This window comes from Rhizobium acidisoli, assembly GCF_002531755.2.
Lineage (GTDB): Bacteria > Pseudomonadota > Alphaproteobacteria > Rhizobiales > Rhizobiaceae > Rhizobium > Rhizobium acidisoli.
This window is the reverse complement of the sequence record NZ_CP035002.1, coordinates 512894-740573: the sequence shown is the minus strand read 5'-3', so window position 1 is coordinate 740573 and position 227680 is coordinate 512894. Positions and strand designations below refer to the sequence as shown.

Here is a 227680-nt window from a genome sequence, read left to right as displayed (position 1 = left end):
ACGCCTGGCCGATAAAGGTCGAGCGACGCTGGAAAGTCAGGCCGGTCATGACGTTTTCAAGAACCGTCAGCCCCTTGAACAGGGCAAGGTTCTGGAAGGTGCGGGCGATACCAAGCCGTGCGGCCTTCTGCGCCGGCACCTGCGCATAGGTCTTGCCATTGAGGCTGACATGGCCGGCATCCGGCCGGTATTGCCCTGAAATCACGTTGATCAGCGAGCTTTTGCCGGCGCCGTTCGGGCCGATGATCGCGCGGATCTCGCCCGGCTGGATCGCAAGATCGACATTTGAGATCGCAGTGACGCCGCCGAAGGAGAGCGTGATGCCCGCAAGCGCCAATATCGGCGGGTGGCTCAGCGCATTGCTATCGGCATTCGTCACGCGACGGTTCGATGAACCGGAAACCGGCAGCGGGGAATATTCCCTCACCGCAGAAGTCTCATCGAGTGCCGTGTAATGCGCATTCACCATCGTCTGCTCCGTTGTGCGCGGAAATCCGCAGGCCCTGCCTGAAGACGCGCGCCACCATCCGGCTCCCCTGGAATGGGGAGCCGTTCGCTTTTTCAATTTGGGAAGGAAGCCGTTACTCGGCTGCTTCCAGCCGCTGGTCTTCGATCGCTTCCAGTTCGCGGACGATCGGCAGGACGTGCTTGCCGAAATAATCCACCTCTTCCTGGAAATGCAGGAAGCCGAGCAGAATGAGGTCCGCGCCGGCCCGCTTGTGACCGATGATGCGTTCGGCCACCTGTTCCGGCGTGCCGATCAGGTTCGAACGGAAACCGTCATTGTATTGCACCAGATCCTGGAAGGTGGACTTCGCCCAGTTGCCTTCCCGCTCCGGCGAGGAATTCCCGGCATTCTGGACTTCGTGGTGGAAACCCTTGACCGCCTCGGGAATGGCCTTGTCGAGGATTTCCTGGAGGACCTCCTGCGCTTCCTTCTCAGAGGAGCGGACGATGCCGAAGGCATTCATGCCAATCTTCGTGCGCCAGGTCTTGCCAAAAGCCTTTTCCTTGGTGCGGATGTCATCGACCTGGGCCTTCAGGCCTTCCGGCGTGTTGCCGTTGGTGAAGTACCAGTCGGACACGCGGGCCGCCATGTCGCGAGCCGCACGCGAGGAGCCGCCCTGGAATACTTGCGGAACACCGCCGATCGGCTTCGGCTTCATCGAATAATCCGTGAAGCGGTAGAAATCGCCGCGCAGGTTATAGACGTCTTCCGTCCAGATGCCACGGATCGCACGGATGAACTCTTCAGAGCGGCGATAGCGCTCATCATGGTCCAACCAGGGTTCGCCGATGGCGGCGAACTCGCCGCGGAACCAGCCGGAAACGATATTGACGTCGACGCGGCCGTTGGTGAGGTGGCTGATGGTGGCAATCTGCTTGGCGAGCAGCGCCGGGTTCCACGGTCCGGGCAGAACGGCGGCAATCACGCGGAGCTTTTCGGTGGCCGCAAGAAGTGCGTGGGAAAAGGAGACTGACTCGTGCTGGTTGTCGGCGCCATATCCGGCCGTGAAGCGGATCTGGCTCAAGGCAAACTCGAATCCCGACTGTTCGGCGATCTGGGCGAGCTTGCGATTGTAGTCGATGCCCCAATCGGTTCGTTGCTCGACCGAGCTGATGACCAGGCCGCCCGATACGTTCGGTACCCAGTAGGCAAACTTCAAGGGTTCTTTCTTCGATTGTGACATCGGTCTCTCCATGCTTATTCGTGATTATCAGGCGGTTAGGCGCGATTGTTCTTCGGCTCGAGCGAAAGCAAGCGTCCTGGCGTGCGGAACGATCAGTTCCAGCTCGCGCACAACAGCTCTGATCCGCTGCTGGATGTCTGAACTTGCAACGGCGTATGAGTCGAACTCGCTTTCGAGCGCATAGACCGACGTTGGTAGCGGCAGCGCCTTGAAGAAGCTGAACAACGGCCGAAGCTGATGATCGATCATCAGACCATGCAATGGCGTTCCGCCCGTTGCAGCGAGGATCACGGGCTTGCCGATCAGTGACTCATAGTGAACCAGATCAAACAGATGCTTGAGCGCTCCGCTATACGAAGCCCGATAAACCGGGGAGCCGACGACCAGAACATCCGCCCTTTCAACCGCGCGCACGATCTCGGCGCCTTCCTCATCCAACTGGTCCGCCCGCAAGGCTCGAAAGAGCGCCGGTGCAGACACAGCCAAATCGATGTGCCGCGCGGGCGAACCAAGCTCGGACTCGATACGCCAAAGGATGGACGCGACCAGCGCCGATGTTCGGGATGGCGCCTTCACGTTTCCTGATATTCCAACGATGCGCAGTTCCGGCATGGGATCCTCCATTATATAAACCCTATAAATTAAGTGGATTACCTGCAATGGCGACAGCGTCCGATTTAATCCCCCAATGGAACATCAAATTCTACAGAAAAGCCGTTTTAGGGATTTTTATCTCTGCGACGTGGGTTTCGTCGCTTCCTTCGATGATTGTCAGCGTCAACCGTACATCATCGTCGTGGCCAGTATCGAACGGGAGAGCTTTTCGTCGAACCGGCGATGGGTGAGCAAAATGATTTATGGAACCTTGGCGGGACAACAGGGCGACAATTGCGAGGCGCTTTCCGCCGGTCGTATCCGCCAAAGAAAAAGATAGTTCAGAGGCGTCCTCCGAGACACTCCAGATGTAGAGCGCAATGACGTTCGCCACATTGCATATACTTTGCCACGTCTTCCGAATGGCAGGCGTGCGCAGGATCGCCATGCATCAAACACCTGGCTCTCCCGAACAAGGCGCTCTATCTCACTCATGAGAGCAAATCATATCGCTGCCTTGTCCACGAATTAGCTTTTAACCGCGCCGCCAGCGGCCAATAGATCGTCCGGTGTATCGACGTCGAGATGGGCTGCATCGCCGATATCGACATCGAGCACGGGCAGGTCGCACGCCGCAATGATCCCCCGCGCGCCGACATCGCCTTCAAGTCGCCGGACCGAGTCGTGGAGAGAGCGTGGCAGAATAACCGGATTGCCGGGCTTGGCGCGCGAGACGGCTCGCACGACGGCCTTGCCACCCGCGTGGCCAAAGGCGGAAATCAAGCGGTCGAGGTGCGCGGTGGAGATGCCGGGCATATCGGCCAGCATGACGAGAATGCCGTCGGCCCCGTCGGCGTGCTTTGATGACAGTCCTGCTGCGAGCGAGCTTGCCATGCCGTCCGCGTAATCGGGATTGTCGACAAGGGTCAGCGCAAGCCCACCGAGCGCGGTCTCGATATCGCGCCGGCGATGGCCCGTGACGACAACAACGGAGGCTGCGTCCGACCCGAGCGCGGTCAATGCTGACCGTCGCACGAGCGGCAGGCCGTCGAACTCAGCCAGCAACTTGTGCTTCCCGCCCCCGCCCATCCGGCTTGCCTTGCCGGCAGCGAGAATGACGATCGCGACCGACGCCCCCGTGTTCGGTAATTTTGTCGGGGCGCGGTGGTGCGGATCACCCTCGGTCTGCATTAAAGTCTCCGTTGCGACGTCTTAAGCATAGGCCACCAGTCTTGCTGCAGCGACATCTGCCAGAACCGACAAAGCGAGCGAGGTTGCATCCCGCGTCGGTCCGAACATCCCGATGGGCGCCTTGATCCGATCGATCTCATCTCGCCCGAAAGCGAGCGCCGTCAACCGCTCGACACGTCGGCGATGGGTCCGGGTGCTTCCGAGCGCGCCGATGTAGAAAGCGGGCGATTGAAGCGAGGTCTTAAGAATGGCGGCTTCGGCATCGAGGTCATGATGCAGGAGCACGACGGCAGTGAAGGGATCGATCCTGCCGGCCGCCGCCCTGCCCTCCTCGCCCTGTCTGCTGATGACCACGTCGTAGCCGGCAACCGCCGCCAGTCCTGCGACGGCCTGCGCTTCGATCGCCTGTCCGGCGAGTACGAGGCGCGTGCGTGGACGGTAGACGCTCACGAAATCTCGCTCGATCCAGCACGCCCGGTGCGGCGGGTCTGCCGGTTCGAGCGTCTGCCGCTCCTGCGAATATGAAAGAGCGGCAGCCTGCCTGCGTTCAAGACGATCCAGAACATGCCGCAAGGCTCCTGCATTTTTCAGAACATGGATTGCGACCGAGATTCCTCCGCCGCAGGGAAGGACGATATCAAAGAATGGCGAGCCGTCGCCGAACGTCACCGTGCGGTCGCGTCCTGCTGCCATTGCCAGCAGCGCTTCGGACGCGACTGCAGCTTCGACACATCCGCCGGAGACATAGCCGCAGAAACGGCCATTGGCGGCGACGACCATGTGGGAGCCGAGCGTGCGGGCCGCCCCGCCGCGTATCTCGACTAGGGTGGCGAGCGCCGCCCCTCCGCTAGCATTGGCGTCGATCGCGAAGCGAAGCAGTTCGGCAGGATCGTCGCTGAACAAAGCCCTGACGGGAATTGGCACAGCGCGGGGCGCAAGTGTCTGATTCATAGGCAATCCTACAGGAATTCGGCAGTTCGGTTTCGAAATCTCAGCGAAAGCACAGCGGCCCATCCACTTACCGTCTTTGTTGAGGAATAAACCCACATGACTGCAACGGCGTGTTAGCCATACCATAGACTCACTGCTTCTAAACGCCAGCGCAAGTCGTCGACGCGCCGCGCAGCGATCGGCTCATCGTAGCGGCCGGATATCCCTATGTCGGTCAAGCCGCGATCGTAGTGAAATCGGGTGCAAGCCGTCAATGGCGCAGCTGGCCTGCCTTAGCCGCCTTGAACGCGGTGTGAACTGCGGTGCCGGTTATAAGTCGCGGATGGAATCACCCATGATCGGAGAGAGAAATCAACCAACGCTCTATATCGTCAGCATCCGTGACGTCGGCGTACTTCTGATGCATGTCATAAAGATTGGCCTCATGCGGCCGTTGGGCTCGGTCGGCGCAGCAGTCGCCTGGCACCAGAACGTTGAAGCCCGACTGGACCGCATCGACGACGGTTGCTCGCACGCAGCCAGAGGTCGTCGCGCCGGCGACCACCAGCGTATCAACGCCGACACCGGTGAGAAGCGCGGCCAAAGCCGTCCCATGGAATGCGGAAGCGCCTTTCTTGGTGATTATCGGGTCGCCCGGCTGGATGCCTGTGGCCGCGTCGATCTCCACCAGCCGGCTGCCTTCAACCAGGGCGGCCATACCCGTCGCCTTGCGAAGCCAAGGCAGCATGGTTAACTCACCTTGGTGATAGGCTATGGTGGTGTATATCACCGGGATGCCCCTTGCCCTGGCAAGATCGGTCAGTCGCCGCGTTGCCGCGATTTCCGGACTCATATCCGCGGCTGTGGGGTAGATCGTGTCGGTGAACCCGTAGGTGAAGTCGACGACGACGATTCCCGGGCGCATACCCCGGGGGACGGGCTGCCCGAACCCCGCGGTCTTGTAGGTTTCCTGCTGCGACATATGCCGTCCCTCACGTTGAAAGTGCGCCCGTCAGGTACGCTCCATCTGGATTTCCTTTACTACAATGTCGCCGTCGATGACGACCGGTTCGTCATCGAGGAACAGCGAGCATCCCCGCATGGGAATATCAAGGTGGCAGGCCGTGTCGTTGGGCCCGCCCAACTCGTTGTTGGGGCCAGTGGAGAACATGACGTTGCCATAGAAGCTGCGCGGTTCCATGCCCATGCCGCCGGGGAAAGCGCCGGGGACGAGATTATGCCATTTCGCGTGCGGGTTCATGCCCCAGCCGACGTGGCTCATGCCCATGCCACGCGGATCGTTGAAATCTTCCATGTAGGATTTGACCAATTGCGCGTCGAGCCCGCCGCGGATGTCGGTGACCCAGCCCTTCTCGATCGTGTAGAAGATCGGATCGCGGACGTAGATGTTCTGCGGCAGGAGAATGTCGCCGGGTGCCACCACGATCTGACCGTCCACACCGTCGTCGTCACCACCGGTGAAGACGAAGCCTGACGGCCAGTGGTCCCAACGGCCGGGCTCGTCGGTACAAGCATATTCGGTGATCGTCGGATAGGTATTGAGTTTGTAGCTAATGTCGGTTCCATGTGGCGAGGTGATCCGCATGACCTTGGCCTTGGCCAACATGACACCGGCGATTTCGACCTTGTCGCGGATCTCCTTCGTCGGCAACATGCGAGCCAGCAGTTCCGGTGGCTCCACGGCGGTCAGGATGCGCGTTCCGGCCGCCTGGATTGCCATCTGCTCCGGCGAAAACAACAGGAAGATGCAGTCGATCAGCATATCGCAGGCCTTCAGCGCCTCGACCGCATCGGGCATGGCGGCAAGGCCAGTGACGCCGACATTCCAGCCGCCGACCGGCAGGGGTGCGGGCAGGCGCATGTGATACATGCTTGCGCCGAGGCGCTGGCCCGCCGCCATGAAGGCGTCCGCATAGTCCAGGCGATCACTACCCTGCGTGAGCACGATCAGTTTTTCGCCTTCGCGAACACCAGACATCTTCAACTGATGCAGGCAGATTTCGGTGAAACTCGCATGGTCCATGGCTGGGTCCTTTTCAATTCGTCGCGCGGATGGGCTGGAAGTCGAGGGTGGCGGAGAGGAACCCCTCGAGGTCGTCCCAGGGGATCATGTGGCCGGCCTTTTCGACGATGCGCACGTCGATGCCGGGCTTCAGTTGCCGGATTTCGTCGATGTCGGCCGCGCCGATCACGGTCGCGCCACCGGCAACGATCAGCCGGGCCGGCGCGGTGATCTCGGGAAGGTCGGCATGTATGTCATCGATATGGAAACCGTCATAGGCGGTGCGGATCGCATCGAGCTGGCAAGTGTGCAGCCACTCTGCACGCAGCGCATTCTGCCCATCTGTCCAACTTGGACAAAAACTGCGCATGTCTTGTCCTGAACAGCCCTTCTGCGCCATCCGGATGGAGTCCTCGTACCAGTTCCAGGCGGACGGATAGGCACGCCGTCCCGGGCCTGAAACCGGAGGATCGACGAGTATCAAGCCCGAAAATGCGTCGGGAGCCTGGCGGGCCGCACGAATAGCCGTGCGCGCACCCATTGAGTGGCCAAGCACGATCGGACGGCTGACCCTTGCCGTCGTCGTCAATGCCACGACGTCCGCTGCCATCGCATCCAGCGAATAATCAAGGTTACCCGCCTCACTCAGTCCGCGACCGCGCACGTCGAGTACATGCACATCGAAGGCCGCGGCCAATCTCTCGGCTACAAAACCCCAGGTAATAGCGGGCGAAGTAATGCCGGGAACCAGCAACATTGTCGGTCCCTGCCCCGGGAAATGCAGGAGATGCTGTCGGATTCCATTTGCATGGACATGATATCCCTTTGCCATCTGCCCGCCCTCCTCAATAGGCGCCGGACAGCAGCGTGCCGCCGCCCGGTACCCGCCTATTGAGATCAAGGGCCTGCAGCATCTGCCAGGTGGTGGCAATGGCGGCCGTCAGAACCGGCTTGCCCGTCATCGCCTCGACCATGGAAACGGCCGGCAACGACGGCATCTGGACGCAAGCCGAAACCACCACGACATCCACGTCGTCGGTTTTCATGCCTTTGACGATTTCCGGCAGGTTCATCGGGTCATGCGCGGCCACGGCCAAGTTGTCCGGGATTTCCAGGGCGCGCCAGTCCGAGACTTCGATCCCTTCGTTACGAATGTAGGAAACGACCAACTCTGTGAGCGGCTTCATGTAGGGCGCCACCAGTGCGATGCGCTTGGCGCCGATAGCCTTTAGGCCGTCTACGAGCGCTCCGGCAGACGTCACCACGGGTGCCGGATTGCCGTTCGCGACCGTGATGCCATGCAGGCGCGCCTGACTTTGGCGATGATATCCGAGCCCCATCGCCATGATTGCCACCAGACAGGCGTAACCCATCACATCGACCCGGGCATCGGAAAGTTCTAGCGCGCAGCGGTCGCTGTCTGCGTCCATGGCCGCCAGTTCCTCCTTCGTCACGTGCTTCATCCGCATGCGCGAGGAATGAAAGGTGAAGCGTTCGGGCGCGATCATCTCGCGTGCACGCAGCAGCGCCGGGATTTCCGTCTCCATCGTAACGTTCGAGCTCGGGACGATCTGGCCGATCCGATAGGTTCTCATTGCATGGCTCCATCGATCTGATGGAGAGACATTAATTATTCATTTGAATAATAACAAGCACAAATTTTCGGCTGGCCTGCGAATTGGGCGGGCGGCCAGTTTTTGTCTTATCTAGACGGGTGCGCGCAGTCCCGCTGCAAGGAAACGGACGAGCTGGTCGAGCATTTCGTCCTTGCCGAAGGATGTCAGATGACCTTCGGTGAGATCGCTGATGCGCCCCAAGTCGTTGAGCATGAAAAGATATGCGCCGACAAGAAAGGCCATACGCACGCTGATGATGTCCTTGGGAACCTGAGGCAGCGCCTGTGAAAGCGCCGATATATAGCGCTTGACCGAAGCGTCGTAGACTTCCCTTCGAAGACGTAGAGCATGCTCCTCAGGCTCAGCATGCAGCCGCGCCTGCATCGCGACGAAGGCTGCGCCATTGGGGCTCGAATACTTCATGTCCCACTGTGGTTTGAGGTAGGCAAAAACAAGATCCTCGACCGATGGGTTTTCGCTGATCTCTAAAAGCCGATCCAGGTTGACGTGTCTATGTCCCGCCAAAACTCCGCCGCGCCGCCTGAAGCATTCATCGAAGAGGTCGGCCTTCGAGCCGAAATAATACCGGATCAGCGCCTGATTGACCCCCGCAAGAGAGGCGATTTCCCGCAGATTGGCACCTTCGAAGCCCGCTTCCGCGAACGCCAATTCGGCATGATCCAAAATACTGTCGCGCAAATCGGAGGCCTTCCCAAAGCTATCGGTTCTCGGAGGTCGCCCCGGACTGCGGTTTTTTGTTTGGAGCTTTTGGTCGGCCACGCGATCGTCCTCGTCAGGCGCTTACGCGCTTTTTCACTGGCAGTGTTTAGGCCATTATTATCTTAATGTATAATTTTATATCAGGCGTTTCAGCAACTGCAGAAGTTGCTCCCTTTCCGAAGGCGCTAAAGGGGCAAGCGTAGTCTCGCTGCTGCCTTTCACGTCCGGCAGCACTGCATCGAGCAGCCGGCGACCGGTGTCGGTGATGAAAAGCGTATAGCGTCTTCGATCTTCGCCGTCCTTCTCCACATGGATCAGATCTCTCGCCAGCAGGCGCGACACGACGCCCTTCGTGGTGGCGCCATCCATCCCGACAAGACGGCCCAGAGCGTTTTGGGAAAGCGGCCCCGACGCCTCACGCAGCCGGTAGAGTGTGGAGAATTGCGTCGGGGTCAATCCGCCCGTCATGCGCTCCATGAAGAGGGCCATATGCCTCTGATAGGCGAGACGGAGCAAGAAGCCGACTTGCTCGTCAAGGACGTAATTTTCGTTCGGGTCGACCATCGGCGATTTCCAGCTTCTGAAGAAACAAGGTCGAACTGCAACATCCCAATGCCTGACGTCAAGCCGGAATCCCGCATATGCGCTCTCGATGAAGCGGCGCCTGGCGTAGCCAAGGCACGCGCGCTCAGAGACTGCTTAAAAATCTTACAAACCCGCTTACTGCCTGCCGATTATGCAAAAAATCCGCACATGCTGTGCAAATTCATTTGCATACAAACGAATTTTCTGCTGAATTCCCGACAAGGGGCAAAAAGAGAGCCCGAGGGAACCAATGACGAATACGCTCGAACTGACGGTCAATGGGACAGCGCGCCTCCTTCAGCATCCCGGGGAACGAACACTTCTCGACGTCTTGAGAGATGAGCTCGGTCTCAAGGGGGCAAAGTATGGCTGCGGAAAGGCGCAATGCGGCGCCTGCACCGTGCTCATCGACGGTTCGCCGGCACGGGCCTGTGTGCTGCGTGCAAAACGTGCCGTTGGACATGACGTTACCACGCTCGAAGGCCTATCCGATTCTGTGACCGGAGCTCTTTCTTTGGTCCAGAAGGCCTTTCTCGAGTGCGAAGGCGCGCAATGTGGATACTGCCTAAACGGGATGGTTATGACCGCCGCCGCTCTCCTGCAAAATAACCCGTCACCGACGCGAGAAGACATTCGCGCGGCTCTGCGCCACAATCTTTGTCGTTGCGGAACGCATCTGGAGATCATCGCTTCGGTCGAACGCGCGGCCGAGCTGATGCGTGGAGCCCAGCATGGCTGAAAGTCTTCCCCCCGGCAGCCTCTCGATCTATGACGAATTCTCTGCCGGCCCGGCCGTCTTCCTGAGAATGGACGAGCGTGGTGTTGCCATTGGTTACAACGGCCACGTGGATCTTGGCACCGGCATCGACACGGCGCTCTCCCAGATCGTCGCGGAGGAACTGGACCTGCCGTTGAGTGCGGTGCATATGGTGCTTGGCGATACGGCTTCGACCCCGGACCAAGGGCCGACCATCGCGTCCGAAACGATCCAGGTCGCCGCCATTCCGCTGCGCCTGGCAGCCGCGCAGGCCCGCGTCTTCCTGGCGGCGGAGGCTGCCCGTCGCTTCAACGCCCCAATAGATGGCATCGCGATCGAGGCAGGCTGCGTCGGCTGGCAAGACAAATCCTGTAGTTATGGTGACCTGATTGCCGGACAGGATGTTGCGCTCAAGCTCGACCGGACAACTCCGGTCAAGCCTCCGGCGAACTATCGCATCGTCGGCCACAGGACGGGACGCCGTGACCTTTCGGACAAGCTGCACGGGACACATCCCTACATTCATGATGTAGACATTGCGGGTATGGTGCACGGCCATGTCATCCGGCCGCCTTATGCCGGACGCGACAGCGGAGCCTTCGTCGGACACAGCCTCATCCGTTACGACGAAGCCGCCGTGCGAAACCTTCCCGGTTTCATCGCGGTCGTCCGCCACGGCGATTTCCTTGGTGTGGTGGCAGAGCGGGCCGACCAGGCCCAACTCATCGCGGAGGCCTTGCCGGCGCATTGGCACCTGCCGCCTGACATCCCTGACATGGCCGATCTGCGCCAGACGCTGAAGGATCATCCCTCCACGCCGCGCAGTCTTGATCGTGCCGGCGACTTTGGCCGGGCTATTGCCGAATGCGACGTGGCCCGGCAACGCACCTATGTCTGGCCTTATCACGAACACGGTTCCATCGGCCCGTCCTGCGCCATTGCCGACTGGAACGGCGGCACGCCGCTCGTCTGGTCCGGCACGCAGAACCCGCACATGCTGCGCGATGATCTGGCCGTCCTTGTCGGAGTGCCGACTGAGCGGATCGAAATCCGCCGCTATCAGGCTGCCGGCTGCTACGGGCGCAATTGCGCCGACGATGTTTGCGGCGACGCGTTGCTTCTGTCGCGCGCCACCAGCCGGCCAGTCAGGGTCCAGCTCACCCGCGCGCAGGAGCATCTTTGGGAGCCCAAAGGCGCCGCGCAACTCATGGAGGTGAACGGCGGGCTAAAGGCCGGCGCGCTGCATGCCTATGCCATCGACACCTGGTATCCATCCAACCGGGGGCCGAACCTGTCGCTGCTGCTGACAGGCCGCACCAGCTCGGAGGCGCGACCTTCCGACATGGGCGACCGCACCATTATCCCGCCTTATCGGATCCCTCACAGGCGCATCACGGTGCATGACATGGCGCCGATCGTGCGGGCTGCATGGATGCGCGGTGTTTCCGCCCTGCCCAACACCTTTGCCCATGAGAGTTTCGTGGATGAAATGGCTTACGAGGCGGGCGAGGATCCGGTTGCCTTCCGGCTGCGTCATCTCGACGATCCGCGGGAGGCCGATCTTGTCCGCCGCACGGCCGAACAGGCAGGATGGGCGGAGCGCGTCGGTCCGCGCCTGCGTCGCGAAGGTCGTATGGCCTTCGGTCAGGGTTTTGCCTTCGCCACCTATGTGCATGGCACCTTCCCCGGCACGGCGGCGGCTTCCGCCGCCTGGGTGGTGGATGTCGCTGTGGACACGGAAACCGGCGAGGTCGCGCTCACCCGCATCTTCATCGGCCAGGATCAGGGACTCGTCATCAATCCGGATGGCGTGCGCCAGCAGATCCATGGCAATGCCATTCAGACGGCAAGCCGGGTGCTGCTCGAGGAAGTCACCTTCAACGAAATTTCTCCCACACCGCGAAGCTGGGCGGCTTATCCGATCCAGACTTTTCCTGCCGTGCCCGAAATCGAGACCATGCTGATCGCGCGGCCGGACGATCCTCCGCTCGGCGTTGGCGAAAGCGTGGCGGTGCCGAGTGCGGCGGCCATCGCCAATGCTATTTTCGACGCCACGGGCGTGCGCATGCGCGAAGTGCCGTTTACACCGGAGAAAATGCGCGCAGCGCTCGCAGCTTTGGGGAACATGCCCGCCCTCGCCGCCGCGGAGGCTCGCCCGCTCCGGAACCGAAGCCCGCTGCGCAAGAAACTGCTCGGGCTTAGCGCCGTCATCGGCGGCATGCTTGCGATGGGTACCATCGCCCTGCCGCTCAATCGGTCCATTGCTCCTTCCGCTGCGCCTGCGTCCGGCATTTTCTCCAAGGAGGCACTCGAACGTGGCCGGCAGGTGTTTGCCCTTGGTAACTGCGCCACATGTCACACCGCCGAGGGTGGGTTGCCCAATGCGGGTGGACGCCCAATGGTCACCCCCTTCGGCACGGTCTATTCCACCAATATTACCCCCGAGCCGGAAACAGGTCTTGGCCGGTGGAGTTTCGAGGCGTTCGAGCGTGCGATGCGTCATGGTATCAGCCGCGACGGCCATAACCTCTACCCGGCCTTCCCCTACACGTCCTTTGCCAGGATCAACAGCGAGGACATGCTCTCGCTTTACGCCTACATCCAGACGCTGACGCCCGTGCGCCAGGAAACGCTAACGTCACGGATGATCGCTCCGACCAACCTGCGCCCGGCCCTCGCCGCCTGGAACTGGCTCTATCATGACGCCGCGCCCTTCACGCCCGATCCGGTCCGTAGCGAGACATGGAACCGCGGCAAATATCTGGTCGAGGCGGCGGGCCACTGTTCTGCCTGCCACGCTCCGCGCAATATCGCCGGCGCAGAACTGCCCGAGCTGACCGGAGCCATGATCAAGGGCTGGTATGCCCCGGCCCTTGCCGGGCCGCCGGCCGCCGCCCGCGGCTGGAACGAGGACACGCTGTTTTCCTATCTGCGCCGCGGGCATTCCGAAGCAGCAACGGCATCCGGCCCGATGGCGGAAGTCGCCGCCAGCCTTACCGCCCTGCCCGATGGTGATATCCGCGCTATGGCCACGTATCTGGCCTCATTGAGCGGAATTGATGCCGCACCCGCCGCGTCCGTGCCTGAGGCCAGACTTGCACCCTCGCGGGCCAGCCGGATTTACGAAAGCGCCTGCGCCGTCTGCCATGAGCCCGCGCTTGCCGGGACAGTCACGGCGGCTCTTGCGCCGATCAGCCGGTCGGCGGCACTGCGCGCGCCCGTGCCCGATGCCCTCTTCTCCGTTCTGGACGAGGGTCTGAAGGCGCCGGACGGGCTGGATCTGCGCGACATGCCGTCCTTTAACGGCGAATTCACAGACACGGAACGGGAGGCCCTCGCTAGCTATCTGCGGCAGCGCTTCGCCCCCGATTTGCCACCCTGGTAGCGCCGGAGGACCGCGATCGTGCCGGGTCCCCGGCTGATCAGGGTCCACTTCCGACGACGACAACGGCCGGTTCGCATTCGCATTGTTTGTTAGCCAACAATATGCCTGACAGAAGAAGGACAAACCCATGAGCATGAACATTGAGAAGGTCGAGATCGCGGTCATCGGAGCGGGCCTTGGCGGCGCTGCGGCAGCAGCCCTGCTGGCCGGCGCCGGGTTCTCCGTGCATAGCTTCGAACAGGCCCCCGCCTTTACGCGTCTGGGCGCCGGCATTCACATTGGCCCGAACGTGATGAAAATCTTCCGCCGCATCGGCATTGAGAAGAAGCTGGAGCAGATCGGCTCCCATCCGGATTTCTGGTTCTCCCGTGATGGCATGACTGGCGACTATCTCTCGCGCATTCCTCTCGGCGATTATGGCCGCAAGGAATACGGCGCCTCCTACATCACCATCCACCGCGGCGACATGCATGCCGTCCAGATAGATGCGCTGCCGCAGGACAAGGTCCATTTCGGCCACCGCCTGACCGGCATCGAGGAGCGCGAGACCGACGTGCTGCTCACATTCGAGAACGGACGGCGCGTTGCTGCCGGTCTTGTCGTCGGCGCCGACGGCATCAATTCCATGATCCGCGACATGCTGCTCGGGCCTGAAAAACCCCGCTTCTCCGGCTGGGTCGGACATCGCGCCCTCGTCAACATGGACAAGCTGCGTAATTCCGGCCTGGAGTTCGAAGCCTGCGTCAAGTGGTGGTGGGAGGCCTCTCGCCACATCATGGCCTATGCCACCAAGGGCGACGGCAGCGAATACTATTATGTCACCGGCGTGCCGGTAGACGGTTGGGAGCATGAAACCAGCTTCGTCGACAGTTCCCGAGAGGAGATGGAAGCGATATTCGGAGGATCCCATCCGATGGTGCAGGCCCTGGTGGATGCGACCGAAACCGTCACGAAATGGCCATTCTGGAACCGCGATCCCTTAAACATCTGGAGTCGCGGCCGTCTCGTCATGTTGGGTGACGCATGCCACCCCATGCGTCCGCATATGGCGCAGGGCGCTTGTATGGCCATTGAGGACGCAGCGATCCTCACGCGATGCCTCGAAGAAAGCGGCATGGCAGGGTATAAAGACGCCTTCTCGCTCTATGAAGCCACACGACGTGAACGGGCCACCAAGGTGCAGACAATATCGAACGCCAACACTTGGCTGAAGCAGCCGGAAGATCCTGCTTGGGTCTATGCCTACGACCCGCTAACCGCCGCCCTCGGCTGAACCACCGACCGTACGCACGTCTGAAAAATACGCCGCTGAGTGGGCTTGCCGGAAATAGTCCGGCCGGCCGAAGGCGTGGGTGTCAGGCGTTTGAGATGAGTTCGACTTTCCCGTGCACGACCAATTGCAAGTGAGGAGAGCCCGGCCGTTCGATCTGACGCACCAGCCCCTCGACCAGGCTGCGCCCGACGGCAACCATATCAACGGTATGGGCGATGAGAGGGGTAGACAGGTAGCGACACATATGTGTGTTGTCACGAACGACGATATGAAAATCGCGGCCAACCGTCAGGCCTTTTCGGCGCGCCGCACTCAGCGCTCCGAGAAGCCCGAGTTCGTTGGCGCAGATCAGGCCGGCCGGCGGTTCCGGGAGGTCCAGCAGGCGCGTCACCCAGCGTTCACTTGCTTCCATGGTGAAATCCTCGTGCCCGATCAGCTGCGGATCGACCGAAAGCCCTGCTCCAGTCATGGCCTTTGCATAGCCGGCCAAACGCAGCGTGCTGTACTGGTCTTCGCGGGTCAGCAGTTGAAGCGCGATACGCCGGCACCCTCGATCGAACAGCATTGTCGCGGCCTGGAAGGCTATTCCTTCGTTGTCGACATCGACGAAAGCGTAGTCGAGATCACTGCCGCTGCGGCCGAAGGCGATAAACGGAATGCTACGGTCCAGGAGAAACGGTATACGCGGGTCTTCCGAGACCATTCGGGTAATTACGATTCCGTCAACGCCGCCGGCATGAATGAGCCGAGTGAGATTCTCCTGCGGATCCTCCTCAGGCGTCGTGGAGTATATCGAGAGGCTATATCCCTGTTCTCGTGCGGCAAGCGTGAGCCCTTCGATCAGGGGCAGTTTCGCAATGTCCGACAGGTAGTCGCGCGTCTCCATCGGCAGTATGGCTGTCAACGCGTGTGTGAGGCCTGTGCGCAACGCCCTGCCATGGAAGTTAGGGACATAGCCCGCAGCGTTTGCAACCGCCTTTACGCGCTTGATGGTGTCAGGATGAACCTCCGGGCCATCCTTCAATGCCCTGGAAACGGTCGTCACCGAAAGACCAAGCTCTGTCGCGATCTGCCTCAGATTGGGTCTCGAATTTGCTGCCATCGCGCCTGTCAATCTTCCGTGGTTCGGTTTGGTCGATACAGTGCCCTTTCCGCCGCATAATTGAAAGTAGGGGGAGGGTAGGAACAAGATTCCGCTTGACGGGGCGACCGTTATCCATCAATCGTAACGTTACGATTTCCAAAAATCGGGCGTTAGACCCAAAAATCGTCATTCAGAGGTGAACAAAGGAGATAAACCAATGCTTCGTATGCTGCGCCTATCCGTGGCTGCTATTGCCATGACTGCCGCCGGCCCGCTGGCAGCGCAAACACTGACCATCACAACTGCCGGAGGCGACTACGGCACCGCTATCAAGAAGGCCATGTGGGAGCCCGCCGCCCACGAGCTTGGCCTCGATGTGCGTGAAGAAACCCAGAGCGACGGCTTTGCAGCACTCAAGATGCAAGTCACATCTGGTGCAGTTACAACCGACATTATTCATCTCGGCTCGCCCGAAGGTGCGCAGGCAGCCGCTCAAGGCCTGCTCGAGCCGCTGGATTATTCCGTCATCGACGGCAAATCGCTGCCGGCAGGAGCGCAATCGGAGTACTGCTATCCCTTCAGTTCCTACGGCACTGTGATGGCGTGGAACACAAAGACTATCGGCAACAATCCGCCGAAGAACTGGGCGGAGTTCTGGAACGTCAAAGCATTTCCCGGAACTCGCGCGCTACGCGCCAATGCGCAGGATCTCATAGAGATCGCGCTTCTCTCCGAGGGGGTGGAACCAAATCAAGTCTACGACGTCCTGAGTGCGCCAGGAGGGCTGGAGCGTGCGATCGGCCGTCTCGAAGAGTTAAAGCCAAATGTAGCGATCTGGTGGACCTCGGGTGCGCAATCAGCCCAAATTTTGAAGGACGGCGAAGCCGATCTGGTCGTGACCTGGAACGGTCGCGCCCAAAGCGTCAAGGCAGACGGCGGTGCCGCTGACTACAGTTTCAAGGGCTCCGTCATCGGCACGGACTGTCTAGCCGTTCCAAAAGGTGCAGCAAACAAGGATGCCGCCATGAAGCTCATTGCGGCGATGACGACGCCGGAAAGAGGCGCGAAGCTTACGGATTTTATCGCCTATGGGCCGCTCAACCCGAAAGCCTATGAGGGTGGATTGATTCCGGCGGAACGGATGCAACTTCTCGCCACCGCTCCTGGAAATGTCGAGACCTCCGTGTTTTCGAAGGCTGAGTGGTGGCTGAAAAATGGTGAGGCTGCCCAGGTCGCCTTCGACGAAATGATGAACCGTTGAAAGACAGGGAGCAGGCATCAAGATGGCCATAACCTCGCTTCCCATAACCATCGACAGCGTAAGGAAAGTATTCGGTTGTTACGTGGCGCTGAACGATGTTTCGCTGGAGGTTGCTGCTGGCGAATTCCTCACCCTGCTCGGTCCTTCAGGATCGGGCAAGACAACACTGTTGATGGCGCTTGCGGGGTTTGTCCGTCCGGATAGCGGCTCTCTAACCATCGGCGGCCGGGATGTCACCCGGCTGTCTCCGGAAAAAAGAGAAATCGGAATCGTCTTCCAAAATTACGCGCTCTTCCCACACATGAGCGTGCTTGCCAACGTGGCCTATCCACTGATGCTGCGTCATGTGTCCAAGGTCGAGGCTCGCGAGCGGGCAATGGGCGCTTTGGCAAGGGTCGAGCTATCAGGTTACGGCGACCGCAACATCGCCGCGCTGTCGGGCGGCCAGCGGCAGCGCGTTGCACTGGCGCGTGCCATTGTATTCGAGCCGCGTGTCATGCTGATGGACGAGCCCCTCTCCGCGCTGGACAAGAACCTGCGTGAACACATGCAGTTCGAAATCCGACGCCTGCACGACGATCTCGGTATCACGACGATCTATGTGACGCATGATCAAAGGGAGGCGCTGACGATGTCCGACCGAATTGCAGTCATGGACGCCGGCGAGATCCAGCAGATCGGCGCACCATCCGAGATCTATCATCATCCGACCAACCGCTTCGTCGCAGAATTCATGGGTGAAGCCAACATTCTTCCCACAGCAAGCCTGACGCGGATGAACGGATCGACGCAAGCCCCTCAGGGATTTGCAATGATCCGGGCAGAAAGTTTCCATTTTGACGCCGCCGATGCGGAACCTGACGCGGTCGCGATCACAGGCAGCCTTTCCGCCAAGGCTTTCCGCGGCGAGAATTGGCTTCTCAATGTGACAACCGAGGCCGGCGCTTTAGTCATGTTGAGCGTGCCCGCAACCCGCGCTGCTGGCTGCGCTGAGCTGAAAACCGGTCAGGTGGTAACCGCCTATGCGGCCGCCGCGAGCGTGCATAGCTTGCCAGAGGGGCCCGGGAAATGAACACCGCAGCTCTTTTGCAGGACGTCCGGCGCGAACGCCGCTTCTTTCTGTCACTTGCCGTGCCGGCCTTGGTGCTTGTCGGTCTGGCGGCTATCCTGCCGGTCATATGGATCCTGCGTCAGTCGTTCCTGACCATGGCAGGTGACTTGTCGACCGCCAACTACGAAAAGATCCTCTCGAGCGGCCTCACCTGGTCCGCGGTCGGCACCACCCTCGCCTTGTCTGGCGCGACATTGTTCATCTGCATGGTCCTTGGCATTCCTTTGGCATTGACCTTGGCCAGCACCAAAACGCGCATCGCAAACCGGGTCCTGATCCTGATCATGCTGCCGCTTTGGACGTCCATCCTGGTTCGCACCTACGGCTGGCTGGTACTCCTGCGGCGTGAAGGTCTCGTCAACTCCGCCTTGCAGAGCCTCGGCCTGACGGACACCCCTTTGCCGCTGGCCTACAATTTTACTGGCACGCTGATCGGCATGGTTCACTACATGCTGCCACTCTTCGTTCTGCCGATCTATGCCGCGATGCGCGATATCGACAACAATGTGATCCGCGCTTCCGCCAGTATGGGTGCGAGCCTCTGGCACTGCGTGCGAACCATCATCCTTCCGCTTTCGGCGGGCGGGATCCTGTCAGGCTCAACCATCGTATTCATATACACGCTTGGTTTCTTCATCACGCCTGCCATTCTTGGGGCGGCAAGGTCAACCCGATCTCGGTCCGCATCGATCGCACCCTCTCGACATTTCAGGACTGGGGTTCGGCCAGCGCGCTTGGCGTTCTGCTCCTTGTTCTGGTTCTGGTAACCGGTGGCATGCTGTTCGGCCTCCGCTCACTTCTGACGAAGGGTGCACGCCATGCTTGACGCCTATTACGGCAGCCGACTGACCAAGGCGGCCCTTTGGATCTTCTCAGCGCTCGTTCTCGTCTTTCTCATGCTGCCCACTTTGATCGTGGTGCCACTGTCCTTTTCGGCCTCGGATCTCCTCGAGTTTCCGCCGAGGGCCTGGTCGCTTCGCTGGTACGAGGCTTTCTTCTCGTCGGCCGTGTGGATGGCTGCGTTGAGAGTCAGCCTGCTTCTCGGTGTACTCACGGCCGCGATTGCGGTGCCGATCAGCTTTCTGGCATGTTTCGCTATCAACCGGTTCGGCGGGCGTAGCGCGCGAGTGATCTACGGATTTCTCCTGTCTCCATCGGTAACGCCCGGCATCCTTCTGGCGATCGGGCTCTTCTTTATTCTCGCAAAGCTTGGACTCGTGGGCACCCTTACCGGCGTCCTTGTTGGGCATGTGGTCCTTGCAATTCCGGTGGCCGTGATCGTGCTCTACCCCGCCATCAATCGGTTCGACTGGGCTCAGGCCCAAGCGGCCCGCAGCCTTGGTGCGGGCTGGTTCCGCACCATGGGGGGATCATACTGCCACAGCTGGGCCTCAGCTTAACGACCGCCGCATTGATGGCGTTCCTGACGTCTCTTGATGAGGCGGTCATCTCGATCTTCGTGGCCAACGGCCCAAGCAGCACCTTGCCGAAGCTCATGTTTATGTCCCTGCGGGACCAGATCGACCCTACCATTGCCGCTATCTCCACCTTTTGGACTCTCCTGATCTCCGTCGTGCTTCTGTTTTTCAACCTGCGCGAACGCGGACCTTTGAAAGATAATTCATGACTGATCCTGTAATCATTCCCGTGATTCCAAAGACCGAGCTGGCGATCATTACCGGTTCAGCCAATTGGGGACTTGCTTTTCCAGAGGATATTGCGATGCCGGGGGTTCGCGTACTCGCTCGCGACCTGTCTTTCGATACCCCCTATGGTGTGTCCGATAACTGGAAACTCCTGGAATTCGACGCAAGCATCACGCAGGATCGACAAAGCAAGCGAGCGCTTTGCATGTATTCCCATGGCAATCCACGGGATCGTATAGACCATTCCTGCCATCAACGCGCTTTCTGGGTCCTCATGGAATCTGGCGTTCGTCATGTGCTTTCCTGCTCGACGCTTGGTGCGGTCAACAAGGCCATTCAACCAGGTGATATGGTGATCAATGCCGACATCATCGAGTTGACCCAGACCCCGTACTCACTTCTTCCTGGCCGGCAACGTTTCGATTGTTCCGGCAAACAGATCGTCTGCCCGAATTGCGCCGCCGTTTTGGCAGACACGGCCCGCAGCCTCTGGCCTTCATCCTGCCGGGTCCATGGGATCGAGCAAGGGTTAGTTGCGGCACACGCCTACGGCCCACGCCTGACGAGTCCTGCGGAGGCGCTGGCCTTTCGCTCGATGGGCGCAGATGTGATCAACCATTCGATAGCGCCTGAAGCGACGCTATCGCGCGAGATCGGCGCGTGCTTCGTGCCGTGCGCATTCGTCACAGCCGGATTTAATGACTATATGGATCGGAGCCGCGGCACCTTGCTCCAGGATGGTGTGCTGCCCAGCTTGTCCATGCTAGCCTCGCGCATCGCCCTGGAGACAGCGATACGCCTGCCGTCAGACTCGTCCTGCGGCTGCCAAGAGCTGAAATCGCCCCAGCCTGAAGAACGTTACATTCGCTTCTGATCGGTGCCTAGAGGTGATAAGGCTCGTCAAGGTGAGCTCTCCGGATAATGCAGACGTGACATGTCAGGTACAGGCAACCGCAAGTCGGGACCGACTGCGCCGGCCCTGTGTTCCGTTTTCTCGACTGAGGAAAAAATCATCTCGTGAACGGCCGGATGAGGAAAGTCGACGCCTTGGGGGATATGAACCCGCGACCCGGTTATTCATTATTCTCGGTCACAGTTTATCTCAGCAATGCGCGAACTTGGATCGACTGGCATGACTGATTTGGGGCCCTGAAGAGACCAGCAGGTTTTGGAAAGGTCAAAAAAGGAGCCTGCCCTTCCTGCAGGCGGGCGGGCCATGGCCGTTCCCTACCCGGAGCCGACATAAAGTCACGGCATCGATGAACGGTGCTTTCTGGGCTAGGTATTCCTCGATGCCGCTCTCGTTTGTCGACTCCAACTCTAGCTTCAGGTTGGGTATCCGCGCCGCAATTCGTCATCCTTCCCGGCCATCAGGCCGGCTTTTTTCCGAGTGCCTCGGCTATTCCCCCGTTGGCCTTCCCGACGGCGATCAGGCTCGGAATATCGGCTCGCGCGGCGTCAGGGATCCAATGTCACGATTGCCCCGCAGCTTCCAGAATGAGCTTGGTGATCTCATCCGGATGTGAAATGAGCGACAGATGGCTGGAATTGAGTTCGATGGCTTTAGCGCCCATGCGTCTGGCCATGAAACGCTGCAGGTCTGGATTTATCGTCCCATCTTGCGTCGAAACGGCGTAGTAGCTTGGCTTGGAGCGCCAAGCAGCGTTTGAGGTTTTGCCGGTGAGCAACGCCTTTTGGAATGGTTGTTGAACGGCATAGAGAACCCTCGCCCTGGCCTCGGGAAGGTCGCCCCCGAAATCGCGCAGAAACGCTTCTTCCGTCAGCCGTCCTTCGTCGCCGTCGAAGACAATGCCCGCCGTTGCGGGTGGTGTCGGGTAGGTTTTTGCCAAAGCTGCATAGTCCTCTCCTGCATCCGGTGCTCGGGCAGCGACATAAACCAGTGAAGAGACGTTCGGATGCACACCTGCTTCGGTGAGGATCATCCCCGAAAAGGAGTGGCCGACAAAGACGGTCGGACCGTCCTGCCGGTCGAGGATGCGCCGGGCGGCCGCCACGGCATCGGGCAGCGTGGTGAGCGGGTTCTGGACCGCCGTGCAGTTTAGGCCCTTCGCTTGCAGCCGGGCGATAACCTCGGCCCAGCATGATCCGTCGGCGAAAAGTCCATGCACGAGAACGACATTGCGCGCCTTTGGAGGCGTGGGTGCGGCGGCCAAGCCGGCATGTGTCGCAACAAATGACGTGGCAGCACCGACGAGCAAAGTTTTCGAAAACGCGCGTCTGTTCATCATCATGATCGAATCTCCATCGTTTGCGAAGCGGTAGGATTATTTGAACTCGGTCCGAAGCGGCATCTCAGATTGACATGCCACCAGAGACCTCGATGCGTTGGGCATTGACCCAGCGGTTGTCCTCAGAGAGCAGCGAGGCAATCATCGGACCAATATCGTCGGGCAGGCCGGCGCGGCCCAGCGCCGTCATTTCGGCGACACGCTGGTTCAGATCCGGATTGTCGCGCACCATACCGCCGCTAAAGTCGGTCTGGATGGCGCCGGGCGCGACGACATTGACGGCGATGCGACGCGGTCCCAGCTCCTTTGCCATATACCGCGTCAGCACCTCGACGGCTCCCTTCATCGCACCATAAGCAGCGCTGCCGGGAACGATGATGCGAGTCAGGCCGCTCGACAGGTTGACGATCCGGCCGCCGTCATTGATCAGCGGCAAGAGCTTCTGTGTCAGGAAGAAGACCCCCTTGAAGTGCACATTGTAAAGCATGTCCAGTTCATCTTCGGTCGTCGCCTCGATGCTGTTGTGGTGCGAGGTTCCGGCATTGTTAACGAGGTATTCGAAACGCTCGGCGCCCAGATCGGCAAGCGCCTGCTTTACGGCGTCGACGAAAGGGTCGAAACCGTGGACATCACCCGTGTCGAGCTTGAGGGCAATGGCTTTGGCGCCAGCTTCAGCAACCAGGGCCACGACCTTTTCGGCTTCCGCACTGCTGGTATTGTAGGTGAGGATCGAGTCGACACCACGTCTGGCGAGGTTGAGCACGGTGTTGCGGCCCAGCCCGCGGCTGCCGCCGGTGACGATCGCGATTTTGCGTTCGGAATTCTGTGTCATCGCCGTTCTCCTTTGTTGATGACGGTGAACATAAGAGGGCGAAGCACGGGCGAACATGCCGGAACCGGCTTCTTTCTTGCCTGATCCTGCCTCCGGCGTTAATTACCGCCTGCTGGCCGGGCCACATGGTGCTGTCTTTGCCCGCATGGTCGTCGGCGCGGAGCGAAACCGGCGTCTGGTCAAAGCGATCCACGCATTGCGGGGTAATTTCGACAAGCAGGTGCGCGTCGATGATCTTGCCGCGCTCGCCGGCCTGAGCCCGACAGCCTTCCATCGTCAGTTCAAGGCAATGACCGCGATGACACCGGTGCAGTTTCAAAAGCAGATCCGCCTGATGGAGGCGCGCCGGCTGATGCTGTCGCGCGAAATGTCGACGGAAACGGTTGCCTTTGAGGTAGGCTATGCCAGCCCCTCACAGTTCAGCCGGGAATATTCCCGGCTGTTTGGGTGTCCGCCACGCCGAGACATCGGGAAGCTTCTGTCGGCCTGACTATTTCAGCGCGCACGTTGAAACTGCGCATGACCGCTCTCAGGCGGGAAGCCGCCGTTGAATGCTTCAATCGCGGTCCGCATTCAAGCAGCGATGGAGCTTTTCGCCTTGATAGGAAGAACCTTCGGCCCGCGGTCATTTTTCGCTAAGCTGTTGGTTTCCACGCGGAACTGAGCCGGTTAGACGCATAATTTCCATTGAGAATTGAGCCATGTGAACCTTCCCCCAACGCGGAGAGCGACGGGGGCAACGGAGTGATCCACATGGGACTTTTAAACATCATCCGTCGGATGGCGCTGCGCGAGAAGCAGTCGATCCGCGAGATCAGCCGGCGCACTGGACTGTCACGCAACACGATCGCGAAGTATTTGAGTGCCGGTACGATCGAGCCGACGTTCACGGTACCGGAACGACCGAGCAAGCTTGATCCTTTTGCCGACAAACTTGCTGGCTGGCTGAAGACCGAGGCCGGAAGGTCGCGCAAGCAGCGCCGAACGCTGAAGCAGCTTCATGCCGATCTGGTGGTTTTCGGCTTTACCGGCTCCTATGGACGGGTCGCCGCGTTCGCCCGTGAGTGGCGGGTTGAGCAGCAGACGGCGGGCCGCGGCATATTCGTTCCGCTGTCTTTCCGCCCAGGCGAAGCATTCCAATTCGATTGGAGTGAGGACTATGCCGTAATCGGCGGCGAGCGCACGAAGCTTCAGGTCGCCCATATCAAGCTATCACACAGTCGCGCCTTTCTGGTCAGAGCTTACCTGCTGCAGACGCACGAGATGCTCTTCGACGCTCACTGGCACGGGTTCCGCGTGTTCGGCGGCGTACCTGGCCGCGGCATCTATGATAACATGAAGACCGCGGTCGATCGTGTTGGCCGCGGCAAGGAACGGCAGGTCAACGTCCGCTTCCAGGCGATGACGAACCACTACGTCTTTGCGCCCGAGTTCTGCAATCCCGCCGCAGGCTGGGAGAAAGGCCAGGTCGAGAAGAACGTCCAGGATGCCCGACCACGGCTGTGGCAACAGATGCCGGACTTTCCAGATTTAGCGGCGTTGAACGCATGGCTGGAACAGCATTGCCAGGACCTGTGGCGCGAGACACCGCATGGCACCTTGTCCGGTTCGATCGCAGATGTTTGGGGTGATGAGCAGCCTGCCTTAATGGCATTGCCCGCCATGTTTGACGGCTTCGTCGAGCAGAGCAAGCGCGTCTCACCGACATGCTTGATCACCTTCGAGCGTAATCGTTACAGTGTGCCTGCATCATTTGCGAACCGGCCCGTCAGCCTGCGGATTTATCCCGAGCGGCTGGTCGTTGCAGCCGAGGGCAATATCCTCTGCGAACATCCGCGGATCATAGAACGCAGCCACGACAAACCACCACGGACGATTTATGACTGGCGGCATTACCTTGCCGTCATCCAGCGCAAGCCCGGTGCTTTGCGCAATGGCGCACCCTTCCTGGAACTGCCGCCTGCTCTACGCAAATTGCAGGATCAGATGCTTCGCCGCCCCGGTGGTGATCGGGAGATGGCCGACATCCTCGCTCTGGTTCTTCATCACGACGAACAGGTTGTCGTCAGGGCTGTGGAACTGGCTCTGGATCAAGGCGTCGCGACCAAGACGCATGTGCTGAACCTGCTGCATCGTCTGATCGATGGGAAGACGACTGATGGTCCTGACATCGACACGCCACAGGCGCTGACCTTGCTGCTTGAACCCAAGGCCAATGTAGAACGCTATGACGGTCTGCGGGTCCGGATCGTAGGAGGTCGTCATGCGTCATGATCCTGCCAGCGCCGCCGTCGTCATCATGCTGCGTAGCCTGAAGATGTATGGCATGTCTCAAGCCGTCACGGACCTGATCGAGCAAGGGGCTCCAGCGTTTGATGCGGCCGTGCCGATCCTGTCCCAGTTGCTAAAAGCCGAGATGGCCGAGCGCGAGGTCCGTTCGATTGCGTATCATATGAAGGCGGCTCGCTTCCCGGCCTACAAGGACATCTCCGGATACGACTTCGCCGCCAGCGAAATCAACGAGGCGACGGTGCGCCAACTGCATCGATGCGAGTTCATGGACGATGCGCATAACATTGTCCTCGTCGGCGGGCCGGGCACAGGAAAGACCCATATCGCGACTGCCCTCGGTGTTCAGGCTATCGAGCATCATCGCCGAAAGGTCCGCTTCTTCTCGACTATAGAATTGGTCAATGCGCTCGAGCAGGAGAAGACAAAGGGCAAGGCAGGCCAGATTGCCGAGACGCTGGTCCGTCTCGATCTGCTGATCCTCGATGAGCTTGGATACCTTCCGTTCAGCGCCTCAGGCGGAGCGCTGCTCTTCCACCTGCTGAGCAAGCTTTACGAGCGCACCAGCGTCATCATCACTACCAACCTCAGCTTTAGCGAATGGGCCACGGTCTTCGGAGACGCCAAAATGACGACAGCTCTCCTCGACCGACTGACCCACCGTTGCCATATCCTCGAAACTGGAAATGACAGCTTTCGCTTCAAAGCCAGCTCGGCGGCCGCCGCACAGAAGAGAGGAGAAAAGGCCAACCCATTGACCAAAGCATGATCAGAAAACCATACTTAGAGGTGGCTCACTTCTCGGTGGAAAAACCGGCTCAGTTCCGCGTGGAAACCAACAAGGAGGCTCTTGGCTGGCTCGCAGAGCAAACCGCCTTGTTGCTTGAGCTGGTTAACACGGTGTGCTCAGAGCATCTGGCGATGCTTGAGCGAAATGGCAGGTAGCGGCGTTGCGCGATGGGCAGTCCATGAGCTCGTTTGATCTGTCTATCCAGTCACCGATCGAGTGATGCTTTTTTCTGACCCGTTTCAGGCCATTCCATGTTGCGTCGACCAGGGCTGAAGGCGACTATGCCACATCCGTCATCGGGCCGTAGAACCGGCAGAAGGAACCTCGATCTCGATAAGCAACCCATCATCCGACCAAGTTTTCTCAACACGCCCCTTCAGCTGTTTTTCGACCATCGCGCCGACGATCACCGTGCCAAAACCTCGTTTGGTTGACCGCGGCGCCGGGCCAGCGCCCGCCTCCTGCCACCGAAGCCTGAAGCCGGCGTCCGAGGGTCCCGGCATCCAGCTGATGGAAAGCCTACCTTGCGGGACGGCAAGCGCACCATGACGGGCTGCATTGACGGCGAGCTCATGAAGAACGAGCGCAACCGGCTGGACAACCGTCGCCGGCAGTCTGATATCCGGTCCGCTTAAGGCGGCACGGGTCGCTGCAAACGGCGTCACCTGTAGCTGAACGAGCTCCTCGACGGAAATGTTCGCCCAACCTCGTTCAGCTAGCAGATTATGTGCACGCGCAAGCGCCTGCACGCGATGCTGGATGGCGGCGGCATAAAGGGCCGGGTCGTCGGAGTTGCTGAGGCGAACGATGCTGTCAACGATGGCAAGGACATTTTTCGACCGGTGGTCGACCTCCATGAGCAGGCGATGCTCGGAAGCCTCCAGCGCCTCGACGCGCCGATACTCCGTCATGTCAATTTGCGATCCAAAAAAATACAAGATCCTTCCATCATCCCCGTGGACGGGACTTAGGTGCAGGCGGTTCCAAAACGGCTCTCCGTTTTTCTTATAATTCAAGATCTCGACACCGACCTCGCGCTCCTCTGCGATGGCGGCACGAATTTCAGCGACGGCAATCGGTGACGTCGCGGGTCCTTGAAGGAAGCGACAATTGCGGCCCAGCACCTCTTCGGCGGCATAACCCGTCAGCTCAAGGAAAGATTTGTTTGCCAGCACAATCGGCAGATCGGGTTTGCGTGCGTCGGTGACGACCATAGGCATCCTCGTGCGTTCGAAGGCGACCGCCGCTAATTCCTTCCGATCGGCCAAGGCTGCTTTTGTCGACGCCGAAGGCAAGTCTCCGTGCAGTTTTTTTGTCGAGTTACTCGTCATGCGTCCACGCTTCTTCAGTCATCGGCTGATAACGTTGCATGGGTTCCTTTGTTTCCCTGACAATCACCAATTTGGCTTAGATCAGAAGCTTTCCGGAACCGGCCAGCGTACCAATCATGGCTGCGATGGCAATGCGGCAGCGTCCGGTATAGGATTAAGGTGAGGTCATTCGCTTGTGACCTGAACCATCAGGCGCGAAACAAGATCATGAACCGCTTTTCCCAATCCAGTCGCGCTCGCGAGCGCTTTCTCGAAGCGATCCTCCAGAGTGCTATCGAGTATGCGATCATCGCTGTGGACCTCGATGGTCTCGTGACCACATGGAACGAGGGCGCGCGCCGGATCCTCGGATGGGATGAGACGGAAATTATCGGCCAGCCCGTGTCGGTAATTTTCACGGAGGAAGACCGCGAGGTCGGGGTTCCTCAACGGGAAATGACCGCCGCTCTGACCGAGGGCCACGGAGATGATGAGCGATGGCACGTGCGAAAGGACGGCTCGTTATTCTGGGCGTCGGGCCAGATGATGGCATTGAGGTCGGATGACGGCGAACTCGAAGGCTTCCTGAAGATCCTCAGGGACCGCACAGAGCAGCGAGAAAACGAGGAGCGCCAGCGCGTCCTGATGCACGAACTCTCTCATCGCATCAAAAATACTTTGGCCGTCGTCCAGGCGATCACCAACCAATCCTTCCGAAGCGCGAGCAGTATGGAGGAGGCAGAAAAGTCGATCTCGGCCCGCATTAATGCCTATGCCAACGCGCATGATATTTTGCTGCAGAGGAACTGGCTGTCGGCGACCATGGATGCGGTCGTCGGGGCAACCTCGATCAATCTCGGAGTTGAGCCAAGCCGCGTCAAAGCAAACGGTCCTGCGGTGGATCTGGCCCCCCAGGCGGCCCTTGCCTTCTCCCTCGTGCTGCACGAGCTTGTTACGAACGCGACGAAATACGGCGCTCTTTCAGTCGATACCGGATCTGTCGAAATCGAGTGGTCGGTGCGCCGAAACGCTGGCGACGATCGCTTTGGCCTGCTTTGGCAAGAGCGCGGCGGGCCGGCCGTGGAACCACCAAGGAAGAAGGGCTTTGGGTCCCGGCTCGTTTATTCGAGCCTCTCCGCTTTCGGAGATGTCTCTCTCGATTATGCTGCAACAGGGCTCACCATCAGGCTCGACGCGTCGCTTGAGAAGCTGCAGGCCCAAAAGTATCCGGGCTCTCCCAAATAATTATCGAAGCACGCGGGTGATTGCAATCGAAGCGATAGCGCGACCGCCGCCTGTGTACGCCTTGGCTTGTGGCAGGAGTGGCGTCGGGGCTTCGTCTGACCAAGGCCAGATCGGAAGATATCAAACGCTCGGATGTTTCGTCGAATCCGTCCCAAGGGTCATCTGGTATCCGCTTTGACCCGACGGTGCCGGAATCTAGAAAGTCTCCTGTCGCTGTGGATCGTGTCCATGGGAGTGGTGTAGCTGACGGCTGATTGCCGTGCTTTCCGACGTTGGGTCGGAGGGGATTTCAGCGTGCCACAGCGGGCAGACTGATTTGGGGATCATCGCTCATTTGTGCCATGGTCTCAAGCGTCATGTACCTGGCGCGCTGGACGGCCCATTCATCATTCTGTTCGAGCAGCAGTGCACCGACGAGACGGACGATGGCTTCGTCGTTGGGAAAGATGCCGACGACCTCCGTTCGTCGCTTGATTTCGCCGTTGAGACGTTCGATTGGATTCGTTGAGTGAAGCTTCGCCCGGTGCTCTTTCGGGAAGGTCATGTAGGCGAGCACGTCCTCTTCAGCGTCGTCCAGGATGGTGGCGAGCTTCGGCACTTTCGGTCTGATCTGATCAGCGACGCTGCGCCATTGAGCGCTGGCGGCCTCCGGCGTCTCCTGGGCAAAGGCGGTGGCGATGAAGGCCGAGACGACCCGCCTGCCACTCTTTCCAGCATGCGCCAGTACGTTCCTCATGAAGTGAACCCGGCACCGTTGCCAGGTGGCGTTGAGAACCTTGGTGACGGCGGCCTTGAGCCCTTCATGCGCATCGGAGACAACAAGCTTCACACCACGTAATCCTCGACGTGTCAGCCTGCGCAGGAATTCCGTCCAGATCGGCTCGGCTTCCGACGTGCCGACTTCCATTCCCAGGACCTCGCGTCGACCATCGCTGTTGACGCCGACGGCGATGATAACAGCAACGGAAACGATGCGGCCGCCGCGCCGGACTTTGAGGTAGGTCGCATCCACCCATACATACGGCCACTCGCCTTCAATTGGCCTGTCGAGGAACGCTTTGACCTTGACGTCGATCTCTTCGCATAGACGGCTCACCTGGCTTTTGGAGATGCCAGACATGCCCATGGCCTTGACCAAGTCGTCGACAGAGCGTGTTGATATCCCTTGAATATACGCTTCCTGGATAACCGCCGTCAGGGCCTTTTCCGCCATCCGACGCGGTTCGAGAAAGCTCGGGAAGTAGCTGCCCTTGCGCAGCTTCGGAATGCGAAGCTCGACGGTTCCGGCGCGCGTCTCCCAATCGCGGTCACGGTAGCCATTGCGTTGAGCGAGCCGCATCGGGTTCTTCTCACCGAAGTCAGCACCCGTGGCCGAGCCGACTTCCAACTCCATCAGCCGCTCGGCGGCAAAGCCAATCATCTCACGCAATAAATCTGCATCCGCGCTCTTCTCAACGAGGGAGCGCACGTTCATCATGTCATTGGTCATCGGTGGTCTTTCCGTCAGGTTGGTCTTGAACAACCCGACCCTAGCGGAAAACACTGATGGCCGCCCGCAAAGCCGATCACCCGCTACAGCGCAGCGAGAAGCGCGCGGGCACTCGGCTTTGCTACCTCCCGTCAGCTACACCACTTGCCGGGACACGATCTCGCTGTGACCCCCTTCCTCAGCTGCAGCAATCTGCGCTTATGTCTGAAGCATACCCGTCTCCCTCCGGGTCGCGGCGCAACGTATTTTTGTGGACTCTGGAAGTCCGTCACCGGGAACAAAGCTAGAAGGTCGAGGTTGGGCGCCCACAAGGATCAAACGCCATGGAGCCCCCGATGACAGACGATTTTTCCGTTCCGGCAGGTGATCGCAGTCCGTCTGCGAACGCCTCACCAGTCACTGACCTGAAAAACAAACTCAACGAGGATGTCAACTCGACGACGGATATGATCAAGGAGGGCTCCGGCGCCGTCATCGAGAAGGTCGACGAGGTGGTTTCCGAGCAGACCCACTATGCCGCCCATCAGGTGAGCGGCATAGCAACAGCTCTCGAGAGGGTCGGGGCAGAACTGGAGGGGGCTGATCAGCGACACATCGGCCGCTACGCCCGCGAAATCGGTCGCAGCCTTGCCGATGTTGCCAAAAGGATCGAGGGCAAGGACCTCGGCGAGATGGCTACCCTGGCCGAAAATTTCGGGCGCAAGCAGCCAATGGCTTTTCTCGGGATCGCAGCGCTTGCGGGGTTAACCGCAAGCCGGTTTTTGATCGCGTCTGCGAAACGAAGCAATCAAGCTCGACCGACCGGACCCTCGGAAACAGTAAGATCGGTTTCTACAAGCGAGGGCACTCCAAATGGCTAAAACCCCTGAAAACACGCCGCTGTCCGAATTGGTCAGCGGACTTCTTCGCGATGTTACTGGTCTGCTGCGCAAGGAGATCGACCTGGCCAAGACTGAAGCGACCGAGAAACTATCGGATGCTTTGAACGGCGTCGAAATCCTCCTCATTGGCTTAGTTCTGGCAATTGGGGCCGTCGGCGTCCTGCTAAGCGCGATCGTTGGCGGTGTCGCGGCATTCCTTGTGGCTCAAGGGTTTGCCGAGCCGACTGCCAATGCACTGGCGTCCGCAGCCGTCGGCGTCGTGATCGGGCTTATTGCATGGATCATGATCGCACGCGGTCTCGCTGTCTTCCGACGCAACAACCTGACGCTCGAACGAACCACCACTTCGCTTGGCCGCGACGTGCAAACCGTGAAGGATAAACTATGATGGAAACCTCTCCAGACAAAACATCCGCTGAGCTCCAGCGAGAAATTGAGCGAGATCGGCAGCGGCTTGGAGATCGCATAGACGCTATCCAGGAACGAATGTCGCCCGGGCAACTGGTAGATGAGGTTCTGGCTTACGCGAGGAATAGCGGAGGCAGCGAGTTCGTCGGAAACCTTGGGCGGACCTTTAAAGAAAATCCCCTGCCTGTGGCGCTGATGGGCGTCAGTCTAGCCTGGCTGATGGCCAAAGGGGCCCCGTCGACGGCCGCACCTGCTTCTTCACAGGAACCGGAATATGAACTCTATCCTGTTCAAGGTCCGGTCCGTCGCCTCGGTCCGCCCACATCGATCGGGGGCGTGCGATACAGTCATTTCAGCGACGGCTCTGGACGGCAATTGAAAGCGCTCACCGACGAAACGGGACGCCGCGCCGGCCATTTCATGGACGAGACAGGCAAAACCTATCGCGGTTTTGTCGATGCGAGCGGAAAACAAGTCGATCAAATAGTCGACGAGACAGGAGCGATGTTCGACGCGGCATCCGGCTGGGCTGCGGAAAAGTTGGAGCAGGTTAAGACGACGGCCCAAGACCTTGCAGGAAGGGCGGCAGGGACGGCCAGCTCAATGACCAGCCGAACCACTTCCGCTGCGACAAATCTACAGGAACAGGCCACCGACCTCAACAAATTGATCCTCACCCAGTTTCGAGATCAACCTCTGGTTGGAGGAGCGCTGGCCTTTGCTGTCGGAGCTGCTATTGGCGCTGCACTCCCAAGCACCGAGACGGAAGATAGGTTCGCGGGAGAAGCCGCAGATGCTGCCAAGCAAACGATCGGCGCTCAGGCCTCCGAGCTTGTCGATCGAGGAGCAGCCGCTGCATCGGACCTCTTCGAACGCGCAGCCAGTGTGGCATCGGACGCTCACGACGAGATCAAGGATCGGCTTTCGGAGGAGGTTGATGCGTTGAAAAGCGGAGCAGCAACCAGTCGAGATACTCCGACCCCAAGCTGATGATGCCTTTGGCGCTAAGTCGTCAACCGAAGCGAATACCAACGTTCTAGCGGTGGCGGTCGGGTTTCTCACTTGATCCAGACGGGCGATGATCGCTGCTGTGGCCTCGGCCACGGACGTGGTCGTCCACCTTCGCTTTTCGCTAGAGGGGTAGTGCCGGCGAATTTAAGAGGATGTGACCGATACGAAGCCCAGCATAGCGGGGGCAGGCGTTCAGCAAGTAGTGCCAAAGGATCGATCGCTCTTCGGGGTTCAGACGACCGAGCGCGCCCGTCACGTCGGATCGACCAGGTTTCTCTCGAACTTAAAGCAGCGACTTCTTGAGGAAAGATAACGCCTTCTGCGCGCCGGCGGTGGAAATCGTGTGACCTGTTCCCCGCTCGACGTGCAGCTCGACCTTGAAGCCGGCCGTTCCGAGCTGGGCGGCGGCGAGCCTGGAAGCGAGCGGCGGGATTGTCCTATCATCCTCGCCGTGCACGAGAAGAACGGGCACGTGCCTGCTTGCTGGCGAAACCGGCTGTGGCGGAAGAAGGCCGGAAAATCCGACGAGAGCTCCGATCTGCCAGCGACCTGAGGCAACCGCGTCGAGGGCAACGATGGCTCCCTGGGAGAGACCGACGAAGGCGGTCCGGTCATGGGCGTTTCCGAAGCCTTCCCGCCGGGCGACGTCGGTGATTACGCTATCGAATGCCTCTCTGACCGCGACAATGCGGTCTTGGGCAAGCGGATTGCCCCTCGACGCTGAACCACTGATGTCCGTAGCGATGATGATGGAAGGGAGCGTCCGGTGCCGCGAAGCGGGCGTTGGGGAGGCCGGTGATCCAGGAAGAGGCCAGCGGCATAAGCTGTGCCCCAGACGCGCCTATGCCATGGAGTAAGATGATCAACGAGTGTTCAGTCAATTGCCCTCGCTCAAGATTGCCGGACAAGCCGAGGGCGCTCGACCCGATATCGGGAGCGCCCTCGCGCGATTGGACGGCCGCAGGCTCGTTGGTTCGGGCCATTGTCAAAATCAGAGCATCTTGGCTGTCGTCTCCATCCAGGACCTGTGTTTCTCCTCGTCCTGATGAGCCTTCATGAAGAACGCCTTCGAGGCGGGGATCGCATCCTCATGGCGGATCGCCCGCTCGTAGGCAGTCACCGTGTCGTCTTCGTTCGTCTTCATCGCTTTCAAGACCGCGGCGTCGCCCATGAGGTCGGCTAGCGCGATCTTGCCCGTCGTCAGCATCTGCTTCATGTCCCCTTCTGTCGGAGCTTCGATACCGAGTTCCCGTGCCATTGCTGTGAGGACCTGAACGTGCTGCAGGTGGTCTTCCTTGAAAACGGAGATCTGGCTGGCGAATTGCCGGCTGTCGAGGCGCTCAATGCAGGAGTCATACGCGGCGATCGCGTCGTGCTCGAGGTACAGCAGGTTCTTCACGAGATCCTTGATGTCCGCCTCGTTACCTACCATCGTGACCATGTCGTTCTCCTTTTGTTAGGGAGATCAGGGAACGGGGTTCGGGACGTCTTGTTCCAGCGCCAGGCGGAGCGTCCTGTATCGTACATTCTTTCGGGTCATGGCGTGGCCCCAGCGCTGAAACTTCAGCCGTTCGGTTGGTTTCGGCATCGACGTTGCCGTCGCTGCTTCGATGCAAGGCGGAGAAACCATACCCCTCGAAGGCGAGCGCTGCGGGTATAGTATGGCTATGACCAATGCCCATCCCGCTTCTTGAAAGACTGGGATCTGCGGCTCTTTTGACGAGGCGACGCTCTGGCTGGGGGACGAAAAAGTCGCCGCTGTCGACGAACTCAGAAGGCTGCGTGTCAGGAACGCGAACCCTCCGTCAAGCTCGACGAGGTGGCTCCGCCAATCGCTGATGCAGTTCGGGCGCGGATTAATCCGCGCCCTTCGAGGACATTCGCATGAAGGATTGAAATTACTTCGAGTTCTTGTGGCTCTGCTCGCCGGCTTTGACGTGCTGCTCGTGGGAACCGCCCTGCTTGCCTGACGAGGCGCCTGTCTTTGCCGACGAAGCGCTCTTGGCTGCGCCCGACTTAGAGCCGCCTTTGGAGTGCGATGTGTCTGTGGATGCCATGATGTATTCCTCCTTGAGACCTTGATGACCTCGGGGAGTGAACTTTGATGAGAAGATCATGTTCCCAATAAATTTTGATTGTACGCGAAGGGCACACTGAATCCGCAATGAGTGGTGGTCCCGACGTCTTTCAGTCCGAGCAGCCGCCGAGGGTGGAAGGTCGTCTGCCACCTTCTTGTGTCTGCCGTCGTTGAATTCGCCGGAGTCATGATGTTTTTCGCATCGGTTACGTCTGCGCCCTGCCGCTCTGTGGCCTCGCGCTGCTCCTCGGTTGGGTGCCAGTGATCTTTAATCTGGCCCTCCGGGCGCCTTGGTCCTCACAGATCTTGTGCGTTAGCGGCGGTCCTGCTCGGTCCATTTGCAATGACGCACGCTGCGGGGTTCCGGGTTTGATCGAACCGACCGCAACCGACGTTGGCTACCGGGTCTTTTCCGTCCCCGCGGGCGTCGTAACCTGCGTCGGGCCACCGCCATTACCGCTCGGGCTCGGAGACCGGTCCGTGGCCTCGGGCGGCCGGCTGCTGCCGGCGGCGGCGTTGTTGTCAAAGGTACCCGCGCCGGAAGGCTGCGCGTTGATCGGATCGGGCGTCGTCGATGCGGTCGGCTTCGCATCTCGATCGATGCTCTCGCCCCATATTTCAACGGCGCCCCATGCCAGCAATGCGAGTAGAATGCCGAAGACAAGAACGGCGAACACGGGCTTTCCGTAGCTCCCTTGCCTGGCTTCGGTAGCGGTTTCCGTGACCCTCGGCGCTTCGGGATCGTTGCGGTTGGTGACCATATTAAATCTCCTCAAGATGTACCCGTAGACTTGTCGATCTCCTCGAGAACAAGCCTGATTTCACGGATGGGGTTGCGTTGTGCGTCGAAGACTTCGATGGACAGCATCTTGCAGTCGCTGGCCGGCAGACCCTCCGCCGCCATTTCGGACAGGGCCCTTCGCGCCTCTTTGATCGCCGCTTCGGTCGAATCGAACTCGTACGCCATTTCCATTGGGCGAACGCCTTCATGATCGAGCAGTTGGAAATAGAACATCGCCATCGCCGGCCTCAATATCCGCCGACGATCGGCAAAATCTCGCCGGTGATGTAGCTCGACATCTGCGGGGAGGCGAGGAAGACGTAGGCGGGCGCGATCTCCTCGGGTTGCGCCGCACGCTTCATTGGCGTCTGACTGCCGAATTTCACAACGTCATCGGCCTGCTTGTCCGAAGGATTCAAAGGTGTCCAGACAGGCCCCGGCGCGACAGCGTTGACGCGGATGCCCTTTGGAACGAGTTGGCTTGAAAGAGCCTTGGTGAAAGCGTGGATACCACCCTTCGTCATCGAGTAGTCCAGCAGTTCCGTAGAGCCTTCCAGTCCGGTGACCGATCCAGTGTTAATAATCGCTGACCCGTTCTTAAGGTAAGGTATTGCCGCCTTCGCCATGTAAAAGTAGCCGTAAAGGTTGGTCTTCAGCGTCTCATCAAAGTGCTCGTCGGTCAGGTCCTCGATGTCAGCCGTATGGACCTGGAACGCGGCATTGTTTACGAGTATATCGAGGCGTGAGAAGTGCTTGGCAGTCCTTTCGACAGCATCGCGGCAGGACTTCGGATCCTTCACGTCGCCCTTGATGACCAGGCATTGGCGGCCCTCCTTTTCGATAGCCGCTTTCGTGTCCGCGGCATCCTGATCCTCGTCGAGGTGAACGATGGCGATGTCGGCGCCCTCCCTTGCAAACAGGATCGCAACGGAACGGCCGATGCCGGAATCGCCACCTGTTATGAGGGCGACCTTGTCTTTGAGCTTTCCCGAGCCTTCGTAGAACGGCGCGTCGTACATCGGGGCGAGCGGAAGATCGGCCTCCGAGCCGGGCTTTTCCTGATGTACTTTTGGAAATGGTGGTTCGGGATAGGGCCGAGCGCCGGCCTGCATCGCGCCGGTCGCCTTCGATTTCGCTTTCGCGTCGGCCCTTTCGACCTCAGTCTGGATATCGCGCTGCTTGGCGGTGGTGGCTTTTGATGACATCTCGTTCTCCTCTTCTCCCTGGAAGGCAACGTTGGCGGCGCAAAAAGGTCCCGATGGCGTGCAGCAAAAAGACCTGCAGCGGTTTTCTGGTGACACGAACTGCGGACCGTCAGCCCGGCTGCATCGGTGCAATCTTCTCACTCGCTAGAGGCAATCATTTTCCTCCTGCGATGAAGTCGACCCGCCTCGAGGGCACCTTCCCGAAATCCGACGGCCGTTAAAGCGCCACCTCATGGGCTCGATCATTCGGTGCGGTAGCTTTAAGAGAAGTAACGCACGGAAAGGCGCCCTTCCGGGCCCCCGTGATGCTAGGCTTGGGTGATCCGTTTTCGAGGATCCATCCGCATCGTTTTCAAGGCTCGGTTTTTTTTAGCAATAGACCCACGACCTCCTGCTCTATTTCCCGGCAAATCTGTTCGTATTCGTTGATCAATGTCTGTTGCCCTGGATGTTGCTTTTGGAAGCGTTCGAGAGCATTGGTAGCGAGATCATAAGCCTCAAAAATCTCGCCCAACGCCTCACTATATTGATCGGCCAATGCACCACGGAGCTCGGGGAGCCTCAACATCAGCTTCCTCCGCCCAGCCTCTTTTCCCATCGATTAGCTCCGCGCTCACGCCTGCGAGGCACCCGAACTATGTGAGCGGCAAATCGTTCCCTCATTGATCCATAACCTCAACATGGACGGTTCAGCTGGCCGTTTTGGCATCGGGCGTGGACCACGAAGGAAGTGCGTTGAGCGCCGCAAAGACCAAGTAGTCTCAGCGTTTCGCCAAGCTCGTCATTGCCGCCGCATCGAAGCAGAGGCTTCGTCGATCCTTCAATGCTTCGATGCGCCATATTGCCAGCCGGGGATAACCATGACCGACACGATGCTCGACAGGACCGGCCAGAGGATACGAAGCTACTGCGCGACGTCATGTTCTGACTGTTGACGTAGAACAGGATTCGACTTTTGGCCACGCGTCCCAAATATCCTGTCCGGGAGGATGCTCTTGCGCCTGAAGATACGCGGTATCGTCGATTTTCGCGGACCTATTGCGCCGCGTCTGGTCCGCGCGACGGATCCCAACCGCAAAGACGGTTGCGCCTATACCCAAGTGGAGGCGATCGTTGAGACTCCGGCTGGACGGTCGCGTCCAAGGATGGCGCATCGGAGGGAACGAAAGCCAGGCGGCCTGGTTAGGTTTTTGCAGGGCAGCGTCTACCGGTGCCGCACCATTGACATCTAGCGGAGGAGCATGTCTTGAACGTCCTGATTTTCAGCAGAGTAAGAAATAATCGAGACGCTCCCGATGCCGCCTTCGTGACCACGGATGGCGATAATCGAAAGCTCTACAGGTTTGCTCTGCAATACGATATGGGCGGAAAGAGCTGGGCGAGCGAAATATGGGCCTATTCGGCTGAAGATGCCGAACAGCGCGTGGCAGCGATGCGACGTTCGCTGACAATGTGCGGCCAGCTTTACGGCGAGGTGGAAGCGTAAAGCCACTGAGCCAGCGAAGCGGTACTCCTGAAATAGTTCAGCCACTGCTTCCGCTTGACGGCGACGTAAGAGCTGATCTGCCTTGCTTCTGCCCCCTCTGCTTTTCCAGCGGTGCGTCTGCTGGGCCCACACAGCCACCTTCATCCATCGCACGACAGCGCACACCTCATTTTGGCATCCGGCCCCAACGGCCCTGTCGTATAGCTAAGCCGTTGTGGCTGGCCGACCACGCTGCATCGCCATGGCAACGATGTGGCGCTTCTGCAGTTATTCGTGCTGCGGCCGCCGATCTCCCTTGAATGCCGACATCGGTCCGGACTTTGGTCCGTTATCGTACAGCAACGAAGAGCTTCAGCCGAGCTTTCCTTCTCATCATAGGAGGGAAAAATGAAGACCTCATTCCCAATAAACTCAGCGTCAAATTGTAAAGCCAAGCCCGCCCTCGAAGCGGAGATCGTACAGTTGACGACGGCGTTGCGCGCCTTTGCCCGAAGGTTCCTGCGCAGCGAAGACGATATCGATGATCTTGTGCAGGAAACGCTGGTAAAGGCATTGAACTCGCTCCACCTCTACCGACCAGGCACCTCTCTCAAATCCTGGCTGTTCACCATCATGCGAAATACGTTTTGCACCAACTACCGCCGACAGAAACGCGAGCCGACCGCAATGGAAGCGGCAATGGAACAGGTGTCGATTGCGCCGAGCCAAGAGTGGGCACTGCGCGAGCGCGAGCTTGAACAAGCGCTGACGCAACTTCCAGACGACAGGCGCCGCGCGCTGATACTGGTGGCGACCGGAACGAGCTACGAGGACGCTGCGCGGATGTGCGGGTGCCGGATCGGGACTTTGAAAAGCCGCGTCAACCGCGCCCGCGGGTCTTTGCTGTCTATGCTCGGAGATAACTACGACTGAACGTCCTGCCGGCCAGTCGATAGGCCCCAGACCTGCACGCAAGGCTTTCCGACATCTTGAATGCCGTGAAGCAGTCCAAGGCCGGGTTTTCCGCTCGCCTCAACTGATCGCTCCCCGCCGAGCATGTCGACGACGCATTAAGCGATCCGATGCCTCCGGATGGAACAGTTTGGTCTCTGTTGGAGTTCGACGTGACGGAATGTCGGTCGGGAATTCCTGCGCAGAAATTGTCGAGAGGCGAAAATGTCAGCGAGATCAAAAAATCGTCCTAAAATCGGTAAAGGCAGCCATGCAGCAGGCGGTTGGGGAGCCGCCCGATCGACCGGAGAGATCCTTCTGCGCGAGCACGTGCCGCGATCCGGACCGTCGCTGCTTGCCCATCAAAACAAAGCCGACGGCTATATGTGCGTCAGCTGCGCCTGGGCCAAGCCTGCCAAGCCTCATCCGATGGAATTTTGCGAAAACGGTGCAAAGGCCACAGCCTGGGAGATCACCAGCCGGCGTGCCGACCGCGCTTTTTTCGCAGCCCATACCTTGCAGGAGCTCGAAGGGTGGAGCGATCACGATCTTGAGGAGCAAGGCCGCCTCACCCACCCGATGCGGTGGAACAACGAAACCGACAAATACGAGCCGGTGAGCTGGGCCGAAGCCTTCGAAGAAATCGGCAGCGAGCTTCGGTCGCTTGCTCCGCAGCAGGTGGATTTTTACACGTCTGGACGGGCATCCCTGGAAACGGCCTACATGTACCAGCTGTTTGCCCGCATCTTCGGCAGCAACAACCTGCCCGACTCCTCAAACATGTGTCACGAAAGCTCCTCGGTCGCGCTGCCGGAGAGTATCGGATCCGCCGTCGGGACGGCGATCCTTTCCGATTTCGAAAACTGCGACTGCATTTTTTATATGGCCCAGAACGTCAACACCTCCTCGCCGAGGATGCTTCACGACCTGCAGGATGCAGTCGACAGAGGCGTAAAGATCGTCACCTTCAACCCGTTGCGTGAACCAGGCCTCGAACATTTCATCAACCCGCAAATGCCGAGCCAGATGCTGACTGGCCGCTCGACGCCGATCTCCTCGGAATATTACCAGGTGCGGAACGGTGGCGACATTGCAGCACTCTTCGGCGTCTGCAAGGCGCTGATCGAAGCTGACGATGCCCTGAAGGCATCTGGCATGAGTAAGGTCGCTGGCACCGATGCCGTGCCAAAAGATCCGTCAAATGCCGCAACGGTCGCCTTTGCCGCCTCGATGGCGGCAGCTGACAAGAGGCATGTGCTGGATCATGATTTCATCCAGACACACACTGCGGGTTTCGAAGAATTCGCCGCTGCTGCGCGCGGACACGACTGGGCGGAGTTGGAGCGCGTGTCTGGTCTGACCCGCGCGCAGATGACCCAGGCAGCACACACCTATGCCAAGGCCGAAGCCGTGCTGATGATTTACGGCATGGGGCTGACCCAGCATGTGATGGGCGTCCAGAATGTTCATATGGTTGCCAATCTCGCTCTTTTACGCGGAAATATCGGCAAACCCGGCGCCAATATCTGTGCTGTGCGAGGTCACTCGAACGTTCAGGGTCAGCGCACGGTGGGGATAACGGAAAAGCCGGGTCTTGCGCCTCTCGACAAGCTCTCGGAACTCTACCAGTTCGAGCCGCCGACCTGGGAGGGTCGCTCGACCGTCGACACCTGCAAGGCAATCATGCAAGGCGAAGCCAAGGCCTTTGTCAGCCTTGGCGGTAATTTCCTGCGCGCCGTCCCGGAAACGGACGCGATGGAAGAAGGATGGCGAAAGCTGCGACTGAGCGTTCAGATCGCCACCAAGCTTAACCGCAGCCATGTCATCCATGGCGAGATCGCCTATCTCTTGCCCTGTCTCGGCCGGCTTGAGATCGACGAACAGGCAAGCGGCCCGCAGGCCGTCTCCATCGAAAGCTCGGTGGCGCATTTCCACGGATCGCGAGGAAGGGCAAAGCCCGCAAGCAAGGAGCTGCTTTCGGAGCCTGCGATCATCGCCGGCATTGCAAAAGCAACGCTGACAAAGGGCCAGGTCCCCTGGGACGAATGGGTCGGCGATTATTCGAAAATTCGCGATGCGATCGAAGTTACCTATCCTGAAACCTTCAGAGACTTCAACAAACGCATGTTCCAGCCGGGCGGCTTTCCGCGGCCGGTGCCGGCCCGGCAGCGCAAATTCGCCACATCCAACAAGAAAGCCAATTTCATAACGCCGCCGCAGCTCTTTCCGGCGTTCGACATCAACCCGGCCGCCGGCGAGGTTCTCAATCTCGCTACGTTGCGCTCGAACGACCAGTTCAACACGACGATCTACGGTTACGGCGACCGCTACCGCGGCGTGGATGGCACCAGAAAGGTCATTTTCATGAACGAAGAAGACATCGAGCGGCTGGGTTTTAAGGACGGCGACTTGGTGGACCTGACCACCGCTATCGACTACGCCACGGCGCGCCGTGTCACCGGCTTCAGGATCGCCCGGCACGACATGCCGAAGGGATGCTGCGCGGCCTATTACCCGGAAGCCAACCCGCTTTTTCCGCTGGCCCATCATGACGCCAAGGCAAAGACGCCATCCTATAAGCTGTTGCCGATAAGCCTCTGCCTCTCCGACACCCCTTCGCCATCCTGATCCACGAGCTACGGCGATGAGCGAGACCAGACGTTTCCATTGGCTTGCGGCAGGGACGCTTCTCTGCATGCTGCTGATCGGCGCGACAATCGGCTGGGCACGACACCCCCGCCAATACCGGGCCGATCCGCCGGTCACCTCAGCACTCGATCAGTTCAAGCTGATGCCCGACCGCATCGGCGGCACGCCGCCGGATGTCTATTTCGCGCTTAAAAAACCCTATGAGGGGACCGCCTATGATCTGAGCCAGGGTAAGCGTCTTTATTCCTGGTTCGGCTGCTCTAGTTGCCATGGAGATGGACGCGGTGGAACCGGTCCCTCCTTTCTCGACGGGTGGTGGTTCTACGGTTCTGAAATGGTGTCGGTCGTGGCATCCGTTCGCGACGGCCGGCCCCACGGCATGCCACCCTTCGGGAACAAGATGACGAGCGACCAGATCTGGCAGCTCGCCGGCTATGTCAGGACGATCGGTGCCTATTCCGCTCCTTACACTGCGCCCAGCCGGAATGACGACAAGCATACCAGACCGTCCGAGAACCGCGCACCGGCCGCGGGACTTTTTGAGGAAGGACCGGCCGGCCTCCGCTCGGATCGAGGTGTCCAGCCTTGAAAATCGCCCCGGCATGCGTGCTGTTACTCTCTGGTTGTGCCGGCGCGCAATCGGCGCTCGATGCGGACGGACCGTCCGCCTTGGCTATCGAAAACCTTATATTTCTGTTCCTCGCAGTCTGCGGCGTCGCCTTCGTGCTGGTGATGGGCGTCATGACCTGGGCTCTCGTTCGTGGAAGAAACGAGCCCGCTGGCAGACCACAGACCGAGCGTTCCATGGGCAGGGTCGTCGCCGGCGCAGTCGTTGCAACGTTCCTCGTCATTACCTTCCTGACAGCCGCCAGCTTCTACGCAACGCCGAGCCTCGATCGCGGGAAGGCTGATCCGCCGACGATCCTCGTGCGCGGCCAGCAATGGTGGTGGCAGTTCTCCTATCTCGACGCCGATCCTGCAAAGACCTTCCAGACCGCCAACGAGCTCCATATCCCGGTTGGGACAGACGTTCGCCTGCGCCTGGAGGCAAGCGATGTCATCCATTCCTTCTGGGTGCCGAACCTCACCGGTAAGCAGGACCTGGTCCCCGGACGTGAAAATGTGCTGACGCTGAATGCCGCCAAACCGGGCGTCTACCGCGGCCAATGCGCCGAATTCTGCGGCCTGCAGCATAGCCATATGGCATTGCTGGTTATCGCCGAGGAGCCGGCAGACTATGCTCGATGGCTCGACGTGCAAAGGGGGCTAGCCACCGCGCCGACTGATGGAGAAGCGGCGGCGGGAAAGCTCGTGTTCATGAGCAAGCCCTGCGCCGCCTGCCATACGATCCGCGGCACGGAGGCAGTCGGCACCACAGGCCCCGACCTTACCCATATCGGCAGCCGGAGCACGATCGGCGCGGGATTGCTGGACAATACGCGGGGATCGATTTCAGCATGGATTGCCGATCCGCAAACCCTGAAGCCGGGAAACAACATGCCGCTGGTCCCCGTCACAAGCGAAGAGCTGCGCCAGCTGAGCGCCTATATGAAGGGGCTCCAATGACATGGTTTGGTAAAACGCCCTCACCTGCCGATCTGGCTGCCGGCGACGAAAAGGCCGAAGCCTTGCTCCGGCGCACCTGGTCGACGCCGGCAGGCGTGCTCGCGGCGCTCTCAACCGTTGACCACAAGATCATCGGCCGGCGTTATATTGCCACAGCCTTCGTGTTTCTGATGCTCGGCGGCGTCCTGGCGTTGGCCATGCGCCTCCAGCTCGCCTTCCCCGAGGCCCGCTTCATCAGCGCAGACCGTTACAACCAGATCTTCACCGTACACGGGAGCAACATGATGTTCCTGTTTGCCGTGCCGGTGATGGAGGCGATGGCGGTCTATCTGGTTCCCCTGATGGTTGGCACCCGCAACATCGCCTTTCCCAGGTTGAATGCCTTCTCCTACTGGATCTTTCTCGCCGGCGGGTTGCTTTTGTGGACTTCGCTGGCACTCGACACTGCCCCCGATGTTGGATGGTTTGCTTACGTGCCACTAGCGGGCCCCCAATATGGTCCGGGCAAGCGGGCAGACATCTGGGCCCAGATGATCACCTTCACGGAGGTCTCAGCCCTTGCCGTTGCCGTCGAGATCGTCGTGACGGTCTTCAAATTGCGGGCGCCCGGCATGTCGCTCGACCGGATCCCGATCTTCGTCTGGTCGATGCTTGTCACCGCCTTTCTGGTCATCATGGCAATGCCGGCGATCATGCTCGCCAGCTCGTCGCTCATTCTCGACCGGCTGGTCGGCACGCAGTTCTTCAATCCGTCAGAAGGCGGCGACGCCCTTCTCTGGCAGCATCTGTTCTGGTTCTTCGGGCATCCGGAGGTCTATATCATCTTCCTGCCTGCCGTCGGCATGGTCTCGGCGATGATCTCGACCTTCACGCAACGCCCGACCTTCGGCTATTTGCCGCTGGTGCTGGCGATGATTGCAACCGGTGTCCTCGCCTTCGGTCTATGGGTGCACCACATGTTCGTGGCCGGGCTGCCGCGCGTCGGCAGCAGTTTCTTCACTGCATCGAGCATGGCAATCGCCATTCCTGCAGGCACCCAGATCTTCTGCTGGCTGGCTACGCTTTGGGATGGCCGCCCCATCTTCAAGACACCGATGCTGTTCATCATCGGCTTCCTCATTACCTTCGTCATCGGCGGGTTGACCGGCGTCATGGTGGCATCGGTGCCCTTCGATACGCAGGTCCATGACACCTATTTTGTCGTGGCCCATTTTCATTATGTGCTGATCGGAGGTTCGGTCTTCCCGCTCATTGGAGCGATCTATTATTGGTTCCCGAAGATGACCGGCCGGATGATGAGCGAGAGGCTTGGCCGCTGGGCCTTCGGGCTGATCTTCACAGGCTTCCACCTCACCTTCTTCCCGATGCATATGCTGGGCCTGCAAGGCATGCCGCGGCGCGTCTACACCTATCCGCCAGAGCTGCCCTGGGCGGGTCTCAACCTCTTCGTCAGCCTCAGTGCCGTCATCCTGGCGGCTGGCTTTCTCGTCTTCTTCATCGACGTCCTGCGTAGTGTCCGACATGGGCCTCCGGCCGGCCCCAATCCATGGAACGCCTCGACATTGGAATGGGCAATGCCCTCGCCCCCGCCGCCTTATAACTTCCGGCACATTCCTGTAGTCGAATCCCTCGAGCCGCTCTGGACGTCGGGTGAGGCGCTACCGGTGGCAACGGGATTGCGGCTCGACCGGCGTGAACTGGTCGTCAGCAGCGTCACAGCAGGCGAACCGGAAGCCCGGGAATCCTCGCCGGCCGATTCCATCTGGCCATTTCTGGCAGCCATCGCCACGAGCATCATGCTGATTGCCTCGATCTTCAGCCCCTGGGCGGTCGTCTGGGGAGCCATCCCCGTGGCGATCACGCTGACCGGGTGGTTCTGGCCGAAGCAAACGCCGGAGGACGAGTCGTGAAGGAACGTATAGCGCTCGATCTGTCAAAACTTCCCCCGCATGGCATGGGCAGCGCGAGCCTGACCTTCTGGGGCACCAGCGCCTTCATGCTGATCGAAGGCACGGGCTTTGCCCTGGCAATCGCGGTCTATTTCTACCTGATGAGCCTGGCGCCACAGTGGCCGATCAAAGCCCCGCCTCCGGACCTTCTTGCCGGCACGATCCTGACCTTGCTGCTTCTTTTAAGCGTGGTGCCGAACATGCTCGTATCGCGATGGGCAAAGCAGAGGGACCTCCGCAAGGTACGGGCGGGACTGGTGGTCATGGCCATTCTCGGCCTTCTAGCCCTCATACCCCGCGCCTTCGAATTTCCTGCGCTTCATATCAGCTGGGACGACAACGCCTATGGATCGATCGTCTGGACCCTGCTCGGCCTGCATACGACCCACATCGTCACCGACATCGTCGACACGGTCGTTCTTGCCTGTTTGATGTTTTCAAAGCACGGAGACAATGCCCGGCGCTACGGCGACGTCGAGGACAACGCGCTCTACTGGAACTTCGTCGTCCTGACCTGGCTTCCCCTTTACGGATGCATCTATTGGGTGCCCCGGCTATGAGAACAGGAAGCGCGATCGTATTTTTTCTGACCTTGGCAGCAAGCCAGCCGGCGGTTGCGCATGAGGGCCATGCGCATTCGACCTCGCTTGCATGGACGGCCGATCCCTGGATAATTGGGCCACTTGGGCTCAGCGCAATCCTCTATGCCAGCGGCAGCCTTCGCTTCCGGACGCGGTCTCCTGCTGGCCGCCGTGACTTCGCGCGTCGGAGTTTGGCCTTCTGGCTTGGCTGGCTCGTTCTTGCCGGTGCGCTTGTCTCGCCGCTGCATTGGCTGGGAGAGCAGCTGTTTACCGTCCATATGGTCGAGCACGAACTGGTCATGGCGGTTTCAGCGCCGCTCATCGTCTTGGCGCGCCCGGCAGCGATGCTGCTTTGGGGGCTTCCAAAGACGATCAGTCGCGAGGCCGGACGGGCAATTGCCACAAAGACGGTGCGCAGGACCTGGAATTTCCTCAGCCGCGGCACGGCTGCAACGTTGGTCCATGGCATTGCGATCTGGGCATGGCACGCGCCGGTTCTCTTCGACGCAGCGATCGAAAGCGTTTCCCTCCACCGCCTGCAGCATCTTTGTTTTTTCGCAACCGCCATCCTGTTCTGGTGGTCTGTCATCTGGAAGACCAATAGAGGTCTTGCCGCATGGCACCTCTTTTTGACCATGCTGCATATGAGCGTTCTCGGCGCCCTCATCGCGCTTTCGCCAAACGTGCTCTATGGCCTGCAGACGCGAGGCTCAGCGAACTGGGGCCTCTCGCCGCTCGAAGACCAGCAGATTGCGGGCCTGGTAATGTGGGTGCCCGCAGGGATCATCTACGCGGCTGTGGCGCTGGCGTTGGCGGCCCTTTGGATCAGGGATTCTGGAAAGGGAGGCGCAGGTGGAACAGACATCGTCGCTCAGTAGGTCTCTTCGTCCGGTCATCCTCATTGGCGCATGTGCGCTTAGCCTGGCCGCGGCATTGGCGATGACCGACTTCTTTCGGGGACGATCCGAAAGGCAAGCCGCAGCCATCGCCTTGACAAAAGGCGACCCGGCCCGAGCGCCGGTGATCTTTCGCCGATACGGATGCAGCGGATGTCATACCATCCCCGGGATCGAAGGTGCCGACGGCAAGGTCGGCGGCGATCTTTCCGGCCTGCGAGAGCGGGTTTATATCGCCGGTGTCCTCAACAATTCGGCCGACAATCTCGTCGACTGGATCGTCGCGCCTCAGACCTATTCTCCAAAGACGGCAATGCCGGCCACCGGCATATCCGAAAAGGAAGCGCGCGACCTGGCTGCCTATCTCTACGCTCGCTGAGAACACCTCCATCGTCCGCGATCTCGCATGCCGCAGCTTGTAATCGTCAGCGGCCCGACCTTGATTGTGCGGTCAGCGATTAGCGTATCGGAAGGGTGATAATAGGCGCATAATCTACCGGAGAGGAGATCTCACATGGAAAGAGGAATGGTGGAGAGACATCTGCAGCAGGCGCGAGAGCATGTCGCCTTGGGCGGACAGCATATCGCGAGGCAGCGAGAGATCGTGGCTGAACTGACCGACCGCGGTGTGGATGCGACTGAGGCGATGAGGCTCCTGGTCAATTTCGAAGAATCGCAGGTCATGCATGTCGCTCACCTCGACAGGCTGAACGCTGAACTGCTTGCGTTGCGATCAGATGCGGGAGCCGACCATCAGGCCAGCCGGCTTGCGACATTCATCGAATGATAAACAGGCTGCCGGTGATTGAAGGAGGCTCGGGTCAGACTGCTCGAGCGGTGGCGATGGCGGTTTGGAGGCACTCCATGAGCCGCCTCATGTCGATGGGTTTGGAGCAGCACCCCATTGACTGGAACCGCGCCGGCAAGACGGAGGCATCATAGCCTGTGGTGAAGATAAACGGAACGTGGCGCGCCAGAAGGGCGTCCGCAACCGGGTAAACCGGGACTCCCTGCAGGTTGACGTCCAGAACCGCTGCATCAAGAATGTCAGGCGTTGCCAGCAACGCAATCGCACGCTCCAGCGATTGGGCCGGGCCGATCACCACGGCTCCCGCCTCGGCAAGCTCCTGGGACAAGTCTTCCGCCAGCATGAACTCGTCCTCGACCACCAGCACATGGCGACCGCTCAGAATCCCCCCTTCAGTCATGGGCGTCATCCTCGATCAGATTGCTAAGAGAAACCGGGATTGAGATCATACAATGGATGCCGTCACCGCCGACAATATAGGACGTCTTCGCATCCAGCTGGTAGGGGAGCGCCCGTTCGATAAGTTCGCGGCCCTGGCCACCCCCTTGCGGCCCGGAACCGGCGGGCGGCATCTTAACCCGGCTCTCCCGCCAGTCGACATGCAGCCATGGCTTGCCATCTCCATCCGGCAGTTCGACCCGCCAATTGACGGCGAGATGGGCCTGGGGCTGGCTCAGCGCTCCATACTTGGCGGCATTGGTGCCAAGCTCGTGCATCGCCAACGCCATTGTCTGCACTGTCGTCGATCGAAGGCGGACACCTTCGGGACCATCCAAGGTGATCCGGCTCATCTCGCCGTCCGGCACGCCGTGGGCCGCCAGTTCGGAGCGGATTAGCTGATCGAAGGTGATGCGCTCGCCCTCCTGCAGCCGCGATAAGAACCCCTGCACCCGCGCCAGCACGTCCAGCCGGTCGCGGAATCTCTCGTGGAAATCCGCCAGATCGGTGCTCGACCGCATGGTCTTGTCGGCCATCGAACGGACGACGGCCATAAGGTTGCGGGTTCGGTGCTGAAGCTCGCCGACGAGGACTTTCGTGCGGTCGGCAGAGGCTTTCTCATCCGTGATATCGCGGCCGATGCCCCCGATCTGTCTGACATTGCCGTCTTCTCCGAAAATCGGAAAGTCGGCACTTCGCAACCAGCGAATTTCGTGGTCCGAGGCGCGCCTAATGCGATATTCGAACTCCACGCGTTCGCCATTTCGCACCCTGCCGATTTCTAAAAGCGCTTGTTCCCGGTCTTCGGGAATGATGAGTTCAGACCAGCTTCGGAAATTATTGCCCGTCATGGCCTGCTCGCGGTCGACACCGTAGATGGTCTCGAAAGCCGGCGTCAGGTAGACCCATTGCAGCGTCTCAGCGTCACGGATCCACAAGACGTCGGAAGAGGCTTCGCCAAACAGACGGAACTGCTCCTCGCCCTGCCGCAAAGCTGCCTGGGCCTGTTTTCGCGCCGATATGTCGATGCAGAACTCGGCGATCGTGCCGTCGCCAAGGTCGCGTCCGGCAAACAGCATCCAGCGTCGCGTTCCGTCAGCCAGAAAGAATTCCTTCTCATACGGCCCAATCTTGCCGGTCTCTTTGACGGCTTCCATCTGGGCTTCCGTCTCGGCGAGGTGCTCATCCGGGGTCAGCCGGCGCCAGTGCAACTCGGCGCGCTCCATTTGTGAGCGGCTGTACCCGGACATCTTCAGGAAAACCTCGTTGGCGTCGAAGATGACGCCCTCCGAATTCAGGAATATCACGCCGACGGCATCCGTCTCCAAGACGCGCTGCAAGCGCTCCTCGCTGCGTCGAAGCGCCACTTCCGCCTCATAGGTAGCGGTCAGATCGGTGAAGGTGACGACGGCACCGCTGATATAATTGTCGACGCTGCGATAAGGCAGCGCGCGGGCAGCATAGTGCCGATCATTGGCGGGATCGCTGACTTTTCGGTCGACGGGCACCAGTGTCCTGAGGACAAGGCGAACGTCGTCCATTAGCTCGGGATACGCGACGCGAGATACGACATGGTCGAGCGGCCGCCCGACGTCAGTATCGAGCAGATGGAAAATTTCGGTTGCCGCCGGCGTGAAGCTTCTGACACGCAGGTCGTTGTCGAGGAAAACCGTGGCGATCTGCGTCGCCTCGAGAAGGTTCTTCAGGTCCGAATTCGTCCGGTCAAGTTCGGTAACCCGATGGGCAAGCTCGCCGTTGACGGTCTGCAATTCCTCGTTGACCGATTGCAATTCTTCCTTCGAGGTTTCCATTTCCTCGTTGGCCGACTGCAGCTCTTCGTTGATCGACTGATATTCCTCGTTGGAGGATTTCAGCTCCTCGTTGGTCGATTCAAGTTCCTCGATTGTCGCCTGAAGCCGGTCGCGCGTGACGCGCAGATCGGTCTCCAGCCGCTTCACATGCTCTTCACTTGTCAGTCTGCCGCCATCAGGCGCCGTCCCTTCGGCCACCTGTCCGGCGTCCTGAAACAAAACGATCAGCGAGGTGACGTCGCCACTGCCAAGCGGTTCGACAATGACATTGACGGCGTAGGTGCGATCGTCCTGGCGCAGCAGCACCCTTGGAACTTCCACCTTGACGGCCTCGGTGGTGGCACGCTGCAAGGCAGAGCGCATATCGAGCCTAAGATCGCGGTGAGCAAGGCTCAGGAGATTGAGCGTCGCCGTTCCCGATGCCGGCTCGAGATAGCGGCCCGTGCGGCCTGAAAAATGCAGCACGTCGTAATGTGAGTCGACGACCACATAGGCTGGCGCAAAGCGCTCTGCAACGACCTCAGCCTGCCTGCTGATCGTTGCCGACAGCCGACCGGTCTGGAGTATCGGAGGCGGTACCATCAGCGCATGGTCGGGGCTGCGTGGGCGTGGGCTGAGCGGAAAATCCGGAATAATGCGCGTTGCCGTTTCCAGCCTTCGAAACAGGCGATTTTTGCGGTCGATGGGCGCAAAAAGCTTGGCGTGGCGGGTAACGTTTTCAGAAGAACCCAAAAACAGAATGCCGCTCGGCCGGAGGGCGAAGTGGAAGATCGGGATAACCCGGTTTTGCAGCTCGCCGTCCAGATAGATCAACAGATTTCTGCATGACAGAATGTCGATGCGGGAAAACGGCGCGTCTTTGACGATGTTGTGCGGCGAGAAGATGCACATCTCCCGCAGCTCCTTGACGACGCAATAGGTGTCGCCTTCGCGCACGAACCAGCGAGCAAGGCGCTCGGGCGGGACCTGGGAGGTTATCGCAGCGGAATAGCGTCCGGCGCGCGCAATTCCGAGCGCGCGAGCGTCAAGATCGGTCGCAAATATCTGCACATCAGGCGGGTAGTCCATCGTCGCCATATGCTCGCGCAGCAGCATTGCGATCGAGTAGGCCTCCTCGCCGGTGGCGCAACCCAGTACCCAGACGCGCAACTGATCGGTCGGCTCCTTGCCCTCGAACAGTCTTGGAATCTCACGCTCAAGGGCGTCGAACTCGGCTGGATCCCTAAAGAACTGGGTGACGCCGATCAGCAGGTCCTGAAAGAGGTTTTGCACTTCGTCGCGGCTCGCACGCAATCGCTCGATGTAGGCGTCGATGCTGCCAATCTGCAACACCTGCATGCGTCGCTGGACGCGCCGGGTGAACGTACCCCGTTTATAGCCGTGGAAGTCATGGCTGGTGACATTGCGAAGGACCGTGGCAATTTGCGTAATTTGCGCCTCGATCGCGCTCGGCTGCTCGTCGTCCAGTCCAGCCTCTTCCTCCTCGGTAACATTGCTTGCATAAAGCGCGATCTGGGCAGCGATGCTTTGCGCCGGCAGACGCAGGTCTGCAATCGCGATTGCTCCTCTTCCTTCCTCGGAAGACCCTTCTTCGCCTTCGCTTAACTCGACGATTGAGAGGCCGCCAAATTTCTTGGTTGCCGCAACCCCGGCAGTACCGTCATGATCCAGCCCTGAAAGCACCACGGCGACGGCGCGCTCGTGCGCGTGTTCTGCAAGCGAAATCAGCATCGTATCGATCGTGCCGCGATGTCCGACGGGTTCGGAGGCCGGCCGGACGCGGATATGACCGTCTTCAAGGGTCATCATATCGTCCGAGCCGCCGATATAGATATGGTTTGGAAGGATCCGCTCGCCATCGACTGCGACCGTCACGGCCAGTCGCTGCTGCCGACCGACCATCTCAAGCACGGTCGCCGCACTGAGCCCATCCTGCTGGTACACTGCCACAAGGTAGGATGCGCTGAGGCCAACGCCGATGTCGGAGAAGATCTTTTCGAGCGAATGAAGCGACTGAGCAGAAACCGCAATGCCGACGACGACAAGCGGCTGTTCGTGCTGATCCCGTTCAGCCGCGTTTACCTGTTGCTCCATACTGTCCTGTTCGTCGTACGCCATCATCGATCCATGCCTCTGTTGCACCGACCTTAAACGTTCGGGACGGCACAAAGATACACCTTTATCAGACCTCTTGGAAACGCGACGCGCGACCGTGTCGAAGAGACGTCAACGCAGCATCCCGCAGCGTCGCGGAATAGCGCTTGTATTCGACTGCTCGCGCCTCATAGAGCTCGGCTACGGCTGTACGGCCGGTGTCACGGGCGTCCCTGGCCATGCGCTCCACCAGTGTCACCCGCTCCTCCATCACCCGCATGGCAATCCTGATTGCCTCGTCGAGTTCATCGATATGTGCAGCAAGCGCGTCAGCGGTATAAGCGTGGCCGATTTGACAGCGAAATCGCAACGGTCGGGACCCCCGAACCTCTGAAAGCACACCGTGACAATCCGGGCAGGTTATGGCTGTCGGCGAGGCGATCTTGCGCAGTTCAGCGCTGCCAGTTCGGCCGCCAGCTGCGATTTCGACCTCGAGCCGCAGATCGTCGGAGGGCTCGCCGATCGCCGGCCCCGCCTTGCTTCCGGCGATGCCGGTCAAAAGCCTCCCGAGTTCAGCGGCCGGGGCCACATGATCGATTTCAACCGCCTCAAGCGCTGCCAGCGGCATCTGATCCGCCTCCGCATCGAGCGGGTGCTGGACCAGCGCAGTGCCGCCATTGGACTTGATCGCATGCAGTCCAGCCGCTCCGTCGTTGAGCATTCCCGTCAGGACGAGCCCGACCACCCGCGGACCGAACGACAAGGCAGCAGAACGAAACATCGGATCAATCGAGGGCCGGACCATATTTTCCCGAGGGCCGGCACCAAACTTGATTGTTTCGCCCATAAGCAGCAAATGCCGATCAGGGGCAGCGAGATAGATATGCCCGCGCTCAATCGGCTGACCGTCCACCGCCTGCGTTACGGGAAGCTTTGATCTTGCCGATAGTATCTCCGGCAAAAACCCGGGAGAGTTTGCAGGTATATGAGTGCTGACGAAGATGCTTGCCGGAAGGTCGGCAGGCAAGTCGGCAACGAGTGTTCGAAGGACGGCTCCACTTCCGGCCGACCCGCCGATAGCGATGATATCCCTGGTCGCGCTTGATGACATGACCTTTGACCTTTCGTGATCATGCTCAACAGTCGGCGAGCCCACATAGTTCCGCGTCGACCACAGGCTGCCTCGTTTCTTCGGTATCAACGCTCGCAGGGCCAGACTTCCCAGCGACTTAATCGTCGACCGCGCTTAGTTGCATGACAAGTCGAGGGCAGGACGATCAGTTCAGTCGGTCGGGACCGTCCGGACCGAAAAGTGCAACGGCGATCTGCTCGAGCTCGGCTGGTTTCTCGCAAAGCGCAAACCCCTTGTATTTGACCGGGATGTGAGAGGGGTCGTAGCCGGTGGCAAAAACGAAATTTATGTCTCGCGCCTCCAGTTCATCGGCGACGGCAAATACCAGCTCGTCACCAAGAAAAACGTCGAGGATCGCCGCGTCGATTTGTTCCTTTTTGATAAGATCGAGGGCCCGGCTAACGTTTGACGTCGGTCCCACGACAACCGCTCCAAGGTCTTCCAGCCTCCGGCGCGTCTCGTCGGCAAGGAAATATTCGTCTTCGACGATCAGGATGCGTTTTCCCGAAAACAATTTCGATTGATTGCTTTTTTCCACGGGGCACCTTTCCAACGGGGCGAGAGGCATCTGCATCAATTAGCCGGATGCATTCCAGACCGCATCTGCCGCCTTGGCAAGCCGGCAAGCACCTCCAGTAGTTCTTGCTCATCGCATGGCTTGTTGAGGCACGGCGCTGCGCGGAAAGGCTCTGGCAAGGAGTCACATTCGTAGCCGGTAACAAAAACGAAGGGAATCTTATATTCGGATAGCTTCTCGGCCACCGGGTAAACACTCGCTCCGCGTAGATTGATATCAAGGATCGCCCCGTCGAGTTCAAATGCGCGCTTGCGGACAAGCGCCAATGCGGCCGCAACATTCGATACGGGTCCGGCGATCTTTGCACCTTCGTCCTCCAAGGCCGTCATCAGGCTGGACGCTGCCAGATACTCGTCTTCGACGACCAGATAGAGGCACCCTGCGAGCGCCGGCGATTCCTGCATGATCTGGCCTCCTTTGCCTGTCGAACTATCGTTGAAGGCAAAAGTTGCGCCGTCCCAGGATTAAACACGGCGGACGAGATGCATATACGACGGAGGCTATGACTTCACTTGACCCTAAAATCTTGGGGCGGCAAACGCGGAGGCACGATTGGCCGTGGTCATCACGTTTTTCTCCGCGCCTCTCAATGAAAAGCCCATCAGGCGCTCGTATTCCGCCTCCGGTATGCCGTAGGACCCATGAGCCTTGAGGATGAGGCCCTCCCGATCGACGATGATGACCTTTCCTCGTACGGATCTGATGAGCTTCTCGCCTTCCAGAATATGGAGCGCGCCCGTCACGCCGGAACGCCGGACGCCCAGCATGAAGGACATATACTGATGGGTAAGATTGAGTACTTGGCTGTCCACACGGTCATTGAGCATGAGCAGCCAGCGCGCCAGTCTCTGCTCTATTGAATATCGGCCATTGGCTAAGGCCGTATAGCCGACCTGAATCCCAAGCGATCTTGCAAAGGACGAGGAAAGAGAGCGCAATCGCGGCGCTTTATGTGTGAGACGAAGGAAGCTGTCGACGTCGATGCGCTGAGCGGTTCCTTCGATCTGCACCATCAGATTATAAGGCGTCCGCCAATCCCCTTCGAGCAAGCCCGTGCCGGTCACGCCTTCACGCCCAATAAGGCCCGCCTCCACCTGAGAGCCATCGAGGGACAATGCAATGAGCGAAACAATTCCGCTTTCGATGAAGGAGACAGCTGCGATCTCTCCAAATTGCTGCTCGAGGATTTCGCCCTGGACCAGGCGAACCGGTTTCAGATGCGGCTGAATGACATCAAATTCGCGACTGGAAAGGGCCGAAAGAATTCGGTTTTCCTGGTTGCGCGACGGCCTCTCCGCGGGCTCATGGCAATCCGAAATGGCATGCAGAATTGCACTTTTGTCCAGCGGTTTTTCGACGAATATGCGGTCGGCAAATCGCGGCGGAACGACATCTCGGCTGTAGCCGGTCGCAAAGAAGAAGGGGATCCTGCGCTTCGATAGCTCGTCGGCCACAGGAAACACCATCGTTCCGCGGATATTGATGTCCAAGATGGCAACGTCGATTTGAGAGAAATCCTCGATGTATTTAAGGGCTTGCTCTATGCTGGGTGCCGGCCCGATCACCTTCATTCCGGCTTCCGACAGTTTCAACGCAAGCTCGCTCGCCAGGACGTAATCGTCCTCGACGACCAGTGCTATTCGCGAGGGCTTGGTAAAAGCCGTGTTCATGCCGTTTGCCTCTTAACGTCATGTCCGTTTGCAGATGGAAACGTTTAGGCTATCAACCCGGTTCCAAGTCGAGCCACCAAAAGCGTCATTCTCAAAATCTATTCGGTGGTCATGCCGTGAGGTCGCCAAAGAGCCGTTTGGCGAGCCGGCCCGGCACCCCTTTCGCTAGGGTTGAGCCGTCGGGCGTGGCGGTAGCGACTTCAGGTATCGAGCCATGGCAACCCGATCGGCATCAGGGAGTTCCGAGGTATTTTTAACGACATCTGCCATCGACCAACCCACGTAGCCGTGGTCTGGCGTCTTGCCGCTTTTGAGCATCTCTACGAGATCGTTCTCCGACCATGAACCGATGCCCTCCGGCGTGATATTCGGGTTGAAGCCGACGCCCTCAGAGCTGACGCCCCCGGCAAAGCGAGTTTTCGGCTCTATCGCGCCGAAGATGTTGCGCGTCGAGTGGCATTCGGCACAATGGCCGATCACCTCGACAAGATAGGCGCCGCGATCATGCAAGGGATCCCCGTTCAGTATTCCTTCGGATCGGCCCTCGTTAAAGAATAAAAACTTCCAGAAGCCGACAAACCGCCGGATGCGAAACAGCAGAGCGAGGTCATGCGGTTGCGGCCGATCGGCAACAGGCTCAAGTGTCCGTAGGAAGGCGTAGAGATCCCTGACATCGTCAAGTTTCATCCCAGTATAGCTGGCATAGGGAAAGACAGGATAATAATGCTGCTTGGCTGGCGACACGCCGGCAATCAGGGCATTGGCCAAATCGGCCACCGACCACGATCCTATGCCGGCCTCGCGGTCTGGGGAGATATTGGGGGTTCTGAAGGTTCCGAAGGGCGAGGCGAGCGCAAGATCCCCTCCAAGTTTCAGGCGATCTGGCTGGCCAGGAGACGCATGGCAGGAGGCGCAATCGCCCGCGGCAAATACCAACCGCCCGCGCTCAGCATCTCCTGGTGTCAGCCTCGGATCGTCGGCAGAAAAAGGCGCGTGCGGCCTGGTCAGCAACCAGGTCGTGGAGGAGGCAATGACGATTGCAGCAACCGCAATCGATAGTAATCGGGCACCTTTCAGCATTTTGAACCCGCCAATAGACTGACCGTCTCAAATTGGCGGCGGCTCGACCATGTATGGCCGGCGGCCGCGCCGACAAAGATAGACTTCTCGCTCGGGATTGGCTTCCACCAAAAAACCGGAACTGCGCAACATCGCCTCGACCGCCGCCTTGTTCGGGATGAACCAATTCGTGGGATCGTCGGCGTAACGCTCCTCGACGAAGAACAATCTTGGAAAATCCGGTTGGTCGAACACGGCCCATTCCGAGAAATCATAGTTCTCCTCCGGCAAAGCGGTTCGCTCGTCGCCGCGCTGCAGGCATTGGAATAGCATCAAATCCGCAACCACATGTTCGTAGAGCAGATCGAGCGCCAGCAACGGGTGACGTAGATGGTAAAGCACGCCCATGAAGAGTACCAGATCAAAGGCTTCCCCGAGGGCCGGCACCTGGTAAACCGACATCTGCTTGAATTCGACGTCGAGGCCGAAATGAGCGGCGGCGAAACGAGCTTGCTCAAGATAACGGGCATCGGAATCGATGCCGAGCACACGCCCGGCATTGCGCCGTTTCATCTCAAGTGCGTAAAAGCCGGCATTACAGCCGATATCGAGCACGCTGCGCCCGCCCAGATCTTCGGGCACGACATGTTTGAAGCGCTCCCATTTGAAAGCGGGATAATCGCCGAGAAAATGATCCGGAGCGGTTTCAATCTCTCCGAGCCGCATGTTCTGGAACCAGGGGCCGAGTTCACTCACGCGGCGTTTCAGGGCGAGGTTCATCATGGCTTGCCTCCGTTTTTCGATCAGCCTTGCGCGGGAGCCATCAGCGAGGCTGTCGGGTTCAGGTGGCTGCGAGACGCCGTTGCCTGCCGCCGCGGGCGGCGGGCGAGGCTGTTGGCAAACCATTCCACCGTAGAGACGAGGCCTTCTGAAAGCTGCACCGTCGGTTGCCAATCGAGAAGTTCCCGCGCTCGCGAGATATCCGGACGGCGGCGCTGTGGATCGTCCTTCGGCAGCGGCTTGTAGACAATCCCCGTCCGGCCAGGCACCATCGAGCGGATCATCTGGGCGAGCTCGTTGATCGTGAACTCACCGGGATTGCCGAGATTGACCGGTACGCCGGGGTTGGGCCTGAGGTCCATCAGCGCAATCAGGCCGCTGACCAGATCGCTGACATAGCAGAACGACCGCGTCTGCGTGCCGCTTCCATAGATGGTCAGGGGTTTTCCAGACAGGGCCGGCACGATCAGGTTTGAAACAATGCGGCCGTCATTTGCCTGCATGCGCGGGCCATAGGTGTTGAAAATGCGGGGAACGCGGGCATCGACGCGGCCGGCACGCAACATGTCGAAGCAGAGGGCTTCGGCGGCGCGCTTTCCTTCATCATAGCAGGCCCGCGGCCCCGTGCAGTTGACATTGCCGCGATAGTCTTCCCGCTGGGGATGTTCGGCCGGATCGCCATAGACCTCGCTCGTCGAAGCCTGGAGGAACGAAGCGCCGTGTCGTTCGGCAAGCGCAAGCAGGTTTCCCGTGCCGGCAACGCAGGTCATCATCGTATGGACAGGATCCGCCTGATATTGCGGCGGCGATGCTGCGCAGGCGAGGTTATAGATCTGGTCCAGCGGCTCCTCGATTTCCAGGAACTGGCAAACATCCTTTTCGATAAGCCGGAAGCGCGGGTGATTGGTCAACGGACGCACGTTATCCAGCGAGCCGGTAATATAACTGTCAACGCAGATGACGGAATCACCACGACCGAGGAGGGCATCGCAGAGATGAGACCCGACAAAGCCGGCTCCCCCTGCCACCAGAACAGTCTTGGCTTTTCCGCGACGATTGACTTGCAGCATCGATACTCTCCTTCACGCTGAAATACGCTCATAAGCTCGGTTTGCCGGCAGTTTCGAAAGGGTCTGGGCGAGTTCGGCGGCACGGGCAGCTCCGGTATGGCCGCTCAAGACGCGCCTTCTGGCGGCAGCGGCAATCGCGATGCGGTCGGCATCGGCGAGTTCGGTCAACACCGCCACGACATCGGCTGGACCTTGCGCAACAAGCAAAGCCTCCCCAGCTGGCAGGAGTTCATCGAGCCCGCGCCAGAAGTCGCTGACAACAGCTGTTCCGCAGGCTGCGGCTTCGAAGAGCCGCACGCTAGGCGACCATCCGGCGGCGATCATGTCGCTGCGGGTCACATTCAGGGTAAACCGTTGCCTGGTGTAGAAGCTTGCATGATCAGCCGGCGCCAAATGCTCGATGCGCTCCACGTTCGCCGGCCAGTCGATCTCGGCGGGATATTGCGGCCCGGCGACGACGAAGCGCATGGATGGCAGGCGACGTGCCGGCTCCAGAAGCAGGCGGTCCAATGTCGGCTGGCGATCCGGGCTGTATGTTCCAAGGTAGCCAAGATCCCAGCAAGCTGGCTCACCTGTGTTGGCATATCGGGTTTCATCGACCGAGCAGTAGAGCGCGACAGCTTTCCTCGCCCCATATCTCTTCTCCAGCCGGGTCAGTACCTCTCCTCCGGAAAAGGAGAAGTAGGCGTCAAAGATTGGGATCTGCCGCAGCGCCAGATATTCCTCCTCGCCGCGATCAAGCTTTGCGAGGGTTACAGGCGTGTCGATGTCGTAGAAGCAGAGCCCTTTTGGCTCAAGCTTGTCGAGTTTGTCGATGAGCGCCACACCCTCGGGCACGTAGGATCCGACGATGACGGCATCGGCTCGTCTCAGCCGATCTCGATGAAGGTCGATCATCGGGTCGATGTCGCCGTAATAGGCGAGGTCGCAGAAATCCGGTGAAGCAAGATCGCGTTGACTGGCGTACCAGGGGACGTCCCGCTCCAGGAACAGAACCCGGTGACCGTCCTGGCGAAGCCCTTTGATGAGAGCGCGGTAAGTCGTGGCATGGCCGTTTCCCCAGGACGAGGAAAGTGAAAGCCCGATAAAGACGATGTCGAGCGACCGGGTCATTCGGCTGCCTCCATCCGCGCGCCGAGACGAGCGCGGAAAATCTTGTCTACGGCTTCGGCTCGATTGGTGTAGGTGTGCTCTGTCAGCACGCGCTGACGCGCGCTCTCGCCAATTTTCCGAGCCGACTGGCGCGACAAGCCGGCAACCAGCGCCGCCACGTCCTGTCCGTCGCGCGCGACCAGGATTTCCTCATCGGGCTTCAGGAAGAACTCGATGCCTTCCCAGTCGTCGGTAATAAGGCAGGCGCCGGCGCCGGCGGCTTCGAAGACGCGTGTCGCCGGCGAGAAACCGTTTTCCGCCATGCTGGCGCGCGATACATTGAGAACCGCCGTCGGGGTCACGTTGAAGGCATTGTGATCCCGCGTCGGCACGTGGCCGATATAGCGGATATTGGACGCGACCGGCTTGTCCTGCCAGCCGGAACCGCCAAGCAGGAATGTCCGGTCCGGCAAACGTGACGCGGGCTCCAGAAAGAAATGCTCGACCCGCGCCTCGCGATCCGGCAGACGGTTGCCGAGGAAGGCGAGATCGGCGGAGAAGCGTATGTCCTCGGGCACCGGGTGGTGCGTTTGCGGATCGAGCGCATTGTAGATCGGCACGCAGTCGGCCGCGCCGACGGCGCGGTATGCGTTGACGACCGGATCGCCGCCGCCATAAGTGAGGACAAGATCGATCCCGCAAAGCGCCCGGCGCAGCCGATGATCGGGATTTGCCTTGAGTTCGGCAAGCGTTGCCGGCGCATCGACATCCCAGAAGATTTTCAGGGCCTGCGGCCGCGCATGGCCAAGCACCTCTTCCAGAAGCAGATCGTCTTCGAAACCGACGCCGCTTGCCTTGACGACGATATCGGCCTCAGCCGCAGAGCCGCTGACGGCCTTCAAGGCGTCGATCGTGCCTTCGTAGACGACGACCTTGCACCAGCCCGGCGGATCCATGTCGCGGTTCTTTTGCCGATCATAGACATCGGGTTCATAGAAAGTGATGTCATATCCTTTCGCCGCCAGCGCCCGCAGCAGGCCGCGATAATAGGTGGCAGCGCCATTCCAATAGGCGGAGACGAGGCTTGAACCGAAAAATGCGATCTTCATTCGGCTGCCTCGCGGGATTGGAAATTGGCGGTGACGCGGTTCGTACCGCAGCGCGTCAGGACTGCGAAAAGCTCGTCGACGCGATGCCGGCAGGTGTGGCGCGCCTTGATCGTCGTCAGACCCGCCGCGGCGAGGCTTACGGCGTAATCGGGATCCGAAAGAACGTCACGCAGATTCCTCTTCATTTCCTCGCCGTCGCGAACGAGAAGAAAATCCGTGCCCGGCGAGAAGAGGTGTTCGGCATCGTCCCATGGTGCCGAGATCAATGGTATCCCGCAGGCAAGGGCTTCGAAGACGCGGATGGTTGGAATACCCGGCAGATGCTGGACATAGGGACGTCGTGGAATGTGCACTGTCACCTTGTGGCTGGCGAAGGCGGCAGGAACATCCGCATTGGCGATCCATCCGCCGTAAGCGATACCGGCTTCGCGAAGAGCCTCGAGCGCCTGATCGGGATACCGGACGCCGCGAACGGTCGTCTTCAGGCCAAGCGATTGGGCGGGACCGACCAGGAATTCGGCGATCTCGGCCGACCGTTCATCATCACCCCAGTTGCCAATCCAGATGAGGTCTCCGGTTCTGTCGATTTCCGGCATTGGCCGAAACAGAGTGTCGTCGGCTGCTTCGTGCCAGGTGAACACGGACTTTCCCCAGCCTGCTTTGAGATAGCGTTCCCGCAACGTCTCGCCGAAAGCCAGCACACCGTCATAGTCGCTAAGGGTCAACCCGGCGATATCGCCTTCGGCCGAGACTGCCCGATGATGTGTGTCGTGAAAGAGCAGCGTGAAGTCGGCGCCATTGCTCCGGATGCGGCCGAGCCGCGCAACCAGTTCAGGCTCCGTCCATTCGTGGACGATGACGACATCAGCATCCCCAAGCGCGGCTTCATGATCGAAGCTCTTTTCGTAGATCTGCGAGCGGTGCTGCGGAAAGGTCTGGTAAAACCTCGCGATTGCCGAGGCGCCCTGATCGCCGACAAGGTTGGCACGGCTCCAGGCATCTTCCGGTTCCAATGCCAGGGTGTCATGGCCGCGCCGCTGGAGGTCGCGCATCACACCGCGAAGAAAATGCGCGTTGCCGTGGTTCCAGTCGGAGATGAGCGAATGGGTATAGAATACGAACTTCATGATCACTCCGCGGCTGTCGATAGGGTGTGGCCAAGCCTGCCGGAATAGATCCCGGACATGGCTTCGCCCTGCGCTTCCAGGCTGAAGCGAGCCGATCGCTCCTGCGCCTTCCGGCCGAGGGCTGCGCGCTGCTGCGGATCATCCGCGAGGCGGTTGAAGGCATCTGCGAAAGCTTCTGGATGATGCGGATTAGCAAACAGCGCGGCATCGCCCCAAATCTCCCGATAGGTTGGAATATCGGAAAGCACCAAGGCTGCGCCGGCCCTCGCCGCTTCGAGCGCCGCCAGGCCGAATGGTTCGAAAAGGGATGGAGAGGCGACGATTGCCGCCTGCCGCGCCAGGACCGCCATCCGCTGACGCGAGATCTCGCCCAGATGGTCGGCATGGTGAAACCGCAGATATTGACCATTAGGACCGCGGTCGGCACCGGCCAACATCACTGGCCAGCGCGAAAGAGCTGCCGCTGCATCCAGAACGGCGCCGTTTTTCCCCTCGTCCCACCAGCGGCCGGCCGCCAGGACGAAATCCTGTTTGGGTTCGCTGGAACGTTCGAGAGCGCTCGCATTGTAAACCACGCGAAGGTTCTGGATCGCTCCATAGGCCGCCTCCATCGCCGCAGAATGGCTGCGGCTCGGGGCGATCACCGTGTCCGCACGGATAAAACCTGCCTCATTCAGCCGATATTGCCATTGCCAGTCACGTGGCACCGCGGTGCCGCGCACGGCGGCAAACCAGGTCACCACACAGGAATGACAGACCACGATGACCGGCAGGTCCGTCTGCATGCCGGCTGCTTGCGACGGCATATTAAGATGCAGAAGATCGACCTCCTCGCGGCGGGCGAGATCGGCAATCAAACGCGGCACTTCTGCAACTTCCTTTTCATGCCCCGCCATCCAGTCGAGCGGCGCCTCCAGCCAGTTAAGCGTGCCGAGCCCGTTTGCTTCGGCAATCTTTTCCGCCGTTGGCACCGGCCCCAGGCCTGCGAAGACAACCTCGACATGGTTTGGCTTCAAGGCGGCAGCCAAATCCATGGCGTAAGCCCAGACCCCGCCAACGGCGTCGACCGTCATCAGCACGCGGCGGTGCCGGGTATCTCGCGCGTTTGCGGTCATGCCACTACCTTCCGCTTTTCCCTGCGGATCTGCTGGCCGCCGAAACGATTGGCGATCAGCCATTCGGCAAGATGCCGGAGCCCATCGCGCCATCCGACGCGGGCGGCCCAGTCAGTTTCCCTTTCAAGTTTCCCGGTATCCGCGACGAAGTAGGACTGGTCGCCGGCCCGCCACGGGCCGAAACTTGTGTCGACCGGACGACCGGTAATCTCCTCGATCTCACGCAGCACCGAAAGAACGCTGACGGCATTGCGCGGTCCCCCGCCAAGATTGAAGGCTTTGCCGGAGACACGGTCGACATTGGCAAGTAGCGAGCGGTAGGCAGCGACGGCATCGTCGACGTGAAGGACGTCGCGAACCTGTTTGCCGCTGCCGTAAACTGAAATGGCTTCATCCCCGAGCGCCCGGATCAGAAAATGCGCGACCCAGCCCTGGTCCTCGGTGCCGAATTGGCGCGGACCATAAATGCAGCTCATCCGTAAAACGGCGGCCGGTATTCCAAAGGATTTGGCGTAGTCGAGGACATACTGGTCGGCGACACCTTTGGAACAGCCGTAGGGCGTGCAGAAGTCGAGCGGCCGATCCTCGGCGATCCCCTTCGTCCGTACGGTGTCGTTTTCGGGGACATATCGGTCGTCGAGCTCGACCATGCCGAGATCGTCGAGGGCGCCATAGACCTTGTTGGTGCTGGCGAAGATGACTGGCGCCTGTCTGCCTGCCTTGCGTACCGCTTCCAGCACGTTGAGTGTGCCTCGAGCATTTGTCTCGAAATCGGCGAGCGGATCTACAATGCTCGTGGTCACGGCAGTCTGGGCGGCATAATGGAAGACAGCCTTGGCATCCTTGAAGGCGGCCTCGATGCCCATCAGGTCGCGAACATCGGCAAGGACCGGATGAACCCTCCCTCCATGCCGCTCGATCAGCCATGAGAGGTTCTGATCGACCCCCGAGCGACCCAGATTGTCCAGAATGATGACGTCCTCACCGTCGCTGAGCAGGCTGTCGGCGAGATTGGATCCGACGAACCCACTGCCGCCGGTGACGACAACAGGTGTGGCGTCAGAGGCAATGTGCGGGGCAGCGAGGGCAGCAACCTCCTCCAGTCTGGTGACGCCACCTTCCATCAGAAGACGGGCCAAGAGCTTCGGCTTGTTGTCGTGCGTAACGGCTCCGAGGTGATAGTGTCGCGGATCGAACCACAGACCTTCTTGGACCGGCACGTCCGGCGGCACATCGCACCAGGAGTACCAAAACATCCTGTCGGCCGGCACGTTAAGCGCCTTGATGAAGCGTCGCGCCTGTTCGATCTCGTCATTGCGCCAGGTGGAATAGCCCGCTTCGGTAATCCATATCTCCGCCTTGGCATTGTAGCGGTCGATAATTCCCCGCATCTCGCCCAGATGCATATCCCAGCCGCCCCAGGTGGCTTCCTCACTATCCCAGGTTCCGGGAAAGCCATGGAAGCCCACAGCATCAACGACGCCGAGCACACCGCGCACGCCCATCAGATTGAGCCAATAGGGATCAAAGGGGCACGGGCCGCCGAGCACCGGCTTAAAGCCTCTCTGCTTGGCCCAGTAAGCGGCGCCTCCGACCATCTCGCAAAAAAGCAGGAAATCGCTGTCGTGGCGCCAATCCCAATCAAGCAGGTTGTTGGGTTCGTTCCAGAGCTCGATATGGCGGAAATATCGGCCGTAGCGCGTCAGGATATGATCGACGAAATCGGCATAGGATTTAAGGTCGACCGGGGCGCCTGACGCCTTTCCCGTCCGCGAGAGCGAAGGTGGGGTGTAATGGAGGCAGGGCAGAAGGTCGATCTTGCTTCCGACGCGGGGGATCAGCCAATCGAACCATTGCTGGCCGCCGGGCGCCAAATATTCGGCCCAGGAGAGATGCGTGCGGAGATAACTGGCGCCGCTAGCCAGAATATCAGGAAGCACGGCCTCCGTCCGCTCATGCTCTCCCGGTCGAAACCACTCGACGAAGCCGAACTGCCTTGTCTCCTGCTGGCTGGGTGTTGGAGAGCTGATCTTCTTCATGAAACCAGCCCCCGCTCTTCCAGTTGACGCTTCATCTCGGCGCCGCGGTCGACCGCTCCGGACTCGCGAACCCATTCAGCGAAAGGACCAAGCGAATTTTCAAGCCGATATCTCGGCTCGTATCCAAGCAGTTCGCGGGCCTTGGAGATATCGGCAAAACAATTGCGGATGTCGCCCGAGCGAGCCTTGTTCATGATGTCGGGACTGATCTGCGGCACGCCCATGGCGTCGGCGAGCAGCGTCGCAACATCGGCGATCGAATAAGCCTGGCCGCTGCCGATATTGATCACGTGGCCGGCTGCCGCCGGTTTTTCCAAAGCCAGGCGAAACGCCGTTGCCACATCCCGCACATGGACGAAATCACGCCGTTGCCTGCCATCCTCAAAGATCATCGGCGGCTGACCGTTGGCAAGTCGCGAGGCGAAATTTGCGAGCACGCCGGTATAAGGATTGGAGAGCGCCTGCCCGGCGCCGAAGACATTGAAGAGGCGCAGGGCGACGGCGTCAACGCCGTAGGCTTCGCCGAAGATCAGGACCTGCTTTTCCTGAGCGAATTTCGTTAGAGCGTAGATGGAGGCAAGATCGACGGGCTTCTCCTCGTCGGTCGCGACCGGCGTCAGCAGCCCGTCGTCCGGGCCGAGCGGATCCCACTGGCCCTGCCTCACATGATTGGTGCGCCGCCTGACATAGCCGAGCCGCCGACCATCGGCCGTGGAATATAGCCCTTCGCCGTAGACGCTCATCGAGGAGGCAACGACGATTTTCCTGACAGGCAAGCCGATCATCGCTTCCAGAAGCACCGCTGTTCCGAGATCGTTGCTGCCGACATAGCGGGCAATCTCGTACATCGACTGTCCAACACCCACCTCGGCGGCAAGATGGATGACACCATCGACGTCGGCGAGCGCCGCGCCCACGGCGTCCTTGTCCATGACATTGCCTCGGACGACCTCCGCTCCTTCCGGCACGCTCACTTCCGCATCGGCATGGACCTGATCGATGAGTGCATCGAAAATGCGCACGTCATAGCCGGATTTCAGAAGTTCTTCAGCGACATGGCGACCGATAAAGCCGCACCCGCCTGTTATCAATATCATCATTATTGGATCCGTCCGGTTGAAGAAATCGCTCCAGAGATAGCGGTCGAACCGGACTTGGATGGAAAAGTTCCTTCATCAATGACATCTTTATTGACTTCATCATCTATGACTTCTTTGACTTCCCCCGGAACTCTTCAGCGGCACTGCAGTTCGAGGCGTGCCATACTGGAGGACATCTGATGGATATTACGGCAAGACCCGCGGCAGAGCTCATGCGGGCTGCAATCGTCACCGGCCCCGGCAGTCTTTCGGTCGAGACCCGCGCCTTACCGGAACCTGGTCCCGGCCAGGTCAGGATCAAACTGGAAGGCTGCGGCGTCTGCGCGTCGAATCTAACGCCCTGGGCAGGACCCGATTGGATGACATTTCCGACGGAGGCCGGCGGCCTGGGCCACGAGGGCTGGGGGACAATCGACGCCATGGGCGCCGACGTCGCGGGCCTTCAACTGGGAGACCGCGTTGCCGCTCTTTCCTACCATGCCTATGCCACGCACGATATCGCCGACGCTTCGATGGTTGCAAGACTGCCTGGCGAATTGGACGGGAAGCCATTTCCAGGCGAACCGCTCGGATGTGCCATGAACATCTTCAGCCGCAGCAATATCGAACGCGGCCAGACTGTCGCCATCATCGGAATAGGCTTTCTCGGCGCCCTGCTCACCCGGCTTGCCGCAGCCGCCGGAGCAAGGGTAATTGCCATTTCGCGCCGGCCCTATTCGCTTGCGGTGGCGAGAGAGATGGGAGCGGCCGAAACCATTTCCATGGACGACCATTGGCGCATTATCGAGTGCGTCAAAACGCTGACGGATGGTAATTTCTGCGACTGCGTCATCGAAGCGGTCGGCAAACAATGGCCACTCGATCTGGCTGGCGAGCTTACCAGGGAACGGGGCCGGCTGATCATTGCCGGCTACCATCAGGACGGGCCTCGCCAGGTCAATATGCAGCTTTGGAACTGGCGCGGCCTCGATGTCATCAATGCCCATGAGCGCGATCCCGCGATTTACATAAAGGGTATTCGCGACGCCATAGAAGCCGTGCGCCAGGGGCGGATCAATCCCCAACCGCTCTACACGCATGTCTATCCACTGGAGAGGCTCGACGAAGCGCTGAACACGACTCGCGACCGCCCGGATGGTTTCCTCAAGGCCCTGGTGCAATATTCATGAATGAGTTGATGTCCGCAAAGAAGGCGGCGTCCGCCGTCAGACCATTGAAGCTCGGCTTTCTCGGGGTGGGTTGGATCGGCCGGCATCGAATGAAAGCGATCCTCGACAGCGGGATGGCCGAGGCCGTCGCCATCGCCGATCCCTCTGCCGAGATGGCCCGGGAGGCCCGTATGCTGGCGCCCGATGCCCGGATTGCTGCCGGTCTCGACGAGTTGCTTGACCAAAGGCTCGACGGCATCGTGATTGCGACGCCGAGTGCGGCACATGCCAGACAATCGATCCGCGCCCTTGAGGCGGGCGTCGCCGTCTTCTGTCAAAAACCTCTGGGGCGGACGGCATCCGAGGTGAAGGCTGTCGTCGATGCCTCCAGGACGGCCGACAGGCTGCTGGGCGTCGATCTGTCCTATCGACACACCCAAGGTCTGCAGCAGATCCGTGACATCATCCGCGCAACCGGTCTCGGGAAGGTCTTTGCCGCCGACCTGACCTTTCACAATGCCTATGGTCCAGACAAAACCTGGTTCTACGACAAGACCCTTTCCGGCGGTGGCTGCGTCATCGATCTCGGGGTTCATCTTGTCGATCTGGCGTTGTGGTGTCTCGATTTTCCGTCCGTCGTTACGGTCACCAGCGAGCTCAGATCGGGCGGAGAAAGGCTTGAAGACAGCAGTGGGGTGGAGGACTTCGCGTCTGCGACGCTGACGCTCGCCGGCGGCGAAATCATCCGCCTGACATGTTCGTGGCGGCTTCAGGCCGGCTGCGACGCGGTCATCGGTGCGGAATTCTTTGGAACAAAAGGCGGCGCCTCGTTTCGGAACGTCGACGGATCGTTTTATGATTTTACCGCCGAGAGGCTGTCTGGCACATCCCGGGAGACACTAACCCTGCCGCCGGAAGATTGGGGCGGACGGGCAGCCGTCGACTGGGCAAGACAGCTGGCTCACGGTCAGCGTCACGATGTTGCCTGTGAAGAGTTCATCGCGGTTGCGGAGGTAGTCGACCGGATCTATCGCGCAAGCAGCGACCGACCTTAGGTGCCCTTGGCGAGGCCGTAGAGGACGATCGTCGCGTAGAGGATGAATGCGACCACGCCGACCGTTGCGATCAGGATGAGCGCGACCCTGCCTGCATTGAGCCTGGTGCGTTTCCCGGCGGGGGACGTTGCGGACCGCTGGATAGGATCTTTGTCCGAACCCGCGCTCATTGCACGTGCTCCGTCGCCGGCGTCGGTGATTTCTCATCCGGTTCGCCGGGATGGGTGATCAATGTGAAGGCAAGCGCGGCCAGGCAAGCAAGAAGGAAAATTACGACGACGAAGAGCATCATCCGCCGTGGCGCGTTTGCATTTTGGGGCTTCGTTGCCACAGCCGAATTCCAGTCTTTCCTGCCCTTGCTCACGGCGATCCTCTCTGGGGAAGTTCGATCTGTTCATCGAGCTCGTCCTTCGGCTCGTCGCGACGTCCGAGCAGCAGCGAGGCTTCGACGCGTTTTATTTCCGCATCCGTCAGTTCCACCAAGCGACCGCTGTCATCTGGAATGCCTGGACCGCTTTCAGCAATGGTCTCGTCTCTCGGCCTAGCATTCGTCCCGGTGGATATTTTTGCGCGTCTGTTCATGACATTCTCCAATAAAGGGCCAGGAAGGTTTTGCTTCGAACGCAAAACCCAGGGGAAACTCAAACAACAGACGATGGTGAAGGTTCCGGCGGCGCGACAGTTCTAGCAGGTTGCCTGGGCGGCGATCGCAACAGGTATGGTCGCAACACCGCCTCTTCGGCGATCTCGGCTGGTGTTCCACCTGATTTTCTCGCTTCGATCATGCGGATCAATGCGCCGGCATCCTCCGCATCTCCGGGAACTTTTGCGGAAAGTTGGGGTTGGAGCGCCGTCGAGGATTGCCAAAGGAGAACCATTGTGAGAGCCCTGACCTGGCATGGCAAGCATGATATTCGCTGCGACAGCGTTCCCGATCCGAAGGTTGAGGACGGGCGCGATGCCATCATAAAGGTGACCGCCTGTGCCATCTGCGGATCGGACCTGCATCTTTACGACGGTGTCATGCCGGAGATGCATAGCGGCGACATCATGGGGCACGAGACCATGGGCGAGGTGGTCGAGGTCGGCAAGGACAATACCAAGCTCAAGGTCGGCGACCGCGTCGTCGTGCCCTTCACCATTTCCTGCGGCGAATGTTTCTTCTGCAAGCGCGGCTTCTATTCCGGCTGCGAGCGCTCAAACCCCGATCGCGCCAAAGTCACCAAACTCTGGGGCAATTCGCCCGCCGGGCTTTTCGGCTATTCGCATCTGCTCGGCGGCTATGCCGGCGGACAGGCAGAATATCTGCGTGTGCCTTTTGCCGATGTCGGGCCGATCAAGGTGCCGGACGGGCTTACCGACGAGCAGGTGCTTTTTCTTTCCGATATTTTCCCGACCGGCTACATGGCAGCCGAATTTTGTAATATCCAACCCGGCGATACGATTGCGATCTGGGGCTGCGGACCGGTCGGCCAAATGGCGATTCGCTCGGCTTTCCTGCTCGGCGCCGCGCGGGTCATTGCCATCGACGCCGTGCCTGAGCGCATGGCGCTGGCGAAAGCGGCCGGAGCCATCCCAATCGACTTCATGGATAAGGACATCTACGATCAAATCATGGAATTAACCGATGGTCGTGGCGCCGACGCCTGCATCGACGCCGTTGGAACAGAAGCCGAAGCCGCCGCCAGCTGGGACTCCCGCCTCGACCGCATCAAGGTCGCAATGTTCATGGGAACCGACCGTCCGCACGTGCTGCGCCAGGCCATCCACTGCTGCCGCAACTTCGGCACGGTCTCGATCGTCGGCGTCTATGGCGGTTTACTCGACAAAATCCCGATGGGTTCAGCGATCAATCGCGGCCTGACATTCAAGATGGCTCAGACGCCGGTTCAGCATTATCTGCCGATCTTGATGAAGCGTATCCAAGAAGGGGAAATCGATCCCTCCTTCGTCATTACCCACCGCGGCACGCTGGAAGATGGTCCGGCTCTCTACAAGACATTCCGCGACAAGCAGGACGGATGCATCAAGGTCGTTCTGAAACCTTAGAGGAGACGCATCATGGCTCAAAGTCAATCAGGCAAAGGCCTCGCCGTCGTCACCGGCGCATCCACCGGCATTGGCTACGAACTGGCGAAATGCGCGGCGCAGGACGGCTATGATCTCATCATTGCCGCCGATGAGGAGCGCATCAACTTGGCGGCAGCAAATCTCAAGGATTTCGGCACGACCGTCGATGCCGTCGAAGCCGACCTTTCGACGCTCGAAGGCGTGGATCGGCTCGTCGAGCGCATCACCGCCAGCGGCCGGTCCGTCGATCTGCTGATGGCCAATGCCGGCTGCGGCCTCGGCAAGGGCTTCCTCGACCAGAACTTCGGCGAGGCGCGCAAGGTCGTCGATACCAACATCACCGGCACGATCTATCTGATCCATGCGATCGGCAACCAGATGCGCAGCCGCGGCCAAGGCCGCATCCTGCTGACGGGCTCGATCGCCGGGTTCATGCCTGGTTCCTATCAGGCGGTCTATAACGCTACCAAAGCCTTCATTAACAGCTTCTCCTTTGCCTTGCGGGAGGAATTGAAGGAATCGGGTGTGACCGTCAGCTGCCTCATGCCGGGGGCAACGGAAACCGAATTTTTCAAGCGGGCCGGGCTGATGGACACGGCGATCGGCCAAGCGAAAAAGGACGATGCCGGCGAGGTCGCACGGATCGGCTATGATGCGTTGATAGACGGCGAAGGCGATGTCGTCAGCGGCTGGAAGAACAAATTGCAGGCAGCCGTTGCCAATGTCACGCCGGCAAGCATTCTGGCCCACCAGCATTCGAAGATGGCAGAGCCGGATTCGGGCACAAAATAGACCGCACCGTGGCGGCGACGCGGCGATCAAATCTCCGCATCGCCATTCAGCTTGCTAACTGCGCTCGACGAATTTGTTGAATCGACTGGTCTTCCCGTCCTTAGTCTTGTCCTGGTAGAGAAACGCCAGCTTGTTCTCATCGAAGATCTTGAAGAATTCGTCCCAGCCGATCTCGTCGAATTCCTCTTCCTTTTCCCCAAAATCGATGCGCAGTACACCGCCCTTGCCGCCGCTGCGGATAACTGCCGGCTTACCGTCTCTTTTCTCCGCCCATGTCTGGATCTTCTTGTGGTCCGTCGTGGTCTCGGAACTGCTCATCGGTACCTCCGTCTGTTGATAGTTTTCGTAACCCGCCCATGACCGAAACGGTCACAACAACGGTTGTCTTTGCTTCCAATTGCGATAAGGGGCGAGCAGTTCGCCGGGATAGCGACGCTCGATCTCAGTTTCGCTCAAAGCAATCCGGGCAAGGGTCTCTTCTGCATCCTCGGCCGCTTCGCTTGCTTCTTCGAGGCTGTTCATGGTTGTGAACAACTCCTCGTCCGTCATTGCCTCCAGCCGAACGGCAAAATCCTCGACAGGCTCGCTTAAGAGTGGATTGACAGACATTCGGCGCCTCTTTGCTATTGCCTCTCCAACTTCACTCCTCGCACGAAGTTCCCTCGACGGAAGGGGCAACACCGCTCATGTCGCCACCCGCTCTTCCCGATATCGCCGCCAAGGATCTGTCGCAACCGTCAGCGGGGACCACTGAGCTTGACCAGTTTTGCCCGCCCCGAGTATTTAGGACCTCTGGAACCTGCGCAAGTTTGCGCGCAATATTTGACCTAGCACCAGCCAGGTCGACTTTTGACAGTGCCAGCGCTCGGCTGGCGCATTTTCGGATCCCGCCACTCGACAGGACCTTTCGGCGCGACCAGGCCATTTGTTCGGGGACTGGAGATTGACGAGGAGCAGAAAGCCGAGATGACGCAGCCCGTCAGAGCGTTACGTTGCGTCGCGACCTTTTGGCGACTGGGCAGGAAATTCCGCAAATTTGCGACCGATGACGGTGGAGTTGATCGATGGATATGAGCCGCATCCGAGATCACATGGTCGACCAGCAACTAACGCGGCGTGGTATACACGATCGACAGGTCATCAGCGCCATGCGCACAGTGCCGCGCGAAAAATTCGTTGATCCATGCTTTGCGGAATCTGCCTACGAGGATGCACCGCTTTCGATCGGCGAGGGCCAGACCATTTCGCAGCCGTTTATCGTCGGTTTGATGGTCGAAAAGGCCGGGTTGGATTGCGACGACAAAGTGCTCGAGGTTGGGACGGGCTCCGGCTATGCTTCGGCCGTCATCAGCTTGATAGCAAAGCGTGTCTATTCCATCGAGCGCCATGAGCAGCTGGCGCTTCGGGCCCGGGACAGGTTCCGGACGCTCGGATATCACAACATCGCCGTCCGTATCGGCGACGGCAGCATGGGATGGGCAGAGGCCGCTCCGTTCAATGCAATTATCGTTTCTGCGAGCCCACCCGAGGTGCCATCGGCCTTGAAGGAGCAGTTGGAGCTCGGAGGGCGGCTTATTATCCCGGTCGGCCGCGGCGATAGCCAGCGCCTGAAACGTTTCACGCGCACCGGGGTCGACACGTTCGAGGAGGAGGATCTCGGCGGGGTGCGCTTCGTTCCTTTGATTGGCGAAGACGCCTGGACTGCTACACATCCGATGTACACTGCGGCCGTCCCGTTGCGGGGAACTAATGCACCGGAGCAAAGTTCTCCGCTAAACCAGCAGAGAGAGCGCATGGGAGAAAGACAAAGGTCGCCTGAGTTGCCCGAAGGTGTGCTCGATCATGGCAAATTCCAGCGACGGTTCTGGGCAGTTCAACGCATCTCGTGGATCGTCTTTGTTCTTCTTCTGCTGGCCTGCCTGCTGGGTTTGCTCGGGAGAGGCGGCCTGTTCTCGCGTCAAATGCTGTTTTTTGCCGATGGCTCCATCGACTTTCCCGTTATCTCTCGATGGAACGCTCCAGATGATATGGTGGTCAACTTCCAGCCGTCATCTGAAGACAGGATCTTCACGATTGATGCCGATTTTCTTCAAACCTTTTCAGTCGAGGGCGTCGACCCGCCGCAAAGAGCAACCTTCGCGCGCGACGGTAGGATAGGCTATTTGTTCCCCGGCGATCCGGCAAGACCGACGCAGGTCGTGTTCCGTCTGCAGACACATCTCCTCGGCTCCCGCCGCGCCACCCTCGGCATCGGCGAAGAGACCCGGACGCAATCGACTTTCATCTTTCCGTGAGGGCGACAACGTGGATGCGGTATTACGCGGATTGGCAATCTATTTCACACTGCTGGTGATCATTCGCCTGTCGGGAAGGCGGACTTTGGCGCAAATGACGCCGTTCGATCTGGTGATCGTGCTGGTAATCTCCGAAACCACACAGCAGGCGATGTTGGGGGACGATTTCTCCATCACCAACGCCGTCATCTTGATCCTTACACTATTCACCACAGATATCGGCCTTTCTTATGTCAAGAGATGGTGGCCGCCAGCAGCGCATATCGTCGATGGCGTGCCGACCGTCCTCGTGGCGGACGGTGTTTACGACGAACGCGCCCTCAAAGGCTCCCGCCTCCAGAAAGAAGACGTCATGGAAGCGGCACGAAGCCAGGAAGGCATCGAAAGCGTAACGGAGATCAAGTTTGCGATCCTCGAGGTGAGCGGCAACATCAGCATCATCAAGAAGCAAAAGCCTGCTGACAGATGAGCCTTCTTCCGCCTTTGATAAAGCTTTCCGGAACGACGGGAACTCTCGGCTTGTCCAATAGTTTAGCGGTGATCAACCCAGGAGATCCCGATGAACCGCTTTATCATTGCCTCACTTGCCCTCTCGCTCGCCGTTCCCGCCTTCGCGCAATCGGCCGCCGAAAAGACTGGCGTCAATTCCTTGATGGGCGTTCCGCCGAAAACCGAGGATTTCGTGAAGGAAGCAGCCGCAAGCGACATGTTCGAAGTTGCTTCTAGCAAACTGGCTGCCGAACGGGGCGACGATGCGACAAAAGCGTTTGCGCAGCAGATGGTCGCCGACCATCAGAAGACCAGCGGCGAGCTGAAAGCACTGGTCTCCGGCGGCAAGGTCAAGGCCACCCTTCCCAGCGCTATGACGTCAGCTCAGCAAAGCATGCTGGACAAGCTGAACGGCCTGAAGGGAGAAGATTTCAACAAGCAGTATCATTCGGATCAGGAAGCTGCTCATGAAGATGCGGTCGACCTCTTCAAGCGCTATGGCGATGAAGGTGACAACCCGGAGCTAAAGGCCTGGGCGGCAAAGACGCGCCCTGCTCTCGAACATCATCTGCAGATGGCCAAGGAACTAAACAAATAGTCAGCAATAAAGCCTCGGTGTCTTGAGATGCCGAGGTTCGCCCAAGAGGATCCAGGGCCCCTGTCGGAGGTCGATGATGAACGACGAAGAGAGAAGAACCCGCGCCTACCGGATTTGGGAAAGCGAAGGTCGTCCGGCCGGCCAAGATCGTGCTCATTGGAATAGAGCCGGTGACGTCACCGTCGATCCCGCAGCGGCGACGTCGGAATATGTGCGCTATTACTCAGGTGTCGCCCCGGCAGGCTCGTTGATCGTTAAATTCTACCACTCGGGCAACGAGATCCGAGGCTATGTTCGCAAGGTGGCGGACGAGGACCAAGACGACACGATATTTCCCGGCGAGGAGATGGAACCCGAGGCGGCGTTTAAGCTGGCAGAGTCCCACAATGGCAACAGCAACCACCCCGTCTTCATCGAACTCGTGGAAGGGGTGGAATGGGATCCGACGTGGGGACGCCTGGCATATTAACCAGGTTTAGGCGGCTATGGCTGAGCACTTATGTCGTGAATCTGGCCTTCAGAACCGATCCAACCTGCGTGTGGTTTCATCGCTGATGACTAAATATCTGATTGAGATCCTCCTCCCGGCACCGGACAGCGATGCTCATAGCCGGTTTGACGCCGTGCGCAGCGAGCTGACCGACAAGTTCGGCGGCGCAACGCTTTACGTCAACGCTCCGGCGGAGGGCTTATGGAGTGAGGGTGGTGCCATCGAGAAAGATCGTATCATCGTCGTCGAAGTCATGGCGGACGCTCTCGACCGGGAATGGTGGACATCCTACCGTAAGGCATTGGAGATCCGCTTCGAGCAAAACGAGATCGTCGTCAGGTCGACGGCGATTGATCGGCTTTGACCTTCTGCGGCCCTTGCGCATTCTTAGCCTTCCGCCCCTCAGTGCAGGTTTGGCCCGATGGGATAGTGCGGATACTTGACATGAAACGTGGCGATCAAACTGACAGCCCGAGCAGCTACATCCTCAACCAGGAAGATGTCGGCTGCGGCCAAATCGTGTGCCACTGACAGGATGCCCGATCCGACCACGCGCATTAGCGCCTCCAACTCGTCGTCGCCCTCGGTCGCTGCCCAATCTGCATTCCGCTCAAGCGTGAGGGCCAGTTTCTCTAGCAGCGCTTCGCATTCGGGCGCCGCGAGGTCTCTTAACGATATTGTTGACACGCCTGGGCCGCCGAAGGTCAATGCTTTTTGGAGCGATGATCGCCGCGATCGCCCTCTCCCGGCTTCGCATCGCCCTTGGCCTTGTGGCGTTTGTCAGCGGAAAGGGATCGTCCGACATCGACGGACGTACTGAAGCGGCCCTTCGGATCGCGGCGCACGTACCGCTTGTCAGAGCCGGTATCGACCATTTCGCGTTTGGACATTGCCGTCTCCTCCATTTGAAGACGATGAAACGCGCAAGATTCAAAAAAGATGCGTCGATGACGCACCTTCTGCAACTGCACCTAGGCTGCCAGCCTTATCAAGTGTCCATAACGCACCAAATCATATGGTAAAACAAAACGCCGCGTCCCGGCAGAGCGGCGACAGCTGTCGTGGCCTTGTCGGAAACGACGACGATTTCGATGGGCGGCCAACGCTCGCGGACTGCAATCGCCAAGGCAAACGCCATCCATCTGCGGCATCTCATATCGCTCAAAATCGGATGTCAGAAACGGCTTCGAGGAGAGCGAGCGGCTCTTCGCCGTCACCGGCTTCCAGCGCTTCGAAACCAGCGTCTTCGACGAGATTTACCGCCGCCATTTGAAGGAGCGGCTCATCCTTCACCACGAGTATCTTGATCGTCATTCCGATCTCGCTCGATCTGTCCCCGTTGCCCAAAACAATACAATGTTCAGGGGTTCCGCGGCTGAAACATAACTGCCAGATTCGATCCTTTCTGGCTGACGTCGGTGAAGCCACGCCGAAAAAGTCATGCAAGTTCAAATGCGATTGCAGTCAACCTGTGCGGCGTTTTATCAAGCTATCTTTTTGTGACCGTTGGCTTATGTTGTCCTGATGGATGTCATCGGCAGAAATAATGTAGTCGTGCGCGGCGCGGGCGACGAAGCAATGGTTTTCGCCCACGGGTTTGGCTGCGACAGCAACATGTGGCGGTTCGTGGCTCCGACCTTTGAGGGCAAATACCCGTCGTTTTGTTCGACAATGTCGGTGCCGGCAAGTCGGACCTGAAGGCCTACTCCTTCGAAAAGTATGCCACCCTCGATGGCTATGCGGACGACGTCGTGGAGATTATCGATGCCCTATCGCTGAAGAAGGTCGTCTTCGTCGGCCATTCGGTCAGCGCCATGGTCGGACTGATCGCGGCTAAGAAGCGTCCTGATCTCTTCAAGTCGCTTGTCATGGTCGGCCCCTCCCCCTGTTATATCGACAGCGACGGCTATGTCGGCGGCTTCTCGCAGGGTCAGATAGAGGAGCTGATGGACTTTCTGGATTCCAATCACCTAGGATGGTCCGGTGCGATGGCGCCCGTCATCATGGGCAATCCGGACAGACCCGGGCTCGCCGAGGAGTTGACGGAGAGCTTCTGCAGGACGGATCCAGAGATCGCGCGGCATTTCGCCCGCACGACCTTTCTGTCAGACTGCAGGAAACTCCTACAGGGCTTCGACACCCCGACACTGATCCTTCAATGTTCAAGCGACGTGATTGCCCCGATTGAGGTCGGCGAGTACCTGCACAGGCAGCTTCTGAAGAGCAGCTTGGTGGTGATGAAGGCGACCGGCCACTGCCCCAATCTGAGTGCACCCAAGGAGACGATTGCCGCTATCGAAAACTTCCTTGCAGAGGCCGCTTGAGATGGATCACGCGGCGCCGAAGAGCCTTCAGGACGACTTCGAGAACCTCTTCGAAAATACGATGGCGGGCAATCTCGTCGTGTCGCCCGGGGGTATCGTCCTTCGAGCGAATGGTCGGCTTGCCAGGTGGCTTGGCCACACGGTGCAGGAACTGGTGGGCAAACGCCTCTCCGAGCTGCTGACCGTCGGGGGCAGTATCTATCTCGAGACCCACCTCGCCCCCATGCTTAGGATGCAGGGTGAGTTCGAAGAAATCATGCTGGAGATGCGAAGCTCCAGCGGAGGCAAGATCCCAGTTCTGATCAACGGCTTTGAGCAGCGCGATGCCGCGGGGCAACCGCTCTTTCTCCGGCTCACCGTGATCCGAGCAACGCACCGGATGGCATACGAGCAAAACCTGCGGCAGGCCGGCAAGCAGGCGCGCGACGCCCTTGCGACGGTGGAGGGCACGCTCCTGGACGAACGGGAGACGGCAGCGCTTCGCGAGCAGTTCATCGCTGTTCTTGGTCACGATCTCAGAAATCCGCTCGCCGCGATCGATGGCGGCATGCGCGCGATCGCCAGATCCCCCCTCAACGAGCAGCAGGAAACGATTGTGTCGCTTGTGGAGGCGACGGTTAAGAGAATGAGCGGGCTCATCGACGACATCATGGATTTTGCTCGCGGGCGGCTTGGCGGCGGGATCCCTGTGAGGCTGTGCGAGACGGATTTGGCCACGGTCCTGCTTCAGGTTGTCAACGAGATTTCCCGAGCCCGTCCCGGCAGAACGATCGACGCGGATGTCGAACTCCCACTGCCGATCATGTGCGACGGTCCGAAGCTCGCCCAGCTCACGTCAAACCTTCTTGCCAACGCTGTCGCACACGGCGCCCCGGACGGCCCGATAACAATCACTGCCCGATCGAAGGGGGCGGGGTTCGAACTCTCGGTGGCAAACGCCGGTGAACCGATACCGGCCGACGCCGTCGAACGGTTATTTCTGCCCTTCACCAGGGTCGCAGATGGCGGCAAGCAGGGGCTCGGACTTGGCCTTTATATCGCCAGTGAAATTGCAAAGGCCCATGGCGGCCGGTTGAAAGTAGTGTCCGATGAGTCGCGGACGGTGTTCACGCTTGAAGTTCCAACCTGATCTTCAAACGCAGGTCACCGCTGCAATCGACGCTCCTGCACAAGGACCCTCACTTGTCCTTGCCTTTACCGTGTCCGCCGGAATTGTCGTTGCCACTGGAATTTCCGTTGCCCCCGCCGCTTCCATTCCTACCGTTACCGCTACCACTCGAATTGCCGTTTCCATTCCCACCAGATTTGCCGTTGCCGTTGCTGCCGGAGTTGCCGCTGCTGCCTGAACTGCTGTTACCCTTGCTATCCGCGTTATTGCCAGCGTTGCTTGCGCTGGAACTGCTGCCTTTGCCCGCAGCCGAAGACGTGCTCTTGGCGCCGGATGCTTTTGTTTCGCCCGCGAGTTTCGTGGTACCGAGCGCTGGAACCTTAGCCACCGTGGGTTCGACCGACGTGATTTGGGGTCTGGATCGCTGGCCGCCGACCGTCATACCGGTCTTATTGTCGACGGTCACGCTCTGACGCGGCCCGACATTCGACTGCTGTCCTCGGTCGAATGAGGTGACCTGGACCAAGCCGCGATCCACCGAAACGGATGCCTTCGTCTTGCCGACGGTCACGTGGAAGATCGTTCCTTTGACGACGGCCGCAAGGTAGGGTGTTTGTACAGTCGTATGGGGTTGGCTTCGTTTCTCGATTTCAAGGTCTAGCGCGCCGATTTGCTGGAGGACCTCGGTCTTCCTGGACAGAACACCGGTGGTCGTGATGGAGGCACGGGTGTTGGGATGAAAGGTAATGTTCTCGACACCTCTGGAAAGTTGAACTCGCCCATGCGGGCCGGTCGAAACGGAGGCTCGGTTCGGAACCACGTCGCCAGCGCGTAAACTCATCCAGTGTGTTTCGTCGATTGAATACGTCACCTGGTCGGTCGCCTTGACGACCCGCCAGTCGTCAGCAGCCGCGAGTGCGGCCGCTGGCATCAATATCCAAGCTACGACGATAATTCGAAAGACCGCCAGCATAAAAGCCACTCCTGAAATTTCCTGGAGTGAACCATCTTCCCATTAAGAATAATTATAAAAATGGATGCGGGTTCTAGAGGTCACTTAATTAGAAGGTCGGGATGGACCGACCGTCATTGAACGGCGCCCGACGGAACTCATGCCGCAAAGGGCGTAATCGTTTTCCGTTATTGATTTAAGGTATCCGAGGGCGCCCGAGCAACCGCCCGGCAATTCTCCGTGGTGGACTCAAAACGACAAATCGAGCGCCCTACCCTCGAACAGACGGTCGCGGGAGCCTTCGAGATGCGCCTTCATCAGCCTTTGCGCGTCGTCGGCCCGGCCATCGGCGATCGCCCTGTAGATTGCGTTATGCTCTTCATAGACCTGTTCCAGCCCCTGGCGGGGGCCGAGCAGGGAAAGGCCGTGGAGATGCATGCCGACGGCGATATGCGCCTTCAGCGCATCGATGGAAGCCGTGTAATAGTGATTGTTGGCTGCCTCCGTCACAGTGCGGTGGAAGATGAAATCGGCATCGGTGCGGTGAAGCTGGTGGCTGGTCGCCTCGCGCAGATCGGCAAGGGCGCTGGCGATTTTCTGAATCGCCTGCTCATTGCGGCGCTTGGCAGCGAAATAGGCCGCGGCCGGTTCGATGGTCAGGCGGAATTCGTAGCAGCGCTGAATGTCGGCGATGGTCTTGACCGGCGAATAGGCGAGCTGCGTCGTCGGCGAGCCATGGGCGCTGACGAAGGTGCCGGCGCCCTGCCTTGCATAGACCATGCCCTGATCGCGCAGGCGGGCCAGCGCATCGCGCACGATCGGACGGGAAACACCGAGCATTGAGGCAAGTTCATGTTCGCCCGGCAGGCGTGAATCCGGTGGATAGTTCCCGCCGCGAATACGCTCGAGCAGTTGATCGAAGACGCGATCGACCAGCTTGACGGCCTTGCCGCGTTCGGGCTTGCCCGGCGGGCCGGCTTCCGCGTTCAACGATTCGCTATTCACTTCAACCACGTCATTCTCCCCGGCGGTCTCTTATGCCGCCTGATTCCGAAGAACCAGTTTTAACAAACTATCCGGCTTACCGAAGCCCCCCGACTTGACGGCGCACCGAAAAGACCGCCCGTCGGCGGCCGTGACATCGAACCAGGGAATGCCGGCTTCGATTTCGCCCTTCGGCATGAGCACCCTCACCCCCAATGAACGGAAAACCGCCAGCGCGGTATCGCCGCCGCCGACCATCAGCATATCGGGCCTAGTATCGTCGATCACCCTTTTGACGCCTGCGGCAAAGTCACCGGCGACGAGCGCCGCATCGGCGGCCATGTCGCCGCTGCAGCGCAGCAGCGCCGGCAGCGCCAGGCCCTCCCCGCATTCGATCTGCCCCATCGGCGCATCCACCACCATGCGCAAGGCGCCCGAGGCTTCGAGCCGGTTCATCTGGGCTGAGGTGATCGGATCGCGTGAGCCGAAGGCAAACAGCGTGCGCGGGCTTGCCGTAAATTCCGTCATCGGCCGCCGCCCCGTTTCACCAAGCCGGCGGGCGAATGCCGCGCCGAGGCCGCGCGCGCCGACGGCAAGCGTCGTCAGCCAGACATGACCCTCGACGATCTGGTCGAGATCGGTATCGTCTTCGGCATCGGCAACCAAAACATTGTCAGCACCCGCGAACAGATCGGCAATCGGCAGCGGTCTGTCGACACCGCGACCGACGACGCAGCCGCGGTAGGTCAGGCGCTCCTGATCGGGAATGGCAGGCGCCACGAGAATGTTCTTCAGACCGAGCGCAGCTGCCAGCGCCAGGCTTTCCGCTGCGACATTGCCCTTCAGCCGGGAGTCGATCTTCTTCATGACGATGCGCGGCTTCACGCCGCCAAGCATCTCCACAGCCAGCCGGATCCTTTCGGGGGCCCGGCGCTCGTCAAGCGCGCGCGAAGCGGTGTTGATGACCACGACGTCGCAGCCAGTGGCGATCGCATCCCGGGCCGCCCCGACATCGACGGCGACTGCGACCGAAAGGCCGGCGGCGACAAAGGGCGTGCCGGTATCGAGCGCGCCCGTCAGATCGTCGGCGATGACTGCGGCCTTCAGCGTCATGCAATCTGCTCCGTATTGACGGCGTGACAAGCGACGAGATGGCCGGGCTTTGCCTCTTTCCAGACAGGGATGACCTTGCTGCAGACATCCATGGCGATCGGGCAACGGGTGTGAAAACGGCAGCCGGACGGCGGGTTCAGCGGGCTCGGCACGTCGCCCTGCAGGATCTGGCGCTGGCGGGTGCGTTCATGCTCCGGATCGGTCTCCGGCACGGCCGATAGCAGCGCCCTGGTATAGGGGTGCAGCGGATTGTCGAAGAGCTCCTCGCGGGTGGCAAGCTCGGCAAGCCGCCCGAGATACATCACGCCGACGCGGGTGCTGATATGGCGCACCACCGCAAGGTCATGGGCGATGAACAGATAGGTCAGTCCGTATTTTTCCTGCAGATCGAGCAGCAGGTTGATGATCTGCGCCTGGATCGACACATCCAGCGCCGAGATCGCCTCGTCGCAGACGATGAATTTCGGCTGGCAGGCGAGCGCCCGAGCAATGACGACGCGCTGGCGCTGGCCGCCGGAGAGCTCATGCGGGTAACGCTGGGCAAAGCGTGTGGGCAGGCCGACATCGGTCAGCAGCGTCGCCACCCTTTGCTTGAGTTCGGCCTTGGTGCAGAGCTTGTGGAAGAGGTTCGGCTCGCCGATCGCCTCGCCCACCGTCATGCGCGGATTGAGCGTCGAATAGGGATCCTGGAAGACGATTTGCAGGTCACGGCGGAACGGCCGCATCTGCCTTTCGTCCAGCGTCGCGAGATCCTGGCCCTTGTAGACCACCTTGCCGCTGGTCGCCTTGTAGAGATTGAGGATGGTGAAGCCGGTCGTCGATTTGCCGCAACCGGATTCGCCGACGAGGCTCAGCGTCTCGCCTTCCATGATATCGAGATTGACGTTGTCGAGCGCATAGACCGTCGCCGAGCGTTCGCCGAAGGCGCCGAGCTTGACGTGGAAATGCTTGACCAGGTTTTCGACCTTGAGCAGCGGTTGCGCAGCCATCACGCGGCCTCCTGCATTCTCTGGACGACGAAACAGGCGGCGCGGTGATTGTTGCTGCCGCTTAAGGGTTCGAGCCGCGGTACCTTCTCGTGACAGATCGCCTCCACAAGCGGGCAGCGCGGCGCAAACGGGCAGCCCTTCGGCCGGCGGCCGGGCTCCGGCGGCGTGCCACCGATCGAGCTCAACCGGCTTGCCGGCGGATCTGATAGCTTCGGGATCGAGGAGAGCAGGCCGCGCGTGTAGGGATGGCTGGGACGGGCATAGAGCTCGTCGACCGATGCATCCTCGACGACCGTGCCGGCATAGAGCACGGCGACGCGATCGACGAGACCGGCGATCAGCGCCAGATCATGGGTGATCCAGACGACCGACATGCCAAGCTTAGCGCGCAGATCCTTCACCAGGTCGACGATCTGGGCCTGGATGGTGACGTCCAGCGCCGTCGTCGGCTCATCGGCGATCAACAGTTTGGGATTGCAGGCAAGGCCGATGGCGATCATCACGCGCTGGCGCATGCCGCCGGAGAGTTCGTGTGGAAAGGCCTGCAGCCGTTCTTCCGGGCCGGGAATACCGACGAGGCGCAGAAGCTCGACGGCTCGGGCGCGGGCCGCAGCCTTTTTCATTTTGCGGTGATAGATCAACGGCTCGCAGATCTGGTCGCCGACGCGCATGACGGGATTGAGCGAGGTCATCGGATCCTGGAAGACGAAGCCGATATCGCCGCCGCGCACCTTGCGCAGCTCGCCATTCGACATCGTCTGCAGATCGCGACCGTCGAAGGTCGCGGTGCCCTTGGCGACCTTGATCTTGTTCGGCAGGAGGCGCATCAGGCTAAGCATGGTGAGGCTCTTGCCGCAGCCGGATTCGCCGACGACACCCAGCGTCTCGCCCTTGTCGACATGGAGATCGATGCCGTCGACAACGACGGCCGGGCCATTGCGGCCGTCGATCTCGACGGTGAGGTTCCTGACATCGAGCAGGCGTTCTCTGTTTTGCGTGTCCATCATTTGCTGCCCCGCGGATTGAGCGCGTCGTTGAGGCCGTCGCCGAGGAAGCTGAAGGCAACCGAGGCAAGGCCGAGCACGGCCGCCGGAGCGGCGAGAAGATGCGGATAATGCTGCCAGACGCGAAGGCCGTCCGAGATCATGTTGCCCCAGCTTGGTGTCGGCGGGTTGACGCCGACGCCGAGGAAGCTGAAGGCGCTTTCCAGAACCATCGCCGTGCCGAGACCGGCGCTGACCGAGACGATCAGCGGACCAAGCGCATTCGGCACGACATAACGCTTGATGATGACCCAGTTCGACAGGCCGAGCGCCTGGGCCGCGGTGATATACGGCCGGCTGCGGATCGACAGCACCTGGGCGCGCACAAGACGGGCATAGGGCGGCCAGGAAATCAGCGCCATCGACCCGAAGACCAGGATGAAATCCACCCATATCGTCTGGCGGTAGAAGGGATTGAGGGTCTCGAGGTAACGCGCCTCCATCCAGCGGGTGATCGGCGATTTCAGCGAAGCGTTGATGACGACGACGAGCAGCAGGTTGGGAACCGACATGGTCACGTCGGTCAGCCACATGATGACACGATCGAAGGGATTGCCGAAGAACCCGGCCACGGCACCCAGAGTGAGACCGATCAGCACCGCGAAGAAGGTGACGATAACGGCGACGAGGAAAGCGGTCCGCGTGCCGAAGACCACGCGGCTGAAGACGTCGCGGCCGAGATCGTCGGTTCCGAAGAGATGGCTCATCGATGGCAGGGCGTTGCGGGCGTTGAGGTCCTGGCCGAGATAGTCATAGGGCGTCAGGTAAGGCCCGAAGATCGCCGTGAAAGCGAGGATCAGCACGATGACGAGACCGAAGACGGCGAGCTTGTTGCGCTTCAGCCGATACCAGGCGTCGCGCCACAGGCTGACCGGTTGTTCCTCGACGGTTTCAGGGGTGGAAAGAGGGATTGCGGACATGGTCAGCGGCTCCTTCTTGCATCATTGGCGCGGGGATCGAGCAGCGGATAGAGCACGTCGACCAAAAGGTTCGACACCATCACCAGGAACGACCCGATCAGCGTGATCGCCAGAATGACGGGATAATCGGAATTGATCAGCGCCTGCACCGTCAAGCGCCCGAGACCCGGCAGGCCGAAGACCAGTTCGACGAAGATTGCGCCGTTGACGATGGTGATCATGATCAGGCCGAGCTGCGTCACGACGGGCGTCAGCACCGGCCGCAGGATGTGGCGGAGCGCCACGACGATCTCGGGCACGCCCTTGGCGCGGGCGGTGCGGACGAAATCCTCCGACAGCACCTCGATGACGGCGGCGCGCGTCTGGCGCACGATCAGCGCGATCGGCTGGAAGGAAAGCACCAGCAGCGGCAGCAGGATGCGCACATCGAAGATGCCGCCCCAGCCATAGGGCACGCTGGCACCCGGTAGCAGCACGATGAGGCCGACCATAAGCAAGGGACCTGCGACATAGGCCGGGATCGCCCAGAGGAAAAGTGCCGAGCCCAGAATGGCGTAATCGAGGCGCGAATTCTGGTTCAGCGCCGCGATCATGCCGAGCGGGATTGCGACCACGGTCGTCAGGATGACGCAACAGAGGGCAAGCTGGAAGGAGACGGGTGCCGCGGCCGAGACCATTGCCCAGACGGCGCGGCCCGAGGTCAGCGAATTGCCGAACTGGCCGTGCAGCAGGTTCCAGATGTAAAGGCCGAACTGCTCGATGAAGGGCCGGTTGAGACCGGCGCTTTCGCGGATGGCCTCGATGCGCTGCGGATTATAGGCGACGTCGCCGGGCGCGCGCAGGAAGATCAGCTTGATCGGATCGCCGGCGCCATAAAAGGCCAGCGCGTAGACCGCCAGCATCACCACCAGAACGGATGGAATCCAGATGGCAAAACGGGTTAGCACGTAGCGCAGCAAGGCCACCTCCCACCTATTGTCGACGCGGCCCGGCTTTGGCAAAGCGCAGCCGATCGCATCTCTTCTTGAAATTTGCGCGAAGACCTTGCGGCCTTCGCGCTTTTATCGCCAGAACGATTGTTCCGGATCAACCGATCGAAATATTCCAGGGTTCGGCTATCTGCCAGTCGAGGTTTTTCTCCATGCCCTTGACCTCCTTGGTGGCCCAGCGCGACATCGCCTGAGAATACCACGGGATGAAGGCCCAATCCTCGCGGAACGCCTTCTGGGCCTCCTGGGCGAGGGAGATGCGCTGCGGATCGTCCGCAGCCTTGGTCGCCGCTTCGGCAAGGGCGCTGTCGACCTTGTCGTTCTTGTATCCGCCGAGCTTGTTCTGCGCGTTCGACGAGGTCGAGGCGATGCTGCCCGCCAGATACGAAACGGCGTCGGGGACACGGGTGCCGACGTCGTCGCGGAAGATTTGGACCGAATTCTGGTCCGGGCCGGCATAGGCGTCCTGCTGAGGTTTCATGTCGACGGCCGTGATGCCGAGATTCTGGCGCCACTGCTCGGCGATGAACTGGGCGGCGGCCTGAATGGCCGGCGCCGAAATGCCGACGAACAGGATCTTCGGCAGGCGCTCGGGCCCGCCATAGCTCGATTCGGCAAGCAGCTTCTTGGCGGCTGCCGGATCATAGGGAAAGGGCTCGAAGCCGGAATTGTCGGCGCCGGGAACCGAATTGAGGATCTGATCGGCCTTCTTGTGCGGCCCATCGGGATAGGACGCCTTGAACAGGCCGTCGCGATCGACCGCCATGATCAGCGCCTGGCGGACCTTCGGATCGTCCATCGGCGCCCGGGAGATGTTGAACCAGAAGTGCTGGCTGGTCGGGATCAGCGGGCCGGCCGAGAATTCCGGGCCGAGATCCTGGATGATCGTCGAGGTGACGAGTTCGGTATGGGCGTTGAACTCGCCGGACTTGATCAGCGAGGTCGCCGTCACATTGTCCTCGATCGAGGTGATGTCGATGCGGGCAAGCTTCGGCTTCGACCCAAAGAAGTTTTCATTCGGCTCGAATGTGATCTTGCCGGCATCGATATCGATGCTCGTAAGCTTGAAGGGGCCGGAGAAGACCGGCTTGTTTTCGGGCTTATACCAGTCGATGATTTCCTCGCCGTCGCTGCCGCGCGATTGCGACGCTTTGGTGATCGGCGCGATGTGGTTTGCGAGACGCATGAAGAAGATCGGATCGGCAGCGGCGAGCGTCACCACGACTGTTCCCTCATCAGGAGTCGCCACACCGGTCAGCTCCTTGCCGGAGCCGGCGGCGATTTCGGCGTAACCCTTGACCTTGCTCAGCACCTGGTCGGCGCGCTGGCTCTTGGTGTTCGGCATCGAGGCGACTTCCCACGATCCCTTGACGTCGGCCGAGGTGATCTTGCTGCCGTCGGAGAAGACAGCCTTCGGGTCGATCTTGAAGGTCCACACCGTGTTGTCGGCCGATTCCCAGCTGGCGAAGACGTAAGGCTTGATATTGCCCTGGCTGTCGAAATACATCGGCGAAGCCCACCAGATCGAATTCCAGCGGAACGTCCTGCCGCCGCCGCGCAGCGGCGACCAGTCCTGGTCGAAGGCCGGATGTGCGACCTTCAGGACCTGGCCTTCATCGGCCATCACGATGCGGGCATTCATCCCGAACACGGTGAGGCCGACGCCGGCCGCCAGACCGAGCTTCAGCGCGTTGCGGCGCGATAGATTGGTTTTATCAGATGGATCAAAAGACATGGCATTCCCTCCCAGGTGAATTCGGCAGCGCTCTCCCTGCACCTGCCAGGCGCAGCACAATCCGTCTTCTATCGTTCTCTCGTTATTGTAAATATGTCAACAAAAAAACGCGATTTTCATCCAACCAAAATTTCCTGAGAAAAATAAGTGCCTAATAACAAATAGATACGTTTTCGCTTTTGTTCCGAACCCTTTTGTCTTCTTGACAAAAGCGCTGCAATGGAAAAGTTCTTCGCAATCCATCGCAACAGACGAATGACAATTGCCCGTGCAGCCGAGTGGTCGAACAGGCTTCGACCAGACAGGACGCGCCGAAGGAGGGAAAATGAGCCATCACAGGATCACAGGCGTCTACAGCGCGGCCGCAACGCCGCTGACGGCTGACAATACGCCGGATCTCGCACTTTTCACCGACCATTGCCGGCAGCTGCTGGCCGAGGGATGTCACGGCGTGGCCCTGCTCGGCACGACGGGCGAGGCCAACTCCTTCTCCGGAGCCGAGCGCCGCACCATTCTGGAAGCGGCTGTGAAGGCCGGCATTCCGGCCGACAGGCTTTTGCCGGGCACCGGCGTCGTCGCCATTCCGGAAACCGTTGAACTGACGCGGCACGCCCTATCGCTCGGCGTCACCAAGGTCGTGATGCTGCCGCCCTTCTATTACAAAGGCGTCTCCGACGACGGCCTCTTCGCGGCCTATTCGCAGGTTCTGGAAAAGGTCGCCGACACGCGTCTGCAGGTGATCCTCTATCATATCCCGCAGGTCTCGGGCATTCCGCTCTCCGTTCCGCTGATCGGCAGGCTGATTGCGGCTTTCCCGGAAACCGTCGTCGGCATCAAGGAATCTGCTGGCGATTTCAATAACATGCAGGCCATCATCGCCGCCCATCCTGGCTTCTCGGTGCTGGCGGGCGCCGATCCACTGCTACTGCCGCTGATGAAGGCCGGCGGCGCCGGCTGCATCACCGCCACCTCCAATCTGGTGGCGGATTCGCTGCGCACCATCTACGACCATGTTCATGACGAGGCGCGCGCCGCCGATGTCGAGGCGGCGCAGGCGCGCATCAATGCCTATCGCACCCTTTCCAACTCCTACGTCCAGATCCCGACCATCAAGGCGATGGTGGGGCTGAAGACCGGCAATTCCGCCTGGAAGCGCACCCGCGCGCCGCTGATGCCGCTGAACGGGGCGGATTACGCCGCACTCGCCGAAAGCTATGCCAAGCTGTCTTGAGGAGATCCGCGATGAATTTTACCGGCCTGCCTTCGGAAGCCGTTCCCGCTTTGATGACCGGGGGCATCACCCCTCACCCCTCTGTCGCGGGTCGCGCCGATGCCTATCTGCCTTCGCCCTGCATCCAGAACCACGCGGCAAATCTCGCCTTTCTGCCCGACGGTACGCTGAGCTGCGTCTGGTTCGGCGGCACGATGGAGGGCATGGGCGATATTTCGATTTACATGTCGCGGCTGATCCCGGGCTCCGAGCGCTGGTCCGCGCCGGAGAAGATGAGCGACGATCCGGAGAAATCCGAGCAGAATCCATTGATTTTCAATGCTCCGGACGGAAAGACATGGCTGCTCTATACCTCGCAAACCTCAGGCAACCAGGATGGCTCGATTGTCAAATGCCGTATATCGGATGACGGCGGCAAAAGCTTCGGCCCGGTCAGGGTCCTCTGCGACAGCCCCGGCACATTCGTTCGCCAGCAGATCGTCGTCAACGGCAGGGGCGACTGGCTGCTTCCAGTCTTTCGCTGCGTCGGCCTTAACGGCCAGCGCTGGAGCGGCGACGCCGACACGGCAGCGGTGCTGATTTCGCGCGACGGCGGTGCAAGCTGGCAGATGCGCGATATTCCAGACAGCATCGGCGCCGTGCACATGAACATCCTGCCGCTCGGCGGCGATAACATGATCGCCTTCTACCGCAATCGTTTCGCCGAGAGCATTCTTTCCAGCCGATCGTTTGATGGCGGCGAGAGCTGGAGCGCGCCCGAACCGACCGAACTGCCGAACAACAACTCCTCGATTCAGGCCAGGGTTCTGAAAGATGGAGCGATTGCAATGGTTTATAACCATTCGAATGCAAGCACATCGGATGCCCGGCGCCAGTCCCTCTATGACGAAATCGAGAGCGGTGATGCGGGAGAGGCCCCTGTTGTCGCCGATATCGGCCGCAAGGCGGTCTGGGGCGTTCCGCGGGCGCCGCTCAGCCTTGCGATCTCGAAGGATGGCGCCAAGAGTTTTCCGTATCGCATCGATCTCGATACCGGCGACGGCTTCTGCCTCAGCAACAATTCCAAGGATTCGCTGAACCGCGAATTCTCCTATCCCTCGATCATTGAGGGCAGCGACGGCACGCTCCATATCGCCTACACCTACTACCGGCGCGCCATCAAATATGTGCGCCTAGCCCCGCAATCGCTGCCCTGAACCACGTGGCAGCCGGAAGATTGTAAACCTGCATCCGATCGCGCGCGAAAGGATGCAGGGCCGCCGGCGTTGAACCGACCAGGCGACAAGAAATTGACAAGAGGTGTGCGCCGGCGAATGGCGGCAAGACCCTTCGCGCCCGAAAAAGCATCCCCATCGATAATTTTCTCTAAAACGCTGATATTATTGTACATAATAATATACTACGGCCGGATCAAGGACATAAGCGACCACATATCAGACGATAAAAATTTCCGCGTCTTGGAATGTCGGCTTGACATTGATCTTACAACTTTACAATAAAGAGGGCGAAATTGTTGCCGCAAGATCTTGCAGGGAGGACTGGTTATGGCCAGCTTGGATTCGCCGATCACGATCGTTCGGCCGCATCTGATCGAATTCGGCATCGGCACCGCGGGCAAGCTCGGCAAATGGGCTGCCGAAAAAGGCTATAGGCGGACGCTTGTCATCTCCGATGCTTTCAACGCCTCGCGCATCGACGTGCTGGATCTGAAAGGCGAAGTCACCGTCTTCTCCGAGGTGACGCCCGAACCGGATACGGCCAACCTCGAAAAAGTGCTCGCGGCCGCCAACGGCGCCGACGCCGAGCTGATCGTCGGCTTCGGCGGCGGCAGCGCCATGGACCTGGCAAAACTTGCCGCCGTTCTTGCCGGCTCCGCGCAGACGCTGCATGACGTCGTCGGCCCGAACAAGGTGCATGGGCCGCGCAAGGCGGCACTCGCCCAGGTGCCGACGACTTCGGGCACCGGCAGCGAGGCCGGTATTCGCGCGCTGGTCACCGATCCCAGGACGATGGCGAAGCTTGCCGTCGAAAGCCTGCATATGCTGGCCGACATCGCCGTCATCGATCCGGCCCTGACCTTCACCGTGCCGGCGCACACCACGGCCGCCACCGGCGTCGATGCCATGGCCCATTGCGTCGAGGCCTTCACCAACCGCAAGGCCCACCCGATGGTCGATATCTATGCGATCGAGGGAACGCGGCTGGTCGGCAAATATCTCGCCCGCGCCGTCAAGGACGGCAACGACGCCGAAGCGCGCGCCGGCCTGTCGCTCGCCTCGCTTTACGGCGGCTTCTGCCTCGGCCCGGTCAACACCGCCGGCGGCCATGCGCTCGCCTATCCCCTCGGCACGCGTTGGCATGTGGCGCATGGCGCTGCGAATGCGCTGATCTTCCCGCATGTGCTCGCCTTCAACACGCCGTCGGCTCAAGAGAAGACGAAAGCGGTGATGGAAGCACTCGGGCGCCGGACCTCTGACAACATCGCATCCGTCTTCGATGCGGCCTACGCTTTCTGCGCCGAGCTCGGCATCGAGATGAAACTCTCCGCCCTCGGTGTGCCGGAAAGCGACCTCGACGCCATGGCCGACGATGCCTTTGCCATCCGCCGCCTGCTCGACAACAATCCGCGCGATCTCACGCGTGCCGACATTCGCTCGATCTACACAGCCGCGTTCTAGAAGGGATTTTGACGATGGACAGGAATGCGAAAGTCGCGGTGACGCTCGGCGATCCCGCCGGCGTCGGCCCCGAGGTGATCGTCAAGGCCCTGGCGGCTCTTCCGAGCGAAGAGCGCTGCGATTTCGTCATCGTCGGCAATGTCGAAGCGCTGGAGCGCGCCGATCGCGTCTGCGGCACCGGCCTGACATTCGCGCCGGCCGATGCCGCTAGCCACGACAGGATTGCCGTCGATGAAGTTGCGCTCGGCGCGGCTCTGCCGGAGATCGGCAAGGTCAGCCCCGTCGCCGGCGACGCCTCGGTGCGCTATATCACCCGCGCCGTCGATCTTGCCCTATCTGGGGAAGCCGATGTCATCGTCACCGCGCCGATCAACAAGGAGGCAATGAACCTTGCCGGGCATCACCATGACGGCCACACCGGGCTTCTCGCCCATCTGACCGGCTCGAAGAGTTCCTTCATGCTGCTTGCCTCCGAGCGGCTGAACACCATCCACGTCTCCACCCACATCTCGCTGAAGGGCGCGATCGAACGCGCCAAGACCGAACGGGTTCTCGCCACCATCGAAGCCGGCCACCGCCACTTTCTGCGTCTTGGCAAGAAGGCGCGCATCGCCGTTGCCGGCCTCAATCCGCATTGCGGCGAAAACGGCCTGTTCGGCACCGAGGATACTGAATTCCTGGCACCCGCCGTCGAGCAGGCGCAGGCGAAAGGCATCGACGTCGTCGGCCCGATCTCCGCCGACACGGTGTTTGCCCGCGCCTATAACGGCGCCTTCGACCTCGTCATTGCCCAATATCACGACCAGGGCCACATCCCGATCAAGCTCGTCGCCTTCGAGACGGCGGTCAACGTCTCGCTCGGCCTGCCAATCGACCGCGTCTCGGTCGACCACGGCACCGCCTTCGACATTGCCGGCACGGGAAAGGCCAACCACGTCAACATGCTCTCGGCCATCGCCTATGCCCGGCTGATGGCGCGTTCACCGCGGCGGGATGTTATTGAGCTCGGCGGGTCCGCATAGCCATCGTTTTGTCTACGAGACGAGCCGTTACATAGGCGAAACAGACGACTGCGCTGAGAAGCGCGAAGAAGGCGAGAGGGCCATTCAACCCGAGCGACCCGGCAATTGGCTTGAAAACACCGATCACACCTCGGTGTAAGATGTAGACAGGGTAGGATATATACCCGATCCACGTCGCCAACGCCTCTGCTTTCGCTGGCATCTCCAAAAAGAGGCCAAGCATCACGATGAAAGGCGCCAGGGCCATCGCGAACGTCAAATCGTAATAAGGCCGCAGCATCAAGGGAACCGGCGCTGCGATGCAGATCATCAGAAGAAGGCACGGCACGATGGCGACCCAACCCTTCCTCCAGGCGGGCATGCCGCCGAATAGACGGCTGATCACCACCCCCGCAGTAAATGAAAACATCACCCTTGGGAGCCCACCTACCGCGGAAGGCCACTCCCAGCCGATATTCAACAGGCCGTACTTAAAACCGACACAAACCAATACTGCAGCGGACACGAAGGCAACGAGGCAAAGGGCGCGGGTCGGGAGCCGGAAAAGCCATAATGCGAAGACTATGTTCACCAACAGTTCCCAGAACATCGACCATGCTGGGCCATTGATTGGAAACATCCCCTGCATCGGGCTCGTTTGAAGGAAATACATCGGGCTGGGCAGGAAAGCCCCGTTGGCAACTGTCGAAACCAGCAGGTCAACGACACTTTGACCTCTCAGCCCCCAGCTTGTCAGCAGAATGATTTGTACGAGACCGACCAAAATTCCGATCAGATAAAGCGGATAAAGACGCTTGATTCGCGCCATCATGAACGACTGGAACGGCAGGCCGCGCGAAAGCCGTTTTCCATAAATGTCCGCGATAATAAACCCGCTGAGAACGAAGAAAAAATCGACTGCCAGATAAGCAGACGGGGCATATCTCTCCTGGAAATGTGTAGCCACAACGCAGATGGCGGCAAACCCGCGCATTGCGTCGAGAGAATAATAACGGCTGCGGCCGGTAATCGGGACCCTTGGGTTGTCAATCGCCGGTGGCGCATAACCGCGGTCGAGACTGGTCATCTTATCGATTATCCTATGACACTTTATTCTGGAGAGCCTGAACAGCATTGGGCTCCAACCGCATAGGTGGGAGCCCAATGCGGATTGACGGGCTATAGAGTCGACATCGCGTCCTTATTGGTTTTGCGCTGTCGTACCTGCTTTATGCTGCCGATCAAGACATTCAAGCGAGCCCTGCACAGAACAAATATCAGGCAGCAATACGCAGTCCCGCCTGCAACGATTTCCACTGCCAAACGCGGATAAGGCGACCAATGAATGAGCGATACATGCAGGAGCAAAACGACGGCAACCATTCCCGCACAAGCCAGGCTTGGCCGCAGGAATTGCATCAGATAGGCCCCGACACTCAGCTCTATATGCCGCGAAATCTTCCAGCTGGTGATCGGCCAAAACAACAGCACTTCGATCATAATGGCGAAAACAATCGTTGTGACGCCATAAGGATAAAGAACTGCGATCGTCGCGAGCGTGAGGAGATTTCGGGCCAGTTGGTAGTAGAACCACCAATCCATCTCCCCCTGGCTCTTTATCAAGGATGCCTGGACGTAGCCGATCCCAGCCATCAACCCGATGACGCAGTAGAATCGGACTGGCCAAACGGCTTCGATCCAATGCGCGCCGAAAATTGTGGTGATCGCATCATCGGCAACTGCGGCAAGGCCGATGAATACGGGGTAAGAAACCAGAGCGCAACCAAACGTTGCCATGAGAAATGCTTCTCGAACTTTCTTCGGATCGGCCCGCAATGAAGAAAGCAAGACGTGCGTGACAGATGTTAGGCCCCCGGCGATGACGTTATTGATCATATCGAACAGGCGCTTGGAAAAATTATAGATACCGAGCGCTGACGGACTCAGAAGCACGCCTATCAGCAAGTTGTCCAAGCTCATCGTCTGTAAAAAGCGAGTGCCGGATGCAAAAAAGCCGTAGTGAAGGAGATCGTTCAAGCTTTCTCTCTTCACGTGAAGCCCAGGCGACCACCCCGCACCCCAGAAAGCAGCGCCGCACGATGCCGCCGTGGCCGCGATCTGAGCAATCGCAAGCGCCCACAAACCGAAGCCCGCGAGAACCAAGACAAGGCAAATGCAAGCGGAAGTGATCGTGGCGATGACAGTCCGGACCGCCACCAGATGGAATGACATCTTTCTATTGACAATCGCATTCGGAACGATGGCGGTGAAGTCGAAGAAGACCTTCAGCCCTATGATGTAGATAAGGGGTGTGATCTCCTTATGCCCCACATATGCCGCGATCGGCGAGGCGGCTATGCACAAAACTCCGTAGATCAAAAATGAAAAGACAAGGGAAAGCAGGAATATGGTATCGAGATGGCTACGCCTTATTTCGGCTCTCTGTATGATTGCTTCGCCAAACGCCGTCGGCCCAAAACTGCCTGCAAACGACACGATGCTGAATGCCAGGGCGACAAGTCCGAAATCCTGGGGTTGGAGAACGCGAGACGTCACCACGAAAACTGCAAAGGTGAGGACCGTCGGAATAAGCGTACTCATCGCCGACCAGAAGGCACCCGTTACGGCTGCGGCGGATCGGTTCTTACTGACATGGCTGAATAGAATATCGTCGTCTCGTGCAACCGACAAAACTGAGCTCCTACGGGCAATCAAACTATAGAGGGATGAGGGACGAGATCTGGGGCGGGAAGACCGGGACGCAGATCGATCGGTCTGCTCGACTTATACCAAGCGCCGTTCATCTCATACGGAAGGCGGGACATTGCCGCCAAAAGCTCACTGGCGTTTGTCGCTTTCTCCACCAGGAGACTGTCGCCAGTCCAGCTACTGATGAAGTCGTGGAGCTTGCTGCCGTTTCTCGCAACCGCGACATGCGGCTTATTGAGCAAAAGACAAAGAATATGACCGTGCAAACGGTTGGTGATGATCCGTTGCGCGCCGGACAGCATCTTCGCGCCATAATCGACATACCGAGCAGCGACATCCTCGTGATGTTGGGCCACCATCTGGGAGCGGCTAAAGCCACGGCGCATTACGGCCTTGAGGACACTCGACTTGTGCAGGCGCGACAAATTATCCGGACCGTTGATCCAATTGGTGAGGGGTCCGTCGACAATCGCCCGGGCGTCAGCTATATCGACGTCGTCCTCTCCAAACGGCTGCATGACGTATAATGCCCTAAGAGGATCGGCTTCGAACGGTTTAAGCAGGTCGATACCGAATGCCGTGTCCGGGCCAGCCTCGACATCGCAATCGAAGTTGGCTTTTGCCAGCTCGAAACTCTGCTGGTCGCGCGTCATAAAGAAAAATTTGCGATGCCTCCCAATGGTACGTTTCGCGTATTCCATAAGGGCCTCGTTGGGGAAATCGATTGTTTGAGGCATCTGAATGATGGTTCGATCCGGATATTTGCACGCCAAACGATAGCGAATATCATCTCTTCCGGTCCCTGCATCTCCGAAGTCGGCCCAGCCGCAGATGAATATTGGAGCATCGCCAGGCGTGTATTTTATTGCGTTAATACTTTGAAGAGAGCCGCCAGTAAGTGCCGGCAGGCGCCCTGTCACTTCCTGCAATACCTTTGCCAATCCTAACCAACTGGCGTGGTGGCCGGGATCGTAAGTGGAGGGGAAATCCATTATAATGTAAGGCTGCCCTTTACTAACAAATTTCCTCACCGAATTAACCAACTTTGGCTGCAGCCGCCTTATTACAACTTCGCCGAGATGATACATGTATTCTACTTATATTTCCAGAATTGGATCAGTAACTATACATGCGCAAGTCTAGGCAGTCAATTGGACTGCCGTGCGTCATAGCCACGCACCAAACTTGCATTACCTTTTAAGTAGATAGAACGAGCGGACCTTGCGCGCTCCGGGCGATCGCAACGGTCGAAAGGGGTGCGGAAGCATGACCAGGCGGCGGTGGTGGAAGCCAAGGCAGCAGCTCGCCGCATTTATGTTGGAAGAGAGATGCGCGAAAAATCGAGCGTATCAGAAGACCGGTTGGTGGAGGCTGACCCTAATCGACGGGAATTCCGGGTGGGCCGGATTGATCAGCACGTTGCGGTCGACGCGGGCAACGACGCTTGGCACCAGCAGGATGGCGCTGCGCTTCTCCTGACACCACTTTTCGCCGAAGGTCTTGCTGACAGCAGCCGGCATACTGTCCCAGCCAGGCAGCGCCGGCTCTGACAAGACCTCGTAGCTGAGCCCGCGCGGCATTGATATCGTAACGTAATGCTGGTTGGGCGGCAGCCTGCCGCTGCCATGGACGAGCTTTTCGAGCAGCGCCGTCGAATAGTGTTCGCTCGTATAGATGATCGGGCTGCCCAAGGTGTTCCACCGCCCCGGCGCGATGGTCGAGCCGGTGGCATCGAAGATCGGGTAGGTTCCGTTTGGGTCGCCGATGCGGACGGATGTCAGCGTGCGGTCAAGAAGCTGTGCGCTCACGCAGCGCTGCCGTATTTCAGGCTTCCAAGGATATCAAGCACGAGCTCGCCGCCGAGCTCGCTCTGGATGACGACATCGATCGGCCGCCTGTCCTCCAGCATCGCATGCGGGCGAAACAGGAAATCCCGCGCCTCCGCCTCGGTCTGCCAGACATCGAGCGCCAGCCCCCAGACCCGCGCCAGACGGGCGAGCCTTATGCCCTCGTCGGAGGAGAGCCGATGCTTGGACTTGCGCCGCTCATAAGTGGCCTTGGGAACGAGCCGGTATTTGAACTGGGTGTCATCAGGGGCCAGAAGCAGCGCCATGCGGTCAAGCGCCTTGACCGGCAACCCCGCCTCGATGCTGGAGAGCAGGCCGAAGGCAGAGCGCGACGCCGGCTCCCTGGCAGGCAATCCGAGAACGTCGGCAACGGCAGCAAATCCCATCATGACAATGGCTCCTTTTTCACTTGAGGTTATATTTAGTCTCAACTGGGCCGATGATCAAGAGCGTCATTACCGAGCTGCCGATCGATCGTTGCGGCAAACCCGGCCAGGAAAGAGCTTGCGATCTGCTCACTCTTTTTCTCAGAAAGGGTCTTTTTGGAAATTCCTTTCTCCTCATTCTTATTAGTCTACTTAATTTATAGACATACATAATTGGAGAGAGTGGTCATGAGCATTGAAAAGTCCGGAACCCGCTTCGGAAGACGAGACCTGTTGAAACTGTCCGCGGCGGCAGGGGTCGCCGTCGCCGGCGCTTCGCTGGTCGGGCAGAAGGCGGTTTTGGCAGCCGACGAAGAACTGTCGCTAAAAGGCAAGCGCATCGCCATCAGCGCGACCGGCACCGATCATTTCTTCGACCTGCGGGCCTATAATGCCCAGATCGAAGAGGTAAAACGCCTCGGCGGCGAGCCGATCGCCGTCGATGCCGGGCGCAATGACGGCAAGCTGGTGTCGCAGCTGCAGACGCTGATCGCCCAGAAGCCGGATGCGATCGTTCAAATCCTCGGCACGCTCAGCGTTATCGACCCCTGGCTGAAGAAGGCGCGTGACGCCGGCATTCCGGTTCTGACCGTCGACGTTGGCTCGACCAATTCGATCAACAACACCACCTCCGACAACTGGGGCATCGGCAAGGACCTGGCGCTGCAGCTCGTCTCCGATATCGGCGGTGAAGGCAATATCGTCGTCTTTAACGGCTTCTATGGCGTGACCCCCTGCGCGATCCGCTATGACCAACTGGTCAATGTCGTCAAATATTTCCCGAAGGTGAAAATCCTCCAGCCGGAACTGCGCGACGTCATCCCGAACACCGTGCAGGATGCCTTCACGCAGATCACCACAATCCTCAACAAATATCCCGAAAAAGGTTCGATCAAGGCGATTTGGTCGGCCTGGGATATTCCGCAGCTTGGCGCCACCCAGGCTTTGGCGGCGGCCGGGCGGACCGAAATTCGCACCTACGGCGTCGATGGCAGCCCTGAAGTGCTGCAGCTTGTCGCCGATCCAAAGTCGCCGGCGGGTGCTGACGTCGCGCAGCAGCCGGCGGAAATCGGCCTCACCGCCATCCGCAACGTCGCCAGGCTGCTCGCCGGCCAGCCCCTGCCGCGCGAGACATATGTTCCCGCCCTTCTCGCCAACAAGGCCAATGTCGGCGAAGTCACCAAGAAGCTCGGCATCGGCTGAGCTTGTCTGATTGGCGATCCGGCCTCGCTGGATCGCCCCGACAAGATGACCGGAGAAATCCTATGACGGCCATTTCCTTGAAGCAGCCGGTGACGGCGCGCGACGACATCATCCGCTTCGAAGGCATCGTCAAGCGCTTCGGCGGCGCGCAGGCGCTGGCCGGTGCGTCGCTGATCGTCAAACGCGGCACCATTCACGGTCTCGTCGGCCAAAATGGCGCCGGCAAATCGACGCTTATCAAGCTGCTGGCCGGCCTTCACCAGCCGGATGATGGCCGGATCGAAATCGAAGGGCAGATATTTGACAGGCTGACGCCGCATCTTGCCGAAGAGCTCGGCATCCACTTCATTCACCAGGACCGGCTGCTGGTGTCGACTTTCACCGTCGGCGAAGCTCTCTTCCTCGGCCGGGAACCGCGGATATCAGGCACACCGTTCCTCGACCGGCGGCAGATGCAGCGCCGCGCATCCGATATTCTCAACGATTATTTCGGTCTTCGTCTGCCGAACACCGCCCTGATCGGCGAATTGTCGACTGCCGAAAAGCAGATCGTGCAAATCACCCGCGCTCTCCTCAACCAGCCGAAGGTGCTGGTCTTCGACGAACCGACGGCCGCCCTGGTGGCCCGCGAGGCCGAGATCCTCTTCCGGCTGATCCGCCGCCTGCGCGACGAAGGCGTCACCATCATCTATATCTCGCACTATCTGAATGAAATCGAGGAACGCTGCGACCAGGTCACCGTGCTGCGCAACGGGCTTGATGTCGCCTCCTTGCCGATCCGAGAGACGTCGGCCGCAGCGATCGCCCGGCTGATGGTCGAGCGCGATATCAAGGAAATGTTTCCGAAGCCTGAGGTGACGCCCGGTGAGGAGATCCTCAAGGTCGAGCAGCTGTCGGCGCCGGGAAAATACAGCGACATCAGCTTCACGCTTCGCCGCGGCGAGGTGCTCGGCCTCACCGGGCTGCTCGGCTCCGGCGCAAAGGAGCTGGTTCGCACTCTCTTCGGGCTGGAGACACCGGCTTCCGGCCGCATCGAAATCAACGGCAAGCCTGCCCGTTTCACCAATCCGACGCAGGCAGCCGGCCGCGAAATCGCGCTGGTGCCGGAAGATCGCCGCCGCCACGGGGTGGCGGTCGACCTCAGCGTCGCGGAAAATATCAGCCTTTCGAGCCTTGGCCGCTTCACACGTTTCGGCTTTCTCGATCGCAGACGCGAGCAAAGCGAGGTCGAAGCGCTGATTGCGCGGCTCCAGGTGAAAACCAATGGCCGCGATGCTTTGCTGCGCACGCTTTCGGGCGGCAACCAGCAGAAGATCGCCATCGCCAAATGGCTGAGCCGTCGCTCCGAGGTCTATCTCCTCGACGAGCCGACGGTCGGCGTCGACATCGGCTCCAAGGTCGAGATCTACAGGCTGATCGGCGAACTTGCCGCGCGCGGCGCCGGCGTGATCGTCTTGTCTTCGGATCTGCCCGAACTCGTCGGCATCACCGATCGCATCCTCGTGCTTTTCCGCGGCCGCGTGGTGCGCGAATTCATCTCCTCGGAAACCAGCGCGGATGCCGTGCTGGCGCAATCGACCGGATCATCCAAGGGACAGCGCCATGTCGGCTGAAGTGGAATTCACGCCTTCCGGCTTTGCCGCTGGGGAATCGCCTGCCCGGCCGGACGGCAATATTGCGGCTGCGGCTTTGCGCTTCGGTTCGCTCATCGCTTTTGCCGCCATCCTGCTGATCTTCTCGCTGACCGCGCCCTATTTCCTCAGCATCGGCAATATCGGCAACGTGCTTGGCCAATCGGCCATCTCGGGCGTTCTTGCCATCGGACTGACGGTCGTGCTGATTGCCGGCGGCTCCAATGTCGTCACCGGCGGCATCGACCTGTCGCTGGCGGCCAATATGGGCCTCAGCGCCGCCGTTTATGCCAGCCTGACGCAACTCGGCTATGGCGATGCGACAGCGATCGCGGCATCGATCCTCACCGGCGCGCTGATCGGCTCGGTCAATGCCATTGCCGTCGTCTATGCCGGCATCGTGCCGCTGCTCGCAACGCTTGCCGTCATGAATATCGTCGCCGGCCTGGAACTGGTGCTGACGAGCAATACCGTCCTGCCGGCCTCGACGCCTTTCCTATCGGCGCTTTCGGCTTCGGATCCTTTCGGCATACCGGTTCTTGCCTATGTGCTCCTCGGCTTCACGGCCATTGCGACGGCGATCGTGCAATATACGCCGCTCGGGCTGCGTCTCTATGCCGTCGGTGAGTTTCCAGATGCGGCGCGTGCCGCCGGCTTGCCGCTTCGCCGCCTGCTCGCCGGCGCCTTCGTCACCAGCGGCCTTTGCGGCGGCATCGCCGGCATCCTGTCCGTTTCCTATCTCAGCGGCAGCACGACCGGTGCCGGCGAGATGCTGCTGCCTGTTGTCGTGACGGCCCTCCTCGGCGCGGTGTTTTCGCGCCGGCTGGTTCCGACCGTCACAGGGACGCTGCTTTCCGCGCTGCTGGTCGGCTTCCTCACCAATGGCTTTCAGCTGCTGAACATATCGAGCACGCTCGTCAGCGGCGTCCAGGGCGTACTCATTCTCATCGTCGTTTCCGCGACCACGCTGCTGCGCCGGCAGGAGGCCTGACCATGTCGCTCCAGACCACTACCCCCGCCAAGACGACAGGCCTGCCGCGCCTTATCACAGGCGGCCTGCTGCGCTATGGGCTGATCCTCGCGCTGATTGCGGTCTTTGCCGCCTTTTCCGTGGCAACGCCGACATTCCTGACGCCTGTGAACCTACAAAGCATCCTGGTCAACAATTTTACGCTGCTTGTCATCGTCTCGATTGCCATGACCTTCGCGGTCGCGTCGGGCGGCATCGATCTGTCGGTGGGCACGGCGATGGATTTTGCGAGCTTCGCCTTCGTCTCACTCGTGCTTGCCGGACAGCCGGTGGCGATCGCCGCGCTCGCGGGGCTGGCCGCCGGAGCGTTCGTCGGCGCCTTCAACGCATTTCTGATCTCCGGGATCGGCGTGTCGCCGTTCCTGGCAACGCTCGGCACATTGTTCATCGGCCGCAGCGTCCAGCAATTGCTGACCAATGGCGGCAATCCGGTCTATCTGCCGCCGAACCGCGTGCCGGAAGCCTTCCGCTTCCTCGGCCACGGTGCGATCGGCGGCTTTCCCATGCCACTTGCCATTGCCATCGTCATCATCGCGGCCGCCGCGGTCGTTTTTGCCCGCACACGGTTCGGCCGCGTCATTCTGTCGATCGGCATCCAGCCGGGCGTCGTGCGCTATTCCGGCATCGCAGCACCGGCCCATGTCGCGGTGACCTTTATCCTGGTCGGGCTGATCGCGGCAATCGCCGGTCTGATCCTGACCGCGACCGTCACCACCTACATCCCCTCCTCGGGCAATGCCTTCCTGCTGAACGCCATCGGCGCAACCTTCATCGGCACGACGCTCAGCCCGCTCGGGCGGCCGAATGTCGGCGGCACCGTTCTCGGCGCACTGCTGCTCGGGATCGTCGCCAACGGGCTGCTGTTGACCGATCTGAATTTTTACTGGCAGCAGGTCGGCACGGGAACGCTGATCTTCGCCGTGCTGGCTCTCAGCTTCATCAACAGGAAAGCCGCCGGCAGCGTATAAGAGACAGCCGCATCCAGGACAGGTGTCAGCCCGCCGAGGCGTCCGAAATCATCCGCGAGACGGCATTCTTCCAGCCGATGATCTTGGCCTGCCGTTCACCCTCCTCCATCGAGGGGTTGAAGCGGCGGTCGCAGGCCCAGGCCTGCGCAAAATCCCGCCTGCCGGGCCAGATGCCGGCTTTCGAGCCGGCAAGCCAGGCGGCACCCAGCGCCGTCGTCTCGCGGATCGCCGACCGGTCGACGGGATTTCCGGTCATGTCGGCCAGGCACTGCATCGTCCAATCCGAAGCCGCCATGCCGCCATCGACGCGCAGCACGGTTTCAAGCTGGTTGACGCCCCAGTCCTTCTTCATCGCCACCAGCAGATCGAGTGTCTGGTAGGCGACGGATTCGAGCACGGCGCGGGCAAATTCCGCCGGTCCGCTGTTTCGCGTCAGGCCGAAGATCGCACCGCGTGCGGCCGGATCCCAGTAGGGTGCGCCGAGGCCGGTGAAGGCCGGGACGATATAGACCTGCTGCCCCGGATCGGCTTTGGCTGCGAGCACGCCCGCCTCCGACGCCTGGCCGATGATGCCGAGCCCGTCGCGCAGCCATTGCACGGCGGCACCGGCGATGAAGATCGAACCTTCGAGCGCATAGGTCGTCTCTCCATCGAGCCTGTATGCGATCGTCGTCAGCATCCGGTTGGAGGAGGAAACACGATCCCTGCCGGTGTTCAGCAGGGCAAAGCAGCCGGTGCCATAGGTGGATTTCATCATGCCGGGCTCGAAGCAGGCATTGCCCACGGCCGCCGCCTGCTGGTCGCCGGCGACGCCGAGGATCGGAAGCTCCGCACCGAACAGGGTCTTATCGACACGGCCGAAATCATCGGCGCATTCCCGGACTTCGGGAAGCATCACGGCCGGGATGCCGAGAATGCCGAGCAGCTCCTCGTCCCAAACGCCGTCGTCGATATTATAAAGCAGCGTTCGCGACGCGTTGGTCGCATCGGTGGCGTGCACACGACCATCAGTCAGATTGTAGATCAGCCAGCTGTCGATCGTGCCGAAGCAGACGTTGCCCGCCTCCGCCTTCTCCCGCAGGCCGTCGACATTGTCGAGCAGCCAGCGCAGCTTGGTTCCGGAGAAATAGGGGTCGAGCAGCAGGCCGGTCTTGGCGGAAAACAGCTTCTCGTATCCGTCGGCCTTCAGGCTCTCGCACATTTCGGCCGTGCGCCTGTCCTGCCAGACGATCGCCCGGTGAAGCGGCGCGCCCGACCGTCGGTCCCAGACGACCGCCGTCTCGCGCTGATTGGTGATGCCGATCGCGGCAATGGCGGCGGCTTCAAGACCGGCATCGGCAATCGCCTTGCGCACGGTATCGATGACGGACTGCCAGATCTCAGTGGCGTCATGCTCCACCCAACCGGGCTGCGGGTAATATTGGGCGATCTCCGCTTGGGCCGAGCCGGCCATTTTCATGCGACCATCGAAGATGATCGCACGCGACGACGTCGTGCCCTGGTCGATTGAAAGAATATAGCCGCTCATATCCGTCTCCGGCTCGCACGAAACCGCGCCGCCCGGCAAAGAGGGCGGATGCGGAGATTTCATGAGAGAAGATTGTGGTTGCCACCGGCCGTGGCCGGTGGCGGGGAGTGACGGCCGGAAGCCTCGTCGCTTCCGGCCGGGAGGTCCGCCTTACTTCGACTGCCAGCTCTTGACGAGTTCGTCGTAGTTGACGGTGACCGGCTTTTCCTTCTCGTTCTCAATCTTCAGCTGCGGCGCAAGGTTGCCCTTCTTCACCGCATCCGCGTTCCAATAAGCGAGATCATGCTCTTCGGCGAGTTTCGGGCCGATGTCGCCCTGGACGCCGGATTTCTCGATACGGCCCATGACCTTCTCCTGCTCGCCGCAAAGAGAATCCATGGCTTCTTGCGGTGTCTTCGCACCGGAAGACGCATCGCCGATTGCCTGCCACCAAAGCTGAGCCAGCTTCGGATAGTCGGGAACGTTGGTGCCGGTTGGCGACCACTGAACACGCGCAGGCGAACGATAGAACTCGATCAGACCGCCAAGCTTCGGAGCACGCTCCGTAAAGCTCTTATCGCGAATGGTGGATTCGCGAATGAAGGTGAGACCGAGCTGGCTCTTCTTCACGTCAATCGTCTTCGAGGTCACGAACTGTGCATAGAGCCAGGCGGCCTTCGCACGGTCCGTCGGGGTCGATTTCATCAGCGTCCAGGAGCCGACGTCCTGATAGCCGAGCTTCATGCCGTCTTTCCAGTAAACGCCATGCGGGCTCGGTGCCATGCGCCATTTCGGCGTACCGTCTTCGTTCATGACAGGCAGGCCAGGCTTGACCATGTCTGCGGTAAAGGCCGTGTACCAGAAGATCTGCTGCGCGACGTTACCCTGTGCCGGAACCGGACCGGATTCCGAGAAGGTCATGCCCTGAGCTTCCGGCGGTGCGTAGGCCTTCAACCAATCGAGATACTTCTGGATCGAGTAGACGGAAGCCGGGCCGTTGGTGTCACCGCCGCGCGCGACGCATGAGCCGACGGGACGCGACTTTTCGTCGACCTTGATACCCCATTCGTCGACCGGAAGACCGTTCGGAAGACCCTTGTCACCGTTGCCTGCCATGGAAAGCCAGGCGTCGGTGAAGCGCCAGCCGAGCGACGGGTCCTTCTTGCCGTAGTCCATGTGGCCGAAGACCTTCTTGCCGTTCTCGTCACGGCCGGTAAAGAATTCGGCGATGTCCTCATAGGCCGACCAGTTGACCGGAACGCCGAGGTCGTAGCCGTACTTCGCCTTGAAGTCGGCCTTGTTCTTCTCGTCGTTGAACCAGTCGTAGCGGAACCAATAGAGGTTGGCGAACTGCTGGTCGGGAAGCTGGTAGAGCTTCTTGTCAGGCGCGGTCGTGAACTTGGTGCCGATGAAGTCGTCGATATCGAGGCCGGGGTTGGTAACGTCCTTGCCTTCGCCGGCCATCCAGTCGGTCAGGTTGCGCACCTGCTGATAGCGCCAATGCGTACCGATCAAGTCGGAGTCGTTGACCCAGCCGTCATAAAGGTTCTGACCGGTCTGCATCTGAGTCTGGATCTTCTCGACAACGTCACCCTCTTGAATGACGTCGTGAGTGACCTTGATGCCGGTGATCGCAGTAAAGGCCGGAGCCAGAACCTGGGACTCATACTGGTGAGTGGTCAAGGTTTCCGAAACGACCTTGATCTCCATGCCGGCGAAGGGCTTCGCAGCATCGACGAACCACTGCATTTCCTTTTCCTGGTCGGCGCGAGAGAGCGTCGACATGTCGCCGACCTCTTTATCCAGGAAAGTCTTTGCCTCGTCCATGCCGGCATAGGCCGACCCGGTCATGGCCAGCAGTACCGCTGCTGTCGTCGTCAATAAATGCCTTCGCATAATATCCTCCCAGGGTTTGCGATTGCAGTCTTCACGTCTCAGGCGGCCAGAAAAATCCCCGGCCGTCTGCATCAGTTTGCCTCACACGTAACGGAATACGCCGATGGCGTAGACGACGGAGAGAGCGAGAGCCCACCAGAGGCTTGATCCCGCGAGACCAAGCCAGGCAAGATGGATAAAGGCGCTGCCGAGCAGCGAAAGGAAAAGCCGGTCACCGCGCGTCGTCTCGAAGCGCAGGATTCCGATCCGGGGGTTGCCGCCCGGGACCGCATATTCCCAGACACCCATGCCGATCAGCAGCAATACGATGACGATGAAGAAAGCGGCCGTCGGCCAGGTCCATGCCATCCATGAAAAATCGGGAAGCGAAAAGCTCATCAAACCCTCCCCAGGGCAAAGCCCTTGGCGATGTAATTGCGCACAAACCAGATCACCAGCGCCCCCGGGATCAAGGTCAGAACACCCGCGGCGGCGAGCAGGCCCCAATCCATGCCTGAGGCAGAGACGGTGCGGGTCATGGTGGCGGCGATCGGCTTCGCGTCGGTCGTCGTCAGCGTTCGTGCGATCAGCAACTCGACCCAAGAGAACATGAAGCAGAAGAAACAGGCGACACCGATGCCGCTCGCAATCAGCGGCGTGAAGATCTTCAGGAAGAACCGTGGGAAGGAGTAGCCATCGATATAGGCCGTCTCGTCGATTTCCTTCGGCACGCCGGACATGAAGCCTTCAAGGATCCAGACCGCCAGCGGGACGTTGAAGAGGCAATGCGCCAATGCCACGGCGATATGCGTATCGATCAGTCCAAAGGCCGAGTAGAGCTGGAAGAATGGCAGGGCAAAGACTGCCGGCGGCGCCATCCGGTTGGTCAGCAACCAGAAGAACAGATGCTTGTCGCCGAGGAACCGATATCGGGAGAAGGCATAGGCTGCCGGCAGCGCGGCTGCCACCGAGATCACCATGTTCATGACGACATAGCTGATCGAATTGATATAGCCGGAATACCACGCCTTCTCGGTGAAGATCGTCACGTAATTGGCGATCGTCGGGTTATGAGGATAAAGCGTCAGAGAATTGACGATTTCCGCATTGGTCTTGAAGCTCATGTTGACGAGCCAATAGATCGGCAGCAGCAGCACGATGATATAGATGGTCGGAACCAGCCACCACCAGCGCGATTCCTCGCCGCGCCGGCGCATCAGACGGCTGACCTCATCGGCGGAGAGCCCGCTTGCGACACTGGTAACGCCTGGGACGTTTCGGCTGGCTGTCGTTTCGTTGGAGGCGCTCATATCAATTCTCCGCGTCGTGGCTGGTCATGACGGTGTAGAACACCCACGAAAGCAACAGGATGATCAGGAAATAGATCAGCGACATGGCAGCTGCCGGACCGAGGTCAAACTGCCCCAGGGCGGTCTTGACCAGATCGATCGACAGGAAAGTGGTCGAGTTGCCTGGACCGCCGCCGGTGACGACAAAAGGCTCGGTGTAGATCATGAAACTATCCATGAAACGCAGCAGCACGGCGATCAGCAGAACGCGCTTCATCTTCGGCAGCTGGATATAGCGGAACACCGCCCAACGGGACGCACCGTCGATCTTGGCTGCCTGATAGAAAGCATCCGGAATGGAAACGAGGCCGGCATAGCAGAGCAAGACGACCAGGCTCGTCCAGTGCCAGACATCCATGATGATGATCGTCACCCAGGCGTCGAGCGGATCCTGCACATAGTTGTAATCGATGCCGAGGGCGTTGACGTAATAGCCGAACAAACCGATGTCGTTGCGGCCGAACACCTGCCAGATCGTGCCGACCACGTTCCACGGGATCAACAGCGGCAGTGCCATCAGAACCAGGCAAACCGGCACGCCGATGCCTGATTTCGGCATGTTGAGCGCAATGAAGATACCGAGCGGGATCTCCAGCGCGAGGATGATCAGCGAAAAAATCAGGTTTCGCTGCAGGGCGGCCCAGAAACGGTCGGAATGCAGGATTTCGATAAACCAGTCGGTTCCGTTCCAGAAGAACTGGTTGTTTCCGAAAGTGTCCTGAACGGAATAGTTCACAACCGTCATCAAGGGAATGACAGCCGAGAAAGCCACCAGCACGAGGACCGGCAGAACCAGAAACCAGGCTTTGTTGTTCCAGGTTTTTTCCATGATCAAGCCTCCCGTCCGGCGCGCCAAGAGTCGGCATAGATACTGATGCCCGATGGCTCGAAGGTCACTCGGGGATCAGCCGGAATTTCCTCGTCCTCAGGAACGACGATTGCGATCGGCTGGCCGGCAAACTGTGCGCGGACGATCTTCTGCCGGCCGATATCTTCCACCTTGCTGACCGTCACAGGCATGCCCTCGCGGCCGATCCGGATAAATTCGGGCCGGATTCCAAGCTCTACCTTGGCCGCTGACGAAGTCTTTGGCGCATAGTCGAGCGTCAGCGCGTGCTCGCCGACGCGAACCGTATTGCCCTCCACCTTGGCCGGCATGAAGTTCATGCCCGGCGAACCGATGAAGTAGCCGACGAAGGTATGGCTCGGACGCTCGAAGAGTTCGGCCGGCGTGCCGATCTGCACGATCTCGCCGTCATACATCACCACGACTTTGTCGGCGAAGGTCAGCGCCTCCGTCTGGTCATGCGTGACATAGACCATGGTAAAACCGAACTGCTTATGCAGCCGCTTCAACTGCGATCGCAGCACCCATTTCATATGCGGATCGATAACAGTGAGCGGCTCGTCAAAGAGAATGGCGTTCACATCCGAGCGAACGAGGCCGCGGCCGAGTGAAATCTTCTGCTTTTGGTCCGCCGTCAAGCCGCGCGCGCGCCGCTTTGCCCAGCCGGAAAGGTCGATCATTTCGAGGATTTCGCGGACACGCCGGTCGACATCCGCCTCGGCCACGCCGCGGTTGCGCAGGGGAAAGGCGAGGTTATCGTAGACCGTCATCGTGTCGTAGATGACCGGAAACTGGAAGACCTGCGCGATATTTCGCTGCTGCGTCGGCAGGTTCGTGACGTCCTGTCCGTCGAAGAGAATTCGCCCTTCTGACGGCTGAATGAGGCCGGAAATGATATTGAGCAGCGAGGTCTTTCCGCAGCCCGAAGGTCCGAGGAGCGCATAGGCGCCGCCGTCGTTCCACTCGTGATGCACTTCCTTGAGAGCGTAGTCCTTCTCGCTCTTCGGGTTCGGCCCATAGGCATGGCGAATATGATCGAGGGTGACACGTGCCATGATTTTCTCCTAGCCCCCTTGCCTGGCGGTGGTGATTGCCCGGCCGTCCGCGCCGAATGCCATCAGGTGGCGCGTATCGATGAAAACGGAGATGTCCGTGTCCGGCTCGATATTGTGGATGCCGTGCGCAAGCATCACCCAGCGGGTGTCGGCAAATTGCAGGTGGACAAAACTTTCCGACCCGGTGATCTCCGAAACCTGTGTTCGCGCCGTCATCCGCGCCGAACCAGCCGTCTGGGCGGTCGGTGCAAGATGATGCGGGTGAAACGCTACGGTTGCCGGCCCGTCCGGCACATTCTGAAGATGCGGCGGCACGGCAAAAATCAGAGCGCCGTCGCGCAGGAAATTGCCTTCCGCTTTGACCAGATCAATAAAATTCAGCGGCGGATCGGCAAAGGTTTTCGCCGTCGTCAGATCGAACGGATGGCGATAGACCTCGACCGTCGGGCCGAACTGGGTGATCCGGCCCTCGCTGAGCGTTGCCGTATTGCCACCCAGCAACAAGGCTTCGGAGGGTTCCGTCGTGGCATAGACGAAGATCGCGCCGGACAGCGCGAAGATCCGCGGCAATTCCTGCCGCAGTTCCTCACGCAGCTTGTAGTCGAGGTTGGCAAGCGGCTCGTCCATCAAGACAAGGCTCGCATTCTTCACCAGTGCACGGGCAAGCGCCGTGCGTTGCTGCTGGCCGCCCGAGAGGTTGAGCGGCGTGCGATCGAGATAGGGACCGAGTTTCAGAAGTTCTGCAGCCTTGCGCACCTCCAGATCGATGACCTTGGCATCCTTGCCGGCAATCCGCAGCGGCGAGGCAATATTCTCGTAGACCGTCAATGCCGGATAATTGATGAACTGCTGGTAGACCATGGCGATGTTGCGCTTCTGGACAGGCATACCTGTCACGTCAGCACCATCAAAATGGATCGTACCGGTTGTCGGCCGATCAAGGCCGGCCATCAGACGCATCAACGAAGTCTTGCCCGACAAGGTCGGCCCAAGCAGAACGTTCAGCGTTCCTCTTTCAAAAACAAGATCGGTCGGGTGGATATGATAGTCTCCTCCCACCATCTTTGCGGCCTTCCGCAGTTCCAGCATTCCTGTTCCCGTGCCTCCACGCAGCGGGGACCACACGCCGCCTAACCGACCATCGCCGGTATGGCAGCCATGTACTCCTCCAGTGACTGAGCCTGCTCCTTCGAAAGGCGCAGACCATCCTTTGTCCTTCTCCACAACACGTCTTCGGCGTGCCGGGCCCATTCATGTTCAACGAGATAGGTGACCTCGGCCTCGTAGAGATCACCGCCGAACAGCCGTCCGAGATCGTCGAGGCCGCGGGCTTCGCCGAGCAGTGCCCTTGTCCTCGTGCCGTAGCGGCGGACCAGCCGGCGGGCATGCCGATCGGCGAGGAACGGATAACGCCGTTTCAGATCGGCGACCTCGGCATCGTATCCCCGGACCGGGAAGTCACCGCCGGGCAGATGGCTTTTGGCCGTCCACGGGGCGCCCTTGACGCCGATCGCAGCGCCGATCTTCTCCAGCGCGTGTTCGGAAAGCCGGCGATAGGTGGTGAGCTTGCCGCCGAAGACGTTGAGCAGCGGCGCCGCATTTCCTTCGCCCTCCAGCTTCAGCACGTAGTCGCGCGTCGCCTCCTGCGCCTTCGAGGCGCCGTCGTCATAAAGCGGCCGGACCGCCGAATAAGTCCAGACGATATCCTCCGGCCTGACCGGCTCCTTGAAATATTCCGAGGCGGCATTGCAGAGATAGACGGTCTCCTCCTCGGAGATCCGGACATCCCTGGGATCAGCGGTGTAATCGCGATCGGTGGTGCCGATCAGGGTGAAGTCGCCCTCATAGGGAATGGCGAAGATGATGCGGTTATCGGGATTCTGAAAGAAATAGGCGCGAGGGTCGTCGAACTTCTTCTTCACCACGATATGGCTGCCTTGGACGAGACGAACGTGGTGAGCCTCGTTCTGGCCAAAGGCGGAGCGGATGACATGGTCGACCCAGGGGCCGGCGGCATTGACCAGCATGCGGGCCTGGTGGCTGTCATTGCGGCCGGTGACTGTATCGGTGGTCTCGATGTGCCAGAGGCCGTTTTCGCGTCTTGCCGACACCACCTTGGTGCGCGGCATGATGGTCGCCCCCTTGTCGGCGGCATCGCGGGCATTCAGCACCACCATGCGGGCGTCATCGACCCAGCCGTCGGAATATTCGAAGGCCTTGGTAAACAGCGCCTTCAGCGGCTTGCCAGCCGGGTCGCGACGCATGTCGAGCACCGCGGTCGCCGGGAGCAGCTTGCGGCCGCCGAGATGGTCGTAAAGGAAGAGGCCGAGCCGGATCAGCCAGGCCGGCCGGATGCCGCCCTTGTGGTAGGGCAGCACGAAGCGCAGCGGCCAGATGATATGCGGCGCCATCGCCCAGAGGATTTCGCGCTCCATCAGCGATTCACGCACCAGGCGAAATTCATAATGCTCGAGATACCGCAACCCGCCATGGATCAGCTTGGTGGCGCCCGACGAGGTGCCGGAGGCGAAATCGTTCATCTCCGCCAGCGCGACGGCATAGCCGCGCCCGACAGCATCGCGCGCAATGCCGCAGCCGTTAATGCCGCCACCGATGACGAATATGTCGTAGATCTCCCGGCCCAATTGCCCCTCCGAGCCTGCGCGTGATTTCGCATCGCACAAATTTGCGCGATTGCGAAAGTGAAGGCAGTTAAAACGAAAGGAATACGAATGTCAAACGAATGTTTCGCGGATTATCATTTCGGAGCGGCTTCCTGCCTCGCCCTCAGCGAAACCTGCCGTTCGTTTCGATAAGCTTCACATTGTTTTCGAGGCAGAGATTGCGGATCGACGGCACCGGACAGTGGTCGGTTATGAAGGTGTGAACCTGGGAAAGCTGGCCGATCCTGACCGGCGCGGTGCGTTCGAACTTGGTGGAATCGGCAACGAGAATGACATGCCGGGCATTGGCGATGATCGCCTGGGCGACCTTGACCTCGCGAAAATCATAGTCGAGAAGCGCGCCGTCCACGTCGATCGCCGACGCGCCGATGACGGCGTAATCGACCTTGAACTGGCGGATGAAATCGACAGCCGCTTCGCCGACAATCCCGCCGTCCGAACCGCGCACGACACCGCCGGCGATTACCACCTCGATTGCCGGTAACAAGCGTAACCTGTTGGCAACATTGATGTTATTGGTGATGACCATCAGCTCGTGATGGTTGGCGAGTGCTTCGCCTACCGCCTCGGTCGTCGTCCCGATATTGATGAAAAGCGATGCCCCGCTCGGAATCAGCTCGACCGCAGCCGTGCCGATCGCCTGTTTCTCGGACGCGGCGATCTGCCGGCGCGCCTCGTATTTGACGTTCTCGGTTCCGCTCGGGAATGTGGCGCCGCCATGGATGCGCGTCAGCACTTGGGCATCGCAAAGATCGTTCAGGTCCTTGCGGATCGTCTGCGGTGTCACCGAAAAGCGCGAAGCGAGTTCTTCGACCAGAACCCTGCCGCTCGATCTCGCAATCGCCACGATTTCAGTTTGTCGGTCGGTCAAGAACATAGGCGCGCCTTTCGATCTGCTTTCGTTTTAAAGAAAGCGAACGCCTGCGCAATGCCTATCTATCACTAGGCACTCAGTCCAAGAGCAAAGACCACCATTTTTGGCGGTGGGGAACTCTTGGCGGGTGGATACCGTCACCAACCGAAATCTGCACCTGAAACTTTGCATCTCGGACCCGCGATAGGGCAGCCAAGCCGCCATCCACGATTTTGAGATTGACGGATGGATCAACCCGCCGGGCGCGTATCCGCTCATGCAGAGCCAATTCGCCTCACGACAATAGTGCGAAGGCTTGAGCCGCGACCTCAAGACGGGGACTCAAATCACACAGCGATACGAAGGACGCCGCTGTCGTGCGGCGTCCCAGCTTTCACGCAGCATTTGCAATATTAATCCCGCGGGCGGACTCGACCAAAACCCGCAGCCGGTCTGGCTTTTTCACTCCTTGGCGATAGAGCTGCACGACGATGGCGGCGATGCGCTCGCCCTCCTCAGATGTCGGCTCCACTCCCGCTTTCGAAGCGACGATATCGAAGACGCTCTGGCAGATGCGCAGATCGGCAGCGCCGAAGTAGTCTGGCTTATCGAAACCGAGTGTTTTCATTATTTTCCGCAGGCGACGCCAGGCGTCGCCTGCGCCTCCGTTGATCAACGCTTACGCGACCTGCTTTTCACCTTCGATCTGCAGCGGCACCTGTATCTGGGCGCCATCACCAATCGCGATCTTGCGTGGCTTCATCGCCCCCGGAATCTCGCGTTTCAGATCGATGTGCAGCAGACCGTTTTTCAGCGAAGCGTTTTCCACGCTCACATGGTCGGCAAGCTCGAAGCGTCGCTCGAAGCCGCGCGTGGCGATACCACGGTGCAGATATTCAGCTTTGGCGTCATCGGCCTTCCCGCCCTTGACGAGAAGCAAGTTGCGCTCCTGCGTGATGTCGAGATCGCCATCCTCGAAGCCTGCGACTGCCATGACAATTCGGTACTCATTGTCACCGACCTTAAGGATGTCGTAGGGCGGCCAGGAGTCGACGGCCTGCAGGCGCTGCGGATTGTTCAGCAGCGAAAAAACCCGGTCGAAGCCGATGCTGGAGCGGTAGAGCGGTGCGAAGTCAAACTCAGTTCTCATGACCAAAACCTCCTAGAAGCGAGATGGAAAGGAACGAGGCGGAAACCTGCGTCCCCGGCTGTCGACCCCCTTCTGGGCTGCCGACGGTATCGATTTGGTTTTCGGTATTTTCGGTTTCAAGATGCCCTTGTGAAAAAATTTGGACCCGCATATTGGACCACAGGACAGCTCGTGAAGACTGAAAATGGAATAATCTGACGGACATTGCCTCGAAGGTTTTGTGATGCCAGGAAGCTCGGGTCGTCGTCGCAGCCCCGGGCAGGATTTGAGCATGTGCATGCTAAGGAGATCTGGGGGCATTCACAGGATCCTAGATCCTGCGGTCGCAGTAACCCCGGCCGGCCGAGCGGCCCTCACGCTCTGGTGAATTTCAAACTCTAACGCGAAGCGTGGCAATGCCTTGCGCCGGGCATGGCCGAGGAGCGCTACGCAAACATATTGGGACCGATCTCCTCGCTGACTTCGATGATCACATCCGCAGGGACATTGTTCCTCCGGGCCGCGGCGAGAATGGCTTCCGTACTAGGCGCCTCGTAAAGACAGTAGGTCTTTTTTCTGTCGGCGCTGAGAAAGGAAAAAATCCACTTCACTCCTTCCTGGTCATTGATCAGGTTGATTTGCTCGACCCCCTCTTTCGACAGATCGAGTTGTTCCGCGAAGTTTCTTTCAATGATGTAGCGTGGCATGACGAGACCTTCTTCCCACCAAAAGCAACGAACTGTTGGTTCTAATGAATCGTTGGCTTCAGTCGCTTTTGCAGCCGGACCATTCCCAGTTCGGCCGCGGTTGAACGGGCATTCTCGGATAGCAACATTGCTCTCTTTATCGCGGCCCGGCTACCCCTTTTCATTAGCAAGTCCGCATAATCTGCCTGCGTGTGTGCGAGCCACGGCCGCGAGCCGATCGCCGCGTTCATCTCGAGTGCGTGCTCAAAGTGCTCCGACGCTCTGTCGAATTCACCCAGCGCCGCTGCCAGCACGCCCAGATAGCGGCTTGCCGCGCCGAAGCAAACGGTCGCCATACCGATCGTTACGGTCATCTCCTTGTAGTCGAGCATAAGCTTATAGAGGGTCTGGGCAGCATCCGCGTCGCCGAGACCGGCGGCGACTTCCGTCAGGAACGAGAGGGACGCACTTCGCTTTCCGTCAAGCGGAAGGGCAAAGCGGGTGCGGGCAAGCTCGCTCAACCTCCGTTGAGCCGCATCGCGATAGCCGAGGTCAAAGGCAACCAACGCAAAACCCGGCAACCAGGTGGTTTCCTCTGGGCTTTCCTCAATCAGCAGTTTGATCACCGGTGCGACCTCCGAGAGGCGGCTTTGCTCCCGTCGAATCGCGAACATCTGCATTCCGTAAACGCCCTCCGGCGCAGCGCCAAGGATCCGCATGCCCAGCTTTAGCGCTTCTTCTGCAAATTCCTCCGCGGCGGTGAACCTTCCATCGAGGATGGCCATCATCGCTTTTGCGGTGCGAGCGTAGAACTGGACGTTCAGATGCTGCCGCTCGGTACCAAGTTGGTCCAGCGCGTCAACTGCCCGATCGGCTCGTGCGCGATCGCCGAGTTCCGTGGAGACATAGGCGTCAACGGAAAGCGCTCGGCTTTGCACATCGTCGTCATCGATCTCATCCGCGAGGCGCCTTATTTCATCGATGCGAGCGATTCGGTCGTTTCTTTCCGTGACGGACTTGACGGGTGCCGGCGTCAGAAATGGCAGAGCGGAGAGTTCCACAAGCGCGGTCTTGTCGCCAACCCGTAGGGCCAGTTCTATTCCTTCATCATGGCATTTTGCAGCCTTCTTGCTATCGCTCAGGTAGGTGTATGCCCGCGCAAGGCGGCTGAGAATTTGGCACCGTGAACTCATATCCGCTGGTTGAACCATCTCGAGGGCTTCCTCGAGAAGCGGCACCGTTTCGGCAAGCGAATTCGAAGAGAGGAATTTGGTACCGTCTAAGCCAATCACTGCGCGTATAAAGGCTTGCGTGTCGGCCGCCTTGCGGGCCAATGGCGCGGCCAGCCTGTATTTCGCCAGCGAATCCGTCATGCGACCCGCAGCGAACAGCGCGTCGCCGAGTTTGAGGATCGCGGTGAGCAGGTCTCTTTGCCGCTCAGGCCCTTCAGGCAGCTGCTCTGCAATTGCCAAGGCGTTCTGGAAATTGTCAACCGCCTCGTAGTTGGCTGATCGTGCGAGGGCGCGTTCTCCAGCCTTCATCCAGTATGGAAGCGCGAGCTCAATCCGTTGGGCTTTCTCGTAGTGCTGGGCGATGAGTTCGGGCTGCGTGGCAGCGACATCGTCATAATGTTCGACGAGAACCCTCGCGATCCTCTCGTGGAAATGCCGCCGGCGCCGGTTGAGGAGCGATTGGTAGGCCGCATCCTGAATGAGCGCATGTCGAAAAACCAGCGCATCATGCAAGACGCCGCCTTCGACGACGATCTGGCTGGTTTCGAGCTGGTTCAGTGCTGTCTCGAGCGCGCGGTCGTCGACACCTGCGATCTTCGAAAGAAGGCCGCGATCGAATTCCCTGCCTATTACGGCGGCGATCTGCGCGATCTCCTTGGCCGTCGTCGCTAAACGATCGAGACGTGTCATCAGGGAACCCTGCAGACTGTCCGGGATTTCTGCGTTGAGCGACGACGGCTTCCCGCTCTCCACGACCGAGCGGGCCAACTCCTCGACGAACAGCGGCACCCCGTCCGTTCGCTCCGCAATCCTTTCGGCGAGCTGTTCGGGAATGTCGGACACCATGGATTCGATCAGTTCACGCATCTGCTGCCTGGTAAGGCGCCCAACGGAGAGCGTCGTGGCCTGCGCCAGTCCGCCTGCCCAGTTCGCGCTCCATTCCGGTCGGTGGGTCACAACGACAAGGGCGGCGGCGCCGTGCAGCCGGCTGACGAGTTCTCTCAGCACTTCGCTGGTGGATGGATCCATCCAGTGCGCGTCTTCGAAAACCATGAGCACCGGTGCGATCCTGGCGGCAAGCAGCAAGCGGTTCACCAATGTGCGAACGAGAAGCTCCTTGCGCTGGTGGGCGGAGAGATCCGGCGGCCTGAACTCGTCGCCGACGTCGAGCGAAAGCAGCTCGGCATAGATGGCGCCAACGTCGGCAGGATTTTCGCCGTAGCGGCGCACAAGCGTGCGAAACTTTTCGATGCGCGTGTTGCGGTCATCTGCCGGCGTAAACGACGCAACCCGGCTCAGTCGCTCGACGATCGGGTAAAAGGCCGAGGTAGCGTGATAGGGTGAACACTGCAATCGGATGAGTTCATGCTGAGTCTCTTGCAGGCGTTCTTCGAAAGCCTCGACAAGCCGGGATTTCCCGATGCCGGCCTCCCCCGACAGGAAGACCGCCTGGCCTTGCCCCGCCTTCGCCAACTCCCACCGTTCGAGCAGCAGGCCGATCTCACTAACGCGCCCGACAAATTTCGAAAGCCCGCTGGCATGCGCGGCTTCGAAACGGCTATCCACCTCTCGCTGACCGCGGACTTCGAACAGCGCAATTGGCGAGGTGAAGCCTTTGAGATCCTGCGCGCCGAGGCTCTCGATTTCGAACGACTGCCCCGCGAGGCGACGGGTGCTGTCGGAGATCACGATCTGGCCCGGGACGGCCGCGGCCTGCAGGCGTGCTGCCAGGTTGGGAGTGTCTCCTGCGATCGATGCCCGCTCCTTCGCGCTGCCGTCAGTGTTGCCAACGACCACGCGCCCGGATGCGATGCCGATGCGGGCCTTCAATCGCTCTGCGTTGGGCGGCTGCAGGGCGTCGACGGCGGCCATCGCCGCGAGGCCGGCCCGGATTGAACGCTCGGCATGGTCCTCGTAAGCCATTGGCCACCCGAAATAGGCTAGCACCCCATCGCCGAGATATTTGGCGACGTAGCCTCCGAAGCGCGTGACGGCGCCGGCGACGCTATCCTGATAATGGCGGGTCAACTCGTGCATGTCTTCCGGGTCGAGCTCTGCTGACAGCGCTGTCGACCCGACCAGGTCGCAGAAGAGCACGCTGAGCAGTCGCCGGTCGGCCGCAGCTTCGGATACTGCCTCGGTAGCGGCCGAAGCAGGAGGCTGTTCGTCCGGGCGTTGGTGCGCAAGGTCGTTTATGGCAGCTAGAATAATCTTCCGATGCCCCAGCGAGACACCGAGCTCCTGGAGATCGGATTCGGCAAGATGAGGAAGCGCTCGCAGATCGACATCATTCTCGACAAAGGTGTCGGCGTACTTGCCGAGACCGAGTTGACCTAGCCAATCCTCAATCGTCTGCATCGACGTTGATCCTGCTCCAGTGTTCTTAAAAATACCACGAACGCCGGTGTCGTGCCACGCTGTGGCGCAAGAGCTGTTCGTCTTGGCGGGAAGCGAGGACTCACTGTATCTATTGTGGTAATCGTTGACGGGGCCGCGCCTTGATCCCATCTGTGTGCGCATGGCGAGAAACAAGAGGAATGACACCCCGGCACTGCTCGAAACGTGGACGCTGCCGCCCGCGGCCACTCTAGGGTCTTCCGTGCGCGCCAAGGGAATCCTCTTGGAAATCCGTGCGCGCCTCCCATCGTCTGTGCGAAAATCGCTGGATATCAGCGGGAGGGCTTTGACGCTGGCAATGCCTGAAAGCGCAAGGAGCGAGTTTCGGCACGCCTCGGCGATCATTGCGAAGTCGCTCGAAGGCGTCGAAAGCCTGCCGGTCATCCCGCGCGAAATCGAGGACATCCTTACAATATCAACGACCGAGAGACGTCGCTGGCTGGAGGACGGCCGCCTGCCCAGCGCGGGAACGCGAACCGTGAAGCTTAGAGGCCGAGCCAGGCAGATCACCTTCCACGTCTTCGAACCACGGATGGTGGAGGATCTGCTCGATCGGGGCGCTGTCGAAGAGTGGCGTGAAGAGGACGCCGCGGCTGCCATGGAGAACAGGCGGAAAGCTGCCTACAAGGCGAAGCTGACGCGTTCACTGAAGAAGGACAGTAAGGCGACTGCGGCATCGCAGGACGTCATCGAAGAAGCCTCCGCAAAGCTGCGGGGCTGGGAAGAGTTTGGGCGCGACGGGCTGCTCCGCTAGTCTGGACCAGACCCCGATCACCTTCCAGGGCAAATTGCGCCTATCGCTTCCGCATCACATTGACGACCAGCACACCGAGGATCGCCATTACGCCACCGGCTGCACCGAGCGCCGTCGGCGTCTCGCCCAGCCAGACGAAGCCGATCAGCGTTGCAACGGGCGGGACGCCATAGAGGAAATTCGAAGCGCGGGCGGCCGTCAGCCGCTTCAGCGCGATCGCCCAGGTGAGGTAGCCGATCGCCGTCGGGAAGATGACGAGATAGGCAACGCCCCAATTGACCTCTGCCGGGGCGGCGGCCAACGCCTGGACCGTTGCCGGAACAGCCGGAAGCAGCGGCACGGAACCGATCAGCAGGATCCAGGCGGTGACGGCAAGCGCCGGCAGCCGACCGAGCAGCGGCTTCTGCAATACGCTGGCGATCGCCGAGCAGAGCGCTGCGCCAAGGATGAGAACGGCATTCGGATCGAGCTTGAAGCCGCCGTCGGAGGCGACCGCAATCAGCGCCACGCCGCCGAAGGAAATGGCGGTGCCCGCCCAGCCCCAGCGGCCGAAGCGCTCGCCGAGCGCGAATGTGGCGATGAGGGCGGTGAAGACCGGCATGGTGTTGATGATGAAGCTCGCCGGTCCTGCCGCAACCGTCTGCTCGCCGGTGTTCAACAGAACCGCATAAGCGGCGATGAAAAGCACGGCGGCAACGGAAAGACGGACGGAATCGCGTTTTTCCGGCATCGGCCGGTAGATGGCGAGATAGACCAGCGCGATGACGCCGGCGGCGACGTAACGCGCCGTAGCAAGCTCGATCGGCGTCAACGGCCCGAGGCAGATGCGGATCACCACGAAGGAAGACGCCCAGAAGAGGATGGTGACGACGATCGCAGCAAAGGCCACCAGATCGAACCCGCCTTGCTCTTTCGTCGAAATTGGTGTGCTTGCCGCCATGCTCATTTTCGCCTCCATATATTCCTGAAACAGTGAGTAGCCCTTCGATGCGTGCTTGAAAAGCATCGCAATCGATGATCAAATGTGTCCATGGTTCACAGCTCACCGGTTCTTCCGCCGCTCGATACGCTCGAAACCTTTGCCCGCGCTGCCCGGCTCGGATCATTTTCCGCCGCGGCCGAGGAGAGCGGTATCACTCATGGCGCGGTGTCGCGGCAGGTCTCGCGCCTCGAGCGCTGGATGGGGGTGCGCCTGTTTGCCCGCGAAGCCAGAGGTGTGCGCCTGACGCCGGAGGGCATGCGTTTTTTCGCGCGGGCAGAAGAAGCGCTTGCGCTGCTCGGCAACAGTGGCGAGCGCTGGCTGCCTCGCCGCAACAAGGCGGTGGTGCGTCTTTCGGTGACGCCCTCCGTCGCCTCGTTGTGGCTGTTTCAGCGCCTGGCGAAGCTTGAAGGAAACGAGCTGCATGTCGAACTGACGCTCGAACACCGGCTGGCGGATTTCGGCGAAGGTACGGACCTTGCCATCCGCTGCGGCAAAGGCCCATGGGCCGGCGTGCGCGCCCTGCCGCTGTGGCAGGAGAAGTCGTTTCCGATCGCCGCCCCGGCGCTGGCAGACCGGCTCGGTAAGCGATCCGACGCTCTTTCGCTGCTCGACCTGCCGATCCTGCACGATTCGAATATCGAAGGCTGGCGCCGCTGGCTCGCTCGCGAGGCAGTCGACTATACGCCGCGCGGCCACGATCGCCGCTTTGAGGATTACAATCTGGTGATCGATGCCTGTGCGCAAGGGCTCGGCATCGCGCTCGCCCGGCCGCCGCTATCGGATGCCGCGCTGGCATCCGGGCGCGTCGTCGCCGTGTCGGCGCGCACGCTCGATTATCACGTGGCCTTTCATCTGATCCGACCGGACGATGCGCTCAGAAGCCCGGCCATCGAATTTGCCAGCCGCTTCCTGCGCGAGGCCGGCCATGATGAGGCGACGATCGCCGCTTTTGTCGCACCCGGCCGGGCGAAAACGTAAGCGGGAGATCCTTACTCCGCCGGAAACTGCAGGCGCATTTCCTTGGCCAGTTCGAAACCGGCGGCCCGATAGACCGGCTCGCCGGCATCCGAGGCATGGATGACGGCTGTGGTGCAGCCGATCGATTTCAGATAGTCGGCGGCCTTGTTGGTCAGCGCCGATGCGATGCCGCGCCGGCGGAAGTCGTCGGCGACATAGACGGACCAGATGTAACCGTGCAGCCGCTGTGCTTCCCGGACCACCTCCGGAAATGGCGATTGATGCAGCTGGCAGGATGCGGAACCGGCGATTTCACCGTCGACAATGGCAAGGAACGATGTCAGACGCCGCTCCTCGCGGCCGCTTCTGATGAAAGATAAGATCCGCGCCGCCGCATCGGGCCTGTAATGTTCCGGTGGCGTGCCGTAGCTGTCCCAGATCTTCAGATAGTGCCCCACAAGGACCTCATCCTCATCGGGCGTTGCCATTCGAATATCGATCATGTCGTGATCCGGCTGGGCTGCGTGGCGCGAAATCGGCCTCAATGACGTGACGCTCCCTGCCGTATCGCGGCAGGGAGCGTCAAAAAAGGCATATCAATTGTCGGCCGTCAACGTCATCGAGGCGCTGCCGGCGGCAACATTGAGGCCGAGCTGGCCGGTCAGGCTGACCGTCTGCAGATGGATCGAGCCGGAAGTGCCACCGACCAGCAGATTGGCGCCGACACCGGCACCGAGCGTCGCCTCGGCGGTGGCGCCGACATAGAGGCCGGCAAGCGATCCGCGGTGATAACCGGCGGTCGGCGCGAACACCGCCCAGATCAGGCGGCTGCGCGTGGTGAAGCCAAGGTCAATGCCAAGCTTTCTCACTTCGCCGGTATAACGATCCGAAAGCTCATTGCCGACGGTCGACTGGAAGATGCAATCGGCCTCCTTGGAGGAACCGAGCACATAACCCGTACCGCCGCCGATATCGCAGGTGAGGTAACCGATCTTGACGCCATTGCGCAGGTCCGGCTCTTCATATGTCCTGGTGGCGAGGTCGGCGGCATTGACCGCCCCTGCGCCGACAACCGTCAACGATACCGCGGCAAACGCCGTCGCAAGAATTTTATTCATAAGTCTCTCCTTCTCAAATCGTGACGGGAGCATACCCGGCTACTCGCCACCAGATTCGGCAACAGATAACGGACGGGACCGCAAAACGATCCGATCCCGCACCATTTTCGCATCGCAAGTCAAAGCGCCTGGGAGGCGCAAGCGACAAACAGGTTTACGGTTCAGCCCCCAATGGGACATTTCGAAGGCACTAATTCACGCCATCCGGTTATTTCATGATGTTGTCAGGAATGGTTGCCGGAAAGGCACGGTCCTGTTTGCCGTCGACTTTCCGTGGGCGGCATTCATGCAGCGGCTCATGCGGATTTTGCAGGGGCCGACCGCAACCGGACGGAAACCGTCAGTGGTGGAGACGCCAAAGGTGGCAATAAAGAAAAACCCGGCGATGTGTTCGCCGGGTTTTTATACTTGCTCGATCCGCTTTTATACTCTTCGCATAAAGCGCATGACGAGAGATACGACGAACAGCACCAGGAAAATAAAGAACAGAACCTGGGCAATAGAAGCTGAAGCCCCTGCTATACCGCCAAATCCGAGGACGCCGGCAATCAAGGCCACAACGAGAAACACCAGAGCGTAATAAAGCATCGCAATCTCCTTTTACGTTGCTGCTCACATAACGGAGGCCGACCCCATTTGGTTCCCTGTCCCTCTCACGGCCGGCGGATGCAACCGCATCGGCCTGGTTCAGCCGAAATGGAAGGCGCCGCTGAACATCCTGTCGCCTTCATTCGGCTCGGGGGCTCGGCCGCATCTAGATAGGCCTTGAGCGGCCCGGTCAGGACGAACCAGATGCTCGCCCCCAGCATGAAACAGGCTCCCGCCGGGTCATCGATGCGGGCGATGAAGGGAAGGCAGGCGGAGGAAAACAGGACGATGATCCGCACCGACCACTCCGCCTCGCGTTTGGCGATGGCGCGTGCTCTCAGCGACTTGTACTCCCGGGCGCCGTAGCCGCCTCCCCTTGCCTTCACGGCCGAAAGCAGTTTTCGTGCTGACGGCAGCGCCAGCATGATCAGCGCGGCAACACCGAGCGCGAACGGTTTGCCGGCCAGGACCTGCCCGCTGGCGATCAGCAGAAAGGCGAGCACGACGAGATTCCATGTCGGCTCCAGCAGCTCCGGCGGTTGCCGCGTGCGAAGATGCCAGCTCCGCAGCAAGCCCGCCGCGCCGTGCAGTAGCGGCTGATCGATATAGCGATTGATCCAGTCCATGCCGATGCGCCCGGTCCCGATTGCATGAAGAGGGCTCCGAACACCACGGAATTTGGTCATCATCGTGGCAATAAGCACCGAATCCGTCCTTCGCGAGAAGGAAGCGGCCTGCCGAGGCCTTGGATGCAACGTTTAGCGCAGTTCCTGCGCAACCTCCCAGACATGACCGGACGGATCCGCAAAAGCGGCCGTACGGCGGCCCCATGGACGATCGATCGGACCGTTGAGCAGCGTCACGCCAAGCCTTCGCAGCTCCGTGCAGACCGCATCGACATCATCGACCTTGATCGTCAGCAGAACGCGACTGCCCGAGCCGGATGCCGCCACCGTCGAGGGCTCGACCAGCTGAGGCGCTTCGCTTACCTGCAGCAGATTGACCATCGTTTCCGAAAATTTCAGCACCGAGCAGACGTCGTCCTGGTAGACGAGATCGGCGGCAAAGACCTTTTGATAAAATGCCCTCGCCGCGTCGATCTCGTCGACGAACAGGGTGATGACCTCGATCCTGTCCAGCAGCATGGGCGGTTCTCCTCCGTTGCTCCGACCGTCCGGCCGATATCGCCGGCCGGCTCGTTGCTGGTCGCTTCGACGCCGACGGTTTCGACATGTCGCACAAAATAATCGTCAGTTCCTGAGACCCGGCGCCTCGTGACCGGTGCGCGCAACATATTCGGTGTAGCCGCCGCCATATTGATGGATGCCCTCGGGCGTCAGCTCCAGCACCCGGTTGGAGAGTGCGGCGAGGAAATGCCGGTCATGCGAGACGAACAGCATGGTGCCCTCATATTGCGACAACGCCTTGATCAGCATCTCCTTGGTGTCGAGGTCGAGATGGTTCGTCGGCTCGTCGAGCACCAGCAGGTTCGGCGGGTCGAACAGCATTATCGCCATGACCAGCCGCGCCTTCTCGCCGCCCGACAGCACGCGGCACCGCTTCTCGACATCGTCGCCGGAAAAGCCGAAACATCCGGCGAGCGCCCGCAACGGCCCCTGCCCCGCTTGCGGAAACCGGTCTTCCAGCGCTTGGAAAACGGTGTGCTCGCCGTCGAGAATATCCATGGCGTGCTGGGCGAAATAGCCCATCTTGACGCTGGCGCCGAGAGCGACGCTGCCTTCATCAGGCTCGGCGGTACCCGTCACCAGCTTCAGCAGTGTCGACTTGCCGGCGCCGTTGATGCCCATGATGCACCAGCGCTCCCGCCGCCGCACCATGAAATCCAGCCCTTCATAGATGCTTCGGCTGCCGTACTTCTTGTGGACGTTCTTGAGGCTGACCACGTCCTCGCCGGATCGCGGCGCCGGCTGGAATTCGAAGGAAACGACCTGACGGCGCTTGGGCGGCTCCACCCGGTCGATCTTCTCCAGCTTCTTGACGCGGCTCTGCACCTGCGAGGCATGCGAAGCCCGCGCCTTGAACCGCTCGATGAACTTGATTTCCTTGGCCAGCATCGCCTGCTGGCGCTCGAACTGGGCCAGTTGCTGCTTCTCGTTCTGTGCCCGCTGCTGCTCGTAGAATTCGTAATCGCCCGAATAGGTCGTCAATGCGCCGCCCTCGATCTCGATGATCTTGGTGATGATGCGGTTCATGAACTCGCGGTCGTGCGAGGTCATCAGCAGCGCACCTTCGTAGCCTTTCAGGAACTCCTCCAGCCAGATCAGGCTTTCGAGATCCAGATGGTTGCTCGGCTCATCGAGCAGCATGACATCGGGACGCATGAGCAGGATGCGGGCGAGCGCCACGCGCATCTTCCAGCCGCCCGACAACGCCCCGACATCGCCGTCCATCATCTCCTGGCTGAAGCTCAGGCCGGCGAGCACTTCGCGGGCGCGCCCTTCGAGCGCATAACCGTCCAGTTCCTCGTAACGCGCCTGCACCTCGCCATAACGCTCGATGATCTTGTCCATGTCGTCGGCCTGCTCGTGATCGGCCATGGCCGCCTCGAGCTCACGCAATTGCCCGGCAACGAGGCTGACCGGGCCGGCGCCGTTCATCACCTCGGCGACGGCACTGTGACCCGCCATCTCACCGACGTCCTGGTTGAAGTAGCCGATGGTGACGCCCTTTTCGCAGGAGACCTGCCCTTCGTCGGGCTGCTCCTCGCCGTTGATCATCCGGAAGATCGTCGTCTTGCCGGCACCGTTCGGGCCGACGAGGCCGATCTTCTCGCCTCTGTTGAGCGCTGCAGACGCCTCGATGAAGAGGATCCGATGACTGAGTTGTTTGCTGATATTCTCGATACGAATCATGATGTGCGCGGGACCCGGGGAAAGATTTAGGCGCCCTTATGCCACGCATGGAAATGGCAGGATAGGCCCCGTTTCCGCCCCTTTCGAAGTGCGGGCGGTTTCGCCGACATCATGCTTGCTTCTTTAATTTGGGACAGGATTGGATAGTATCGTGGCTCGCGCCAAGGAGAAGCTGTGCCAATGAGCGTCCGTCCGCCGCAATCCTTCCGACAGTCGCAGCAGAATGCAAACGGCTTCAACGTCCTCGAATACGAGCTGATGTCGGAACGCGCCGATGCGCTCGGGCGTCACGGGCTGAAGGTGGAGTCAGCACTTGCCGCGCTGAAGGCCTGGGCCGCCGACCGCCAGAGTGCCGAAGAACGCGAGACACTTCTCAATGCAGCGTCCGACGCCGTTTGGGCCTTCTTCATCCAGCGTGAGATCTGCGGGCTCAGAAACAACCGCGACGCCGTTCAGCGCTACGGCATCCCGAACGAGGTAATCGCGCGATTGGGCGCGGTGCGGAAATAACGCTGTGTGACGGCGGAGGCCGCTCCCTTCCCTATTGAGTGGAAATCAACGGCGCAGAAAGATATGGCTTGGTGCCGAACCAGCGAAAGGGAATTGCGATGCCAAGCTCGATGCGGATTGGAAACCAGCATCTCACTGTCGACATCTCCTCCCTCGGGGCCGAGATGCAGGCGCTCTCCACCAGCGACGGGCGCTCATGGCTGTGGACGGGCGACGCAGCCTTCTGGAGCGGACGGTCGCCGATCCTTTTCCCGATCGTCGGCAAGGCGCCGGATGACAAGATAGCCATTGACGGCACGATCTATCCGATGGCTCAGCATGGTTTTGCGCGCCGCAGCGAATTTGCGCTTGCGGAATCCACCGCGACGATGTGCCGATACGAACTGGTCGCCTCGGCGGCCACCCAGGCGGTCTATCCATTCGATTTTCAGCTGGCTGTGACCCATGCGATCGAGGGACGCGCCCTGACGGTGACGGCAGACGTTGCCAACCGCGACCAAAAGCCGATGCCGTTTGGCCTCGGGTTCCATTCGGCCTTTGTCTGGCCGCTGCCGGGTGCTGCCGGGCACGCCCATCTCGTTACGCTCGACAATAAGGGTGAGCCGCCGCTTGTGCGGCTGCAGGGTGGCCTCGTCAACCCTACGCCGCTGCCCTCGCCGTTCAAGGACGGCCGGCTGGTGCTCGATCACGCAATGTTCGATGAGGATGCGATGATCTTTCCGCAAGGAGCGGGCGAAGGCTTGAGTTATGGCGGCGAAGACGGGCCGACCATGCGGTTCCGGTTCGAAAACCTGCCCAATCTCGCCCTGTGGACCAAACCGGGCGCGCCCTTCCTCTGCATCGAGCCTTGGCATGGAACGGCGGCGGAAGCTGGAAGCTCTGGCGAGCTTTCGAAGCGGCCATCGACGACGATCCTGGCGCCGGGCGCGATCGCTCGCTTCGCCTTTACCGTCGAGATTTCATAGTAGAAGGCCCCGCGCCCGACAGAGCGCGCGACGCAGGCTTTTCTCCGGCGCAGCTTTTGCAGCTGTCGCCGGAGGCCGTTGTCAGTGCGCGCCGGCGCCAGCGCCAGCCCGCGGCTTCTGGGTGAGCAGCAGGGCGATGGCGGCAATGGCAAGAACCACGCCGATCACGGCGAAGGTATCGGCAAAGCCCAGGATCAGGGCCTGGCGCCTGACGATCTGACCGAGAGCGACAACGGCCTTCTGCCCGGCGAGAGCGGGGTCGGAAATGCCGTGCTGCATGAAATAGGCGGTCGTTTGCGCAAGCCGGTCGCGGACCTCATCGCGGCTAAGCGTTACCGACTGGCCGATGATGTTGGAGTGAAACTGCTCGCGCTTGGTCAGTACCGTGCCGAGCGTTGCCGTGCCGACGGCGCCGCCGAGATTGCGCAGCATATTGGTCAGGCCCGAGGCGGCGGCGGCATCAGTGGCTGCGATACCGGCGGTGGTGATGGCGGTGATCGGCGTCAGCACCAGCGCCTGGCCGATGGCGCGAACGATGTTCGGGATCCAGAACTGGTCGCCCGCGATATCGGCCGAAAGCGTGACGTTCATGAAGCAGCTGATCGCGAAGATCGAGATGCCCAGAAAGCCGATGTAACGCGCATCGAAGCGCTTCATCATCATCGGAACCAGCGGGATCAGCAGCAGCTGCGGCAGACCAGTCCAGGCCAGCACCATGCCGATCTGCTCGGCATTATAGCGCTGCACCTGGCCGAGATATTGCGGCAGGATATAGACGGTGCCGAAGAGGGCGACGCCGACCAGCACGTTGACGGCAACGCCGATGCCGAAATTGCGCTGCGTCAGCAGGCTGAGTTTGACCAGCGGCTTCTTGACGGTCAGCTCGATCCAGATGAAGGCGGCAAGGAAGACGAAGGCGAGGATGCTGAGCTTGACGATGAAGGGCGAGGAGAACCAGTCCTCCTTATTGCCTTCTTCGAGAACTGTCTGCAGCGCCGAGAGACCAATCGCCATGGTGAAAATTCCCGCCCAGTCGCCTTGCCTCAGCAGGTGGAGCTGCATCGGCTGCTTGTCGAGCGTCAGCGCAAGAGCCACCGCCATGACGGCACTCGGGATGGCGTTGATGAAGAAGATCGTCTGCCAGCCGTAGTTTTCGGTGAGATAGCCGCCGATGGTCGGGCCGATTGCCGGCGCGAAGGTGACCGAGAGCGCAAAGATCGCCAGGCCGAGCGGCTGCTGCGGTTTCGGCAGCTTGGTCAGCACCATGGTGAAGGCCATCGGGATCAGCACGCCGCCGGCAAAACCCTGCAGGCCGCGCAGCACGATCATCGTGCCGAGATCATGGGCGAAGGCGCAGGCGATCGAAAACAGTGGAAACAGGATGGAGTTGACCAGGATATAGCGGCGGAACGAAAACACGCTGCTGAAATAGGCCGTCAGCGGAATGACGACGATCTCGCCGATCAGGTAGGAGGTGGAGATCCACGCGCCGTTGTCGACGCCTGTTCCGATGCCGCCCTCGATATCGAGGAGGGAGGCATTGGTGATCTGGATGTTGAGGATCGCCATGAAAGCGCCGATCATGCCGGCGAGGACGGCGATCCATTCTCTGGTGCTGGCGCGCGGTTGCGAAATGGCCCCAGCGGTGGCTGCAATGCTGGACATGACACGATCTCCTGGTCCCTGCGCCTAGTTGCGGCTAGCATCGGCCTTGGTGTCGATGCTCGGTTGGACGGACATGCCGGGACGCAGGTCGGCGTTGGCAGCTTGCCCATCCAGGACGATCTTGACGGGGATGCGCTGCACGACCTTGGTGAAGTTGCCGGTCGCATTGTCGGGAGGCAGCAGGGCGAATTCCTGGCCGCTTGCCGGAGCAAGACTGTCGACATGGCCGCGATAGATGCGGCCCGGGAAGGTATCGACCTCGATATCGACCGGCTGGCCGGACCGAACATCGGTGAGCTGCGTCTCCTTGTAGTTGGCGATCACATAGACCGCGCTCGTCGGCACGACCGACATCAGCTGGGTGCCGGCCTGGACATACTGGCCGACACGCAGTGTCCGGTTGCCGACACTGCCGTCGACAGGCGCGGCAATGGTTGCATAGGAGAGGTTCAGCTCAGCCTGATGCTGGACGGCCCGGCTGCGCGCAAGGGTCGCCTTTGCCTGGGCGAGTTCGGCGTTCAGAAGATCGACCTGCTTGACGGCGGCATCCAGAGCGGCGCTGTCGCGAATAATGGTCGCCTGGGCCGCGGCGATAGCGGAAGCCGCCTGTTGCGCCGTCTGTACCGGCGCGTAGCCGCTGGTCGCGAGATTGGCATAACGCTTGTTGTTTTGTTCAGCAAAGGTCTCATTGGCCTTGTCGACGTCTACCGTGGCGCGGGCAGCGGCAATGGTCGACTGCTGTATATCGAGCGAAGCCTGCTTGGCTTTGACGGTCGCTTCGGCCGCAGCGACATCGGCCTTGGCCTGGTCGAGGGCAGCGCGAAAGTCGCGATCGTCGATGCGGGCAAGCGGCTGGCCGGCCTTGACCACCTGGTTATCGCTGACCAGCACATCGGCGATATAGCCCGATACCTTCGGTGCGACGGTGCTATTGTCAGCCTTTACATAGGCATCGTCGGTCGCGATCTCGAAGCGGCCGACAGTCCAGTAGGTATGGCCGTAATAAGCTGCGGCGGCGGTCAGGACGATGGCGGTTGCGCCGACCAGCAATCCGCGGCCGGCGCGCCTGCGGGCGGGAGGCTCTGACACGACGGCAGGTTCGACGATGCGCGGTGTGCCGCCGGCATCAAGGGTTGCGGGGGCGGCTTCCGCCGTGGTCTCCGCGACAGGTGCGTTGTTGTTCAAGGCCTGCAGCGTTTTGATGGACATTGTCTCTCTCTCCTTAGAGTGGTCGCTGTCGCTATCGGCCGCGGCCTTTGAATTCAGGTGGAATGTACTTTTGGAAACTTGCTGTTTTCCAAAATATGTATTAGAAAATGGATGTCAACGAGAATTTGGAAAATTATCATGGTCCAAAATCACGAAATCGAGAAGAGACCGCGAGGCCGACCGCAAGTCCGTTGCGACGACGATACGAGAAGCGTGATCATCGAAGCGGCCAACCGGCAGTTCCATGAGAGTGGCTATGCCGCCGCAAGCATCGCTGCAATCGCACAGGAAGCCGGGGTTTCGACCAAGACGCTCTACCGCCTGTTCCCGACCAAGGCGGATCTCTTTTCCGACATGATCACGGAGCGCACGGGACGCTTCGTTACGGCGCTCGACCCCGGCACACTCGCCGTGGCGGATCTGAGGCAGGGATTGGAGCGCATGCTGACGGCCTATGGCATGCTGACGCTCTCGCTGGATACGATCACCGTGACCCGGCTCGTCATCAGCGAGTCGGACCGTTTTCCCGAAATCGCCACCAGCTTCTATGAGAAAGCCATCGTCAGAACCAACACGCTGATGGAGGCCTGGCTTCGCAAGCAGATCGACCGCGGGCTGATAACCCTCGAGGATCCGCATGCCGCCTGTGGCATGCTGCGCGGCATGATGATTTTGGAGCCGCAGCGCGCCGCGATGCTCCGCCAGCAACAGCCGCCCGGGATTGAAGAGATCGCCGCAAGGGCGAGGATGTGCACGGATCTGTTCTTGAAGGGCTGCGCGCTCTGAAGCATTACTTGGGCTTCAGAGCGCGACGATTTCCGCTAAAGGCGCGACGCGGCGATCCGGGCCGCCTCAGTTCGGGGGAGCGCCCAGCGCATGCAGGATGCCGCGCAGCTCGGCGAGACCGCGCATGCGGCCGATCGCCGGGTAACCGGGGGTGACGGTCTTGTCGAGATCGTCGAGCATGCGGTGGCCATGGTCCGACCGGAAGACAATGGTGTCCTCGGCACTGCGGCGCTTATCTTCTGCGACCAGTTCCCTGAGCACCGCCACCATGTCGACATCGCCTTCGAGATGCGCGCTTTCATGAAAGGTCCGGCCATCGCCTTCGCGGGTCGTGGCACGCAGATGGGCGAAGTGAATGCGCGAGGCGAAGCGCCGGGCGATCGCCGGCAGGTCGTTTTCGGCGCGCACGCCGAGACTGCCGGTGCAGTAACACATGCCGTTTGCCGGCGATGGCACGGCATCGAACAGAGCGGCATAATCGTCTCCCGTCGAGGCGATGCGTGGAAGGCCGAACAGCGAACGCGGCGGATCATCGGGATGCAGCGTCAGCTTGACGCCACGCGCCTCGGCAGCCGGTGTAACCGCCTCCAGGAATTCAATCAGATGCCGGCGCAGCCGTGCGGCGTCGATGCCGCTATAGGCGACCAATTTTTCCCGGAAGGCTGGAATGGTCAAAGGCTCGGTAGTCGAACCAGGCAAAGCCGAGGTGATGATACGGGTGATCTCAGCAACCTCTTCTTCCGACATCGCCTCGAAGACGACACGGGCCCGTTCGCGGTCTTCCGCGGAATATTGCTTTTCCGCTTCCGGCCGTTCCAGAACGAAGAGGTCGAAGGCCGCGAAGCGCTCATGATCGAAGCGCATGGCGGTGGCGCCCGTCAGCGTCACGAAGTCGAGATCGGTGCGGGTCCAGTCGACCACCGGCATGAAATTATAGCAGACGATCGGAATGCCGCAGGCAGCGACCGCTTCGAGGCTGGCGATCCACGCCTCGATTTCAGCCTTCGCCTCCCCGCCCTTGCGCTTGACGGCATCGGGGATCGGAATGCTTTCGACCACTGACCAGACCAGCGGCGAACGGTCGCCGGGCGTCGTCTCGATCAGAGACTGGCGCTCGCGCACCTCGTTTTCCGTCCAGGCCTTGCCGATCGGCACCTGGTGCAGCGAAGAGACGATATTGGTCGCGCCCGTCTGGCGGACATCATCGAGCGTCACCGGCGCTTCCGGCCCAAACCATCTCCAACCTTGCCGCATCCTTCTTCCTTCCTTGCTTTTCGTTTCGTGTCTCAATCTGCCGTCAGCAGAAATAATCGGGGTAACGCGAGCGCAGCTCGTCGACATCGGGAATGACGGCGCTCAGGTGATGGATCATCGCATCACGTGCGGCCGCAGCGTCATGGGCGGCGAGCGCATCGCGGATGATGATATGTTCGTGCACCACATTGTCCATTCGCCCGAGCACCGGCAGCGTCAGCCGCCGCGCCCGGTCGATCTGCACCTTGACCGTCTTCAGGATCACCCAGATGCCGGGATAACCTGATATCTGTGCGATCGCTTCGTGAAACGCCTCGTCCTCTTCATGGAAGCCCGAGGCATTGCCGGTCGCCGCATGCGAGCGCTGCCGGGCTATGATGGCATCGAGACGGGCAATATCGGCAGCGGTGGCGGTCAGCGCAGCAGTCTCAACGGTCGTGCCTTCGAGCGCCTTGCGCACGACGACCGCTTCAGGGATCGCCGAGACCGGCACCCGCGACACGACAGTACCCGACTGCGGATAGATATCGACCAGCCCGCTTTCGGAAAGCCTCAGAAGAGCCTCGCGGACCGGTGTGCGGCTGACACCGAAATCCTTGGCGATGCGCTTTTCCTGCAGCGACATACCAGGTGGCATCCGCAGGGAGAGGATATTGGCATGCAGGCGCTCATATATGGCGCCGGCGGTGGTGACCCGGCGCAGCCTGCCGCCGATCTCTTGCAACGGGCCGACCAAAACTTCGGTTTCTGACAGCTGCGGCATAACAATACCCGGACTGTGAAGCAGTTTGGCATACTAATATACCAGTTATCCTGCCCTGCCAATTTATTCCCGAGAGGATGAGGACCACGCGTCAACACACTCTTTTTGGAACTTAGATCGACCGAGTTGGTTGAAATCCGCAAGGAGACGTTCATGAAAAACCCAGCACGACGCAAGACAAGCGAAACCAAGGCAGACGGCGCCCAGCCGGAATTGCCATCTGCCGCGGACGCACGCGGACGGAAGAAGGTTCGGCAAGCCGCAAACGAAATCGACAGGCAGAGCGGGGGATCGCCGTCAGGGATCCGCGAGGAGGAAATCCGGAAAAGGGCATATTCCCTCTGGGAGAAAGAAGGCAGGCCGGAAGGCCAGCACCGGCATCATTGGACCCTGGCCGAGCATGAACTCGATGCACGGGGCGAAATCGGCAATCCTCCCGACCTCGCGGCGCTGCGAGAGGCCGCGCGCGAACATACCGATGCGTTCCTCGTCAAAACGGATCTCGAAGATGCCGATCAACGCGAAGCTTCCCCCGGCACACGCGAGCAGAGTTGAACGTCTCCCTCCAGCTCATTTCAGGAAAGGTCCCGACATGGCCGACAGACAAAACTTGAACGCCGGATTCACCGGAACACCCGCCGACCAGCCGGAGGGGTTGACCAAAGCCGCGATATCGGCCGCCGATGGGGTGAAGCGGGAGGCCTACGCCGTCGTCTCCTGCGCAAGGGCTCACCCGCAAACCGCAAGCGCCTTGGTGCTTGGCGCCGGCATTCTGGCATTCGGCCTCGGCTATCTCCTCGGTCGATCATCAACCGATAATATGACACGCCGCTATTGGCGATAGCCGTGACACTTTAACGGCCGCGAGGTCCAAGCTGGGCGTACGACCGCGTACCATAGCATCATCTCCGTCGATGCAACGCGCCTGCCCAATCCCCAGGCGTGACATGCGCTCAGTGATCTTGTGCGAAAATATATGCCGACCAAACCTCGACCAACCTGCACCTCAAACGTGTTTCCTGCTGAAGCTGGCGATGTGTCGGATTCCGACATTTAATACAACCACCTTCGCCCATCGATCCTGTTGCCGGAATACAACGAGACTTAAAGCCATAGATTGCACGCAATCCCCCGCTTGACAGGCGTGATCACGATCCTTAGCGAAACGGCATCAGCGTGGTCAGGATCGGCAAGTGAAATACCTCAGACAACTGAAGATAGCAGTGCTCTATCCCGAAAATGGGGCGGGAAGCGCACTCGATCGGAACAACCGCATCGCGGTGTTTCTGTTTGCAATCCTTCCCGGACTTTCGCCGAACTTTAACTCGTTCATTCTTCTCGGATCGATGGTGTGGGGCCTCTACTGTCTAGCGACGGGCAGCCTGGCCTTGAACCTGTCGAAATCCGACCGGCTGGTTGCCATTGGCATGTCCATCTATCCACTGGTGATGATCGCGAGCATATTCGTCAATCCACCCTACTCCGAAGAACTGGACTGGATATTCCGGCTGCTGCCTTTCTTTTCGGTCTGGCTGTTGTTGCCGCGAATGCGCCAGTCCCCCGATGGCCGCCTTGTGCCGCTGTTTATTCTCGGCGCAGGTATCGGCATGATCATTACCTTTCTTTTCAGTCTGCTGCAGATCATGTTCCTGATGGAAAGGGCGGAGGCCGGGACATCGAACGCTGCACTGCTGGGCGTCATAGGCATTCTTTTCGGTGGCATCGCGCTTCTCAACGTTCAATCACCCAAGAGTGTCGAGCAACGAATTGCCATACTGGGATATGCCGCCGGTCTGGGCTGCGTCCTGCTTTCGGGAACGCGCTCGGCCTGGCTGGTCATTCCCGTTCATATCGTCATCTTTCTCTGGTATTTTAGCAAACACAGCTTCCATCTGAGCTTACGCAGCCTTGCCATCACAGGCTCTTTGCTGTTTGCGGGCATTATCGCCCTGGGCAGCGGCCAAATCCTTCACCGCATCGAGGCGCTGCAGGAAAATATGGCATCGCTCGAACGCAGCGACGGCGAAGTCACGTCGCTGAGTGCACGGTTTGCGCTTTACAAAGGCGCAATATCGGCAATCAGCAAGGACCCGTTGACGGGGTATGGCCCACAAAATCGGATGGCCTCGGTGTTGGCAGAGCTGCCCGACAGCCTAAGGCCGCAACTGACCTATTCCCATGTTCACAACGGTTTTCTGACCGCGGGGATCGACGCCGGTATTTTCGGCATTGCAGCGCTTTCGCTGATGCTCGCGACGCCGCTGATCGGCGCTTGGAGAAAGGAAGCCGGGCCGGGCCGGGATCTGGCCATTGCGCTGGCTCTGCTGCTCGTCAGCAGCTACGTTATAACCGGCAGCTTCGGCATCATGTTCAATCAGAAGGCCCTGGATCCGATCTTCGCCTATCTCGTCGCGCTTATTTGCGTCGATCGCGGCAGCACGGGCTTTGCGCCCGTCGTTCGAAACTGATGCCTGTCGCCCGCGGAAGTGGGCTGCGGTGCGTTGCATAAATCAAGTTTGACGCAGACGTGCTTCGACGCCCGTGATGGCTCAGGCGGCCGTATTGGTTTCGGCGCCGGTGAATGCCAGATCCGAGACCTCACCCGTCGACGAATAGCCCGAAACAAGCTCGGCCAATATCGCACGTGCAGCGGCCATATCGTTCCGATCCAATGCCGCGTTGAGCGAGTTGAGCCTCTTCAAAAGCTCCGGCCACAACAGGAAATCCTCACGCGCCTTCATGATCCGGGGATGTTCGGTTGTTTCCGGATTATCCCCGATCAGCAGTTCTTCATAGAGCTTCTCGCCCGGCCTGAGGCCGGTCACGGAAAGCTCGATATCGCCTTCGGGGGTGTTGTTGTCGCGGACGCTCAGACCGGACAGCTCCACCATCTTGCGGGCAAGATCGGCGATGCGAACGGGCTCTCCCATATCGAGCAGGAAAACATCGCCGCCCTCGCCCATCGCGCCGGCCTGGATGACGAGCTGCGAGGCTTCCGAAATGGTCATGAAATAGCGGGTTATTTCACGGTGCGTCAGGGTAACGGGGCCGCCTTCCTTGATCTGCTGCCTGAAAAGCGGCACGACGGATCCGGAGGAGCCGAGGACGTTTCCGAAGCGGACCATGGAAAAATTCGTCCGCAGTCTGTCGGTTGCCGATTCTGCGGCGAGCGCCTGCAGAACCATCTCCGCCAGCCTCTTGCTGGCGCCCATCACATTTGTCGGACGCACGGCCTTATCCGTACTGATCAGCACGAAATTCGAGACGCCGTATTTACGCGCCGCGCGCGCCGCAACAAGCGTGCCCATGACGTTGTTCTTGATGCCTTCAACGGCATTATGTTCGACAAGCGGCACATGCTTGTAGGCGGCGGCATGATAGAGCGTCTGCGGCCGCCAGCTCTGGATGATATGCTCCATGCGGTCCTGATCGCGGACGGAACAGAGGATCGGAACGATCTGCAGATTTTCATGCTCGTAGAGTTCGGCCAGCTTCCGCAATTCGGCATCGATATTGTAAAGCGCAAACTCGTTCTGATCGAGGAGGATCAGGCTGGAAGGCGCATTGCGCAGAATCTGGCGGCACAACTCGCCGCCGATCGAGCCGCCGGCGCCCGTCACCATCACCACCTTGTTGCGCATCGCCTTGTCGAGCAATTCCTGCCGCGGCGCGACCGCTTCTCTCCCCAGCAGATCTTCGATCTCCAGCTCACGAATATCGGAGACGGCGACACGTCCCTGAGCGAGTGCCGTGAGATCCGGCAATGTACGAACATTCACCCTGGCTTTGCGGATATGCTCCAGGATTTCGTTGCGCCGCTGGCGGGAGGCAGATGGCAAAGCAAGAAGCACATTGTGCACGCCAAGGGTTTCGGCAAGCACCGGAAGATCCGAGGGGTCATAGATCGGCAAGCCGCCCATGACGCCGCCCTTGAGGCGCGGATCATCATCCAGATAGCCGACGACGTTGAGTTCGGCGCTGTTCGTCAGGGCAGCCGCAAGTTGCCGCCCGGCCTTGCCCGCCCCATAGATGAGGACCTTCGCGAGCATATTCTTGTGAAGGATACGCTGGTAGGCATCGCCCAGCCAATAACGGATACCCAGCCGCGACAGCCCGATCCCGATCAGCAGCAGGAAAGGCTGAAGAATGCCGACGGTTCTCGGAACACCCGGCACGCTGAGAGCCGTAAATATCGTCATGAAGGCGAAGCCGTAGATCGCAATCGCCTTTAAAACGGTGATGAACGCGGCCAGATTGGCATAACGGAAGATCGCCCGATACATACCCATGACGATGAAGATGGGAAGCGCCATGCACAGCGAAACGAAAACCGGCAACCACTGCACGCCGGTCAGCACCGTCCATTCATTCAGCCGGAAGCAATAGGCCAGCCAGATCGTCAGAACACAAAAGCTGGAATCCACCAGCAATGCCAGAGCGCGTTTGGCAACCCGCGGCATCGCCAGCAAAGGGGCGACGAGCGCTTGCATCGGCACCAACAACCATCGTGAGCGCGATGTCTCAGAGGGAGAATTTTCAGGCATCGCTCACCAGCGTCTCGCAGATCAACAGACAACCACCTTCTTGTCGCTTTCTGCAACGAGCGCAACTGAAATAATCGGAGACCAAGGTCTTCCGCACCGCTTATCTATCAGAAGTAGGTAGCCTAGTGCCGTATTCCCTTGCGGCGGATTACCTTGCCTGCGGTCAGAAACAGGATGCGCATGTCGAAGCCAAATGAACGCCGCCTCAGATATTCGACGTCGAATTTCACCTTCTCCGGAACAGGCAACTCGTCGCGGCCGTTGATCTGCGCCCACCCGGTCAATCCGGGCAGAAGCTGGTCGACACCCTGGGCCGTCCGCAGCTCGATCAGATCATCCTGATTATAAAGCGCCGGCCGTGGGCCGACGAAACTCATCCTGCCCCTCAGAATGCACCAGAGTTGCGGCAGTTCGTCGAGGCTCGATTTGCGCAGAAACGAGCCGATGGGTGTCAAAAACCGATCCGGATTATCGAGCAGATGCGTGGCGACCGTTGGCGTGTCGACGCGCATGCTGCGGAATTTCGGCATCAGGAAGATCCGATTGAAACGGCCGACACGTTTTGACCAATAGAGGATGGGTCCGGGCGAGGTAAAGCGAACACAAACAGCGACGATAAGGATCGGAACGAACAGGACCATCGAAACAATCAAAGCCAGGAAAAAATCCACCGCCCGTTTCAAGTCCATGTTCCGCAGCTCTTCCTTGCTTACCGTCTGTAGCCGCCCTTTGCGCTATCGCTTTGCCGTACCGTCAATATGTGTTTCGCGTCAACTGCGCTAGATTGTATTCCCCGTTAGCCGCCTCCTCAAATGCACAATCACCAAATCCGGCGCCACTTGGTAGCTACTGCGCTGACTCCTTCATCCGCCCGGCCACACAGTCGTCCTCACCCGGGCCAAGACGGCCGCCGTTTGGACGACCCGCGTCATTCGAACGATCCGGCGCATGCGCGCGCCCGCGAATCCTTAACGTTCTCCCTAAGGCGACCACCGTAAGTCGGGTAGCACGGTAGCACGTAACTGGAGCAGATCTGGTGGCAGAAGGGATTCCTGTTTTTTGTGAATCATGATTCACTTCCTTTATGACGAAGCGCCGCCTCCCCATGGTCGAGCATGCCGACACGCTGTCGCTGAAGGCGCTGCGGGAGTTGGTGACTGGTCTGGTGGAGCGGGCTGATCGGGCAGAAATCCGGATCGAGAAGCTTGAGGCTGACAACCGAAAGCTTCGTGAAGAAAACGACCTGCTCAGGGTAGAGAACACGCGGCTGAAGGTCGACAACCAGCTTCTGCGCGACGAGATTGCGCGGCTCAAAAACCTGCCGCCGCGCCCACCCTTCAGGCCATCGGGCATGGAACAGGCAACGAGTGACAAAACGGTTGCCGGCAGCCGAAAGCCTGCGCGGCGTCGCGGGCCGAAAGGCGACAAGGGCAGCGTCACGCGCGAAGAGGTGCTGCCTGCCAACGCACCACCCGGATCGCGCTTCAAGGGCTACAAGGATTGCGTGGTGCGGGATCTGGTCGTGCGGGCCGAAGTGGTGCGCTATCGCCGCGAATGCTGGGTGACTCCGGATGGACGCACGATCGTCGCGCCGCTGCCTGCGGGGATAAAGGGCGGCTACGGCGCCAGGCTGCGTCGCTTCTGCCTGATGCTTCATAGCCATGGGCAGGTGACGACGCAGCGATTGACGACCTTGCTGAACGATGTCGGCGTCGAGATTTCCAAACGCCAGGTCATCCGGTTTTTGACAGAGCGGCTGGATGGCTTTCATGCCGAGGATGCTGCCGTGCTGCATGCGGGCCTGGTCTCGGCTCCCTTTGTCACAGTTGACGACACTGGCGCCCGTCATGCCAACCGCAATTTCCATACGACACAGATCGGAGGCGAGTATTTCACCGCCTTCCGCACGGCGCCGTCGAAGTCGCGGCTGAACTTTCTGGCCCTGCTGCGCGGCAACTATCAGGACTATGTTCTCAACGATGCCGCCTTCACCTTTCTGGAAGATCGTCAGGTCGACCCCGCCCTTCTGGCGCATTTGAATACATGTGAACCGCGGCGGTTTGCCAATCAGGTTCCGTTTCTCGCGTACCTGGCCGAACATGGCGTCGATATCTTTGACAGTGACGCTCTTCGCCCGTTTGCCGAGGCCGGCATCTGGGGCTCCATCCGCCATCATGGCCTGGTCGGCAATGCGGTGATTGTCTCCGACGATGCCGGACAATTCCGTGTCGGCACCCATGCGCTGTGTTGGGTTCACGCCGAACGTTTGCTGCACAAGCTGATGCCGGCAACACCCGGCCAAGTGAAGCATGTCGAGACGCTGCGCGAGCTGATCTGGCTTTTTTACAAACTTCTGAAAGACTACCAGCGAAGACCTAGTAGGCGAGCGGCCCAAGGCCTTCAGGTCCGGTTCGATCGGATATTCTCCATCCGCACCGGCTATGGCGACCTCGACAAACTCTTGTCTCGGTTGAAGCGCCGCAAGGCCGAGCTGCTGCGGGTTCTGGAGCGGCCTGAGACGCCGCTGCATACGAACGCCTCGGAAAGAGATCTGCGCGGCTTTGTCATCAAGCGAAAGATTTCCGGCGGCACGGTCAGTCGCAACGGCCGGCAGGCGCGTGACAGCATGCTCGGTCTGATGAAGACCTGCCAGAAGCTTGGCCTGTCGTTCTGGCACTACCTTGGCGACCGGTTGGGCATCGGCGACGACGATCATCGTGTTCCGCCACTCCCTTCCATGGTTGCGGCACGCGCCTGAAGGCTTGTCCCTGCTCATTGTGCTGGCATTGCCACCGGATTTGCCCCGCTTACCGGTAGCACGGCCTCAAAGATACGGGCTCGACAACCATAACTCGTTGAAGACATGCAAAGCAGAGCCCTAATCAGAAGCAAAAGCCAGTTTCGCTTCCGCTACCGACGATGGCGCGACGGGCGGGCGTTGGCGACGATCTTATATGGAATTCAGGACCTGCACTTGGCTAACCATCAACCCGCTGCTTTCCCGAAACTTGCTTTTTGGCTCTCGACTTCACGCGGTCGCTTTGTTTGAGCTGCGGCCAGATGGGCATTTCGAGCAATTATTTCTCGCTTTGACACCTAATTACCGTTACGGCGTCGATAGGCCTTATACAAATCGGTCAGGCTTTCGGACAGGAAGTCTCCAAACGCGATAGCATCCTTGGCCTTCAGGGCAAGCGTGTAATTCCGCCCGTCGCTCTTCACATCGGCAGTAACAGACTTGTCCTCGGAAACCCATTTGGACGTACTCACCGATTTTGATGGAACCGGCCGACCCGCGGCTTTGATGTGGATGAGCAAGGCATTGAAGCGATCATCGCCACTTTTCGCGCCAAACTCATCGGACTTGACGAAGGCAAGCGCCTTCTCCAAATTTGAGGGCCGCTCCAATAGTGTCTTCAGCTCGTACCAGCGATCCCGGCCGATGCCCTTCGCCGCGCCAAGGGAATCAAGCACCTCGCCGGGCATGCTCGCCACTGCCAACATCTTCGACAGAGTGGCCCGGTCCACGGAGAGCGCCGAGAGAATGATCGCGTTGTCCCCATCCAATTGGAGCCGCGCAATCTCACTTGCAAACATCGCCTTCTCGAAAAACGACAGGTTGGCGCGGGCCGAATTCTCCTGCCCCTGCGCAACGAGATGGTCGCTATCCTTCAATTCTTTGACAACGGCACGAACTCTTCGTCCCAATACCCTCGCCGCGCGTAGACGCCGATGGCCAAACACGACCATATAGCGCCCCGTCAGCATCGGGTGTGGCCGGACTAAAATGGGGCTATCCTGGCCCCGCTCGCGAATGGCCAGAAGCAGCTGCCCGAATTCTTGCTCGTCATCCTCGATGCGATCGCGCACGAACGACGCGTCGATCAGGTCAGGATCAAGTTCAACGACTGTCTCACCCTCAAGCAATCGGTCTGCACGTGCCGCAAGCTCGTCGATCGAACTCAGGATCGATTTGGACGCACCTTTGATCGCGTAGTTCAGAACATCGCGGTTCTCGTCTGCCGGCGTTTCATTCATGACGTTCAAAAATGGGTTCTTTCGAGCCATCTCGCTATCCTCACGTCCGCACTATCCGCTTGATTTCAATTGGAGAAATTAACGTTTTGACGGCAGTCAACATCATCAAAGTCTCCCCCATGCCTTATGAATTAGGCCTTGGATTTCGAAATTAACTGCATCCATACATTCCATCGCGCGATCGTAGGTCTCGCGGGTGAAATTTGAGCGATCTAACTCATAAAGGGTTCTCTTGGTCAGGCCGGCATCCGAAATCGCCGTCGTTTTCACCATCGGGCTCCTTAGGATCTCCTGAGCCAGCATTGATTGCATGAAACCAAGCATCTGGACCTGAGGAATGTCGGTAGGCTCAAAGCGAGTGATCAGGTAGCGCAGCCAATCCATTCGCACATTGGCGCCCGCCTTCTTGATTGTTTTCGTAATGTTGCCGAGCATGAGGAGGAACTGCGACATCGACATCAAATCCAGCATCTGTGGATGGACGGTAATTAAAACAGATGTGGCAGCAGTGAGTGCGGTTAAGGTGAGATACCCCAGTTGCGGCGGGCAATCCACCACGACGACATCATAACGGCTATCCACGTCTTCGAGCACTTTTCCAAAACGGGTGAAAAACCGCTTGCCTTCGGTCCCGGACTGCATGGCCAGCGGCGTGTCGTACTCGTATTCCTGCAGTTCCAGATTGGCGGGAATAATATCAAGACCGGGAAAATTGGTGGGCATTATGATGTCGGAGATAAGTTTGCGTTCGTCATCATAGCGGATAGAATCGTAGAGCGAGGGGTTTTTATCCAATTCCGGCTGGAACCCGTGCAAAGCGGAAAGAGACGCTTGAGGATCGAGATCGACAGCCAGAACGCGATGCCCAGTCAGCGCAAGGTGCTGGGCAAGATGAGCGGCCGTCGTCGTCTTGCCAGACCCCCCCTTGAAATTGACAACCGCAATGACTTGAAGCTTATCGGTTTGCTTGCGATGCGGAACATACCGCTTAGCTTCGGTTTTCCCGGTCCTGTCGAGAAAGTAGCGGAGCTCCAGCATCTGGTGCGCAGTATAGTACCTACGATTTCCAGACATTGCGATCGGAGTTGGGCCCTTGCCGTCGAGGTACAGACGCTTCAAATTGCTTGGCGTGACGCCCAGATAGTGCGCAACTTCAGCCACCGAAAACTTTCGAAGGGTCTTTCTGGCATCGGGCGGAAAATTCTCCAGACGCAATTGATCAAGCTTGCGCGATATCTCCGCTCCTTGCATCAGGATTTTGTCGTCAAATTCGAATGACGGTAACGAACTGACCGCGCTCATCGGACCTCTTTGCCATTATGTCGATAGAATCGCCGGAATCGACGAAATTGCGTCATTATCCCCGATTCTCTATGGCAGACCAAGGAAAATTAATGATATTAAATGCAAAAGTGTGATTGCGAGAAGGGCAAGGTTCCCAGGTCAAAAAAATAGGCAGCGAGCGTGAAGTCATAGGGATATTGACGGCCGTCAAAACAAAGAATTTACGCGGACCAGACAACGACTTAGCTAATTCCCGCGCCAGGACATTCCGAGTTCGCTACGCTAGAGCGGGATGATTTTACGTCCGTTCATATCCGGCTTCCTTGAAGTAGTTTAGGCACTCTTTTGGCGAGACGGTTTGGAGGATGGCTGCCAGTGCGTCGTCGATGGCGTTGCGGGTTCTGGCCTGTGCCTGTCGCAGCCCGTGTTTGATCTTGGCGAAGAGCTTCTCGATCGGATTGAGATCTGGGGAGTATTGCGGCAGAAAGAATAGTCGGGCGCCGGCCCTACGGATGGCGACCCGGATCGCCTTGGCTTTATGCGAGCCGAGATTGTCCATCACGACGATGTCGCCAGGTTTGAGCTCTGGCACCAGCACCTTTTCGACATAGATGAGGAAGCGCTCGGCGTTGATGGGGCCATCGATGATCCATGGTGCGCTGACGCGGTCGGTTCGAAGCGCGGCGATGAACGTCATCGTATTCCAATGGCCGAAAGGAGCTTTGCCCAAGAGCCGTTCGCCACGCGGCGCCCAGCCTCTGAGCGGCGCCATGTTCGTCTTCGTCCAGGGGTGAGTACACCGGAGGGATTTCACCTGCCGGCCTCTCGCAGAACGGTGCGTGAACCTCTCGATTCACACCGCTCCCATCAGGTAAACGTGTTCGTTCCGAACGCCTTCCAATGTACGAACAGCCCCGGATTTTCCCGTGCCAGCTTTCGCAAGAAGAGACTGGCACGCGTCTTATGGGACTGAAAGCGCTTGAACTTCCGCCTGATCCAAGCCCTGAGTTTCTGATTGACGTAATCAGCCAGAGTAGACAGGGCCGAGCGACTGTACCGTCCATAATAGGCAATCCATCCCCGGAGGAGCGGATTGAGCTGTTTGGCAATTTCGGCCAGCGTCCCCGGCGTCTGCCGCGGGATGTTCAAGCTTTTGATCGTCGCCCGCATTGACTTGAGCGCCGTCGGACTGACCGCAGGCGTGTAGCCACAGAAGAACTCGTCCCGCTGTGTGTTCGCCACCCGTCGCGGCCTGAACTGATACCCGAGAAAATCGAATGCGACATTCGGATACGCCTCTCTGCGCCGTTGATCCTTGCAGTAAACGATCTTGGTCTTTGTCGGATGCATCTGCAGTCCGCATGCTGAGAGGCGAGCACTCAGCTCCAGCTTGAGGGCTTCGGCTTGTTGTTCGCTCTGGCAGTGAACAAGACCATCGTCGGCATATCGACACCATGGTAGGTCGGGATGCATCCGCGTCACCCACAAATCAAACGCATAGTGCATGAAGAGATTGGCGAGGCAGGGACTGACAACACCGCCTTGCGGGGTGCCGCACGTTCGCGCAACAATCTCACCATTCTTCTCCATCGGCGCTGCCAGCCATCTTCCGATGTAGAGCAGAGCCCACTTGCATGTAACGTGCTTCCTGACCGCCTTCAGCAAGAGATCGTGTGGAAGATTGTCGAACAGTCCTTTGATGTCGAATTCCAAAACCCAATCATACTTCCAACACCGCTGGCGCGTCACGCCGACGGCATCCAAGGCCGACTTCCCCGGCCTGTACCCATATGAGTCTGGAAGAAAGAGGGAGTCTAAATCCGGCTCAATCATCTGCTTTGACTACCATCTGCGCGATCCGATCGCTGACAGTCGGCACACCTAAAACCCTTTCGCCTCCAGTCTTCTTTGGAATGGAGACAGCGCGCACCGGCGGTGGAAAGTAAGCCCCAGAAGACATCCGATTCCAGATCTTGTAGAGATTTCTCGCAAGATCTTTCTCAAACATCTCCAACGTCTCACCGTCCACCCCGGCTGCGCCATGGTTGGCTTTGACCGCTTTATAAGCTTCGTACACTTGCCGCTTCTCAATCCGAAACGGTTTGCCTGTCGTACCTATCGAAGTCATCCTGTTTCCAGTTGTTCCAAACAATACGACCACCTGATCCGATCCCTTTGCTCTGGCCCCATTACAGGGCCTTCAACGCTCATACGGATCGGTCCGCCCCAGTCTCCTGCATCGGTACTCTCGCCTTACGGTTTCTCCGCTTGGGTTTCTCCCTTGGCATCAGGAGCCTGGTTCCTGCAGTTCCGCGTGAAAGCCTATGTCCAACTCACGCCCCCTCTACGCCGGTCGCCGCCCGCCCAATCATCAGGCACCCGGCGGACTTGTCCCAGGATGACGAAACAGTCCTGGTTTCGACGACGCTTATATTCATAACGGCGCGTCTTCGGAGGGTTCACTTTCGTTCGTCTTTCGGACACGCACCTGCTCGGATCTCGTCCGAACTTTTTCATCCGACGCTCACCACCACGGCTCTTTACCGCAGCAGCTCGGACTGGTTTGAGACCCGCTCCTGAAAGCCGATCCCGGAGGGCCATCCTCCATCATTCACGCAGCTTTACGCTACGGTCTTAGTTCATGTCGAACTCCTTCCGCTGCTCTGCAGCACACTTTCGTCGATGAAGAGAAGACGGGCCGGATCGATGCGATGGCGATGCTTCAGCCAGCGCGCCCGCCTGGCGGCGACGTCGGGTCGCTCCCGTTCGCTGGCGACCAGCGTCTTTTTTTATAACTCAGCCCTTCATCCCGGACGAAGGCCCAGACGGACCGGTAATCCACATCCAGACCCCGCTCCGCCAATTCCGCGACCAGCCCACGCAGCGTGAACGCACTCGCGCGGCAGCGTTCGACAAGCCATTCCCGGTGGCCACCGCAGATCGCCCGCGGCTTGTGGCCGCCCATCTGGCCGGGTGCTGCGCTGCCCGTTGCGTGGAACCGCCGTATCCAATCGATCGCGGTGCTGATGCCAATACCGAAGCGTTTGGCCGCAGCCCGGCACGACAGCCCCTCCTGCGTCACCGCCCCGACAACACGCTCTCGCAGATCATTCGAAAAAGGTCTCGCCATCCAGACCGGCCTCCTTACCGGCCTGAAGGATGAATCTGATTTGCGTCCAAAAGGGAATCCCAATTGCGATTCCACCTAAAATCATCCCGCTCTAGAGCGGCGCACCTAGCCTATCGGCTGCGGAGTGCGGACCTTCGGCACTCCCAGCCGCTTTAAAACTGATCTAACCATTTAGCGTGATATTGATGTGCGTCTTGCTGAGACGAGTAAAAGCTCTCGAAGCAGGATAAGGGCGCCCGATGCTGCATGCTCTGATCGTCGCGGCGTATGTTGTGACAATCTAACCATTCTCTCATCCGAAGGCGGTGAGGCGGCCGCGAAGTGGGGCCGAGAGGCGGCGCTTCCACGTTCTTTCACCAACGGACAGGGAAACTTCTTCTCGGACTAAAATCCCGGGATGTTGAAGCTTTTTTCTGTCTTGGTGCTTGGTGCATTTGCCGTGAAGTCTCGGCGGCAGTTTGAGGAGGAAAGTTCATGTTTGGACCTGCCGCCTTGCACTTTGGGGGGCGCGAGAGGGATGTCGGCCGGCGGATCACATCACGCTGATTTGATTCTGGAGGGACGAGCGATGTTGAAAGTAGCTCCCTCTCGCCTGGACCGGATTATGGTTTAGCAAGCCTAATCTCCTTGCTATCGAGGCACGCGGGGACCACCATTGTCAGGAATAGCGGGATAGCCTCGATCGGAAATAGAGACCGCGCTCCAAAGCTGACAAGGAGGCGCAGCCTAAGAAGAAGGCCCTCCCGTGCTTCTCGATCACCTCCTCCTTGCCAGTTCCTACTGGACCATCTGTACGGTCACCGTGATCGGTATGCAGCGAAGGGAGAACATTGCTGGTACGCGGATCGGCCGCAGACCTGTAGTCGAGACTGTCGAGAACCGTCCAAACGGCCGCCGAAGCCTCTACCAAGGCCATCTAATCGCCGTCTTGTCGCGGCGGGCATCGCAGACTGCATCGACCAAGGACAGCGGTTTTGAGGAAGCTCTCCACATAGTGCCTAAGCAAGACGTTCCCGAGCTTCGATTCCTAGCCTAGGCACTGCAGCGAAGATCCGTCGGAGGAAGACCTAACATGCTTTGGCAGTCAACGTTTCACAGGACGATGCTGATGGGATTTTCGGGGCCGTAGTTTTCCCTGATCATGGGAGACGGAAGTGATGCTCAGGTTACGTTCAAAATAGGCAAGAATACTTGCAATTTCAGTGTGTTAACCAGACCAGGAATTTGCGCGAATGGTCTTCAGTAAAAGGAACCGTCGCCGGCATCGAGCCTTCAAGAAATAGCATCGCCGCGCCGCGCACGCCCGATGCGATATTGCAAAGATGTCTGCAACATTCATATGGCGGGTCGTACGCGCTTTGGCAACAGACTTGCTCTTAATCTTGGCACCATAGCGTCCCATCCCTCTAGAGGATTAATTTTCAAGGCCATGGACTGCCGCAGCCAAAACCAATTTGTGATCGCCGTCTCGTGGCATCCGTCGGCTTAGGGGTCGGGATCACTTGGCGCGCGCACTGGTCCGAAAGCGGAACGGAAACGGGACAGCGTTGATGGTTGCTACTCCACGCGGCTGATCATGGCTACGCGAGCCAAAGAGGCAGTCGCATCAGGTCCCTATCTTACAGCACCCAGCGCCCCCTGATTTACCGGTCGCCAGGATGCAGCATCACGTGATGGAAAACATTTTAGATCGCGATACGCTTCAATCGCTATGCCAGTCTGCAAGAGACGGAAAACACTGCGCATGAGTTTGTTGAACGTTCACGCGTCGACGCAGCTAGAAACTTCCTTGAAGGCAGCGCCACCAGCTGAAGGTCGTCGCCCTCATTGCGCCGAGAGCGTTCGACCTCTACCCAAAAGGTTTCGCCGGATGCTGCCACCCGCGGTCTTTGCCAGCTAAATATGCAGAGCACTCCCCAGGGCTTTCAGCGCCGCCTCCATCACCGCTTCGCTGCGGGTCGGATGTGCGTGGATCGTGCCGGCGATATCTTCCAGGCGCGCGCCCATCTCGATCGCCAGCGCAAAAGCCGCCGAGAGTTCGGAGACGCCTGCCCCCACCGCCTGCAGGCCGAGAACGAGGTTGGTATCGGCGCGGGCAACGACCCGCACGAAGCCTTCCTCCGACAGCATCGTCATTGCTCGTCCATTGGCGCTGAACGGAAACTGGCCGGTGCGGACTTCATAGCCTTGCGCCCGCGCTTCCGCCGGCGAAAGGCCGGCGCTGACGATCTCCGGATCGGTGAAACAGATGGCCGGAATGCAGCGCTTGTCCCAGGCGCGCTTCTTGCCCGCGATGATCTCGGCCACCATCTCCCCTTGCGCCATGGCTCGATGGGCCAGCATCGGCTCGCCGGTCACGTCGCCGATCGCATAGATCCCGCGCATGGAGGTGCGGCAGCGGTCGTCGATCCTCAGATAAGGGCCGGCGCGATCGAGATCGAGCTCTTCGAGACCGGAGCCTGCGGTTCTCGGGCGGCGGCCGACGGTGACGAGAATGCGGTCCGCCGGCAGGGTCTCTCGCCGACCATCGGAGGTTTCGGCGATCAATGCCTCGCCGTTGTCGGTAAGACCGATTGCCTTCGCGCCGGTCAAAACGTGGATACTCATATCGGTCAGCCTGCGCAGGACGGGCCGCACCAGCTCGGCATCATAGAGCGGCAGCACCTGCGGCGTTGCCTCGACGACCGTCACTTCCGAGCCCATCTTGGCAAAAGCGGTGCCGAGTTCGAGCCCGATATAACCGCCGCCGACCACGACGAGCTTCTTCGGCAGCTCCGTCAGCGACAGCGCCTCCGTCGAGGAAATGACCCGGCCGCCGAACGGCAGGTTGGAAAGCTCCACCGGATCGGAGCCGGTGGCGATCACCACGGTCTCGGCGCGGATGATCTGCTGGCCGGTCTCCGTTTCCACCTCCACCGTCTTGCCGTCGCGGAAGTGAGCCCGGCCGTGGACGATCTTGACCCGGGACTTCTGCAGCAGTCCGGAGACGCCGCCTGTGAGCCGGCCGACAATGCCGTCCTTCCAGGCAATCGTCCTGCCAAGATCGATCGAGGCGCCTTCGACACGGATGCCCATCGGGTTCTTACCGGCGAGCATCTTTTGCGTGGCGTCGAATTCCTCGGCCGCATGGATCAACGCCTTGGAGGGTATGCAGCCGACCGTCAGGCAGGTGCCGCCCGGCTTGCCGGCCTCGACGATGACGGTATCGATGCCGAGCTGGCCGGCGCGGATGGCGCAGACATAACCGCCCGGACCGGCGCCGATGACAAGGAGCTTGCAGACAATTTCTTTCATGGCTCAGCCTTCGATGAAAATGAGCGCCGGGGTTTCGAGCAGCGTGCGGACGCGCTGCACGAAGGTCGCCGCATCCCAGCCGTCGATGATGCGATGATCGAAGCTGGAGGAGAGGTTCATCATCTTGCGCGGCACGAATTGCGCGCCGTCCCATACGGGGCGCGTCGCAATCTTGTTGACGCCGATGATCGCCACTTCAGGATGATTGATGACCGGCGTCGAGACGATGCCGCCGAGCGCGCCGAGCGAGCTGATGGTGATCGTCGAGCCCAAAAGCTCGTCGCGTGTCGCCGTGCCCGAGCGCGCCGCTTCCGCCAGCCGGTTCATCTCGGCGGCACAATCCCAGATGCCGCAGGCTTCCGCATGCCGCACCACCGGCACGGTCAGCCCGGCCGGCGTCTGCGTGGCGATGCCGATATGCACGGCGCTGTAACGCGTGATGAGGCCGGCATCGTCGTCGAAGGTGGCGTTGACCTCGGGCTGCTCGGAAATCGCCTTGACCAGCGCCCGCATCAGGAAGGGCAGAACCGTCAGCTTCGGATGACCTTCCCTGCGGTCGCCGTTCATGGTGGCGCGCAATTCCTCCAGCGCAGTCATATCGACTTCCTCCACATAGGTGATGTGGGGGATGCGCGAGGTGGAGAGCACCATTTTCTCGGCGATGCGGCGGCGCAGGCCGGTCAGCTTGATCTCCTCGGTCGCCGTCTTCCTGGCAAAACCGTTCTTGGCCGTCACAGGCGCGGTTCCCTGAGCCAGGAACTGCTCAATATCCTCGCGCAGGATACGCCCGGCCGGTCCCGTCCCCTGCACTTGCCTGAGATCGACGCCGTTTTCCCTGGCGAAGAGCCGCACGGAAGGCGCGGCGAGCGGCTTTTCAGCCGGTGCAGCCGCAGGAGCCGGCGCTGCCGGAGCAGGCTTCGCAGCCTCGATTTTCGTTGTCTCGGCAACCGGCGCCTGCGAGATCTGCACGGGCTGGGCCTCGCCGGCATCGCCCGCCGTCTCGATCCGCACCAGCGGCGCCTTGACCGCAATACGGTCTCCGACCTCGCCGGCAAGCCAGATGACGGTGCCATTGACGGGAGAGGGAATTTCCACCGTCGCCTTGTCGGTCATGACGGCGGCGATCACCATGTCCTCGCGGACCGGATCTCCCGCCTTCACATGCCATTCGACAAGCTCGGCCTCGGCGACGCCTTCCCCGACATCGGGCATCTTGATGATGAATTCGCCCATGGCTCAGGCCTCCATGACTTCGGCAAGCGCCCGCCCGACACGGCCGGGACCAGGGAAATAATCCCACTCCTGCGCATGCGGATAGGGCGTATCCCAGCCGGCGACGCGCACAACCGGGGCTTCGAGCTGATAGAAGCAATGTTCCTGCACCAGGGCTGCCACCTCCGCACCGAAGCCCGACGTCAGCGTTGCCTCATGCACGACGACGCAGCGCCCGGTCTTCGAAACCGATTTGACGATCGTATCGAGGTCGAGCGGCAGCAGGCTTCTCAAATCGATCACTTCGGCGTCGATGCCGGCATCTTCGGCGGCGGCAAGCGCCACATGCACCATCGTGCCGTAGGCAACCACTGTTACCGCCGATCCCTCACGCCGTACTTCCGCCTTGCCGATCGGGATCGTGTAATGACCGTCGGGCACCTCGCCGAGATCATGTTTCGACCAGGGTGTGACCGGCCGCTCGTGATGGCCGTCGAAGGGGCCGTTATAGAGCCGCTTCGGCTCCAGGAACATCACGGGATCCGGATCCTCGATCGCCGCGATCAGCAGGCCTTTGGCGTCATAAGGGTTGGACGGCACGATCACCTTCAGCCCGCAGACATGGGTGAAGAGCGCCTCCGGGCTCTGGCTATGCGTCTGGCCGCCGAAGATGCCGCCGCCAGTCGGCATACGCACAACGATCGGGCAGGTGAAATCGCCGTTGGAACGGTAGCGGATGCGCGCCGCCTCCTGCGTCAGCTGGTCATAGGCCGGATACATATAATCGGCGAATTGGATTTCGACGCAGGGCTTCAACCCATAGGCCGCCATGCCGATCGCCGTGCCGACGATGCCGGATTCGCTGATCGGCGTGTCGAAGCAGCGGGTTCTGCCGTATTTTGCCTGCAGCCCTTGCGTGCTGCGGAAGACACCGCCGAAATAGCCGACATCCTCGCCGAAAACCACGACATTGTCGTCCTTCGCCATCGAGACGTCCATGGCGCTGCGCACCGCCTCGATCATCGTCATCCTGGTCATGTCAGTACCCCGCCTTCTGCCGCTGACGGCGGATATGCGGCGGCATCTCGGCATAGACGCCCTCGAAAATATCGCGCACCGACGGCCTGCCGCCGGCATGCAACGTGCCATGCGCTTCCGCCTGGCGCTGCGCCTCGATCACTTCGTCCATGATTTCGGCTTCCGCCTGCACATGCCGCTCCTCCGACCATGCGCCCTTGACGATCAGGTGTTTCTTCAGCCGCAGCACGGGATCGCCGAGAGGCCAGGCCTCCGATTCCGTCTTCGGCCGATAGGCGCTCGGATCGTCGGAGGTCGAATGCGCGCCGACGCGATAGGTGACATACTCGATCAGCGTCGGGCCGAGATTGCGCCGTGCCCGCTCGGCCGCCCAGCGGGCGACGGCATGGACGGCGAGATAGTCGTTTCCGTCGACCCGCAGCGCCGGAATGCCGAAGCCGAGGCCGCGGGCGGCAAAGGTGCCGGAACCGCCGCGGGCGATGCCCTGGAAGGTGGAGATCGCCCACTGATTGTTGACGATGTTGAGAATGACAGGCGCCTTGTAAGTCGAGGCGAAAACGAGCGCCGAGTGGAAATCCGATTCCGCCGTCGACCCGTCGCCGATCCAGGCGGCAGCGATGCGGCTGTCGTTCTTGATCGCCGAGGCCATCGCCCAGCCGACGGCCTGCACATATTGGGTGGCGAGATTGCCGGAGATGGTGAAGAAGCCATGCTCCTTGGAGGAATACATGATCGGCAGCTGCCGTCCGCGTAAGGGATCGCTCTCGTTCGAGTAGATCTGGTTCATCATCTCGACCATGGGATAGTCGTCGGCAATCAACAGGCCGGCCTGGCGATAGGTCGGGAAATTCATGTCTCCCTTGATGAGCGCCTTGCGGAAGGCGCAGCTGACGGCTTCTTCGCCGAGATGCTGCATGTAAAAGGAGGTCTTGCCCTGGCGCTGCGCCATCAGCATGCGGGCATCGAAGGCGCGCAGCTTCATCATATTGCGAAGCCCGGTCAGCAGCTCCTCGTCGGAGAGCGATCCTGCCCAGGGGCCGACCGCCTCGCCGTCGCGGTTCAAGACGCGGATGATCGAATAGGCGAGATCGCGGATATCTTCCGAGGCGACATCCACCTCTGGCCGCGGCACGGAACCGGCCTTGGCGATCTTGACGTTGGAAAAATCGGGCTGGCCGCCCGGGCGAACGGCGGGTTCGGGGACGTGCAGGCTCAAACGAGCGGAATCCACCATGTCTTTTCTTTCCTCCCTTTGCCGGCCGTGCCTCCCTCCCCGGAAGCAGGGCCGGTGATGGTTCTTATAGATTGCGGGCGATCACCATGCGCTGCACGTCGCTCGTTCCCTCATAGATCTGGCAGATGCGCACATCACGATAGATGCGCTCGACCGGATAATCGGCCATGTAACCGTAACCTCCATGGATCTGGATGGCGTCGGAGCAAACACGCTCGGCCATCTCCGAGGCAAGGAGCTTCGCCATCGAGGCTTCCGACAGACAGGGCAGCTCGGCCTCCCTCAAGGCAGCGGCATGAAAGACCAGCTGGCGCGCCGCCTCGATCCGCACCGCCATATCGGCAAGGCGGAAGGCGACAGCCTGATGCTCGAAAATCGGCTTGCCGAAGGCCATGCGCTCCTTAGCGTAATCGCGTGCTGCCTCGAAGGCCGCCCGCGCCATGCCGACCGCCTGCGCGGCAATGCCGATCCGCCCGCCCTCGAGATTGGCGAGCGCGATGCGGTAACCTTCACCTTCCGCCCCGAGCCTTAGCTCGATGGGGATACGCATAGCGTTGAAAGCGATCTGGCAGGTGTCGGTGGAGTGCAGGCCGAGCTTTTCCTCGACGCGGATCACCTCGTATCCCGGCGTGTCCGTCGGCACGATGAAGGCGGTGATGCCCTTCTTGCCGGCATCAGGATCGGTGACGGCAAAGACAATGATGACATTGCCGTTTTTTCCCGAGGTGATGAACTGCTTGGCGCCATCGATGACGTAATGATCGCCGTCTCGCCGCGCCCGGGTTTTCAGGTTCGAGGCGTCGGAACCGGCCTGCGGCTCGGTCAGCGCAAAACCGCCGATCCACTCGCCGCTTGCCAGTTTCGGCAGGAAGCGCTGCCGCTGCTCTTCGGTGCCGAATTTCAGGATCGGCACGCAGCCGACGGAACTATGCACGCTCATGATCGTCGAGCACGGCCCGTCGCCGGCAGCAATCTCCTCGAGGGCTGCGGCGTAGGCGATAACGCCGGTATCCGAACCGCCATAGGCCTCCGGCACCAGCATGCCGAGCAGCCCGAGTTCGCCCATCTCCTTCAGTTCCTCGCGCGGGAAGAGATGCTCCCGGTCGCGTTTGGCCGCTCCCGGCGCCAGCCGTTCACGGGCAAAGTCGCGGGCGAGATCTGTGATCTGCTGCTGAAGTTCGGACAGGATCATCTCACCTTCCTCCCCTAGTGCCGCTCGATGGCGACAGCCGTCGCCTCGCCGCCGCCGATGCAGAGCGCGGCCATGCCGCGCTTCAGTCCGTATCGCTGCAGCGCCGAGAGCAGCGTCACCAAAATCCGGCCCCCCGATGCGCCGATCGGATGGCCGAGCGCGCAGGCGCCGCCATGCACGTTGACCTTTTCATGCGGCAGGTCGAGATCGCGCATCGCCGCCATGGCGACGACGGCGAAAGCCTCGTTAATTTCGAAGAGATCGACGTCGAAAAGCGCCAGGCCGGTCCGGGCGGAGAGCTTCTGCATCGCGCCGATCGGCGCGGTGGCGAAAAGGTTGGGTGCCTGCGAATGCGTGGCGTGGCCGAGGATCGTGGCGAGCGGCGTCAGGCCGCGACGCTCCGCCTCGGAGCGGCGCATCAGCACCAGGGCTGCCGCGCCATCGGAGATCGAGCTGGAATTGGCCGCAGTCACCGTGCCGCCGTCGCGAAAAGCCGGTTTCAGCGTCGGGATCTTGTCGAGCCTGGCCTTCCCCGGCTGTTCGTCGCGGTTCGCCACCTGTGCGGCTCTGCCCACCGTAACCGGCACGATCTCGCTTTCGAAACAGCCGTCGGCGATCGCCTTCTGCGCCCGCGTCAGAGAGGCGATGGCGTAGTTGTCCTGCGCCTCGCGCGTGAACTGATAGGCCTCGGCGCAATCCTCCGCGAAGCTGCCCATCAAGCGCCCCTTGTCATAAGCATCCTCCAGCCCGTCGAGGAACATGTGATCCACGACACGCCCATGGCCGAGCCTGTAGCCGGCGCGGGCTCGATCAAGGAGATAGGGCGCATTCGTCATGCTTTCCATGCCGCCGGCGACGGCCAGCGAAGCGCTGCCGGCGGCGATCAGGTCATGCGCCATCATGACAGCCTTCATGCCGGAACCGCACATCTTGTTGACGGTGCTCGCCGCGGTCGCAAAGGGCAGACCGGCATGGATGGCCGCCTGACGCGCCGGCGCCTGCCCCTGCCCCGCCGGCAGTACGCAACCGAAGACGACCTCCTCGATCGCCTCGGCTTCGACCCGGCTGCGCTCGAGCGCTGCGCGGATCGCCGCGGCTCCGAGCTCCGGCGCTGTCGCCTCCTTCAGCTCTCCCTGAAAGCTGCCGATCGGGGTGCGCGCCGCCCCGACGATGACGATGGGGTCCTGCAATGCCATATTTCCTCCTCGGGCGACGCTCACCGCGCACCCATCCGCAATGCGCCGTCGAGGCGGATGACCTCGCCGTTCAGCATGTTGTTTTCAAAGATATGGCGCACCAGCCCGGCAAATTCCGCCGGCCGGCCGAGCCGCGGCGGAAACGGCACGCTCTTGCCGAGTGCGACTTGTACCTCGTCCGGCATGCCGGCCATCATCGGCGTCTCGAAAATGCCGGGGGCGATCGAGACGACGCGAATGCCGTAACGGGCAAGCTCGCGGGCAATAGGCAAGGTCATCGCCGCCACCCCGCCCTTGGAGGCAGCATAGGCCGCCTGGCCGATCTGCCCCTCGAAGGCGGCGACCGAGGCCGTATTGACGATGACGCCGCGTTCGCCTTCGCCATCCGGCTCCGCATTCTGGATCGCGGCGGCGGCAAGCCTGATCATGTTGAACGTGCCGATGAGATTGATGCCGATGGTGCGCGCAAAACTCTCCAGCCGGTGCGGCCCGTCGCGGCCGATCACCTTTTCGGCCGGCGCGACACCGGCGCAGTTCACCAATCCGCGCAAGCCGCCGAAAGCTTCGACCGCAGCCGCAACCACTGCCGCTGCCGCCTCGCCATCGGTCACATCCGCCTTAACGAAGCGCGCGTCGCTGCCGAATTGTCGGGCGACCTCTTCGCCCGCTTCGGTATTGAGATCGACAATCGTCACGCGCCCGCCGGCCTCGACGAGCGCACGCACCGTCGCCGCACCCAGTCCTGAGCCGCCGCCGGTGACGATGAAACTTGCTCCACGGATCAGCATCGATCTGTTCCTCCCCGGCCGGCCATGCCCTCTTCGAAGCGCAACCGGCAGGGATGATTTTATTCGCTCCACCTATTGCAAGCGATGACAGAACTGCTTCATTGTTTCGGCCAGTTTTGCTATAGAACGAGGATTGATATGGCCGAGATCGAGCGACGCATGATCGCGCCGGGTTTCGTCGAGGAAGCGCTCGACAGCCTGCGGCGGCTCGGCAAGCCGACGGAACCGATCCTTGCCCGCCTCGGCCTGCCGCCGGTCATCGACCAGCCGGTCTCAGCCGAGACCTATGGCGGGCTCTGGCTGGCGATCGCCGCCGAACTCGACGACGAATTCTTCGGCATGGGCGCGCGGCCGATGCGCAGCGGCAGCTTCACGCTGCTCTGTCATTGCGTGCTGCACGCGCCGACGCTCGGTCATGCGCTGCGCCGGGCGCTGCGCTTCCTCGATATCGTGCTCGACGATCCCTGCGGGCGGCTCGTCGTCCGCGACGGTCTTGCCGAGGTCGAACTCAGGGATGCCGGCGGCCCGCGTTCGCCTTTCGCCTACCGCACCTACTGGATCATCCTGAACGGCATCACCTGCTGGCTGGTCGGCCGGCGCATCCCGATCCGCCTCGTCGATTTCCGCTGCGCCGAGCCCGCGCAAGGCGCCGACTACCGGCTCTTCTTCGGTGCACCGGTGCGCTTTTCGCAAGCCATCAGCCGGTTCGGCTTCGACAGCGCCTTGCTCGCCCTGCCGGTGGCGCGCAGCGAACAGGCGCTTAAACAATTCCTGCGCGGCGCGCCCGCCAATATTCTGGTGCGTTACCGTTACGATGCCGGCATCGCCGCCGCCGTCCGCCGGCGCTTGAGCCAGGCCACACCCAATGCCTGGACGAGCTTCGCCGCCCTTGCCGCCGATATGCGCATGCCACCTTCGACGCTCCGCCACCGGCTGCATGACGAGGGGCAAAGCTATGCCGCCATCAAGGACGATATCCGCCGGGATCTCGCCGTCGACCTGCTGCTGAACACGCCAAAGACCATTGGTGAGATCGCCGTGCAGCTCGGTTATTCCGAACCCAGCGCCTTCTTCCGGGCCTTCCGGAAATGGATGGGCAAGAGTCCGGAGGCTTTCCGGCGGGAGGGGTCTGGGGAACAGGGCCGCGAGCGGTAAGATGAGATTCACGTCGGCACAGTCATAGAACGGCGCGACTGTTTGGCACTGGTCGTCCAACATACTCCCCTCATGCCTGTGCTTGTCACAGGCATCCAGCGCGCCCAAGTCCTTGGGCGCAAGAGACTCGCCTACGAAGAGCAATGAGTCATTCACCGCGCCGACGCGCGGCGGCTGGATGCCTGTGACAAGCACAGGCATGAGGGTGGCACGGTTAGGCGCCTCACACTTCCCCCGGGCGAAACTCATGGCTCATCGTCGTAGCCTTCACCCTTCGCCAGCCGCTCGATCGCTTCGCCGAACAAGTCGGCATGTTCGTCCGGCATCTCCGAGAGGTGATGGGCGCCACGCGGGTCCATGCCACTGCGCATCCGCTCGTAATGTTCATAGCTCATCAGCACGAAACGTGGCTTGTTGTGCCGGGTAAGAACGATCGGCTCCCGACTCGCAGCATCGGTGACATCGCCGACCTGCTTGTTGAGATCCCCTGTCGTGAATTGTCGCATGATAAACCTCCGGCTTTAATTCCATATATTCCATATTTTCAAGAAAACAGCACAGCGTCGATGGGATGGCTCTCAGCCGCATCCAAATCAGAGACACTTTGAACCTTCCGCAACCCGCGCTACATATTCCAACGGGAGGAGTGCCATGTTTGATTTTTCGCTCGGCGACACCGCGGACGCGATCCGTGAAACGACGGCGCGGTTTGCGGCCGATCATATTGCTCCGCTGGCCGCGGAGATCGACGAAAGCAATATGTTTCCGCGCCAGCTCTGGCCCCGGATGGGAGCGCTCGGGCTGCATGGGATCACCGTCGAGGAAGAATTCGGCGGCGCCGGTCTCGGCTACCTCGAACATGTCGTCGCCATGGAGGAAGTCTCCCGCGCCTCGGCCTCGGTGGGCTTGAGCTACGGCGCCCATTCCAATCTCTGCGTCAACCAGATCCGCCGCTGGGCTTCGCCGGAACAGAAGCACCGCCATCTGCCGAAGCTGATCTCAGGCGAACATGTCGGCTCGCTCGCGATGTCGGAGGCTGGCGCGGGTTCCGATGTCGTCTCGATGCGCCTGCGGGCCGAGAAAAAGGGCGACCGCTATATCCTGAACGGCACCAAATTCTGGATCACCAATGCGCCGCATGCCGACGTGCTCGTCGTCTACGCCAAGACCGATCCCGCCGCCGGCCCCAAGGGCATTTCCGCCCTCATCATCGAAAAAGGTCTGCTCGGCTTCAGCGTCTCGAAGAAGCTCTCTAAGCTTGGGATGCGCGGCAGCGACACGGCCGAACTGGTGTTTGAGGATTGCGAGGTGCCGGCCGAGGCGCTGATGGGCCGGGAGGGGGAAGGCGTGAAGATCCTGATGTCCGGCCTCGATTACGAGCGCGCCGTGCTTGCCGGCGGTCCGCTCGGCATCATGCAGGCCTGCCTCGATGTCGTGCTGCCCTATGTGCGCGATCGCAAGCAGTTCGGCAAACCGATCGGCGATTTCCAGCTGATGCAGGCCAAGATCGCCGACATGTATGTCGCGCTGAATTCGGCGCGCGCTTATGTCTATTCCGTCGCCCGCGCTTGCGACGCCGGCCGGGGGACACGCACGGATGCGGCCGCCGCGATCCTCTTTGCCAGCGAGAATGCCGTGAAGGTTTCGCTGGAGGCGATCCAGGCGCTCGGCGGCGCTGGTTATACCAAGGAATGGCCGCTCGAGCGCTTCCTGCGCGATGCCAAGCTCTACGATATCGGCGCCGGCACCAACGAGATCCGCCGCTACCTGATCGGCCGGGAGCTCATTGCGTCATGACGGTGATTTCGACCGCGATCAACCGCGACAGCGACAGCTTCAAGGCCAATGCCGTCAAGAGCAGAACCCTGATCGACGAGCTCCACGCCCGTTCGGCGAAAGCGCGCGAGGGCGGATCGCAATCGGCACGCGAGCGCCACACAAGCAAGGGTAAACTCCTGCCGCGCGACCGCATCCAGTTGCTCCTCGATGCCGGCAGCCCCTTCCTGGAGATCGGCACGCTGGCCGCCAACGGCATGTATGGCGACGAGGCGCCGGGCGCCGGCATCATCGCTGGCATCGGCCGCGTTTCCGGCCGCGAGGTCATGATCGTCGCCAATGACGCGACGGTGAAGGGCGGCGCCTATTACCCGCTAACGGTGAAGAAACATCTGCGGGCGCAGGAGATCGCCCTGCAGAACCGGCTGCCCTGTCTCTATCTGGTCGATAGCGGCGGCGCCAATCTTCCGCATCAGGCCGAGGTCTTTCCCGACCGCGACCATTTCGGTGCAATCTTTTACCACCAGGCGCAAATGTCGGCCGAGGGAATCCCACAGATCGCCTGCGTGATGGGCAGTTGCACCGCCGGCGGCGCCTACGTGCCCGCCATGTCCGACGAGACGGTCATCGTGCGCAACCAGGGCACGATCTTCCTCGCCGGCCCACCGCTGGTGAAGGCCGCCACCGGCGAGATCATTTCGGCCGAAGAACTCGGCGGCGCCGAGACCCATGGCCGCCGCTCCGGTGTCGTCGATCATGTCGCCGAAAACGACGAACATGCGCTGTTGCTCATCCGCGATATCGCAGCCACCCTCAACAGCGTCAAATCCGTCGATATCGACCTCAAGCGACCGCAGCCGCCGAAACTCGATCCCGAAGATCTCTGCGGCCTCATCCCGGATGATGTGCGCTCGCCCTATGACGTGCGCGAAGTGATCGGCCGGATCGTCGACGGCTCGGAACTGCATGAGTTCAAGCCGCTCTACGGCACGACACTCGTCTGCGGCTTCGCCCGCATCTGGGGCATGCCGGTCGCCGTCATCGCCAATAACGGCGTGCTGTTTTCCGAAAGTGCGCTGAAAGGCGCGCATTTCATCGAGCTTGCCTGCCAGCGCCGGGTTCCCCTGCTCTTTCTGCAGAACATCTCCGGTTTCATGGTCGGCGGCCGCTATGAGGCCGGCGGCATCGCCAAGGATGGCGCGAAACTGGTCACCGCGGTTGCGACCGCGACCGTGCCGAAGGTCACCGTCATCATCGGCGGCAGCTTCGGCGCCGGCAATTACGGCATGTGCGGCCGCGCCTATCGCCCGCGCTTCCTCTTCACCTGGCCGAACAGCCGCATCAGCGTGATGGGCGGCGAGCAGGCGGCCTCGGTGCTTGCCACCATCCGCCGTGATGCGATGGAGGCGCGGGGAGAAGACTGGGCGGCCGATAAGGAAGAAGCCTTCAAGGCGCCGATCCGCGCCGGCTACGAGGCCGAGGGCAATCCCTATTATGCCACCGCCCGCCTCTGGGACGACGGCATCATCGACCCGCGCCAGACACGCGATGTGCTGGGCCTTGCCTTTTCCGCCTGCCTGAATGCGCCGATCCCGAAAGGGCCGCGATTCGGCCTGTTCAGGATGTGAGGCGGTGATGATGGAAAGCCTTCTCATCGCCAACAGGGGCGAAATCGCCCGCCGCATCATCCGCACCGCCAAGATGCTCGGCATTCGCACGATCGCCGTCTATTCCGAGGCCGATGCCGGCCTGCCCTTCGTGAGAGAGGCGGACGAGGCGATCGCCATCGGCCCATCGCCGGCGCGCGAAAGCTATCTCTCTGAGGCAAGAATCCTGGAGGCCGCCCGAAAAACCGGCGCTGCCGCGATCCATCCCGGTTACGGTTTCCTGTCGGAAAATGCCGAATTCGCCGAAGCGGTGGAAAAAGCCGGCATCATCTGGGTCGGGGCGCCTCCGGCAGCCATCCGGGCGATGGGGCTGAAGGACGCCGCCAAGGAATTGATGCAGGCAGCCGGCGTGCCCGTGACCCCCGGTTATCTCGGCCCGGACCAGAGCGAAGCAAGGCTTGCGGCCGAAGCCGATGCCATCGGTTATCCCGTACTCATCAAGGCGGTCGCCGGCGGCGGCGGCAAGGGCATGCGCCGCGTCGACCGCGCGCAGGATTTCGCCGACCATCTTGCCTCCTGCCGCCGCGAGGCCGCGGCCGCGTTCGGCGATGACCGCGTGCTGATCGAGCGCTATATCGCCAATCCGCGTCATATCGAGGTGCAGGTATTCGCCGACAAAGCAGGCAATTGCGTACATCTCTTCGAACGCGATTGTTCGCTGCAGCGCCGGCATCAAAAGGTGATCGAGGAGGCCCCTGCCCCCGGCCTCGATGCCGCCACTCGGGCAGCGATCTGCGATGCGGCGGTCAAAGCTGCAAGAGCGGTGAATTACGTCGGCGCCGGCACCATCGAATTCATCGCCGACGCCTCCCACAGCCTGCATCCCGACCGTATCTGGTTCATGGAAATGAACACGCGGCTGCAGGTGGAACATCCCGTTACCGAGGCGATAACAGGCGAGGATCTGGTCCTCTGGCAGTTGAAGGTCGCCAGCGGCGAGCCCCTGCCGAAAAGCCAGGACGAGATCGCCGTCAGCGGCTGGGCCTTCGAAGCCCGGCTCTATGCCGAAAATCCCGCCGCCGGCTACCTGCCCTCGACCGGCCGGCTCGACCATCTCAAACTCCCGACGTCCGTCCGCGTCGATAGCGGCATCGATGAGGGCGATGAGATCACCGCCTTTTACGATCCGATGATTGCCAAGATCATTGCACACGGGCCGAACCGCGAGGCAGCGCTGTCGAAGCTCGCAGCCGCCTGCGCCGGCATCGAGGTCTGGCCGGTCAGATCGAATGCCGGCCTTCTCGCCCGCATCGCCACTGATCTGGATTTTCGCGCTGCAAGGATCGATACCGGCTTCCTCGACCGCCACGGCGAAAGCCTTGTGGCGAGCGAGCCGGATGAAACTGTCGTCGACAGGGCAGCCGCGGCACTTTCGAAGGCTACGGATGGCGATCCCTGGTCCGCACTTTCCGGCTTCCGCATCGCTGCGACGCGCGACAGCCGCGTGCGCGTGCGCATCGACGGTCATCTCCATTGGGGGCGTGCGCGCGCCGGCCTCAAAGCAAAGACGATCGAGATCGACGACACGATGGTGCTCTTCGATGCCGGCAATGCCTGGTCGATCGGCCTGCCGAAGGCGAGCGAAATCGAGGCAAATCACGGCGTGGGCGATGGCGCCATCCTGTCACCCATGCCCGGCCTCGTCATCTCGGTGGATGTCGCCGAAGGCGACCCTGTCGCCAAGGGGGACCGCCTGCTGGCGGTCGAAGCCATGAAGATGGAACATTCGCTGCGGGCGCCCTTCGACGGCATCGTCGGCAAATTGCAGGTTTCCCCGGGTGTCCGCGTCTCGGAAAATCAGCTGGTCGCCAGCGTCATGAAGGGAGAGGAGTGATGGCCGGCCGCTATTTCGACGAATGGACGGTCGGCGACCGCATCGCCCACGAAATCCGCCGGACGGTCACCGAGACCGACAATCTGCTGTTTTCGACGCTCTCCCACAATCCGCAGCCGCTGCATCTCGATGCCGAATATGCAGCCGGCACCGAATTCGGCCGGATCGTCGTCAACGGCACCTTCACCTTTGCGCTCACCGTCGGCCTTTCGGTCGGCGACACCACGCTCGGCACGCTCGTCGCCAATCTCGGCTACGACAAGGTGACGATGCCGAAGCCGGTTTTTATCGGCGATACGCTCAGGGTAGAAACCGAGGTGACGGAGCTGCGCCGCTCGAACTCCCGCCCCAACGCCGGCATCGTCACCTTCCGGCACATCACCCTCAACCAGCGCGATGAGATCGTCTGTCAGTGCCTGCGCACGGCGATGCTGAAGGTGAAGCTGTCATGAGGCTGCGCTCGCTGCTCTTTGCGCCCGGCGACCGGCCGGACCGTTTCGAAAAGGCGCTCGCCTCGGGCGCCGATGCCGTCATTCTCGATCTGGAAGATTCGGTTTCGCCTGCGAATAAACCGAGGGCACGAGAAAACGTGCACGAGTTCGCTCTGCGCCATTCCGGCGAGACCGCTCTCCTGATCCGCATCAATCCCCTCGCCTCGCCTGAATTCGAAGACGACCTTGCCGCCCTGACCGGCCTTCATCCCTTCGCCCTCATGCTGCCGAAGGCCGAGGGCGCCGCTTCCGTGCTGAAGCTCGCAAACTCCCTCGCATCGGCTATTCCCATCCTGCCGATCGCAACGGAAACGCCGTCCGCTATCTTCGAGATCGGCAGCTACCGGGAGGTTTCGGCCAGTCTCTGCGGCCTGACCTGGGGGGCCGAGGATCTGCCGGCCGCGATGGGGGCGACAACCGCGCGGAGAACCGATGGCCGGTATACGCCGCCTTACGAGCTTGCCCGTTCGCTCACGCTGTTCGCAGCACATGCAGCCGTCGTTCCGGCGATCGAAACCGTCTATCCCGAATTCCGCGATCTCAACGGTTTGAGGGCCTATGCCGGCCGCGGCCGGCGCGACGGTTTTTCCGGCATGATGGCCATCCATCCGAGCCAGATCGAGACGATCAACCACGCCTTCACACCGGATGCGTCCGAAATCGCCTGGGCCGAGAAAGTCGCCGCCGCCTTTGCCGCCAGCCCCGACGCCGGCGTCATCCAGCTTGACGGGCGCATGCTTGACCTACCGCACCTCAAGCTCGCGCTCCGCCTTCTGAAGAGCGCCGGACAATAGCCTCCGCCGATCAGCCCGACTTTTCGGTCGGCTTGGAGGCGACCTGCTGCGGCTCGAGGTAACCGGCGCCGATGGCGACGTAGAGGTCGACATAGTCCTTGGCGACCTGCTGCACCGTGGCGGCAAGGCTTGCCTCGGCATCGGAGACCGAACGCTGCGCCTCCAGGACATCGAGCAGCGACGAAGCGCCGTCCTTGTAGCTCGCGGTCGAAAGCGCCAGCGATTCCTGCGACGTCTGCACCTGCCGGCGCAGCGGCTCCAGCGTCTGCGTGTCGCGGCGCACCGCCGTCAGCGCATTTTCGACCTCTTCGACGCCGTTCAGCACCGCCGCCTTCCAGGCGAGATACTGGGTTTTCGCGTCGGATTTCTCGATATCGACATTGGCGCGCAATGTGCCGCCGTCGAACATCGGCAGGTTGAGCGAGGGCCCGAAGGACCAGCTGGTCAGACTTGCGCCTTTGGCGCCCGATGATTTGACCCAGCTCGGCGAGATCGAGCCGGAGAGCGTGATCGACGGGTAGAGCTGGGCTTCGGCTGCGCCGATATCGGCAACGGCGGCCGCCAGGTCGCGTTCGGCCTTGCGAATATCCGGACGATTGCGGATCAGATCGGCCGGAATGCCGGCGCGAATGTCGCCGCGGAAGACCGGTTGACCGGCACTATTCTGAAGCTCCCCCATCAGCGAAGATGCCGGCATTCCGAGCAGCGTGGCAATGTGATGGGCCGATTCCGTGAAGCTCTTTTCCAGCCCGGGAATATCCGCCTTCGTCGACTGCACCAGGCCTTCGGCCTGAACGACATCGAGGCGGGAGGCCGCGCCGGCTTTCAATTGCAGCTGCGTCAATTCGTAAGTCTGCTGGCGGGATTTCACACTCGCCTGCGAAAGGGCGATGCGCTCCTGGTAATAGCGGGCGTCGATATAGCTCTCGACGAGATCTTTCAGAAAAGTGAGCTTGGCATTGTCGGCCGTCGCATAGGCGGCCCCCAACGAGGCAATTGCGCTCTCCCTGGAGCGACGATACTGGCCGAAGAAATCGAGCAGCCAGGAGAGGCTGGCCTCCCCGCCCGTCGTGTTCGTGGTGCCGACCGTCGTGCGCAGCCGGCCCTTCTCGGCGGATAATGTGTGCGATGCATCGACAGTCAGGCTCGGCAAGCCGCCGGCGCCGGCAACCGTGACATTGGCTGAAGCCGCGTTGATGCTTTCGAGCGCCTGCAGCACGTCGAGGTGCTCGCTGAGGCCATGCGCCACCAGGCCGTCGAGCCGCTTGTCGCGATAGGCCGTCCACCACTCGGCCGTCACGACATTGCCGTTGCTCTTATTGCCCCCTTCTTCGAATTTGGCCGGAAGCGGCATTTGCGGGGGTACATGATCCGGGCCGCTGACGCAGCCTGTCAGCAGAAGCGTCAGTGCGGATGCGGCGTAGCGGAGGGATGATGGTCTTGTGCGAAGCGACGTACTCACGGGCGAGCCTTCTGAACCGGGATCGTGGGTTCAGGCTTAGCGAGACCAGCGTTAATGGCGGTTAAGAAACTGTAAAGTTAGGTAAAATCCGGCACCTCCCGTCGAGCGGTCCAAATCAGGCTTCATCGCCGGCCGAACCGTAGGGCATCGGCCGCCTCGGAAGCTCCAGCGTGATCGCCAGGCCGCCGGCCTCCGGCAGCGAGGCATGCACGCGCCCGCCATGACGCTCGATCGCCTGCCGGGTGATGGCAAGACCCAGGCCGTATCCGCCTCTCGGCACGGCGTCTTTGCCGCGGGAAAACGGCTGGAAGATACGTTCGAGTTCGTCACGGCCGACGCCCGGCCCCTGATCCCCAACGCGGATCGTAAGGCGGTCGGACCCTACGTCGCAGGATACTGATATGCGCGAATGTTCGGCCGTATATTTGACGGCGTTGCGGACGACGTTTTCGAGCGCCCTGTAGATCAGTTCGCCTTCGACCTCGGCCCGGAAGATACCGTCGACACTCGTCGTGATCGCAACCTCGCGGGCCTGGGCTTCGAATGCCGCATCGCCGAGGATTTCATTCAGCAGCTCGATGACGTCGAGGGTCTGCGTCTTCAGCGGCCGGCCGGATCCTGCCGTCAGCCTGGCGAGGGTGAGAACCTCGCCCACCAGCGTATCGAGCCGTTCGACCTCCCGGTCCATACGGTCGAGCATGGCGCCGAGTTTGGCCGGGCTTTGCCTGAGAACGCCGACAGCAGCCTGCAGGCGTGACAAAGGCGAACGCAGTTCATGGGAGACGTCGTGGAACAGCCTCTGCTGCGCATCCTGGAGTTCCTGAAGTCGGGCGGCGCTCGCATCGAAATCATAAGCAAGCGCCGTCACCTCATCCTTTCGGCCAGCCATTTTGTCGCCAATGCGAAAATCGAAGCGGCCATGAGCAAGCGCGCTCAGGCCGTCGCGCAGATGCACGACGGGGCGAATGAGGTATCGCGCCAATGCGCCGGCTGCGATCGTGCTGGCGATCAGGATGGTGATCCAAGGCATGAACGGACCAAGATTGTCGAAGATGGAACTGGCCGGGGCCGACACGGAAAGCCGGTAGCAGACGCCATCCTTCAGCACGGATCGGGTGGTCACCGTGTTCTTCGCAGCGCAGGCTTCGGCTTCCGCAGGCTTCGAAAGGCTGAGGCCGAGCGGCTGCGTCTTCTCGCTTGTGCTGACGAAACGGGCAGCGGCGTCTTCGCCCTCCTGAACCAGAATATTTGCGGTCAGGTTCAGCACCAGCACCCGCCGCTCCTGTTCGAGCTCGCCTGCGAAGGGAACCGCCTGAAGCAGTTTGACGATCAGGATGATGACAGCGAGGCTTGCCGCCAGCGTCAGCCAGATGATCCTGAAGAATTTCCAGAAAAGCCGGGGCATGGTCAGTCCACGAGAAGTTGATAGCCCTGACCGCGGACTGACTGGATCCAGGATTGTCCGTCCTCCCGCAGTCCGAGCTTCTGGCGAACGCTGCTGATATGAACGTCGATACGCCGGTCGAACGGCGTGAGCGGCTTGCCGAAGGCCCGCTTTGAAATATCCTGCTTCGACACCAGTTGGCCGGCGCTGCGGGCGAGAACCTCGAGCAGGCTGAATTCGGTGCCGGTCAGTTCCAAGGTCTCGCCGCGCCATTCGGCATTTCTGCTACCGGAGTGGATCACCAGCTGCCCTGCCCTGATCGTGTCGGTCGATGCGCCGGCTGCCGGTTGCCCCGCGCGACGCAGGATGGCGCGTAGCCTCGCCGCCAATTCACCCGGCGAACATGGCTTCGGCACATAATCGTCGGCACCGAGATTGAGACCCGATATCCTGTCCACGTCATCGCCTCTTGCGGTCAGCATCAGAACGGGGACTTGGCTCAGTTTCCGGATCCTCTGCAAAACTTCGATCCCGTTCATCCGGGGCATCATGATGTCGAGCACGATGATATCGACCGTATTGCCGGCGGCAGCGGCAATGGCAGCGCGACCGTCGGTATCGGTTACGACGTCATACCCTTCTTCGATCAGATATTCCTGCAGAAGCGTCGTCAGCTCGGCATCGTCGTCGATGAGGAGAACCTTGTTCATTCACTTCGCCCGTCATTAGAACAGGATGATTTTAGGTCGGGTTGGCGGCCTCAAATCTGAATCCTGTTCTACATAAGAGTTAGAGCATGATGTCTTGAGAAACCCGCCCATACTTTTCGGCATCATGCTCGAATCCCGGCAGCCATACAGCACATGCACGCTCGCGCGGCCAAGTTTTACCCAACTTAACACTAACTTGACCGCACTTAACGTTCGCCCCGTTACTTATCCTGCCATGACATCGACGCGAGCCGGGATCGGATTGCCGTGCATGAGCCGCAATCCGTCATCGAGTTGATCGCGGATCGGGAAAAGGCAGCGATGCCTTTGACCACAAGGAGTGATCGTTGAGAAAACCATTCAGGCTAGGCGCCGCCGCTCTCGTTGCGGCCGCGCTTTTCTTCCCCCTGCGCAATGCCGCGGCCGAACAGGCGGCAGCACCCGCTCTTACCGTCTCCCTGACAACACCGGCGCAGCGGGACTGGCCGGAGACCGTTCCGGCAAGCGGCTGGCTGAAGCCTTGGCAGGAAGCCATCATCGCCTCCGAAACCGGCGGCCTGCGCATAACCGATGTCCTGGTCGACGTCGGCTCCGTGGTCACGAAGGGACAGACGCTCGTCCAGCTTTCGAAGGAGAGCGTGCTCGCCGATCTTCGCAAGCAGGAGGCCGCCGTCGAGAACGCCAAGGCAAGTCTGTCGAAGGCCAAGGCCAATGCCGACCGGGCGCGGCAGCTGCAACCTTCCGGCGCGCTTTCCGACGAGAAGATCGTCGAATATCTGGCCGATGAGCAGACGGCAACGGCAAGTCTTGCATCCGAAGAAGCCGCGCTCGACAGCGAAAAGATCAAGCTTGCGCAGACGACGATCACGGCCGTCGACGACGGCGTGATCACGTCGCGTTCAGCCAATCTCGGCGCCGTCGTCTCCGCCGGCACCGAGCTGTTTCGCATGGTTCGCCAGCAGCGTGTCGAATGGCAGGCCGAAGTGTCGGCACGTTACCTCCCGCGCATTTCCGAAGGCTTGAGCGTCAGGATCAACGGACCGGACGGCCAGGTCATCGACGGCAAGGTGAGACTTGTCGGGCCTTCGGTCAGCACCGATACCAGCCGGGCAATCGTCTATGTGGCGCTTCCCACCGGCGTCCGGCCGCGCACCGGTCTCTATGTCACCGGCAATATCGAATTGCAGACGTCGCCGGCGCTGACCGTTCCCGAGACCGCGATCGTGTTCCGGGACGGCATCAGTTACCTCTTCACTTCAGGTGAGGATCAGCGGGTCAAAAAGGTCAGGGTGGAAACCGGTCGCCGCAACAATGGCGAGGTTGAAATCGTCTCGGGGATCGATCGATCGGCGAAAGTGGTGAACTCGGGTGGCGCGTTCCTGTCCGACAACGACCTCGTGAAGATTGCGGAGACGAACTGATGAACTTCTCAGCCTGGTCGATCCGCAACCCCGTACCGGCGATATTGCTGTTTGTGATGCTGACAGCCGGCGGGCTCTTGGCCTTCAAGCAGCTGCCGATCCAGAATTTCCCCGACATGGATCTTCCCACGATCAACGTCACCGCGACGCTCGACGGCGCGGCGCCGACGCAGCTCGAAACCGAGGTTGCCCGCACCATCGAGGACAGTCTTGCCGCGCTCAGCTATCTCGATCACATCACCACGACGATCACGGACGGCACCGTTTCGGTCAAGGTCTCCTTCAAGCTGGAAAAAGACAGCGAAACGGCCCTGAACGAAGTCCGCAATGCCGTCGACAGTGTCAAGGGCGACCTGCCGGCGCAGATGGAATCACCAAGCGTCACCAAGGTCACCGTACAGAGCTCCGCGCTGGTCACCTATGCCGTCGGCTCGACCGCTCTCAATGAGACCGAGCTTTCCTGGTTCGTCGACAATGATCTGACCAAGGCGCTGCTTTCGGTGCCCGGTGTCGGGCAAGTCAACCGCATCGGCGGCATCGACCGCGAGGTGCACGTGGATCTCGATCCCGCGACGATGGCCTCGCTCGGCGTCACCGCCGCCACCGTATCGTCGCAGCTAAAGGCCGTGCAAACGGATACGTCGGGCGGCCTCGGCGAAATCGGCGGCACCCGCCAGACCTTGCGCACGCTCGGCGCGCTGCCATCGGTCGAGGCGCTGAAGGGGCTGAAAATCCCACTCGCCAACGGCCAGCAGGTTCGCCTCGACGACGTCGCATCCATCAGCGACAGCTTCGCCGAGCGCTCCTCGATGGCCTATCTCGACGGCAAGCCGGTGATCGCGGTCGAGATCAAGCGCTCGAACGGATTTTCCGACAGCGGTGTTGCCGCCGATGTGGACAAGGCGATCAGGGAGTTCGCCGGCAAGCATTCCAACGTTGAGATCGACGAGGCTTACAGCACGATCGGCCCGATCATCGGCAACTATGATGGTTCGATGCACATGCTCTACGAAGGCGCGATCCTGGCGATCATCGTCGTCTGGCTTTTCCTCCGGGACTGGCGGGCAACGATCCTCTCGGCCGTGGCGCTGCCCTTGTCCGTCATACCGACCTTCCTAGTCATGTATCTCGCCGACTTCAGCCTGAATATCGTCACGCTGCTTGCGCTGTCGCTCGTGGTCGGCATTCTCGTCGACGATGCCATCGTCGAGATCGAGAACATCGCCCGGCACCTGCAGATGGGCAAGGGGCCGATCGATGCCGCCCTCGAAGCGGCCAACGAGATCGGACTTGCCGTCATCGCAACAACCTTCACGCTGGTCTCGGTCTTCCTGCCGACGGCGTTCATGAGCGGCATACCGGGCCTTATTTTCCGCCAGTTCGGCATCACCGCTGCCGTCGCCGTGCTTGCCTCGCTCGTGGTCGCGCGCCTGCTGACGCCGATGATGGCCGCCTATTTCATGAAGGCCCATCCGACCGAGGAAAAGGACGGCCGGATCATGCGTGCCTATATATCAATCGTGAAGGCCGCCATGCACCGCAGGAAGACGACCGTGGCCGTCACCGCCGTCGTCGTCGCGCTCTCGCTTTCGACTATTCCCCTGTTGAAATCGGGCTTCCTGCCCGCGTCCGACGACGCGCGGACCCAGATCACGCTGACCATGCAGCCGGGCGCCACCATCGAGCAGACCGACGCCACCAGCAGGAAGGCCGCAGATATCATCGGCAAGCTTCCCGACGTGACCCATGTCTTTTCCGCCGTCGGTTCGGTGTCCTCGGGCGGCGGTCCCGACGCCGGCACCACGAGCGATGTCGGATCGGCGACGATCGTCGCCGTGCTGCCGCCCATCGACGAGCGCAATCGCAAGCAGTCGGAAATCGAAAACGACATCCGGCAGGCGCTTTCCGTCCTCCCCGGCGTGCGTGTAGAGGTCGGCGGCGGCGGCAATGGCACGAAGCTCGAGATCACGCTGGCTGGCGACGATGCAAATGTCCTCGACAGCGCCAGTACGGCGCTCGAGGAGCAGCTCCGCTCACTGCAGGGCATCGGAGCGGTGACATCGACTGCAGCGAGGCAAGCGCCCGAGATCCAGATCACGCCCGACTTTGCGCGCAGCGCCGCACTCGGGGTCACGTCGAGCGCCATCGCCGAGGCCGTGCGCGTGGCGACCAACGGCGAATATTCCGCCGACCTCCCGAAGCTCAACCTGCCTCAGCGGCAGATTCCGATCGTCGTCCGCTTCTCGCCCGAGGCGCGCACCAATCTGGACGACATCAAGAACATGCGGGTGGCGGGAACCAACGGCAACGTCGATCTCGGATCGATCGCCGATGTGAGGATCGGGGGCAGCCCGTCGGAGATCGACCGGATCGACCGGATGCGCAATGTCACCCTTTCCGTCGAGCTCAACGGCCGCATCCTCGGCGACGTCAACCGCGAAGCGCAGGCGCTGCCGGCACTTCGTCATCTGCCCTCGGGCGTCACCCTGGTCAACCAGGGCGAACTTCAGCGCAGTTCGGAGCTGTTCCAGAGTTTCGGGCTGGCGATGGCGATCGGCGTGTTCTGCATCTATGCGGTCATGGTGCTGCTCTTCCACGATTTCCTCCAGCCGCTGACGCTTCTGATGGCGCTGCCGCTCTCGCTCGGCGGCGCGTTGGTGCCGCTGGTGGTGACCGGAACGAGCTTCTCCATGCCTGTTGTCATCGGCCTGCTCATGCTGATGGGCGTGGTGACGAAGAACTCCATCCTGCTCATCGAATATGCGATCATGTCGCGTCAGCGTGGCATGTCGAGATTCGACGCCTTGGTGGATGCCTGCCACAAGCGCGCACGGCCGATCGTCATGACCACGATCGCCATGGCCTCGGGCATGCTGCCGGCGGCACTCAGCCTGATGGGCGGCGATTCCAGCTTCCGCCAGCCGATGGCGATCGTGGTGATCGGCGGCGTGGTGATGTCGACGCTACTCAGCCTCATCGTCATCCCCGTCATCTTCACTTTCGTCGACGATCTCGAACAGATCCTCAAACGCGCCCTGCGTCGGATCGGACTGGCCGAGGACATCGCCGGGGATAAACCGCATGCGTCCAACGATCACGCCGCGGTCGCCTTCCAGCCTGAGATTTCGAAACGGGGACAAGCTCAGAGATGATGCCCCACAGGTGATGGGGCAGACGCTGCCCCACCGCGCAAGGCCGGCGACGGCACCCTCTTCGGTCTCGTTCCCCTCCCCCGGGAACAAGACCGCGGGACGTGTTCCCCCGCAGGCGGCCACAAGCCGCCTGCGCGTCCTGCTATCCGCGGTTAAGGTGCAGCTACCTGAGCGGGCGTCTCTCATCCCGTCCGCTCAGGAGAATGGCTCGGTCGGCCCGGCCGCCGGCCTGGTGAACCAGCGCGGTCCTTCGGCGGTCATATAGATATGGTCTTCCAGGCGGATCCCGAATTTTTCGGGAAAGACGATCATCGGCTCGTTGGAAAAACACATGCCGGCGGCAAGCGGCGTGTGATTGCCGCGAACGACGTACGGCTCCTCGTGGATCTCGAGCCCGAGGCCGTGACCGGCGCGATGCGGCAATCCCGGCAGTCGGTAGTCGGGGCCAAGAGAATGTTTGGCAAGCACCTTGCGGGCGGCATCGTCGAGGCTGGAGCAGGCGGCGCCGATGCGGGCGGCATCAAAGACAGCCTGTTGCGCCTCGCGTTCGATCCACCAGGCGCGCTCGAAGGCGCTGTTGCCACCGTTCAGCATATAGGTTCTGGTGATATCGGAATGATAACCGTCGATCCGGCAACCGGTATCGACGAGAATGACGTCGTCGTCGCCAAGGATTTGATCGCCGTCGGCGCCGTGCGGAAGCGAGGTCGCCGCGCCGAAGGAGACGATGCAGAAAGTCGAGCCGGCATCGGCGTCGGCCTGGCGATGCCGGCGATCGATGAAATCGACCACCTCGGATGAGCTGATGCCCGGCTTCAGCAGCGCATGCACCTGCCGGTGGACCTCGAGCGTCAGGTTCATCGCATATTGAATGAGCGCGATCTCCACGGGTGATTTGATGCGGCGCAGGCCGCGGATCACCCGGCCGCCATCGGCAAGCCTGTCGGCGCCCATCGCCGCTGCCAACGCATGATAGAAGAACAACGGCAGGCCATCGTCGAGGGCGAGCCTACCGCCCTGCACGATAAGACGGGAGATGAGCGCGGCGCTGCTTTCCTCCTCTTCCCAGACCAGGATTTCTCCCGGCAGATGCGGCAGCGTTTCGACACGGCTGCGCTCGAAACCGGGAACGATGTAGAAAACGGCCGTCGGCGTGACCAGTGCGCCGAGGAACCTTTCGCTCGGATGCCAGACGAGGCCGGTGAAATAGCGCAGGCTTTCGGTCGGGCCGAGAAGCACGCCGGCCAGCCCTTCGGCGTCGATCGCTTCCCGAAGACCGGCGAGGCGGATCTGCCGTTCGTCCTCGGTGATGCGGGGTACGGGGTGCTGCCACGACATGTTCGTTTTCCTGTTTTAAATTAAAAAGTTAGACATGATGTCGTCCGAAAACCGGTCACACTTTTCGGCATCATATTTTTAGCGGACCGACGGAGCCGGTCTTAACGTCAGCCCTGTTTTGTGCCTTCGGAGCGCTCAAGGCTGCCGCGGCTGACCAGAGACGGTATCTGGAGAATATGCTCGGGGGCGGTGCGGCCTTCTATTCTGGAAATGAGGGTCCGGGTTGCGACCTGACCGAGTTCCCTGCCCGACTGATCGATGCTTGCGAGATTGACGAGTCCGAGGGCTGCGGTCGACGAATTGTCATATCCGATGACCGCGAGGTCCTCGGGCACGCGCACGCCCGTCTCCATTGCCAGGCTCAGCAGCGTGATCGCGTCGAGATCGCTCCAGCAGAACACGGCACGCGGCCTGTCCTTCCGCGACAGGAACTTTCGCATCGCGGCCTCCCGCTTCGGCGAGGCGATCGGAATTTTGCCGATCGGTGCGGAGGCGCCGAGCCCGCCGCGCTGCATCGCCCGGCGGTAGCCGATCTCACGCTGGCGGACGACCGACACCGCATGCCCCTCGCGCTCGCCGAGACTGAGCATTTCGATGTCGCGATAGCCGCAGGCGAGCAGCGCTTCCACCGCGATCTCCGCTCCGCGCTGATCGTCGGCATTGACGGTGTCGAAGGCCGTGGCGCCGGCATCGTGATAACCGACCGCGACGATCGGGATCTCCACCGCGAACCTTGCGATGATCTCCGAGGGCAAGCGCGGGGCAACGAGGATCAGGCCGTCCATCTTGTAGTCGATCATCGATTCGATCAGCGACGTCTCCAGTTGCACGCGCGCATCGCTGACGCCGATCATCGCCTGATAATGCGAAGGCGCCAGCACCGCGTTGACGCCGGCGATCACCTCCGGGAGGAAAGGATTGCGGATGTCGATCAGCAGCACGCCGATGGTGAAACTGCGGCCGCGCAGGCCCCGCGCTGCCCGCGAGGGCCTATAGCCGAGGGCCTCGATGGCGTCGGTCACCCTGGCGCGCAGCGCTTCGCTGACGCCGTAGGCGTTTCGCATCACCTTGGAAACCGCTGCGACCGAGACGCCTGCATGGGTTGCCACTGTCCGGATCGTCACGCGATCGTTTCGTTGCGGCTTTTGTTTGTCTTCGACTGACATGGACTCTCTGGCTTGCGGCCGCGAGCCGTCAACAATCGCCCGCGGAACCACCATGGCAGACTGGCGATGAAATTTCTATTGCGCTTCCGAAGAAAATGTAGAACGTTATATGGAGAACGTTCTACATTTCATCGGGAGGATTTGATGAACTTTCAGCCGGCAGCCATCAGCGGCAATCTCGTTTCGCGCGCCTGGTCGGGAGTGATGATCGCTCCCCTGTCGGACGGCGGCCAGGGAACCGCCGCAAGCTTCGTCTCCAAAAGCTTCGAACATGATGGCGCCGGGCTTCCGGTCGAACTGTTCATCTCCGCCCTCGGCCTTTACCGCTGCTTCATCAATGGCGCGCGCGTCGGCGACGACCTGTTGACGCCGGGCTGGACGAATTACGACGATCGCATCGCCTATCAGCGCTACGATGTTTCCAGCGTCATCAAGCCGGGCCTCAATCGCATCGAGATCTGGCTTGCCGACGGATGGTACCGCTCGCCCCTGATGTGGGGCGCCAAGCCGATCCCGAACTGCTGGGGCGACAGGATCGGCGCCATTGCGGATCTGGTGGGCCCGGGCGGCGTGCTTCTTTCCACCGACACGAGCTGGCGGAGCGGCAGGCTGCCGATCCTGAAATCGGGGATCTATTTCGGTGAGATCTATGACGCGCTGCTGGAAAACCCTACGGAAACCCACGACACCGAGAGATTGCCGTTCGACACGGCGCTGCTCGTCGCACATGAGACGGCAGCGGTGCGGGAATTACAGCCGCTCGCCGCCGTCGAAAGCTGGACCGACGACAACGGCAGAACGATCTATGACTTCGGCCAGAACGTCGGCGGTTACGTCAGATATACAGTCCGCGGCGTCGGCGGCACCGAAGTGCGGGTGGAGCATTCGGAAGTGCTCGGCCCCGACCGGCATTTCGACAATCGCAACTATCGCACAGCCGCGGCGCACACGCTCTACACGTTGCGCGGCGACGGCGACGACGAGACCTATGCGCCGCATTTCACCTTCCATGGCTTCCGTTATGCCAGGGTGACGATCACGGGAAATGCCAAGATTGTTGAAATCGCATCGATCCCGATCTCGTCGGTGCCCGAGCCTGCCGGCGGCTTCACTTGCCGCAATCCGCTCGTCAATCGCCTCGTCCAGAATACCATCTGGTCGCAGCGCGCCAATTTCGTCGAAGTGCCGACAGATTGCCCGCAGCGCGATGAACGCCTGGGCTGGACTGGCGACGCACAGGTGTTTGCCGCAACCGCCTGCTGGCTGAGCGACAGCCAGTCGTTCCTCAGGAAATATCTGCGCGATGTGATGGCCGACCAGCGCGAAGACGGCGCCGTCTCGCATTTTTCACCGGATCCGACACGCCTGCATCCGGCCGACTTCCCGGGTTATGCCGGCTCGACCGGCTGGGGCGATGCGATCGTCGTTATCCCCTGGGTGCTCTACACTCACTACGGCGATCGGGCTGTGTTGGCGGAATGCCTGGATTCCATGGTGCGCTGGGTGGATTTCGTCTGGTCCATTTCGGACGGTCCGATCGTGCATCCGCCGTCGCATTGGGGCGCCCGCGGCTTCACCTTCGGCGACTGGCTGCAGCCTGTCGGCGACAACAGAAAGCCGCGCCCGACGATTGCCGACGACTGCGCGGCCACGCTTTATCACTTCATCTCAACAGACCTTCTGGCAAAGATCGCCGCCGTTCTCGGCGAGCATGCGCTTGAAGAACAGATGAAGCAGCGCGCCGACGAAATCCGGCGGACATTTACCAACGAGTTCATCACGCCGGCCGGACGGCTCGCGCATAACGACCAGACGTCCTATGCGCTGGCCTTCTGCAGAGAAAGCCGAAAGCGCTCTCCGGCGGCCAAAGGCAGCGCGTCGCCATCGGCCGCGCGATCGTGCGCGATCCCAAAGTCTTCCTGTTCGACGAGCCGCTCTCCAATCTCGACGCTTCGCTCAGAGCCCAGATGCGCCTTGAGATCGCCGATCTCCACGCCCGGCTGAAATCGACGATGATCTATGTCACCCATGACCAGGTCGAAGCCATGACGATGGCCGACAAGATCGTCGTTCTGAACGGCGGGGCAGTCGAGCAGATCGGCAGCCCGATGGAACTCTACCGCAATCCCGCCACACCCTTCGTCGCCGGCTTCATCGGCAGCCCGAAGATGAACCTCTATGGCGGCGAGACGGCACGGCGATTCAACTGCACGAGCTACGGGGTGCGGCCGGAACATATCAAACTCTCGGAAGACGCCGGACAATGGCAGGGCAAGATCCGCCACGTGGAACGGCTCGGCGCCGACGCGATCCTCTACCTCGACGTTGCCGATTTAGGAGAAATGGTCGTGCGTGCCGAAGGCGAGACGCCGTTTGCACCTGGCATGACGGTCTGGGCAAATCCGGTCGAGGGAGCGGAGCATCGGTTTTGAAAGTTTGTCGGAACCCGTCGCCGCAACCTCGGAAAGGTCCGGGGGCGTCCGGATTTCGTTGCGTCATCGTTTCGATACGAATGTCATCTCCGAACTCCTGAGGCCGAATGCCGCCTCACGGTTGTTTGAGCGAGAGTGTCGCCGAGTTCGCTTTCGGCCGAACCGGCATGCCAGCGCCGGCGCTGAAAGGGCTTGTGGTCGCAAAGTCGGCAACACTCGGCCGCAACCCCGAAAAGAGGGGCGGCAACTTGCCTTTGTCCCATTTAGTCTTTAAGGACGCCCCAATTTCCAAGGCGCAGGAACTGAACAAGCATGTCACATCACGAGAACAGGTCTTCGGGGCTCGGTGTCACAGCCGGCGATCTCGATCGCTACTTCACTTTTCTCCGCCATGCTCTGGTGAACACGACCGCCACGCGGCCAGCCGGAAAGCCGTTAGATTATGCGGCAGCGGTGACGGAATCCATGCAATTGGCCCGTGCCACGCACGATGCCGGCCGAAAGATCATGTTCATCGGCAACGGCGGCAGCGCGGCAATTGCCAGCCACATGGCGACGGACTACTCGAAAAACGGCGGGCTGCGCGCGATGGCGATGAATGACGGCGCGACGCTGACCTGTCTGTCGAACGACCTCGGCTATGAGAACGTCTTCGCCAAGCAGATCGATATGCATGCCAATGAAGGTGATCTACTGGTGGCAATCAGCAGCTCCGGGAGATCGGAAAGCATTACCAAGGCCGTCCGGACCGCGCGTGACAAGGGCTGCGCCGTGATGACCTTGAGCGGCTTCGCGCCGGGCAATCCGCTGCGCGATCTGGGTGACCTGAACTTTTACGTGGCTTCCGATCAATATGGTTATGTGGAGATCGCCCATCTGGCGATATGCCATGCCGTATTGGATTTTTCCTGCGGACTCGTTCCGCCTACCCTTTCCTGAAGAGCCGTTTCACGCGCATGAATTTTCCCCGCATCCACGATCCGGAATTGACGCTTCTGACGCCCGACGATGACGTCGCCAACCCTGAAGTGACGATCCTCGTTCCCTCTCTCAACGAGGAACTGACGATCGGAACCTTCGTCGACTGGTGCCGCGAGGGTATTGCGGCGAGCGGTGCGGCTGTGGAGATCCTCATCGTCGACAGCTCGACCGATCGAACCCCGGAAATCGCCCGCGACAGAGGAGCCCGCGTGTTGCGGACACCGAAGCGCGGTTTGGGCAGAGCTTACATCGATGCCATTCCATACGTGCGCGGCAAGTTCATCATCATGGGTGATGCGGATTGCACCTATGACTTTCGCCAGATTGCACCGTTCATCGAGGCGTTTCGGAAGGGTGCCGACTTCGTGATGGGCTCACGGTTCAAGGGCTCGATCGAAGACAAAGCGATGCCGCCGCTGCATCGCTATTTCGGAACGCCGCTGACCACGTGGATCCTCAATCGGATGTTCAGCAGCCGCTTTTCCGACATCCATTGCGGCATGCGGGGTATCAGCGTCGATGCCCTGCTTCGCATGGATCTTCGGTCGCAAGGTTGGGAATATGCGTCGGAAATGGTGCTGAAATCAGTGCATATGGAGCTTCCCACAACGGAAGTGCCGATCCACTTCCTGAAGGATCCGGAAGGCCGGCTTAGCCACATGAAACGTCGGGGCTGGATGGAGCCGTGGCGCGCAGGCTGGCGCAATCTTCAGGCAATGTTCGTCTACGGGTTTGATTTCTTTCTGATCTGGCCGGGATTCCTGCTTCTGGCCCTCGGCCTGATAATCATGCTGCCGCTGCTAGCCGGACCGATGTCTATTGGCGGTGTGCGGTTTTCGTCCAATGCCATGCTGTTTGCCATGGCCCTGGCCGTCCTTGGTCAATCAATGTTGGTTTCGGCGGCAATCGGTCGGGTGATTTTCGACTATTCAGGACATGTGCAGACCCGATTCGAGCGACTCCTGCCTTACAATACAACGATCTGGGGATCGGTTGTCGCCGTTCTGGCAGGCGTGTTTCTGGCGGTTCCGCTCTTCGATTCCTATGTCGGGAACGGATACCTGCTGCCTGAGATCGGCATCGAGACCAACTGGGCCGTCTTCGGGCTCTGGCTCATCATCTCGGCGTTTCAGATCTTTATATCAGGTCTGATGATACGAGCCCTTGGGGTTATGCTGCCCGTCAAAAAGCCTGCGCCTCCTCTCGCGGGATAGGAGCCACGAAAGGGCGATCATGATCGTAGGCTGGTGCACGGTTCTCGCCATAATAATATGGGGCCTCGTGATCGACAGAGGCATCGTTGCCTGGCTCAACCGACGTTGCGATCAACCCTTTCGAGACGGAACCGACTTTCTGCTCAGCGGTATTCTGCCGGCTCTGGCGATCGCGGGGGGCGCGGCCACCGTCCTTGGGGCATTTCATGGGCTGCGATGGGAGATCGTTCTCCCGATCGTCGCTGTCTCGATGATTTGGCGGTGGCGAGATCTCGTCGCCGTACTCCACGACCTCGGACCGCTGTTTCGTAAAATTGGCGCTGAAACGAAATCCGGAAACCCAGTTCCGGTGCTTGCGGCACTCACATGCACTGTACTTTGCTATGTGTGGAGTGTTGTGGCCCTGTTTCCATCGGGCGTTGCCGACGTCTGGGTTTTTCACATCCCGCTCGCAAACAGTATCATCGAGCACGCCGGCTTTGTGTCACCGCAGATCGACCATCCCTTCTACGGCAATATTCCGCTCTTCTTCAATCTGCTATTTGCGCTCGTCATGATGGTCAGTGGTCACTGGACCGGCGCGGCGATCATGAATATCGCAATTTTCTTCGGATTTCTCTTCCTGCTCTCAAGCTGCGCCAGTCGTTGGCGGGCATGCGGCTTTTTCCTGGTGGCCGCTCTGATCCTCAGCACCCCCTTCTTCAGGGGGAGTGTCGGCGAACCGATGACGGATCTGGCACGGTCGTGTTTCTCCATCGCCGCCGTGCTTTTCCTGTGGCGTTATCTGGACACCCGGCGTCCGGCAGAGCTTTTTCATTGTGCGCTCGTGCTGGGGGAGCGGTCGGAGGAAAATACACGGAACTGCAGATGGTTGGCCTGATAGGGCTGGCATTGATGCCGACTCTTCTCAAGAGAGGGGTATCGCTGCCGCTCTTTTTGTCATGTCTTTGCGCATTCCTTGCAGTCGCGGGCTACTGGTATGCAAAAAACCTGATCGTTCTCGGCAATCCGATCTATCCTTTCATGTTCGGTCATCCGGGCCTCACCGACGCCTGGATGGCGGACTACATGCTCGAATTGGGCCGGGCCTTCGATCCCGCCAACCGACATTTCGTGACCAACCTCGCAACTCTGCAAGGTTGGCGCGACTTCCTCCATATCCTTTACAACTGGTTCCTGGCCGGCAAGCCGAATGCTTTCGTCGCTCTCGCCTTGATCCTGGCGGGTCTTGCCGTGGCCTTTCGGCGCATCGCATTTCTCGCAGCGATTACCGCTGCCATGTTTGTGATATGGTACACCGTTATGTTCAATCACATCCGGTGGGCGACGCCAGCCTATCTGCTGTTCTTTTCGACCGGGTTTATCGGCGCCTCCCTGGTTCGGGAACGACTGGATCAATGGCTCGACCGGCAAGTCCTGCCGCGGATGGCCCCACTGACGAAAATCGCCTCTTCGCCGGCATGCATGATCGCTAGCCCGGTAATAATCGGCGTGCTGGCCGGGGGACTCTGGCTCTCGCAGTGGTACCGCGTGGGCGGCAGCGACATGGATCCCGGCAAGGCGAAAGACTTCGACGTCGTGCTCGGGATGATCAGTGTCGACAAATATATGGAGAGCCACCGCGAAGCCTATTTCATGTACCGCTATATCGCGGAGCATGATCTGCGGACCGTTTTTCAGCCTTTCGACACCGCCAACACATTATTGTCGACGGCTTATAACGACGGCCGCGATGGCGGTTGGCAATTGCCACGCTATGTGCTGCCCGCACCGGGGGCGGATATCGATGCTTTCATCCGGGATAATCAAATAGGTTACTTCATCCTTCCCCCCGATGCCGGCAGCGCCTTTCTCGCCGAACGCATTGGAGAAGACAAAATAGTGATAGCCAACAGCGTCATAGCCCACATGATGCCCCGCTCCTCACTGATCTTGACGGATCGGTTCGGCTGGAAGCTCTACCGTTTTGACGCGGATCGGGCATCGTGACGACTTCATCCTCCCGAGCATTGCTTCGCATCGGCATACCGGTCCTGAAAGTGGCCGTGGCGCTGGGCCTCGTCATATGGATCGCGCGTCGGGTCGATTTCGCAGAAGGATGGGCTGCGGTGCGGACCCTGTCGGCGACGACAATCTGGGTCAGCGTCCTCCTTCTTCTCTTTCAGGCCCTGCTTTCGGCGTGGCGGTGGTGCCTTCTGTCGGAAATGATCGGGCAAAGGCTGAAGATGACGGGCGCCATGAAACTCTTCATGCAAAGTCTGTTTTACAATCAAGCTCTTCCAAGCCCCATACCGGGCGACGCCGCTCGCATATTTGGCGCGGTGAAATACGGCCTGACGGTCGGCGAAGCCACGCTCGGCGTGATCATGGACCGTATCCTCACGCTTTTCGGACTGGCGGTCGTTGCGCTGATCGGCCTGATCATCATGCGAGCCTTTTACGGGCACGACTTCCCAATTCCCTATCTGGCCGAACTCACCGCCCTTGGTGTCGTGGGAACAATCGCGTCGGCGCTGGTCTTCATCTGGCGTCGGCACTTCTTTATCCGGTTTCTGCCGGCAAAGCTGCACGCGTTGAGCGCCGCGTTGCAGGCTTTTATCACCCACCGGAGAATGGTCGGCATATTTCTGTTGACCCTTGTCATTCACGGCTTGAGCGTCGTCTCGCTTGAGATCCTCGTTCTCGGCCTCGGCCTGCCGCTCGACTGGGGCCAGGCGGCGGCCGCTTTCCCGCCAGTACTCCTGATCGCTATGGTTCCGATCTCCGTTGGAGGATGGGGCCTGCGGGAAGGCGGAATGATCATTTCGCTTGCCGTGTTCGGCATAGGCATGACGGATGCCGCAACGCTGTCGGTGGTTTTCGGCCTGTTGCAGCTTGTGGTCGGGTTGGCCGGTGGTGTATTCGTCCTTTCGCGTCCCCATTCGGGAAAGATCAAAGCGCTCTGATGAGCCTTAACAGATCATATGGAGCTGCCGACATGCATGCCTTGGTAACGGGAGGGGCCGGATTTATCGGCAGCCATCTCTGCGATCGTCTTTTGGCCTTGGGCTATCGGGTAACCGCGATCGACAATCTTCACCTCGGCCGGATGCGGAACATAGACCATCTGATGGCTCGACCGGATTTTCGCTTCCAGCAACTGGATATGCTTGATCGGGAGGGCATGGACCAGCTCGTTGCGACGGATCGTCCCGACGCTGTTTTCCATCTCGCCGCCAATTCTGATATTGCCGCCGGCAATGCCAATGCGGAACTCGACCTGCAGCTGAACCAGCTGACGACGACGACGCTGCTTGCCATCATGCGCAAGTATGAGATCGGCAGGCTCTTTTTCGCCAGCACCTCCGCCGTCTTCGGTGAAGCCGAAGGAAATATTCACGAGAACCACGGCCCCCTGCGGCCGATCTCGCTCTATGGCGCCAGCAAGCTTGCCGCTGAAGCCTATTTATCGGTCTACGCGCTGTCATTCGGCATCAAGACGCTCGTGCTGCGCTTTCCCAACGTCGTTGGGGAACGGTCAACGCACGGCGCGATCTACGACTTCATCAACAGGCTGAAGGCCGATCCGACGAGGCTTCAGGTGCTCGGCAACGGACGGCAGACCAAGCCCTATCTCTATGTCGGCGACCTCGTAGACGCCATTCTTCTGGCATGGGACAAGGCGCCCGGCGCCTATGAGGTGTTTCACGCCAGCGGCATCGGCGAAACATCCGTCCGGGATATCGCCGAAATCGTGGTTTCCAAGGTCGCGGCCGGAGCTGCCATCGAATATGGCAGCGAGGACCGCGGCTGGCTGGGCGACGTGCCACGCTTCAGCTACGACATAAGCCGGCTCGTAACCTTGGGCTGGTCTCCGAAGCGGAAATCGACAGAAGCCGTTGAACTTGCGGTCGAACGGATCCTGGCGAATGGGTTCTGAGGACGCGATCCGCCAGGCGATCATTATTGCGGGTGGCCTTGGAACACGCGCGCGCAGCATGACGGGCGATGTTATCCCGAAGGCCCTTTTGCCGCTCGCCGGCGTGCCGATCATTCTGCGGCAGATCCGCACCTTGGCTCGCGAAGGTATCCGGCATGTGCGCGTGCTCGGCGGTCACCTCGGCAGCCAGCTCGAGCCTGCCCTCGGCCCGGAAGCCGAAAAACTCGGTATCAAGATCGAGGTCTTCGTCGAGAAATCTCCGCTCGGCACGGCAGGCTGCCTGACAACTTTGGACGTGACGGCCGGCGATGTCCTGATCGTCTATGGCGACATGCTTTTCGATATCGATCTGTCGGCGCTGACGCGTCATCGCCAGCAATTTCCCGCCGCCCTGACCATCATCGCTCACCCCAACGACCATCCCCGCACATCCGATCTCGTCGTCCAGAAGAGCGGTTATCTCCAGCGTCTTTTGCCCCGCAAAACGCCGCGCGATTCGGATTGGCGGAATTTGGTGCCGGCCGGTTTGTATGTGGCCTCCGAGCAATTTTTCCAGGCGCTCGTGCCGGGTCAAACGGCTGATATGATCCACGACGTCATTCCCCGCCTCCTCGAACGGTCCGTTCCGATCGCGATTTATGACACGCCGGAATATATGAAGGATACCGGGTCGCCGAACCGGCATGCTGCCGCGGAGGAGGACCTCCGGCAGGAACGGCTTCATGCGGCGCATCTGTCGGTGCGAAGGGCCGCGGTTTTCTTCGATTGCGACGGCGTGCTCAACGAAGATGTCGGCGGCCATGGCGTCATACATCCCGACCAGGTGAAGCTGATCGACCGGGCAGGCGAAGCCGTGCGGCTCGCCCGTGAGGCAGGCTTCCTGACGATTGCGGTCACGAACAGACCGCAGGTCGCCAAAGGCTTTGTGGATGAAGCCGGGCTGGATCATGCTCTCGGTCGCCTCGAGGCCATGCTTGCCGAAGATGGCGGCGTCCTGGATCGCATTTATTTTTGTCCGCATCATCCGGACAAAGGATTTCCCAACGAAGTCGCCGCGCTCAAGATCGATTGTGCCTGCCGGAAACCGGGCGATCTGATGATCCGCCAGGCCATGTCGGAACTGCCTGTCGAAAAATCGAAATCCATCATCATCGGCGACAGCCTGCGCGACATCGGTGCTGGCCGCAAGGCGGGCATCTGGGCCTATGGCGTCCGGACCGGTTATGGCCTGCGGGACGAAAAGAGCTATCCCACCGTCGAAACAGAGATTCCGCATGCCGATCTCGTCTTCGACACGGTCTATGACGCCGTCCGCTTTCAATGCGGTTACCAAGATATCGGGAAGGCTCTGTCCGGCGCGATTGATGAGCGGCTTTCAGATACGGCCGGTCCGCTGCTCGTCAGCATATGCGGCCGTTCCCGCTCCGGGAAAAGTACGTTTGCACATGCCGTTCAACGCGTTCTCTCCGAAACAGGGCGCAGGGTGCTGAGGCTGGAACTCGACCGCTGGATACTGCCGCTCGAACATCGCCGCCCCGACATGAACGCGGAAGAGCGCAGCATGGTAGAGCTCTACCCCGAGATCGTCAGCATGCTGCGCCGTTCCGGACAGGTCGAAGCGCCCGGCTATGACGCGGCAAGCCGCGGCCGGCTTAGGGGTACCACCGCCTATGACGCTCGAGATGCCGAGATCATCCTCCTGGACGGCATCTTTGCCGGGCATGCGTCGGTCCGAGAACAGGTCGATATGTCCGTCTTCGTCGAAGCATCTCAGCAGAGCCTGCTGAACCGCTTTCACACGTTCTACGCCTGGAAAGGCCTCACGCCAGTTGCCGTCGAAGAGCTCTGGCAGTCGCGAATTCAGGAAGAGTGGCCGAGGATCGATCTGCAGCGCACATCGGCCGATATCGTTATCAATCTCGAGGAGGCAATCCTTTGATCGTTTCATCCGCACCTTTTCGGGTCAGCTTCGCCGGCGGCGGCTCGGACATAGCGTCCTATTACCGCCGTCAGGCGGGCGCGGTACTGTCCTGTGCGATCGCCAAATACAGTTTCGTGATCGTGCACAATTATTTCAATGAAAACAAATATCATCTGAAATATACGCGCACCGAACTTGCCGAGACGCTTGAGGAGATTGCGCATCCGCTGCTGCGCGAGGCACTTCGGATGCATCGGGTCGATCCCGGCATCGAAGTCGCTTCCGTCGCCGACATTCCCTCCGGGACGGGGTTGGGATCATCCAGCTCCTTTTCCGTGGCGCTGATCAACGCGCTCTATGCTCACAGGTCGCGTTTTGCCTCCAAGGACCAGCTGGCGGAAGAAGCCTGCAAACTCGAAATCGATATCCTCAAGGAGCCGATCGGCAAACAGGACCAATATGCAGCCGCTCATGGCGGCTTGAACTTCATCGAATTCAATTCCAATGGCAGCGTGAATGTTCAGCCCGTCGTCCTCAGCTCTGAAAAGATGGCGGAGCTTGAGAGCAACATCCTGTTGTTTTTCACCGGAAGCCAGCGCGATACGCGCTCTGTGCTGTCGACGCAGGTGCAGGCCATGGAGGCGGATGAGGAAAAGTTCCGGACCGTCGAGCGCATGGTGCAACTGGCTTACGAAATGCGCGACATCCTGATGAGCGGGGATCTCGGCGCCTTCGGCGAAGCGCTGCATCGCGGATGGATGATGAAAAGATCGCTGACCTCGAAGATCACCAACAGCGCGATCGACGAGTTTTACGATGCGGCCCGTGCTGCCGGCGCCATCGGCGGCAAGCTGGCAGGTGCTGGCGGAGGGGGCTTTCTCGTCCTCTATTGCCCGAAAGACCGCCAGGAAAAAGTGCGCCAGGCGCTGTCGCAGCTCAAGGAAATCGAGTTTCGCTTCGACTGGAGCGGCGCGCGCATCGCCTTTGCACAATAGAGGGTGTGAATGGCACCGCGGCTCATCATCACCGGATCGACCGGCTATATCGGCGCTAGACTGGCAGCGATGGCGCGTGAGCGCGGCTTCGAGGTGATTGAACTCGGCCGGCGGTCCGGAACCAAATGGCGCATCGGTGATGAGCCTGCTGCCTCCGACCTGGAAGGGGCGGTCGGAATCGTCCATCTCGCGCATTCCTGGGCCACCGAGCCGGAGGCTGCCGAGGAAGACAACATCAATATCTCAGGCACGGTGACGTTGGCGGAGGCGGCAAGGGCAGCCGGCGTGCCGCGCTTCGTCTTTTCCTCCTCCACCTCGTCCCGGCGGGAGGCGCTCAATGTTTACGGCCGCACCAAATTCAGGATCGAACAGCATTTGGCTGCGAGCCTCGCAGCGCCGATCGTTCGTGTTGCGCGAATAGGTCTCGTCTATGGCGGACCACGCACTGCAATGTACGGACTGATGGTCAAGTTGGCGGCTTTAAGTCCGATTCTGCCGATGATAGGGCTCAGCCGCAAGGTCCAGCCGATACATCTCGACGAAGTCGCCGAAGGTCTGCTGGCGCTGGCGACGGAGGAGAGCCAGCCGCCGCAGACATTCGTGCTTGCGCAGGAAAAGCCGATAAGCTTTGCCAGTTGGCTCAGAATGCTTCGCCGCAGTCAGGGCAAGGGCAATCTCCATTTCATACCGGTTCCCCTGGCCGCCGCGCTCCTTGCCTGCCACATGACCAAACTCGTGCCGTTGATCCCGACGGTCGATCCGGAGCGCGTCCTGGGGCTTGCGGGTGCCGCGCCGATGGAAAGCGGCGAGAGCCTCAGACTGCTGAAATTGAACCTGGCTGCCCCAATGGTTACGCTTGCCGGCGAATTCGGCCAAACAGGCGAGGATCAATCGCTGAGCGAGGCGCAGGCTTTGCTGCAATATCTCGGCATCGCGCCGACCGAAATGCAGCTCCAGCGGCTCTGCGAAGGGCTTCGGCGTGAAGGGCTGTCGCCGCTCGGTCTTTCCCCAACCGTGATCCGGCATCCGCGCCTGCTGGCGCTCTTCGAGCCGCCGGCCAGTCGGACGCAGCATCGCCTCGCGCGAGCCCTCTACCTCGCCGACCTCGCGAGCGAACCGGAAAGGCATGCAGACCAAAGGGCCGGGTTTTTCGGCGCGGTATTGACCATCGCCAGCGATGTCCTGCTGTTTCCGCTCCGCGCGCTTTTGGCCGGGACATATCGATGAATGCGCCCGACGCCGACTTCATCATCATCGGCAGCGGCCCTGCGGGCGTCTCCGCTGCCTTTCCGCTGATAGCGGCCGGGCGTCGCGTTCTGATGCTGGATGCCGGCGATGACGCCGGATCGCAGGAGGAAAGCCGCAGCGTCCGTGTCCTGGGCAGCGATCTAGAATCGCTGCGCGCCGACGACGGCAGCTCGCCGAAACTGCAGACACCCGTATCACGCGGTATTCTCGAACGGTTCCAACGCGAGTCCGGTATCTCAGGCGATGGCTTCAAACCGATCGGCAGCCTCGCGCGCGGCGGGCTCTCCAATATCTGGGGTGCTCAAGTCAGCTATCTCGACGCCGGGGATGTCAAGGATTGGCCGATCGACCTCGCTTCGCTGCAGGGCTCTTACGAGCGGGTATCCCAGCGCATCGGGATCAGCACCAATGCCGATGTTACCACCGGCTCCAACGGCGAGGCCGTCCTACCGCTTGGTGCGACAGCCGCCCATGTTCTTCATCGGCACAAGGCTGCAAAACCAGCGGATGGATCGTTTCGGCTTTTTCCCGCCGCCAACGCCATACTTTCTGAGGCGAGGGCCGGACGAGCGGCATGCGATCTGCGCGGCGACTGTCTCTATGGCTGCCCGAGCGGCGCCATCTATAACAGCCGGCAGGATCTGCTTGCGTTGCGAAAGTCACCACATTTTCGTTTGCTCGACATGCGGGCCGTCTCGTTGGCACGGGATTCGGGCTGGACGGTCCAAACGGCCGACGGCTCGTCGTTTTCCGCACCGCGGATCCTTCTTGCCGCAGGAGTGCTCGGAACGGCTGCCCTGCTGGCCGATCTCCTGCCGATCGGCGAGAAGGGATTGCGTCTCCTGAACAGTCCCACGCTGGCCATTCCTTTGCTCTCTCCCGCGCGATTGCTGCGTTCGCCGACGCCGACGCATAGTCTTGCGCAGCTCGGATTGTCTCTGCGTTATGGAGACGGCGCATCCGATTACGTGACGGGCGCGATCTATGAAATCGGGTCCCTGCCGGCGCAAAGTTTCGTCAACAGGATGCCGCTCGGCCGAAGGGCCGGGCGAGCCGCGTTCGAACTTATCGCCGGCAGCCTTCTCGTCGCGACGATCTATTATCCCGGCGATCAAAGCCGCAGCTCCATCCACCGGGATGATACAGCGAAAAAAGGACTGACCGTCCGCGGCGGCTTCGCGGAAGGTTTCGAGATCCGCGCCGAGGCTTTGAAAAAAGCGCTGCGCCGTGAATGGAACCGGTTGGGTCTCATTCCGCTCCCGGGCGCATCGCTGGCAAAGCCAGGTATCGACGCCCATTTCGCCGGCACTCTGCCGATGGGCGAAGCCGGCCCGTTCGGCACCTCCCTCGTGGGAGAATTGAACCTGCATCCAGGTCTTTACGTCGTCGACGGCTCCATTCTTCCCGATCTATCCTCGAAATACATCACGATGACGATCATGGCCAATGCCGATCGCATCGCCCATCGTCTTGCCGTAATGGAAGCAACCTCGGCGCCCTGAAGTCCGCTATCTCTTCAAGCCGTTAACTGCGGCAATGCCTCACTGGCCAATGATAGAAGCGGCTCGTAATCCGCTTCGGACAGCACCGCGAAATCAACGAGACCGAGCGTGGCGCGCATGGCTGCCAGCGATGGCTCCTTGATGGCTGCGGCAAGCGCACGGCGCAGGAGAAGGACCCTCTCGTCCGAGGAATCGCCTGAAGTAATGAATGGCAGGCCGGGCCCTTTCGGCGTTTCGGCGATGATACGGACCCCTTCGACATGGCCGGGATCGAAGCGGCGAATGTTGCCATAGGTTATGCAATCGATCGCCGCGCTATCCGCCCTGCCCTCGGCGACGGCGGCGATGCTGCCGCCGTGGCTGCCGGTTTCGATGATCCGGCCGAAAAAACGGCCCTCGCAGGCTAGCGGAGCGACGGCCGCGCGAAAGAGATTGCTGCCGGAATTGCTGTCAGGGCTGTTGATTGCAGCCGTCGTGCCGCGCAGATCCTCCAGCGTGTGAAGGGAAGAATCCGTGCGGACAATGATCAAGCTGCGCATCAGCGGACCGTCGCAGCCGAGATGATTATAGACCGGCGTCGCCACCAGGCGAACTTTGCCGCGCAGGCGGCTGGCAAAGGGATAGCCGCATGTCTGCGAGAGGAGAAGATCCGGCCTCAACCAGGCTTCATCATAGCCAACGGTCTGGTCGAGCTTTTCAGGCAGGTCCTTGAGGCCGGCGTCCAAAAGATAGTGCCGGAGGAACGACCAGAGCGCGGCCGTCGCATCTGCGAGCGGCTGGGATGTGACATACATGGCGATGCTGACGAGATGCATTCCGGTCCTCCGTGCTGAGAGCTACTCGTCGCAGCTGAGGTAAGATGCAAGCGCCGACGCATCCTCCCCGAGCGGGCGATCTTCCACCATCGCGGGCGCGATCTGGCGGACAAGATCGAAGGTTTCCTGGGTGCCTAGCCCGCAACGATGCTCCGGACGCTGGTCCACCGCCTGGGCGGCGGCCAGCATTTCACAGGCGATCAGCTGCCGCCAGAGCTCGAGCATTTCGGCCAATTTCTGGACGACAAGCGCCGACTGCGTTGCATGGTCCTCGACGCCTTCTGAGACTGCCAGGAAATCGAGCATAACCGGGTTTGCCTTGTGTCGGATCGCTGCCGTCAGCGCCACGACCACCTTCTGCATCGGCACGAAGCCGGCCGAAGCGCCGCCGACCGGCGACAGGTAGCGCGGCAGCCCGTTCCTGCCCGAGCCGGTCAGCTGGACAAACCGCGCAGCGCTTGCCGATGCCGCCTGGGCGATGGCAAGCCCCAGCGTCTCGAAAGTGAGTGACAGCGACGGCGTGTGAAAATTGCCGGTCGAGAGCACCCGCTCCTCGTCGAGAATGACAAGCGGATTGTCCGCCGCCGCATTGAGCTCGATTTCGACGGCTTGCTCCGCCTGGCGCAGAGCCTCCATCAGCACGCCGTGGATCGGTGCCACACACCGCAGGCTGAGCGGATCCTGAATAGCGGCCTTGGCTTCGAAGAGAGTCGAGTTGGTGAGCGCTTCGAGAAGTCTGGCTGCTTCTTCCGCCTGGCCGATGGACGGTCTTGCCTTTTGAATGGCAGGCGAGAGAATGAGCGGGTTGCCGCCAAGGCCTTCGAAGCTGAGGGCTGCAGCCTGCCGCTGTCGATCGAGGAGTTGCATTGCATCATGAAGGGCGAGAGCGCCCTGACCGACGGAAACGGCAGAGGCATTCAGCAGCGAAATGCCGTCCTTCGGCCGCAAGGTCACCGGTGCAAGGCCGGCGAGCCTCAGCGCTTCATGCGCGGGATGAATCGCGCCCGCATATTCGGCTTCACCTTCCCCGATGAGACACCGGGCAACGGAGGAGAGAAGCACGAGATCGCCGGCACCGATCGAGCCGATGGATGGAATGAGCGGATGGACACCGGCATTGAGCAAAGCAAGAAGCGCCTCGAAGACCGGCGGCGAAATGCCGGAACCACCGACGGCAAGCATGGCGAGGCGCGCCGCCATGACCGCACGCGTCACGTCGCGCGGCAAGGCTGGTCCAACGCCCATTGCGCGGCCGCGCACGAGCTGCAGCTGGAAAGCCTCGAAATCGGCGGTCACCTCGGTCCTCAGATTGGCGCCGAGGCCGGTATTCATCCCATAGATCTGCTGGCCCGATGCCGCCGCAGTTTCTAGGATGTACCGTGCGCGCGCCAGCCGCGGCCCAACATCCGCGCCTTGTTCGACGATGACGCTACGCCGGGCGATCGCGACAATGTCGGCGGTCGTAAAGCCGGAGCCGGTCACCAGAAGCGGCGTCATGCGAAGCGCAGCCTCTGGCCGATATTGGCGGCGTGCGCCTTGGTCAGCAGCGCATGGCCGAGCGCGATGTCGCTCAGCGACAATCCCCGGTGCCAGAGAAGGATCGTCTCGTCATCGCTCTGCCGTCCCGGCTTCAGGCCGGCAACGATCTGGCCGAGTTCGGCATGGAGGGTTTCTGCGGACAGCTTGCCGGCGTCGACATGCGCCCGCAGCGAGCCGAACTTGCCGCCTTTGCATTGGCCCCAATCGTCGACGACGAGCTTGCCCATGATATCGGTCAACGACAGTTCGACAGCGCTCATCGTGCCGTAGGGAACGACGAAAGCACCCTTCTTGATCCACTCGGTCTTGAGCATCGATTCAGGCGCGGAAAGGCGCGAGGCCTCGACGATGATATCGGCGCCCTCGACGCAGTCACGCCAATTGTCGGTCACCGTAATCTTCTTGCCGAGATCCTGTTCCAACTTGGCGCCGAAGGCGTCGCGGCTTTCGGGGCGGCGAGAATGGATGCGGATCTCCTCGAAATCGAACAGATGGTTGAGCAGCCGGACATTCCAATAGGCCGTGCCGCGGGCACCGATATGGCCGAGCACCTTCGAACCCTTCCGCGCCAGATGTTTGGCGCCAAGCGCGGTGACGGCACCGGTGCGCATATCGGTGATGACGGTGGCATCGAGGATCGCTCTCGGCACGCCGGTGCGCGGATCGAAGAGGTTGAGCACGCCGAATTCCGAGGGGTAGCCTAGCTTATAGTTATCGACGAAATCGCCAACGATCTTGACTCCGGCAAGGTCCAGTGGCGCCACATAACCGCGCAAGACGTTGAAATGGCCGTGGAAGCTTGGATCGGGCTCGAGGTGGACGCGCGGTTCGATCACCGTCTCGCCTTTGCCCTGGGCACCAAGCGAAGTCTCGATCGCGGCGAGGATCTCGTTATTGCTAAGATTGAGTGCCTCGATATCGAAGGCGTTGAGATAGTCGATATAGATCGGGTTCATGGTCATCTCACATTATCGTTTGGCCGGCACGCCGACACCGAGATTTTGGCGCAGTGTCCGGCCTTCGTAGGCCTCACGGAAAAGTCCGCGACGGCGAAGCTCCGGCACCACAAGCGTGACGAAATCCTCGAGCCCCGAGGGGAAGATAGGCGCCATAACGTTGAAGCCGTCAGCAGCACCCGCGCTGAACCGCTCTTCCATGGCATCGGCGATCTGGGCGGGAGTGCCGGCGACCTGCCAATGACCGCGCGCGCCGGCAAAATGACGGGCCAGTTCGCGGATCGAGAGGTTCTCGCGCCTGCCGAGATCGATGATCAGTTGCTGGCGGCTCTGGATGAGGTTGGTCTCGGGCATATCAGGCAGCGGTCCGTCAAGCGGATAGCTGGAAAGGTCCTGGATGCTCAGATAACTTGCAAGCAGCGCCACGCCGACCGCATCCGGGATCAGCTCCTGCAGCGCGCGATATTTCGCCTTGGCTTCCGCTTCGGTCGCGCCGACGATCGGCGAGATGCCCGGCATGATCTTGATGTCGTCGATCTGGCGGCCGTACTTGGCAAGCCGCGCCTTCACGTCGGAGTAATAGGCCTTAGCCTCGTCGATGGTCTGCGAGGCGGCGAAGACGACATCGGCCGTGCGGGCGGCAAGTTCCTTGCCGACATCCGAAGCGCCGGCCTGCACCATGATCGGCCGCCCCTGCGGCGAACAAGGACTTTCGAGCAGGCCCTCGACGGCAAAATGCTTGCCGCGATGATGCACCGGATGGAGCTTGGCGCGATCGGTGAAGTCGGCGCCCCCTGGAGGCAGATATGCGCCGTCCTCAACGCCGTCCCAGATGGCCAGAGCCGCATCGGCAAATTCCTCGGCGCGCTCGTAACGCTCCGAATGCGGGCGAAGGCCGCTGCTGGCGAAATTTTCCGCTTCGAGTTCGCTGGCCGAGGTGACGAGGTTCCACCCTGCCCTGCCGCCGCTGAGCTGGTCGAGCGAGGCGAAGCTGCGGGCAAGGCCATAGGGCTCGTTGTAGGTGGTCGACGCCGTGGCGACGAGGCCGATATGCGAGGTGTTGACCGCAAGTGCTGCGAGCAGGCTCAGCGGTTCAAAGGCGGTCGAGCGGGCAGCCTGGCTTGCCATGTCGGAGTTGCGCTCGCGGATAGCGGCGGCGTCCTCGACGAAGATCATGTCGAACTTGCCGCGTTCGGCGATCCGGGCAAGCGCGACGAAATGGTCGATATCGACGCCGGCCTGCGCATGCGCGAGCGGATGACGCCACGCTGCGATATGATGGCCGCCGGCCATCAGGAAGGCGCCCAGTCTCATCTTGCGATCGCCGCTCATGATGCGCGCTCCCATGTTGCAGCGGGATAGGCCGGGCGCGGCAGGTTCAGATAATCGCGCAGCGTCGAGCCGGCTTTCGTCCTGCCAATCAGGCCGCGCCGCTGCAATTCGGGAGCGACTTCGGCCAGGAAGAGATCGGCCATCCCCAATGTAGGAGGCAGAATGGCGAAACCGTCTATCTGGCCGGCTTCGAGCCATTGCTGCAGCGAGTCGGCAATCGCGATCGGCGTTCCGATCAGGATAGCGCCAGAGAGTGGCTGCTTCGAGATATCTTCAACAGCCTGCAAAGCGTCGTGGAGGGCCTGCGCCTCTGTCTGCGTCGCGGCGATGAACGGGACGAGATTTGCCAGTATCCTGGCGTCGCGGCGGCGGTCGGCGGCTTCGAGACTCCGGATGAAATCGGAGGCCGCCTCTTCCGCGCCGGTTGGGGAAGAGGACTGAAGGAAGACGATCTCGGCGGCATGCGCCGCCAGCGCTCTGTTTTCATCCGTCAGGACCTGCGCCAGAACCGGCTTGCCCTGCGGCGAGCGACTGACGTTAAGCGGGCCGCGCACGGAGAAGTGCTCACCCTTGTGATTGAGGACATGCATCTTGTCGGGCTGGAAGAAACGGCCTTTTTCCTTGTCATAGATGAAGGCATCGTCTTCCCAGCTGTCCCACAGCGCGCCGACGAGATCGACATATTCGCGGTCGCGGTCCTCGCCATTACCGGTCGTGACCGCAACCCAGCCCGTTCTGCCATTGCTGATCGATTCAAGCGACGCGAAGCGACGGGCAAGATTGTAAGGCTCGTGCTGGTGCGTTGCGGCGGCAGCCAGGAAGCCAATCCGGCGGGCACGGGTCGCGAGTGCCGCAACCAGCGTTGTCGGCTCGAAAGGTGTGGCGACAGGCGAGAGATCGTCGACCGGGCGGGCGCCAAGACGATCGGAAAGCAGAACGAAATCAAGACCCGCCTGCTCGGCTCTCGCGACCTGGGCGAGCAGTGCCTCGAAGCCGAGATTTGCGATCTCTGCGGCACCGCGCCAGGCCGCCGGATGATGGCCGAAGGGGGTTAGGGAAAAGCCGAGATACATCGTGTTTCCTGCCTTCAGATCGAGAAGATGGCGTCACGCGTCAGATGCCCTGTAACAGTACCATTGCCATCGACGACGGCGAGCACGTCGCTGTTGGCCGCGACCATCAGCGACAGCGCATCGCGCAGATTGGCATTTGCCGCCACCGTGGCGGCCGGCGCCGACGGCGCTCCTGCAAGGGCCGCATCGGCGACCGAAAACAGGCTCAGCCTCTTGATCGCACGGTCAATGCCAACGAAATTCGCGACGAATTCATCGGCCGGATGGGAGAGTATCGCGTCCGGCTTATCATATTGCACGATCTGGCCGGCGCGCATGATGGCAATGCGGTCGCCGAGCCGGATCGCCTCGTCGAGATCGTGGGTGACCAGAACCACGGTCTTTCTGACGCGCTTGAGGATCTGCCTGAACTCATCCTGCAGACGCGCTCTGGCGATCGGGTCGATGGCGCCGAACGGCTCGTCCATCAAAAGCACGGCAGGATCGGCGGCAAGAGCGCGGGCAACGCCGATGCGCTGGCGCTGACCGCCGGAAAGCTGACGCGGATAGCGCTTGAGCATCTCCTGCGGATCGAGGCCGACAAGGTCGAGCAATTCCTGGGTGCGCGTCGCGATCCGTTTCTGCTCCCAGCCGAGCAGGTTCGGGACGGCGGCGATGTTCTCGCCGATCGTCATATGCGGGAACAGGCCGACATTCTGGATTACATAGCCGATGTGGCGGCGAAGCTGCACGGGATCGGCCTTAGTGACATCCTCGCCGTTGACGAGGATGCGGCCTTCGGTCGGCTCGATCAGCCGGTTGATCATGCGCATCGTCGTCGTCTTGCCGCAGCCGGAGGGACCGATCAGCGCCACCGTCGAACCCTCGGGCACCTCGAGCGTCAACCTGTCGACCGAAGGTGCTGCCCCTTCAGCATAACGTTTCGTGACATCTTCCATCCGGATCATGCGGCGGCTCTTTCTGCAAACAGGATTTTCTCGGCGCGGCCGAGAATAAATTCGGTGGCGAGCGCCAGGATCGCGATCGGCACGGCGCCGACCAGAAGCCGCGACATGTCCATCATGCCGATACCGGTCGCGATGAAATCGCCGAGCCCGCCACCGCCGATGAAGGGCGCAAGTGTTGCGCCGGCAAGGACCTGCACGGCGGCCGTACGCGTACCGGCAAACATGGCGGGTGCTGCAAGCGGGATGCGGATCTTGCGCAGCACTTGGCCACGATCCATGCCCATGCCGATTGCGGCTTCCACCGCATCGGGATCGACATCGCGCAGGCCGACATAGGCATTGAGTAAGATCGGCGGCAAAGCCAGCACCGTCAGCGCCACGATCGACGGCATGATGCCGATCCCAAGCAGCGGCATGATGATGGCGAGGATAGCAAGGCTCGGAACGGTTCTGAGGCCATTGATCGTGTTGATGACGCCGAAGGCGAAACGGCCGTGATTGACGATGAGGATTGCCAGCGGCAGCGCGATCAGAAGTGCGATCGCCAGCGACACGCCGGACATCAGAAGGTGCTGGCCGAGCGCGCGAAAGAACTCGTTTTGATGATCGACGATCCAGAAGAAGGCTTTGCTCAGCATCGAATGATCCTCATTGCCAGCGCACCAGGGCTTTTTCGGCCTGGGTCAGGATGAGATCGAAGATCACCGCGAGAAGCGCGGTGAGAATGCCGCCAACCAGGATCTTCTCGGCATATTCCTGATCGATGCCGATCAGGATGATGGTGCCGAGCCCGCCGCCATCAATGAAGGCGGCAACCGTCGCGATGCCGATGACGGTGACGAGCGCGATGCGCGCACCCGATACGATCAGTGGCAAGGCGAGCGGCAGTTCGATGCGGAAAAGCCGCTGCCATCGGCCGTAACCCATGCCGTCAGCGGCATCGAGCACATCTGCGGGAACGCCGCGAATGCCGGTGACGATATTGCGCAACAGGATCAGCAGACAATAGGAGGAAAGACCGATCAGCGCCGGCTCCATGCCGAGACCGACAAAAGGGATCAGCAGCGCAAAGAGCGCCAGGCTCGGGATCACGAAAATGACGTTCGTCACGGTCAGCGCGAAAGCATAGAGCCGCGGACGGCGCGCACAGATGATGCCGAGCACGAGCGCGATGACGAGGCCGATCAGCACGGAAGAAACCGACAGCACGAGATGCTGCCAGACCGCGAGCGCAATTTCCGGAATATGCTTGGGAGCCCAGTTCAAGACGATAAATTCCTGTCGGCACGGTCATGACAATGCGGCGAAGCTTGAAGCTTCGCCGCATTTCGCGTTCAGGAAAAGCGAAACTTGTCGCTTCCTGAGATCAGATACCCTGCGTCTTCAGGAACTCTGCAGCGACATCGGCCGGCTCTTCCTTGTCGCGGTCGACCTTGGCGTTCAGACCGCGCATGGTCTCGTTGTTGAGCAGCGGGCTGATCTTGTTCAGGACCTCGGCGATCTTTGGGTTCTTCGCAAGCGTATCCTGGCGCACGACGGGCACGAGATAGTAGGGAGGGAAGAGATGCTTGTCGTCGTCAAGCACGACGAGCTTGTTATCCGAGATCTGCCAGTCGGTCGCAAAACCATAGGAAACGTCGAGATCCTTGCTGGTCAGCGCACTATAGCGAATGCCGAGCTTGGCGAAGATCTTGAACTCCTTGAATTGGATGCCATAGACCTGCTTCAGGCCGGGCAGGCCGTCCTTGCGTTCACCGAAACCGCCTTCGGCACCGAAGGTGAGGTCCTTGGAAACGGGGCCGAGATCGGAAAGCGTCTTCAGCTTGTATTTCTCGGCCGTCTCAGGAAGCGTGATGATCGCATAGCCGTTATTGATCTCAGTCGGCTGCAGCAGCGTCAGCTTCAGGTTCTTCTCGTAGTAATCCTTGACATCGGAATAGATCTTGTCGGCCGAGCCGGAAAGATCACCCTTGACGACGGCGGCAAGCGCCGTGCCGGTATATTCGGGATACAGATCGATATCGCCGTTCGTCAATGCGGTATGGGCAACGAGGGTCGCACCGAGATTGAGATGGCGCTCGACCTCGACACCAGCCTTTTCAAGAGCCTGGGCATAGATCTCGGCGACGATGAATTGTTCGGTGAAGTTTTTGCTGCCTATCTTCACTGCATCGGCCTGGGCAGGACTGACGGCAAGCACAGTCAACACGGCGCCGGCGAGTACCCCGGCTAAAGACTTCAAAAGCATCGTATTCCCCTCATTTGCGGTCTGAATTCGTTTCAGTTGCTTCTAGCGGTTTCGATCGCGATGAGCGCGGGATTGCATACTAATTTTATCGATTTCTTGGAAAAATCTCGCTTCCCAGACGGCTGGACCGACCGTCCGCTCACGAAGCCACCCGACAATCAACCACCATGAGCTCCTTCGAGCGCCTGCACTTTGCGGCAGGACGCAAGCGTCGGTCAAGGTCAGGCAATGCCGCCCAAGCATACATACTTAAGTTCGGTATATTCGTCCAACCCGTGCCTGGAGCCTTCGCGGCCGAGACCCGACATTTTCACGCCACCGAACGGCGCCTCGGCTGTGGAGACGAGACCGGTATTGACGCCGACCATTCCATATTCGAGCGCTTCGGCCACGCGGAAGACCCGCGACAGATCGCGCGCGTAAAAATAGGAGGCAAGCCCGAATTCGGTGTCGTTTGCCTGTTCGATGACGTCTCGCTCGTCGCGGAAACGAAAGAGCGGCGCAAGCGGCCCGAAAGTTTCCTCGCGGGCGACCTGCATGCCGGCCGCGACGTCGCGCAGAATGGTCGGTTCGAAAAAGAGGCCGCCAAGTGCATGGCGCTTGCCGCCTGAAACGATCCCAGCACCTTTTGCGGTGGCGTCGCCGATATGGGCTTCGATCTTGGCAACGGCGTTTTCGTCGATGAGCGGGCCAAGCACGACATCGCGCTCGAGGCCATTGCCGACCTTCAGTGCCGAAACCGCCGTCGCCAGCTTGGCGGCAAAGGCCTCGTAGACGCCGTCCTGGACATAGAGCCGGTTGGCGCAGACGCAGGTCTGGCCATTGTTGCGGAACTTGGCGATGATTGCGCCTTCGACGGCCGCATCGAGATCGGCATCGTCGAACACGATGAAGGGCGCATTGCCGCCAAGCTCGAGGCCGAGTTTTTTGATCGTCGGCGCGCATTGCCGGTAAAGCAGCTCGCCCGTCCGGGTGGAGCCGGTGAAGGTCAGGACCCGGATGTCACGACTTGCCGTCAGCGTCCCGCCGATTGCGGCAGCGTCACCGGTGACGATGTTGAGTAGGCCAGGCGGCAAGCCGGCGCGCTCTGCAAGAATGGCGATGGCGATCGCCGAGAACGGCGTTTGCGGCGCCGGCTTGAGAACGACGGCGCAGCCGGCGGCAAGTGCCGGGCCGACCTTGCGGGTGATCATCGCGTTCGGAAAATTCCAGGGCGTGATCGCCGCCACCACGCCGGCAGGCTGGCGCAGGACGAGGATGCGCTTATCCGGTTGATGTCCCGGTATGGTCTCGCCGTTGATGCGTCTTGCCTCTTCGGCGAACCATTCGATGAAGCTTGCGCCATAAGTGATTTCTCCCTTGGCTTCAGTGAGCGGTTTTCCCTGCTCCAGCGTCAGGATCATCGCCAGATCGTCGCGGTTTTCGATCATCAGGCGGTGCCATGCCTTGAGAACCGCGGCGCGCTCACCGGCGGTCCTCTTCGCCCAAAGCTTCTGGGCGATGACGGCGGCGCGGATCGCCGCTTCCGTTTCCCCGACCCCGAGATCAGGGACTGCGCCGAGCGCCTCGTCGGTTGCCGGATTGCGCACCGTCGTCGCCTGGCGGCCTTCCGCTTCGATCCAGCGGCCGGCGACCGGGCATGCCTGACGGAACAGCGAGGGATCACTGAGTTTCATAGGACGACTTTCAACAGAACACGTGGGCAGCACCCGGATCAAAATCCAGATGCACCGTATCGCCGCGGCTGAGCCCGGTGATCGCCTCATGACCGAACGGCAGACGAACCGCCAGCGCCTCGCCGTTGGCCGTTTCGGTGGAAACGTGGATATTGTTGCCGAGGAAGGTGATGTCGCTGACGGTGGCGGCGAGGCCCGCTCCCGCTTGAGCACGCGACAGCCGAATGCGTTCCGGCCTCAGCATCAGGGCCGCTTTTGTGCCGGCAGCCCCTTTTCCATGCACCGGAATGCTGTTGAAGACGGTTCCGCGGCCGAGCGAAATGGTGGCTTGTCCATCGGATGACGACAGCAGGTCGCAGGAAATGAAGTCGCTGTCGCCGATAAATTCGGCAACGAAGCGGGTCTTCGGGTTGGCGTAGAGTTCTGGGCCGGTTCCGATCTGGTCGATGACGCCCTTGGAAAACACGGCGATGCGGTCGGAGAGCCGCAGCGCCTCTTCCTGATCGTGCGTGACGTAGAGGATCGTCACTTCGGTCTGCTGATGGATGCGGCGGATCTCATGCTGGATTTCCTCGCGCAGCTTCTTGTCGAGCGCCGACAGCGGCTCGTCCATCAAAAGCACCGGCGGATCATAGGCGAGCGCCCTGGCAAGGGCGACGCGCTGCTGCTGGCCGCCGGACATTTGCGCTGGTTTGCGATCCTCGAAGCCTTCGAGACGGACGAGGCGCAGCATCTCTTTCACCTTGCTGTCGATCTCGGCCTTCGACTTGCGCCGGACCTTCAATGGAAAGGCGATGTTTTCGCCCACCGTCAGATGCGGGAACAGGGTGTAGCGCTGGAACACCATGCCGATGTTGCGCTTGTGCGACGGCGTGGCGAGCAGGGTCTTGCCCTCCAGCGTAATGTCGCCTTTCGTCGGATTGTCAAATCCAGCCAGAATGTAGAGCGTCGTGCTCTTGCCGGAACCGGATGGCCCGAGGAAGGTGAGGAACTCCCCGCGCCGAACGTCGAGGGTGACATCGTGCACGGCGACGACTGCGCCGTATTCCTTGCGTATGCCGCGGATCTGAAGGAATGGTTCGTTCATTGTTTCAGTACCTTACGCACGACGGCAACCAGGGCCATCAAGATGATCGTCAAAAGGATGAGAAGGGTCGACGCGGCGGCGACAACCGGCGTCAGGTCTTGCCGCAGCGTTGCCCATACTTTTACGGGCAGCGTCTGCAGGGTCGGGCTGGACATGAAGATCGCCACCACCACCTCGTCCCAGGATGTCAGGAACGAGAAGACGGCCGCCGAAAACAGCCCATGGCTGATCGCCGGAAGGGTGACCCTGATCTTTGCCTCAAGGGGCGAGGCGCCGCAGAGCACCGCCGCATCCTCGATCGACTTGTCGAAACCTTCAAGCGCGCTCGATATCGACAGGATCGAGAAGGGCAGCGCGAGAACCAGGTGCGAAATGACAAAGCCTGTCAGCGTGCCGCCAAGGCCGATCCTGAGAAAGAAGGCGTAGAGCGCAACCGCCAGAACCACGACCGGAAGGATCATCGGCGTCAGGAACAGCGCTTTCAGCGCATCGCGGAACATGAATGAACCACGCACCAGCCCGAAGGATGTCACGAGCCCGAGCAGCACCGACAGAACCGTCACGATGACCGCGATCTTGAAGCTCGTCAAAGCCGATTCCAGCCAGCGCGGGTCGGCGAAGAGTTCGCGGTACCATTGAAACGTCCAGCCCGGCGGCGGAAAGATCAGCCATTGCGAGGAGCCGAAGGACAGCGCCGCGATGAAGACGATCGGCAGCAGCAGGAAGGCTGCGGTCAGAAGCGTTATGCCGAGAAGGAGGTATTTCCACCAGCCGAGACGGTCGAAATTGAGCAACATATCAACGCCCTCCCGGGTTCTGGTTGCCGAAGAAACGCAGCTGCACGGCATAAAGCGACAGGGTCACCACCAGGAGGACCAGCGCCGCAGCACCACCCATTCCCCAGTTGACCAGCGATTGCACGAACTGCGCGATCAGCTCTGCGAGCATCATGTTGGCGGTGCCGCCGAGAAGTGATGGCGTGACGAAATAACCAAGTGACATGACGAAGACCATCAGGGCGCCGGCCGCCATGCCGGGCATCGCCAAGGGCAACAGGACCCGCGTCAGGCATTGCCAACGGTTGGCGCCGCAAAGGGCGGCCGCCTGCAGGGTCGACGGGTCGATCTTCTTGATCACGCCGTAGAGCGGCAGGATGATGAATGGCAGCATGATATAGGTCATGCCGATCGTCACGCCGGTCAGATTGTTGACAAGCGCCAGCGGCTGGTCGATCAGGCCCATTCCCATCAGCATCTTGTTGATCAGCCCGGTCCGCTGCAGGAGCACCATCCAGGCATAGGTGCGAGCCAAAAGGTTGGTCCACATCGACAGCAGCAGGATCGCAAAGATTACCGAAGTCAGCCGTCCGGGCATGATCGCCAGCGCCCAGGCGACGGGAAAACCGATCACCAGCGAAATCACCGTGACGAGACCCGAGACGATGAAGGTGTTGGCGAAAATCTTGAGATAGGTCGAAGACCCGATCAGCTGCGCATAATTTCCCAGACCCGGCACGGGTTCCAGCACGCTTCGCAACAGCAGTATCGCCACCGGCGCGACGAAAAAGATACCGACGAAGGCGAAAGCCGGAACGACCCCGCTGAAACCTGTTGGCCTGCGTATCTTCGGCAAGGGCGTAACTACGCCGGAGGCATCGCTAAACGTCGACATGACAGTCCTTCCCACCCGTCAATTTCCGCAGGCGCTGGGGTGCAACCGATTTCGCACTGGCACTGCGGGGGCACGGCGACCTTCGCCGTGCCCGTTGATCTCAAGCTTCGGCTTATTTCGCCTGCCAAGCGTACCACTTCTCGCCGATGGCATCGCGATTATCAGCCCAATAGCTCATATCGGCATTGACCTGGCTTGCGGTCTGCTGGTCCGGCAGGGTCTTGGCCGTTTCCGGGTCCATCAGCTTGGCCGAGTCGACATTGATCGGCGCATATCCGGTGGCCTTTGCCAGGGCGGCCTGCGGTTCGGCCGAGGTCGCCAGTGCAATGAACTTCATCGCAGATTCGACATTCGGCGAGCCCTTCGGCACGACGAGCGCATCGGCAGCGGTGATGTTCTGTTCCCAGGAGGTTTCAACCTTGATGCCGGTCGCAGCAAGCGCCGTCATGCGGCCGTTCCAGACGCTGCCGAAGGGCGCTTCGGCGGATGCCAGGAGCTGCTGCGACTGGGCGCCGCCCGACCACCAGATGATGTCCGATTTGATCGTATCGAGCTTCTTGAAGGCGCGGTCGAGGTCAAGCGGATAGAGCTTGTCGGCAGCCACGCCGTCGGCGAGCAGCGCCGCTTCGATCACGCCCGGAGCCGACCACTTGTAGAATGTGCGCTTGCCGGGGAACTTTGCCGTGTCGAACAGGTCAGCCCATGTTTTCGGGCACGCTTTGACGGCATCGGCATTGCAGCCGATAACGAAGGAATAATAGAAGCTGCCGACCGAATAGTCGGTGACGAAGCGCGGATCGAGCTTGGATTTGTCGATGACGGAGAAGTCGAGCTTCTCGAGCTGGCCGTTCTTGCCGGCCTGGGCGGCATAATCGCCTTCGACGTCGACGACGTCCCAGGTGACTTCGCCGGCCTCGACCATGGCCTTCAGCTTGCCGTAGTCGGTCGGGCCGTCCTGCACGACGGTGATACCGGTCTTTTCGGTGAAGGGGCTTGCCCATGCCGCCTTCTGCGCATCCTGGGTCGTTCCGCCCCAGCTCGAGAAAACCATGTTGTCGGCTTTAGCAGGCGCGGAGACCGCGACGAATGCGGCAACCGCCGCGAAAGCAAATGTCGTTTTCATGTTCCCTTATCCCTGTTGTGGTTTGTCCTACGGGTTATGTCTTATGCCGTCAGTGCGCCTCGCTCCGGGGAGAAAAGCTTGCTGGCTTCATAATCTTGTTTTCCGCCACCTCGATCAGGTCGCGAATCTTGGGCAGGAAGGCCTGCCACCGGGGATCGGCGAGAAGCCGCTGGCGTCTCGCCTCCCTGTCATCAAGGCTGGTAAAGGCCCAGATGTGGACGATCTCGTTGATCGTGCCGATCTCCGAGAAGAAGTAGCCGACCAGCGTGCCGAGATGGCTCTTCTGGATCTCGATGCCCTCTTCCTCGACGACCTTGAGATATTGCGGGATCGTTCCGTTCTTCAGCCGGTAGGTGCGGATTTCGTAAAACATCGGCGTCACCTCATCACGAAGGGATCGGGGATCGGATCGTCCGAGGTCCTCAGCCAGATCGTCTTGGTGCGGGTATAATCGAGCGCCGCGGCCATGCCGCCTTCCCTGCCGTGGCCCGACAGGCCGAAGCCGCCGAAGGGGGCGATCGGCGATACGGCACGGTAGGTATTGACCCAGACGATGCCGGCACGGATGCCCTTCATCAGCCGGTGCGCCCGGGTGAGGTTCTGGGTGAAGATGCCGGAGGCGAGGCCATAGCGGGTGTCGTTGGCAAGCCTCAGCGCCTCGGCCTCGGTCTCGAAGGAGACGACCGAGAGGACCGGCCCGAAGAACTCCTCGATCAGCGAAGGCGAAGCGACATCGTCGCAATCGAGGATGGTCGGCGGGAAATAATAGCCTTCGCCATCGATCTTGCGCCCGCCGGTGACGAGCCGGGCGCCGCTTTCGATCGATCTCTCAACGAGGGCGCCGATATTGTCCTGCTGGCGCTTGGTGGCAAGCGGGCCGACTTCGGTCGCCATGTCGAGCGGCGCGCCGATCCGGATCGCCTGCGCCTTCTCGCACAGCATAGCGACGAACCTGTCCTTGACGCTGCTTTCGACGATCAGGCGCGAGCCGGCAACGCAGCTTTGCCCGGTCGCAGCGAAAATGCCCGCGACCTGGGCGTTGGCGGCACTTTCGAGATCGGCATCGGCAAAGACGATGAACGGCGACTTGCCGCCAAGCTCAAGCGAGGTGGAGGCAAGGTTTTCGGCTGAGTTGCGAACGACGTGCCGAGCGGTTTCGGGACCGCCGGTAAAGGCGACATGCGCGACTTTCGGATGACGGCCAAGCGCCGCACCGCAGGAAGGGCCGAAACCGGTGATGATGTTGACGACGCCGGCGGGAAAACCGGCTTCATGCGCCAGGCGGGCAAATTCAAGCAGTGGCGCCGGCCCGTCTTCCGAGGCCTTGACCACCATGGTGCAGCCGGCGGCGAGCGCCGGGCCGATCTTGACCGCGGACAGGAAGAGCTGGCTGTTCCACGGAACGACCATCGCAACGACGCCGATCGGCTCGCGGCGGAGCCAGACATCCATGTCAGGCTTGTCGATCGGCAGGTAAGAGCCTTCGATCTTGTCAGCGATACCAGCATAATAACGGTAATATTCGGCGACATAGGCGATCTGCGCTGAGGTTTCGCGGATGATCTTGCCGGTGTCGCGCGTCTCCAATTCAGCGAGGACCTGGGCGTTGGCGGCAACTAGGTCAGCCAGTTTGTAAAGCAGCTTGCCGCGTTGGGTGGCCGTCATCTTCGCCCAGGGGCCTTCATAAAGCGCCCGTTCGGCAGCGTTCACTGCCCGATCGACATCCGCTTCGCGGGCTTCGGGCATCTCAGCCCAGACCGCGCCGGAGGCGGGATCGATGCTCGGATAGGAAGCCTCGCCATCCGAGAATTCACCGTCGATATAGTGCTGGAAACGCCGCATAGCTTTACTCCTGAAATGCCGGCATGACCTCGGCGATGAAGCGCTCGAGCGACGCCTTCTTGCGCTCGAAACTCATGCCGGTGTCGATCCAGAAGGAATATTCGTCATAGCCGAGGGCTTCATAGGCCTTGAGCCGGTCGATGACGGTCCGGGCGTCGCCAACAACGTTGTTGGTGCGCATGACCTGGTCCGACAGCATGGCGTTGGCTCGGATCTGCTCGTCCGGAATCCGTTCGATCAGGCCCTGGGTAACCGGCTTCTCATTCTTGAACCAGGCGAAGAAGTAGTTGTAGTAAACGCTGAGTTCATGGGCGGCCTGGGCGACGTCGTCTTCCGACGAGCCGACATAGGTGTGGCGCAGCAGCATGATCTTCGGCCGCTCGATACCAGGGTTCTTGGCACAGGCATCGTTGAAACGGTCCATCAGCGACTGGACCTCGTCATCGCCCTGCCACAGCGGCGTCACCTGAACATTGCAGCCGTTGGCGACGGCAAATTCATGCGAGTTCGGATCACGCGCGGCGACCCAGATCGGCGGGTTCGGCTGCTGCAGCGGCTTCGGCGCCGAGGTGGTCGCGGGGAATTTGAAGAACTCGCCGTTATGGGCGTAGTCGCCGTTCCAGATGCCCTTGACCGCCGGGATGAGCTCGCGCATGCGCTGGCCAGCACCCCAGGCGTCGAGGCCGGGCAGCAGGCGCTCGTATTCGAAGGAATAGGCCCCGCGCGCAATGCCGATGTCGAGCCTTCCGTCGCAGATGATGTCGGTCATGGCCGCTTCGCCGGCGAGCTTGATCGGATGCCAGAAGGGAGCGATCACCGTCCCCGTCCCGAGCCTTGCCCGCGATGTGCGACGCGCGAGATCGGCAATGGTCACGAACGGGTTGGGGGCAATGGTGAAATCCATGCCGTGGTGCTCGCCCGTCCAGATCGCATGCATGCCGCCCTTGTCGGCGATCTCGCAGAGCGCGATGAATTCCTCATAGAGGCTTTTGTGGCTCTGGTTAGCGTCGAGCCGTTCCATATGGACGAAGAGGGAGAACTTCATGCTTTTGCGCCCTTGGCTGGAATGGGATGAATGGTGCCGCCGGTCTCGTCGCCGAAATAGACGCCGAAATTGCCGATCGAGCTTTCCATGGCGAAACGGTTGACGATATCGGCGGTCGAGCTGGTTTTGAACTTTGCGGCAGCCAGGGCGTCAGGCTTTACGAACCTGCCGCCGGCGGGCTCACCTTCTCCGGCAACGGCGTGATAGACGATGTGCTGTTTCCCGTCGCTCTTGCCCTCGTAGACCGAATAGAGAAAGCCGATGCTGACCTTCAGCCCGCTGAGCGTCTCCAGATATTGTTGCAGCGCCTCGGTCGGGTTACCGTCATGAGCGTCGACGCTTGGCAAGGAGAGCACATCCTCGCCGAGCAGCAGAACCTCACCGCGGCGTTCGACGACGGCCGCGAGTTCGATATTGCCTTCGCTTGCCGCGGAAACCGCCTTGCTTGCGAGCGTCGGCGTGAAGTAACCGCCGCGCGCATAGCCGAGACCGTTGCGGCCGCTATTGTCGAAGGATTCGATGCGGCCCATCAGGATGACATGGTCGCCGGCCTCGACGACCTCTTCCATGGCGCATTCGAACCAGGCCGCCACGTTCGAGAAGATCGGGCAGCCAGCCGATCCCTTGGCCCATTCGACCGCCGCAAATCTGTCTTCGACCGGCCGCGCAAAGGTGTTCGACACGTCCTTCTGCGTTTCCGACAGCACGTTGATCGCAAAATGCTGCGTTCCGGTCATGGTGGCGAAATTGCGCGACGTCTTGGCAAGGCAGACGAGGAGCAAGGGTGGGTTGAGCGAGACCGATGTGAAGGAGTTCGCGGTGAAGCCGATCGGATTTCCATCGCCGTCGCAGGCGGTGACGACGGTCACGCCTGTGGGAAAAGCGCCGAATGCATCACGCAATGCTCTTGGGTCGACAGTCTGCATCGTCATCGTCCATCCTCCCCGAACGACAGCCACTCAGCGAGCAGCGAATTTACGATATCCGGCGCGGTCAGGTTCACCATATGACGATGACCATCCACGATACGGGCAAAGCCCTTCGGCGCGAGCGCCGCCATCTGCGTCGCCATCAAGGGCGTCGAATTCGGATCATCGGACCCCGTCAGGAACAGGGCCGGACCAGCCACGTCTTTCCAGCGATCGGCATAGGTCTCGTCTCCGCCGGCGAAGGCGGCGTAAGCGACAGCATAGCCTTCCGGATCGACGAGGTTGAGCCATTTCCGCGTCAATTCCCGCGCGACGACGCTGTCGGGATCATTGCCGAACCAGCGCGCCAGGGGACCCTCCTTGTCCACGCCCGTCACCGGAATGGCCGCAGCTCGTGCGAGCACGGCAGCCTTTGCCTGCTGGTCGCGCCTGAAGACGCCGTTAAGGTAGGCGACACGGCTGATACGGTCTCCGAACGTCGCCGCCGCCCCTCCCGATACCAGCGCTCCCATGGAGTGGCCGGCAACATTCGCAGCCTCGATCTCCATCTCGTCGAGAAAGCGGCCGAACCAGGCGACAAACTCCTCGAGCCGGCTGCCCGCCGGCAGTTTTGCGCTCTCGCCATGCCCCGGCATGTCGACGGCGATGACGCGATGGCCGGCCGACAGAAATGCGATCTGCGGAGCCCAGGCCTCGAGCCGCATGCCGACGCCATGAATGAGAACCAGCGGTTCACCGCTGCCGGCCTCGTGATAGGCCGCTCCGCCTGCCGTCTTCTTGCGGGGCAAGTCACCGGCGGCGCTCTTTGCTGCAGCGGCGCCTGAGATCGATCCGGCTGTCAGCATCTCAGAGCCCCTTTCAAACGCCCGCAGGATTGGCGACGTCCTGCCCAAGATCCTTCAGATCCTGATAGCGGTCGCCAATGCGATGATGCGGACGCCCACCCACCGAAGCGCCGAGAGCCACGACGATCTCCTCGGCGGCAGGCGCGTCGGGGATCGAGGTCTGGATCGTGAGATAGTGCGAACGGCGGCCCTCGTCGTTCTTGTCCATCAGCGGGATCATGATCGGCGCATTGGCAGGACCGCGCGTATTGCAGAAGGCGAGATAGGACTTGGCGCCGACAGCATGGCGATAAAAATTGCCGAAGCGAAGCGTGTGGATGAGCGCGGAGGCGTGTTCGATCTCACCGTCCAGACCGACGACGGCGGCCTTGCCATAGGCTTCGACGGCATCGCCGGAACCGACGGCATCGATGATCATCTTGGTCAGCAACTCACCGAGAACCGGCGCGCCGGCGTGGATCTCGGGCTTGAGGTCCTCGACGAAGCCGCGTCCCGCCCAGGGGTTCTTCACGACTGCGAAAGCGGAAAACAGTTTCAGCGGCACCGCCGCGGCCTTACCGCCTTCGATCAGCGTCGTTTCGATCTGCAGTCCCGTCTTGCGAATTTGAATAGCCATGGAACACCTCGTCTCTCTATTTCGTATTATGGTATACCATAATATATGAGTGTCAACTTGGTTTTGGCAAAGACGAAATAAAGTCCGAAGATTGGCTTGGCGTGTGCGCTCCGCCGCCCGGAAACGCTTGCTCGTTCAGATCTAGAGCCTGACGGCGCGACGGCGGCCCGTAGTGACGCGATACGTAGAACGCCAATATTATCCCGGCCCATATGACCGCCTTAGATATTATTGATTATGGCATACCATCACATCGAGAAAAGTTGGGTGTCAAGCTTGGAGTTTGAATTCTCCTCATTGCGCGCAACGTGACTGGAAGGCGCAAGAGGCCTCGACACATATCGATGCGACAACGCCGTGCCGGCCTGTCTTCTGGGGAAGACAGGTGCGGGCGAAGGAATGCAACAGCTAGAGTAGCAGTGAGATGGCGACCGCCTTGAAAACCGCGGCGCTACGCCCTACTCGGCGGGCTTCTGGGCGGACAGCACCGCTTCGGCAATTGCGCTGGCGGCCGCGACATGATCCATCGCTGCCCGCTGGGCGCCCTCGCCGTCACCGCGGCGGATGGCATCGATGATCTTCGACATCTGCAGCGGTCCTTCGATGCCGCGCCGTTCCGTCTTGATCGTCATCGAGCGCAGGTGATTGATACGCACGGTGAGGAGATTGACGACGCCCCAGGCGACATGTCTGTCGACCATGGTGAACAGCGTTTGATAGAAGGCAGAGGTATTGGCAAGCACAGCCGCCATATCGTGGTCGCGATAGCTGTTGCGGATGGCGGTCAGGGATTCCTCGAGCGCGGCGACGATCTCGGGGCTGCCGCGCTCCGCGCATAGCCGCGCCGCCATGCCTTCGAGCGCACCGCGGATCTCATAGATCTGTTTGGCTTCCTCGATATCCAGCAGGGCGACGATCGGTCCCTTGTTCGGCAGATTGGCGACGAGCCCTTCCGATTCCAGATGTCTCAGAACTTCGCGCACCACCGTCCGGCTGACGCCGAGCTGGGCGCAGAGGTCGCGCTCAACGAGGCGGTCTCCGGGACGAAAATATCCGTTGACGATGGCCTCGCGGACTTTGTCGAGGGCCAATTCCCGCAATGTCTTCGCAGGACGCTCGACCCTGATTGCTGCGTCCTTCAGAGCACCGCTCATGCTGTACCTCAGTGTTGGATTGACTTCGCTGGCTCAAGCTTCGCCGCGGCAGCCGAATTCAGGAATCGTATTATGGCCTACCAAATACTGTAGCTGTCGGCGGCCAGCAATTCAACAGCACCGTGCCGATCCCAAGATTGTCGGCCTATACGTCGGAGTTGGGCCTCGCTTTGACGATTTCTTCGACCACGGCCTTCGCCTGCACCCGGATGTCGGGGACGGCGGTGATCTCCCAGAATTGCCCCGCCGTCAAGGCGCCGACGGCAAACAGCCGGGCCGGCGAAACCCGGGATGAGCCCGTCACCTCGGAAGCCGCATCCACCTGGATGCCGAGGCCAAGAGGATCGGGCACGATCAGCTGAAACCGGCTCATTTCCTTCAAAAGCGGCGAATGGCTGATGCCGGCGCGCTCCATGCCCGTGCAGTTGACCAGCCAGTCTGCACGGATTTCGGCGATCTCGCGCTTCGCTCTGACCCTGTATCCGGCGACGAGCCTGCCTTCGTCCGTTCCGACAGATTTCAGGAAGCCTGCGTGGAAGCGAACGGTTCCGTCCGAGACCAGCTTCTCGAACCCGGCGAACACGTCGGGCGCGACCCGGTGACGGTGGATGTTCCACCAGGGAAGCGCATGCCGCAGGAAACGCGCCCGCTCCTCGCTCGAAAGCCGTTGCCAGAGAGCCTGCGTTACCGGCCTCAGGCCGTCCATCACGCTTCGCCAGTCGGCGACCTCCCTGCTTTTGCCCCGCAAGATCTTTAACAGGCCGCTGATCGTAGCGGGAAGCGCGTGAACGTCGATCGGCAGCGGCGCCGGCGGCGTCGTTGCATGTCCGAGCGGTGCCAAGCCGCGCCGCGACAGCACGTCGATCCTGCCTCTATGGCCGTGGGCGCGAAGTGCCAAAACCTGATCGATCATTGTCAGGCCGGAGCCAAGGATGCAGACAGCATCGGAGGGTGCGACGCGCCTCAGCCAGGAGAGCCGCCACGGGTTCTCGACGATGCGGGATTGCAAAAACGGCGGGACGCCGGTCGGATCGACCGGAAGGTTGGCGTTTCCGACGCCAAGACAAAGCACCACGTTTTTCCCGGCAATCTCGTCGCCATTGCCGAGATGGAAGGCGAGCGTGCTCGTATAGCGTTCCACGCAGCCCGCCGCCTTGGCCTTGATGAAGTCGACCCGGCAACGGCCCTCCCGCTTGCGAAGCAGCCGCGCTAGCGTATCCCTGACATAAAGTCCGTAATCGCTGCGCGAGGCGAAATCTCCCGCCTGCAGCGGACGCCCATTGCTTTTCAGCCAGTCGACGAAGTCGTCGGGATGGTGGGGCAGCAGGCTCATGCGGCCGGCGGGAACGTTGAGGCGATGGAGATAGAGTTCCGTCCGGTATGCCGTCCCGCGCCCGAAACCGGGATCGTCGCCTACGACGGCAACCTTCGCCGAAGCGGGAAGCTGCTCGATGAGATTGCAGGCCACAGCGATCGCTGAAAAACCGGAACCGACGACGATCACATCGTATATCAATGCATTCTCCCTGAAGCTTCAAACTCTGTCGCGACATCTCGTCATTCAAGCCCTGACGTCGCTCGCCGGTCCGGCGGACCGCACGAGCGGCAGAATCACGAAAACAATTATCTCTATAGTCTATAAATATAGTTTGTTATTCCTCCCGCCAGCCCCTTCTCAGCCGTTACCCTTTTGAAGGTGAGATCACGGGGCCGGCTGGCCCTGCAAACAAAGGGGCTCAGGATGAATTTCATGGTTGCCGCGATTGCCTTGGGCGTCGGCACTCTTGCAGCGGCGATGGTCGCCGAGGCGGCGGATAAAAAGGTCGTCGTCGGCTATCAAACCGACGCCTTGCCGTCTTCGGTGGCGATCGCCAACGGCGAATTCGCCAAGGACACCGGATATGACATCGATTTCCGCAGGTTCAATTCCGGCGCCGAGATCTTTGCGGCGATCGCCTCCGGCGACGTCCAGGTCGGCTATGTCGGCTCCAGCCCGTTTGCGGCTGCAGTCTCGCGCGGGCTCGAGGTCAAGGCCTTCTACCTCGCCTCCATCTCCGGCATCGACGAGGCCCTCGTCGTCCGCAACGGCTCCGGCATCGAAAGCCTGAACGATCTGAAGGGTAAGAAGCTTGCCGCAGCGCCCGTTTCTACCGACCACTATCAGCTTCTGGCGTTGATCAAATCGCTGGGGCTGACCGAGAAAGACGTCCAGGTCTTCGCAATCCCGCAGCCCGAGATCGTCGCGAGTTATAACCGCGGCGATATCGATGGCGGTTTCGTCTGGGATCCGGCTCTGACCGAACTCAAGAAGAACGGAAAAGTTCTGGTGACCTCCAAGGACGTCGCGGACAAGGGCGCGCCGACATTCTCGGCCTGGGTTGCGACCTCGAAATTTGCCGCCGACAACCCGGAATTCCTGAAGGGCTTCGCCTCGGTCATCAACAAATACTACGCCTCCTTCGCATCCGATAAAGCTGCCTGGGGTCCCGACAGCGACAATGCCAAGTCGCTCTCCAAGCTTCTCGGCGGAACGCCCGAGCAGCAGGCCTCGGCCTTGAAGAACCTGACGCTGCTCACCCCCGAGGTCCAGGCATCAGACGCCTGGCTCGGCGGCGGCGAAAAGGCAGGCGCCGGCAAGATCCTCAAGGACACGGCATCGTTCCTGAAGGAACAGGGCAAGGTCTCCGAGGTGCTGGAAAATTACGGCGCCTTCGTCACCGCAGACGCGCTCGCCGGCGTCAGCAACTGATCCTCCCTGACGCCGGCGCGCCTGTCGCGCCGGCGTCGAACTTGCGAGCGGCACCATGCTTAAAGTCGACCATGCCAGCGTTTTCTTCGCAGCCCGCGACGGGCGGACCGTCCACGCGCTCGATCGCGTTTCCTTCGATATCCCCGAGCGGGGCTTCGTCGTCGCGCTCGGCGCCTCGGGATGCGGCAAATCAACCCTTTTGAACGCGATCGCCGGTTTTCTTCCGCTTTCCGAGGGCCGGATCACGCTCGACGGCCGCGCGGTCGAACGGCCGGGCGCCGATCGCGGCGTCGTCTTTCAGAAAGACTCGCTGCTGCCCTGGAAGTCGGTGGCCGACAATGTCGCGCTCGGTTTGAAATTTTCCGGCGTCGGCCGGAGGGAGCGCCAAACGCGCGCCCTCGAACTGCTCCGGCTCGTCGGCCTCGACGAATTCGCCAATGCCTATCCCTATGAACTGTCGGGCGGCATGCGCCAGCGGGTCGGCATCGCCCGAGCGCTCGCGACCAATCCCAACATCCTGCTGATGGACGAGCCTTTCGGCGCGCTCGACAGCCTGACCCGCGAGCAGATGCAGGAACTGCTGGTTTCCATCTGGAGCAAGACGGCAAAGAAGGTTTTCTTCATCACCCATTCGATCGAAGAGGCCTTGTTCCTGGGCACGCAGGTCCTGGTCATGTCGCCCCGGCCCGGGCGCGTCGTTGCCCGCTTCGATCTCGATTTCATCAAACGCTTCGCCGAAACCGGCGATGCCCGGGCAATCAAGGCGTCGCCGCAATTTGCCGAGCTGCGCGAGGAAATCCGCGCCATTCTCCACAGTAGCGAAGATTTGAGGAGTGCGGCATGAGCGATATCGTCCAGGCCCCGCCGATTGCGGCGCAGAGAGAGGACCGTCAGGTCAAGCTGGTGAAAATGGCAAGCTTCGGCGCCGGCGAGAGACCGACGGTGGCGATCAGCGCCGCCACGGCCCTGGCGATCCTGCTGCTTTGGTGGATTGTATCCGCACTCGGCGTCGTCCCGCACCTGTTTCTGCCGCGTCCGGATGAAGTGCTGACCCAGATCGGCCTCATCTATCGCGACGGTTATGCCGGAGCGTCGCTATCCGAACATGTCTTTGCAAGCCTGTTCCGCATCATCGTCGCGGCCCTCATCGCCATCTCCGCCGGCATTCCGCTCGGGCTGCTCATGGGCCTGAACCGCTGGGCGAAGGGAGTGCTCGACGCGCCGATCGAGTTCTACTGGCCGCTTCCGCCCCTCTCCTATCTGCCGCTGATGATCATCTGGCTCGGCATCGGTGAAACGTCGAAGATCACGCTGCTGGTGCTGGCGATGTTCGCGCCGATCTGCCTCTCGGCCCAGGCAGGCGTTCGTTCGCTGCCGATCGAGCGCGTCAATGCCGCCCGTTCGCTCGGCGCAAGCCGGCTGCAGCTTTTCATCGATATCGTGCTGCCGTCCGCCCTGCCCGAGATCCTCACCGGCATCCGGATTGCGCTCGGCGTCGGCTGGGGCACGCTGGTCGCGGCCGAACTGATCGCCTCGACGCGCGGGATCGGTTTCATGATCATGTCGGCATCGCAGTTCCTGGCAACCGACGTCGTCTTCGTCGGCATCGGCATTATTGCGATCTGCGCCTTCACCTTCTCGGCTGCGATCCGTTTCCTGGAAGCCTTCCTCGTGCCCTGGAAAGGCAAGCTCTGAGAGGGGGCGGCTTAACGGTTTTCCGTCACGCCGTTCAGATCATGCATGGCCAGGAGCTCGTCTGCGACGAGCTCCTGAAGCCGCCACAGATTGCGATCCCGGATGCCGCGTTCTTCCAGATGCTTCACCGTCAGATAGAGATATTCGGCGCAGGAGCCCATATGTCCGCAGGCCCTGGCAAGTACCCGCGCCACCGTCTCCAACGGCAGTTTGCGAGACACGCGTTCTCCCTTCGGTCCGGCCCAGAAGACCAGCGCGCGCACCAACCCATGTGCGGTCTCAACAGGAATCCAGCGAACCGTCGCCGCATCTTCGATCGTGCCGACCTCACGGCGGATCAACCGTCGAATCTGGCCAAGACGATCCTCATCGGCAAGCCTGAAGAGAATGCCGTTGCATCGTCCGCCTCGGTCGAGAGCCATCATAAGGCCGGGCTGGATCCGCGTTCCCCGCCAACGGGTCATCTTCAGGCAGAAGGACCGATGCCATCCTCTTGCTGCGCCGCGCTGCCATTCGACGGCATCGAAGTCCGGCTTCCATATCAATGATCCATAGGCGAAGACCCAAAGCGGCGCCCCCTCGGCTTCATCGAGAAGCTGCTTGGCGAATAGCTCCAGCTCCGCCTCGGTAAGCGGTACCCGGTGCGGCTCGGGGCCGGGGTCGATCTCCGGGCGAAGGCTGAGCGACACCAATTCGTCGGTGAGAGCCATTCTTGTCGGGCCGAGCATCCGAACCCCGCTTCGCCGGATCGTCACCTGTTTATGCTCCGCGATATCGGTCACGTTTCAATGCACCGTACATCCGGCCGCATCGGCCCGGCGCCGCTGCAGACTGCGGATCAGCATCGCGGCTTCCCTGACGATCGCCGCAAATGTTGGGTCGTCGGCCTCGGCGATCCTGCCCGTCATGTCCCGGATGATCATCGTCAAATGGATGATCGAATGGCGATGTTGCGCCTCTTCCGGCGCAATTTCGGCATCGGCCATGGCAAGCAGCGTCTCTACCAATCGCTCCATGGTTTGCCGGCGCCGGCTCCTCGGGTCGGCATGGGGATCTTCGCTCAGGCGCAGGAGATCGTCGACAATGTCGGACATTCCGCTTCCATTCACATCGCAAAAGCCGGCCGCACGGAGACGATACGTCTTCGATCACCGACGCGCGTCTTCAAGGCATCCAGCAGCCGGTAACCGGTACGCCAACGGCCAAAACCGCTGGCAATATTGATGTGCCCGGCAAGGCCGATATTCCTGGTCTCGGCATTCCACAGCCGGCCGAAGTGCGTCAGCCGGTCGACCGTCATGTAGGCGTCGTTCATGCTGCCGATAACGATGCTCGGAAATGGCAAAGGCGCTGTCGGCATGCCGCCGAACGAGATATGCCCGGGATGCAGCGCTTCCGTCGTCGGCAGATCGCAGGGAGCAACGAGCAATGCCCCTTTCACGCGCCGGGCAGCACTTCGCCCGGCCAGCCGGGCGGCGAGCAGGCATCCGAGACTATGGGCGACCAGATAGGCCTCGCCGGCCTCTTCGAGCACGCCTTCAAGACGCGGCAGCCAGCTGTCGAGGTCCGGATGAGCCCAGTCGTCCTGGGCGACGCAAAGGCTGCCCGGCTGATCCTGCAGCCAGTGCTGTTGCCAATGCCCTTCTCCAGAGCCGAAAAGACCGGGAAGAATAAGGACTTCGCTCATTGGATCAGCCCGATTACCAGGGCAAAGAGGAACGTGAAGGAACTGACGATCGTGCAGATTCCGGCCGCATGCCGGAATTGCGACATGACGCTGCCTGCCTGTCTTCTCATGCCGTGCCGACGAAGGCCGGTCTCGATGACGATTGCCATCACACCGCCCTCCTCAATACCAAAGTCCGGGCATCGCACCCCAATAATGGAGTTCATATTCACGGGCCGACCGGTCTTGCTCTTCGTCACGAGCAAACGATCCGTTTACAGGCACCCGCGCCTTGCGCTGGAAGAATTGGCCGATCGCGCGTTTCAGCCGGGAAAAGAAGTCAAGCTTCATGCAAACCTCCTGTCGGGGACCGATATCTTCGGCGGTTAGGAAATCAGCGAATGACGTTGCGCATTGGCAAGAAGATCGCGAAGCGATGCACTCGGTCCGTAGAGCATCAACAGGCGGTTCTCTTCCCGCTTGGCGAGGCGATATCGTCGGGCGAATTCAAAGACGCTCCACAATTGATCGCCTGATCCCGGCCGCTCCGCATCGTCCATCGCTGTCTCCTGAGATCGGGCCATCGCGACGATCCCTATTCGGCCGCCGCTATTGCCGGGCTTGCTTCAGGAAAGAAGGCTGCCAACTCGCCGATCACTTCGCTGATGCGGTTCGAGAGCGCCTCCGATGAAACCGCATAATCCGCAAAATCGCGGTCGGACGCATAAACCGCCGTCGGCAGCGTATGGGCCATGAAAAAACCGAACAGCGGCCGAAGCTGATGCTCGACCATCAACGCGTGCCGGTCCCCGCCGCCCGTCGCCGTGATGATGATCGGCTTGCCCCGAAGTTCCTGCGGGTCGATCAGATCGATCAGATGTTTGAACAAACCGGGATAAGAGCCCTTGTAAGTCGGCGAGCCGATGATCAAGGCATCGGCCTTGACGATCTCGTCGACGACACGCCTGGCCTGATCATCGAGATCCTTGCGCCACAAGGCGTTGCCCAGCGACGGGCCGAGATCATGCAGATCATAGGTCTTGCTGGTAAAGCCGTATCGGAGGCTGGCGCGGTCGGCCACATGCCGGACGAGCGCCAGTGTCTTCGATGGACGATTGAAGCTGCCGGCAATGCCGACGAGTTTGAAACCTGACATGGGTTTTCCTCTCTGTTGCTTCAAATATTGTCTATAAAATTACTGGATTAAAGGAATGCGCATCTCTCCTTCCGCGCTCAGTTGAAAAAAACGTTCACCCCCACTTTCGCACGCATAAGCTGCACGGAGATCCTGCAATCAGACGGCCGTCCTCCGTATTTACGACCCTGCCATACTCTGCAAAACCCGCAGCGATGGTCTGCCTCGGCCACTCCAGAGAACGTCTTTGCGTGCATAAAAATGCCCCCCCCGCAAATGGCTTTGCCGCAAGCCTGAGCATTATTGGTATAAGATTTCCGGTTCGGCGTGACGATTGGATGACGCGCCCTGCCCTTTCCTCTGCGAGAAATATAGCTTTCTTATAGATTTTAGCGGGAGCTTTTCATGCCAATGCAGACGGCGGATGTCATCGACTTTCAGGCTTACCGGCAAGCGCGCTGCAAACATGCGCCTGACGCTGCGAAGGTTGCCGCGCCGGTCTCGTTTGCGATGCAGCCGGTTCTGATGTGGGTGCCCTATTGGGGTTTCGTCCCGGTCATGGCAATGGGCATTGCCGGACATGGCGTCTGATCAAGTGCTTCTTGCCGACGGCGAAGCAAGAGATACCGCCGACGAGATCACGGTTCAGACAGGCCAGAATTTGCGGCGCATTCGCACCCGCCGCGGTTACTCCCTGGACAGGCTGGCAAAGATCGCGGGTGTCAGCCGTGCAATGCTCGGCCAGATCGAAACGGGCAAAAGCAGCCCGACATTGAGCATCCTTTCGAAGATCGCGCTTGCTCTCGGTATTCCCTGCGCCGCGCTGATCGCCGAGCGCGGCGAAACCCCGATCATTGCCGTACCCAGGGCAAAATCGAAAATCCTCGCCTCGTCCGAGGGGCGCTTCCAGACACGGGCTCTTTTCCCCTTCGAAGGCGAGAGAAAGGTGGAATTCTACGAGCTCAGGATTGCGCCGCACCACACCGAAAATGCCGATGCCCATCAGCATGGGACGGTCGAAAATCTGGTCGTCGCCCAAGGCACTGTCGAAATCATCGCCGGCAAGCAGCCGCTGCATATCCTCGGTGAAGGCGACGCCATCGTCTTCGACGCGGACGTTCCTCATGTCTATCGCAACATGACGGGCACGGAAGCGATCCTCTACCTGGTGACAACCTATCTCGAAGACGTTCGCGTCTGACGCAAAAAAGCCCCCGTCTCCGGAGGCTTTCGGTCGTTGCTTGGAACAGTGGATGGCTCAGGCAGCCATCATGCAGCACATCATCATGCCGCCGCAGTTCATCATCACCGGCATGCCGCCGGACATCATGGACATCATGCGCTTGCAGGATTCCATGAACATGTCCTTGTCCATGCCTTCCATCGGCTTCATCTCGCAGGCCATGCCTTCGGCGGTCATGGTGCACTTCATCGAGCCCATCATCATCATCATGGGCATCGATGCCATCATCGGCATCATCGCGCCGTTCATCATGGGCATGCCGCCCATCATTGGCATCATTCCACCCATCATTGGGTTCATCATGGAGGGCATCATGTTGTTCATCATCGGCATCATGTTCATGGCGGGGTTCATCGTCTCTCTCCGATTAATACAGCGGCGTTTCGTGTTTCGATGAAGCGGGAGATAAAAGAACCAATTGCGCTAAACAATGTAAAAAAATCTTCTCATATCTTTTCCTCCAATAGAATGGAACGGTTTCGATAAGAGTATGCAATCTTGCCAAGATAACGGAACTTCCTCCGCCATAGCAGCCGAAGCGCCGCGACGCCCGTAGGCCGCGGCCCGCTATGAATGCCGGGGATGGGTGGGATCGTCGTGCGGCTTCAGGAAAAACCGGCGTGCGATATCCCAATAACCATCATAGACAAGCCCGCCATTCGAACGCACGAGCATTTCACGCTCGTGGCGATAGACCGTCGGAAGGCGATACCAGGAGATGCCCGGGCGACGATGGTGGAGAACATGCAGATTGTTGTATAGGAACAGCAAGCCGAAGAGATGGCTGTTTTCGACGATCGCGGTGCGCTCCTCGTGGTTTTCGGCATATCTGTGCTCGGCATAGGATCTCAGCCGCGTCATCGCCGCGCCGGCATAGACGAAACCGAGATAAAGCCATAGCGGCAGATCGCAGACGATCACCACCCAGAGCAGGACGACGGCCACGCCGATTCCGTGCGTCGCCCATATAAGCCGTCTTCCTGGTTCGTTCGCCCGCACCAGCCGCCATTCCTGTCCAAGGAAGCTTAGGAGCATCACGGCAGGACCGATGGTCAACCGGCCGAGAAGAGTCGTATTCCACCGCGCCAGCAGCCTGCCGGCAGCACCAAGCTGTTCCCAGGCGGCCTTAGTGACATAGGAGGATTCCGGATCCTCGATCGGGTCGGTAAGATATTCGTCGCGATGATGCTCCAGATGACCTTCCTTGTAGATTGGATAAGGCAACCAGAGCGACAGCGGTAACGAGCCGATCGCGTCATTTATCGCTTGGCTTCCTGTCGGATGGCCGTGAATGACCTCGTGCTGAAGGGATCCATGCCAGGCAATCAGCCAACCTCCTGCAAGCACGGCCACGATGAGCGGCAATGATTGCCACCACCAGGTCAGCGCCAGAAATCCGCCATGGATGACGATTGCGAGAATGACGGTCGGCCATTCCGTCGAACGCGACGGAGTGGCGGCGCCCTGTGACGTTCTGTCGAGCATGCGTGCGGTTTCCCCTTCAACCACACCAATTTACCGAACGGCACCGGCAGCAGGGAATAAATACTACCTATTTTATAGACTAATCTGAAAAAATCCGTCTCAAACGGCGCTTTCCGATGATCGACAAAGCACGGCCTGCCTCACCCGAGCTCAAGGCCTGTCGCCGCGAAGATGTCGCTCGAGGAAGGGCAGATTGTCCTGTCCCCAGTAGGTCTCGCCGTCATGGACATAGGTGGGAAAACCGAAAACGCCGCTGTCGCGCGCGTGCACCCGGTCTGCCGACCACTTGTTCTGGACGTCGTCGTCGGCTTGCCGCCTGAGCAGTGCCGCGCCGTCGAAACCTGCCGATGTGACGATCGCCTCGCGCACATCGGGTTTGCCGATATCCCTCGCCTCGCTCCAGAAGGCATGCTGCAAGGCCCTGCTGACGCCGGTCCAATCCTGCCCGTCGAGATAGGCGGCGATCACGAAAAGGGAGGCCGGCGTCGGATCGCTCAGCTCAGGGCGATGTTCGAGCCGCAATTCCTTCCCGCGCACGCGCGCCCAACGCTTGAGGTCGCGCGTCCAATAGGCGCGCCGGATCTCCGGACGGTTGCGCGAGAAGATACCGCCATTTTCCTCGACCACCGTCGTCAGATAGGGCGTGACGACGACGTCGTTCTTGGCCGCCAGTTCAATGAAGGCGTCGAAGCCGATGTAAGACCAGGGCGATCCAATCGAAAAAAAGTATTCTACCGTTTTGGTCACTGATGAATGTTCCTCGTGGGATGATGCTTCTGGCGTCGACTCGACGACTGCTTTTTCAGGAAGCGGCCCGAATTTGGGGCTGGGCTTTCCATCCGAGTTCGGGTGCGATTGATGTCACGAAGTCGTGGAGGATCTGGCGGTATTCCTCGTGCTCGAACTCGTAGGGAAGCTCCAGCCTCAACTCGCCGACCTCCGGCAGGATCGGATCGGCAAAAAGCTGCGCCAAGATCTCGTCCGCCGTGCCGACAACATCGCGCGCGAACAAGGTGCGCCGCTCGCCTTGCGGCGAAAGTGTGCGCCCATGGCGGCCCTCCGCATAATCGCGGTAACGGCGGCGCGTTGCCTTGTCGGCGCTGTCGAAAGGCACGATGACGCGGCCGAGCGCAACACGGCGCCCGGTACCGGCGGCACGATGGGTTTCGATCAGCCTGGATTGGGCCACGAAGAAATCGTCCGTCCCCTCCCCCGTTATCACATTGCCCGTCAACAGATTGAAGCCATTGCGGCCGGCCCATCCGGCCGAGCGCTGCGAGCCGCCGCCGTACCAGATCCGGTCGATCAGACCCTTGGCGTAGGGCTGCAGGCGCGGCCGCTGCGGGCCGAAGGGCGTCCTGATGAAAGTCTGCTCGTCGCCCAGATAGGTGCCGCGCAAATTGTCGGCAAAGCGCAGCACGCGATCATGCGAGAAATCGTAGCCGGTCCAATCGCCGTCGAAGACCCGCGGGGCAATCAATTCGGCATGCAGCGGCCGGCCGGCGCTGACGCCGATATTCAGCCGGCCGCGCGCGAGAACATCGACCGTGGCGAGGTCTTCGGCCAGCCGATAGGGGCTCTCGTAGCCGATCGGAATGACCGCCGTTCCGAGTTCGATCCGGCTGGTGCGCTGTGTGGCCGCCGCCAGGAAGGCGCTCGCCGAAGAGATCCCCGGCTCAAGATGGCGCTGGCGGACCCAGGCGCTATCGAAGCCCAGCGCCTCGCCATATTGCAGCTGCTGGAGCGTCTGTTCCAATCCCGACAACGGATCGTCGTCGGGATAATTGCCGGGGGTGAGAAAGCCGATATGGCTGATCGATATGTTGCGGCCGCTCATGTCGTCCCTTCCATTCCTGCCATGCGATGATCAGTATTTCGGCAGGCCGGGCGGATTGGTCTCGGATGCCGGCAAGGCTTCCTCGGACAAATGCCAGTGATCGAGGATCTTCGCGTAGCTGCCGTCCTTGATCAGGCCGTTGGTGGCGACGGTCAGCGCCTCGGCGAGGCCGCTTCCCTTGCGGGTGGTGATCGCAACGTCGGAACGATCGGGCCAGCCGGCGCTGAGCGTACCGACACGCTTGATGTTCTTGTCGCGCGCAGCGATGAAGACGAGCTGTGCATGCGGCTGGACGATGACATCGGCGCGACCGGAACGCAGCGCGAGGAGGCTTGCCGCCTCGTCATCGTAATATTGCAGCTCGATCGGCTTCAGGCCGGCGGCGACATCCTGGTCGCTCCACTTCACCAGGATGCGCTCCTGGTTGGTTCCGGCCCCGACGATGATCCTCAGACCCGCCGCATCCTTCGGCTGCTTGATTGAGGCGATGGGGCTATCGGATTTCACGAAGAAACCGTGCAGGCCCTGACGGTAAGTGGAGAAATCGAACTTCTCCTTGCGCTGTTCGGTGACCCCGACATTGGAGATGACGGCATCATACTTGCCGGAAGCGAGGCCGAGCGGCCAGTCGATCCAGGCCACAGGCACAATCTCCAGCGTCAGGCCGAGGCTGTCGGCGATGGCGTAGGCATAATCCGGATCCGCCCCGACCACGGTCTTTGCGTCGGTGGCATAGGTCGCAAGCGGCGGACCGCCCGGACTGACAGCGATGGTGAACTTGCCCGGCGTGACGAACTTGAATTCCCCAGGGATCGCAGCGATTGCCGCCTCGTTTCTGGCGGCATGCAGCCTGCCCGGCTGCTGCGGGCTCAGGTCGAAATCGTCGGCCGCACGAGTTGCGCCGAAGGAAAGGCCGGACGCCATAGCGGCGATCAGCAGGGTCCGCAATGCCGCAAAGGCAATCATCGTCTTCAATCTCCAAATTAGTGCATGTCGCCCGGAAGTGTGCAGCGGTTCCTGGACAACGACATGCATCAAAACAAAGGGTTAAAGCGCGTCGCATGAATCAGATTTGACGCGATGCGCTTTAGCAGGCGGGCATGGCCGGCAGGAATGCTGCCGGCCGCATAAGGTCAGGAGCCGCTCTTCGGCAGGCCGGGCGGGTTGGTCTGCGCCTTGTCGATCGCCTCAGGACCGAGATTCCATGCATCGAGAATTTTCCGATAGGCGCCGCTGGCGATCAGGTCGTTGACGACATCGGTCAGGGGAGCGGCCAGACCGCTGTCTTTGCGGGTGGTGACCGCAATCTCGGCGGTGATCGGCCAACCGCCGCTGACGGTGCCGACGAGCTTGGTCTTGCCATTGATGCCCGCCGCATAGGCCTGCGTCGCGTTGACGCTGAAGACGGCGTCGGCTCTGCCGGACTGGACGGCGAGATCCTTGACCGCGTCGTCGTCATAATATTGCACCTCGATCGGCTTGAGGCCGGCCGCGACGTTCTGCCGGTCCCATTCCAGCAGGATCTTCTCCTGGTTGGTGCCGGCATCGGTGATGACCTTCAGGCCGGCAATATCCCTCGGCTGCTTGAGCGCCGTGATCGGGCTGTCGGCCTTGACGTAGAAGCCGAGCTCATCCTTGCGGTAGGTCGAGAAATCGAATTTCTGCTTGCGCTCTTCCGTGACAGTAACGTTCGAGATCACCGCATCGAACTTACCCGATGTCAGCCCGAGCGGCCAGTCGGCCCAGGCAACGGAGACCAGATTGAGCTTCAGGCCGAGGCTGTCGGCAATGGCTTGCGCCAGATCGACGTCGTAACCGATGACGGTCTTGGAATCGGAGGCATAATCATGCAGCGGCAGGTTGCCGCTCGAGCTGATGCCGACGGTGAAGACGCCGTTTTCGACGAACTTGAAGCCTTTGACCTCGTCAATGCGCTTCTCGTTCTTTTCCACCCGTAGCCGGTTCGGCTGCTCGGGGCTGAGATCGAATTTCTGCTGCGCCTGAGCGGAACCGAAACCGATCGCGCCAATGGTGACGGCTCCGGCTATGAGAAGCCTTACTCTATCTGTAAATGCCATGCCCCTTCTCCATTTCATCTTAAGATTGTGCTTATCGTTATTCGACCGGAGCAGCCCGTCGCGGCCCGGCATTTCACCAGCGCTGTCTGGCGCTAGAGAACCTTGGCGAGGAATTCCCGCGTGCGGGGATGTTCCGCTTGGGTGAAAATCCGGGCAGGCGGGCCGGCCTCGAGGATCCGGCCGCTTTCCATGAAGACGACGGTATCGGCGACTTCGCGGGCAAAGCCGATTTCATGGGTGACGATGACGAGCGTCGTGCCGGTGCGGGCCAGTTCCTTGATGACGTCGAGCACTTCGCCGACCAGCTCCGGATCGAGTGCGGAAGTCGGCTCATCGAAGAGCAGCACCTTGGGACGGAGCGCTAAGGCCCGGGCGATCGCCACACGCTGCTGCTGCCCGCCGGAAAGCTGGCGTGGATAGGCGTTGATCTTGTCGCTGAGGCCGATGCGGGCCAGCAGCTCCTGCGCCAGCTGGACGGCATCCTCGCGGCTGACGCCGCGCACCTGGATCGGCGCTTCAATGAGGTTTTCGAGCACGGTCAGATGTGGGAAGAGATTGAAGCTCTGGAAGACCATGCCGATATCCGCGCGGCGCTGCAGGATCTCTTTTTCCTTGAGCTCATAGAGCGTGTCGCCCTTCCTGCTGTAGCCGACAAAATCGCCGTCGACCGAGATGAAGCCCTCGTCGACGCGCTCCAGATGGTTGATGGCGCGGAGAAGCGTCGACTTGCCGGAGCCGGACGGACCAAGGATGGCGGTCACACTGCCGGCCGGCAGGCTGAGCTCGACCTTATCGAGCACCTTCAGGGAGCCGAAGCTCTTCGAAATGCCCTGGATGCGCACCGCACCGCCTGCCGCCCGCAAAGCTGCCGCATCCCGGAAGCCGACCTTGCGCACAGTCTCGGTCGCCGTCTCCCGCACCGGGAGCGGCCGGCGGAAGCGCGCGAAAAACGCCTGGAAGGGCAGCGGTGTCGGATTGCGCACCGCACCTTTGGAGAAGTAGCGCTCGATATAATGCTGAGCAATCGACAACACCGTCATGATGATCAGATACCAGACGGTCGCGACCATCAGCAGCGGAATGACTTCGAGATTGCGGCGATAGATCACCTGCACCGTGTAGAAGAGTTCCGGCAGCGCCAGCACGTAGACCATCGAGGTGCTCTTCGCCAATCCGATCAGTTCGTTGAAGCCGGTCGGCAGAATCGAGCGCATCGCCTGCGGCAGCACGATGCGGAAAGCCTGGCGGCGGCGCGCCAGGCCGAGTGCGGCGGCGGCTTCCAGCTGCCCATGATCCACCGAAAGAATGCCGCCGCGGACGATCTCGGCGAAGAAGGCCGATTGGTTGAGCGTCAGGCCGAGGAAAGCGGCGGCAAAAGGCGTCAGCAGCTGCACTGTGGGATAGTCGATGAACACCGTATCAGTGAAGGGAATGCCGATCTTGATCGTTTCGTAGAGATAGCCGAGATTGTTCAATATCAACAGCAGCACGATGACCGGGATCGAGCGCAACAGCCAGATATAGCCCCAGGAAAGACCTGACAGCAGCGGCGACCTGGAGACGCGGGCAAGCGCCAGCGCCGTTCCGAGAATGGAACCGGATATGGCGGCAAGCACGGTCAGCAGCAGCGTCCTGCCGAGGCCGACGAGCACCGGCTCGGCGAAGAACCATTCGGCAAAGACGCCCCAACCCCAGCGCGGATTGGTGAAGGTCGAATAGAGCACGGCGATGATGACGACGACGGCAAAGATCGTGCCGGCCAGACGGCCGGGATGGCGCGCCGGCACGATGCGGTAACGGGAATGATCCTGCTTCGATTCGGCCGTCCTGCTGCCGGTGTCGATACCGCCGAAATCCGTCGTCAGTGCCATTGTGCTTCCCTTTTATGATTGTCGGTCTTTGCCGTTTTCAATGATTTGCGCCGGCCACGCGCAGGCGCGGTTCCGCCGCCACGTCGTCAAGAGCAGGCTCGGCCAAATGGCTGATATCCTTCTCGAAGGGCAGGCTCTTGTAGATCTCGGGATCGGCTAAGGTGTCGAAGAGAGCGGTGTAACCGTCATTCAGATAGAGGCCGACGGCCTCCGGCTGGCGGAAACCGGTCGTGAGGTAAATGCGGGTATAACCCTGGCGGGCCGCCTGGATCTCCAGCTCCACCAGCACCTTGCGGGCAAGCCCCTGGCGGCGCAGGTCGGAACGCGTCCAGATGCGTTTGAACTCGGCGGTGCGCTCGTCGTAATGTTTGAAGGCGCCGCCGCCGATGGTTTCTCCATTGCGGATCAGCAACAGAAAATTGCCGTAAGGCGGGGCAAAGGCTTCGGGGGGATAGCGATTGAGTTCGGCCGCAGCCCCTTCGGCATTGAAATAGGTGCCGTAGCGGCTGTCATATTCGTGGATCAACTCATCGATCAGCGGCTTGGCGCGGGGATCGAGAGGGCTCGTATAGAGAAACGTATCGCTCATATCGTTCGTCACCCGTTGTCATCAATGAGGAAGGTTTCGGCGAGCCGCACCCAATAGCGGGCGGCGGGTGCAATGATCGCGTCGTTGAAATTGTAGTGGGCGCTGTGGAGTGGCGCGCTGTCGCCATTGCCGACGAAGAGGTAGCTACCGGAATTGGCCTGCAGCATGAAGGCAAAATCCTCGCTCGCGGTTCTCGGCCGGAAATCCTTTTCGATCGCCGCAAGGCCAAGTGCGTCATAGGCGACGTCACGGGCAAATGCCGTCTCTTTGGCGTGATTGACCAAGGCCGGAAAACCGAGGCGGTAATTCACCTCCGCCGCTGCACCGAAGCTTTCGGCCTGGGCGCGCGCGAGGGCTGGAATACGTTCCTGCAGCAGATGGCGAACCGTCTCGCTGAAGGCCCGCATGGTGAGCTTCATCTCGACGCTCTCGGGGATGACGTTCGAGGCGGAGCCGGCATGGATCGAGCCGACCGTGACGACCGCCATGTCCTGCGGATCGACATTGCGCGAGACGACGCTTTGCAGGGCGGTGATGAAGGAGGCGGAAGCGAGCACCGGATCGACGGCGCGGTGCGGCTCGGCGCCATGCCCGCCCTTGCCGACGATTTTGACGACCGCCTGATCGACCGAGGCCATGGCCGGGCCGGCGACGAAACCGAATTGCCCCGTCGGCACACCCGGCCAGTTGTGCAGACCGAAGACCGCATCGACGGGAAACCGTTCGAACAGGCCTTCCGAGATCATCTTGCGGGCACCGGCGCCGATTTCCTCGGCGGGCTGAAAGATCAGCCTCAACGTGCCGCTGAAATGACCGCTCTCTGCGAGATAGCGGGCAGCCGCCAGCAGGATGGCGGTATGGCCGTCATGACCGCAGGCATGCATGACGCCGGGATTGCTGCTGGCATAGGCAAGTCCGGTCGCCTCCTCGATCGGCAGGGCATCCAAGTCGGCGCGAATGCCGATCCGCTTCTTACCGTCACCGCGTCTCAAGGTGGCGACGATGCCGGTGCCGGCGATGCCCGTCACCACCTCGTAGCCCCAGGAGGACAGGCGGGATGCCACGAGCTTGCTGGTCCTCAGCTCCTGAAAGGCAAGCTCCGGATATTGATGCAGGTCGTGGCGAAGCGCGATGATCTCGTCGAGATAGGCGGCGATGCCCTTTTCGACCGGATCGTTGCTGCGGGGGTTTTGAGCGATGACATCCATGGCGGTTCGCCGGCGCCTCAGGCGCCGACAGCCTTTCCGGGCTCGAGCTGATCGGCACTGGCCGCATACCGGCTTTCGCGGAAGGGCAGGCCGAGGTGGTCGCGCAGCGTCTCGCCCTTCAGGACGGGATCGAAATACCCCCGCTCGGTCAGGACCGGCAGGACGTGTTCGGCAAAATCGTCGAAGCCCTCGGCGATGACGGGGAAACCGAGGATGAAGCCGTCGGCGGCGCCGTTGTCCACCCAGCGAATGATCTCGTCGGCGATATGCTCCGCCGTGCCGATAAAGGCGGTGCGTGGCGTGGCGACATCGAGCGCGATTTCGCGCAGCGTCAGGCCCTTTTCGCGCGCCGTCCTCTTGATGCGGTCGGTGGTCGCGCGGAAGCTGTTCTTGCCGATCTCGCCGAGATCCGGAAAAGCCCCGTCCAGGGGGTAGCTGCTGAAATCGTGATGGTCGAAGAAACGGCCGAGATAGGCGAGCGCCTCCTCGATGGTGACGAGATTGCGGATCGCCTGATATTTGGCTTCCGCTTCCTCGGCCGTCTTGCCGACGATCGGGCCGATGCCGGGATAGATGCCGACCTCCGCCGCCGGGCGCCCATGCGCAATCACGCTGTCCTTCAGCTGCCGATAGAAGGCCTGCGCCTCCTCCAACGGTCCGCCGTTGGTAAAGACGGCATCGGCATGTTTGCCGGCAAGCCTGATGCCGGAGTCCGAAGCGCCGGCCTGGAAGACCACTGGTTGCCCCTGCTTCGAACGGCCGATGTTGAGCGGCCCTTCTATGCGGAAAAAGCGGCCCTTGTGGTTGAGGCGGTGCATCTTGGTCTTGTCGGCATAGACGCCGGTTTCGCGATTGCGCACGAAGGCGTCATCGTCCCAGGAGTCCCAGAGGCCTTTGATCGCCTCGATATAGTCCTCGGCGATCTCGTAGCGCAGTTCGTGCTCGGGATGTTCGCGGCTGTAATTGCGCCCCGAGCCCTCGAGCGGCGAGGTCACGGCATTCCACCCTGCCCTGCCGCCGCTGATGAGATCGATCGAGGCGAACTGGCGGGCGATGGTGAAGGGATCGCTGTAGGAGGTCGAGACTGTGCCGACGAGGCCGATTTTCGAGGTCGAGCCGGCAAGCGCCGAGAGAATGGCGATCGGCTCGAACCGGTTGAGGAAATGCGGGATCGACTGCTCGTTGATATAGAGCCCGTCGGCGACGAAGGCAAAAGCGATGCCGGCCGCCTCGGCCTTGCGCGCCGTGTTGACGAAGAAGTCGAAATTGACGCTGGCATCGACCGGTCCGCTTGGATGTTTCCAGGCATTCATGTGACCGCCGGGACCCTGCAGCATGATGCCGAACGTGACGTGTTTCTGAGCCATGGGATCGATCTCCTTGAAAACCGTCAGGCGACGAGAGAAAGCCGCTCCTCAGCGAGCAGCTCGATGGAGGCCAGGCGCTCGGCGACCGAAAGCGCCGGTGTGTCGAGCACGAACTCCTTGACGCCGTAGAGACGGTGAAGCTCGTCCAATTCCTTGCGGATCTGCTTTGCCGTGCCGTGCAGCACGCTCGGCACCTTCTCCTCGATACGGTAATCGGTGACGCCGGCCTGGCGGGCAAATTCGGCTGCCTGCTCCTCGCTGCCGACATTGACGGTCTGGCCATTCGGCAGGAACACCTTGACGATGCGCAGTCTGCCGACGCGTTCGCGGGCATAATCCTCGCTTTCGGCGGCAAAGGCGGCGAGCGCCAGGATCGGTCGTTTGCCGCCGGATGCCCGCTCATAGGCCGCAAAGGTCCTGCGCAGATTGTCGGGATCGCCGTTCAGGTGACCGGCAAAGACCAGCTCCCAGCCCTTCTCGGCCGCCAATTCGGCGCTTTCGACGCTGGCGCCGAGCAGAAAACGATCGGGCGCCGTCGGCGGGAAAGGGGTCGCCTGCGCACCGTCATAATTCGGGTCGGCGGCGAGATAGGTGTTGAGATCGGAAAGCTGGCTTGCAAAATCCGGCTTCCTGGACGGATCGACGGCAAGCTGCAGGGCCCGCGTCGACAACGGAAACCCGCCCGGCGCCTTGCCGACACCCAGATCGACGCGGCCGGGCGCAAGCGATGCCAAAAGGTTGAAGGTCTCGGCAACCTTGTAGGCGCTGTAATGCTGCAGCATGACGCCGCCGGAGCCGATCCGGATCTTCGAGGTTTTGGCAAGAAGATAGGCGATTAGCGCCTCCGGCGCGGAGCTCGCCAGATTGGACATGTTGTGATGCTCGGCCACCCAGAAGCGGTGATAACCGAGTTCCTCGGCGCGGGCGGCAATCTTGACCGTCGCCCGCAACGCATCCGCGGCGGTCAAACCCTGTTCAATA

214 protein-coding genes and 9 pseudogenes (2 of these 223 cut by a window edge) are annotated in these 227680 nt (G+C 60.6%); 80 read left to right on the top strand and 143 right to left on the bottom strand.

Going from position 1 to position 227680, the window contains the following annotated elements; all coding sequences use genetic code 11:
• From CO657_RS35915 to CO657_RS35860, 12 genes are all read right to left on the bottom strand, one after another.
• Window positions 1-469, bottom strand: partial view of an ABC transporter ATP-binding protein gene (locus tag CO657_RS35915; protein ID WP_054185578.1) — the 5' portion only. It extends 443 nt beyond the left edge of the window; the window shows 469 of its 912 coding nt (coding positions 1-469); it begins with the start codon at window positions 467-469; its stop codon lies beyond the left edge, outside the window.
• Window positions 470-581: 112 nt separating this feature from the next.
• Window positions 582-1691, bottom strand: a complete 1110-nt coding sequence (gene sfnG, locus CO657_RS35910) for a dimethylsulfone monooxygenase SfnG (protein ID WP_054185577.1) — start codon at window positions 1689-1691, stop codon at window positions 582-584.
• Window positions 1692-1718: 27 nt separating this feature from the next.
• Window positions 1719-2303: an FMN reductase gene (gene msuE / locus CO657_RS35905; protein ID WP_082366361.1), complete on the bottom strand. Its 585-nt coding sequence runs from the start codon at window positions 2301-2303 to the stop codon at window positions 1719-1721.
• Window positions 2304-2394: 91 nt separating this feature from the next.
• Window positions 2395-2733 (bottom strand): hypothetical protein, encoded by a 339-nt coding sequence (locus CO657_RS35900; RefSeq protein ID WP_054185576.1) that lies wholly within the window; start codon window positions 2731-2733, stop codon window positions 2395-2397.
• 80 nt (window positions 2734-2813) lie between these two features.
• Entirely contained in the window at window positions 2814-3476 is a 663-nt protein-coding gene (locus CO657_RS35895; RefSeq protein WP_054185575.1) for a nucleotidyltransferase family protein, read from the bottom strand.
• Between the two features lie 21 nt (window positions 3477-3497).
• Window positions 3498-4427, bottom strand: a complete 930-nt coding sequence (locus CO657_RS35890) for an XdhC family protein (RefSeq protein WP_054185574.1) — start codon at window positions 4425-4427, stop codon at window positions 3498-3500.
• Between the two features lie 328 nt (window positions 4428-4755).
• A complete protein-coding gene (locus CO657_RS35885) occupies window positions 4756-5388 on the bottom strand; it encodes an isochorismatase family protein (RefSeq protein WP_054185573.1) in 633 nt (210 codons plus the stop codon).
• A gap of 30 nt (window positions 5389-5418) precedes the next feature.
• Window positions 5419-6450 (bottom strand): 2,5-dihydroxypyridine 5,6-dioxygenase NicX family protein, encoded by a 1032-nt coding sequence (locus CO657_RS35880; RefSeq protein ID WP_054185572.1) that lies wholly within the window; start codon window positions 6448-6450, stop codon window positions 5419-5421.
• A gap of 13 nt (window positions 6451-6463) precedes the next feature.
• The gene (locus tag CO657_RS35875; RefSeq protein WP_054185571.1) at window positions 6464-7261 is read right to left on the bottom strand and encodes an alpha/beta fold hydrolase; all 798 of its coding nucleotides are present in this window, start codon (window positions 7259-7261) and stop codon (window positions 6464-6466) included.
• A 13-nt stretch (window positions 7262-7274) separates the two neighbouring features.
• Entirely contained in the window at window positions 7275-8024 is a 750-nt protein-coding gene (locus CO657_RS35870) for a maleate cis-trans isomerase family protein (RefSeq protein ID WP_054185570.1), read from the bottom strand.
• A gap of 111 nt (window positions 8025-8135) precedes the next feature.
• Entirely contained in the window at window positions 8136-8825 is a 690-nt protein-coding gene (locus CO657_RS35865; protein WP_054185569.1) for a TetR/AcrR family transcriptional regulator, read from the bottom strand.
• A gap of 75 nt (window positions 8826-8900) precedes the next feature.
• Entirely contained in the window at window positions 8901-9329 is a 429-nt protein-coding gene (locus CO657_RS35860; RefSeq protein ID WP_054185568.1) for a MarR family winged helix-turn-helix transcriptional regulator, read from the bottom strand.
• Between the two features lie 271 nt (window positions 9330-9600).
• On the opposite strand from CO657_RS35860, the gene CO657_RS35855 reads away from it, so the two are divergent.
• From CO657_RS35855 to CO657_RS35845, 3 genes are all read left to right on the top strand, one after another.
• Window positions 9601-10089: a (2Fe-2S)-binding protein gene (locus tag CO657_RS35855; RefSeq protein WP_082366360.1), complete on the top strand. Its 489-nt coding sequence runs from the start codon at window positions 9601-9603 to the stop codon at window positions 10087-10089.
• Window positions 10082-13492, top strand: a complete 3411-nt coding sequence (locus tag CO657_RS35850) for a molybdopterin cofactor-binding domain-containing protein (protein ID WP_054185567.1) — start codon at window positions 10082-10084, stop codon at window positions 13490-13492. The genes CO657_RS35855 and CO657_RS35850 overlap by 8 nt, the downstream gene beginning before the upstream one ends.
• A gap of 127 nt (window positions 13493-13619) precedes the next feature.
• Window positions 13620-14765, top strand: coding sequence for an FAD-dependent monooxygenase (locus CO657_RS35845; protein ID WP_245293036.1), 1146 nt, complete (start codon window positions 13620-13622; stop codon window positions 14763-14765).
• An 82-nt stretch (window positions 14766-14847) separates the two neighbouring features.
• Here CO657_RS35845 and CO657_RS35840 read toward each other — a convergent pair whose 3' ends face one another.
• Window positions 14848-15879 (bottom strand): LacI family DNA-binding transcriptional regulator, encoded by a 1032-nt coding sequence (locus CO657_RS35840; protein ID WP_245487193.1) that lies wholly within the window; start codon window positions 15877-15879, stop codon window positions 14848-14850.
• Window positions 15880-16066: 187 nt separating this feature from the next.
• Between CO657_RS35840 and CO657_RS35835 the strand changes: the two genes are divergently transcribed.
• From CO657_RS35835 to CO657_RS35815, 6 genes are read left to right on the top strand one after another with little or no spacing between them, the layout of a single operon-like run.
• Complete coding sequence (locus CO657_RS35835) at window positions 16067-17110, top strand: ABC transporter substrate-binding protein (protein WP_063856461.1); 1044 nt, start codon at window positions 16067-16069, stop codon at window positions 17108-17110.
• A 28-nt stretch (window positions 17111-17138) separates the two neighbouring features.
• Window positions 17139-18182: an ABC transporter ATP-binding protein gene (locus CO657_RS35830; RefSeq protein WP_054185629.1), complete on the top strand. Its 1044-nt coding sequence runs from the start codon at window positions 17139-17141 to the stop codon at window positions 18180-18182.
• The gene (locus CO657_RS35825; protein WP_245487192.1) at window positions 18179-18988 is read left to right on the top strand and encodes an ABC transporter permease; all 810 of its coding nucleotides are present in this window, start codon (window positions 18179-18181) and stop codon (window positions 18986-18988) included. The genes CO657_RS35830 and CO657_RS35825 overlap by 4 nt, the downstream gene beginning before the upstream one ends.
• A gap of 51 nt (window positions 18989-19039) precedes the next feature.
• Window positions 19040-19621: an ABC transporter permease gene (locus CO657_RS35820; RefSeq protein ID WP_245487191.1), complete on the top strand. Its 582-nt coding sequence runs from the start codon at window positions 19040-19042 to the stop codon at window positions 19619-19621.
• Window positions 19622-19635: 14 nt separating this feature from the next.
• Window positions 19636-19848 carry an ABC transporter permease subunit gene (locus CO657_RS37840; RefSeq protein ID WP_245487190.1) on the top strand — a complete coding sequence of 71 codons (213 nt, stop codon included), beginning with the start codon at window positions 19636-19638 and terminating at the stop codon, window positions 19846-19848.
• A complete protein-coding gene (locus tag CO657_RS35815) occupies window positions 19845-20741 on the top strand; it encodes a phosphorylase family protein (protein ID WP_054185563.1) in 897 nt (298 codons plus the stop codon). Before CO657_RS37840 ends, CO657_RS35815 begins: the two co-directional genes overlap by 4 nt.
• A gap of 598 nt (window positions 20742-21339) precedes the next feature.
• Here CO657_RS35815 and CO657_RS35805 read toward each other — a convergent pair.
• A complete protein-coding gene (locus CO657_RS35805) occupies window positions 21340-22119 on the bottom strand; it encodes an alpha/beta fold hydrolase (RefSeq protein WP_054185562.1) in 780 nt (259 codons plus the stop codon).
• Window positions 22120-22180: 61 nt separating this feature from the next.
• Window positions 22181-22948 carry an SDR family NAD(P)-dependent oxidoreductase gene (locus tag CO657_RS35800; RefSeq protein WP_054185561.1) on the bottom strand — a complete coding sequence of 256 codons (768 nt, stop codon included), beginning with the start codon at window positions 22946-22948 and terminating at the stop codon, window positions 22181-22183.
• Between the two features lie 76 nt (window positions 22949-23024).
• On the opposite strand from CO657_RS35800, the gene CO657_RS35795 reads away from it, so the two are divergent.
• From CO657_RS35795 to CO657_RS35780, 4 genes and pseudogenes are all read left to right on the top strand, one after another.
• Window positions 23025-23438, top strand: a complete 414-nt coding sequence (locus tag CO657_RS35795; protein ID WP_245293035.1) for a helix-turn-helix domain-containing protein — start codon at window positions 23025-23027, stop codon at window positions 23436-23438.
• Window positions 23439-23701: 263 nt separating this feature from the next.
• Window positions 23702-25222: an IS21 family transposase gene (istA, locus tag CO657_RS35790; RefSeq protein ID WP_054185559.1), complete on the top strand. Its 1521-nt coding sequence runs from the start codon at window positions 23702-23704 to the stop codon at window positions 25220-25222.
• A complete protein-coding gene (gene istB / locus CO657_RS35785) occupies window positions 25212-26006 on the top strand; it encodes an IS21-like element helper ATPase IstB (RefSeq protein WP_054185558.1) in 795 nt (264 codons plus the stop codon). The genes istA and istB overlap by 11 nt, the downstream gene beginning before the upstream one ends.
• Before the next feature lie 68 nt (window positions 26007-26074).
• Window positions 26075-26182, top strand: a pseudogene (locus CO657_RS35780) (nucleotidyltransferase); the annotation flags it as partial.
• A 138-nt stretch (window positions 26183-26320) separates the two neighbouring features.
• On the opposite strand, the gene lov reads toward CO657_RS35780, so the two are convergent.
• Window positions 26321-27358, bottom strand: a complete 1038-nt coding sequence (gene lov / locus CO657_RS35775; protein WP_054185556.1) for a blue-light-activated histidine kinase — start codon at window positions 27356-27358, stop codon at window positions 26321-26323.
• A gap of 207 nt (window positions 27359-27565) precedes the next feature.
• Here lov and CO657_RS35770 point away from each other — a divergent pair, with 207 nt between their 5' ends.
• A complete protein-coding gene (locus tag CO657_RS35770; protein ID WP_054185555.1) occupies window positions 27566-28582 on the top strand; it encodes a sensor histidine kinase in 1017 nt (338 codons plus the stop codon).
• Window positions 28583-28871: 289 nt separating this feature from the next.
• Here the strand turns inward: CO657_RS35770 and CO657_RS35765 are convergent, their stop codons facing one another.
• The gene (locus tag CO657_RS35765) at window positions 28872-30071 is read right to left on the bottom strand and encodes an IS256 family transposase (RefSeq protein ID WP_128715534.1); all 1200 of its coding nucleotides are present in this window, start codon (window positions 30069-30071) and stop codon (window positions 28872-28874) included.
• A 335-nt stretch (window positions 30072-30406) separates the two neighbouring features.
• On the opposite strand from CO657_RS35765, the gene CO657_RS35755 reads away from it, so the two are divergent.
• Genes CO657_RS35755 through CO657_RS35745 form a run of 3 tightly spaced genes read left to right on the top strand, consistent with a single transcriptional unit; the run spans window position 30407 to window position 32350 of the window.
• Window positions 30407-30931 carry a hypothetical protein gene (locus CO657_RS35755; protein ID WP_054185005.1) on the top strand — a complete coding sequence of 175 codons (525 nt, stop codon included), beginning with the start codon at window positions 30407-30409 and terminating at the stop codon, window positions 30929-30931.
• On the top strand, window positions 30924-31340 hold the full coding sequence (locus CO657_RS35750) for a phage holin family protein (protein ID WP_054184921.1): 417 nt from the start codon (window positions 30924-30926) through the stop codon (window positions 31338-31340). Before CO657_RS35755 ends, CO657_RS35750 begins: the two co-directional genes overlap by 8 nt.
• Window positions 31340-32350: a DUF3618 domain-containing protein gene (locus CO657_RS35745; RefSeq protein WP_054185006.1), complete on the top strand. Its 1011-nt coding sequence runs from the start codon at window positions 31340-31342 to the stop codon at window positions 32348-32350. Before CO657_RS35750 ends, CO657_RS35745 begins: the two co-directional genes overlap by 1 nt.
• Before the next feature lie 304 nt (window positions 32351-32654).
• On the opposite strand, the gene CO657_RS38020 is transcribed toward CO657_RS35745, so the two are convergent.
• From CO657_RS38020 to CO657_RS35715, 8 genes are all read right to left on the bottom strand, one after another.
• Window positions 32655-32948 (bottom strand): alpha/beta hydrolase, encoded by a 294-nt coding sequence (locus CO657_RS38020; protein ID WP_280950499.1) that lies wholly within the window; start codon window positions 32946-32948, stop codon window positions 32655-32657.
• An 82-nt stretch (window positions 32949-33030) separates the two neighbouring features.
• Entirely contained in the window at window positions 33031-33354 is a 324-nt protein-coding gene (locus CO657_RS38015; protein WP_280950497.1) for an alpha/beta hydrolase, read from the bottom strand.
• An 8-nt stretch (window positions 33355-33362) separates the two neighbouring features.
• A complete protein-coding gene (locus CO657_RS35735; RefSeq protein WP_054184922.1) occupies window positions 33363-33812 on the bottom strand; it encodes a DUF2383 domain-containing protein in 450 nt (149 codons plus the stop codon).
• Window positions 33813-34269: 457 nt separating this feature from the next.
• Window positions 34270-34428 carry a hypothetical protein gene (locus CO657_RS37025; protein WP_164918709.1) on the bottom strand — a complete coding sequence of 53 codons (159 nt, stop codon included), beginning with the start codon at window positions 34426-34428 and terminating at the stop codon, window positions 34270-34272.
• 418 nt (window positions 34429-34846) lie between these two features.
• Window positions 34847-35209, bottom strand: coding sequence for a hypothetical protein (locus CO657_RS35730; RefSeq protein WP_054184923.1), 363 nt, complete (start codon window positions 35207-35209; stop codon window positions 34847-34849).
• 11 nt (window positions 35210-35220) lie between these two features.
• Window positions 35221-35469: a DUF6894 family protein gene (locus CO657_RS35725; RefSeq protein WP_054184924.1), complete on the bottom strand. Its 249-nt coding sequence runs from the start codon at window positions 35467-35469 to the stop codon at window positions 35221-35223.
• Between the two features lie 8 nt (window positions 35470-35477).
• The gene (locus CO657_RS35720; protein WP_054184925.1) at window positions 35478-36434 is read right to left on the bottom strand and encodes an SDR family oxidoreductase; all 957 of its coding nucleotides are present in this window, start codon (window positions 36432-36434) and stop codon (window positions 35478-35480) included.
• 352 nt (window positions 36435-36786) lie between these two features.
• A complete protein-coding gene (locus tag CO657_RS35715; protein WP_054184926.1) occupies window positions 36787-37032 on the bottom strand; it encodes a hypothetical protein in 246 nt (81 codons plus the stop codon).
• 648 nt (window positions 37033-37680) lie between these two features.
• On the opposite strand from CO657_RS35715, the gene CO657_RS35710 reads away from it, so the two are divergent.
• From CO657_RS35710 to CO657_RS35665, 10 genes are all read left to right on the top strand, one after another.
• Entirely contained in the window at window positions 37681-37920 is a 240-nt protein-coding gene (locus tag CO657_RS35710; protein WP_054184927.1) for a hypothetical protein, read from the top strand.
• 387 nt (window positions 37921-38307) lie between these two features.
• A complete protein-coding gene (locus CO657_RS35705; protein WP_054184928.1) occupies window positions 38308-38832 on the top strand; it encodes a sigma-70 family RNA polymerase sigma factor in 525 nt (174 codons plus the stop codon).
• Between the two features lie 243 nt (window positions 38833-39075).
• Entirely contained in the window at window positions 39076-41478 is a 2403-nt protein-coding gene (locus CO657_RS35700; protein WP_054184929.1) for an FdhF/YdeP family oxidoreductase, read from the top strand.
• A 16-nt stretch (window positions 41479-41494) separates the two neighbouring features.
• Window positions 41495-42088: a c-type cytochrome gene (locus CO657_RS35695; RefSeq protein WP_054184930.1), complete on the top strand. Its 594-nt coding sequence runs from the start codon at window positions 41495-41497 to the stop codon at window positions 42086-42088.
• Entirely contained in the window at window positions 42085-43065 is a 981-nt protein-coding gene (gene coxB / locus CO657_RS35690; protein ID WP_054184931.1) for a cytochrome c oxidase subunit II, read from the top strand. The genes CO657_RS35695 and coxB overlap by 4 nt, the downstream gene beginning before the upstream one ends.
• Window positions 43062-44975, top strand: a complete 1914-nt coding sequence (ctaD, locus tag CO657_RS35685) for a cytochrome c oxidase subunit I (RefSeq protein WP_054184932.1) — start codon at window positions 43062-43064, stop codon at window positions 44973-44975. The genes coxB and ctaD overlap by 4 nt, the downstream gene beginning before the upstream one ends.
• Window positions 44972-45574 carry a cytochrome c oxidase subunit 3 gene (locus CO657_RS35680; RefSeq protein ID WP_054184933.1) on the top strand — a complete coding sequence of 201 codons (603 nt, stop codon included), beginning with the start codon at window positions 44972-44974 and terminating at the stop codon, window positions 45572-45574. The genes ctaD and CO657_RS35680 overlap by 4 nt, the downstream gene beginning before the upstream one ends.
• Entirely contained in the window at window positions 45571-46473 is a 903-nt protein-coding gene (locus tag CO657_RS35675) for a cytochrome c oxidase assembly protein (protein ID WP_054184934.1), read from the top strand. Before CO657_RS35680 ends, CO657_RS35675 begins: the two co-directional genes overlap by 4 nt.
• Before the next feature lie 61 nt (window positions 46474-46534).
• Complete coding sequence (locus CO657_RS35670) at window positions 46535-46870, top strand: c-type cytochrome (RefSeq protein ID WP_245293012.1); 336 nt, start codon at window positions 46535-46537, stop codon at window positions 46868-46870.
• Between the two features lie 135 nt (window positions 46871-47005).
• Window positions 47006-47278, top strand: a complete 273-nt coding sequence (locus CO657_RS35665; RefSeq protein WP_054184936.1) for a hypothetical protein — start codon at window positions 47006-47008, stop codon at window positions 47276-47278.
• Window positions 47279-47312: 34 nt separating this feature from the next.
• Here CO657_RS35665 and CO657_RS35660 read toward each other — a convergent pair whose 3' ends face one another.
• The 15 genes from CO657_RS35660 to CO657_RS35590 all read right to left on the bottom strand — a co-directional run bounded on the left by CO657_RS35660 (window position 47313) and on the right by CO657_RS35590 (window position 65512).
• Window positions 47313-47699, bottom strand: coding sequence for a response regulator (locus CO657_RS35660; RefSeq protein WP_054184937.1), 387 nt, complete (start codon window positions 47697-47699; stop codon window positions 47313-47315).
• Window positions 47692-51666 (bottom strand): CheR family methyltransferase, encoded by a 3975-nt coding sequence (locus CO657_RS35655; RefSeq protein WP_054185007.1) that lies wholly within the window; start codon window positions 51664-51666, stop codon window positions 47692-47694. Before CO657_RS35655 ends, CO657_RS35660 begins: the two co-directional genes overlap by 8 nt.
• A gap of 64 nt (window positions 51667-51730) precedes the next feature.
• On the bottom strand, window positions 51731-52753 hold the full coding sequence (locus tag CO657_RS35650) for a chemotaxis protein CheB (protein WP_054184938.1): 1023 nt from the start codon (window positions 52751-52753) through the stop codon (window positions 51731-51733).
• A gap of 166 nt (window positions 52754-52919) precedes the next feature.
• A complete protein-coding gene (locus tag CO657_RS35645; RefSeq protein ID WP_054184939.1) occupies window positions 52920-53312 on the bottom strand; it encodes a response regulator in 393 nt (130 codons plus the stop codon).
• Window positions 53313-53347: 35 nt separating this feature from the next.
• Window positions 53348-53755, bottom strand: coding sequence for a response regulator (locus CO657_RS35640; protein ID WP_054184940.1), 408 nt, complete (start codon window positions 53753-53755; stop codon window positions 53348-53350).
• Window positions 53756-53869: 114 nt separating this feature from the next.
• A complete protein-coding gene (locus CO657_RS35635) occupies window positions 53870-55021 on the bottom strand; it encodes a helix-turn-helix domain-containing protein (RefSeq protein ID WP_054184941.1) in 1152 nt (383 codons plus the stop codon).
• A 165-nt stretch (window positions 55022-55186) separates the two neighbouring features.
• Entirely contained in the window at window positions 55187-56101 is a 915-nt protein-coding gene (locus CO657_RS35630; protein WP_054184942.1) for a c-type cytochrome, read from the bottom strand.
• 27 nt (window positions 56102-56128) lie between these two features.
• Window positions 56129-56863 carry a TIGR04290 family methyltransferase gene (locus CO657_RS35625; protein ID WP_054184943.1) on the bottom strand — a complete coding sequence of 245 codons (735 nt, stop codon included), beginning with the start codon at window positions 56861-56863 and terminating at the stop codon, window positions 56129-56131.
• Between the two features lie 20 nt (window positions 56864-56883).
• Window positions 56884-57930 carry a UDP-glucuronic acid decarboxylase family protein gene (locus tag CO657_RS35620; protein ID WP_054184944.1) on the bottom strand — a complete coding sequence of 349 codons (1047 nt, stop codon included), beginning with the start codon at window positions 57928-57930 and terminating at the stop codon, window positions 56884-56886.
• A gap of 12 nt (window positions 57931-57942) precedes the next feature.
• On the bottom strand, window positions 57943-59043 hold the full coding sequence (locus CO657_RS35615; protein ID WP_054184945.1) for a CgeB family protein: 1101 nt from the start codon (window positions 59041-59043) through the stop codon (window positions 57943-57945).
• A complete protein-coding gene (locus tag CO657_RS35610) occupies window positions 59040-60131 on the bottom strand; it encodes a CgeB family protein (RefSeq protein ID WP_054184946.1) in 1092 nt (363 codons plus the stop codon). Before CO657_RS35610 ends, CO657_RS35615 begins: the two co-directional genes overlap by 4 nt.
• Window positions 60128-61258 carry a CgeB family protein gene (locus CO657_RS35605; RefSeq protein ID WP_054184947.1) on the bottom strand — a complete coding sequence of 377 codons (1131 nt, stop codon included), beginning with the start codon at window positions 61256-61258 and terminating at the stop codon, window positions 60128-60130. The genes CO657_RS35610 and CO657_RS35605 overlap by 4 nt, the downstream gene beginning before the upstream one ends.
• Window positions 61259-61260: 2 nt before the next feature.
• Window positions 61261-62373: a glycosyltransferase family 4 protein gene (locus CO657_RS35600; protein ID WP_082366337.1), complete on the bottom strand. Its 1113-nt coding sequence runs from the start codon at window positions 62371-62373 to the stop codon at window positions 61261-61263.
• Window positions 62370-64412, bottom strand: a complete 2043-nt coding sequence (locus CO657_RS35595) for an NAD-dependent epimerase/dehydratase family protein (RefSeq protein WP_054184948.1) — start codon at window positions 64410-64412, stop codon at window positions 62370-62372. Before CO657_RS35595 ends, CO657_RS35600 begins: the two co-directional genes overlap by 4 nt.
• Window positions 64409-65512, bottom strand: a complete 1104-nt coding sequence (locus CO657_RS35590) for an NAD-dependent epimerase/dehydratase family protein (RefSeq protein WP_054184949.1) — start codon at window positions 65510-65512, stop codon at window positions 64409-64411. Before CO657_RS35590 ends, CO657_RS35595 begins: the two co-directional genes overlap by 4 nt.
• A gap of 179 nt (window positions 65513-65691) precedes the next feature.
• Here CO657_RS35590 and CO657_RS35585 point away from each other — a divergent pair, with 179 nt between their 5' ends.
• Complete coding sequence (locus tag CO657_RS35585; protein WP_054184950.1) at window positions 65692-66681, top strand: MDR/zinc-dependent alcohol dehydrogenase-like family protein; 990 nt, start codon at window positions 65692-65694, stop codon at window positions 66679-66681.
• Window positions 66678-67715, top strand: coding sequence for a Gfo/Idh/MocA family protein (locus tag CO657_RS35580; protein WP_054184951.1), 1038 nt, complete (start codon window positions 66678-66680; stop codon window positions 67713-67715). Before CO657_RS35585 ends, CO657_RS35580 begins: the two co-directional genes overlap by 4 nt.
• Here CO657_RS35580 and CO657_RS37020 read toward each other — a convergent pair.
• Entirely contained in the window at window positions 67712-67885 is a 174-nt protein-coding gene (locus CO657_RS37020; RefSeq protein ID WP_164918708.1) for a hypothetical protein, read from the bottom strand. The two genes, CO657_RS35580 and CO657_RS37020, sit on opposite strands and share 4 nt — an antisense overlap.
• A gap of 190 nt (window positions 67886-68075) precedes the next feature.
• Window positions 68076-68297, bottom strand: a complete 222-nt coding sequence (locus CO657_RS35575) for a hypothetical protein (protein ID WP_054184952.1) — start codon at window positions 68295-68297, stop codon at window positions 68076-68078.
• A 297-nt stretch (window positions 68298-68594) separates the two neighbouring features.
• Between CO657_RS35575 and CO657_RS35570 the strand changes: the two genes are divergently transcribed.
• Entirely contained in the window at window positions 68595-69764 is a 1170-nt protein-coding gene (locus tag CO657_RS35570) for a zinc-dependent alcohol dehydrogenase (protein WP_054184953.1), read from the top strand.
• A 12-nt stretch (window positions 69765-69776) separates the two neighbouring features.
• Window positions 69777-70577, top strand: a complete 801-nt coding sequence (locus CO657_RS35565; RefSeq protein ID WP_054184954.1) for an SDR family NAD(P)-dependent oxidoreductase — start codon at window positions 69777-69779, stop codon at window positions 70575-70577.
• A 54-nt stretch (window positions 70578-70631) separates the two neighbouring features.
• Here the strand turns inward: CO657_RS35565 and CO657_RS35560 are convergent, their stop codons facing one another.
• Entirely contained in the window at window positions 70632-70895 is a 264-nt protein-coding gene (locus CO657_RS35560) for a hypothetical protein (protein WP_054184955.1), read from the bottom strand.
• A gap of 51 nt (window positions 70896-70946) precedes the next feature.
• Window positions 70947-71186, bottom strand: coding sequence for a hypothetical protein (locus CO657_RS35555; RefSeq protein ID WP_054184956.1), 240 nt, complete (start codon window positions 71184-71186; stop codon window positions 70947-70949).
• A gap of 455 nt (window positions 71187-71641) precedes the next feature.
• Between CO657_RS35555 and CO657_RS35550 the strand changes: the two genes are divergently transcribed.
• The 5 genes from CO657_RS35550 (at window position 71642) to CO657_RS35530 (ending at window position 74812) form a co-directional block, all read left to right on the top strand.
• Window positions 71642-72871 carry a protein-L-isoaspartate(D-aspartate) O-methyltransferase gene (locus CO657_RS35550; RefSeq protein ID WP_054184957.1) on the top strand — a complete coding sequence of 410 codons (1230 nt, stop codon included), beginning with the start codon at window positions 71642-71644 and terminating at the stop codon, window positions 72869-72871.
• Window positions 72872-72881: 10 nt separating this feature from the next.
• Window positions 72882-73340, top strand: coding sequence for a DUF421 domain-containing protein (locus CO657_RS35545; RefSeq protein ID WP_054184958.1), 459 nt, complete (start codon window positions 72882-72884; stop codon window positions 73338-73340).
• Between the two features lie 90 nt (window positions 73341-73430).
• Window positions 73431-73958 carry a DUF4142 domain-containing protein gene (locus tag CO657_RS35540; RefSeq protein ID WP_054184959.1) on the top strand — a complete coding sequence of 176 codons (528 nt, stop codon included), beginning with the start codon at window positions 73431-73433 and terminating at the stop codon, window positions 73956-73958.
• A 76-nt stretch (window positions 73959-74034) separates the two neighbouring features.
• A complete protein-coding gene (locus CO657_RS35535) occupies window positions 74035-74427 on the top strand; it encodes a DUF2934 domain-containing protein (RefSeq protein ID WP_082366338.1) in 393 nt (130 codons plus the stop codon).
• Window positions 74428-74512: 85 nt separating this feature from the next.
• Entirely contained in the window at window positions 74513-74812 is a 300-nt protein-coding gene (locus CO657_RS35530; protein WP_054184960.1) for a hypothetical protein, read from the top strand.
• 38 nt (window positions 74813-74850) lie between these two features.
• Here the strand turns inward: CO657_RS35530 and CO657_RS35525 are convergent, their stop codons facing one another.
• From CO657_RS35525 to CO657_RS37835, 3 genes are all read right to left on the bottom strand, one after another.
• On the bottom strand, window positions 74851-75135 hold the full coding sequence (locus CO657_RS35525; protein ID WP_054185010.1) for a hypothetical protein: 285 nt from the start codon (window positions 75133-75135) through the stop codon (window positions 74851-74853).
• 17 nt (window positions 75136-75152) lie between these two features.
• Window positions 75153-75338, bottom strand: coding sequence for a hypothetical protein (locus CO657_RS35520; protein WP_054184961.1), 186 nt, complete (start codon window positions 75336-75338; stop codon window positions 75153-75155).
• Between the two features lie 271 nt (window positions 75339-75609).
• Window positions 75610-75762, bottom strand: a complete 153-nt coding sequence (locus tag CO657_RS37835) for a response regulator (protein ID WP_245293013.1) — start codon at window positions 75760-75762, stop codon at window positions 75610-75612.
• A 210-nt stretch (window positions 75763-75972) separates the two neighbouring features.
• Between CO657_RS37835 and CO657_RS35510 the strand changes: the two are divergent.
• Both CO657_RS35510 and CO657_RS35505 read left to right on the top strand, forming a co-directional pair.
• Window positions 75973-76772, top strand: a pseudogene (locus tag CO657_RS35510) (alpha/beta fold hydrolase).
• 1 nt (window position 76773) lies between these two features.
• The gene (locus tag CO657_RS35505) at window positions 76774-77901 is read left to right on the top strand and encodes a PAS domain-containing sensor histidine kinase (protein WP_054185011.1); all 1128 of its coding nucleotides are present in this window, start codon (window positions 76774-76776) and stop codon (window positions 77899-77901) included.
• Between the two features lie 49 nt (window positions 77902-77950).
• Here the strand turns inward: CO657_RS35505 and CO657_RS35500 are convergent, their stop codons facing one another.
• From CO657_RS35500 to CO657_RS35465, 8 genes are all read right to left on the bottom strand, one after another.
• On the bottom strand, window positions 77951-78853 hold the full coding sequence (locus CO657_RS35500; RefSeq protein WP_054184962.1) for a FecR family protein: 903 nt from the start codon (window positions 78851-78853) through the stop codon (window positions 77951-77953).
• 228 nt (window positions 78854-79081) lie between these two features.
• Window positions 79082-79846 carry a FadR/GntR family transcriptional regulator gene (locus CO657_RS35495; RefSeq protein ID WP_054184963.1) on the bottom strand — a complete coding sequence of 255 codons (765 nt, stop codon included), beginning with the start codon at window positions 79844-79846 and terminating at the stop codon, window positions 79082-79084.
• 21 nt (window positions 79847-79867) lie between these two features.
• Window positions 79868-80929, bottom strand: a complete 1062-nt coding sequence (locus CO657_RS35490; protein ID WP_054184964.1) for a four-carbon acid sugar kinase family protein — start codon at window positions 80927-80929, stop codon at window positions 79868-79870.
• A complete protein-coding gene (locus tag CO657_RS35485; RefSeq protein ID WP_054184965.1) occupies window positions 80926-81918 on the bottom strand; it encodes an ABC transporter ATP-binding protein in 993 nt (330 codons plus the stop codon). The genes CO657_RS35490 and CO657_RS35485 overlap by 4 nt, the downstream gene beginning before the upstream one ends.
• Window positions 81918-82925, bottom strand: coding sequence for an ABC transporter ATP-binding protein (locus CO657_RS35480; protein ID WP_054184966.1), 1008 nt, complete (start codon window positions 82923-82925; stop codon window positions 81918-81920). The genes CO657_RS35485 and CO657_RS35480 overlap by 1 nt, the downstream gene beginning before the upstream one ends.
• Window positions 82922-83881, bottom strand: coding sequence for an ABC transporter permease (locus tag CO657_RS35475; protein ID WP_054184967.1), 960 nt, complete (start codon window positions 83879-83881; stop codon window positions 82922-82924). Before CO657_RS35475 ends, CO657_RS35480 begins: the two co-directional genes overlap by 4 nt.
• Before the next feature lie 2 nt (window positions 83882-83883).
• Window positions 83884-84840, bottom strand: coding sequence for an ABC transporter permease (locus tag CO657_RS35470; protein WP_003595845.1), 957 nt, complete (start codon window positions 84838-84840; stop codon window positions 83884-83886).
• A 127-nt stretch (window positions 84841-84967) separates the two neighbouring features.
• Entirely contained in the window at window positions 84968-86605 is a 1638-nt protein-coding gene (locus CO657_RS35465; RefSeq protein WP_054184968.1) for an ABC transporter substrate-binding protein, read from the bottom strand.
• A 325-nt stretch (window positions 86606-86930) separates the two neighbouring features.
• Here CO657_RS35465 and CO657_RS35460 point away from each other — a divergent pair, with 325 nt between their 5' ends.
• The 4 genes from CO657_RS35460 (at window position 86931) to pdxA (ending at window position 91536) form a co-directional block, all read left to right on the top strand.
• Window positions 86931-87836: a dihydrodipicolinate synthase family protein gene (locus CO657_RS35460; RefSeq protein ID WP_054184969.1), complete on the top strand. Its 906-nt coding sequence runs from the start codon at window positions 86931-86933 to the stop codon at window positions 87834-87836.
• An 11-nt stretch (window positions 87837-87847) separates the two neighbouring features.
• Complete coding sequence (locus CO657_RS35455; RefSeq protein WP_054184970.1) at window positions 87848-89032, top strand: sialidase family protein; 1185 nt, start codon at window positions 87848-87850, stop codon at window positions 89030-89032.
• Window positions 89033-89380: 348 nt separating this feature from the next.
• Window positions 89381-90514, top strand: a complete 1134-nt coding sequence (locus CO657_RS35450; RefSeq protein ID WP_054184971.1) for an iron-containing alcohol dehydrogenase — start codon at window positions 89381-89383, stop codon at window positions 90512-90514.
• Window positions 90515-90528: 14 nt separating this feature from the next.
• Window positions 90529-91536 carry a 4-hydroxythreonine-4-phosphate dehydrogenase PdxA gene (pdxA, locus tag CO657_RS35445; RefSeq protein ID WP_054184972.1) on the top strand — a complete coding sequence of 336 codons (1008 nt, stop codon included), beginning with the start codon at window positions 90529-90531 and terminating at the stop codon, window positions 91534-91536.
• Here pdxA and CO657_RS35440 read toward each other — a convergent pair.
• From CO657_RS35440 to CO657_RS35420, 5 genes are all read right to left on the bottom strand, one after another.
• The gene (locus tag CO657_RS35440) at window positions 91511-92602 is read right to left on the bottom strand and encodes an acyltransferase family protein (RefSeq protein ID WP_054185012.1); all 1092 of its coding nucleotides are present in this window, start codon (window positions 92600-92602) and stop codon (window positions 91511-91513) included. The two genes, pdxA and CO657_RS35440, sit on opposite strands and share 26 nt — an antisense overlap.
• Before the next feature lie 92 nt (window positions 92603-92694).
• Window positions 92695-94206 carry a lipopolysaccharide biosynthesis protein gene (locus CO657_RS35435; RefSeq protein ID WP_054184973.1) on the bottom strand — a complete coding sequence of 504 codons (1512 nt, stop codon included), beginning with the start codon at window positions 94204-94206 and terminating at the stop codon, window positions 92695-92697.
• Window positions 94207-94226: 20 nt separating this feature from the next.
• Window positions 94227-95312, bottom strand: coding sequence for a polysaccharide pyruvyl transferase family protein (locus CO657_RS35430; RefSeq protein ID WP_054184974.1), 1086 nt, complete (start codon window positions 95310-95312; stop codon window positions 94227-94229).
• 261 nt (window positions 95313-95573) lie between these two features.
• Window positions 95574-96032, bottom strand: coding sequence for an RES family NAD+ phosphorylase (locus CO657_RS35425; RefSeq protein WP_054184975.1), 459 nt, complete (start codon window positions 96030-96032; stop codon window positions 95574-95576).
• Window positions 96029-96460, bottom strand: a complete 432-nt coding sequence (locus tag CO657_RS35420; RefSeq protein ID WP_054184976.1) for an antitoxin Xre-like helix-turn-helix domain-containing protein — start codon at window positions 96458-96460, stop codon at window positions 96029-96031. The genes CO657_RS35425 and CO657_RS35420 overlap by 4 nt, the downstream gene beginning before the upstream one ends.
• 225 nt (window positions 96461-96685) lie before the next feature.
• Here CO657_RS35420 and CO657_RS35415 point away from each other — a divergent pair, with 225 nt between their 5' ends.
• The 4 genes from CO657_RS35415 (at window position 96686) to CO657_RS35400 (ending at window position 101328) form a co-directional block, all read left to right on the top strand.
• Window positions 96686-97699, top strand: coding sequence for a sugar ABC transporter substrate-binding protein (locus CO657_RS35415; RefSeq protein ID WP_054184977.1), 1014 nt, complete (start codon window positions 96686-96688; stop codon window positions 97697-97699).
• A 62-nt stretch (window positions 97700-97761) separates the two neighbouring features.
• A complete protein-coding gene (locus CO657_RS35410) occupies window positions 97762-99312 on the top strand; it encodes a sugar ABC transporter ATP-binding protein (protein ID WP_054184978.1) in 1551 nt (516 codons plus the stop codon).
• Window positions 99302-100321, top strand: coding sequence for an ABC transporter permease (locus CO657_RS35405; protein ID WP_054184979.1), 1020 nt, complete (start codon window positions 99302-99304; stop codon window positions 100319-100321). Before CO657_RS35410 ends, CO657_RS35405 begins: the two co-directional genes overlap by 11 nt.
• Before the next feature lie 2 nt (window positions 100322-100323).
• The gene (locus CO657_RS35400; protein ID WP_054184980.1) at window positions 100324-101328 is read left to right on the top strand and encodes an ABC transporter permease; all 1005 of its coding nucleotides are present in this window, start codon (window positions 100324-100326) and stop codon (window positions 101326-101328) included.
• Between the two features lie 25 nt (window positions 101329-101353).
• On the opposite strand, the gene glpK is transcribed toward CO657_RS35400, so the two are convergent.
• The 13 genes from glpK to CO657_RS35335 all read right to left on the bottom strand — a co-directional run bounded on the left by glpK (window position 101354) and on the right by CO657_RS35335 (window position 116903).
• On the bottom strand, window positions 101354-102856 hold the full coding sequence (gene glpK, locus CO657_RS35395; protein WP_054184981.1) for a glycerol kinase GlpK: 1503 nt from the start codon (window positions 102854-102856) through the stop codon (window positions 101354-101356).
• A gap of 150 nt (window positions 102857-103006) precedes the next feature.
• Window positions 103007-104731 carry an ABC transporter substrate-binding protein gene (locus CO657_RS35390; RefSeq protein ID WP_012560081.1) on the bottom strand — a complete coding sequence of 575 codons (1725 nt, stop codon included), beginning with the start codon at window positions 104729-104731 and terminating at the stop codon, window positions 103007-103009.
• Between the two features lie 81 nt (window positions 104732-104812).
• Window positions 104813-105109 (bottom strand): DUF2160 domain-containing protein, encoded by a 297-nt coding sequence (locus tag CO657_RS35385; protein ID WP_054184982.1) that lies wholly within the window; start codon window positions 105107-105109, stop codon window positions 104813-104815.
• On the bottom strand, window positions 105109-106020 hold the full coding sequence (locus CO657_RS35380) for a carbohydrate ABC transporter permease (RefSeq protein WP_003595819.1): 912 nt from the start codon (window positions 106018-106020) through the stop codon (window positions 105109-105111). Before CO657_RS35380 ends, CO657_RS35385 begins: the two co-directional genes overlap by 1 nt.
• 1 nt (window position 106021) lies before the next feature.
• Window positions 106022-106888, bottom strand: coding sequence for a carbohydrate ABC transporter permease (locus tag CO657_RS35375; protein ID WP_003595818.1), 867 nt, complete (start codon window positions 106886-106888; stop codon window positions 106022-106024).
• 2 nt (window positions 106889-106890) lie between these two features.
• A complete protein-coding gene (locus CO657_RS35370) occupies window positions 106891-107961 on the bottom strand; it encodes an ABC transporter ATP-binding protein (RefSeq protein ID WP_054184983.1) in 1071 nt (356 codons plus the stop codon).
• A 9-nt stretch (window positions 107962-107970) separates the two neighbouring features.
• On the bottom strand, window positions 107971-109050 hold the full coding sequence (locus CO657_RS35365) for an ABC transporter ATP-binding protein (protein WP_054184984.1): 1080 nt from the start codon (window positions 109048-109050) through the stop codon (window positions 107971-107973).
• A gap of 41 nt (window positions 109051-109091) precedes the next feature.
• Window positions 109092-110606: a glycerol-3-phosphate dehydrogenase gene (gene glpD, locus CO657_RS35360; protein WP_054184985.1), complete on the bottom strand. Its 1515-nt coding sequence runs from the start codon at window positions 110604-110606 to the stop codon at window positions 109092-109094.
• 142 nt (window positions 110607-110748) lie between these two features.
• Window positions 110749-111522, bottom strand: coding sequence for a DeoR/GlpR family DNA-binding transcription regulator (locus tag CO657_RS35355; RefSeq protein ID WP_054184986.1), 774 nt, complete (start codon window positions 111520-111522; stop codon window positions 110749-110751).
• Window positions 111523-111892: 370 nt separating this feature from the next.
• Window positions 111893-112126, bottom strand: coding sequence for a hypothetical protein (locus tag CO657_RS35350; protein ID WP_054184987.1), 234 nt, complete (start codon window positions 112124-112126; stop codon window positions 111893-111895).
• A 51-nt stretch (window positions 112127-112177) separates the two neighbouring features.
• Entirely contained in the window at window positions 112178-112648 is a 471-nt protein-coding gene (locus CO657_RS35345; RefSeq protein WP_054184988.1) for an Hsp20 family protein, read from the bottom strand.
• A 425-nt stretch (window positions 112649-113073) separates the two neighbouring features.
• A complete protein-coding gene (locus tag CO657_RS35340; RefSeq protein WP_003595804.1) occupies window positions 113074-113334 on the bottom strand; it encodes a DUF4242 domain-containing protein in 261 nt (86 codons plus the stop codon).
• A 41-nt stretch (window positions 113335-113375) separates the two neighbouring features.
• Window positions 113376-116903, bottom strand: a complete 3528-nt coding sequence (locus tag CO657_RS35335; RefSeq protein WP_054184989.1) for an AAA family ATPase — start codon at window positions 116901-116903, stop codon at window positions 113376-113378.
• A gap of 160 nt (window positions 116904-117063) precedes the next feature.
• On the opposite strand from CO657_RS35335, the gene CO657_RS35330 reads away from it, so the two are divergent.
• The gene (locus CO657_RS35330) at window positions 117064-117696 is read left to right on the top strand and encodes a hypothetical protein (protein ID WP_054185013.1); all 633 of its coding nucleotides are present in this window, start codon (window positions 117064-117066) and stop codon (window positions 117694-117696) included.
• A 40-nt stretch (window positions 117697-117736) separates the two neighbouring features.
• Here CO657_RS35330 and CO657_RS35325 read toward each other — a convergent pair whose 3' ends face one another.
• On the bottom strand, window positions 117737-118654 hold the full coding sequence (locus tag CO657_RS35325) for a DMT family transporter (RefSeq protein WP_054185014.1): 918 nt from the start codon (window positions 118652-118654) through the stop codon (window positions 117737-117739).
• Between the two features lie 72 nt (window positions 118655-118726).
• On the opposite strand from CO657_RS35325, the gene CO657_RS35320 reads away from it, so the two are divergent.
• The gene (locus CO657_RS35320; RefSeq protein ID WP_003595796.1) at window positions 118727-119656 is read left to right on the top strand and encodes a LysR family transcriptional regulator; all 930 of its coding nucleotides are present in this window, start codon (window positions 118727-118729) and stop codon (window positions 119654-119656) included.
• Window positions 119657-119667: 11 nt separating this feature from the next.
• Here the strand turns inward: CO657_RS35320 and CO657_RS35315 are convergent, their stop codons facing one another.
• The 6 genes and pseudogenes from CO657_RS35315 to CO657_RS35290 all read right to left on the bottom strand — a co-directional run bounded on the left by CO657_RS35315 (window position 119668) and on the right by CO657_RS35290 (window position 124214).
• Entirely contained in the window at window positions 119668-120138 is a 471-nt protein-coding gene (locus CO657_RS35315) for a GNAT family N-acetyltransferase (RefSeq protein ID WP_054184990.1), read from the bottom strand.
• A 93-nt stretch (window positions 120139-120231) separates the two neighbouring features.
• Complete coding sequence (locus CO657_RS35310) at window positions 120232-120753, bottom strand: DUF992 domain-containing protein (protein ID WP_003595792.1); 522 nt, start codon at window positions 120751-120753, stop codon at window positions 120232-120234.
• A gap of 423 nt (window positions 120754-121176) precedes the next feature.
• Window positions 121177-121341, bottom strand: coding sequence for a DUF1328 domain-containing protein (locus CO657_RS35305; protein WP_003571841.1), 165 nt, complete (start codon window positions 121339-121341; stop codon window positions 121177-121179).
• Window positions 121342-121440: 99 nt separating this feature from the next.
• Window positions 121441-122030 (bottom strand): annotated as a pseudogene (locus CO657_RS35300) (hypothetical protein).
• Window positions 122031-122099: 69 nt separating this feature from the next.
• Window positions 122100-122486: a VOC family protein gene (locus CO657_RS35295; protein WP_054184992.1), complete on the bottom strand. Its 387-nt coding sequence runs from the start codon at window positions 122484-122486 to the stop codon at window positions 122100-122102.
• 105 nt (window positions 122487-122591) lie between these two features.
• Entirely contained in the window at window positions 122592-124214 is a 1623-nt protein-coding gene (locus CO657_RS35290; RefSeq protein ID WP_054184993.1) for an ABC-F family ATP-binding cassette domain-containing protein, read from the bottom strand.
• Window positions 124215-124394: 180 nt separating this feature from the next.
• On the opposite strand from CO657_RS35290, the gene CO657_RS35285 reads away from it, so the two are divergent.
• Window positions 124395-124724, top strand: coding sequence for a DUF6665 family protein (locus CO657_RS35285; protein ID WP_054184994.1), 330 nt, complete (start codon window positions 124395-124397; stop codon window positions 124722-124724).
• Window positions 124725-124822: 98 nt separating this feature from the next.
• Window positions 124823-125689, top strand: coding sequence for an aldose 1-epimerase family protein (locus tag CO657_RS35280; protein WP_054185015.1), 867 nt, complete (start codon window positions 124823-124825; stop codon window positions 125687-125689).
• An 81-nt stretch (window positions 125690-125770) separates the two neighbouring features.
• On the opposite strand, the gene CO657_RS35275 is transcribed toward CO657_RS35280, so the two are convergent.
• Together CO657_RS35275 and CO657_RS35270 are read right to left on the bottom strand one after the other, a co-directional pair.
• Window positions 125771-127354: a DHA2 family efflux MFS transporter permease subunit gene (locus CO657_RS35275; RefSeq protein WP_054184995.1), complete on the bottom strand. Its 1584-nt coding sequence runs from the start codon at window positions 127352-127354 to the stop codon at window positions 125771-125773.
• A 24-nt stretch (window positions 127355-127378) separates the two neighbouring features.
• Window positions 127379-128563, bottom strand: a complete 1185-nt coding sequence (locus CO657_RS35270; RefSeq protein ID WP_054184996.1) for an HlyD family secretion protein — start codon at window positions 128561-128563, stop codon at window positions 127379-127381.
• A gap of 138 nt (window positions 128564-128701) precedes the next feature.
• Here CO657_RS35270 and CO657_RS35265 point away from each other — a divergent pair, with 138 nt between their 5' ends.
• Complete coding sequence (locus CO657_RS35265; protein ID WP_054184997.1) at window positions 128702-129349, top strand: TetR/AcrR family transcriptional regulator; 648 nt, start codon at window positions 128702-128704, stop codon at window positions 129347-129349.
• 66 nt (window positions 129350-129415) lie between these two features.
• Here CO657_RS35265 and uxuA read toward each other — a convergent pair whose 3' ends face one another.
• Window positions 129416-130603, bottom strand: a complete 1188-nt coding sequence (uxuA, locus tag CO657_RS35260) for a mannonate dehydratase (RefSeq protein ID WP_054184998.1) — start codon at window positions 130601-130603, stop codon at window positions 129416-129418.
• A 43-nt stretch (window positions 130604-130646) separates the two neighbouring features.
• Window positions 130647-131366, bottom strand: coding sequence for a GntR family transcriptional regulator (locus CO657_RS35255; RefSeq protein ID WP_054184999.1), 720 nt, complete (start codon window positions 131364-131366; stop codon window positions 130647-130649).
• Window positions 131367-131519: 153 nt separating this feature from the next.
• On the opposite strand from CO657_RS35255, the gene CO657_RS35250 reads away from it, so the two are divergent.
• The 3 genes from CO657_RS35250 to CO657_RS35240 all read left to right on the top strand — a co-directional run bounded on the left by CO657_RS35250 (window position 131520) and on the right by CO657_RS35240 (window position 133834).
• Complete coding sequence (locus CO657_RS35250; RefSeq protein ID WP_054185000.1) at window positions 131520-131921, top strand: DUF2934 domain-containing protein; 402 nt, start codon at window positions 131520-131522, stop codon at window positions 131919-131921.
• Between the two features lie 37 nt (window positions 131922-131958).
• The gene (locus CO657_RS35245; RefSeq protein WP_054185001.1) at window positions 131959-132210 is read left to right on the top strand and encodes a hypothetical protein; all 252 of its coding nucleotides are present in this window, start codon (window positions 131959-131961) and stop codon (window positions 132208-132210) included.
• 349 nt (window positions 132211-132559) lie between these two features.
• Window positions 132560-133834 carry an O-antigen ligase family protein gene (locus CO657_RS35240; RefSeq protein ID WP_054185002.1) on the top strand — a complete coding sequence of 425 codons (1275 nt, stop codon included), beginning with the start codon at window positions 132560-132562 and terminating at the stop codon, window positions 133832-133834.
• A gap of 81 nt (window positions 133835-133915) precedes the next feature.
• Here CO657_RS35240 and CO657_RS35235 read toward each other — a convergent pair whose 3' ends face one another.
• Both CO657_RS35235 and CO657_RS35230 read right to left on the bottom strand, forming a co-directional pair.
• Window positions 133916-135910: a polysaccharide biosynthesis protein gene (locus tag CO657_RS35235; protein WP_054185003.1), complete on the bottom strand. Its 1995-nt coding sequence runs from the start codon at window positions 135908-135910 to the stop codon at window positions 133916-133918.
• A 122-nt stretch (window positions 135911-136032) separates the two neighbouring features.
• Window positions 136033-136599, bottom strand: coding sequence for a sugar transferase (locus tag CO657_RS35230; protein WP_054185004.1), 567 nt, complete (start codon window positions 136597-136599; stop codon window positions 136033-136035).
• A 395-nt stretch (window positions 136600-136994) separates the two neighbouring features.
• Here CO657_RS35230 and CO657_RS35225 point away from each other — a divergent pair, with 395 nt between their 5' ends.
• Window positions 136995-138668: an IS66 family transposase gene (locus CO657_RS35225; RefSeq protein WP_128715652.1), complete on the top strand. Its 1674-nt coding sequence runs from the start codon at window positions 136995-136997 to the stop codon at window positions 138666-138668.
• A 338-nt stretch (window positions 138669-139006) separates the two neighbouring features.
• On the opposite strand, the gene repB is transcribed toward CO657_RS35225, so the two are convergent.
• From repB to CO657_RS35155, 12 genes and pseudogenes are all read right to left on the bottom strand, one after another.
• Window positions 139007-139978: a plasmid partitioning protein RepB gene (gene repB / locus CO657_RS35220; protein ID WP_054185130.1), complete on the bottom strand. Its 972-nt coding sequence runs from the start codon at window positions 139976-139978 to the stop codon at window positions 139007-139009.
• A 75-nt stretch (window positions 139979-140053) separates the two neighbouring features.
• The gene (gene repA, locus CO657_RS35215) at window positions 140054-141250 is read right to left on the bottom strand and encodes a plasmid partitioning protein RepA (RefSeq protein WP_054185131.1); all 1197 of its coding nucleotides are present in this window, start codon (window positions 141248-141250) and stop codon (window positions 140054-140056) included.
• Window positions 141251-141530: 280 nt separating this feature from the next.
• Window positions 141531-142019: pseudogene (locus tag CO657_RS35210) on the bottom strand (IS630 family transposase); the annotation flags it as partial.
• Window positions 142020-142099: 80 nt separating this feature from the next.
• A pseudogene (ltrA, locus tag CO657_RS35200) lies at window positions 142100-143360 on the bottom strand (group II intron reverse transcriptase/maturase).
• A 544-nt stretch (window positions 143361-143904) separates the two neighbouring features.
• Window positions 143905-144362: pseudogene (locus CO657_RS35190) on the bottom strand (helix-turn-helix domain-containing protein); the annotation flags it as partial.
• A gap of 1896 nt (window positions 144363-146258) precedes the next feature.
• On the bottom strand, window positions 146259-147656 hold the full coding sequence (gene lpdA / locus CO657_RS35185; RefSeq protein WP_054185199.1) for a dihydrolipoyl dehydrogenase: 1398 nt from the start codon (window positions 147654-147656) through the stop codon (window positions 146259-146261).
• Between the two features lie 3 nt (window positions 147657-147659).
• Entirely contained in the window at window positions 147660-148889 is a 1230-nt protein-coding gene (locus CO657_RS35180; protein WP_054185198.1) for a dihydrolipoamide acetyltransferase family protein, read from the bottom strand.
• Between the two features lie 3 nt (window positions 148890-148892).
• On the bottom strand, window positions 148893-149906 hold the full coding sequence (locus CO657_RS35175; RefSeq protein WP_054185197.1) for an alpha-ketoacid dehydrogenase subunit beta: 1014 nt from the start codon (window positions 149904-149906) through the stop codon (window positions 148893-148895).
• 1 nt (window position 149907) lies between these two features.
• Window positions 149908-151140, bottom strand: a complete 1233-nt coding sequence (locus CO657_RS35170; protein WP_003591701.1) for a 3-methyl-2-oxobutanoate dehydrogenase (2-methylpropanoyl-transferring) subunit alpha — start codon at window positions 151138-151140, stop codon at window positions 149908-149910.
• Between the two features lie 64 nt (window positions 151141-151204).
• Window positions 151205-152332: an acyl-CoA dehydrogenase family protein gene (locus CO657_RS35165; RefSeq protein WP_054185196.1), complete on the bottom strand. Its 1128-nt coding sequence runs from the start codon at window positions 152330-152332 to the stop codon at window positions 151205-151207.
• Between the two features lie 14 nt (window positions 152333-152346).
• Window positions 152347-153528, bottom strand: coding sequence for an acetyl-CoA C-acyltransferase (locus CO657_RS35160; protein WP_054185195.1), 1182 nt, complete (start codon window positions 153526-153528; stop codon window positions 152347-152349).
• Window positions 153529-153548: 20 nt separating this feature from the next.
• A complete protein-coding gene (locus CO657_RS35155; protein WP_054185194.1) occupies window positions 153549-154316 on the bottom strand; it encodes a 3-hydroxyacyl-CoA dehydrogenase in 768 nt (255 codons plus the stop codon).
• Between the two features lie 84 nt (window positions 154317-154400).
• On the opposite strand from CO657_RS35155, the gene CO657_RS35150 reads away from it, so the two are divergent.
• On the top strand, window positions 154401-155471 hold the full coding sequence (locus tag CO657_RS35150; protein WP_054185193.1) for an AraC family transcriptional regulator: 1071 nt from the start codon (window positions 154401-154403) through the stop codon (window positions 155469-155471).
• A gap of 245 nt (window positions 155472-155716) precedes the next feature.
• Here the strand turns inward: CO657_RS35150 and CO657_RS35145 are convergent, their stop codons facing one another.
• Window positions 155717-155977 (bottom strand): type II toxin-antitoxin system Phd/YefM family antitoxin, encoded by a 261-nt coding sequence (locus tag CO657_RS35145; RefSeq protein ID WP_054185192.1) that lies wholly within the window; start codon window positions 155975-155977, stop codon window positions 155717-155719.
• Window positions 155978-156122: 145 nt separating this feature from the next.
• On the opposite strand from CO657_RS35145, the gene CO657_RS35140 reads away from it, so the two are divergent.
• From CO657_RS35140 to CO657_RS35120, 5 genes are read left to right on the top strand one after another with little or no spacing between them, the layout of a single operon-like run.
• Window positions 156123-157268: an isovaleryl-CoA dehydrogenase gene (locus CO657_RS35140; protein WP_054185191.1), complete on the top strand. Its 1146-nt coding sequence runs from the start codon at window positions 156123-156125 to the stop codon at window positions 157266-157268.
• Window positions 157265-158875 (top strand): carboxyl transferase domain-containing protein, encoded by a 1611-nt coding sequence (locus CO657_RS35135; RefSeq protein ID WP_054185190.1) that lies wholly within the window; start codon window positions 157265-157267, stop codon window positions 158873-158875. Before CO657_RS35140 ends, CO657_RS35135 begins: the two co-directional genes overlap by 4 nt.
• Before the next feature lie 7 nt (window positions 158876-158882).
• A complete protein-coding gene (locus CO657_RS35130; protein WP_054185189.1) occupies window positions 158883-160748 on the top strand; it encodes an acetyl/propionyl/methylcrotonyl-CoA carboxylase subunit alpha in 1866 nt (621 codons plus the stop codon).
• The gene (locus CO657_RS35125; protein ID WP_054185188.1) at window positions 160748-161200 is read left to right on the top strand and encodes a MaoC family dehydratase; all 453 of its coding nucleotides are present in this window, start codon (window positions 160748-160750) and stop codon (window positions 161198-161200) included. Before CO657_RS35130 ends, CO657_RS35125 begins: the two co-directional genes overlap by 1 nt.
• Window positions 161197-162033, top strand: a complete 837-nt coding sequence (locus CO657_RS35120) for an HpcH/HpaI aldolase/citrate lyase family protein (protein ID WP_054185187.1) — start codon at window positions 161197-161199, stop codon at window positions 162031-162033. The genes CO657_RS35125 and CO657_RS35120 overlap by 4 nt, the downstream gene beginning before the upstream one ends.
• Before the next feature lie 10 nt (window positions 162034-162043).
• Here the strand turns inward: CO657_RS35120 and CO657_RS35115 are convergent, their stop codons facing one another.
• The 3 genes from CO657_RS35115 to CO657_RS35105 form a co-directional block, all read right to left on the bottom strand.
• Window positions 162044-163495, bottom strand: coding sequence for an efflux transporter outer membrane subunit (locus CO657_RS35115; protein ID WP_054185186.1), 1452 nt, complete (start codon window positions 163493-163495; stop codon window positions 162044-162046).
• A 115-nt stretch (window positions 163496-163610) separates the two neighbouring features.
• Window positions 163611-164900, bottom strand: a complete 1290-nt coding sequence (locus tag CO657_RS35110; protein ID WP_054185185.1) for a HAMP domain-containing sensor histidine kinase — start codon at window positions 164898-164900, stop codon at window positions 163611-163613.
• 2 nt (window positions 164901-164902) lie between these two features.
• Window positions 164903-165589, bottom strand: coding sequence for a response regulator (locus tag CO657_RS35105; RefSeq protein WP_054185184.1), 687 nt, complete (start codon window positions 165587-165589; stop codon window positions 164903-164905).
• Between the two features lie 347 nt (window positions 165590-165936).
• Here CO657_RS35105 and CO657_RS35100 point away from each other — a divergent pair, with 347 nt between their 5' ends.
• Complete coding sequence (locus CO657_RS35100) at window positions 165937-167010, top strand: efflux RND transporter periplasmic adaptor subunit (protein ID WP_054185183.1); 1074 nt, start codon at window positions 165937-165939, stop codon at window positions 167008-167010.
• Window positions 167010-170162 (top strand): efflux RND transporter permease subunit, encoded by a 3153-nt coding sequence (locus tag CO657_RS35095; protein ID WP_054185182.1) that lies wholly within the window; start codon window positions 167010-167012, stop codon window positions 170160-170162. The genes CO657_RS35100 and CO657_RS35095 overlap by 1 nt, the downstream gene beginning before the upstream one ends.
• Before the next feature lie 195 nt (window positions 170163-170357).
• Here CO657_RS35095 and CO657_RS35090 read toward each other — a convergent pair whose 3' ends face one another.
• Together CO657_RS35090 and CO657_RS35085 are read right to left on the bottom strand one after the other, a co-directional pair.
• Window positions 170358-171500, bottom strand: a complete 1143-nt coding sequence (locus CO657_RS35090; protein WP_054185181.1) for a M24 family metallopeptidase — start codon at window positions 171498-171500, stop codon at window positions 170358-170360.
• Window positions 171501-171607: 107 nt separating this feature from the next.
• The gene (locus tag CO657_RS35085) at window positions 171608-172666 is read right to left on the bottom strand and encodes a LacI family DNA-binding transcriptional regulator (protein WP_054185201.1); all 1059 of its coding nucleotides are present in this window, start codon (window positions 172664-172666) and stop codon (window positions 171608-171610) included.
• 144 nt (window positions 172667-172810) lie between these two features.
• Here CO657_RS35085 and CO657_RS35080 point away from each other — a divergent pair.
• From CO657_RS35080 to CO657_RS35030, 11 genes and pseudogenes are all read left to right on the top strand, one after another.
• Window positions 172811-174508, top strand: a pseudogene (locus CO657_RS35080) (family 78 glycoside hydrolase catalytic domain); the annotation flags it as partial.
• Window positions 174496-175098, top strand: a pseudogene (locus tag CO657_RS35075) (ABC transporter ATP-binding protein); the annotation flags it as partial. The pseudogenes CO657_RS35080 and CO657_RS35075, both read left to right, overlap by 13 nt.
• Before the next feature lie 312 nt (window positions 175099-175410).
• A complete protein-coding gene (locus tag CO657_RS35070; protein WP_054185180.1) occupies window positions 175411-176037 on the top strand; it encodes an SIS domain-containing protein in 627 nt (208 codons plus the stop codon).
• Between the two features lie 17 nt (window positions 176038-176054).
• Window positions 176055-177293, top strand: coding sequence for a glycosyltransferase family 2 protein (locus CO657_RS35065; protein WP_054185179.1), 1239 nt, complete (start codon window positions 176055-176057; stop codon window positions 177291-177293).
• A gap of 19 nt (window positions 177294-177312) precedes the next feature.
• Window positions 177313-179282 (top strand): annotated as a pseudogene (locus tag CO657_RS35060) (hypothetical protein).
• The gene (locus CO657_RS35055) at window positions 179279-180238 is read left to right on the top strand and encodes a lysylphosphatidylglycerol synthase transmembrane domain-containing protein (RefSeq protein WP_054185177.1); all 960 of its coding nucleotides are present in this window, start codon (window positions 179279-179281) and stop codon (window positions 180236-180238) included. Before CO657_RS35060 ends, CO657_RS35055 begins: the two are co-directional and overlap by 4 nt.
• A gap of 32 nt (window positions 180239-180270) precedes the next feature.
• Window positions 180271-181212 (top strand): SDR family NAD(P)-dependent oxidoreductase, encoded by a 942-nt coding sequence (locus tag CO657_RS35050; protein WP_054185176.1) that lies wholly within the window; start codon window positions 180271-180273, stop codon window positions 181210-181212.
• On the top strand, window positions 181202-183151 hold the full coding sequence (locus CO657_RS35045; protein ID WP_054185175.1) for an HAD-IIIA family hydrolase: 1950 nt from the start codon (window positions 181202-181204) through the stop codon (window positions 183149-183151). Before CO657_RS35050 ends, CO657_RS35045 begins: the two co-directional genes overlap by 11 nt.
• Window positions 183148-184128, top strand: coding sequence for a GHMP family kinase ATP-binding protein (locus CO657_RS35040; RefSeq protein ID WP_054185174.1), 981 nt, complete (start codon window positions 183148-183150; stop codon window positions 184126-184128). Before CO657_RS35045 ends, CO657_RS35040 begins: the two co-directional genes overlap by 4 nt.
• Before the next feature lie 9 nt (window positions 184129-184137).
• Window positions 184138-185355, top strand: a complete 1218-nt coding sequence (locus tag CO657_RS35035) for an NAD-dependent epimerase/dehydratase family protein (RefSeq protein ID WP_054185173.1) — start codon at window positions 184138-184140, stop codon at window positions 185353-185355.
• Window positions 185352-186878: an FAD-dependent oxidoreductase gene (locus CO657_RS35030; RefSeq protein WP_054185172.1), complete on the top strand. Its 1527-nt coding sequence runs from the start codon at window positions 185352-185354 to the stop codon at window positions 186876-186878. The genes CO657_RS35035 and CO657_RS35030 overlap by 4 nt, the downstream gene beginning before the upstream one ends.
• A 14-nt stretch (window positions 186879-186892) precedes the next feature.
• On the opposite strand, the gene CO657_RS35025 is transcribed toward CO657_RS35030, so the two are convergent.
• The 22 genes from CO657_RS35025 to CO657_RS34920 all read right to left on the bottom strand — a co-directional run bounded on the left by CO657_RS35025 (window position 186893) and on the right by CO657_RS34920 (window position 209292).
• A complete protein-coding gene (locus tag CO657_RS35025; protein ID WP_054185171.1) occupies window positions 186893-187693 on the bottom strand; it encodes a phosphate/phosphite/phosphonate ABC transporter substrate-binding protein in 801 nt (266 codons plus the stop codon).
• Window positions 187694-187714: 21 nt separating this feature from the next.
• Window positions 187715-189190: an HAL/PAL/TAL family ammonia-lyase gene (locus tag CO657_RS35020; protein WP_054185170.1), complete on the bottom strand. Its 1476-nt coding sequence runs from the start codon at window positions 189188-189190 to the stop codon at window positions 187715-187717.
• The gene (locus CO657_RS35015; protein WP_054185169.1) at window positions 189187-190188 is read right to left on the bottom strand and encodes an ornithine cyclodeaminase family protein; all 1002 of its coding nucleotides are present in this window, start codon (window positions 190186-190188) and stop codon (window positions 189187-189189) included. The genes CO657_RS35020 and CO657_RS35015 overlap by 4 nt, the downstream gene beginning before the upstream one ends.
• 12 nt (window positions 190189-190200) lie before the next feature.
• Entirely contained in the window at window positions 190201-191520 is a 1320-nt protein-coding gene (locus tag CO657_RS35010) for an LLM class flavin-dependent oxidoreductase (RefSeq protein WP_054185168.1), read from the bottom strand.
• Window positions 191517-192593: an LLM class flavin-dependent oxidoreductase gene (locus tag CO657_RS35005; RefSeq protein ID WP_054185167.1), complete on the bottom strand. Its 1077-nt coding sequence runs from the start codon at window positions 192591-192593 to the stop codon at window positions 191517-191519. Before CO657_RS35005 ends, CO657_RS35010 begins: the two co-directional genes overlap by 4 nt.
• Window positions 192594-192607: 14 nt before the next feature.
• The gene (locus CO657_RS35000; RefSeq protein WP_054185166.1) at window positions 192608-193540 is read right to left on the bottom strand and encodes an ABC transporter ATP-binding protein; all 933 of its coding nucleotides are present in this window, start codon (window positions 193538-193540) and stop codon (window positions 192608-192610) included.
• A complete protein-coding gene (locus CO657_RS34995; RefSeq protein WP_054185165.1) occupies window positions 193537-194178 on the bottom strand; it encodes an ABC transporter permease in 642 nt (213 codons plus the stop codon). Before CO657_RS34995 ends, CO657_RS35000 begins: the two co-directional genes overlap by 4 nt.
• Window positions 194179-194188: 10 nt before the next feature.
• A complete protein-coding gene (locus tag CO657_RS34990) occupies window positions 194189-194806 on the bottom strand; it encodes an ABC transporter permease (RefSeq protein ID WP_003591616.1) in 618 nt (205 codons plus the stop codon).
• A 100-nt stretch (window positions 194807-194906) separates the two neighbouring features.
• A complete protein-coding gene (locus CO657_RS34985) occupies window positions 194907-195788 on the bottom strand; it encodes a glycine betaine ABC transporter substrate-binding protein (RefSeq protein WP_054185164.1) in 882 nt (293 codons plus the stop codon).
• Between the two features lie 221 nt (window positions 195789-196009).
• Window positions 196010-197464 carry an NAD-dependent succinate-semialdehyde dehydrogenase gene (locus tag CO657_RS34980; protein ID WP_054185163.1) on the bottom strand — a complete coding sequence of 485 codons (1455 nt, stop codon included), beginning with the start codon at window positions 197462-197464 and terminating at the stop codon, window positions 196010-196012.
• A 10-nt stretch (window positions 197465-197474) separates the two neighbouring features.
• Window positions 197475-198551: an ABC transporter ATP-binding protein gene (locus CO657_RS34975; protein WP_054185162.1), complete on the bottom strand. Its 1077-nt coding sequence runs from the start codon at window positions 198549-198551 to the stop codon at window positions 197475-197477.
• Window positions 198548-199348, bottom strand: a complete 801-nt coding sequence (locus CO657_RS34970) for an ABC transporter permease (protein WP_054185161.1) — start codon at window positions 199346-199348, stop codon at window positions 198548-198550. The genes CO657_RS34975 and CO657_RS34970 overlap by 4 nt, the downstream gene beginning before the upstream one ends.
• A 1-nt stretch (window position 199349) precedes the next feature.
• Window positions 199350-200222, bottom strand: coding sequence for an ABC transporter permease (locus CO657_RS34965; RefSeq protein ID WP_054185160.1), 873 nt, complete (start codon window positions 200220-200222; stop codon window positions 199350-199352).
• 112 nt (window positions 200223-200334) lie between these two features.
• Window positions 200335-201345, bottom strand: coding sequence for an ABC transporter substrate-binding protein (locus CO657_RS34960; protein ID WP_054185159.1), 1011 nt, complete (start codon window positions 201343-201345; stop codon window positions 200335-200337).
• Window positions 201346-201394: 49 nt separating this feature from the next.
• Window positions 201395-201718, bottom strand: a complete 324-nt coding sequence (locus CO657_RS34955; RefSeq protein WP_003577602.1) for an NIPSNAP family protein — start codon at window positions 201716-201718, stop codon at window positions 201395-201397.
• A 5-nt stretch (window positions 201719-201723) separates the two neighbouring features.
• Window positions 201724-203187: an aldehyde dehydrogenase gene (locus CO657_RS34950; protein ID WP_054185158.1), complete on the bottom strand. Its 1464-nt coding sequence runs from the start codon at window positions 203185-203187 to the stop codon at window positions 201724-201726.
• A 4-nt stretch (window positions 203188-203191) separates the two neighbouring features.
• On the bottom strand, window positions 203192-204232 hold the full coding sequence (locus tag CO657_RS34945; RefSeq protein WP_054185157.1) for an LLM class flavin-dependent oxidoreductase: 1041 nt from the start codon (window positions 204230-204232) through the stop codon (window positions 203192-203194).
• Window positions 204229-205164, bottom strand: coding sequence for a flavin reductase family protein (locus CO657_RS34940; protein ID WP_054185156.1), 936 nt, complete (start codon window positions 205162-205164; stop codon window positions 204229-204231). The genes CO657_RS34945 and CO657_RS34940 overlap by 4 nt, the downstream gene beginning before the upstream one ends.
• The gene (locus CO657_RS34935) at window positions 205161-206006 is read right to left on the bottom strand and encodes an alpha/beta fold hydrolase (protein ID WP_054185155.1); all 846 of its coding nucleotides are present in this window, start codon (window positions 206004-206006) and stop codon (window positions 205161-205163) included. The genes CO657_RS34940 and CO657_RS34935 overlap by 4 nt, the downstream gene beginning before the upstream one ends.
• A gap of 13 nt (window positions 206007-206019) precedes the next feature.
• Window positions 206020-206622: an amino acid synthesis family protein gene (locus CO657_RS34930; protein ID WP_054185154.1), complete on the bottom strand. Its 603-nt coding sequence runs from the start codon at window positions 206620-206622 to the stop codon at window positions 206020-206022.
• Window positions 206623-207080: 458 nt separating this feature from the next.
• On the bottom strand, window positions 207081-207776 hold the full coding sequence (locus CO657_RS34925) for a GntR family transcriptional regulator (protein ID WP_003591592.1): 696 nt from the start codon (window positions 207774-207776) through the stop codon (window positions 207081-207083).
• A gap of 145 nt (window positions 207777-207921) precedes the next feature.
• A complete protein-coding gene (locus CO657_RS34920) occupies window positions 207922-209292 on the bottom strand; it encodes an FAD/NAD(P)-binding protein (protein ID WP_054185153.1) in 1371 nt (456 codons plus the stop codon).
• A gap of 225 nt (window positions 209293-209517) precedes the next feature.
• On the opposite strand from CO657_RS34920, the gene tauA reads away from it, so the two are divergent.
• Genes tauA through CO657_RS34905 form a run of 3 tightly spaced genes read left to right on the top strand, consistent with a single transcriptional unit; the run spans window position 209518 to window position 212220 of the window.
• A complete protein-coding gene (gene tauA, locus CO657_RS34915) occupies window positions 209518-210525 on the top strand; it encodes a taurine ABC transporter substrate-binding protein (protein ID WP_054185152.1) in 1008 nt (335 codons plus the stop codon).
• A 55-nt stretch (window positions 210526-210580) separates the two neighbouring features.
• Window positions 210581-211369 carry a taurine ABC transporter ATP-binding protein gene (locus CO657_RS34910; RefSeq protein WP_054185151.1) on the top strand — a complete coding sequence of 263 codons (789 nt, stop codon included), beginning with the start codon at window positions 210581-210583 and terminating at the stop codon, window positions 211367-211369.
• Entirely contained in the window at window positions 211366-212220 is an 855-nt protein-coding gene (locus CO657_RS34905; RefSeq protein ID WP_054185150.1) for an ABC transporter permease subunit, read from the top strand. Before CO657_RS34910 ends, CO657_RS34905 begins: the two co-directional genes overlap by 4 nt.
• Before the next feature lie 11 nt (window positions 212221-212231).
• Here the strand turns inward: CO657_RS34905 and CO657_RS34900 are convergent, their stop codons facing one another.
• From CO657_RS34900 to msuE (CO657_RS34885), 7 genes are read right to left on the bottom strand one after another with little or no spacing between them, the layout of a single operon-like run.
• Entirely contained in the window at window positions 212232-213002 is a 771-nt protein-coding gene (locus CO657_RS34900) for a gamma-glutamylcyclotransferase (protein WP_037073570.1), read from the bottom strand.
• Window positions 213003-213005: 3 nt separating this feature from the next.
• Entirely contained in the window at window positions 213006-213314 is a 309-nt protein-coding gene (locus CO657_RS34895; protein WP_054185149.1) for a hypothetical protein, read from the bottom strand.
• A gap of 11 nt (window positions 213315-213325) precedes the next feature.
• Complete coding sequence (locus CO657_RS34890; RefSeq protein ID WP_054185148.1) at window positions 213326-213907, bottom strand: RBBP9/YdeN family alpha/beta hydrolase; 582 nt, start codon at window positions 213905-213907, stop codon at window positions 213326-213328.
• On the bottom strand, window positions 213904-214056 hold the full coding sequence (locus CO657_RS37015; protein WP_164918707.1) for a hypothetical protein: 153 nt from the start codon (window positions 214054-214056) through the stop codon (window positions 213904-213906). The genes CO657_RS34890 and CO657_RS37015 overlap by 4 nt, the downstream gene beginning before the upstream one ends.
• A 13-nt stretch (window positions 214057-214069) precedes the next feature.
• On the bottom strand, window positions 214070-214237 hold the full coding sequence (locus CO657_RS37010; RefSeq protein WP_164918706.1) for a hypothetical protein: 168 nt from the start codon (window positions 214235-214237) through the stop codon (window positions 214070-214072).
• Window positions 214238-214272: 35 nt separating this feature from the next.
• On the bottom strand, window positions 214273-214470 hold the full coding sequence (locus CO657_RS37005) for a hypothetical protein (protein WP_197283921.1): 198 nt from the start codon (window positions 214468-214470) through the stop codon (window positions 214273-214275).
• Window positions 214471-214481: 11 nt separating this feature from the next.
• Window positions 214482-215042, bottom strand: coding sequence for an FMN reductase (gene msuE / locus CO657_RS34885; protein ID WP_054185147.1), 561 nt, complete (start codon window positions 215040-215042; stop codon window positions 214482-214484).
• A gap of 384 nt (window positions 215043-215426) precedes the next feature.
• Here msuE (CO657_RS34885) and CO657_RS34880 point away from each other — a divergent pair, with 384 nt between their 5' ends.
• Genes CO657_RS34880 through CO657_RS34870 form a run of 3 tightly spaced genes read left to right on the top strand, consistent with a single transcriptional unit; the run spans window position 215427 to window position 216661 of the window.
• On the top strand, window positions 215427-215612 hold the full coding sequence (locus CO657_RS34880) for a hypothetical protein (RefSeq protein ID WP_003591577.1): 186 nt from the start codon (window positions 215427-215429) through the stop codon (window positions 215610-215612).
• Complete coding sequence (locus CO657_RS34875) at window positions 215602-216222, top strand: helix-turn-helix domain-containing protein (RefSeq protein WP_003591576.1); 621 nt, start codon at window positions 215602-215604, stop codon at window positions 216220-216222. The genes CO657_RS34880 and CO657_RS34875 overlap by 11 nt, the downstream gene beginning before the upstream one ends.
• A gap of 52 nt (window positions 216223-216274) precedes the next feature.
• Window positions 216275-216661, top strand: coding sequence for a hypothetical protein (locus CO657_RS34870; RefSeq protein WP_054185146.1), 387 nt, complete (start codon window positions 216275-216277; stop codon window positions 216659-216661).
• Between the two features lie 170 nt (window positions 216662-216831).
• Here CO657_RS34870 and CO657_RS34865 read toward each other — a convergent pair whose 3' ends face one another.
• From CO657_RS34865 to CO657_RS34820, 10 genes are all read right to left on the bottom strand, one after another.
• The gene (locus CO657_RS34865) at window positions 216832-217749 is read right to left on the bottom strand and encodes a fatty acid desaturase (RefSeq protein WP_054185145.1); all 918 of its coding nucleotides are present in this window, start codon (window positions 217747-217749) and stop codon (window positions 216832-216834) included.
• A gap of 150 nt (window positions 217750-217899) precedes the next feature.
• Window positions 217900-218496, bottom strand: a complete 597-nt coding sequence (locus CO657_RS34860) for a 2-hydroxychromene-2-carboxylate isomerase (RefSeq protein ID WP_054185144.1) — start codon at window positions 218494-218496, stop codon at window positions 217900-217902.
• Window positions 218497-218551: 55 nt separating this feature from the next.
• Window positions 218552-219586, bottom strand: coding sequence for an LLM class flavin-dependent oxidoreductase (locus CO657_RS34855; RefSeq protein ID WP_054185143.1), 1035 nt, complete (start codon window positions 219584-219586; stop codon window positions 218552-218554).
• A gap of 30 nt (window positions 219587-219616) precedes the next feature.
• On the bottom strand, window positions 219617-220552 hold the full coding sequence (locus tag CO657_RS34850) for an ABC transporter substrate-binding protein (protein WP_054185142.1): 936 nt from the start codon (window positions 220550-220552) through the stop codon (window positions 219617-219619).
• Between the two features lie 167 nt (window positions 220553-220719).
• Window positions 220720-221664 (bottom strand): ABC transporter substrate-binding protein, encoded by a 945-nt coding sequence (locus CO657_RS34845; RefSeq protein WP_054185141.1) that lies wholly within the window; start codon window positions 221662-221664, stop codon window positions 220720-220722.
• A gap of 92 nt (window positions 221665-221756) precedes the next feature.
• Window positions 221757-223535 (bottom strand): amino acid ABC transporter permease/ATP-binding protein, encoded by a 1779-nt coding sequence (locus CO657_RS38010; protein ID WP_082366343.1) that lies wholly within the window; start codon window positions 223533-223535, stop codon window positions 221757-221759.
• 37 nt (window positions 223536-223572) lie between these two features.
• Complete coding sequence (locus tag CO657_RS34835; RefSeq protein WP_082366344.1) at window positions 223573-224124, bottom strand: GNAT family N-acetyltransferase; 552 nt, start codon at window positions 224122-224124, stop codon at window positions 223573-223575.
• An 8-nt stretch (window positions 224125-224132) separates the two neighbouring features.
• Window positions 224133-225332 (bottom strand): M20 aminoacylase family protein, encoded by a 1200-nt coding sequence (locus tag CO657_RS34830; RefSeq protein WP_054185139.1) that lies wholly within the window; start codon window positions 225330-225332, stop codon window positions 224133-224135.
• Between the two features lie 17 nt (window positions 225333-225349).
• On the bottom strand, window positions 225350-226699 hold the full coding sequence (locus tag CO657_RS34825) for an LLM class flavin-dependent oxidoreductase (RefSeq protein ID WP_054185138.1): 1350 nt from the start codon (window positions 226697-226699) through the stop codon (window positions 225350-225352).
• A gap of 23 nt (window positions 226700-226722) precedes the next feature.
• Window positions 226723-227680, bottom strand: the 3' portion of a protein-coding gene (locus CO657_RS34820) for an LLM class flavin-dependent oxidoreductase (RefSeq protein WP_054185137.1). It continues 35 nt past the right edge of the window; only the last 958 of its 993 coding nucleotides appear in the window; its start codon lies off the right edge, out of view; it ends in the stop codon at window positions 226723-226725.

Excerpts from the sequence above, each read along its gene's own strand:
- CO657_RS34905 (WP_054185150.1), top strand. The coding sequence starts at position 211,366 with ATGAGCGATATCGTCCAGGCCCCGCCGATTGCGGCGCAGAGAGAGGAC.
- CO657_RS35560 (WP_054184955.1), bottom strand. The coding sequence starts at position 70,895 with ATGAGCAGTTCCGAGACCACGACGGACCACAAGAAGATCCAGACATGG.
- CO657_RS35720 (WP_054184925.1), bottom strand. The coding sequence starts at position 36,434 with ATGTCATCAAAAGCCACCACCGCCAAGCAGCGCGATATCCAGACTGAG.
- msuE (WP_082366361.1), bottom strand. The coding sequence starts at position 2,303 with ATGCCGGAACTGCGCATCGTTGGAATATCAGGAAACGTGAAGGCGCCA.
- CO657_RS35005 (WP_054185167.1), bottom strand. The coding sequence starts at position 192,593 with ATGTATCTCGGCTTTTCCCTAACCCCCTTCGGCCATCATCCGGCGGCC.
- CO657_RS34835 (WP_082366344.1), bottom strand. The coding sequence starts at position 224,124 with ATGAGCGATACGTTTCTCTATACGAGCCCTCTCGATCCCCGCGCCAAG.
- CO657_RS35230 (WP_054185004.1), bottom strand. The coding sequence starts at position 136,599 with ATGGACTTGAAACGGGCGGTGGATTTTTTCCTGGCTTTGATTGTTTCG.
- CO657_RS35535 (WP_082366338.1), top strand. The coding sequence starts at position 74,035 with ATGAACGACGAAGAGAGAAGAACCCGCGCCTACCGGATTTGGGAAAGC.
- CO657_RS35020 (WP_054185170.1), bottom strand. The coding sequence starts at position 189,190 with ATGACGCCGCTTCTGGTGACCGGCTCCGGCTTTACGACCGCCGACATT.
- CO657_RS37840 (WP_245487190.1), top strand. The coding sequence starts at position 19,636 with ATGGCGTTCCTGACGTCTCTTGATGAGGCGGTCATCTCGATCTTCGTG.
- CO657_RS35170 (WP_003591701.1), bottom strand. The coding sequence starts at position 151,140 with ATGGTGGATTCCGCTCGTTTGAGCCTGCACGTCCCCGAACCCGCCGTT.
- CO657_RS35275 (WP_054184995.1), bottom strand. The coding sequence starts at position 127,354 with ATGTCCAGCATTGCAGCCACCGCTGGGGCCATTTCGCAACCGCGCGCC.
- CO657_RS35130 (WP_054185189.1), top strand. The coding sequence starts at position 158,883 with ATGATGGAAAGCCTTCTCATCGCCAACAGGGGCGAAATCGCCCGCCGC.
- CO657_RS34955 (WP_003577602.1), bottom strand. The coding sequence starts at position 201,718 with ATGTTTTACGAAATCCGCACCTACCGGCTGAAGAACGGAACGATCCCG.
- CO657_RS35715 (WP_054184926.1), bottom strand. The coding sequence starts at position 37,032 with ATGGGAAAAGAGGCTGGGCGGAGGAAGCTGATGTTGAGGCTCCCCGAG.
- CO657_RS35635 (WP_054184941.1), bottom strand. The coding sequence starts at position 55,021 with ATGAACACGGCTTTTACCAAGCCCTCGCGAATAGCACTGGTCGTCGAG.
- CO657_RS35555 (WP_054184956.1), bottom strand. The coding sequence starts at position 71,186 with ATGTCTGTCAATCCACTCTTAAGCGAGCCTGTCGAGGATTTTGCCGTT.
- CO657_RS35660 (WP_054184937.1), bottom strand. The coding sequence starts at position 47,699 with ATGACTGAAGGGGGGATTCTGAGCGGTCGCCATGTGCTGGTGGTCGAG.
- CO657_RS35675 (WP_054184934.1), top strand. The coding sequence starts at position 45,571 with ATGAGAACAGGAAGCGCGATCGTATTTTTTCTGACCTTGGCAGCAAGC.
- CO657_RS35225 (WP_128715652.1), top strand. The coding sequence starts at position 136,995 with ATGACGAAGCGCCGCCTCCCCATGGTCGAGCATGCCGACACGCTGTCG.
- CO657_RS35655 (WP_054185007.1), bottom strand. The coding sequence starts at position 51,666 with ATGGCGTACGACGAACAGGACAGTATGGAGCAACAGGTAAACGCGGCT.
- repB (WP_054185130.1), bottom strand. The coding sequence starts at position 139,978 with ATGGCTCGAAAGAACCCATTTTTGAACGTCATGAATGAAACGCCGGCA.
- CO657_RS35070 (WP_054185180.1), top strand. The coding sequence starts at position 175,411 with ATGTCACATCACGAGAACAGGTCTTCGGGGCTCGGTGTCACAGCCGGC.
- CO657_RS35745 (WP_054185006.1), top strand. The coding sequence starts at position 31,340 with ATGGAAACCTCTCCAGACAAAACATCCGCTGAGCTCCAGCGAGAAATT.
- CO657_RS35050 (WP_054185176.1), top strand. The coding sequence starts at position 180,271 with ATGCATGCCTTGGTAACGGGAGGGGCCGGATTTATCGGCAGCCATCTC.
- CO657_RS35245 (WP_054185001.1), top strand. The coding sequence starts at position 131,959 with ATGGCCGACAGACAAAACTTGAACGCCGGATTCACCGGAACACCCGCC.
- CO657_RS35615 (WP_054184945.1), bottom strand. The coding sequence starts at position 59,043 with ATGACCCGGTCGCTCGACATCGTCTTTATCGGGCTTTCACTTTCCTCG.
- CO657_RS35860 (WP_054185568.1), bottom strand. The coding sequence starts at position 9,329 with ATGGTCGACCCGAACGAAAATTACGTCCTTGACGAGCAAGTCGGCTTC.
- CO657_RS35705 (WP_054184928.1), top strand. The coding sequence starts at position 38,308 with ATGAAGACCTCATTCCCAATAAACTCAGCGTCAAATTGTAAAGCCAAG.
- CO657_RS35765 (WP_128715534.1), bottom strand. The coding sequence starts at position 30,071 with ATGACCAATGACATGATGAACGTGCGCTCCCTCGTTGAGAAGAGCGCG.
- msuE (WP_054185147.1), bottom strand. The coding sequence starts at position 215,042 with ATGTCAGGTTTCAAACTCGTCGGCATTGCCGGCAGCTTCAATCGTCCA.
- CO657_RS35565 (WP_054184954.1), top strand. The coding sequence starts at position 69,777 with ATGGCTCAAAGTCAATCAGGCAAAGGCCTCGCCGTCGTCACCGGCGCA.
- lov (WP_054185556.1), bottom strand. The coding sequence starts at position 27,358 with ATGACGAGTAACTCGACAAAAAAACTGCACGGAGACTTGCCTTCGGCG.
- CO657_RS35350 (WP_054184987.1), bottom strand. The coding sequence starts at position 112,126 with ATGAAAACACTCGGTTTCGATAAGCCAGACTACTTCGGCGCTGCCGAT.
- CO657_RS35900 (WP_054185576.1), bottom strand. The coding sequence starts at position 2,733 with ATGGCGATCCTGCGCACGCCTGCCATTCGGAAGACGTGGCAAAGTATA.
- CO657_RS35410 (WP_054184978.1), top strand. The coding sequence starts at position 97,762 with ATGACGGCCATTTCCTTGAAGCAGCCGGTGACGGCGCGCGACGACATC.
- CO657_RS37015 (WP_164918707.1), bottom strand. The coding sequence starts at position 214,056 with ATGGCAATCGTCATCGAGACCGGCCTTCGTCGGCACGGCATGAGAAGA.
- CO657_RS35285 (WP_054184994.1), top strand. The coding sequence starts at position 124,395 with ATGAGCGTCCGTCCGCCGCAATCCTTCCGACAGTCGCAGCAGAATGCA.
- CO657_RS35625 (WP_054184943.1), bottom strand. The coding sequence starts at position 56,863 with ATGATGAACCTCGCCCTGAAACGCCGCGTGAGTGAACTCGGCCCCTGG.
- CO657_RS35590 (WP_054184949.1), bottom strand. The coding sequence starts at position 65,512 with ATGATGATATTGATAACAGGCGGGTGCGGCTTTATCGGTCGCCATGTC.
- CO657_RS35550 (WP_054184957.1), top strand. The coding sequence starts at position 71,642 with ATGGATATGAGCCGCATCCGAGATCACATGGTCGACCAGCAACTAACG.
- CO657_RS35295 (WP_054184992.1), bottom strand. The coding sequence starts at position 122,486 with ATGCTGCTGGACAGGATCGAGGTCATCACCCTGTTCGTCGACGAGATC.
- CO657_RS35315 (WP_054184990.1), bottom strand. The coding sequence starts at position 120,138 with ATGATCGATATTCGAATGGCAACGCCCGATGAGGATGAGGTCCTTGTG.
- CO657_RS35610 (WP_054184946.1), bottom strand. The coding sequence starts at position 60,131 with ATGAAGATCGCATTTTTCGGTTCAAGCCTCGTCTCCGCCTATTGGAAT.
- CO657_RS35540 (WP_054184959.1), top strand. The coding sequence starts at position 73,431 with ATGAACCGCTTTATCATTGCCTCACTTGCCCTCTCGCTCGCCGTTCCC.
- CO657_RS35405 (WP_054184979.1), top strand. The coding sequence starts at position 99,302 with ATGTCGGCTGAAGTGGAATTCACGCCTTCCGGCTTTGCCGCTGGGGAA.
- CO657_RS35305 (WP_003571841.1), bottom strand. The coding sequence starts at position 121,341 with ATGCTTTATTACGCTCTGGTGTTTCTCGTTGTGGCCTTGATTGCCGGC.
- CO657_RS35415 (WP_054184977.1), top strand. The coding sequence starts at position 96,686 with ATGAGCATTGAAAAGTCCGGAACCCGCTTCGGAAGACGAGACCTGTTG.
- CO657_RS34980 (WP_054185163.1), bottom strand. The coding sequence starts at position 197,464 with ATGAAACTCAGTGATCCCTCGCTGTTCCGTCAGGCATGCCCGGTCGCC.
- sfnG (WP_054185577.1), bottom strand. The coding sequence starts at position 1,691 with ATGTCACAATCGAAGAAAGAACCCTTGAAGTTTGCCTACTGGGTACCG.
- CO657_RS34865 (WP_054185145.1), bottom strand. The coding sequence starts at position 217,749 with ATGCTCGACAGAACGTCACAGGGCGCCGCCACTCCGTCGCGTTCGACG.
- CO657_RS35030 (WP_054185172.1), top strand. The coding sequence starts at position 185,352 with ATGAATGCGCCCGACGCCGACTTCATCATCATCGGCAGCGGCCCTGCG.
- lpdA (WP_054185199.1), bottom strand. The coding sequence starts at position 147,656 with ATGAAAGAAATTGTCTGCAAGCTCCTTGTCATCGGCGCCGGTCCGGGC.
- CO657_RS35290 (WP_054184993.1), bottom strand. The coding sequence starts at position 124,214 with ATGATTCGTATCGAGAATATCAGCAAACAACTCAGTCATCGGATCCTC.
- CO657_RS35095 (WP_054185182.1), top strand. The coding sequence starts at position 167,010 with ATGAACTTCTCAGCCTGGTCGATCCGCAACCCCGTACCGGCGATATTG.
- CO657_RS34880 (WP_003591577.1), top strand. The coding sequence starts at position 215,427 with ATGCCAATGCAGACGGCGGATGTCATCGACTTTCAGGCTTACCGGCAA.
- CO657_RS34825 (WP_054185138.1), bottom strand. The coding sequence starts at position 226,699 with ATGGCTCAGAAACACGTCACGTTCGGCATCATGCTGCAGGGTCCCGGC.
- CO657_RS35320 (WP_003595796.1), top strand. The coding sequence starts at position 118,727 with ATGGTTCACAGCTCACCGGTTCTTCCGCCGCTCGATACGCTCGAAACC.
- CO657_RS35480 (WP_054184966.1), bottom strand. The coding sequence starts at position 82,925 with ATGATGGACACGCAAAACAGAGAACGCCTGCTCGATGTCAGGAACCTC.
- CO657_RS35310 (WP_003595792.1), bottom strand. The coding sequence starts at position 120,753 with ATGAATAAAATTCTTGCGACGGCGTTTGCCGCGGTATCGTTGACGGTT.
- pdxA (WP_054184972.1), top strand. The coding sequence starts at position 90,529 with ATGGACAGGAATGCGAAAGTCGCGGTGACGCTCGGCGATCCCGCCGGC.
- CO657_RS38010 (WP_082366343.1), bottom strand. The coding sequence starts at position 223,535 with ATGGCACTGACGACGGATTTCGGCGGTATCGACACCGGCAGCAGGACG.
- CO657_RS35825 (WP_245487192.1), top strand. The coding sequence starts at position 18,179 with ATGAACACCGCAGCTCTTTTGCAGGACGTCCGGCGCGAACGCCGCTTC.
- CO657_RS35750 (WP_054184921.1), top strand. The coding sequence starts at position 30,924 with ATGGCTAAAACCCCTGAAAACACGCCGCTGTCCGAATTGGTCAGCGGA.
- CO657_RS35585 (WP_054184950.1), top strand. The coding sequence starts at position 65,692 with ATGGATATTACGGCAAGACCCGCGGCAGAGCTCATGCGGGCTGCAATC.
- CO657_RS34910 (WP_054185151.1), top strand. The coding sequence starts at position 210,581 with ATGCTTAAAGTCGACCATGCCAGCGTTTTCTTCGCAGCCCGCGACGGG.
- CO657_RS34945 (WP_054185157.1), bottom strand. The coding sequence starts at position 204,232 with ATGAAGTTCTCCCTCTTCGTCCATATGGAACGGCTCGACGCTAACCAG.
- CO657_RS35835 (WP_063856461.1), top strand. The coding sequence starts at position 16,067 with ATGCTTCGTATGCTGCGCCTATCCGTGGCTGCTATTGCCATGACTGCC.
- CO657_RS35730 (WP_054184923.1), bottom strand. The coding sequence starts at position 35,209 with ATGGTCACCAACCGCAACGATCCCGAAGCGCCGAGGGTCACGGAAACC.
- CO657_RS35110 (WP_054185185.1), bottom strand. The coding sequence starts at position 164,900 with ATGCCCCGGCTTTTCTGGAAATTCTTCAGGATCATCTGGCTGACGCTG.
- CO657_RS35160 (WP_054185195.1), bottom strand. The coding sequence starts at position 153,528 with ATGGCATTGCAGGACCCCATCGTCATCGTCGGGGCGGCGCGCACCCCG.
- CO657_RS35665 (WP_054184936.1), top strand. The coding sequence starts at position 47,006 with ATGGAAAGAGGAATGGTGGAGAGACATCTGCAGCAGGCGCGAGAGCAT.
- CO657_RS35450 (WP_054184971.1), top strand. The coding sequence starts at position 89,381 with ATGGCCAGCTTGGATTCGCCGATCACGATCGTTCGGCCGCATCTGATC.
- CO657_RS35090 (WP_054185181.1), bottom strand. The coding sequence starts at position 171,500 with ATGTCGTGGCAGCACCCCGTACCCCGCATCACCGAGGACGAACGGCAG.
- CO657_RS35850 (WP_054185567.1), top strand. The coding sequence starts at position 10,082 with ATGGCTGAAAGTCTTCCCCCCGGCAGCCTCTCGATCTATGACGAATTC.
- CO657_RS35530 (WP_054184960.1), top strand. The coding sequence starts at position 74,513 with ATGACTAAATATCTGATTGAGATCCTCCTCCCGGCACCGGACAGCGAT.
- CO657_RS35500 (WP_054184962.1), bottom strand. The coding sequence starts at position 78,853 with ATGCTGGCGGTCTTTCGAATTATCGTCGTAGCTTGGATATTGATGCCA.
- CO657_RS35025 (WP_054185171.1), bottom strand. The coding sequence starts at position 187,693 with ATGCATCTCGTCAGCATCGCCATGTATGTCACATCCCAGCCGCTCGCA.
- CO657_RS35175 (WP_054185197.1), bottom strand. The coding sequence starts at position 149,906 with ATGACCAGGATGACGATGATCGAGGCGGTGCGCAGCGCCATGGACGTC.
- CO657_RS35455 (WP_054184970.1), top strand. The coding sequence starts at position 87,848 with ATGAATTTTACCGGCCTGCCTTCGGAAGCCGTTCCCGCTTTGATGACC.
- CO657_RS35390 (WP_012560081.1), bottom strand. The coding sequence starts at position 104,731 with ATGCGAAGGCATTTATTGACGACGACAGCAGCGGTACTGCTGGCCATG.
- CO657_RS35755 (WP_054185005.1), top strand. The coding sequence starts at position 30,407 with ATGACAGACGATTTTTCCGTTCCGGCAGGTGATCGCAGTCCGTCTGCG.
- CO657_RS34930 (WP_054185154.1), bottom strand. The coding sequence starts at position 206,622 with ATGGCTATTCAAATTCGCAAGACGGGACTGCAGATCGAAACGACGCTG.
- CO657_RS34960 (WP_054185159.1), bottom strand. The coding sequence starts at position 201,345 with ATGAAAACGACATTTGCTTTCGCGGCGGTTGCCGCATTCGTCGCGGTC.
- ctaD (WP_054184932.1), top strand. The coding sequence starts at position 43,062 with ATGACATGGTTTGGTAAAACGCCCTCACCTGCCGATCTGGCTGCCGGC.
- CO657_RS35150 (WP_054185193.1), top strand. The coding sequence starts at position 154,401 with ATGACAGAACTGCTTCATTGTTTCGGCCAGTTTTGCTATAGAACGAGG.
- CO657_RS35670 (WP_245293012.1), top strand. The coding sequence starts at position 46,535 with ATGACCGACTTCTTTCGGGGACGATCCGAAAGGCAAGCCGCAGCCATC.
- CO657_RS37010 (WP_164918706.1), bottom strand. The coding sequence starts at position 214,237 with ATGAAGCTTGACTTCTTTTCCCGGCTGAAACGCGCGATCGGCCAATTC.
- CO657_RS34975 (WP_054185162.1), bottom strand. The coding sequence starts at position 198,551 with ATGAACGAACCATTCCTTCAGATCCGCGGCATACGCAAGGAATACGGC.
- CO657_RS35010 (WP_054185168.1), bottom strand. The coding sequence starts at position 191,520 with ATGAGCGGCGATCGCAAGATGAGACTGGGCGCCTTCCTGATGGCCGGC.
- CO657_RS35440 (WP_054185012.1), bottom strand. The coding sequence starts at position 92,602 with ATGACCAGTCTCGACCGCGGTTATGCGCCACCGGCGATTGACAACCCA.
- CO657_RS35575 (WP_054184952.1), bottom strand. The coding sequence starts at position 68,297 with ATGAACAGACGCGCAAAAATATCCACCGGGACGAATGCTAGGCCGAGA.
- CO657_RS35085 (WP_054185201.1), bottom strand. The coding sequence starts at position 172,666 with ATGTCAGTCGAAGACAAACAAAAGCCGCAACGAAACGATCGCGTGACG.
- CO657_RS35135 (WP_054185190.1), top strand. The coding sequence starts at position 157,265 with ATGACGGTGATTTCGACCGCGATCAACCGCGACAGCGACAGCTTCAAG.
- CO657_RS35695 (WP_054184930.1), top strand. The coding sequence starts at position 41,495 with ATGAGCGAGACCAGACGTTTCCATTGGCTTGCGGCAGGGACGCTTCTC.
- CO657_RS37020 (WP_164918708.1), bottom strand. The coding sequence starts at position 67,885 with ATGAGCGCGGGTTCGGACAAAGATCCTATCCAGCGGTCCGCAACGTCC.
- CO657_RS35045 (WP_054185175.1), top strand. The coding sequence starts at position 181,202 with ATGGGTTCTGAGGACGCGATCCGCCAGGCGATCATTATTGCGGGTGGC.
- CO657_RS35820 (WP_245487191.1), top strand. The coding sequence starts at position 19,040 with ATGCTTGACGCCTATTACGGCAGCCGACTGACCAAGGCGGCCCTTTGG.
- CO657_RS35345 (WP_054184988.1), bottom strand. The coding sequence starts at position 112,648 with ATGAGAACTGAGTTTGACTTCGCACCGCTCTACCGCTCCAGCATCGGC.
- CO657_RS34995 (WP_054185165.1), bottom strand. The coding sequence starts at position 194,178 with ATGCTGAGCAAAGCCTTCTTCTGGATCGTCGATCATCAAAACGAGTTC.
- CO657_RS35380 (WP_003595819.1), bottom strand. The coding sequence starts at position 106,020 with ATGAGCGCCTCCAACGAAACGACAGCCAGCCGAAACGTCCCAGGCGTT.
- CO657_RS35490 (WP_054184964.1), bottom strand. The coding sequence starts at position 80,929 with ATGACGCTGAAGGCCGCAGTCATCGCCGACGATCTGACGGGCGCGCTC.
- CO657_RS35105 (WP_054185184.1), bottom strand. The coding sequence starts at position 165,589 with ATGAACAAGGTTCTCCTCATCGACGACGATGCCGAGCTGACGACGCTT.
- CO657_RS35400 (WP_054184980.1), top strand. The coding sequence starts at position 100,324 with ATGTCGCTCCAGACCACTACCCCCGCCAAGACGACAGGCCTGCCGCGC.
- istA (WP_054185559.1), top strand. The coding sequence starts at position 23,702 with ATGGGACTTTTAAACATCATCCGTCGGATGGCGCTGCGCGAGAAGCAG.
- CO657_RS35620 (WP_054184944.1), bottom strand. The coding sequence starts at position 57,930 with ATGCTGCAAGTCAATCGTCGCGGAAAAGCCAAGACTGTTCTGGTGGCA.
- CO657_RS34940 (WP_054185156.1), bottom strand. The coding sequence starts at position 205,164 with ATGACGATGCAGACTGTCGACCCAAGAGCATTGCGTGATGCATTCGGC.
- CO657_RS35875 (WP_054185571.1), bottom strand. The coding sequence starts at position 7,261 with ATGGCAAAGGGATATCATGTCCATGCAAATGGAATCCGACAGCATCTC.
- CO657_RS35250 (WP_054185000.1), top strand. The coding sequence starts at position 131,520 with ATGAAAAACCCAGCACGACGCAAGACAAGCGAAACCAAGGCAGACGGC.
- CO657_RS35770 (WP_054185555.1), top strand. The coding sequence starts at position 27,566 with ATGAACCGCTTTTCCCAATCCAGTCGCGCTCGCGAGCGCTTTCTCGAA.
- CO657_RS35430 (WP_054184974.1), bottom strand. The coding sequence starts at position 95,312 with ATGTATCATCTCGGCGAAGTTGTAATAAGGCGGCTGCAGCCAAAGTTG.
- CO657_RS35735 (WP_054184922.1), bottom strand. The coding sequence starts at position 33,812 with ATGGTCACGATGGTAGGTAACGAGGCGGACATCAAGGATCTCGTGAAG.
- CO657_RS35650 (WP_054184938.1), bottom strand. The coding sequence starts at position 52,753 with ATGTCATCAAGCGCGACCAGGGATATCATCGCTATCGGCGGGTCGGCC.
- CO657_RS35280 (WP_054185015.1), top strand. The coding sequence starts at position 124,823 with ATGCCAAGCTCGATGCGGATTGGAAACCAGCATCTCACTGTCGACATC.
- CO657_RS35235 (WP_054185003.1), bottom strand. The coding sequence starts at position 135,910 with ATGCCTGAAAATTCTCCCTCTGAGACATCGCGCTCACGATGGTTGTTG.
- CO657_RS35475 (WP_054184967.1), bottom strand. The coding sequence starts at position 83,881 with ATGTCCGCAATCCCTCTTTCCACCCCTGAAACCGTCGAGGAACAACCG.
- CO657_RS37835 (WP_245293013.1), bottom strand. The coding sequence starts at position 75,762 with ATGACGATCAAGATACTCGTGGTGAAGGATGAGCCGCTCCTTCAAATG.
- CO657_RS35460 (WP_054184969.1), top strand. The coding sequence starts at position 86,931 with ATGAGCCATCACAGGATCACAGGCGTCTACAGCGCGGCCGCAACGCCG.
- CO657_RS34965 (WP_054185160.1), bottom strand. The coding sequence starts at position 200,222 with ATGTCGACGTTTAGCGATGCCTCCGGCGTAGTTACGCCCTTGCCGAAG.
- CO657_RS35505 (WP_054185011.1), top strand. The coding sequence starts at position 76,774 with ATGGATCACGCGGCGCCGAAGAGCCTTCAGGACGACTTCGAGAACCTC.
- CO657_RS34890 (WP_054185148.1), bottom strand. The coding sequence starts at position 213,907 with ATGAGCGAAGTCCTTATTCTTCCCGGTCTTTTCGGCTCTGGAGAAGGG.
- CO657_RS34950 (WP_054185158.1), bottom strand. The coding sequence starts at position 203,187 with ATGCGGCGTTTCCAGCACTATATCGACGGTGAATTCTCGGATGGCGAG.
- istB (WP_054185558.1), top strand. The coding sequence starts at position 25,212 with ATGCGTCATGATCCTGCCAGCGCCGCCGTCGTCATCATGCTGCGTAGC.
- CO657_RS35885 (WP_054185573.1), bottom strand. The coding sequence starts at position 5,388 with ATGTCGCAGCAGGAAACCTACAAGACCGCGGGGTTCGGGCAGCCCGTC.
- CO657_RS35640 (WP_054184940.1), bottom strand. The coding sequence starts at position 53,755 with ATGCAGGAATCGCCGGCGCTCGCAGGGTGCCTCTATCTGGTCGTCGAA.
- CO657_RS35015 (WP_054185169.1), bottom strand. The coding sequence starts at position 190,188 with ATGAACCCGATCTATATCGACTATCTCAACGCCTTCGATATCGAGGCA.
- repA (WP_054185131.1), bottom strand. The coding sequence starts at position 141,250 with ATGAGCGCGGTCAGTTCGTTACCGTCATTCGAATTTGACGACAAAATC.
- CO657_RS37025 (WP_164918709.1), bottom strand. The coding sequence starts at position 34,428 with ATGGCATCCACAGACACATCGCACTCCAAAGGCGGCTCTAAGTCGGGC.
- CO657_RS35370 (WP_054184983.1), bottom strand. The coding sequence starts at position 107,961 with ATGGCACGTGTCACCCTCGATCATATTCGCCATGCCTATGGGCCGAAC.
- CO657_RS35845 (WP_245293036.1), top strand. The coding sequence starts at position 13,620 with ATGAGCATGAACATTGAGAAGGTCGAGATCGCGGTCATCGGAGCGGGC.
- CO657_RS34845 (WP_054185141.1), bottom strand. The coding sequence starts at position 221,664 with ATGGCATTTACAGATAGAGTAAGGCTTCTCATAGCCGGAGCCGTCACC.
- tauA (WP_054185152.1), top strand. The coding sequence starts at position 209,518 with ATGAATTTCATGGTTGCCGCGATTGCCTTGGGCGTCGGCACTCTTGCA.
- CO657_RS35065 (WP_054185179.1), top strand. The coding sequence starts at position 176,055 with ATGAATTTTCCCCGCATCCACGATCCGGAATTGACGCTTCTGACGCCC.
- CO657_RS35420 (WP_054184976.1), bottom strand. The coding sequence starts at position 96,460 with ATGATGGGATTTGCTGCCGTTGCCGACGTTCTCGGATTGCCTGCCAGG.
- CO657_RS35630 (WP_054184942.1), bottom strand. The coding sequence starts at position 56,101 with ATGCTGAAAGGTGCCCGATTACTATCGATTGCGGTTGCTGCAATCGTC.
- CO657_RS35265 (WP_054184997.1), top strand. The coding sequence starts at position 128,702 with ATGGTCCAAAATCACGAAATCGAGAAGAGACCGCGAGGCCGACCGCAA.
- CO657_RS35855 (WP_082366360.1), top strand. The coding sequence starts at position 9,601 with ATGACGAATACGCTCGAACTGACGGTCAATGGGACAGCGCGCCTCCTT.
- CO657_RS34970 (WP_054185161.1), bottom strand. The coding sequence starts at position 199,348 with ATGTTGCTCAATTTCGACCGTCTCGGCTGGTGGAAATACCTCCTTCTC.
- CO657_RS35605 (WP_054184947.1), bottom strand. The coding sequence starts at position 61,258 with ATGAAGTTCGTATTCTATACCCATTCGCTCATCTCCGACTGGAACCAC.
- CO657_RS35805 (WP_054185562.1), bottom strand. The coding sequence starts at position 22,119 with ATGATGATGAACAGACGCGCGTTTTCGAAAACTTTGCTCGTCGGTGCT.
- CO657_RS35145 (WP_054185192.1), bottom strand. The coding sequence starts at position 155,977 with ATGCGACAATTCACGACAGGGGATCTCAACAAGCAGGTCGGCGATGTC.
- CO657_RS35895 (WP_054185575.1), bottom strand. The coding sequence starts at position 3,476 with ATGCAGACCGAGGGTGATCCGCACCACCGCGCCCCGACAAAATTACCG.
- CO657_RS35485 (WP_054184965.1), bottom strand. The coding sequence starts at position 81,918 with ATGGCTGCGCAACCGCTGCTCAAGGTCGAAAACCTGGTCAAGCATTTC.
- CO657_RS34985 (WP_054185164.1), bottom strand. The coding sequence starts at position 195,788 with ATGCTTTTGAAGTCTTTAGCCGGGGTACTCGCCGGCGCCGTGTTGACT.
- CO657_RS35355 (WP_054184986.1), bottom strand. The coding sequence starts at position 111,522 with ATGTTCTTGACCGACCGACAAACTGAAATCGTGGCGATTGCGAGATCG.
- CO657_RS35800 (WP_054185561.1), bottom strand. The coding sequence starts at position 22,948 with ATGACACAGAATTCCGAACGCAAAATCGCGATCGTCACCGGCGGCAGC.
- CO657_RS35140 (WP_054185191.1), top strand. The coding sequence starts at position 156,123 with ATGTTTGATTTTTCGCTCGGCGACACCGCGGACGCGATCCGTGAAACG.
- CO657_RS35600 (WP_082366337.1), bottom strand. The coding sequence starts at position 62,373 with ATGACCGCAAACGCGCGAGATACCCGGCACCGCCGCGTGCTGATGACG.
- uxuA (WP_054184998.1), bottom strand. The coding sequence starts at position 130,603 with ATGCGGCAAGGTTGGAGATGGTTTGGGCCGGAAGCGCCGGTGACGCTC.
- CO657_RS38015 (WP_280950497.1), bottom strand. The coding sequence starts at position 33,354 with ATGGCCCGAACCAACGAGCCTGCGGCCGTCCAATCGCGCGAGGGCGCT.
- CO657_RS35035 (WP_054185173.1), top strand. The coding sequence starts at position 184,138 with ATGGCACCGCGGCTCATCATCACCGGATCGACCGGCTATATCGGCGCT.
- CO657_RS35725 (WP_054184924.1), bottom strand. The coding sequence starts at position 35,469 with ATGGCGATGTTCTATTTCCAACTGCTCGATCATGAAGGCGTTCGCCCA.
- CO657_RS35890 (WP_054185574.1), bottom strand. The coding sequence starts at position 4,427 with ATGAATCAGACACTTGCGCCCCGCGCTGTGCCAATTCCCGTCAGGGCT.
- CO657_RS35180 (WP_054185198.1), bottom strand. The coding sequence starts at position 148,889 with ATGGGCGAATTCATCATCAAGATGCCCGATGTCGGGGAAGGCGTCGCC.
- CO657_RS34830 (WP_054185139.1), bottom strand. The coding sequence starts at position 225,332 with ATGGATGTCATCGCTCAAAACCCCCGCAGCAACGATCCGGTCGAAAAG.
- CO657_RS35270 (WP_054184996.1), bottom strand. The coding sequence starts at position 128,563 with ATGTCCATCAAAACGCTGCAGGCCTTGAACAACAACGCACCTGTCGCG.
- CO657_RS35870 (WP_054185570.1), bottom strand. The coding sequence starts at position 8,024 with ATGAGAACCTATCGGATCGGCCAGATCGTCCCGAGCTCGAACGTTACG.
- CO657_RS35155 (WP_054185194.1), bottom strand. The coding sequence starts at position 154,316 with ATGCTGATCCGTGGAGCAAGTTTCATCGTCACCGGCGGCGGCTCAGGA.
- CO657_RS34935 (WP_054185155.1), bottom strand. The coding sequence starts at position 206,006 with ATGCTGACAGCCGGATCGATCTCAGGCGCCGCTGCAGCAAAGAGCGCC.
- CO657_RS35815 (WP_054185563.1), top strand. The coding sequence starts at position 19,845 with ATGACTGATCCTGTAATCATTCCCGTGATTCCAAAGACCGAGCTGGCG.
- CO657_RS37005 (WP_197283921.1), bottom strand. The coding sequence starts at position 214,470 with ATGGCCCGATCTCAGGAGACAGCGATGGACGATGCGGAGCGGCCGGGA.
- CO657_RS34875 (WP_003591576.1), top strand. The coding sequence starts at position 215,602 with ATGGCGTCTGATCAAGTGCTTCTTGCCGACGGCGAAGCAAGAGATACC.
- CO657_RS35385 (WP_054184982.1), bottom strand. The coding sequence starts at position 105,109 with ATGAGCTTTTCGCTTCCCGATTTTTCATGGATGGCATGGACCTGGCCG.
- glpK (WP_054184981.1), bottom strand. The coding sequence starts at position 102,856 with ATGAGCGGCTATATTCTTTCAATCGACCAGGGCACGACGTCGTCGCGT.
- CO657_RS35000 (WP_054185166.1), bottom strand. The coding sequence starts at position 193,540 with ATGATCCGGATGGAAGATGTCACGAAACGTTATGCTGAAGGGGCAGCA.
- CO657_RS35165 (WP_054185196.1), bottom strand. The coding sequence starts at position 152,332 with ATGATCCTGTCCGAACTTCAGCAGCAGATCACAGATCTCGCCCGCGAC.
- CO657_RS35325 (WP_054185014.1), bottom strand. The coding sequence starts at position 118,654 with ATGGAGGCGAAAATGAGCATGGCGGCAAGCACACCAATTTCGACGAAA.
- CO657_RS35880 (WP_054185572.1), bottom strand. The coding sequence starts at position 6,450 with ATGGACCATGCGAGTTTCACCGAAATCTGCCTGCATCAGTTGAAGATG.
- CO657_RS34855 (WP_054185143.1), bottom strand. The coding sequence starts at position 219,586 with ATGAGCGGCCGCAACATATCGATCAGCCATATCGGCTTTCTCACCCCC.
- CO657_RS35340 (WP_003595804.1), bottom strand. The coding sequence starts at position 113,334 with ATGCCACGCTACATCATTGAAAGAAACTTCGCGGAACAACTCGATCTG.
- CO657_RS35365 (WP_054184984.1), bottom strand. The coding sequence starts at position 109,050 with ATGCTGGAACTGCGGAAGGCCGCAAAGATGGTGGGAGGAGACTATCAT.
- CO657_RS35465 (WP_054184968.1), bottom strand. The coding sequence starts at position 86,605 with ATGTCTTTTGATCCATCTGATAAAACCAATCTATCGCGCCGCAACGCG.
- CO657_RS35120 (WP_054185187.1), top strand. The coding sequence starts at position 161,197 with ATGAGGCTGCGCTCGCTGCTCTTTGCGCCCGGCGACCGGCCGGACCGT.
- CO657_RS35255 (WP_054184999.1), bottom strand. The coding sequence starts at position 131,366 with ATGCCGCAGCTGTCAGAAACCGAAGTTTTGGTCGGCCCGTTGCAAGAG.
- CO657_RS35520 (WP_054184961.1), bottom strand. The coding sequence starts at position 75,338 with ATGTCCAAACGCGAAATGGTCGATACCGGCTCTGACAAGCGGTACGTG.
- CO657_RS34870 (WP_054185146.1), top strand. The coding sequence starts at position 216,275 with ATGGCTCAGGCAGCCATCATGCAGCACATCATCATGCCGCCGCAGTTC.
- CO657_RS34925 (WP_003591592.1), bottom strand. The coding sequence starts at position 207,776 with ATGAGCGGTGCTCTGAAGGACGCAGCAATCAGGGTCGAGCGTCCTGCG.
- CO657_RS35580 (WP_054184951.1), top strand. The coding sequence starts at position 66,678 with ATGAATGAGTTGATGTCCGCAAAGAAGGCGGCGTCCGCCGTCAGACCA.
- CO657_RS35330 (WP_054185013.1), top strand. The coding sequence starts at position 117,064 with ATGGCGAGAAACAAGAGGAATGACACCCCGGCACTGCTCGAAACGTGG.
- CO657_RS35700 (WP_054184929.1), top strand. The coding sequence starts at position 39,076 with ATGTCAGCGAGATCAAAAAATCGTCCTAAAATCGGTAAAGGCAGCCAT.
- CO657_RS34895 (WP_054185149.1), bottom strand. The coding sequence starts at position 213,314 with ATGTCCGACATTGTCGACGATCTCCTGCGCCTGAGCGAAGATCCCCAT.
- CO657_RS35595 (WP_054184948.1), bottom strand. The coding sequence starts at position 64,412 with ATGAAGAAGATCAGCTCTCCAACACCCAGCCAGCAGGAGACAAGGCAG.
- CO657_RS35375 (WP_003595818.1), bottom strand. The coding sequence starts at position 106,888 with ATGGAAAAAACCTGGAACAACAAAGCCTGGTTTCTGGTTCTGCCGGTC.
- CO657_RS34850 (WP_054185142.1), bottom strand. The coding sequence starts at position 220,552 with ATGATTGCCTTTGCGGCATTGCGGACCCTGCTGATCGCCGCTATGGCG.
- CO657_RS35335 (WP_054184989.1), bottom strand. The coding sequence starts at position 116,903 with ATGCAGACGATTGAGGATTGGCTAGGTCAACTCGGTCTCGGCAAGTAC.
- CO657_RS35125 (WP_054185188.1), top strand. The coding sequence starts at position 160,748 with ATGGCCGGCCGCTATTTCGACGAATGGACGGTCGGCGACCGCATCGCC.